The following is a 230,686-nucleotide window of genomic DNA, read 5'->3' as shown; positions in this document are numbered from 1 at the left end:
TAATGTCCGTCAGGATTTCCCAAAGCAGCACCCATCAGCTCATCCGCTTCTCCCAGATAAGCACCCATACTCTGGCTGATATGCGCTGTTAAAGATGAACCGCTCCGCATTCCCAAGATAATAACCAGTCTTTTCATATCTTTTACTCCTCTGTTTAAAAATTTAAATAATAAAATATATTGGTCATCTTATTTATAGCCGATATATTGGTCACCCTTGCGCCTATACACAGCTTTGGATGATGCCGCCGGACTTTGCCGGCCGCTTCGCTCCCTGCTACGTCATGCCTTCGTATGTTCACAGGGTCCTGGCATACCCAATGCGCATTGTCTGCCTTCTAATGCCGTGGTTTGTTTTTTATATCATGAACCTGCTCCTTAGTCCTTCCGGTAAAACCCGGCTCATCGCCGCAGCTTATCTAAAGGGCCGTCCTTATGATCTTTGTAATTCGCCTTCACCCTGGCCGCGTTTCTTTGCGTTCCGCGCGGTGTTGGTCTTTTCCTCCTCCTGGAAGCCGCAGGAGGGACAGTGAAAGCTTCCGGACTGTTTTGCCGGGCTTCCCGTGACAATGCAGCCGCAGCGGCTGCATTCTCTGCTGATATCCTTTCCCCAAACCTCTACAAGCTCCACAGACTGTTCTTCGCACTTCTGGGCCAGGCGTTTTCGGATGTAGCCTCTCTGCCACAGGCTGACAGAATAGTTGATTCTCTTATTTTTTCCCTTTCCCTGTGCTCCCGGCAGCTTCGCCATGTAAATGGTCCGGGGCTTTTCCGTCTGGAGAAAGCGATTGAGTTCCTGATTGATATAGCTGTGAAGCTGTTCTTCCATCCTCTTTTTCTTTGCCTGGTACTTTTTCCGTCCCGGATTGCTCTCCTTATTTCGCTGATAGATCCCGGCTTGTCTGCGGATCCAGTCTGCATACCCGGTCTGATATGTTCCAAGCTCCTCTCCGTAGCGGCGGCCCTCATGGGTTGTAAGCATGGTATACATTCCAAAGGCTATGCCGATTCTTCCGGTGTACTCGGGATGCCGGCGGACTGCTGTCCGGACAGGCACATGAAGCTGTATGGTGCCCTCTTTTGGATTCAGCTTCATATAAAGCTGCGATTTGTACTGATTGTGATCTGTCAGAGGAATAAAAATGCGTTTCCTCTTCTCTTTCGTAGAAATATAAATCCCTCCGTCTCCATAACGGTAAGCTCTCTCCGAAAGGGAAAAACCGAAGGTATTCTCTGTATGAAGCTTCACATGGCATTTTCTCACCTGCCTGCAGAGATACTTTTGAAGCCGCTCTGTATCTGCCTGTCTTGAAAGCAGCGTATACTGCTCTGCCAGTTCCTGCGGCAGTTCCACCGGTTTTTGGTTCAGTACCTGCTCAAAAGCGCTGTTGATTTTTAAAAGGAAACTGAGGTAATGCTTCTCCTCCTCTGTAAACTGCTCATTGCGTCCTATATTTTTCTGGACATGTGTCTTTGTTCTTGTCCACTGGGCCTTGATCTCTCCCAAGGCGTCAAAGACGGCAAGGTAAAAATAGACAGAGGGAATCCCCAAGGTATCTCTTAGTCCGCTGGCTGTCATTTCGTTCTGCACCGTATAGCCTGGATACAGCTTGGACAGACTGGCTATGCCGCCGAAACGTGCATACACGTAGTTTTTTACCTTTCCATAGTCCCCGGCGATTTCTATGAGCTTTCTCATATCCTCTTCCGGGATGGGGCCCTTGCCGTATTGGCGTATGATTTTATAGACAGACATGTTGGTTTCCCTTTTCGACAGTCTTACTCTGAATAACTTTGTTCCATGTAACCCAGACAGGCGGCACACGAAGTCAGGTATTCTCAAAAAGTGTACTTTTAGAGAATGAAAATTAAGGGGAAAAAAATAGAAATATAGCACAAAAAAACCAGAAAATATTTTATAGAATTAGCTAAAGTTATGATAGAATCTTGACGATAACATATAAAATAAGTAAAATAAAAAAGTACACTTTATGAAAATTTTGTTTCTTTCTCATAAAGTGTACTTTTTATTCCTATAAGCAGCAGGTTAAGCAGGGGCTGCAGTCCTATATACGGAAAAGCCGGACTCAGTGATTATCCAGCGCTTTTTCGAATTCCTCCAGATTATCCGCCGTAACGACAAAGCCAAATCCCTGGCTCTCCAGCCTCTCGTCCGTAATACCGTTAAAAATACGGTCAATAATCATATCGCCGATCTCCTCGGTATAGTGGCTGGCCTCATAATAATTATTCCGGTTATCCGTGATATCATTGATGCCGCTGAAATTATAATAGCCTGTCTTCTGCTGTTCTCCCAGCAGTCTCAAAAAAGAGGCGTATCCAAAATATTTTGACTGGGCATAGGTGGAGGAATAGATGGGATTGGTGAACAAAATAAAGTTGATATCATATTCCTCACAGAGCTCTGAAATCTTGCGTATATGTCCCAGGGCATCGTCAATATAATACTGGTAGTAATTTCCCCAATACGGCGTATCGCCCTCCCACGTTCCGCCCAGGGACGGATCGCGCCTGCTGGATCCGCTCCGGTAGTAGCGGTCTACATAGTCCGGATCCTCTGTCTCATGCTCCAGGCTGACCTCCAAAGAAGCGATCACCCCCCGGATGCTTAAGTACTTTGCATAGAAGCCCAGCTTATCTTCCCTTGGATAGGGAATGCGGTAAAACTGGTTTTCATGGAGGGACGGATCTACAAAGCAGGAAATATTGTCTACGCCCACCATGACATTTTTGGGGATAATTCCGTGTTCGATCATCTCCCTCAGATTTTCCAGATGCTCCTTGGGAAGGCCCTCTGAGTAGGACATATTGTACCATTTGCCTTCCGGTATCTTCTCCACGTCTATAAAGCCTGTCCGGGAGGAACCGAAAAGGAAGGAGTCAAATTTATCCGGATTGTGGAGGATATACTGCATCTTGATATAATTACTGTTTGGCTCTACGCCGTTGTCCCGGATTCTCTTCCAGTGGAATATATTGTAGGGATCCACCAGTATGGGAACGGCTATTTCTAAGAGCAGTATGAACAGCACAAAAGGCGCTATTTTTTTAAGGAATGTTTTCATTTGGATCTCCGTTTGCTATTTAAAACTGAAAATATACAAATTCATATTCGCCCAGCTGGCGGCTGTACAGAATTACGAACAGCAGAAAAAAGTAGAGGGCGTAACGAAGGGGCTTTTTGAAGGCTCCTATCCGCTCCCAGATACTTTTTGTCAGTTCCAGGTAATCATGCGCCAAGAGAACCAGGATACAGACGATACTGATGATAAGGGTCTGTACGCCGGAGGCTTTTACCATGCCGGTGCCCTGGAAGGCGTGATAACCGTCTGTCAGATAGGCTGCTGGGTTGGTGATTCCCTCCAGCAGATGGGTCAGCACATAAAAAGCGTCGGATATGGTGTCAGCCCTAAAAAAGATCCAGGTTACCATCACGAACAGGAAGGTAACTCCAATCCGAAGCCAGCTTTTTTTCTTTGGATCCATGTGAAAGATGCGCATCCATTCCCGTTCCAGGATCTGTCCCAGGCCGTGAATGCCTCCCCAGAGAACGTAAGTCCAACTGGCTCCGTGCCAGAGTCCGCTTACCAGAAAGGTGACAAGGAGATTCCATCTTGTCCGCCAGGGCCCTCTCCGGTTACCGCCTAAGGGTATGTATACATAGTCCCGGAACCAGGTAGACAGCGAGATGTGCCAGCGGCTCCAGAACTCCCGGATGGATGCGGAAAAATAGGGACTTTTGAAGTTCGTCATCAGATCAATGTCCAGAAGCTCCGCCGTTCCTACCGCAATATCAGAGTAGCCGGAAAAGTCACAGTAGATCTGAAAGGTGAACAAAACCGTAGCCAGCAGCAGAGGAAAGCCTGTGAAGCTTCCCGCCGCATTGTACACGGTGTCCACGTAGATGGCTACCGTGTCTGCTATGGCTATTTTTTTAAAGAAGCCCCAGGCAATCATTTTTGCCCCATGGATGCCTTTCTCTGTATGGAAGGTATGCTCCCCCTCAATCTGGGGAAGCAGGTTTCTGGTACGCTCAATAGGCCCGGCCACCAGCTGGGGGAAAAAGGAGATAAACGTAGCATATTTCCCCAAATGGCGGCAGGCCTTTACCTCGCCTCTGTATACGTCAATCACGTAGCTTAAGGTCTGGAAGGTATAGAAGGAAATGCCGACCGGAAGCATCAGATTCAGCGTGGTCTCCTGAACCGGTATGGCAAATCTCTGTAACGTATCGGTCACACTTTTGCTTAAAAAGTTAAAATATTTGAAAAAGAACAGGATGCCGAAGCTGATAAGAAGGGCTGTTACCATACACAGCTTCTTCTTTCTCCGGCTCTTTGTCCGCTCCATCAGTAAGGCCGCACCGTAGGATACCAGGGTGGTGGTCAGTATCAGTGTTACGTATTTTACATTCCAGCTCATGTAAAAATAGTAGCTGGATATCAGAAGTATGCCCCATCGGTATCTTGCCGGAATCAGCCAGTAGACCGCAAATACAATGGGAAAAAACACATAAAATGCATTGGAATTAAACAGCATGTAACAGTTCCTCTAAAGTGCTTCGGATTTCCTTAATAAAGGCTTCGCTGGAAAGCACAACCGGGTTTTCTAAGGTCGTGATAAGCGCCAGATCCTTTGTCATTTTCCCGGATTCTATGGTCTTTTTGGAGGCTTCCTCCAGCTTATCCGCAAAGCTCATCAGGGCTTCGTTCTTATCAAGCTCTCCGCGCTTTCTCAGTGCACCTGACCAGGCGAAAATGGTTGCTATGGAATTGGTAGAGGTCTCCTCTCCCTTTAAGTGCTTGTAGTAATGACGCTGTACGGTGCCGTGGGCGGCCTCATACTCGAAGTATCCGCGGGGGGATACGAGAACGGAAGTCATCATAGCCAGGGAGCCGAAGGCGGTAGCTATGAGATCGCTCATTACGTCGCCGTCGTAGTTCTTACAGGCCCATATATAGCCGCCCTCAGATTTGACTACACGGGCTACGGCGTCGTCGATGAGTGTGTAGAAGTATTCAATGCCCAGACGGTCGAATTCTTCCTTGTATTCTTTCTCAAAGATCTCCTGGAAGGTGTCTTTGAAGTAGTGGTCATATTTTTTGGAAATGGTATCTTTCGCAGCAAACCACAGATCCTGCTTCTGGGAAACGGCATAGGAAAAGCAGCTTCTTGCAAAGCTTTCTACGGATCCAGCAAGATTGTGCATGCCCTGGGCGATGCCAGGCTCCTTGAAGTCGTGGACGGTCTCGCGGATCTCGGCGCCGTCCTCTCCTGTGAATACAAGCTCGCATTTTCCCGGGCCCGGTACTTTGATCTCTGCGGCTTTATATACGTCGCCATAAGCGTGACGGGCTACGGTGATGGGTTTTTTCCAGGTCTTTACATAGGGTTCGATGCCCTTTACGATGATGGGAACGCGGAATACGGTTCCGTCCAGGATTGCCCGGATGGTGCCGTTAGGGCTCTTCCACATCTCTTTTAAGTCGTATTCCTCCATGCGGGCGGCGTTGGGGTGATGGTGGCGCATTTTACGGCTACGCCGTACTTTTTTACAGCCTCGGCGGCATCTATGGTGATCTGATCGTTGGTAGCATTGCGCTTTTCCAGGCCCAGATCGTAGTATTCTGTATTCAGATCGATGAAGGGAAGCAGGAGCTCCTCTTTGATCATATTCCAGAGAATTCTTGTCATTTCATCCCCGTCCATCTCTACTAACGGGGTGGTCATCTTGATTTTATCCATTTGTCGTCCTCCTCAGATTCTCAGCGAAAAGCCGATTCTGTTTCCTATTATAGTCGATCTTGGACGGGTCTGCAAGATAAAATACTGCGGCGAAATACATCCATATATTTTTTCCCGGATTTAAACGCCTATACTTGTTAGGCTTCCCTTGTCTGGTAATCTAAGTAATACTTCTCCTCCGTGCGGTTTCCGGCCTTGTCATATCGGAAAGGTACTACCTGGTAAAAGGCTTCACCTTCTTCCAGCTTCACCGGGATGCGGCTCTCTATGAGCCAGCCGGCATAATTGTAAGCATAAAGGGACTCAATTAATAATTTTTCATTTGCTCCACCAAACTCTTTAAACATCATATTCATCCTTCTATATCTGCTTCTTCTTTTGTAAACTCGGAACTGCTTGAAAAAATCTTCACATTATACTTTGAAGCAACGGTACTCCGTTACCGTTACCTTTCCTGTTACGTCCGTCTGCCGGATCATATTCCCGTTTAAATCATAGTCCAGACGGGTTTCACAGCCCTGTCATAAGAGAAGGCCGTGGTGTTATCGATTCACTTCTGCTTTTTCATTCTATTGCAATATAACCCTTTTAAAATAAGATTTCACGTACTGGTAATTTTTCTAGTTTATGATATATAATTTCCGATTCCACAATCCTCTCCAATTCATCTGGTTCCCATACTTGTCGCTCCAAATCCTTGAACATATTTTCAAAGCTGCCCTCTCTTCTAAAATGTCCCTCTTCCCATGTTTTAAGTTCATTATAAACAAGATTTAAAGCATCCTCAATTCTCTTTTTGTCTCGTGTCAAGCCACAAATCAATGCAAAATCTTCATATTCTGTAAATCCTGATTTAAAAGGAGTTTTAAAAAAGCGTTTATAGCCATCCGTGATTTCGTCTATACTTACATCTCCTGCCAAAGGTATATATGCTTTTTTTCCAGTTCCTGTGCCTCTTGTATATATACACTGTTATGCTTTTGAGGTGATATAAGCTCTCCCTCAAGATACAAAGAAGCTATCAAAGTATTATACGGAAACTCCCTGCATAAATTATGCACAGAATATATTGGTATATAAGAACTACTCAATCTACCCATTTTTATATAAATACTTATAACCAGTGGCCCCAATCTGTTACTTATCTCTGCATCACGATATCTTTTTAATGATTTATATTAAATTATATATGTCTTTTTGACTATCTTTTTATATCTTCTCAAATGTCCGAATAGCCCCATTTTATCAGCTATTCGGGCATTTTGTATTAGTGGTAAACCTCACATATCAAGGTCTAACTTCTTATATTTTTCCTATCAAACGTGGTTAAAATCGTGGTAAATACTTTTATGCGATTAGACGCTGAACCTCTGATTTTGCCGTATCTATGGACGCATGAGCATACCAGTTCATCGTGATACTGATGTTTGAATGCCCCATGATATACTGTAAATCCTTTGGGTTCATATTCTTGCTTGCCAGCCTTGTGCAGAACGTATGGCGTAGCGTATGCGGTGTGATATGTGGCAAGGGCTTGTCCTTGTGGTGCTTGTTATATTTCTTTACCATACGGACAAATAATGTTGTGTAATCAATCGCCACCTTTGGTTTGCCTTTGGAATTGACAAACAAGAAATCCTTATGTCCGTCTATTTCCATTGACCTTATCTTTGGGCGTTTCTTCATCACTCTGTGAAATGCCTGAATGGTTTCCTTGCTCAATGGCACGTTCCTTACTCCGCTTTTGGTCTTAGGCGTTTCAATGTAGTAGCCCTGTTCCTTGCTTTTCAATAGCTGGTGGCTGACTACGACAACCTCATTCTTGAAATCAATGTCTACCATTGTCAGCCCACATAATTCAGAAATACGAAGTCCCGTTTTCAACAGTATCAGCACTTCATCATAATACTTATGATACACATTGTCTGTCTTGATGAATGACAGTAAGGCTTGTTCTTCTTCCTCTGTCAATGCAACTTTCTCTTTCGTATCATTTTCTATGACTTCACTTAGTTTGAAATCAAAGGGGTTCTTCCTCACATAATCATCTTGTATGGCGATGTAGAATGACGCTTTTAACGAGCGTTTATGGTTGTTGATAGTATTGTAGGAAAAACCTTTCTCTTTCATGCGTAACGCCCATTCCTTAGCGTCAGAGGGCTTAATGGTGTCAATGCTCCTTGCACCTAACTTATCCTCTTTTAATAACCGCATAAGTTGTTCCCTTTGTTTCTGTGTGCTTTTCTTCACATTTGCCCTCTGTGCGTTCTGTTTGGCGTACAGTTGGCAAAGCGTCATTTTCTTCCCCTTGCTGTCAATACCATCTTCCATATCACGTCGTATCTGCTGTTCCATTTCACGAAGTGAGGGCTTTTCCCGTTTTCCCTTTGGTGTCGGGTCTGCTGGTGTCAATCTCCAAGCATACACATATCTTGTGTTTCCAAATGCGTCTACATATTTATATAAGTATTTTCCGTCTGTTCGTTGGCTCTCTCCAGTGTGCAAGATACGTCCTTTGTTATCCCGCCTTTTTTCTTTCATGGTGTCTGCTCCTTTCCTTGTTGGAAAGAGCCTTGATATGACTTGTGTTCATCATAACACATACAAGGCTCATTTGCATTAGATTGCGTCTAATTTGTCAATGACACGTTCAAACTGTCGGCGTTTAATCTGTATGCGGTTGCCATTCATAATGAGCCAGCCAGCGTCCTTATTTTCCTCTGCCAATCTTCTCAGCTTGTTTTCTCCAATACGGAAATATTTTGACGCTTCTTCAATGGTAAGGGTGTATTTCTCCCATACGGGAATATCCTTGTTATTCATCAGATACCCCCTTTCCCGTGTTTCGTGTCAAACTGAATATAGGGGATAAGGTCAGTGCGGTCTATCCTCTGTAAATGGGCGGTCAGTTTGCTGGAAAGAGAATTGCTGTATCTTGCTTTATCCAGCATGGTTTCCACCCGTTCCAATCCGCCTAATGCGTCTTGTTCTTCCAAGAAGTAAAAACTTTTCACTGCCGAAATCACGCCACCCTCTGTAAGCCACTGCTGTGTTTCTTCAAGGGAATTATGTGGTTTTGGCATACACAGTTTCAAGACTTCCACAGCCCCTAAAAACCTTTCCCAAAACCGACACGTTTTCCATCTGCTTTTATTGCTTTCATTTTTATTTGGCACAACAAAGCGTAGATTATCCGCCAGCAAACCGAAAGCCAATGCTCCAAGTTCCAGCGGTCTGTCCTTAAATGTCATGGCAAAGGCATGAGCCTTATCATCACGCAGTTGCATTTCTGTGCGTTTCCAACTGCCGACTTCCTCAAGTGTCTTGTTGTATTTTGAACAAACTTCCTTGTCTTTGTCATAAAAACGGTAGGACAATCCCGACTTTCCAGCACCGATATAAACCGTCTTTGCGGTATCAAAATCATCAAACTTGCTTTCATCAAAGTGATAGCCCTCACTGTTTGCGATAAATTCCTCTTTTTCGCATTTCTTCTTTATCTGCTCTACGGTAAAGAATGGTATTTCGTTCTTATCATCTATGGCAACATCAAGCCTTGTGAAATGGAAATTATCCAGCCCGTATCTTAGTTCACAGCGTCGGAACATATCTCCAAAGGTTGCATTTCTGCTGTCGAGGATTTGAAAAATATCATCACACCCTCTGCCCGTCATCACAAGATAACAGCCAAGTCCTTTCGGGTTGTCCTCTGTCTTTTTTGCGTCGCCCGATACATAAATATCTCCAATCTCCCAACGTGTCTGATAGGTCTTGAATTTTACGGTTGCCGGATAAACATTGAAAATGTCAGGCGGTAAATCTAAAATGTGTGTGATTACATCTTCAGCGGTTGCAGTTTCAAATACAATGCTGATGTAATCAATCTTAACGGATAAATTTTCGTGTGTTGCGATACTGCATTACTCCTTTCGTACTTCCCGATTTTTTGCGGGGTATAAATTGCAAATTTTCCTTTATTTATCACAGTTTCTAGGTACTATGACATGTATACGCAGGGCGGTGTTACATATACGCCCTTGCCCAACGCCTACGGCGTTGCCTTTCCAAAAGGAACTGTCTGTCCGAAACACGTCTGGGGGACGTGCCCCGTCCAGCCAGCCCTTTTTGGAAACCACGATTTTCAGTCTGACAGTCCATGCTCATTCATGCTGTCAAAGTGAAAATATCTTCTTTAAATGCTTACTCAAGCGTGTGATTGACCCTAGTGTGCTTAATCACTCTATCTGCTATGATAATAACGCCAATAGAATTACTTGTCAAGAACTTTTTCTTGACTTTTCCAAAAATAATAAGTATGATAGGCTTATAAAGTGATTGAAAGGAGAAGATATTCCATGAATTATAAGCATTTGGGACAAAATATACAGACGGTCAGAAAACTAAAGGGAATGAAACAGCAAGAACTTGCTGACGCTATCGGTATCAACCTACAAAGCCTTTCCAAGATTGAAAGAGGTGTGAATTATCCTACTTTTGAAACGCTGGAAAAGATAATGGCGGTGTTAGAAGTTGCACCGAATGAAATGCTGTCAGGCACATGGAAATTTGCTTCTCACATAGAGAAAGAAGTCTGTCAGTTTGTCAGAGGGGAAGAACGATTAAACGCTGAATTGAAACACGGTCATTATGATAACTTCTTTGACAGCGAGGAAGAATGGCTGGACTATGAATTAGAGCAGTTACGGGAGTATATCACGGATTACATCAATGGCAAAGACATCACAGCGTCTGACCTTTACCCAATCAAAGAGTTTGTCCAGCATTTGAAATTTCAGAAGATTTTAGACCGCTATGATGAGTTTTACAGCCTTGATATGTTCGGGGAAAGCACTGAGGGACACAAGCACATGAACCCTTATGTTCCATTCGGCAAAGGCAAGGTTATCGTAAATATGAATTTTGATGATGAAGATGAATAGCCTTTATCCTCTCACAGAAGATACAGCAAACAAAAAGTCCGATCAAGAGTGCAAGCACCACCTACGGTGGCAAGGCTCTTGACAGGACTTTTTCTTTACTGTTTTGAGGTAATCAAGAGGAATAAAGAATAAGAATGTTGCATTGAACAAAAAAATATTGACATACGTGCATACTGCATGATAATGTATACGTGTAAAGTGTATGTATGAGGAGGTGCAAGATTGCCACGTAATAAATATCCTGAAGAAACTATTCAAAAAATTTTAGATGCTTCTTTAAAATTGTTTTTAGAAAAAGGTTATGAAGAAACAACAGTATTAGACATTATAGCAGAAATGGGAGGCTTAACAAGAGGTGCTTTTTATCATCACTTTAAGTCCAAAGAGGAAGTATTTGAAGCGTTATGCGAAAAACTTTTTGATGAAATAAATCCTTTTGAAAAGGCAAAACAACATAAAGAGCTAAATGGTTTAGAAAAACTAAAATTTGTTATGAAGACATCTTTTGATGATACAGAACACCATAAATTAAGCATTGCTTCTATGCAGCTTATGGAAAGTCCTGCTTTTTTAAAGAAATTGATAGAAAGTAACAAAGAGCTAGTTCCTATGTATCAAGAACTAATAGAAGAAGGAATAAAAGACGGTTCTATACAAACAAAACATTCAAGACTATTAGCAGAGTTATTTGTCCTTTTAACTAACTTTTGGTCAATACCCACCATATATATGGTGACAGAAGATGAAGCATGGGAAAAATTTTTAATGATTAAAAAAATCATGGATAATTTGGGGCTTCCGATAATTGATGATGAAGTAGTTAGATTATGTAAGGAAAACGCTTAGCAAAAATAAGATTGTCGAAAGGCAATTTTATTTTTAGAATTATACATACATACACCATGTATAATTATGATTAAGGAGGATAGTGTGAAAGAAAGTAGAGGAAGACCATAAATAGGTGCACTTTAATAAGCTGTCTAGGGCAGGCAACTTTTTGAAGTGTTATAGAGTTAGGAAATTAAATCAAGAAGCTAATGGTTCGTCAGGAGGAAGTAATCCTTCTTGTTGCAACAGTTTCTTGGCTTGCTTGATAGCTTTTGCCTTTTGTTTTTCAACAAGAGCTACAGGCATATCGATTTTGTAAAGATCGCTCGGATTCCACAGCTCACCAGCAGACAGCATCTGGTAGATGGCGGTAAGAATCATGCGGGCAATGGCAATAATGGCTCTTTTTTTGCCACGGCGTTTAACAAGCGAATCATATTTCTTTTTGTAATAAGGAGATTTGTCGGATTTTACGGCTGCATGAGCACATTGTACTAATGCAGGTTTGAGGTAGACACCGGCACGTGTGATCCGAACAGACTTCTTCTTACCAGCAGATTCATTGCTGCCGGGTGTAAGGCCAGCCCAACAGCATAAACGTTTGGAACTTGAAAACTGAGACATATCAATACCGATTTCGGAGATGATAGTGACTGCACTATCACGTTTGACACCCGGAATGGTACAGAGGAACTTGACAGCATTTTCATAGTCAGTGTTAGAAGAAATCAATTTTTCAATCATAGAGTCTACATCATTGATTTCAGCTGTGATATAATCCATATGTGCGCGGACGAGGCGCATACGGTATTTTTGGGCATCAGTCATCTGATATCCTTCGACGGATTCTATAACAGCATCTTCTTTGGATTTGAGGCTCCTAAGAAGCTTAGATGCGATTTCTTCGTGGTTAATGGATGTACCCGATTGTTCAAGCAGATAGTCAATAATGGATGTGGATGACTTCCCAAAGATATTGGAAACAACAGAATCTAAAGCGACATTACAAACAGTAAGTGCGTTCTGATATCTATTTTTTTCACTGGAACGGCAGGAAACAAGCTTGTAGCGATACCTTGTGTATTCTCTAAGAATACGGACAGCTTTACAAGGGACATAACTGCCTTTCACCAATCCAAGACGGAACAAATCCCCAATCCATTTAGAATCCTTGGTGTCATCCTTGTTGCCTTTAACAGCTTTTACCCATTTGGGATTAGCAATCGTGACATTTATTTCATCTTCCAAGAGGTTAAAGACAGGAACCCAATATTTACCGGTAGATTCCATACAGACATCACGGCAGTTATTCTCTAACAGCCACCGCTTGAATTCAAGAATGGAATTGTTGAAGGTGGAAAACCGTTTCTTTTGATAAGAAGGCTCAATACCACCAGTAGTTTTAATGATTGTGGCAACGAGGAAAGATTTGTGAACATCGACACCACAACAGGTTTGGTAAGTAACTTTCATAGTTAGACTCCTTTCGAAAAAGATAAGAAGCCATTGACTGAACTGCCGCACAATTAAACTAAGGCGCTTAAACAATTCTTAGTGTACGGATTCATAATACCACTCATTTGTGCTTGAAAAGGCAGAACTTACACTGATTTTTATGCTGTCTAAAACGAAGAAAGTTTTTACAACTCCTCCTACCGTGCTTTGTAGTATACCTTCTTGGGAATTATTATATCGCACAAAGTAGAGGTTCGGAAAACTTTCATTACTATTTGTGCCGCCAACTGAAAGGCGGCGGAATGGAGATTTTTATGAAAATATACATGAAACAAAACAAGGTATTACTTCTTTTCACTATTTTAACAAGCATAATTGCTTCCCTAGGGTATGTATTTATGGCTGTACTCTTACAGAAATTATTAGACATAGCTGTGGAAAAGAATATGCAACAATTTATTCCAATGGTTTTGTTCTCCATTTTTTATTTTGTTATGCTGGGAATTTTTCTATATCTTCAATCCTTGCTTAGCAAAAGGATTACTTGCAAAATCATTAAGCAAATTCGAACTGATGTATTTAAAGGGATAGTTAGTCAAAGTATGGGAGATTTCGGAAAAAGGAATACTGCCGATTATCTATCCATTATTACAAATGACGTAAAAATGATAGAAGATAACTTTTTACTCCCATTCTTTGAAGTAGTTCAATATACTGTTATTTTTATTTCTTCCTTTGTATTGATGATTTATTTTGATGTTATTGTAACTATCGTTGTATTTGTTGCAATTACTTTGATGTTTCTTGTTCCAAGTCTATTAGGTAAAGAGTTGGAAAAAAGGCAAAATACACTTTCTTCACAATTAGCAGATTTTACAACCAAATTAAAAGATATTTTATCTGGATTTGAAATTATTAAATCTTATTCGATGAAACAATATGTAATACAAAAATTCGATAAAGAAAATAGTGATACAATCCATACTAAATATAGTGTTGACAAATTATTTGCATTGAATGAGGGCTTATCTTCCTTTCTTGCACTCATGGTTCAAATAGTTGTTCTGTTTCTATCTGCCTATTTTATCATTACAGAGCGTATAACTGTGGGAACTCTGTTGGGTATGGTACAAGTAAGCAGTAATCTAGCTAATCCGTTGATTATGATATTTACGAATATACCAAAAATCAAAAGCATACAACCGATTATAGAAAAGCTTACAGTATTATCCAAATATGAATTGAATGAAGTACCAAAAAAGCAGTCAGCTACATTTAACAGCGTTGTTTCCATCAGCAATTTATCTTTTGCTTATGAGAAACAAAACAGAGTTTTAGACAAGATAAATCTTCATATTGAAAAAGGAAAAAAATATGTAATCGTAGGAAAAAGTGGTTGTGGGAAAACAACCTTAGTGAAACTCTTGGCTGGATATTACACCGAATATAGCGGAAAAATCCTTTATGACAATACCGACTTAAATATGATGAATGAAAATGATATTGTTCAACTATCTTCTATCATTCACCAAAATATCTATATGTTTAATGAGAGTGTCTACGATAATATTTGCCTACATGAAGACTATTCCAAAGAGTCCATAGATAAGGCTGTAAAAGCCAGTGGTTTAAATGACGTTATCGAAAAACTTCCAGAGGGGTTACTCTATGAAGCAGGAGAAAACGGCTCTAATCTTTCAGGAGGACAAAAGCAAAGGATTGCAGTAGCACGTGCTTTAATAAGAAACAAACCCATTCTGATATTAGATGAGGGTACTTCTGCTATTGATATGCAGACAGCCTATGACATTGAAAATCATTTGTTAAAGATAGAGGGCTTGACAATCATTACCATTACTCATAATTTGAAAAAAGAACTGTTAGAATTATACGATAATATTATTTATATGGAAAATGGAGAGATTATTGAACGAGGTACTTTTGAAGAACTTACAAGCGTACCGTCACGCTTTTTAAAATACCTTACAATAAAAAAAGAATAATGTAATAATGTGTTGCCCGTACAAACTATATGTTTTGTTCGGGCTTTTTTCATAGCACCACTCTTTTCTATATATCCTCTAAAACGGTATAAACGGTATTTAATATTTTCCGTTTATATATTTAGGCTTTTGCGGAAAGGGGGTGAGATTATGGGAACATCTTCTTTTGAGAAAGCTGTTTGTTTACAGTTTAATGCTTTGATGATGATTTTGATAAAAGGTACATTATCAAGCCACAGAAGACAAATTGCAAGACGTTCTAGGCATGAAATTTTGTTTTGTGAATTGTCTGAAATGAAACGTGTTGAACATGGCATAAACGATGAATATTTTTTTGATTTTACATCATTTCAAGTTTTGAATTTTACAATTCGTGTATCTAATGAAGAGCTGGGTATAGCTTTACAAGAATTGACAGAAAAACAGCGTACTGCTATCTTGTTACATTTCTTTCAAGGCATGAATGACAGAGAAATTTCAGAATTGTATCATGTATCACGTTCTGCTATTAACAGCAGACGGGATAGAGGACTAAAGAAATTACAGAAGTTATTAAACGAAAGGAAATAGAACAAATGAAAAAAAATTATGGTTATCCCTCTTATAACCTCATTTGCAAAGCGACCAGCGGAGATGAAAAGGCAATCAGAGAAATATTAGATTTTTATAACGCTTATATCTCCAAAGTATGCTTACGACCATGCTATCACGCAAATGGTGCTCTACTTATGCAAGTTGATGAAGAATTAAAAGGAGAAATCCATGCGGAAATGATGAAAGCTATCTTGAAGTTTGAAATCAGAGTAAAGTAGTCATTTAGCATGAACAAAGGGAGATACACAGCTTTCATGTGCTATCTCCCTTATCAGTTTTATTGTCATATCAAGGCTCATTCAATCGTGGTAAATTCGTGGTAAAATGAATGTTTTTGCAATTATGAAATTGCTTATAAGTATAGTGTTTATGCGGATAATTCAAAAACTTATATAAAAATTAATATAAATAATTTATTAATTCATCCATTAGAATTCTTCCTCAAAATCATAATTATCAAAATAAAGTTTTACGTACCGGCAATTTCTCAAGCTTATGCTTTATAATTTCTGCCGCTGCAATTCTCTCTAATTCATCTGGCTCCCATGCTCGCTGTTCCAAATCTTTGAACATATCCCAAAAACCATTCGGTTCTCCAAAGCGCCAGTCTTCCCACGTTTTAAGTTCATTGTAAATGAAATTTAAAGCGTCTTCAATTCGTTTTTTGTCCCGTGTCAGCCCACAAATCAATACGAAATCTTCATATTCCTTATATCCTGATTTAAAAGGTGTCTTAAAAAAACGTTTATAGCCATCAATGGCTTCATCTATACTTATATCTCCGGCCAAAGGTATATATGCCTTTTTTTCAAAATTTTGCGCCTCTTGTATATATACATTGTTATGTTCCTGAGGTGAAATTGTTCTTCCTCCGAAATCTAATGTCATCGTTAAAGCTCCCTGTCTATAAGTATATTCTCTACACAAATTATGCACTATGTATGTTGATACCTTTAGTGCCGCAAGCGGGGATTTTACCAAAGCTGCGGCGATATTTCTCCCCTTACTACCTGCAACACCACGCAAAGCAAAAATGACGGTGATTTGCGGAAATTTCCCTCTATTCCTTACAAAACCGCACAAGCCGGAATAGGCGGGAATTTTGAGAAATTTCTTTTTATCCCCCTTTGCACGGCATAATACTGGCGATTTCTGAAAATGCCAAAAAAAGGCGCAAAAAAACAGGAAACCTTTTTTGATTTCCTGTCTTGGTGTGCCGTTTTATGTAGCGATAATTATTCAGTTTTTCGGTATGGCTGTTCATCAAAACGGAACTTGAATAGGGCGGCAACAAGCCGAGATTTTATGCTGTCCTCGGTATCCCTATCAATATGCCCGTTTTCAATGGCGGCGATTCGGATACACTTGCTGTAATGTCGTAAAACCTCGTCCACGGCTTCCGGCTCGCCACTGGTCGCCCGGACAATCGTTTCATAGGACAAAAGGTTCGGATTCCCCATGTGAAAACACCTCCATTTTCCTTTGCAGGAGTTTTAACGTCCTGCGGATTAGATACCCGGTCGTACTCCGGCAGCGTCCGTACATTTTCCCGATTTCCTGTTGTGTATAATTCCCGAAAAAGTAAAGGAAAATGATTTCCCGGTTTCTTTCCAGCAGGGATAACAGGGCGGCGGCAAGTTCCCCATTGGTAAGGATAACTGTCTGACCGCATATCGTAATGGGGTATTCTTCATAAGGTGCTTCAAAATATTCGTCTGTTGTGCCTAAAGGGTAAAACTTTTCTTCTGTGAGGTATTCAAGGGATATTTCTTTTTGCCGCCGTCTGCTTCTGTCACGCCATGCGTTGATAGCCGCAAAGCGTATGACGGTCTTGCAATAGCCATTGAAAGTATACATGATGTGTTCTCTGTATGCTTCTGCATAAGGCATATACGATTCCCCCTTTCTCCCACATAGGGCGGTGCATGGTTTATGGATACATTTTTATAATTTAGAGGGGCGGCAACACTTTTTGTTATCGTCCCTCTAAATAGCGATAATAATACTTGATGCTGTTATCAATAGCAGAATAAAACAATATTCATATTTCTGTTGACTTTCCCCTATTAGAATTTTGTTTTTAGCATTCTTTGATATATAAAACATCTGATAATCTGCTGGTATACTTACATTTATTCAAATCACAAGCAATCACTTCATCATTGGAAATGTTTTCAATAGTTACTGAATAAAATCCTCCGGGTTTATTAAATCCTAATCCCAAAAGCAAATTATTTTGTTTCAATCTCACATCACATCTTTTCCCTACAAGGTAATTGCCAATATCCTTAATGGATTCTTTGCTTGGAATAGGTGGTAGCTTCATTTGCTTTTTCTTATCAACAAAATCAGAAATGGTGCTAACAGAATATCCGTCTATAAATCCCAGCTTACCCTTGTCATTCATAATAATTAAATATGACTTCTGAATTGATACAAGAGCAACGCAGTGCAAACCGTTAAACTCTCGGTCTTTCAAAAAAATCCGCACCCATTTTCCAACATAAGATTCATAAGACGATATTTCCCTTTGTACGCTACAATCTTCTGCTGTTGCAGTTTTATCTCGCATAAGATAGTCTAAATCAACATCTAATATTTCGCAAAGTATCAATAACTTTTCCGTTTCGGGGTATCCTAAACCTGTTTCCCATTTTGAAACGGACTGTCTTGTTACATTGCACTTTTCAGCCAACTCTTCCTGCGACAATCCCTTTGATTTTCGCAAACTCTGTAATTTATCAGCAAACACCATTTGTATGCCCTCCTTATTTTTGATGGTTTTATTTTAACCTATACTCTTTATTATACCACCAATTTTGTCGTGCTTTTTCGCAACTTGAAGTTGCGATACCACTTTTACTCTATGTAATGCTTTTCTATACAGAAAATATTTAATCTCTTACGGGGTTAATTCTTCGTATCTTACTATGGAGAGGTCTATTTATGTACATCAATTCAATCTTTCAAAAAAGAAATGCCATATATTTTGAGTGAATGAAAGAATGAGAGGGATTCCGTAGCAGTCGGCATTCGTGGGAATGTGTATAACTGGCTGTCTTATGGAATTGTGGGTAACTCTGTTTGCAGGACGTGGGAAAGCTGCACTTTAGCTTTTCCATGTGCTGTGAATAGAGTTATCCATGATTCCATAGCCTGTTATGCACATTTCCATGATGCTTGTCTTTTGGTCTTTGGTTTCTTTGGTTCGGAATAGTGTGGTGCTGGCGGTCTATCTCTTGTTTTCGGTTGCTTGCTTCTTTACCGTACATGAGCATTAATTTTTGTAATGAAAGACATTACATAAATATCCAGCACATCTTTCATTCTTCTACACACATTTTCACTTGAAATTGCATATATTTTATCTGACAGCATTTTGGACAAACTGGCACCTGTGATTTTCTCTCCCATTTCATTGACGATTTTGAAACCTGCAGATTTTCGTTCGCCATATGTCCTATTAATCTGAACGTCTAAAGATGAATCTATTTTTTGTACTGCATTACGCAATGCCCTTTCCATTTCCTCCATCGTTGGAAGTTCTCCAACCCAGTCACCATCAATATCTCTGGTCATTCTCTCTACTTTTGACGGGTTATTTTCTCTGATTACAAGATTTAGAACCATTGCCCCTTTAAAGACAATCGGTGTACCTGCGTTTGACAGTTCTTCCATTACTCTGTACAAAAATTCCATCAAGTCCACACGCATCACCTACTCTTCATAATACTCTAACGCCCAATCCCGATACTTCTCAAATCTTTCCTGTAAATGCCCCGGCAGGAGGGCAGGAAAAGTTACTACCATGTTTACAGCATGGATTGCAGCCCCGGCATTGAAAACCATGCCATGTTCCTGGTGCAGTCCCCGGAAGATTTGATTATCCAGGAGATTGACGAAGCCGCTGAAGAACTTCTGTTGGAACGTCTGGCGGAGGCCATCTCCCAGCTCTCCCCCACCCAGGCGCGGCGGCTCCATGCCCGGTATGCCTTGAAGAAAAAGTTTCGGGAGATTGCGGCGGACGAGGGTATCAGTGGGAGCTGTGCCTGTGACATCGTGACCGGCGCACTCAAAAAATTGCAGAAGATTTTCGCCAAAAATGGCTGGCTGGAAAAGGAGGATTGATAGCCGTGGACAAGCCCCAGGAGGTTGAGAAGAAAATCGGCCAGTTGCAGAACCAGCAAAAGATTTTGCTGAACCGAAAGCGCAGCGAGGAACACCGGGCCAGGACGCACCGGCTTATCGGACGCGGGGCCATTTTGGAGGCTGTTTTCCCCACCGTTGTCAACATGGAGGGCGAGGAAGTCAAAGCGTTCCTGATTGCTCTCTCCCGCCTGCCAGGAGCGCAGAAGTTGGCGGAAAAAGCGTCCAAAAACGAGGTTGCGGAGTAATCCTCAGTCCGAATGGTGCACTTATACACCGTCCCCGTGTCGTGCACCCTGCCGGGGGCTGTTGCGTCCTTCGGATGCGATGGGGGCGCTGCCGCCTATCGGAGCGGTGAAAAGCTGGTGAACGAGTGGAACAGCATGACCCACGATTACACAAGAAAGCTGTCGTTCAGAGCCGCATCCGCTCCCTCGTAATAAGTCCGAGCAGTTCGTTACCTCCATGCAGACATACCGCCTAACTTCCCCGGTCAAATCCCATACTGACATTCACCTCCTTCCAAATTACCCCCGGCAGGGGCGCATGGGTTTTTGCGCCTCTGCGGAATAAGGTGTAAAGATTATATCCTCATGTCCAGTCCTTTTACCTCGCCCGATACCATTGACGTGATGCTCTCATCCGCAAAAATTTCATCCGATACGTTAATGACCCTTTTCCAATCTGTCCTGCCTGTTATCCTCATGCCTTCTATGCCATAAGAATTTTTCCTGCGCCCGGAGAGCAGGTCTGCTATTGCTTTTTCATTTCCCTTGCTTACATTCCCCTGTTTCCCTGCAAACGGAAAACTTTTATTTGATAAGAACTGCCAGATTCCCTGATTGTTATGAGCATAGCTTCCCCACGGGCAGTTCTTTTTACTTTTTATATCGGCAGAATTTTAGCGCAGTCAGCCGCGAGGGAACGAAACCCTATTTGAAAGGGAAGGAAATCTTTTTCTCTCCTAAAAAAATCCCAAAACAGGTCTAAAGTTTTTCGCCATTCATCGGTTTTCTGAATAGGAAAAAGGGCCTGCCTGCGTGAATGGCAGACCGCCGCATATGGAATAAAACCATAGCGGCGGTCATCTTTAGTACAGTTACGGCATTCTTCATAAATACCTATTTTCACATACGCTGCTGATTATGTGCCGAGTTTCCCGCATAGGGAAACAGCGGGTCAGCCAGCCGGAAACAAAAACTCTCCCTGTCTACCAGCCCCACCACTTTTTCACTGTCATACAGTTCAAGCAGGAATCCGGCCACCTGCCTGCTTGTGTGATATGTCCCGAAAGATTTATCATAGTCGTATTCACTGACATTATTTGCCACCATGCCGAATTCCGTCTTTGTCGCCGCAGGCGCCAGCACTTTTGCTTTCATTTTCGCCCCTGTCTCTTTCAGTTCCCACGCCAGCCCCTCCGTGAAAGTGCTGACATAAAACTTCGCCGCACAGTATGTCACAGCCGTAGGCACAATGGTATAGCCTCCGCAAGAAGATACATTGATAAGCTGTGTCCTCTCTACATCCTTATAGTCACGGACAAATAAGGAGGACAGTATTGTCAGCGCCTCTATATTCAGATGCAGCATTGCCCCGATTTTTCCCAAGTCCTGATCTGCCACGCTGCCATAATTTCCAAAACCTGCATTATTCACCCACGTCTCTATCACATAATCTTTCAGCCCCTCATAAAACTGGTACGCATTTTCCGGAACGGATAAATCCGTACTTCGGATAACAACATCCAAATCCGGGCATTCCTCCAATATCTCCTTTTTCAGCATCTTAAGATTATCCGTGCGCCTCGCTGCTATGACCAGATTTTTCCCCCGCCTTGCAAATGCCTTTGCCGTTTCATACCCAATGCCAGAGCTTGCCCCGGTGATGACTGTATATTTTCCTTTTTCCTGAACCATTTGATAATCCTCCTTCGATTTGGTATAATCCAACCATACAATGTAGAGTGAACTCTATGTCAAGAGGATTGGAGTGATTTTTCATGGAATATTCTATCGGGGAATTTTCAAAGCTGACGGGGCTTGGCATCCATACCCTGCGCTACTATGAACAGGAAGGGCTGATTGCCCCGGAGCGTAATTCCGGCAACCGCCGCTGCTATTCCGATAAAGACCTCACATGGATTGCATTTATCAAACGCCTGAAAGATACGGGGATGCCAATCAAGGAAATCAGGCACTATGCCGAACTCCGCGCCGCAGGTGATCCCACCCTTTCTGACAGGATGGAAATGCTGGTACAGCACCGGCAGGCGCTCAATGAGCAGATTGCACGGCTGCAGGAGCATAAGATAAAACTGGACGAAAAAATTGAGTTTTACAGAAATGAGATTAAGCGAACACAGAATAATGTTTCTTCCTGAGTATTACTCTGCCGGAAAAGACAACCGTTCCTTTTCTGGCTTTATCCTTTATTCCATCTCCCTGAACGTACCGGCCATTCCCCCGACAAGGCTCCACTGGCACTGCATATAGGGTTTCAGATTTTCCGTGCTTTGCCTGTAAGCCTCCCGGACTGTTTCCGGGCCATAAAATTATGCTTTCTGCCATAGAAGCATACTGTCCTGAAATTCAGCCGACAATTTCCCGGTATCTTTCAGCCATGAAAGGTAAGACCGCACCGTGCTGCCAACCAACACATACTGCTCAAAGTTCATGGCAAGACCATATCCTTTGAACACCTCCTGCAGAATTCTCTCAAAGCACATTAGTTCTTCACAAATAGATAAAATTCTTTCTGACACTTCATGCACCTTATCCCTGTTATAACGGACAAGTTCCTTCACATCCACAGAGGCATCCGCATGGGCGGGGACGAACATGACCGCCTCCATCTGTTCCACCATATCCAGCGTTTCCAGATAAGCGCCCACGTCATAAATGAAGGAAACCGTATACTTATCCAGCGTTTCCCTGCTGCTGATGCAGTCCGCAAGGAACACTACATTGTCTGGCATACGGAACCCCGCCATGTCAAAGAAATGCCCCGGCAGCGGTATCACTTCAATCTCCTTCGGAAAACTTTCATCTGAGAAAACCGCCACATCACTCTCCTGCGCCATCAGGAACTTATGCCGCAAATCCTTACACGGATAACCGCCGTAAAGGAAGGACGGCTCCAGTACCGGGTATTTCGTAAAAGCCGCCTCTATGCCGCCAGTATACACCTTACATCCCGTCTGCCCCTGCAGGTACTTATTCCCGCCGATATGGTCTGCGTTGGAATGGGTGTTCAGGATCGCCGCCAGATGCCACCCGTTCTTATCCAGTATCTGCCTAACTTTCCTCCCCGCATCCTTATCATTCCCACTGTCAACCAGATAGACATTCTCCCCGTCCGCCACATAGACGCCTATCTTCGCCGGGCAGTTTATGTAATAGCATTTCTCACTGACCTGAACCAATTCATACATTTTTCGTCTCCTCCTTTAATTGTTCGGATAAAATATCACGTTATAGGCGGCACAGGCTTTCTCGGAAGCATTATGGTATCCGTGGGAAACATCCGCCCGGAAGCGTATTGACTGCTTTTCCTGCAGCAGCACTTTCTTCCCGCCAATCACCATTTTCAACGTCCCCTGCACCAGAAAAACATATTCTTCCACGCCTGTTACATGAGGTAGCGATTCATGGCGCACCCCTGCATCAAACTCAATATAGAACACCTCCACATTCCGCACTGGATCAAAGGGAAACAGTGGGTAAGCCCGCATCCCTCCGTTTTCCTCCGTGATCACATTTTCCCCATCAAGCCCGGCGACCATGTATTCCGCTTCTTCCTGTTTGCAGAAAAAGGACAATGGAATTTTCAGCCCTGTTGAAATTTTCCATAATATGTTGATGGTGGGTGAGGACTGCCCACGCTCGATCTGCCCTAACATGGGCTTGCTGACGCCAGTAAGTTCCGCAACATCATCCAGCGTGAGCTGCCTTGTATTCCGGATTTCTTTCAGCCGCTCGCCTATCTTTAATGAAACCTGCTCCATGATTCCTCCTTGTATATGTTTTATTGAACAAAATATATTATAACATATCAAAGAACAAAATGAAAGAGGCATTGAACAGTCCTTGCTCTCCCACTAATATTTTTCAATTTCTGTATAAGATGTAAGAGTCAGTGAGCTGCTCAACATCCGCTTATGTGATGTTGCAATGGAATCAAAATATCCCAATATTTTCATAACAGGCAAAGGCAACAAAGAGAGAACCATACAATTGACAGCTAAGGCGGCTGGACACCTTAAGGAGTATATGCGTGTATATCACAGCAATTCTTCTAAAGAAGCCTACTTATTTTCCACAACGATAAAAGGTGTGGCAGACAGGATGTCCGTTGGAAATGTCCAGAGGATTATAAAAAAATATGCAGCCCTGGTAAGCGAGGCAGGGATCAGCATTCCAGATTCAGTCCATTGCCACATGTTCCGGCGGACCAGGGCCACAAATCTTTACCAGGATGGGATCGCCATTGGACTTGTCTCTACAGTGTTAGGACATGCCAGGACTGATACAACCAAAAACTACTATGCAAAGCAGTCTGTTGAACAGCTTCGGGGAGCAATGGAATCTGTTCCAACACCCATACCTGATGAAGCGGCAATGTGGGAGGGCAGTGAAGATGAAATGGCAAGGATTTGTGGATTGCGCTAACGAATAATGCTCATCTTTTAGTAGTAAAGTGCCTTATTTCTCAGCATTCTTTAAAATGATTAACATTTTGGAATGCTGAGTATAAGGCTTCCACCTCTTTGGTGTTCCTGTCCTTTGCGGGCGCAAGGATATCCTTATTGATCTCCTTATCATGCAGCATGAAATGGGCGGTTTCATGCACCATCGTCTTTAAAGTCTGGCTCTCGCTCATGCCCTCCTGCACTGCAATCCGTTTTTCTGTGGGGCTGAAGAAACCTTTTGAATCTCCGGGTATATCCTCAAAGCTGATTGGAACCGGGGCAACATAGGTGACTGCCTTAACAAAGTCCTCATACCCCTCCACTGTGGACAGAAGCTCTCTTGCCTCCAGTTCCGGGATTGGCTCTCCTGATGTTTGCTTGACATCAAAGACGGATACCGCACGGAAAGCGGGGATTTTAATCTCCACTTCCTCCGTCTGCGGCATCCCGAAAATAAAAAAAGTACATGGTATTGATTTTTTCTCTACCATGCACCTGAAGTTACTTTTTTAACAAAAATTTTTCGTTACAACAGTTTTAATAACTGTATCAGCTCATGCGGCTCCCCTTTGGAGGAATCTGTCAGTCTTGTATCGAACTGCTGAAAACCGTTCTCACGATAGAAAGACAAAAGCCTTTCCTCATCCGCTGCCTCCAAAAAGATAACCATGCCGCACGCTAAATACTGCAGCTGCTGTATCTGCCGTATTGCAAGCCCTAACAATTCTTTACCTGAAATGCGTTCATTTGCGTCATTATTATAATTTTTCCCAAGCTGTGCGATCAGATACGCCGCAAGATTATAAGTCTGATCCTGTTCATTCAATGTGCTTACTCTTGACAGTTTCCTTTTTACGGTATTACTGAATGGTTTTGCGTTTATGGTAATCGGTTTGATTGTGAGTGCAAAATATCCCACCAGCTCTGCATCTTCTGTTGAAAATACCAGATATGTAACCGATTGTTGTTTTTTTGCAAACTCTACAGACTGTTTCTTTATGAATCTTTCAACATCCGGGTTTATCTTACATGAAAACTCGGAAAGAACCTGAAGCAGCGTGTCCTCTCCGAGTCCATGACTTCCATCGCCCAAATACTCACGAATGTTGAAAACTGTATATTTACTTGTTTCCTGCATTCGCTTTCTTCCTTTTCTCCATAAATTTCGCTATATCTTTCGGGTCAGTTAAAAAAGTAGCGCTGACATTGACAGGAGGCGTAGGGTTATTAGCAGATGCTTCAATCGCATCAGCAAACATCTCCACCTGCTTCTGGCCTGATATAACAAAATTCTTTGTAATGCTTGAAGTTGCCATAAAAAACACCTCCTTTATCAGTATGGCTCTTTTTACATTCCGCATACCATCCCATCTACATTGTACGGTTTTATCATCGCTTTTGCAACAGCATATTTAGCAGGGCATTTAAGGCGGATAAGCGTTCCAGCTTCTCCGCAAGTTCCGCTTCCTGTGCGAATGGCTTTGTAACCTCCACTTTTGCGGTTTCAAGCTGGCGCTCCACTGTTTCCAGTTTCGTCTGCGTTTCAGCAAGCTGTTTCGGCATGGATTCCAGTGCGTGGTTGATACGGGCAATATTGCCAAGAGGGTCAGAGCCGATCTCAAGGTTATGGGAAAGCTGCCCTTTCAAATTCATCACAAATCTGCCGGAAGGTTTGCCTTCGCTGTCTGAATGTCAGCCTCCATGCCGCTGATCCTCTCTTTCAGAGTGGCTGTAGCCGGAAGAAACAGCAAAAATCTTACAGGCTGCAGCACGCAACTCATACCGGCTTGATAAATGCCTCTATGAGCCGCTTACCATCTCAATCGCTTCCTCATTTAACTGTATCAGTTCCTTCAAAAGAGAACTCAAGGCGATTGATAAGGCAATCCTTCAAACAGTTCAGGGACTAAACCCTGACGAGTACACTGTACTGAATTCCATTCCCGGAATCGGTAAGGTTTATTCAGCCGGTATCCTGGCCGAAATGGGTTCCATTAAGGCTTTTCCTAATGCCAATGCCCTCGCAAAATACTGTGGTATCGTTTGGAACGATAATGACTCCGGCGACTTCGTAGCCGAAGACAAACACATGAGCAAAGCTGGCAACAGATATCTGCGCTACTACATCATAGAAGCTGCCGGAAGTGTTATAAAGCACTGTCCTGAATACAAAGCCTTCTATGACAAGAAATATGCTGAGACAAGAAACCATCAGCATAAACGAGCACTCGCGTTGACTTCCCGTAAATTTATACGTCTGCTCTTCGGTCTGCTGGACAAGGGCCAACTCTACTCTCCGGAAAAGAGTAGGTAATCCATACCACATATCAAACTTACGTTCTTGCCAGGTCGTAGGTCTATTAAGGTTACCCTTTTCCAAGAAAATCTTTTTCATTTTCCTCTTGACATATTACCAAATTGCTTTTTTTGAAAGGTTCGTATATATATAATAACGCTCCATTCCGCTCAAATGATCAAAACTTCATTAAATTTTTCAGATCTGCATCATGGAAATGTGCATAACTGGCTATGGAATCCATCTTTTTATCCATTTCTTTTATAACTACATTCTTTTACAGGTCTATCCCTGCTCTCTCTGCGAAATCAGCTTTTCGCCCGATAAGTATCGATTGTTTTTCTTCCGGCAGGCTCTCAAATGCACCCTTGTACCCCTTTTCCAATAAAGGAGTGCCTTTCGCCATAAGATATAGCTTCATATCAAGCCATTCCTGCCACAATCCTTCAAACAATGCCCTGCTGTCCGTATAAGTTTCATCTTCCTCAAAACCATGCGTCGGCATATAGTATTTCAGCATCACAAAACCGTATCTGCCGACATCAACAACTACAATATCCGCCATTTCGTACAGCTCCGAAAACGCTTCAGCCACTTTTTTGCATTTTGCCCGTTCTTCCTCTGTGATATAAATTTTCTTTTCCATATTGCTTTACCTTGTTTCTTCTAAGATTTTACCATGTTTACTTTATGAGGGCTATCTACATACACCAGATTTTTATCTTGCTTATTCTTCCCATTTTTCACTTTACTCACAATTCACACCTGTTACCGCTGTTGTAAAAAATGCCATTTTGCTACCTCTTTCTTTCCTTAAATTTGATTTTTTGATAAAGAAAGAGCTTTGATATGTAAATTCCCTGCCCTTTGTGATAAAATTCCGCTTCTGTCATTGGAACTAGGCAGAAAAGAAACGGAAGATACACCCTCTATATGATTGTTTTCAATCTTATTGATGATAAAAAAACTTCCCCTGTTTCAACCCCGTCAAAATCTTCTCTTATCCATATTTTATGAAGATAATCGTCAAATTCTCTCTCTGGCTTCTTTTAAAAGAAACAGACCAAAACCGAAGCAGGAAAAACCTATCACAATAAAAGCTGTTCTAAGAGTTTTTTTCATTCGGTTCCTTCCACAACATTCACTTAAAGCAATAGCTTTTCCAAGTTCCTTCCTTTTGCTGCCCGTTTTTATGTCATATTATAAGGCTTTTTCCTAATTTTCACAATCTATTTATACAAAACACATTGCAAAAAGGGGAATTCTTATACATAATTTATAAAACGCCCATTCTGAATCTATTCCTTGGCACACATAAACGTACGTCCCCTATCAAATCTGTAATCCCTGTCTTTAGCTTTCCTAGAATCTCCCCAACAGTTGGAAGCTGCTGTAAAGATCCAGGGCGCCGTAGCCCCAGGAACGATTCGGATAAAGATCCTTCGGATTCCGTCTTGCTCCCCGGATCATAAGCTGTTTAACCTCCAGCGTTCCCATAGAAGGACGATTGTTCCGCACAATGCCCCATTCCATAAGAAGGGCCGAAGCGCCTGCCGCAATAGCGACTGCCGCACTGGTTCCTGTCAAACAGGCAATACGGTTTCCAGGTTCAAAGCCGCATACCTCCACACCAGGCGCTGCTATATCCGGTTTGATACGTCCTCTTCGGGTATAGCCCCGGCTGGAAGCAATATAGATACTGTCATTCTGCACTTGATAACCGGCTACTGTAATGGGCGTCTCCGCATTGGCCGGAGAAGTGAGCGTGATATCCGGATTGGAATAGGGAAATACCGTTCCCTCGGATATAAAACCCTTTACCGGAAGCCAGATATTATAGATCCCATGAATGATACTAGTTCCATACACACGCAGCTTCCAGATTCCCGGAGAAGGAGCAAACATACGAATTAAAATCAGCTCCTCGCCGCTGTTTGGGTCAAGGGCCTGGAAATCAATATACACGACTGTCCGCTCAAAGAGAAAGTTATACTGCTGCCCCACAAGGCTTGAGGATACTCTGGGGATCTCCTCGCCAGATGGAGAAATCATAGAAATCGCCAGAAGATCTGGTGTACTGCTCCATAGCTCCATCATCAGCCCGTATTCATTTTCCGCCACGCGCAGCTCTACCTCTTCAAAGGGTTTGCCATCCTTTAAATTTCCATAGAAATGATGTCCCTGGTTGGCCTCATTGCCTCCCGCTACCACCACACAGCGCCCGGAACGCGCCCCTACTGCATTTAAAGCAGCAGACAAGGGCGTAGTTCCCTCGTGGCCGCCCCGGTTGCTGCCAAGAGCGATGCAGATGACCAGGGGCTTTTTTTCCCGGAAGGCCAGATCATTTAGATAGCGGACTCCCATCATAATGTCATTTTCCTGGTAAGCTTGTGCCTCCGGGCGGACCATATAGTACCGCATCAAACGCCTTTTGGCAGGCTTTAGCTTGACTACCGCCAGATCTGCCATGGGTGCGGCTCCTGTCCAGCCTCGAGCGTTGTCCGTGCTTCCTGCCGCAATGCTGGCAAGCTGCGTGCCGTGTCCGGATTCATCTTTACTGGGCACGATGGAAAAAGGATCCTCACTTTTCAACGCCTGGTTGATTTCCTCCTGGCTGTAAACACTTCCGTAGCCGATTCCCTCCGGAAGCCGGCTGCTCTGGTCCGTCTGATCCCAGATCTCCAGGATCCGGGTTGTGCCGTCCATCTTCTTAAAGCAGTCGTTGGTATAATCGATTCCGGTATCAATAATCCCGATAATCACACCCTCTCCCTTAAGCCGAAGCACAGAATGCTCCAGAAGCTCCATAATCCCGCTTTTCTCCAGATTTTCATTTTCCAGAAGCGTATAGAGAATGGGAAACACCTCATAGCTGTAGGGAATACGATTCTGCTCCAGTATCCGCGACTCCACATAAAAGACAGCGTAGAAATCATTGAGAACCTGTACACAATACTGAGGGTACAGACGCTCAAGCTCTCTCACGTTGTAATCAGACTTCCATATAAAGTCAACATATTCATCCGACATAATCTTTTCTCTGCAATTCTCTGCCATAGCCTGCCCTCATTCCGCCGTTGTCCGCAGTACGCAGACAACAGTCTCATTTTATTCCTTTTACTTTATTCAAAAGAACAGTTGTCTTATGAATGTATAGCAGGAAATGTGAGAAAACAGGATTGTTATGCTAAATTTTATAGGCCGGAGGCTTAAAAATGTGACGGGGGTAGTTTTTATATTTCAACCCAAGGCGGCCTAAATCTAAAAAAGGGAAAATGCCGGTTTATGTCGAGAGCAACCGGATTATGTTGTAATAGTTGAAATATAAAGACAGCTTTGATAATATGGACTAAACATTAGGAGTACGGAACAGGGGGGTAATGTAGAGATTGGGTATGATGGAAGCCTTGAGAAGTGGGGAAAAGAGAGATGAAACGAAGAAAAAATCGACATATAAAAGAGGATGAAACATTGCAAATTAAAATGGAAAAAGGTTCTAAAATGGAAAAGGGCTTAATTAAAAAATATAAAACAATATTGCCGGCCGAATTATTAGAAATTTGGGAAAATTATGGACAGGGCGATTTGCTTGATGGATATTTAAGGGTAATTAACCCAGAAGAATATCAAGAATTGCTTAATGAAACATATTTTCGAGGTAAATTTTCTGTTCCAATAATGACTACAGCTTTTGGCGATATTATTACATTAGAAAAAGGTGAATATATAGGGATAGTGAAGTATAAAAATGGAAACTTTATTATAGCCGTAAATGGCTTTGATCTTTTTATTCAAAATCTCATGGATGACTATTATCTGGGAAAGTATTTCCAGATTCCCCAATATGAAGAAGCAGTAAAAAGACTAGGAAAATTAGAACATGACGAATGTTATGGCTATGTACCGTTATTGGGATTGGGAGGAAGTGAAAAGGTTGAAAATTTGAGTAAAGTGAATATTAGAGAGCATATTGAAATAATAACACAATTGACAGGGAAAATAGGTATGTAAAAGAGTTACAAGATTTACTAGGGAGTTAACGCATAGATGTATAGGGTAGTGCAGAAATTTCAAGCAGGAAATAAATATTGTGTCTCTTTACAAGGCGACGCAATGCTGCTAAAGAATGGCCTTCGTTTAAAAGATGAAATGGGAAATGTTTTTACTATTGAGTCTATAGGTGTGGTTCATTATAAAAATATAAAAGATTGTGAGAGGTATGTAGAAGTATTTTTAAAAGGGAATATTATGAATATAGGGAAACATTTGCGTCTAGTTAATTAAGAATTAACAGATGTTCCCCAAATAGCACTTGAAGAATTTAAGTCATATACTGCAAGTTTAGAAGATGAAAAAAATAGATATTAAGGTTTCTGTAACACAATAGAAGTGAGGCTATATTTTTGATGGAAAAATTGCAATTAATCAATAGAATTAAAAGTATATTAAATGATAGTAATTGCAAACTAGAAAAGGATTCTGATGGGAGCATATTGTTGTATCAAGGAGTTTACCCTGAAGATTGTATTTCATTAATCCATGAACCGCAAAATGATAGATATATTATATATGAAATACATAGAGATAGGAAAAAAGTAATAGCAGAGGTAAAAGATGCAGAAGCAGCTATTTATACAGTGATTGCTTATAAAAGCAAGTATGATGATCCAACCAATAATAGAAACGTTATAAGGATTAGAGATTATATGGAGCTTGGAGAGGAGAAGAAAGCGTGGGCTATTATTGAAGAATGTTTCGAAGAATCATTGTATTCAATAGGACATGAAGAACATTTAAAAGTATCTCTTATAAAAGAAGAAGATAAAGTAAGTGTAAAATTTGAAGGTGAATATCTTGTTCAGGATGTAGCAATTAATAGGGGATATATTGTGTTATATAATTATTGTGAAAAATTGCATTTCATTTCTCTTTTCTATAATGAATTGCAGAGGAAAATAAATTGCGATATAAGCTTTGAAAAAATATCAAAGTTTTATATTTTAGGTCATTTATAAATGATTTTTGATGTAACGAGATGGATAATAAAAGTATTGATTTAAATAATGATACGCCAATACCAGAGGCACTCTATGCTGATCTGCATAAAGTCGGATTTTTTGATTATAAGAAAGTATTTAAGCGAAACCTTTAGGCTGACTTGTAATTTTTTAGGGGCAAGTTTTATGAGATATGAAGTAATTATAGAAGGTTATAATCCACTAATCGAAGAAGAAATTGATGTTAATGTTAATGGTACAAAGTTGAAATGCTTTATGCCATATGGAACGGATTTTTTTGTTGAAGAAGGCAGAAAATATTATTCGGAAATTGAGGGAATATTATTTGATGAATTAATTATAAATGAAATATATGCTCCTATACAAAAAATAGAAATACATGAAAGTAATTTTTCTCATAGAATATTTGGATATCTAGAGTTTGATAAAGGAGTAATTCATTCAAGTATTGATGTATATTTAGATATGGAATATTTATATGATTATGCATATTTAGATGGGAAATTTGTTGAAATAATTATTGCTCGATTTAATATAGAGTTTATATAGTAATATCCCCAAAAGCTATTGAATGAGCAGATCATTAAAAAGATGCTTGACAATGGAAATCCAATTTATAAATCAATAAAGGATATGAAGAATAATGTTAAGCCAATAAATATTGTCGGTCAGCTGAGTAAGAAGGAAGATTTTCCTATGAAAAGATATAGGCTAAGTATTCAGTGGTCAGAAAATATTTCTCTAATTACCCAAATTAAAGCGATAAAAAAGGTTTTTCCAATAGTAAAAGATAGAACGAATCAAGAGTTATTTGAAATAGCTAGACAATATAAAAAATGGCATTTGGATACACTTTATTTGGATAAAGATAAAGTAAAAGAATTTATACAGTTGGGAGAAAAATACAGCTTAGATATAATTATTGAGCAAGATGATTTAAAGGAGATATTTTGAAATAATATTTTTCATGAAGGATAACTTTAAGATATTGGGTTTTTGCAAACTGGGATATTTTCCTATTTATGCTTTAAAACAACTTGGATACAATGATGATTTCCAGAGGATGTAATAATGTACAGAGACTTAAATGATATAAACAATAAATATAATGATCATGATTTGGCAGTACTTGCTGCATGCAAAAAATTTGAAGAAATGTATCCAAAAGAAAGACAACCGGAATGGTTAAAATATTGCATGTCAATGCGAACCGTAAGAAATCAAAATAAAAATTGGGTAATTAAAATGATATTATTATCTAAGCCCGAATTGAAGCCGAATCAATTTTGGCAATGGGAAGATGACGGGGTTCCCATATTATTTCAAATTGATCCAGAAACAAAGAAAAAATCAGTAGTTATTTGTGGTGGTCCTTCAACAGATATAGAAGTTTTTTTGAAGTTGAAGTTGATCTTGCAAATGATGAGGTAATCGTATTAGTAGATGCTAATCCCAACAAATTGGATGGAACGAAATATGAAATAAATAGACGCTAGTGTAGGAGGGTGTTATGCTTAACTTAAAAATTAAAACAAAAGAGGAAATATTACATGAGGGGATTGAATTTACAGGTGATGTATGTTTTTCTGGTGAATATGGGGAAGAAGTATATGAAAAAGAGATGGAAGATGGAGGGCAGCCAATAACAGGTTTGCTTTATGAAAAAGATCAAGATGGGAATATTCTTTATTATTCTTACTACGTGGAGGGAGTAAAGGACGGTGATAGTATATGGTTTTACAAATCTGGAAAAGTAAAAGAAATGAGCGTTATGAAAGCGGGAACAAAATATGGGGAATCCATAAGTATGTATGAGAATGGAGATATTAAACGTGTAGAGCAATGTGAATATGGAATAGTGTTAGCTTATAAAGAATATGACACAAATGGAGATTTGATAAATGAAAAGAATGAACCTACAGATATGGAGAAAAAAATATTAGAGAAATTTCGAAATGTATATGAAAATAGGATAATTAATGAAAGAAAAAACATATGTTGAGTTAGATTTGGAAAATATGATAGAAATTCAAAATAAGCTAATAAGATAATGCCGCACGACAGCTTTTTTCTTTTGCCGTCGTGCGGCAGGCAGGTTTATTTTTTGAAATTTAATTCATGTTTTTTCAAAAACAAATGAATTTCCGTCATATAGTAATTTTAAGAAAATAGCATTGTTTAACTTACTCATAGTATATAACTTTTCGGGCGCAAATAGGTAAAATAAAGTTTTGATAACAAAGGCATGGGTTACTACCAGTATATTGCTATTATCATTCAATGGCGTATTATGAGCAATATCCACAAGCGCGTTTTTTAGACGATTTGAAATATCTGTAAAAGGCTCTGCCATACCTGTTGTATCGTGTTCATAAATTGCCATAGCGACATCTGGAAGCCGTTTATTTAATTCTGCAAATGACGTAATGCCCCCCAGCCAATCAGATACCGAGGCGATAAAAGTTGAATTGTATTCAGCTTCCATAGAACCTAAACACCATTCACGCAGACGCACATCTTTTTGTGGAATAATATCATTATTTCCACTTGCTGATAAAATCAATTTTGCTGTTTGCACGGCTCTTAACATGTCGCTTGTGTATGCTGCACTAAAAACAATATCTTTGAGTTTAATTCCTAATTCTTCTGAAGTCCTTTTCCCATTATCGGTAAGCGGTGAATCACTCCAGCCTTGCGCTCTATTTAGGCTATTCAGTAAAGTTTCACCATGCCGGGCTATATAAAAAGAAATCATAACTTTGTTCTCCTATGGCATAACTAAATTTATTTGTGTGTCTGCATGTATTCTGCTTTAATTATATCGATCGTTTTACCACCAATACCAAAATTTTTATCAGATATTTCTTTGATTGTGGTTACAAAAAATTCTTGTGGAACTTTTATACTATGAAATGCACTTCAAGTCAATATAAGATTGTACCAAGTCGCTAGCGCGACGGCTAGCCCTAAGTACATTTAGTTTCAATTTTCTGCCATAAAATATAGCAGTTTTTAAATTTATGATGTATTGTTAAGTTACCACACCAAACAACTTCATAACTTTAAAAACTGCTATACTTAGTTTATCATGGTTTTTTAATCTCAACAACTACATATTCTTCTTTTTTATCCGTCCGCCTCCCCACTTTTGATATGTAACCGCTGTTTTATTACATTTCAAAGGAGATTTTATCATGGACAATTATTTAGATTCTTTCAGGGAAATGATTTCCCTCCGCGGTCTTGCTGAGCATACCCTTACTAACTACTGCACCTATATCCGTGCCTATCTGGATTACCTTTCCCGCTTTCTCCTTAAAGCTCCCGAAGATGTTTCCTGGAATGAATTGCGTGATTATATCCGCTGGCTCCAGAAATCCAGAAACCTTTCTGACAGGACTATCAACTGTGCCATCTCACAGCTCCGCTTTTTTACCATCTATGTCCTCCACAAAACATGGGACGATACCCAGCTACCCTTCCGCAGGTTCGATGAATATCTTCCCTATGTCCCCTCCAGACAGGATACCTGGACTTTCATTTCCACTATGCCTGATTTGAAGCAGAAGACCATGACCGCTTTGATGTATTCCTCCGGCCTCCGCATCGGCGAGGTATGCTCCCTGCGTTATGAAGATGTTGACAGAAAGAATCTCAGGCTACATATCACTCATGGCAAGAACCGGCATGACCGCTATGCCATCCTTTCAACAGCCGCTCTTGACCTGCTTACCCAGTACTGGTTTCAATACGGAAAACCCCGGGGATATCTTTTCCCCAAGCAGAACGGACAGGACAGGCCCATTGACACCTTTTTCCTTTCCAGACATATCCATGCCCATGAGGACCGCCTCGGATGGGAACGCAGACTCACCTGTCATTCTTTCCGGCATGCCTTCGGCACCCATCTGTATGAGGATGGCGTTGACCTGCTTACCATTAAAGCTCTGCTGGGACATAAATCTTTAAGCTCCACCGCCATTTATGTCCATCTGGCCTCCAATGGCACCGGCTCCGCCGTCAGCCCTTTTGACCGCATGGCAGGTGTTTCTCATGGGTGAATTTAAGATCCGGCAGGTATTTGAAGCTTCTTATCAGGCTTATTCCGCAAAAGCGCCTTATCTGTCGGATGTACAGCGTAAAGCGGCACATTCCATCCTGAAATGTAAATCCCCTTCCCTCGGGTGTAACGTAAGCCGCTGTGACTGCTGCGGACATATGGTATTCCACAATAATTCCTGCCGTAACCGCAGCTGCCCTGACTGTCAGGCTGTCTTAAAAGAAATCTGGGTGGACAAGCGCAGGGCCGAGGTTATCGATTCCCCCTATTTCCATGTGGTATTTACTCTTCCACATGAACTGGGGCCGCTCTTTTACCACAACCAAAAGCTTCTTTACGGACTCTTCCACAGATGCTGCGCCCAGACCCTTCTCGAATTAGCTTCAAGCAGGAAATATCTCGGGGCTGTGCCCGGCATCATACAGGTCCTCCATACCTGGAACCAGGAGCTTTCCTACCATGTCCATATGCACTGTATTGTTTCCGGAGGCGGTCTTACAAAGGACCATAAGATACGCCTCTCTTCCAATAACTTTTTTATTCCGGTCAGGGTTCTGAGGGATAAATTCAAGGGAAAGTTTATGGCCTGCCTCAGCCTGCTTTACAAAGACGGCTCCCTTGTTTTTCCTTCCTCCTGCTCCGCTCTTAAAAATCCCTGCTCTTTCAGGGAGTGGAAGGATTCCCTTTATGCAAAGGACTGGTGCCCTTACATAAAAGAAACATTCAACGGATTCGGCAATGCAATTGAATATCTTGGGCGTTACACCCACAGAATTGCTGTTTCAAACAGCAGGCTCCTTTCCGTTTCACGGGATTCGGTCTCTTTTTCTGCCAGAGGTTTAAAACCCGGCGGCCCAAAACGCACCATTACACTGGACAACATTGAATTCATCCGCCGCTATCTGATGCACGTCCTGCCTTCCGGTTTTCAGAAAATCCGGTACTATGGTTTCCTGAACAACCGCATGAAGACACACAACCTGACGGTTATTTTTAAACTTCAGGGCGGACAGCGTTTCCGGCAGCGTTATGCCGGTATGGCCATGGCAGAACTGCTCAAAGCGGTCTGGGGTTTTGATATCCGCATCTGCCCGGAGTGCGGCTGTGCTTCCATGAAGCAGCTTGGAAGAATGTATGCGGCTTCCGGATAAAACAGCGTTTTTTCATACTGTTTTTCAAGACCTCCCGGCGGAAGGTCTGTGAAGCATGCCCTTAAATACGAATACCGCATAACAAAGACCTGTCTTCACAGCTTTTTTCATAGGATTCTCCTGTTTAAGGGAGCTGGAAAAGATACTATCCCCATATACATACCGGCTGCACGTCCGCGAATTGGTACAATTGGAAAGAATCACATTCCGAGCAGTTTTATCTTTTGTATAAAGCTGTTCTCTTTTTCTGCTCTGAATCTGATACTTTCCTTAAGAATTATAGCACATTCCGAAAACATAAACCATAAATTACCACAATATGATTTCAAGACTTTTTTATATACCAAGGCCGGCATGTCATAGGACAATCCGGCGGAAGAATAAATTATACTGGTAAATGATAAAAAGGGGAATCGGGATGCTTAGGACAACGGAAGAAGAACTGGACGCAATGGAGGCAGTCGATGTCAGGACTGTAGATATCAATACACTGACAGATATCCGGGAAATCCAGATTGATACCAGCCTGCCAGTGGAAAGAAAGCTTGCTCTTTTTGCAGAGCAGACAAACAACCTTTTTCTGCACCGCATCGGCGATTATATCGTAAAGGTAAGGTTTCAGAAAGAGGGGCCGGATATCAATGATAAGATGGAGGAATACCTGCGCCATCTGGCAGAAATCTATATCTGAAAAAAGGGAAAAGCCTTGAAAGAATCAGAGGTTATGTTAACTTTAAATCAGTGGCTGCTTTTGATTCATGGTTAATGCTGACAAATAATCATAAGTTGGGAGTGACAATATGAAACATTATCCAGCAGCTATGTACCTGCGTCTTTCAAGGGACGACAATGATGCTGCTGCATCCTCTGAGGGTGTCTCTATGCCATACGGCAGAAAAGCGGAAACACCCTCCGGGTATACCTCTATGCCATACGGCAGAAAAGCGGAAAGCAACAGCATTGGAAATCAGAGGGAGCTGATCAGAGCCTTTATCCATGAACAGCAGGGGAGTATGGCATTCTTGTGTCAAGTTGGTAAGAAGCCAGTAAAATCAAGAGGTTCCACTGATTTCGTCCTAAGAAAAAACGGCTGTGAAAACAGTGAAAATGGTTGGAACGGGCCTGTTTTGAATCGTAAAGCCCAAAATCAAGCCGACTTGACACTATATTGCCATGAAGCAATGGGGCACGTTGTTACTCGTTGGAAATTCGAAAGAGATCGGACAGCAGGTCAAAAGGTATCTCCTGCTCTTCCAGCTTTAATACCCTGCATGTATTATCTATCTTTGTTACCCGGCCTGTCTCTTTTGTGTATACTCCGTTTTGAAAATATTCCGCCGTAACCATATCGCCTTTGCGCAGTATGTGCAGTCTGCGATCCAGCTCTGCCTTTCGCTCCTCTGACAGCTCTTTTTTTGCATCAGTCTCTCTTTCCTTTTCCGCCAGTGCTTCCCGGAATCCCTTTAAAGCGTCAAAGGGCATAAACTGCTTTGCACGATTTTCCCTGTCCATTTTTGGATGTATCTTATTCCCCACTTTTGTGTCCTCCTATCTGCCGATTCCGTTCCAGAGCCGTTCCTGCTTCCTGCAGATCCATTCCCCGGACAAGGGCATTTTTCCCATACTTTTTCTTAATCTCCAAAGCGGCTTTCTGCAGTTTCCGCTCACGCTCCACTGCTTCGTGGTCTGTAAAAAGATCGTATTGCTCGTAGTCCTCTTCTGCCAGGCTGCTGCAGCTTACGCTTAACCGGCGGATGGGCTTATCCTTCTTTGCAATCCGCTCATACAGAGCCAGGACATAGGGAATGATTACGCTGTAAGCATTGGTTGTCACGGTCATAGAGGTTGTTCCTGTCGAGGGCTTTAACTGCAGGGCGTTGGAATATCCAATCATTAAGGAAACAGACTGTGTGACTGCCTTTTTCTCCGCCATGTTAAGGCAGAGCTCGTCTGTCATCTCCTTTACAATCAGCCGGCATTCTTCAAAGGAATAGTCTCTGGCCAATACCTGGCCGCTGGACAGGGAGCTGTTTTGAGGCTTGTAGGCTTTTATATCCTCCATTGTGGCGCTTTCCCTTCCCCATGCATGGTCAATCAAAAGCTCGGCATCAATGCCAAACATCCGATATAAGAAATCTTCATCTGCATGGGCGATGTCCCCCATCGTTTTAATCCCCACATTGTTAAGTCGTCTTACGGTTCCGGATCCTATCCGCCAGAAATCCGTAAGCGGTCTGTGGTTCCATAAGTGCTTTTGGTATAATTCTTCGTTAAGATATCCGATGTGATCTTCTGTATGCTTTGCCGTGATATCCAGAGCAACCTTAGCCAGATACAGATTGGTTCCGATTCCTGTAGCCGCCGTGATCCCGGTAGAACGAAATACATCATCCGTTATCTTCTTTGCAAGCTCTCTTGCGGAAAGGTGATAGAGAGAAAGGTAGTGGGTAACATCAAAAAATGCTTCGTCAATGGAATAAACATGGATATCTTCTTTTGCGATATATTTTAAATAGATTCCGTAAATTTCTACGGAATATTCCATATACAGCTTCATCCGGGGCGGAGCCATGATATATGCTACGTTCTTTGGAATCTCGAATACTCTGCATCTGTTCTTGATTCCCAAGGCTTTCATGGATGGAGAAATGGCAAGACAGATGGTCTTTTCGGTTCTTTCCGGATCTGCTACGGCCAGATTGGTTGTCAAGGGATCCAGGCCGCGCTCTACACATTCTACAGAAGCATAGAACGATTTGAGATCAATGCATAGATATATTTTTTCCTCCATCTCTAAGACGCCTCCTGTTCTGCTTTTTTGTTAGTATCCCTCTTTTGGTTATAATTATATCATCAGAACATACGTTTGTATAGAGTTTTTTTATTTCTATCGCAGCATGCCGCACTTGGAAGCTCATATTGTGCTGCAATGATTGAGTTTTGCGTAAAGAAAAAGCCGGGGATTCGGAATCCTCGGCTTATGTAACATTTATGGCAAATACAGTTCCTCCCACTCCTCCTCTGTCAAACGTTCAGAATGCCACCACAAATCAAGCTCCTGTCCGGAAGGCAGTACCTCATTGGATACATACTGAAATCCTCCATCCGAAAGAGGTCTTATTACCGTCTTATGGGAAAATGCACAGGAGGCGTACTCTTCCGGATACACAGCATTCACAAACAGCGTTATGGTTCCATCGGCATTTTCCGTATAATTGGTTACCTCTGGAAAGGGAATGTCAGAATAATCGCTTTCGTAAAAGCCTCTCGGCCTATATCGGTATGTTCCGTCCTCCGGAACATACGCTGTCCGTTCTCGCAGCTCCTCCTTGTCTATGGCAAAATAAGACGCTGCCACTGTCTCAAACTCTTCTGCCGGTATCTGGTATTCTGCCCCGATATTCAAATTCTCATCGGCTTTATAGGGAACAGGCCGGCCCTTCAAAATGGGGTAAAGCCGATCAAACACATCATAAAAATCCAAAGCACCGAACTCCTCCTCGCTCCAATCTGTGAGGAAGAGATTGTTTTGCCCGTAGCCTATAGGAAGCAGATAGCTTCGGCTGTATTCCCTGCATGTTTCATCCAGGGGCTGGACTCTCAGCGCCGCCCTGTCCCATCCTTCGCTTAAGGTCAGCACATAGTCTTCCTTGGAATCGTAGCTGCCTCCAAACAACAGATAACCTTCCTTTGTGTATTGCCAGGTATCTGCTGCATAGCGGATCTTCCCTGCCTGCTCACACCTCCCATTTTTCCACTGGTAATCTTCTCTTATAACTGTGGTTTTCCCATCCTCTGTCCTGCACTGATATTTCGTCAGTCCGCCAGAAGAGGATATCGCCAGGAGCGTCGCTTCTGCCTGCCTCTCCTCATCCACGGATTCGCAGAATTCCATGACTGTTTCCGGATTTGTCATATTGATCTGGTTTTCCCAGTCAACTGCCGTATAGCCATGGCCGCCCAGCCGGTTGACGACAGCCTCTGTCACTTCCAGGCTTCCCAATGTGCCTGCTTCTGCTGCTTCCTCATAAATATCGCGGCAAAGCTCCATGACTGCCTCCCCTTCCAAGGACTCCTCTTGTTCCGCTTTATCACCTGTATCCGCTTTTCCGCCTTCTTCCGGCTTATCATGTTCCCCTGGTTCATAGCCGGACTCTGTTTCACTTACATTTTCCTTTTTTTCACCTCCATGAGATGTCTCTGACGGAACGCTGCAGGCTGCCGCCAGCACCATCGTGATAGTGAAAGCCGTTAAAAGCAGCCGTTTTTTTCTTATACCTGTGTCTTTAAAAAATTCCTGCATTTTTCTTTCCTTACATATGTAAATTTTTTTATTTAATACCTTAACGGACGAAGTCCGTCAGCCCCGAAGGGGCATGTATTAATGGGGTACCCACAGGGTATACCTTAACGGACGAAGTCCGCCACATGAATGGAACCCTATGGTATAAAATACTACATCTATAAGGTATTTGCGTCAAGAAAATAATTCTTAAGATCATTATGGCCATTGCCCTGTCAGGCAACGGCCATATCCTATATAGTCATTCTTTCAAACAGCTGCAGACTGTTCCGCCAAAGAGCTTTGGCAGGCACAGCATTCCCCATCCCTGCTGATTCCGGGGAAGTCCTAGATCTTTACAGGAGACGGACAAAAGCATCTTCACTTCCTTGTTGGTAAGCTCTCTTCTCCCGGAAAGCAAAAGCGCAAGCCCTCCGGCCACCACAGGCGTTGCCATGGAGGTTCCTGATTTGGCAGTGTAAGCGGCTGCTCCCGGCTTTCTCCATCCTGCATTACAGGAAATAATATAGGCCCCCGGCGCCACAACGTCCGGCTTGCAGACACAGGCAGCCGTCGGCCCTCTCCCTGAATAATTGGCTCTGCGCTTTCCCATTACCCTGACCACCTGGTTGTCATCAGAGCTTCCCACTGTGATTACCTTAGGGCTGGTGCCTGGAACCGTGATGGTAGACCGTTCCGGCCCCTGATTCCCGGCGGCGGCGCAGACAATAAAACCTGCGTCCCAGGCTTCCTCCACAGCTTCCAAAAGCCCCGATTTTTCCGAATACCTAGGCGCCGTGCTTCCCATAGAAATGTTGATAATCCGCACATCGTACTCCCTCCCATGTTCAATCAGCCAGTGCAGAGCTTCCACCACGGCCTTGCTGTTGCCGTTTCCCATTCTGTCCAATACCTTTAGAGCTACGAAATGGCATCCTGGTGCAATCCCTTGATACCTTCCGTCTGACGCCGTTCCCGTCCCTCCTATAATTCCACAGATGTGGGTCCCATGACCGCAGTCATCGGACCCATTCTGATTTCGCCCAATATAGTTATAGTTATAAACCATTTTCCCCTTCAAATCCGGATGCTGTGGATCCATTCCGGAATCCAAGACCGCAACTCCGATGCCCTCCCCGTTGTACCCCATACGGTAAACCTCCGGAACTCCCACCAGCTCCCGCACACGATTCATAGCAATGCAGCTCCTTGCTTTTTCTATTAGCTTATGCGCCGGACTGCCGAACCGCTATTCCCGGGAAAGTCCTCTTGAAGCTGCCGCCTGTTTCCCTCTGTTACAGCTTTGCGTCAATAACTGCCTCTGCATTTGTTATAATTTCAGTTCAAAAGCCTCCCCAACCTGTACATAATCATCGCTGATCCGGCCGTCGCTCTCTGGGAGCTTCACTGCGTACAAGGTCATAGTCACACTCTTCGCCTCCGCGCTCAGCCTGCCGTCATCAATGACTTCCTCGTTCTGCATATAACCTGACTTCTGATTCTGGGAGCGCACGCCGAATTCCACCTGGTTTCCGCACTCATCCACTGCCTTTATCATCAGAATATAATTGGTAGCTCCGGAAATATCATAGGAAATTCTCTGCTCCAGGTCATTGGAGGCCAGCTCCTTTAAAGTTACCTTGACGCCGTCCGGAAGCTCGAATTCTTTTTCGATGGCCGTCCGCTTTGTGTCCGCAATCAGATCCGCCCCGTCCGCCCGGAAAGCGAACTCCCATTTCCCCTTTATGCCGTCCTGGAAACCAAGCTGCTTAAATACGATCCGGTATTCATTTTCCTGGGAAAAGTCAACATCCGTGCCAGTCAGATGATAGTCTGCAACTGCCCCCAGAACCTTCTGCTCCTCATCCAGAAAGCCTGCGCTTCCTCCGGATCCGCCTGTGAAATGCTTTCCGTTGATATATAACGTTCCGTCCGGAGTCAGGTACTCTTCCATAGGCTGACCGTCCTCACGCTGAAGGGTGTAGTTGATCACCAGCTTCTCATCGGAAACGACTGCTTCCTGAAGGGTAATCACATATCCCTTGTCTGCCACAGGAATATTGACCACCTCCTTGTATTCTGACAGATCGCCCGAGATTCCAAGGGCGCTTCCGATGCTCCATCCAATCTGTTTGATTGCCGCATGCACCTCGTCCCCGAAGACTGCGCTTCCTGCCGTCAGCATCAGCGCAGCACAGGCTGCCGCGGCTGCCCTGCGAAAGGCTTTCTTTTTTGTCTGCTTTTCTTTTCGGATTTCCTTCAATACATTATTTTCATATCTTTTCATTTCTACGTCACTGGGGCAGTCAGCCAGGCAGTCCCCATGCGCTCCAAGCTCTGTCCTTATTTCATTTGCCAATTGATAGGACTCTCTGTTCATACCCTTGCCCTCTTCCTTTCTCCAAATTTGCTGCGAATCTTCTGTTTTCCCCGGAATATCCGCACATATACGTTGTCTCTGCTGATTCCCAGCGCTTCCCCTGCCTCCTCCGGCTCCTCCTCGTTCAAGAAAATCCGCCGGAACAGTTCCTGGTCTTTGGGTTTCAGACATCCTAAAATCTCCTCTGTTTCCTTTGAAAGCTCCTGCTCAGCCAGCTTAAGGAAGGAAGGATCTTCCTGTGGGATCTCCATGTCTTCAATGGGAACTGTCTGAAGCTCCCTTTGAAGCTTCCGCAGAGTGTCAATGGCTTCCAGGCGCGCCACTCCGGCCGCCCAGCCCTCGAAGCTTCCCTTTGTCTCGTCAAAGCTGTGGATATTCCGCCAGATCCCCAGGAAAATGTCGTTCATGCATTCCTCTATCCGATCGGGAGCGGCATAGAGCCGCTTCTGCACGATGGAATGCAGCAGCCTCCCATAAGTCTCTATGACATAAAGAATTCCTTCCTCTTTTTGCTTTTTGATCAAATCTATGAAATTATTTTCATTTGCTTTCATAATGCAGTTACCTCAGAACAAAATTTCGTAAGCTTACACAGTGCCCGGCCGCGGCGCTTCCCGGTTGGAAAAGTGTCTGTTTTTTGACCCTTTCACTTTATACTTCGTTTGGGAAATGGGAAATCTTACAGTTTGGATGATTTTTCTTTTTTATTTTTGAATTATGGAAATTTTGAGGGAAATTGCCTCTTTTTGAATACAAAAAAGACTGTCTGGAAATAAGGCATGATTCTCTCCAAAAGCAATCAGACGGTCATAGCTGTCTAAATGGTTCGTGAGAATCACATCCTTGTCATCATAGTGATCTGTATTGAAAATGCAGAAAATCGCATCCGTTTTATGATGTGCAAGCACAGAAAAAATCAAATTATCCGACTTCAGAAATCTACTAAAGTAAATTCTGCCCTTCCCGGGTGTCAATGTGCCCCCTATAGAAAAATATCGATACTATACACAAATCACGTAGAAATAATTTATGTACATTATCCCCGCCAAAAAACACGCATTAATATGTGTTTTTACGGAAAACAACGCTCAGATGTATTGTCATAGTGCATCTGAGCGTTTTATTTAAATGAATTCTTTTATATGCCTGCCTATACCAGCTGCTTTATTCAGATATTTACAAGATAAGCCGTCTGTGAGCAAAGAGGACGCGCCTCTTTTACAGAAGCATATAGTCAAAAGTCCGCTTCAGATACTCGCTATACCCAGCTTTCTCCACTGCCTCGGAAGCCACAATGGATATGCTCCCAAGCTCCTTATCCCCCAGCATATAAGTAAGCTTCCCAATCTCCTGCCCTTCCTCCACAGGGGCCGTCAGTTCTTTGACGCAGAGCCATTTTTTTTCAATGGCAGTCAAATCCTCCCCTGTCGTGCTTAAATAGGCAAATGTCCCGTCGTAAGTCCCCTTTACCTCCTCCTTCACGCCGAAACGGATGGGAACTATCACATCCGGCTGCTCCTCCAAATCCTGGTAGAGACTGCATTTGGCATAACCGTAATTCAAAAGAGCCGTGGCGTCTGCAAACCGTCCTTTGGGATCAGGCGCTGCCATAACGACTGCAATCATCTCGATCCCATCTTTCTCCGCCGTAGCGGATACACAGTATTTTGCCAGACTGGTAGACCCTGTTTTCAAGCCTGTAGCGTAGGGGTACTGACGGATAAGCTTGTTGGTATTGGTCAGTCCAAACTCTTCCGTTCCCCGTTTGGTGGTATGGGTGATATTTTCCATCCAGACTGTAGAGTAATTATGTATCTGGGGATATTTGGTAATCAGCTCCCGTGACATTAAGGCAATGTCGTAAGCTGTGGTTACATGGCCGTCTACGTCCAGTCCGCAGCAGTTGACAAAATGGGTGTCTTTCATGCCAAGCTCTGCCGCGCGGTTGTTCATCATTTCTACAAAGAGCTCCTCGGTTCCGGCGACGTACTCTGCCATGGCTACAGAAGCATCATTTGCCGAAGCCACAGAAATACATTTAATCATCGTATCCACACTCTGGGTTTCCCCTTCCTCCAAAAACACCTGGGAACCTCCCATGGATGCTGCATAAGCCGAAGTAGTCACCGTATCCTCCAATCTAATCTTTCCCTGGGAAATGGCATCAAATATCAAAAGGAGAGTCATAATCTTGGTTACACTGGCCGGAGGAAGCTTTTCATGGGCATTTTTCTCCAACACTACAGTGCCCGTGGAAGCCTCCATAAGAACGGCGGAGGGTGCGCTGATTCCAATGCTGTCCCCGGCAGTCGGCGCTGCCTCGTCCCCCGGATTTTCTTGAGCCGTCTCTCCAAGTGTTTCCCCAGACGTCTGCCCGGACTGGGCTATTTTGCCTAATATGGATTCCTCCACTTCTTTTCCCGGCAGTTTTTCTCCCGGAGCCGCTTTTTCTGGAAGCTCCTGGTCTGCATTCCGGCCCCCTGCAGCCATTTCCTCTGTCTTTTCCTCCTGGCCTTTTGTTTTGGCTGCCGGCGCACCTGCGCTGCTTTGTTCCTGTGTTTCAGAGGATGGCGTGCTGTTATGCTGCTCCTGTGCTGCGTCTGGCGGAGTATTGCTCTGAGCCTGGCTTCCCTCCTCCGTCTCCCCTCCCGATGCCTGCACAAACAGCGCCGGCGGCTGGAAGCTAAGACAGAAAACAAGCAGGAAGATACAAATCTTCTTCATAAAATTCCCCTTCTATTAATTGCGATTACTATTAGTAATGTAATAGAAGGGGAAAATATGTCATTTTTATGGAAACACTTTGATTCCTGTATGGTATACCCCATTAATGCGTATCCCTTCGGAATGGGCTGACTTCGTCCAATAAGGTATCCAATTCTCTACTTCCGCTCCTCCAGCTCCTCATAATCCACATGATGCCCCACATACTTGTAAGCCGGACGGACAATCTTGCCTGCATTTGCCAGCTCCTCAATGCGGTGGGCGCTCCAGCCCGAGATACGGGAAATGGCAAAAATAGGCGTAAACAGCTCTGCCGGAAGCCCCAGCATACTGTAGACAAAGCCGCTGTAGAAGTCCACATTGGCGCAGACAGGCTTTAAAAGCTTCCGCCCCGACATCAGACACTCCCCTCCGATGCGCTCCACACGCTCATAAAGCTCAAACTCCTGTGTCAGTCCCTTTTCAACCGAAAGCTTTCTTGCATATTCCTTTAAAATAACTGCCCTGGGATCCGACTCCGTATATACTGCATGACCGATTCCATAGATAAGCCCGGCCTTATCAAATGCCTCTCTTAGCAAAATGCGCACCAGATAAGAGCGAAGAGCCTCCTCGTCCTTCCAGTTGGTTACATGCTCTTTGATATCCCGGAACATTTCCTGAACCTTCAAGTTGGCGCCGCCGTGCTTTGGCCCCTTCAAGGATCCTAAGGATGCCGCCACAGCAGAATATGTATCCGTTCCGGTGGAAGATACTACATGGGTGGTAAAAGTAGAGTTGTTTCCGCCGCCATGCTCTGCATGAAGCACCAGAGCCACATCAAGTACCTTTGCTTCCAGCTCCGTATAGGCGCCGTCCTTTCTAAGAAGACGCAGAATATTTTCCGCCGTGGAGAGCTCCGGTTTGGGATTGCGGATAATCAGGCTCTTGTCCAGGTGGTAATGGCGGTAAGCGTGATAACCATAGACACAGAACAAGGGGAATTGGGCTATCAGCTTCAAAGACTGCTGCAGCACATTTGCAATGGAAATATCCTCTGGATTCTCGTCGTAGGAATAGAGGGTCAGCACACATTTCTGCAGGGTATTCATCATATTGGAGCTGGGAGCCTTCATCACCACATCCCGGACAAAGGTATCCGGCAGGCTCCGGAATTCTCCCAGAATCGTAATAAATTCATCCAGCTGCTCCTTTGTGGGGAGCTTGCCAAAAAGCAAAAGATAGGTAGCCTCCTCAAAGGCAAAGCGGCGGTCAGAAAAGCCTTTTACCAGATCCTGTACATTGACTCCCTGAAAATAAAGCTCGCCGTCAATGGGTATCTTTTCGCCGTCCACATAGCCAAAGGAAACCACATCCGAAATCTCCGTCAGTCCCGTGAGAACACCTTTTCCCGAGGAATCTCTAAGGCCTCTCTTTACATCGTACTCCTCATAAAGCTTGCCGTCGATCTGACCGGAACGCATACTGTATTCCACCAGCTTTTCCAGTCTCTTATCCATATGTACCTCTTCTTTTTTCATAACATCCTCCTATTCTCCCTATCCAAACGCAAAGCCGATTAAAATTCCAAGGACAGCGCCCATAAGTACCTGCAGAGGCGTGTGGCCTACAAATTCTTTCAGCTTCTCTTCTGTCAGCTTTTTTCCCTCCAAGGTCTTAAAGCTGTCCAAAATCTGGTTCAGCAGCTTTGCCTGCTTTCCTGTCTCAAGACGCACGCCCATGGCGTCGTGCATGACAATAATCGCCAGAATAGCCGTCACCGCAAAGATGGGGGAGCCGGTTCCGTATTCCCTTCCTGCGGAAACAGCCAGGGCACAGACGGTAGATGCATGTGAGCTCGGCATTCCGCCGGAGCCTATCAGACGCTCCGGGTCAAAGCCCTTGTTCACCCAGGCGTGGATCAAGGTCTTTAACACCTGGGCCACAAACCAGCCGGTAACTGCGCTTATCAAAAGAGTATTTCCAATTAGTACTTCAAAGCTGCTCATCTGTTATGTATTCCTTCCTAATCCAAAAACATCTTTGTCCATTATAGCGGATCTTTTTCTGTCTGGCAAGCACAGGTAAATAATACCTTTTGAAAAAATACACAAAACAGCCGGGAAATTTCCCGACTGTCTCTCATTCTTTTTCAAAAAGCCTGCAGCGCTCACCCTGTATGCATTCTCTTAATCACTTTAAGCCTGGTAAATTCCTCACGCTCCTTCTCCTCCAGAGCATTCGCAATATCCTTCACCAGCGTTTCATATCTTGGGATGGTGATATTCTGTAAGGCGTTGGCCCTCTTTTGAGCCTTCTTAATATTGGCTGCCAAAAGATAGGCGGAATTCTCCACCATGGAGAGCTTCACCGTCAGATCCTTTACCTTTTCAAAGGATACACGGGCAATATCCAGGGATTCCCTGGTACTGTAGAAAGCGTAGGCCGGAGTCCTGGTAGCAGCGTCGTAGCGCACCAGAGGAATCTCCGTTCCCATGATGCTTCGAAGCTTCACCTCAATGGTATCCTCAACAGGCACATTCCGTGCAACGTCAGACACGAAGTTCACGCCCAGTTCCATGTTTGCCTTCTGGAGCGCCTCGTAAGCCATCTGAAAGGTGGTGCGGATCTCCTTCTGGATATCCCTTGCCTGCTCCACCAAACCCATCAATTCCCGTATGAGAATATTCCGCTTTTTATCCATCAGCTCATAACCCTGACGAGCCAGCACCAGTGAATTTTTTGCCAATATTAAATTGCCCTTTGTAGGAAATGATTGGTTATCCATTTATCCTCCTATTTAAAGTCGCTGCGCGACAGCCTGCTTACTCTTCTTCTGCCTGGGGCTTATAATACTGATCCAGTATCTTCGTATCAATTCTGTCAAGCTCCTCCCTGGGAAGCATTCCAAGAAGCTCCCAGCCGATGTCCAGGGTCTCCTGGATGGTTCTGTTGTCATCAGAACCCTGGCCCACAAAGCGCTCCTCAAAAGCCTTTCCAAAGATGAGATATTTCTTATCGATCGGCGAAAGCTCATCTTCACCGATAACAGAAGCCAGCGCTCTTGCGTCTCCCACCTTCGCATAGGAGGAAAAAAGCTGATTGGACAATGCCTGGTGATCGCCCCTTGTGTAGCCCTCGCCGATACCGTCCTTCATCAGACGGGACAGAGAGGGAAGCACGCTGATGGGCGGATAGATGCCCTGTCCGTTGAGCACGCGGTCCAGTACAATCTGCCCCTCCGTAATATAGCCGGTCAAGTCCGGAATGGGATGGGTAATATCGTCATTGGGCATGGTCAGAATCGGAATCTGGGTCACAGAGCCGTTGATGCCCTGTACGATTCCGGCACGCTCATAAATCGTAGCCAGTTCACTGTACAGATACCCGGGATAGCCCTTTCGGGAGGGGATTTCGCCCTTGGAGGAAGAAACCTCACGCATAGCCTCCGCAAAGGAAGTCATATCCGTCAGAATAACCAGGATGTGCATATTGCACTCAAAGGCCAGGTACTCTGCCGCCGTCAGCGCCACTCTGGGCGTAATCAAACGCTCCACCACCGGATCATTTGCCAGATTCAGGAACATGGTCACATGTTCGGACACGCCGCTTTCCTCAAAGGCGCGGCGGAAAAATTCAGCTACGTCGTGCTTCACGCCCATAGCCGCAAAGACAATGGCGAATTCCTCCTCGGAATCCTCTCCCAAGGAAGCCTGGCGCACAAGCTGCGCCGCAAGCTGATCGTGGGGCAGGCCGTTTCCCGAGAAAATGGGAAGCTTTTGTCCGCGGATCAGCGTAGTCAGTCCGTCAATGGCAGAAAAACCTGTCCGGATGTAGTTCCGGGGATATTCGCGCATAACAGGATTCAAGGGCTGGCCGTTTACATTCCGGTGGATGTCGGATTCCACCTCGCCCAGACCGTCAATGGGCTGGCCGATTCCGTTGAAGGTACGCCCAAGAATCTCCGGGGACAGGGCTATCTCCATGGGATGGCCTGTCAGCTTGGTATGGGTATTCCGAAGGGACATATTGTCCGTTCCGCCGAACACCTGGATTACAGCCTTGTCCTCATAGCACTCGATAATACGGCCCAATTCCTTTTTCTTACCGTCAATGGTAACTTCCACGATCTCTTCATAGGAGGCGTCCTGTACGCCCTCCAGTGCAATCAGAGGGCCGTTAATCTCGCTCAATCCTAAATATTCTATCGACATTTCCAGCACCCCCTACGCATTCTTTTCCAAAACTCTGTCATAAAAAGCATCAATCTCTTCCCGGTAGCCCTCGAAGTCCTCCAGCTGGCTGTTGGGTACATCGTACTTGATGGCAATGACGCGTTCGAAGATATTTTCCGATTTCAGTACGGACATCGGCATATTAAGGGCAATAAGCGCCCGGGCCCTGTCGTAGAGATACAGAATGGTCTGCATCATTTTCATCTGCTTTTCCATAGGAACGCAGGTGTCGTCGGGATGGAAGGCGTTCTGCTGAAGAAAGCCCAGACGTATCACCCTGGCAATCTCCAGAACAAGCTTCTGATCATCCGGCAGTACGTCGCTTCCGATCAGTTTTACAATCTCCATCAGGCTGCACTCCTGATTTAAGAGCACCATAATCCGGTTCCGGCAGTCCATAAAGTCTTTGGACACATGATCCTTATACCAGGGAGCCAGATCCGAAGTATACTCACTGTAGCTGCTCAGCCAGTGAATGGCCGGAAAATGACGGGCATAGGCCAGGGATTTGTCAAGCCCCCAGAAGCAGCGGACAAACCGCTTGGTATTCTGGGTCACCGGCTCGGAGAAATCGCCGCCCTGGGGCGACACGGCGCCGATGATGGACACGCTTCCTTCCGTTCCGTTCAAATTCAGCATCAGTCCCGCCCGCTCATAGAAAGCAGACAGACGGGAAGCCAGATAAGCCGGGAATCCTTCTTCTGCAGGCATTTCCTCCAGACGTCCGGACAGCTCCCGCAAAGCCTCCGCCCACCGGGATGTGGAATCTGCCATAATCGCCACGTCATAGCCCATATCCCGATAATACTCTGCCAAAGTGATTCCCGTATAAATGCTTGCTTCACGGGCAGCTACCGGCATATTTGAAGTATTTGCAATCAAGGCTGTACGATCCATCAGCGGATTTCCCGATCTGGGGTCGATAAGCTCGCCGAACTCCTCCAGTACCTGGGTCATCTCATTGCCCCGTTCTCCGCAGCCGATATAAATAATAATATCCGCATCAGACCACTTGGCAATCTGGTGTTGTGTCATAGTCTTTCCAGTACCGAACCCTCCGGGAACGGCTGCTGTTCCTCCCTTTGCGATGGGAAACAGCGTGTCCAGAATACGCTGTCCTGTGATAAGAGGCTTTGAAGCCGGATAACGCTTTCTGGTGGGACGGGGAACACGGATGGGCCATTTCTGCAGCATGGTCAGCTCCTGCTCTGTCCCGTCATCGTACTGTAGCACGGCAATGGTATCCCGAATGGTATATTCTCCGTCCGGCATCACCTTTACAATGATTCCCTCCATATCCGGAGGAACCATAACCTTGTGAAGTATGGCCGTAGTCTCCTGAACCTCGCAGATAATCGTTCCGCCGCTGACACGGGTTCCCGGCTCCACAGTCATATGAGCCTTCCACAGCTTTTCCATATCCAGAGAATCCACTACAGTACCCCGGTTGATATAAGCGCCGCCGTCCTTGGCAATCTCGCTCAGAGGGCGCTCGATTCCGTCGTAAATATTATTTAAGATTCCGGGAGCCAGCATCACGGAAATAGGCGCTCCCGTGCCCTCCACAAGCTCTCCCGGCTTGATCCCGGTGGTTTCCTCATATACCTGGATGGTAGTCCGGTCCTTGTTAAGTCCGATAATCTCGCCTACGAGCCGGTCGCGGCCCACATAGACCATCTCTGCCATCTTGAATTCTGTATTGCCTTTCAGATACACGACAGGACCATTGATTCCATAGATAACACCTGTCTTATTCATACGCCGTTCCTCCTCTAAGCTGGAACTTTTCTCTGGCTTCTGCAAGCTTTGTCTCAAAGGAATTGTCTATCAGAATATTTCTTCCAGGAATAACCGCCCGTGTTCCGCCCATAAAAGAGTAACTGCTCACCGTAATAGGAGCGCCTGCTTCAACCTCCAGACTTGTTCTCCGTTCCGCATCGGAAGGATCGATATAAAGAATCAATTCTTCTCCTCTGGCAAAAGCAATGGCTTCCTTCAATTGCCGCACCAGAAGGCGCTGATACTCGGCGCTCTCTGCAAAACGTGCCAGCCGGTCTTTCATTTCCACAAACAGCTTTTCCTTCAGCTCCTCCTGCATACGGCTGATAGTCCTGCGGATCTTTACCTGCTCCTCGGAAAAACGTTTGTTGTTTTCCCGGATCAGATGCTCGGTCTCTGTCTTGATCTCCAGATTTTCCTGGCGTTTTCTATTTTCCTGGTACTCCTGGAAGATTTCCTCCATGGTCTTTGTATATTCGTTTATCACGCTCTCGTACTTGCCCCGCGCCTCTTCCATGGAATACTGCATTAAATGCTGTAGCTTCTCTTCGATTGTCAAAGGGGTCACCTTCTTTCTTAAACCTTCAGTCCTACGGCCTCATTTACATATGAGGTAATGAAATTCTCTCCGCGCTGTGTGCCGTGGCGGTCGGGAATCTCAATAAGCAAAGGCAGGCTGCGGCTTAAGCGTATCTCATCGATGAGCTCCGGATACTCTCGTCCGAACTTCTCCGTCAGAACGACAATGGCAATCTCCTTATCTGACAGTACCCGGTCCAGAGCTTCCTTCAATTCCTCTCTTCCTCGGGCCACAGTACCCTCGATACCGGCCAGGCGCATGCCTGTATAGGTATCCATATTGTCGCTTATCAAATACATTTTCATAGGATTTTCTGCCTTTCCTGTTGATGTAAACAATTTAGACAATGGAACCGTTATGTTCTGCAAAACCGCCTTTGACGGGATTTACAGCTTACCTAAGATCATAAAGGAAATAATCAGGCCATAGAGAGCGATACCCTCTGCCATGGCTACGAAAATCATGGACTTACCAAATACACTCTGATCTTCGCTGATAGCGCCAAGCGCCGCGCTTGCGGAGGATGCCACGGCAATACCGGATCCGATACCGGAGATGCCCGTTGCCATTGCTGCCGCTAGATAGCCAAGACCCGTTGCCAGTCCGCCGTTTGCAGCTGCTTCCGCTGCATCTGCCGCATGTACGTTTCCGCCATAAGCCAGAATGGAGGCCAGGCACAAAGTACTGAAAAAGAAAAAGCAGTTGCATGCCAGGGATGCCTTATAACGCTTCCGGCTCTTCTCTCCTAAGAAATATGCTCCAACAGGGACTACAATGCTCAACAACAGTGCTGCTACCAAAGTTACCTTTACCAACATAGACATAATAATCTTCCTCCTAATTTTAGTTCCGCAATATCCAAATCCATACACTTTCCTGAGAAGAATTTCCAGCCGCAGAAGCATGCATCTGTAAATCCTTCTGTGCATGGATTTGGATATTGCTGTTTTTTAGCTCTGCAATATCATTCAGTTTGCTTTCTTCATTTCATAAGGCACAAATTCGCGCCCCGTTCCTTTATAGTAACGGCTGAACAGCTCGTAATACTGAAGTCTCAGCACCTGGATTCCTACAATCAGTCCCTCCATGGCGCAGACAAAGATGTTGCCAAGGATAATGACTATCCAGTTGCCGCTTCCGCCCTCGAAGCCTGCAAGCATCAGCACCACTTCCATCATGGCCGCATGGCTCACCGCAAAGGCGCCTACACGGACAAAGGACAGGGTGTTGGAGAAAAAGCTCAGCAGCACCTCAAACAATTCGAAGAAGGACTGTACCAGGTACATACCCACGCCTCCCTCTATGCCGCTCCCCTTCTTTTCAAGCCGGGCGGTTAAAGGCTCTTTGAAGAACATAGCCAGAAGGGGAATTCCAAATACAACTCCCAGTACAATGCCTGCCGGAAGAACCTGACCTGTCATCACCAGAATCAATACAACCGCCAGAGCTCCGTAGAAAATGAATCCGGCTACTCCGTTGGGATCAAACCATCCTTCCGCATCCTTGTTTTTCAAGCTGACACGGATGTGAAGCAGCATTGCCGTTAAAATCATAAACATACCGAATACCACTGCTACCACAAAGACCGTATTCATCTGGCCGATGATAGGAAGGGTCATCATAGCCTCCTTGGGGCTCAGCCAGATATGGTGAATCACCGTATCCTCAAAGCCAAAGAAGCTTCCGTACAAAAATCCGAACAGGACCGAAAAGATACCGGCGCAGGAGACAATGGCCGCCAGGCTCATGCCCTTTTTCTTATAGAGCAGGGCGCCTCCCAAAAGAAGCACCAGGCCCTGTCCCACATCGCCGAACATCGCTCCAAAGATAAAGGAGTAGGTCAGCGCCACAAAAATTGTGGGATCCATCTCATTGTAGGCTGGAAGCCCGTACATCTTAATATACATCTCAAAAGGCCGGAACAGCTTTGGGTTCCTTAATTTGGTGGGCGGCGTGCTGAATACATTATCATGATCGTCCTCCACCACTACAAAGATCCGCTCGTCATTCTCAATCTCCGCCTGGAAGGCATCTGCCTGATTCTCCGGCATCCAGCCGCAGAGAATGTAGAACACTTGATTCCGCTCCCGGGTGAGGGCCGCATACTTACGTATCTCAAAGACTTCTCTTCGCCTCTCTAAAAGGGAGCAGGCCGCCGCAAGCTGATCCCCGTGGTCTGCCACAACCCGGCTCATCTCGTGTTCCAGGGATACAAGCTCTTTTTCTATGGCTTCCAGCCCCTGCTGCAGCTTTTTCATGGCATCCTTCGGCGTTCCCATATACTCGTCCGGCATAAAGTAATGCTCAAAGTGCATGGAAGCGTATACCGCATCGATTTTGTCCGCAAAGGACGCCGGCACAAAATAAACGCCCCACACATAATTCTCGTCACACTGACATTTATAAAAAATGGTGTCCAGGGTATCGTAGACATACCGCTCAAATTTTTCAAAATGTTCTTTGGAAATGCGCCCGAAGCGGTATTTCACATAACGGAAGCCTAAAAGCTCGTGAATGTCGTAGGGAATCGTCTCAAAGGGCGTAATCATATCCACGGAATCCTGGCACTTTTTCTGCTTGGCCAGAAGCTCCGCTTTCTTTTCCTGAAGCTCCTCCAGATCCTCCTCTGCCTTCTTCAACAGCTCTATTGCCTCTTGAACGGTCATCTCCGGAAATGTCCGGCTGGTTTTCAAATCCTCCGGCAGGTATTCCTTTGCCCTCTTTAAGATCTCGTCGTAAGGATTCTTGTCTGTGTATGGTCTTAAATTGTGTACGGTCTTAAGCTCTGTCAGTGCATTTTCCAATTGTATCTCATACTTGGAAAGGTACTGCCCGGCTATCCGTTCGATATCATCCTTGGGGCCGGTGATGCTTAAGAAATTCATTTTAACAACCACTTCTATACCTCCTATTCCAGTCCCATAACATCCTTGTCAGCGCGCTTTGGCACTGCCTGGGATATTTCTGATTCCAGTCTGTATCTTGCTGTTTACCCTTTGATATACGCCAGGGTTTCCCGGGGCTCCAGGCCGTACCGGACGCCCTCCAATACGGTAGTCAGCTTGTCAATCTCCTCCTCCTTGTCATGGAGGTAGGCCGTCACAACGGCCAGCGAATAGGGATTCTTCCGCCGCTCTTCCCCGTAAATGCGGTTCAAAAGCTGCCGGGTCAGCTTTTCCAGTTCTCCGGCCTCAACTTCCTGAAAGTGCCTGCCGTAGTAGGTCCGGGCCAGAATCTCCTCCAGCTCCTTCTCGTTCGAAGCCGTAGCCATGGCTCGGATTTCCTCATCCCGAAGATGATAGGTCACAGGAATCACCAGGGCAAATACAGACGTGGTGGGAAGCTGGTAGTACTTTTTGGCCCGGCTGAGCCAAGTCAGGTTCAGCAGATCAATCTGGCTTCCGAAGGTCCGTGTCAGCATCTCCAGCTCTGTTCCGTGCAGGATTTTGTCTTTCTGTCTCCAAAGCTCCGAAAAATAACAAAGATCCAGGGCCATCTCATAATCAAACAGAGTGATTTCCCTTCCGTAATCCAGCTGCAGAAGTACCTTCTTATACCTCGTATCCCGTAAAGCCTCAAGAAGCTCCGGAATCGTCCCGGCCTGGGAAAGTTCCTCCATGTGGATATTCGACAGCTTCTGAAAAAAGCTTCTCAGTTCTCTGGATTCTCCGGTCCGATCCCCATGATTGAAAATACGCCGCAAGGCTCGTTTAATCACTGTAATTTCAAATTTTGCAAAATAAAACTCCAACAGCTTTTTCTGCTTCTTATCACAGAACCGGTACAGCTTGGAAAAATCGTAATAGAGTGTTCCCACCACCAGACGTTCCAACTCCCTCTGATGAAGCTTGGCCGCATCCTGTTCCTTTAGAACGGTACGGTATGAGGGAATCTGCTCCAGATAAATAATCGCTTGAGAGATATTTTCCATCTGCGCCAGATTCTGGAAATCCTTCTCCTTCAGGAGACGGCTCTTCATGGCACGGATCTTGGTGGCAAGAGCACCGTAGCTCATCACTCCGCTCATATTACTCTCCTATAATATAATGAAACAGCTCGTCTACCAGTTTTTCGTGATTCTGGTCATATTCCTTTTTCATGGATTCCAATGCCAGCTCAGTCTCCCGGCGCATCTTAAGAAGCTCTTCCTCAGCTTCTGCCTTCAGCTTCTCATTGATATCCTTCAGCTTTTCCTCTGTCCTGGCCTCCATTTCCTGATCAAAGTCCAGGGTTTTCTGCTCATATTCCTTGGCAATCCGTCTCTTTTCGTCAGCCGACTGCTTCTCCACATTCACGGCCGCCGCCTCGATCTCGGAAAGCCGGTTGAGCACAGTCACCATCTGTTCCATGCTGCTGCCTCCGTTCCGGTTTTCATTCCAGTTCTGCGTTCATATAGATCATTACTTACCTTTTTCATTCATTGATATACTATACTTTTTTTATAGGAAAATCTATAGTAAAAATGACAAAAAACGCAAAAAAATTTGGATATTTTTTTTAAAATTATTCCTATCCCCTAGTGACCAAGAGGGTACTCTCCGTATTCACTGAAGGTTTTCCCAGGCAAAAAATTCCCCGACCAAAAGCCGGGGAATCATTGCTTTGCACAATTAGTTAAATTTACGTTTTCTGGCTGCTTCAGATTTTTTCTTACGTCTTACGCTCGGCTTCTCGTAATGCTCTCTCTTACGAATTTCCTGCTGAATGCCTGCTTTGGCACAGTTTCTTTTAAAACGGCGTAAAGCGCTATCTAAAGTCTCATTCTCTTTTACGATTACATTCGACATAGTATCACACCTAACCTCCCTCCAGTTGTATATTGTGCATGAGACACAACTGTCTGGGTTCTTCTTACTGCACAAATAAGATTATAGGGGTTTGTGAAGGTTCTGTCAACACTTTTTCTTGTTTTCTTAGAAAAATATAACCATATTTTGTCATAATCTCATTTATCTCTTATTTTACCTGCTCAGCCACAACCTCAGCAGCCTTCTTGATAGCTGCATCCATACCATCCGGATTCTTGCCGCCGGCCTGGGCCATGCCCGGCCGTCCGCCGCCGCCGCCGCCCACAAGGCCTGCAACAGCTTTGATGAGATTGCCTGCATGAGCGCCTTTCTTCTGGGCGCCGTCCGTAGCCGTCGCCATCAGACTCACCTTGCCGTCCACGGCGGAAGCCAGAACCACAATTCCTTCTCCAAGCTTTTCTTTCAGCTGATCCCCAAGCTCCCGAAGGCCGTTCATATCCACATTCTCCAGCTTGGCTGCCAGAAGCTTCACGCCTCCGATCTCCTTCACCTGGTCCATAACATCCCCCAGGGCATCCTTGGCAAGCTTGCTCTTAAGGGCATCATTTTCGCTGCGAAGCTCCTTAATCTCTGCCTGGAGATGCTCAATCTTCTCCGTCAGATTGGCCGGTGTTGCCTTCGCCGCCCGGGCAGCCTCGGAAAGCTTCTGCTCAAGCTCCCGGTAATAGGCAAATACGCCGTCCCCGGTCAGCGCCTCAATCCGGCGCACGCCTGCCGCAATACCAGCTTCAGACACGATCTTGAAGGCCGTAATCACTCCTGTATTGGCTACATGGGTGCCTCCGCAGAGCTCCTTGGAAAAATCGCCCATGGATACTACACGCACATCCTCCTCATACTTTTCGCCAAAGAGCGCCATAGCGCCTGTTTTCTTTGCCTCCTCCAGATTCATAACTTCCGTCACAACCGGAAGAGACGCCTTTATCTCTTCATTTACCAGGGCTTCCACTTTTTCAAGCTCATCCGCCGTCATAGCCTCAAAATGGGAGAAATCGAAGCGCAGGCGATCCGGTGTAACCAGGGAGCCTTTCTGCTCCACATGGCTGCCAAGAACCGTCTTTAATGCCTTCTGAAGCAGATGGGTTGCGCTGTGGTTCTTACAGGTAGCTGTGCGTCCCTTGTCACATACCTCCAGAACAGCCGCATCAGAAACCTTCAGCATTCCCTTTGTCATACGGCCTACATGTCCCACCTTGCCTCCCAGCAGCTTAATGGTATCACGAACCTCAAACTCCCCGTCTGCCGTGCGGATAACTCCCGTGTCTCCCTGCTGTCCGCCCATGGTGGCATAAAAGGGCGTTTTCTCCACAAAGATTGTTCCGTTCTCTCCCTCGGTCAGAGCCTCCGCAAGCTCGCTTTCTGTAGCGAGAACCGTAATCTTTGATTCATAAGAAAGCTTGTCATAGCCCACAAATTCCGTGGTTACATTGGCGTCTATCTCGTCATAGACCGTGGCGTCTGCGCCCATATAGTTGGTAACGGCCCGGGCCTCCCTTGCCTTGACCCTCTGCTCCTCCATAGCGGCCTTAAAGCCCTCCTCGTCAATGGAAAAGCCCTTTTCCTCCAGAATCTCCCGGGTCAGATCCACCGGGAAGCCATAGGTATCGTAAAGCTTAAAGGTATTCTCGCCGGAAAGAACCTTCGTCCCCTCTTTCTGCATCTGAGCCTCCAGATCTGCCAGAATGCTTAAGCCCTGGTCGATGGTCTTATTGAACTTCTCCTCCTCCTGGGTCAGCACCTTAAAGATAAAGCTCTTTTTCTCCTCCAGCTCCGGATAACCGTCCTTAGAGCCCTCAATCACCGTCTCGCTTAAACGTGCCAGGAACTTTCCTTCAATCCCCAGAAGACGTCCGTGGCGGGCTGCCCGGCGTATGAGACGGCGGAGCACATAGCCCCTTCCTTCATTGGTAGGCATAATGCCGTCGGAGATCATAAAGGTGGCGGAACGGATATGGTCTGTGATGAGACGGATGGATACGTCCTTATTCTCATCCTTCTTGTACTCTGCATGGGCGAACCCGCATACCTTGTCCCGAAGGGCGCGAACCGTATCCACATCAAAGATGGAATCCACATCCTGGACTACGGAAGCCAGGCGCTCCAGGCCCATCCCGGTGTCAATGTTCTTCTGCTCCAGCTCTGTGTAGTGGTTGTTGCCGTCGTTGTCAAACTGGGTAAATACGTCGTTCCAGATCTCCATATACCGGTCGCAGTCGCAGCCTACGGTACAGTCCGGCCTGCCGCAGCCGTATCTTTCTCCCCGGTCATAATAAACCTCGGAACAGGGACCGCAGGGGCCTGCCCCATGCTCCCAGAAGTTGTCCTCCTTGCCAAAGCGGAAAATGCGCTCTGCCGGAATTCCGATTTCCTTATTCCAGATGTCAAAAGCCTCATCATCCTCCAGATAAACGGACGGATACAGGCGGTCGGGATCGAGCCCTACCGCCTCAGTCAGAAATTCCCAGGTCCAGTGAATGGCCTCCCTCTTAAAGTAATCTCCAAAAGAGAAATTCCCCAGCATCTCAAAGAAAGTGCCGTGGCGGGCAGTCTTGCCTACATTCTCAATGTCGCCGGTACGGATACACTTCTGGCAGGTAGTCACTCTTCTTCTTGGCGGAATCTCCGCCCCGGTAAAATACGGTTTCAGGGGAGCCATGCCGGAATTGATCAGCAGCAGGCTCTTGTCATTGTGCGGAATCAGCGAAAAGCTCTTCATGGCCAGATGGCCCTTACTCTCAAAAAACTCCAAAAACATCTTTCGAAGCTCGTTTACTCCATATGGTTTCATTTGTTCCCTCCTAAAGCCCTGTTATGAAAAATCCTTGGGCTGTGTAATCTTCTATAGATTATAAATAGAATTTGATCCCTTGTCAATCATTTAACAACATCCTATGCATTGTCTAAAGGAATTTTATTTATAATCATACACCTTCCCTTTTCCATTGACTTTCAGCTGGTTTCATATTACCATATTTTGAGTGAACGATTTACAAAAGGAGCATTTTCGCTATGACAAAGGATTTGACCCACGGCCCTATTACAAAAACCATGCTGCTGTTTGCGGTTCCCATGATTCTGGGAAATCTTCTGCAGCAGCTTTACAATGTGGCGGATACGCTGATTGTCGGACAGTTTCTGGGGCCCGACGCCCTTGCCGCCGTAGGCTCCTCCTATACCCTTATGACCTTTCTGACCTCAATTCTTTTGGGCCTTTGCATGGGCAGCGGCGCCGTCTTTTCCATCCGCTGCGGCGAGCAGAATCAGGAGGGCCTTAAAATCAGCATCGTCCATTCCTTTGTGATGATTGCAGCCCTGTCCGTAATATTAAATATACTTGTTTTTGTTTTTATTGATCCTGTTCTCCATTTTCTCAAAGTGCCTGACAGCATCTATGGGATGATGCGCTCCTATCTGTGGATTATTTTTTACGGGATTACAGCCACCTTCTTCTATAACTTTTTTGCCTCCCTCCTGCGCGCGGCAGGCAATTCCGTAACCCCTCTCCTGTTTCTGGGAATCTGCGCCCTCCTAAATATTGTTCTGGATCTGCTGTTCGTGATCCGCTTTCATTGGGGCGCGGCCGGAGCCGCCGCCGCTACGGTAATTGCCCAGTATGTATCCGGACTTGGGCTTTTTGCCTATACTTTTTTGTATTTCCCGGAATTTCGTTTTTCCCTGAAAGGCATTTCTTTGAAAAAAACGGTTTTTTCCGAGATCGCACGCTTTTCCTCCTTAACCTGCCTGCAGCAGTCCGTAATGAATCTTGGTATTCTTATGGTTCAGGGCCTGGTCAACAGCTTCGGGCCTGCGGTTATGGCAGCCTTCGCCGCTGCCGTGAAGATTGATTCCTTCGCCTATATGCCGGTACAGGATTTCGGAAACGCATTCTCCACCTTTACCGCCCAGAATTTCGGCGCCAAAAAACAAGACCGCATCCGGGCCGGAATGAAAAGCGCTGTCTTCTGCTCCGTGATTTTCTGCCTGCTGATCAGTCTGTGCGTCTTTCTCTTTGCGCAGCCTTTGATGCTCCTCTTCGTAAAGCCCTCAGAGACAACAATTCTCTCCATCGGCATCCAGTATCTGCGCATTGAAGGATCCTTTTACTTCGGTATCGGCTGCCTGTTTCTGCTCTATGGCTTCTACCGGGCTGTGGAACGCCCCGGCATGTCTGTAGTGTTGACCGTCATTTCCCTTGGAACCCGGGTGCTGCTGGCTTATATCCTCTCCGCCATTCCGGCTGTGGGCGTGGCAGGCATCTGGTGGTCCGTACCCATCGGATGGATACTGGCAGACCTGGCCGGCTTCGGCTACCTGTTTTTTATGAGGAAACGCCAAAGATAGCTTCCGCTTCCGGATAACGCTCCAAAAACCTCTGATTCGCCTCCTCCATACGCCTGCAGTACTCCTCATAAGAAGGACTGAGCCGCCTCATAGCCGGAAGAAACACCTCCGTATATCCGCTTGCCTCCTGAAACTGCCTCATACACGCCATCCATTTTCCGGCAGCAGACTCCCGGTACTCCTCCGACTGCCTGTAAGCCAGATACCACGCAATCGTCTCCCCATTCTCCGCAAGAAAATCTTCCGGTTCCTCAACAGATCTCTTAACCGCATCAAACATCTTTTCAACCTGCTCCGCCCCCATCTCCCCAATCACATCCTCCATCACATCCTCCACATCTTCCGGCACCTCAAAAGCCGGCATATTGTCCAGAAACTCCAGCACCGTCTCATAAGCCTCCCTCTGCTCCTCTGTCCTCACCGGCTCATCCAGAAAACTCAAAAAATGCACACACACAACCCTCCCATAATATCCCGGGAAAGCGTCAATCAGCCTCTCTCCCACCGCCTCCTCCACTTCAAGAGCCCGAAGCTCCTCCTCGATCTCCGAAAAATCCCTTCCCTCACACAGCTCCCGAAACAGCACATCCTTCCTCCCATTCCTCCGGCTCTCTATCTCCCTATATAGAGCTGCCTTCCGAAAAGCCTCCCCCGAACCATCCCTCAAAATCTCCCCAATCTCCTCCATTCCAATCCCAAACTTACGCAAAACCCCAATCCTTCTCAAAATCTCCACATCCTCCTCCTTATAATCCCGATACCCATTCCCCAGCAAAGCCGGAACCACCAGCCCCTTCTGCGTATAATACTCCACAGCCTTCTTCGTCAACCCCGTGCGCCTGCACACCTCACTCCTAAACATATCCTCCACCTCCATATATTTTCTACATTCCTCATACATTCCACCCCTTCATACCCCATCATACCCCATCCCCCAAGGGCACAGTCAAGACCATATTATATCCCCACTCCTCCTTACAAAAACCAGGGAACAGCCGCCAAATAAGTCCTCTCGCTTTTCCAATATCCTGTGTCCGGCTGTTTGCGCACACGCTGTCTGCTCTGAACGGACATTGACCCCCATCCCAATCAACTTTCACCCATAAAAAGGGGGCAATGTCCGTTCAGAGCAGACAGCGTGTACGCGAACCGTCCGAACACAGATATGGAAAAGCGAGAGGACTTATTTGGCGGCTGTTCCCGTCCCTCCCCCCACACAAAAAAAGAAGAGCCATACCCTTCCGAATACAACTCTTCCCTCATCCATGCTAAAAACCCTAAAACCCTTAATCATTAATAATCCGCGCCGCACTCACCGGACTTCGATAATACATATTCGAAATAATAATCCCCGTCCGCGAATTGCTGGCATGAACCACCTGCCCATTGCCAATACACATAGCCACATGATTAATACTCCGCCCGTTGCCATAGAAAATCAAATCACCGGGCTTCGCCTCACTCACGCTAATCTTCGTACCGCACCCAGCCTGCGCCCTGGAAGAATGGGGCAGAGAAACGCCGAAATTCCGATACACAGACATCGTAAACCCAGAGCAGTCCGCACCCTTTGTGAGGCTCGTGCCGCCCCACACATAACGGTTGCCCACATACTGCTTCGCAAACTCACAAATAGCAATCCGCACATCCGTAACGCCTTCTCCATAAAGCGCTTCGGTAATCGTCAAAGCCGTCTTAAGCTCACTGGTCACATTCACATACTCTGCGGCCACATATCCCTCCTCGCCGTCAATGTCAACCTTAATCCAGTCGCCCTGCTCCTCAATCACGGCAAGCTCCTCGCCTCTTGGAACCATAGTCCAGAAATCCGCCTCTGTAGTAGGCTCCATCCGGACATAAAGAGCGTCCGTATCCACCTTAGCTACCGTCTGTCCAAGCTGAAAAGCCAGATTCACGGCCTCGTCGCCTGTATAGAGATATTCCGCCTTCACATAGCCTTCTACCTCGCCGGAAAGGATATGCGCCCATTCCCCTTCCGTTCCAAGAATCTCACAAGCCGAATCCTTCCGGAGCTTGCCCACAAGCTTACTCTCCGTATCGGCCTCAGAGCGGATGTTCAAATTGTCTTCTACATTTGCAATTCCGATATTCACATACCCTTCCAAAGGAGTGCCTGTCCATACGACTTCAGCCGTTGCCTTCGTCTCTTCCTCTGTATTCGTAGTCTGATCAAAATTTGTCGCAATTCCTTCGCTTAAGCTTTCTCCCAGACCTGCAGCTTCTCCGCGGATACTGGTTGCTGCCATCAGCACTGCTCCCAATATCACTCCTGCCGCTTTTCCTCGTCTATACATAGTGTCCTCCATTCCAGTTCCGTAACATTCTTCTGCTGCACGCTCTTGAGATCGATTTCCGGTTACAAAAGACATGCGCCCGTAAATCTACAGAAAATAATTTTATATCTCATCACATTTATTACAAATTTGTTAAATTTCTATTACATAATATCGGAAATATTGAAATTTGTCAAGACCGTTTTTAACAGAATTATTTCCTCTTTCCAGCCCTTCGAACAAGGCGCTTCAATTCATCCCTGTCCCAAAGCTCCACTCCAATCTCATTCCCAAGCTCCATAGCCGAGGGAAAGAAATAGCTGTTGGTGAGAACCACCGGTATCTCGCAGCCGTAAAATTCTGCTCCCGCATAGGCCTCCTGGACAGCCTTGTTAGAAATCTTAGAAGTATAATGCTTACACTGTACCGCATAAGATACTCCGTCCTTCTGGGCCAGAATATCAACTCCCTGGTCGCCGCTTCCCCGGGTCACTTCCACATGGACAAAACCGTTTCTGGCCAGAAGCTCGGCCGCATATTCTTCAAATTCCCACCCGTCCATCCAGTCAAAATCCGCCCTGCAAAACCGGCGGTACTCTCCTGTTTTCCGAATCATCCATCCCAAAATGCGGAACAGAAGCTTAAAAGGCCAGAAGAAAACGCGAAGCAGAAACAATAAGGGCGCTGCTATCAAATAGTAAAAAAGCTTCAAAAACATAGATGTTCCTCTCCTTTGCAGCCTAAAAGAAGCTGCTGTAAACCAGCAGCCCCTTCCTATGCGTTCCAAAATCCCGTCAAAACGATTTCAGACTTTACTCATCCAATATGGCAAATGCAATATTCGTAGCATGGTCGGCCACACGCTCCAATCCGGAACAGATATCCGAGAAAATCATACCGGCCGCCGGCGTACATTCGTTTTTCGTCAGACGATCCACATGGGACTGCTGAAGCTGCTTCTCCAGAACATCCACCTGGTTCTCGATCTGGCTGATCTCCTCCACATGCTCCCGGTTGTTATGGGAGAAGGTATCCAGAGAATACTGTAAAATCTTATTTACCAGCTCCATCATCTCGCCCAGCTCATGCTGCGCCTCCTTGCTGAAGCTTACGTTTTTCTCGATACGCTGCTTAGCGGAATCGGCCACATTTTCCGCATGGTCGCCGATACGCTCGATGTCATTTACCACATGAAAGAGGCCGCCGATGCTCTTGGCGTCGTCCACCGGCAGCGTGGACTGGTTGATTTTCACCAGGTAATCGGTAATGGCATGGTTGAGAAAGTTGATATTTTCCTCCACATGGTAAACCTCCTCAATGTCCTCCTCGTCCAGAGTAATCAAGGCGTTCATCGCACGGTTCAGATTGTTATAGGCAAGCTGTCCCATACGCTCCAGCTCCTTGGTCACCTCTACCACTGCCGTAGCCGGGGAAAATACATTCTTGGCCCCGATATACACAAGCTCGAAATCCTTTTCGTCGTCGCTCTCGTTTCCCGGCACCAGAAGATACGTCAGCTTTACAATCACGCCGGCCGCAGGGAACAGCACAATCACCTGGAAAATCTTGAAAATCGTGTGGGCATTTGCCACCGCACGTCCGATATTGCCGCCAGAAATCTGCATAAAGAAGCCTTCCATCCATTTGGAAGCAAAAGCAAGAACAACTACCATCAATATCGTTCCAAATACATTGAACAGGAAATGAATCAGCGATGCCCTCTTTGCATCTTTCTTTCCGCTTAAGCCTGCCAGAAGGGCCGAGGTACAGGCGCCGATATTACAGCCCAGGATAATGTAAAAGCAGATCCCAAGCTCCAAAAGCCCCTGCTGTGCCATCAAAAGCACGATGCTGACCGTCACAGACGAGCTTTGTACCACAGCCGTCACAATAAATCCCATTAAAACGGCCAGAATGGGATTGGACAGGGAACCAAGGGCATCTACAATCAAAGGAGAATCATGAAGGGAAGACATACTGCCGGACATTCCGCTGAGACCCATAAAGAGCACGCCGAAGCCTAACACCACCTCGCCGATCTTTTTCACCATGGGCTTTTTACAAAACATCACCATGATCACGCCGGCCATCAGGAATACCGGGGCAACCTCGGAAAGGTTAAAGGCTACCAGCTGTGAGGTAATGGTAGTACCGATGTTTGCTCCCATGATTACGCCGGCCGCCTGGTATAAAGTCATCAGACCTGAGTTTACAAAGCTGACTACCATAACCGTAGTGGCGCTTGAGGATTGAATCACTGCGCAGAATACGATGCCAACCAGCATTCCGACAAAACGGTTTTTGGTAAAAAACTCCAATATTCCGCGAAGCTTTGCTCCCGCTGCTTTTTCCAGGCCGTCGCTCATCAGCTTCATTCCATAAAGAAACAGGCCTAAGCCCCCAATCAGTCCCAGAATGATTGAATAATCCATGGCTTTCTCCTTTGTATCCCTCGTTTTTTTTATGTAAATGATAATTTCATAATTTCTTCATATATACTTTAATATAAATTCATAAATACTGCAAGTAGATTCTGTAGAAAGGGAAAAATCACAAAAAAATCTCCCTGTATTTTTTACAAGGAGACTTTTCACAGTTTTCTTCAACCTTTATCTATCAGTTCCATAATTCCTTATAAAAGGTAAACAAAGTATGACACGAACCATGATCCGTGTCTATATCTGCTGCTTACAAAAAGGAAAAAAATTCCCGGCCCCAGGCCACGTCGGATTCAATCTGCGCCTTTAAGGCTTCCAGGCCGGAGAACCTGCGCTCCGGGCGCTCATAGCCGTAGAATTGTACCTGAATGATTTCACCGTAAAGGTTCCGATCCAGATCAAAAAGGTAGGTTTCCACCCCTTTTCGTGTTTCTCCCCCTACGGTAGGCTTGTAGCCAATATTGGTGATACCCTCAAAAACCTCCCCTGCAATCAAAGTCCGCGTGGCGTACACGCCGTTTGGAGGCAGAAGCTTCTGCTCCTTAGGCAGTACATTGGTGGTGGGCATCCCTAAGGTTCTGCCAATCTGCCTGCCGTGAAGAACCTCCCCTGTTACGGAATAGGCGTAGCCAAGAAGCTGATTCACCTGCTCCATATGCCCCTGCTTTAGCTCATCACGGATATAGGTGCTGCTGATTTCCCTCCCCTTCCAGCAGGCTTTCTCCACCACCTCCACCTGGAAGCCGCAGGATGAGCTCATCTGTTGCAAAAGGCGGTAGTCCCCCCGTCTCTGATAGCCAAAACGGAAATCCGTCCCCACAGCCAGATACTTTGCATGAAGGCGCTCCTTCAAAATCTTCGTCACAAAATCCTCCGGCTCCATATGGGCAAGGGCCGGAACAAAGGGGCATTCCACCAGATAATCCAGCTGCCGGCGGCGAAGCAGTTCCCTGCGCTCTTCGGGCAGCGTAAGCGCAGGCCGCTCTCCGAAATCAAAGGTGAAAATCAGGGAGGCAAGCCCTTCCTGCTTCTTATCTAAAATGCGATCTATCAAAAGACGGTGCCCCTGGTGGAGACCGTCGAATTTGCCAAGGGAGACGGCTGTTCCTTCTTCCGTCTGAAATTCTGTCGTGTGTTTGATTATCTCCATAGCTTGTACCCTGGCGCTGCCGGAAAGTAAGGCAGCGTCCTGTCCTTTTTAGAGTTATCATCCAGCCCGTTTTATTTTTGCGGACAAATTCATAAAAACATCTTCACAGGCCGGAAAACCTCCTGTTCATAGCGGTAGATCCCCACAAAGCTGCCTTTCGAATCATAAACCCGGACTTGTGCTTCACCTTCTGCTCCTGCTGCACCAATGGCGTCCGACGCCACGTCTCGAAGAAAAAAGGCATTGCCGTTGTAAACCAGACGATCCCCTGTTTCCTTCATCTGCACCTTGGGATACTGCCCGAACATGCGATCCACCGGAATCAGGCAGTCTCCTATGCGGCCCTCCGCCATCTTTTCCTCGATCTGTGAAAGCCGCAGGCTGTCCCTGATAACAAAGCGCTCTACCCTTGTACGCAGCAGGCTCTTCATACAGCCGCCGCAGCCCAGCTTCTGCCCAATATCATGGCACAGCGTCCGGATATAAGTTCCGCTTGAGCATGTCACCGCAAAGGAAACCTCCGGAAGCTCCATCCGGGAAATGGATATCTCACGCAGGAATACGGTTCTCGCCTTCCGCTCTACCACCTTCCCCTCTCTTGCCAGCTCATAAAGCTTCTTTCCCTTTATCTTCAAAGCGGAATACATGGGGGGCACCTGATCATAGCTCCCCTGGAAGCTTTCGACGGCCTCCCTTACCGCCTCCGGGCTTACCTTTACTTCTTTCGTCCTTAGGATTTTTCCGGAAATGTCCTGGGTATCCGTCTCTTGTCCCAGAAGAAGGACAGCTTCATATGTTTTCTCCTTTTCCGTAAGAAGTCCGCAAAGCTTTGTGGCATTTCCTACACATACAGGAAGAACTCCCTCCGCATCGGGATCGAGAGTTCCTGTATGACCGATTTTTTTCTGTTTTAAAATTCCCCTAAGCTTTGCCACCACGTCGTGGGAGGTAAAGCCGGCCTCTTTATATATATTCAGAATTCCGTTCACTACGGCTCCTTCCTGTCGGACTGTTCCTCCTGCAAAAGCTGTTTTTCGATATGTAGCGTCAAATTATTGACCACATCATGGAGGGTTCCGTGCATGGTACAGCCGGCCGCCTTCACATGACCGCCGCCGCCGAAGTAAGAGCAGACCTCGCTGACATCCACCGGTCCGTTGGAACGCAGACTGACCTTGTACTCCTGGTTTCCTGTCTCATGGAGAAAAATTGCCACCTCCACATCCTTGGTTACCCGAAGCTGGTTCACAATACCCTCCAGATCCTTCGGCCCTACGCCGTAAAACTCCATATCCTTCTGGCGGATTCTTCCCATAATGATCTTTCCGTTCAGAAGCAGGATGCTCTCCATCAGCGTGCGGCCCAGTACCTGATTCTGTATATAGGTTTTCTGATAAAAGGTCTCGTCTATAATCCGGGAAAACGCAATCCCTTTTGCCATGAGCTTTCCGGCAATCTCCATGGTTTCCTGGGTGGTATTAGAGTACTGGAAGATTCCCGTATCGTGGATAATGCCCATATAGAGGGCCTCCGCCGTTTCTTTGGAAATCTTATCCTCCTCCATACTCTTGAACACCAGTTCCGAGGTGGAGCTGGCATCCGGCTCAATCCAGTCCTCATCTGCAAATCCCTGGTTAGTAATATGATGATCGATGCAGACTCTTCTGCCTGCTGTCTCAAAATACTTTGCAGCCGCTCCCATGCGTTCCTTATCACTTACGTCCAGGGCCAGGAAGAGATCGTACCTCTCATCCTTGGCGCATTCTGTCTGTATTTCCTCAGACCTATACAGCATTGCAAAGGAGGGATTCACCGTTTCCAGATAGACTGCCGCCTTCACCGCCGGAAAATGCTCCCGGATATAATTGTACACGGCCAGACAGGAACCGGTACAGTCCCCGTCTGGTCTTACATGGCCCGCAATTGCAACACTTTTTACCTGTCTAAGCTCATTCTCCAGTTTGATCATATTCATCATCCTCATCTTCTTTCCGGTTTACATCGTCAATAAATTTGGACATATTTACACCATATTCAATGGACTGATCCAGGATAAAGCGGATCTCTGGTGTGTTGCGCAGATTGATGGATTTGGCCAGAGCCCTGCGGATATAGCCCTCTGCGCTTTTTAAGCCTGCCAGGGTATCCTGCTGTGCCTTTTCATCCCCCAGAACGCTGATATAAGCCTTGGCGCTCTTCAAGTCAGGAGCCACCTCTACCTCTACCACCGTGGTCATGGGATGGATCCGGGGATCCTTGATCTCTCCCCGGATGATATTGCTCAGCTCTCTTCTGACCTCTCCGTTAATCCTTGTATTTTTGATACTGTTCTTTCTCATTCTTATCTCCATAGGCCAAAGCTTATCCTCGGCCTCAAAGCCAGGCGGCTTTCTACCGCGGAACCTCTACCATGGTATAGGCTTCCACAATATCCAGCTCCTGGATATCATTAAATTTCTCAAATACCAGACCGCACTCATAGCCGGCCTTTACTTCCTTCACGTCATCCTTAAACCGCTTCAAGGAAGCCAGGGCGCCGTCGAAGATCTGATCGCCCTCTCTGGTAATCCGGCACTTGCAGCCTCTCTGGAATACTCCGTCCAGCACATAGGATCCGGCAATGTTGCCCACGCCGGAGGCCTTGAAGATCTGGCGTACCTCCGCATGGCCCAGCACCTTTTCCTCGAAGACAGGATCCAGCATTCCCTTCATGGCTGTCTCCACATCGTTGATGGCATCGTAAATCACACGGTACAGACGCAGATCTACCTTCTCGCGCTCCGCCGTCTCCTTTGCCGTGGCATCCGGCCTTACATTGAAACCGATGATAATGGCATTGGAAGCGGAAGCCAGGCTCACGTCGGACTCATTGATCGCACCCACGCCGCCATGGATGATCTTCACCACAACCTCCTCGTTGGAGAGCTTTAAGAGACTCTGCTTTACGGCCTCCACGGAGCCCTGCACGTCTGCCTTTACGATAATATTCAATTCCTTCAGATTGCCGGACTGAATCTGGGAATACAGATCATCCAGGGACATCTTAAGCTTGGTATCCTCCAGAAGCTTTTCACGGCTCTCCTTTACGTAGGTTTCCGCAAAGGTTCTTGCCTCCTTGTCAGTCTCCGGCGATACAAAGATCTCGCCGGCTCCCGGCACATCGTTAAGGCCGAGAATCTCAACGGGCTTAGAGGGGCCTGCCTCCTTCACCCGGCGTCCGTTGTCGTCCATCATAGCCCGGACCTTACCGTGGCAGGCGCCCACTGCAATGTGATCGCCCACATGAAGGGTTCCCTTCTGAACCAGAACCGTTGCAACCGGTCCCTTTCCTTTGTCAAGCTCTGCCTCAATAACGAGGCCTCTTGCCCTGCGGTTGGGGTTGGACTTAAGCTCCAGTACCTCGGCCGTTAAAAGGATCATTTCCAAAAGCTGATCCAGTCCCTCATGGGTGTGAGCCGATACGGGTACGAAAATGGTGCTTCCGCCCCAGTCCTCGGGAATCAGCTCATGCTCTACTAACTCCTGCTTTACACGCTCAATATTGGCGCTGGGCTTATCTACTTTATTAATCGCTACAATAATCTCAATGCCTGCGGCCTTTGCATGGTTGATGGCCTCCACGGTCTGGGGCATCACGCCGTCGTCGGCGGCTACCACCAGGATCGCAATATCCGTAGAATTGGCTCCGCGCATACGCATAGCCGTAAATGCCTCATGTCCCGGGGTATCCAGGAAGGTAATCTTCTGGCCGTTGATGGTTACCACATAAGCGCCGATGTGCTGGGTGATTCCCCCGGCCTCCCGGTCAATCACATGGGTGTCACGGATGGCATCCAGAAGGGAAGTCTTACCATGGTCTACATGGCCCATAACGCAGACTACCGGCGGACGGGCCACAAGGCTGTCTTCCGCATCCTCTATATCCTCAAGCATCTTGCCGATAACATCCTCTTTTTCCTCCGGAACGGGATCAAAGTTCATCTCCATGGCAAGCTCTCCGGCTGCATCAAAATCCAGCTCGGAATTAACCGTAACCATCTTGCCTGCAAGAAACAGCTTTTTGATAATGACGGAGGGCTGGATCTTCATGCGCTCTGCCAGATCGTGAATGCTGATAAGCTCCGGAATCTCTATTACCTTTGGCGTAAGATCTTCCTTCTTTGGCGCCGGAGGCGTCGGACGCACCGGCGCAGAGCCTTTAGCGCCCCTGCCGTTTTTCTGGTTCGGACGATTGCCGCCTTGATTCGGCCTGCGGCCTCCCTGACCGGGCTTGCCGCTCCAGTTGTCATTAAATTTGCTGTTTTTCTCTTTTTTGCTGTCATCATTTCGATTCTTATTCTCCGCTCTGCGGTTTTCCGTCTTTCGAAGCTCTGTCACGGAAGGAGCTGCCGGAATATCCATGGAACGGCGGTTATCCCTGGACTGGCCTCCCCGACTGTCGCGGCCGTCTCTTCCCTGGCCGCCGAAGCTTCTCTGGCCGTCGCGGCCCTGGCCTGTGCGGTTATCCCGGCTGTCTCTTCCCTGGCCGCCGAAGCTTCTCTGGCCGTCGCGGCCCTGGCCTGTGCGGTTATCCCGGCCGTCTCTTCCCTGGCCGCCGAAGCTTCTCTGGCCGTCGCGGCCCTGGCCTGCGCGGTTATCCCGGCCGTCTCTTCCCTGGCCGCCGAAGCTTCTCTGGCCGTCGCGGCCCTGGCCTGCGCGGTTATCCCGGCCGTCTCTTCCCTGGCCGCCCCGGTTATCCCGGCCGTCTCTTCCAGGTGTCCCGGAAGCTCTCTGGCCGTCACGTCCTGCACCCTGGGCCGGACGCACTGCGCTCTGCTGGGGACGGCGCTCCTCCTGGGAAGCCGGCTTTTGTACCGGACGCTCCGCTGCCGCTGTGGGAGCTGCCTTGGGCTCCTCTGTATTCAAAGGCTTTACAGGCTGCTCCGGACCGGCCGTCTTTCCCTGTGCGCCTGCCGCCGGACGGGCCTGACCCTGGCCCGGCGCTGCCGGCTTTGTCTGTCCGGGCGCTGCCGGACGGGCCTGACTCTGGGATTGGGCAGGTCTTCCAAGACCTGAACCCCCGGGACGTGCCTGACTCTGTGCCTGGGCAGGTCTCCCCTGTCCCGGCGCCGCAGGCTTTCCCTGTCCAGGCGCTGCCGGACGGGCCTGCTGGGAACGGGCCTGGCTGGCCCGGCGCTCCGCTCTCGGGTCTTTGATTCCCGTCTGGCTGTTATGGGTGTTGTACACCGCAATGATTTTTTTCTTTCTGGGCGGAGCCGCAGGCGCTGCTGATGCCGCCTCTTTCGGCTGCGCTCCTTCCTTTACAGGAGCTGCCGGCTTTGGCCCAAAGGCCTTTTTCACCATGCCCTCCTGCTCATCTGTGAGCATGCTCATATGGCTCTTTACCTCTATACTCTTCCCACTTAAAAATGCGAGAATCTCTTTATTTGTCTTATCTAATTCTTTTGCAAGTTCATGTACTCTTTTCGACATACTTACCTCCGTTATTCAGTTTGTATTCCACAGGCATTTTCATTCATGGATTATATTTTTTTCTATGGCTTTTGCCAGTCCGTCGTCCAACACTGCCAGCGAAGCCCGGAATTCTTTTCCTATGGCATGCCCAAGCTCTTCCTTCTCTCCGAAAAAATAAATGGGCACCTGATAGTAATCACACATATTCCGAAATTTTTTCTTCGTGTTTTCCGATGCAGCTTCCGACACAATCACCAAAGCTGCCTTTCCCGTTTTCACTGCTTTCTCTGTGGCAAATTCTCCGCTTGCAACTTTACCGGCCTTCATAGCCATACCAATCATCCCGTATGCTTTATTCCATGCCAATTTTATCCAGCTCCTTTTCCAGACTGTCGTACACTTCCGGAGGAATATTCATTTTCAGCGAGCGCTCCAGGCCCCGGTTTTTCCTTGCCTTCTTAAGGCACTCTCCGGAAAAGCACAGGTAGGCTCCCCGTCCATTCTTCCGGCCTGTGGTATCCAGTACGACTTCACCTTCCGCTGTCTTTAAAATGCGCAGCATCTCTTTTTTGCTCTTCATCTCCTGACAGCCGGTGCACTGGCGCATAGGCACTTTCCGATTTGTACTCAAATCTATCACATCCTAATCTCTGCCCTTTCGAAGGCTTTTCTATTCCTCAAAAGGCTCCTGGGAATCATAATCTGAATCTTCCGGCTCACCCTCGTAAGCCTCCTCATAGGCATCCAGATACGCTCCGTCCTCCGGATATTCCTCACCATCCGGATACTCTTCCTGATAAGCAGCCAGGGCCGCCTGTTCCTCCTGGTAAACCTCAAAGTCCTCATACTCTTCGTATTCTTCATCCACGTCAAGCCAGCCTTCAATCTCCTTGGCCTGTGTCTCGCTCTTGATATCAATCTTAAAGCCTGTAAGCTTTGCAGCAAGACGGGCATTCTGTCCCTCCTTGCCGATAGCCAGGGAAAGCTGATAATCCGGGACCACAACCTTGGCTGTCTTATCCTCCGGGTCTGCCAGAACGGCCACCACCTTAGCGGGGCTTAAGGCATTCTCTATGAGAATGGCCGGATTCTCACTCCAGTTGATGATGTCTATCTTCTCGCCCCGAAGCTCGCTTACAATGGCATTGACCCTTGCTCCGTTCATACCGACGCAGGCGCCCACAGGATCTACATCCGGGTCATTTGACCACACGGCGATCTTTGTTCTCGGGCCGGCCTCTCTGGCCTTTGTCCGGTAATCGGCCTCTCTGGCAATGCATTTAATCTCCACCGTTCCGTCACGCACCTCGGTCACCTCAGACTCAAAGAGCCGCTTCACCAGCTCCGGGTGGGTTCTGGACACAAGAATCCTCGGCCCCTTGGTGGTATCCTTTACCTCCAGGATGTATACCTTAATCCGCTCGGTGGGCTTGAACACCTCACCCTTGACCATCTCATTTTCATTGAGGATGGCATCCACCTTGCCCAGGTTAATGCTGACATTTCTGCCGATATAACGCTGCACCACGCCGGTGACCACGTCCTTTTCCTTAGCATAATACTGGTTAAACAGAACCTTGCGCTCTTCCTCCCGGATCTTCTGAAGGATAACATTCTTTGCATTCTGGGTGGCAATGCGGCCGAATTCCTTGGACTTAATCTCCACATTCACGATATCGCCCAATTCATATTTGGAATCTATCATCTTTGCATTGGACAGGCTGATCTCCAGCACCGGATTCTCCACCTGTTCCACCACGGTCTTTTCCGCATGCACGGAAAACTGGCAGGTCTTTGGGTCGATATATACCTTTACATTGTCGGATGTTCCAAAATGATTCTTGCAGGCCGTAAGCAGGGAATTCTCAATGGCCTCCAGCAAGGTTTCCTTGCTGATGTCCTTTTCCTTTTCCAAAATTTCCAAAGCTTCCAGCAATTCTGTGTTCATTGTTCTCTTTCCTCCTCGTTTTAACGAAATACTTTCCGGAATGCTCCAAACCAAAAACCGAAAAGTATTTATGTGGCTGTACTAGAAATCAAAGGCCAGACGAATCAGAGCAATGTTATCCCTAGGGAATACCCGCTCCTCTTCCTCTTCTACTGTAATCGTTACCGTATCCTTATCGTATGCTTTTAAAATTCCACGGAATTCCTTCTGCTTCTCTACCATGCGGTAGGTACGGATCTCCACTTCCTCCCCCAGGCTTCGTTCAAAATCCCGTTCCTTTTTCAGCGGACGGCCAAGCCCCGGAGAGCTCACCTCCAGAATGTAGGACTCCTCAATAAAGTCCTTCTCGTCAAGAATGCCGCCCAAGGCCCGGTTCACGATCTCACAGTCGTCCACGGTGATTCCTCCGGGCTTATCAATGTAGGCCCGTAAGTACCAGGTGCCGCCCTCCTTTACATACTCTACGTCCACCAGCTCAAAATGATTGGCTTCAATGATGGGCAGTACCAGCTCCTCTGTCTTCTGTTCGTAGCTCTCTCTCTTTGTCATAGACTTCCTTTCCCGTCCGGGGCCTTTGTTTCCTGTTTTTGCTCTTCTGTCCGGCTTTGCTGTTTCTCAAAAACAAAGAGTGAACTTTCGTTCACTCTTTTCGGCCGCCTTATTTAATCTATTACATTGTAACACATTTATTGGAAAATGCAAGAGTTTTTTTATTTTTCTACCGCTTTTTCTACCGCATAACAATATAAACCATATACCCAAGATAGCACATCAGCATAACCGCACCTGTCATGCGGCTTACCTTCTCCCGGCACCACAAAGGGATAAAAAACACTGCCGTCAGCGCAATCAGTATCAGCATATCATACACATTTTCCATCTTCACTGCAATGGGATGAATCACCCCGGAAGCGCCTAAGATGAAACCGATATTCAAGATATTGGAACCGAGAACATTTCCCAGGGCAATCTCACTCTCTCCCTTTTTGGCCGCCACCACAGACGTTACCAGCTCCGGCAGAGAAGTTCCGATGGCTACAATGGTAAGCCCCACCAGAGTTTCGCTCATTCCGAACCGGTAGGCCAGATCCGTGGCAGAATTCACCACCATCTGTCCGCCTCCGATAATAGCTGCCGCTCCTCCGGCACACAGCAGAAGGCTTACCGGCAATGGACGGGTGATGCCGAACTGCTCCGCTACCCGATCCCTGACCGCCGTGCGGATCAGATGGTACATATAACCGGCAGTAACCCCCAGAAGCACCGCTCCGTCCAATAGGGAAATAGCTGTCTCCCTGGGATTCCAAAAAATATCCACGGCACCTGCCAGCATCAGAAGCGCCATCAGGCAGGACATCACATAATCCCGTTTCAAGACAGAACGCTTTACGGTCATGGGGCGGATGACTGCCGCCAGTCCAACCACAACCAGAAGATTCATAATATTAGAGCCCGTCACATTTCCCAGGGCAATATCGTTGCTTTCCTTTAACGCCGCCGTCACGCTCACCGCCAGTTCCGGCAGGGAAGTGCCCAAGGCAACAATCGTAAGCCCGATTACAATGGAGGGGATTCCAAGCTTTTTGGCAATATCCGAAGCGCCCTCCACAAAAAAATCCGCTCCCTTGACCAGCAATCCAAAACCAATGATCAAAATGATTATTGACACAATCATCCGTTTCTCCTCTTCCGGCACAGATGCCTTATTCCCACAGGCAGCGAGCCAAGCGGACATGGCCCGGGCCGTCCCTTTGCTGCGAGATCTTTGACTTTGCGGCATATGTCCGTCATATAGTGTCTTACACACAGAAAAGACTTTTAACAAAGAATCTATGTAAAAGTCTTTCCTGTTTTCTCCTTATTCATACCCAGCCCTCGTCCTCCGGGGATACCGCCGTCCAAAAAGTCCGTATCCTTTGGAACGGGAGGACTTGGAAGATATTATTTAAACATTGATCTCCGCTTTCACCCCAAGCAGCTCTTTGTATTCCTCCAGAATCGGCTTCACCACCTGGCCGAGGAATGCTTCCACCTGCTCCCGTGCCCGTCCCACATAACGGGAAGGCTCCATGGTCTTGCGCAGATCCTCCAGAGACAGGTTAAAGGACGGATCTGCCGCAATCAGTTCAAGGAGATTGTTCTCGCCGCCATTGACCTTCACATTTTTCCCGGCCTCCATGGAAAGCTCGCGAATCCGCTCATGCAGCTCCTGCCGGTCTCCCCCTGCCTTCACCGCATCCATCATAATATTTTCCGTAGCCATAAAGGGAAGTTCTGACATCAGGCGCTTCTCAATCACCTTGGGATAAACCACCAGGCCGTCCACCACATTGAGGCATAGATCCAATATACCGTCCACAGCCAGAAAGCCCTCCGGAACGCTTAAGCGCTTATTGGCCGAATCATCCAGCGTCCTCTCAAACCACTGGGCCGCTGAGGTAATAGCCGGATTCAAGGCGTCAACCATCACATATCTGGACAGAGACGCAATCCGCTCACTGCGCATGGGATTGCGTTTATAAGCCATGGCAGAGGAGCCTATCTGGGACTTCTCAAAAGGCTCTTCCACCTCTTTTAGATGCTGCAGAAGCCGGATATCATTGGACATCTTGTGGGCGCTGGCCGCAATCCCTGCCAGGACATTCAGCACTCGGGTATCCACCTTCCGGGAATAGGTCTGTCCAGACACAGGATAGCACTCCTCAAAGCCCATCTTCTTTGCAATCATGGGATCAATTTTATCAATAGTCTCCTGATCCCCGTCAAAAAGCTCCAGAAAGCTGGCCTGCGTCCCCGTAGTCCCCTTGGAGCCCAGAAGCTTCATCGTAGAAATCACATGATTCAGATCCTCCAGATCCAGACAGAACTCCTGCATCCACAAGGCTGCCCTCTTTCCTACGGTAGTGGGCTGGGCTGGCTGAAAATGCGTAAATGCCAGGGTAGGCAGAGCCTTATACTCATCCGCAAAACGAGCCAGCTCCCCAATCACATTCACCAGCTTTTTGCGCACCAGCTTCAAAGCCTCCGTCATCACAATAATATCCGTATTATCTCCCACATAGCAGGAGGTCGCCCCCAGGTGGATAATCCCCTTGGCCTTGGGACACTGCTGTCCATAGGCATAAACATGGGACATAACATCGTGGCGCACTTCCTTCTCCCGTGCCTTCGCCACATCGTAATTGATATCATCCTGATGAACCTTCAGCTCATCAATCTGCTCCTGGGTAATATTCAGTCCCAGCTCCTTCTCCGTCTCCGCAAGGGCAATCCAAAGCCGCCTCCAGGTTCGAAACTTCTTATCCGGAGAAAAAATATACTGCATCTCCTTACTTGCATAGCGCTCGGATAAAGGGCTGACATATCTATCTGTGCTCATTCTCGCATTCTCCTATTCCAGCAGGCATTCCCATACGTAATACCCCTTTTAATCCACCTTGGCCTACAGTCCCAGACGCTTAAACACCTCGTTGTAAGCCTCTTCTACATTCCCCAGATCCCGGCGGAAGCGATCCTTGTCCAGCTTCTCATGGGTATTGATATCCCACAGCCTGCAGGTATCCGGCGAAGTCTCATCCGCCAGAATAATCTGGCCCTTGTAACGCCCGAACTCAATCTTAAAATCAATCAGCTCAATCCCGGCATTGGCAAAATAAGCCTTATACACCTCATTGATCTTAAACGCATATTCCGTAATCGTATCAATCTCTTCCCTGGTAGCCAGTCCCAGCGCAATGGCAAAATAATCATTGATCAGCGGATCGCCCAGATCGTCATTCTTATAGCTGAACTCCAGAGTCGGAGCTGCAAACTTCGTCCCTTCCTCCACGCCGAGACGCTTCGAAAAGCTTCCAGCCGCCACATTCCGGATAATCACCTCTAAGGGAACAATCTCCACCTTCTTTACCGCCGTCTCCCGATCACTCAGCTCCTCAACATAATGAGTCGGAATCCCCTCCTTCTCCAGAAGCTGGAACACCCGGTTGCTCATACGGTTATTAATGACACCCTTCCCCTGAATCGTCCCCTTCTTCAAACCATTGAACGCCGTAGCATCATCCTTATAATCCACAATTAAAACATCCGGATCCTCCGTAGTATAAACCTTCTTAGCCTTTCCTTCATATAACAGTTCTTTCTTTTCCATGAAAATTCTTTATCCTTTCTTAAAATTATCAGAATCTCAGCCCGTCCGTCCTATAAGTATAACCTCAACCCACCGAAATTTCAACCTCCCAAGCCTAAAATTCCCATATTTCCACCTTACTGAACAAAATGCCCCAAAAACTGCTGTGTCCGAGCCTCCCTTGGATTTCCAAACACCTCTTCCGGCGTCCCCTCCTCCAGAATCCTCCCGTCATCCATAAAGATCACATGATTCGACACATCCCTGGCAAAAGCCATCTCATGGGTTACAATAATCATCGTAGTCCTCTGTTCCGCCAGTTCCTTAATAACCCTCAGCACTTCCCCGGTCAGCTCCGGGTCGAGAGCCGAAGTAGGCTCATCAAAGCAGAGAATATCCGGCTGCAGAGCAAGGGCCCTGGCAATCGCCACACGCTGGCACTGTCCTCCGGAAAGCTGATGCGGATAATTCTTCATCCGATCCCCCAACCCCATCTGCACCAGCAGCGCCTCCGCCTTATGCTCAATCTCCTCATGGATGGTCCTCTTATTCTCCTTATAATCCGGCCGCTCCTTCGCCAATAGCTCACTGGCCAGCATCACATTTCCAAGAGCCGTATACTGGGGAAACAGATTAAAAGACTGAAACACAAGTCCAAAATGCAGCCGCTTCTTCCGTATAGCCTCCTCCTGTGTAGTCACCGGATCATTGGCGTCAAAAAGCGTCTCCCCATTGACCCGGATAATCCCAGTATCCGGCCGCTCCAGAAAGTTAAGACACCTCAGACAGGTTGTCTTGCCGCTTCCCGAAGATCCAATCAGCGAAACCACCTGTCCCTTCTCCAAAGAAAAATTAATATCCTTAAGCACCTCCGTGCGCTCAAAGGTCTTACTTAAGTGCTCTACCTCCAAAATCGCCATTTCATACGCCCCCTTACCTAAAATAATCCAGCTTCTTTTCCAGCCATCCCAGCAGCACCGTCAACAGGCCGCTGAAAATCAGATAGTAAACCGCCGTAAAAAACAGCGGCCAAATCTGGCCGGAAATTCCCTGGGACCCCTTCATAAACGCCTGGCCTGCCCAGATAATCTCCTGGAGGGCGATAATCCGCGCCAGAGAAGTATCCTTCACCAACGTAATAATCTCATTCGACATAGGCGGAACAATGCGCTTAATCATCTGAAGCAGCGTAACCTTAAAGAAAATCTGCTTTCTCGTCATGCCAAGCACCAGCCCGGCCTCCTCCTGCCCCACCGGAACACTCTGAATCCCACCCCGGTAAATCTCAGAAAAATAACAGGCATAATTAAAAACAAAAGCCACGGCAGAAGCAAAAAACCGTCCGGCCTCTCCGCCTCCCCAGATATTATTTCCCAGCACCAGGCCGGGAAAATAAAAAATAATCATCAGCTGAATCATCAAAGGCGTCCCCCGGATAATCCAGACCACAATCTTCGTAAGATAACTCAAGGGACGAAAACGGGACATGGAGCCAAAGGCAATGATAAGCCCCAAGGGAACCGCTCCCAAAAGAGTAACCACAAATAATTTCAAAGTCTGCAAAAAACCAATATTCAGCGATTGAACCACAATCGGAAACTGCTCCAAAAACTGCTCCATGTATGTATCCTGCTTTCCTGTATAATAAAAATCAAACCTCTGCCGCCATATCCGGTTATAAAATCTCCACCCAAAGCCGGATTACAGCAAAAGATGCGGCCAGAGATCCGGCTCCAAAAGCCGGATCAAGGTCGCAAACATCCCTTTTACCTAACAGAAAGACTCTCAAAAGCCCCCTTAAGAACCTTCCTGCAAATTCAATTCCCCATGCAAAATCCAGGTTTCTTACTCCTCAGTCAAATCCACATCAATCAAGGCTGCCTGTATATTGTAAGTACCCGCGCACTCCGCAACGCTCCCGTCCGCATAGCCTGCCAGGAAGAAATCATTCAAAGCCGCAGCCAGATCAGAGCCCTTACGGAAGCCCACGCCATACTCCTCACTGTTCAGCTGAACCGTATAGGTCAAATCCGCATACCCGGTTCCTTCTCCCACCATAGCTGCCGCCATCAGAGAATCAATCACAGCCGCATCCGAAGTTCCCGAAGCCACCTCAAGAAGAGCATCTGACTGAGACTTCACCGGCGTGTTATTCAGCCCAAGCGCATTTACCTCCGCTTCCCCGGCGCTGCCAGCCTCAACCGCAAAATTAAGATCCTTCAGGCTGTCCGTATCCTGGTACTGATCCGCCTTATCCGCCGGAACAATCACAATCTGCGCATTGTTGCAGTAAGCATTGGAGCACTCCATAGCGCTCTTCACCTCATCCGTAAGCGTCATACCATTCCAGACACAGTCAATCGTCTTACTGTCAAGCTCCAGAACCTTATTATCCCAGTCAATCTCCACAAACTCCACAGAGACGCCCAGACTCTCCCCAAACGCCTTCGCCATATCCGCGTCAAAGCCAATCCACTCGCCGCTCTCATCCTTATAATCCATCGGCGCAAAATCCGTAATACCAACCACAAGAGTCCCCTTAGACTTCACATACTCCATATCACTCTCAGCCTCAGCATCCACCCCGGCCTCAGCATCCGCCGCCGGCTCCTCCTTAGCTCCACAGCCCGCTAACAGCGAAACCATCATCAAACCACACAACATCAAACTCAAAACTCTTTTTTTCATAATGTCCTCCCATCCCCGCTTCCGATCACATCCAAACTCCATCTCAGTCATCCTCCGCAAGTCTCCACTTCTTTTCTCTACCAATTGGTCACTGTACCACAATAAAGTTACCCCTGCATTTTACCACACCCCCGCCCCTCTGTCAATCCCCCAAAAAAATTTTTACAAACCCAAAACCTCCCCTCCTCACCCGGCTCCAAAACCCAGGCGCTGCAGGAAAATATGCCAGCAGGCATTTCCAATATCCAGTGTCCGGCTGTTCACGCACACACTGTCTGATATGAGCGCACATTGACCCAACACCACCTTCAAAATCCAACACCCAAAAAGGGGGCAATGTACACTCAGAGCAGACAGTGTGTGCGTGAACCGTCCGAACACAGGATATGGAAACGCCTGCTGGCATATTTTCCTGCGGCGCCGTCCCCCCCTACACTACTCCCGTCCCACATTCCAAGCCCAAAAAATCTCCCTAGCAACAGGCACCGCAAACTCACTCCCCGATCCGGCCTCCTCCACCAGCACACAAACCACAATATCCGACTCTCCTGTATCCGAAAACCCGGCAAACCACGCATGGCTCTTACTTTTATCACTGGAATACTCCGCAGTCCCCGTTTTCCCTGCAATAAAGAACCCCATATTATCCAGCTTACTGCCCGTCCCTTCCGTCACGACAGCCCTCATATATTCCGTAAGAATCTCCGCCTCCTGTTTTGTCATAAGGCTGCCGTAAACAGCCGGGCGAAAGGTCTTAACCAGATCCCCCGTATAAGTCTCCACCCGTTCCAGAAAATAAGGCTTCATCAGAACACCCTCATTGGCAATCGCCCCCATGATCATAGCCATATGCATAGGAGAAACAAGGGTCTCCCCCTGCCCGATCCCCGTCATCATCTGCTCCGCCGGCGCAGCGCCGCTCTCCAGCGAAAAGGAGCTTTTACTATAGGGAAGCTGCAGGGGAAGCTCACTGTTAAACAAAAGCCCTTCGCAATTACTCTTAAACGTCCCCTCGTCCAGAGACAGTCCGATAGAAGAAAAAGCCGTATTGCAGGACTTGGCAAAAGCCTTCCTAAGATCCTCATTTCCATGAGCATTCTTTCCGTAACAGCTGATCGTATAATTCCCCTCCGTCAGGCTGCCGGAACAATGAAACTGAAAATCCTCGTAGTCCGGATTTTCCCTCATATAGTTCAGAAGCGTCACCACCTTAAAGGTTGATCCCGGCGGATACTGCCCCTGCATGGCTCTGTTGTAAAAAACACCGTCACTGTTCTCGCTCTGATTTAAAGCATCCCAATCCTCATTGACCCGGTTGGGATCAAAGTCCGGCTTGGATACCATGGCAAGAACTTTTCCCGTCTCAGCCTCCAGAACCACCACAGCGCCCTTGTGGTTTCCAAGAGCATTGTAAGCCGTCTCCTGCAGCTTGGTGTCCAGGGTCGTAACCACATTGTCCCCGATATTCTTTTCCTCCTTAAGCTCCTTTGCAATCTGCTCTCCAAAAAAGGCATTGGAGGTCAGAAGCTCAAAGTTCGCCAGGGACTCAATTCCTGTCCGTCCCCTGGTAGCATAGCCCGTCACATGGGCAAATACATTTCCATAGGGATAGCTGCGGGTCTCCGTCCCGTCCTCCCCGGTCTTTGTCTCTGCCAGAACCGTGCCGTCCGAAGCAAGTATCTTCCCCCTCACGACCCGTTTTGCGAAATTTTCCTGTCTGGAATTATAAGGGTTATTGATCACTTCCGGACGCAGGACAGCGTTAAAATAAACAAAATAACCGATAAGCAGGGTAAAGAGCCCCGTAAAAAGGTAGGTGATCACCGTAAGCTCATGATCTTTCTTTTGCTTTTTCCGCTTTAAGGGCTCTTGCTTTCTTTGCTTTGGCTTTTGCGTTTCGTTTTCGTTCTTTTTCAATCCTTAACTCCTCGTCTTCCTTTAAAAGATACATTCCCTGGATAATGGCAAACATGGCAATGGTTACAACAATAGAACTTCCGCCGCTGCTGATAAGGGGAAGCGTCACGCCTGTAGAAGGAATAAACTTTATTGCTCCTCCGATGGTCAAAAACACTTGAAAGCCATAGAGGGTTCCAAGCCCAAGGGCTGTATATTTATAGAAATCATTTTTAATCTGCATCGCAATGTTTACAAACATCATAAAGCAGCTGACGCAGATCAGAATCAGGCAGATGGAAAAAGCTCCCCCGAATTCCTCTGCAATAGCAGAAAAGATAAAATCCTCCACCACCACCGGAATCTTACTTGGCTCTCCCTGGTAAAGGCCTGTCCCAAACCATCCTCCCGTTCCGATTGCAAAAAGGGACTGGGTAATCTGGTAGCCTTCCTTGTCAATATACTGGAAGGGATCGCTCCAGGCCATCACACGCACGCGCACATGGGAAAAGAGATGGTAGCCCACATAGGCAGCCACACAGCCGGCTCCCAGGCCGCTGATAAAATATAAAGGCTTTTTGGCAGCCACATAAAGCATAACCAGATAGGTGACAAAAAACAGAAGCGCCCCTCCCAAATCCCTTGAAAAAACCAGCACCAGCACATGAGAAGCCGCCATTATGGTTGTCAGAACCACATCCTTAAAGGCCGTGCTTTTGCTTAACCGGGCCGCCACAAAAAATACAAAGGTAATTTTTACAAATTCCGAAGGCTGGAGGGCAAAGGAACCTATTTTCAGAGATAATTTCGCACCATAGCTGCTTTCGCCAAATACCGCTACCGCAGCCAGGAGCAGAAGCCCGGCTATGCCGTAGACCCAGGGAAGCTTTTTAAGAAAACCGCATTTGCGAATCAGAACCGGAATTACCATGGCCAGGATCAAGGCCGCTGCCGCTATCTGAAACTGCCGCACTGCCCTGTCGTAGGACAGACGGGTCAGCATAATAAACCCGACAGCCAGAAGCAGACACATATTGTTGAGCACCAGGCGGTTAATCTGGGGATAAATCACCTGGGTCATAACCACAACCGCCTGCAGAAGAAAGAGCTGAAACAAATAGAAGATCAAAAGCTTAATCTCCCCTTTCTGCAGGTACATCACCACATAAGCCAGCAAATGTATAAAAAACATCAGAAGATTCTGAAGTCTCCAGACATAGTTGATCTCTCCTGCCCCTCTTTTCTTAAAGGCAGAAAAACTCAAAAGCGAATACAGTGCAATTAAAATAATAAAGGCAAATTTTGATAATTCTACAATGAGGTTTGTCATAATATGGACTACTCCACTCCCCGTTTTAAATGTCCCCTGGTAAATGGCCCTTCGAAAGCCGGCGGCTCTCCCTTATGGCAGAACACCTCCACATACTGCTCCAAAATCCGTCTGATTTTCCGCTTATCCTCCATTACAAAGCACAAACGCAGGCTTTTTGGTGAAATACGCTCCACTTCCTTTACATTTCCCAGAAGTGAAAGGGGTTCGCAGTTGTATATTACATTATAGCACCACCGGCATTCATTGGCGATGGGAAATTCTTTCTTGTAGCGGTCTGTAAGCTTCCAGAACTCTTCCTGCTTCCGGCAGGCCTTCATGGTTTTGTGGAGGCAGTTGGCCGTCACCATCAAAGGCAGATAACCGTACACCAGCATCTCACTGCCCTCACAGCCCCGGCGGACAAGCTCCTGTGCATTCAGCTCCAGAGGAAGGGTATCCATAAAGATCCCCTCTTCCTTCCAAAACAAGCGTGCCCGTTGATTAAATGTATAGAGATTATGATCCAGGATTACTGGAAGGTTCCAGTCCGCTTCCCTTAAAAATGCAAGCTCTTCCAGATTCTTTACCACAAGTGTGTCCAAGCCGGCATTCTTTAACAGAGAAAGCCTTTCCTTAAAATATCTTTCCTCCGAAACCCGAAAGATTGCCGGAAGGACAAGGCCGAAAGACTTTCCGGCTTTGCGGCAGGCATCTGCATAAGCCTTTAACTGCCCAAAGTCCGTATGGCCGCTGGAAACAGTAATCATGGAAACCTCCGGAATATCCAATACGGTCCAAAGATCCTCCGGCTGTTCCAGCTGTACATGAATGGCGCAGCCCTCAGCTTTTCCCTGCCTGTCCTCTTCCCTTTGCCCTTTTTCCGGCGGAAATACTTCCCTCACGCATTTGCGGCTTCCCCGGGCCCGAAGCTCCTTCTCAAGCTTTTCCAAAGCCTCCCGGCGCATGCCATTCAGCTGGCGGACCGGAAGAAATACTTCTTTTTCTCCTTCAAGCTCCAGCTTTTCAAAACAAAAAGGGCTGTCACCTGTTTTTTGAAGCTGTTTTAAGACAGCCTCCGGATGCATGGGCTGATTTTTGGGTTTCTGGGCCGGTTCTCCTGATACGCTTACGGCAGCCTCCTTATATGTTACCAGAAATTCTGTTGGAAATTCCGTAGAAATACGGAAGCTTCCCTTAATTTTTTCCTTTTTCTCTCTATCCACGTACTGCTGCTTCAGCTCTGCCAAAAGTCCTTCGTATGCCTGTTTTTCCAGAAGCTCCTGCCTGTTTCCGTTTCTCTTGCCCTTGTCCTTGTCCTTCCCCTTTTCCCAGCTTCCCTTAAAATGTCCCGGCCTGGAAAGAGACATCAGCTCCCGGCCGTTTCGCACCTGATAATATCCCTTGGAAAATCCTCCGCGGTTGTAAAGCCGCTTTAGCTCTTCTAAGTCTTTTTGTTCAACCTGATAACTGTCCTTTCCATGTTCCAGGTAAAAATCCAGATATTTTCGATAGATCCGTACAACTCCCGCAGTATATTCCGGACGCTTCATCCGCCCTTCTATTTTTAAAGAACAGACCCCTGCCTCCAGAATCTTTGGAAGCAGCTCAAGGGTACACATATCCTTGGGACTGAGCAGGTAAGCTTCCTCCCGGCGGTTCCGTATCTTCCCCTCTGCCTTCACCTGATAAGGCAGACGGCAGGGCTGGGCACAGCGTCCCCGGTTTCCGCTTCTTCCTCCCAGCATACTGCTGAACAGACACTGACCGGAATAGCAATAGCAGAGGGCTCCATGAATAAAGCTCTCTATCTCAATGTCTGCAGCTGCATGGATCTGACGGATCTCCTCCAGGGAAAGCTCTCTGGCCGTCACGATTCTGGCGGCTCCCTGTTCCTTTAAAAACCGGGCGCCTCCGGCTCCCAGAATAGTCATCTGGGTACTTGCATGTATAGGCAGATCCGGAAAATACTCACGAATATAAGAAAATACTCCAAGGTCCTGGACAATCACTGCATCCAGGCCGCTCTCATAATAAGGCTTTAGATAAGCTCCCAGTTCTTCCAGTTCCTTATCTTTCAGAAGGGTATTGACGGTTAAATACAGATCACAGCCATGAAGATGGGCGTAGCCGATGGCATCGCACAGTTCTTTTTCTCCGAAATTATCTGCATAAGCCCTGGCGCCGAACCTGGCGCCCCCAAGATAAACTGCGTCTGCTCCAGCCCCTACCGCAGCCTTTAAGCTGTCATAGGAACCGGCCGGAGCCAGAAGTTCCGTTTTATGTCTCATTCCATTCTCCATTTCACTGCTGCAAGTATTGCCAAAGGATATCTTATGGCTGTTTCAAATGCTGCAGTATCCTTCTCCCTTAAAAGTAAAAAGGTTGTCTGCAAATAAGACCTTCGGATCTCATAAATCCTCACTGCCGTATTTTGCAGCAACCCCCGATATACACTGCTGTAATTCTTGCTTTTCCTCTTATGTATAGGACCGCTGGCCCAGCTTTCTTAAAAGCTCCCTGTTCTCCCGTTCCAGCCGGTCGATCTCTCCCTCAAAGCTCCGCTTCTGCTCTGCCATGCGCTTCTGGGCCGCCTGGTTCTGCTCTTCCAGTTTCTTGTGTGAATTCTGCCGTTGAGCCTCTGAGGCTTTTTTCTGGTTCTCCAGGCTGCGCTCCAATCCCTCTATGGTGCGTTTCAGTTCCTGACGTTCCCGTTCGGAAGCCTGCTTTTTGGAATCCAGCTTTTCTACGGCCTCCTGTTTCTGGCCTTCCAGCTTTGCCTCCAGCTCCTTTTTCTGGGCAGCCAGGGCTTCTTCCAAGGCTTTCTTTTCCTCATTCAGCTTTGTCTCTGCTTCTTTTTTCTGGGCGGTCAGCCTTTCTTTTAATTCTTTCTTTTCTGTCTCCAGTTTTTCGTTGGCCATCTGGGCTTCGATGAGATCGTGGCGGATGCCGTACATCTCCCGCTCTTTTTTCTCCAATTCTGCTGAAAGCTTATCTGCCTGGCGTTTGGCCTTGAAGAAATCGTCTGCCAGGTTCATGTTCAGCATCATCTGCTTCTGATCCGTATTCTGCTTGCGGTAGCCTTCCATCTGCTGAAACTGTGCCAGCTTTTCGTTGATATAGACGGATACCTGGTGCAGATATTCCGGGGTTTCGTAACCGCTGATCCGAAAGACCTTGCCGGCAATTACAACCTCTACTGTATTCTTCGTAGCCATAACACTCACTTCCTTTTTCCCCAGCTAACTGGCTTATTGTTCTACCCCGCAGTGCGAATTCGGAAAACCATAGGTTTTCCTCATTCACGGGCTTCGCCCTATCAAAATGCAATCTGGAAAATCTGCCTGCTAGCAGGCAATTTTCCACCTTGGCTGCCCTATTGTTCTACCCCGCAGTGCGAATTCGGAAAACCATAGGTTTTCCTCATTCACGGGCTTCGCCCTATCAAAATGCAATCTGGAAAATCTGCCTGCTAGCAGGCAATTTTCCACCTTGCATTTTGGCACTGCTCATTGCTTATGTGTATATTATATCGGATCCGGGTAAAAAAGCAAGTATATCATGGCTGAAAGTTGAGTCCTAGATGGTGGTATCCTAATTCTGTTACTGTTCTTCCTCTGGGGGTCCGGTTTAGGAAGCCGCGTTTGATAAGGTATGGCTCATAGACATCCTCAATGGTTCCTGAATCCTCGCCGATGGCTGCCGCCAGGGTGTCGAGTCCTACAGGGCCTCCCATAAACTTTTCAATCATGGTATTTAAAATAAGACGGTCTGTCTGATCCAGGCCGTAGCGATCCACCTCCAGAAGATCCAAAGCAAAATCCGCAATCTCCTCTGTGATCTTTCCTTCATATTTCACCTGCGCAAAGTCGCGCACCCGCTTCAAAAGCCGGTTGGCAAGCCGGGGGGTTCCTCTGGATCGCCTTGCCAGCTCAAGCGCTCCTCCCGGCTCTATCTCTACCTTAAGCACCTGGGCCGAACGCATCACAATCGTCTGAAGCTCCTCCTCCGTATAGAATTCCAGATGGTGTACCACCCCGAAACGGTCTCTGAGAGGCGCCGTCAGAAGTCCTGCCCGTGTGGTTGCGCCTATAAGCGTGAAATGAGGCAGATCCAGGCGGATAGAACGGGCTGTGGCCCCCTTTCCAATGACAATGTCAATGGCAAAGTCCTCCATAGCCGGGTAAAGCACCTCTTCCACCTGCCGGTTCAGACGGTGGATCTCATCCACAAAAAGCACGTCTCCCTCTGCCAGATTGTTTAAAATCGCCGCCATCTCTCCCGGCTTCTCTATGGCCGGGCCGGAGGTTACTTTCATATTCACCCCCATCTCATTGGCTATGATTCCCGCCAGTGTCGTCTTTCCAAGTCCCGGCGGTCCGTAAAACAGCACATGGTCTAAAGCCTCTTCCCGTTCCTTTGCCGCCTGGATGTAAACCTTAAGATTCCCCTTTGCCTTCTCCTGTCCGATATACTCGTCCAGCGTCTGGGGCCTTAAGCTGTATTCTGTCCGCACATCCTCCTCTATGGCCTCTGTTGTGATAATCCTTCTTCCCATCTGTCTATACCTCGAAATCGCCTGTACTCCTCACTCATTTTGAACTCTGGCTTAAAAAGTCATATGCTTTAATGCAGCTTTCAGAATCTCCTCCACACCCATCTCCTCGGTAAGCTCTGTCTGGCGGACTGCCTTCAGTGCATCCGATGCCGAATATCCCAGAGCGGTCAAAGCCTCCACGGCTTCATTCTTCGCTTCGGACAATCCAAAAGAACCGGCTCCTGTCCGCAGATCTGCTTTGGCAAGCTTTGCCTCAAAGGCGTCTTCCAGCTTCAGCTTGTCCTTCAGCTCCAGAATCAGTTTCTGCGCTGTCTTATGGCCGATACCCGGGGCCTTGGAAATGGCTTTGGCATCGTCTGCCAGCACCGCAAAGCGCAGATCATCCGCAGAAAGGGCCGTCAAAATCCCAAGAGCGCCTTTGGGCCCGATTCCGCTGACACCAATCAGCATACGAAAGAGCTTCTGATCCTCTCTGGTCAAAAAGCCATAAAGCTGCAGCCCGTCCTCTTTTACCTGCAGATAGGTATATAACTGGAGCTCTTCTTTGCAGCCCGGCAGAAGATCCAGATCCTTCCCGGAAATCAGAATCCCGTATCCAATTCCCCCTGTCTCCACTACTGCAAGCCCTTCCTCGGGATCCAGATAAGCAAGGGTTCCCCTGATATATGAAATCATACGCTTTCCCTCCGTTGTCTCCTGCTATCATACCATAGTATTTTCGCAAATTCAACCATACGTTCGATTTTTTGTTTTTTTCAGCCCCCTAAAAAAGGCTTCCCGGTCTACCCGGAAAGCCTTTCTCTGCATTTTGAATCGGGATACCGAACACATATCCGGCCCGGCTTCCGCAGCAATTAATCTACGGAAACGATCTCTTTCTTGTTGTAAGAGCCGCAAGCCTTGCAGACTCTGTGAGGCATCATCAAAGCTCCGCATTTGCTGCACTTTACCAGATTAACTGCACTCATCTTCCAGTTTGCTCTTCTCTTATCTCTTCTTCCTTTGGAAGATTTATTCTTGGGACAAATAGACATCGGTTACACCTCCTCTAATTACTGTTCTTAAATATCTCGGCTATTACGGCCATTCTTGGATCCAGTTCCACTGTATCACAGCTGCATGAGCTGTGGTTGAGATTGGTCCCACACTTTCTGCAGATTCCTTTGCAGTCTTCCCTGCATAAAGTCTTCATGGGCCAGTTCACCAAAATCTCACTGTAGACAAGCTTGTCTACATCCAGGTTGTATCCAATGACAAAATCTGTTTCATCCAAGTCCTCAATCCTGCCTTCAGCCGTCTGCTTCATGTCCACTTCTTTGCTGATTGCAAGCTCCAAAGATATCTCCACTTCCTCCAGGCACCTGTCACAGGGAACTGCCGCGGTAAACGCTGTCTCCGCCTCAATTCTCAGCTTTTCCTCACCCAGATTCGTAATGGTAAGCTCCACAGGCTCCTTCCTGATAAAAGGAAAGCTTCCCAAGTCAGAATCAAAGGAATCCATCTCCAGATCTATTGTCCTGGAAATTGTTTTTTCTTCACAGGATAAAACATCATTTAAATGAATGAGCATAGTACTCTCCTAACACATACTAGAATAGTATAGCCACTACCGAAAGGTTTGTCAAGCTGTTTTCCAGAAAATTCTACTGGAGGCTGTCAAAAAGTTACTGTTCACTCAGAGAGCAGTAACCAAAAAAATTCCTCTTTTCTCTAAATACAGCATTGCACAAATAGTGAATGCAGAATTCACTGCTATTTGTGCAATGCTGTACTTGTCTGTGGATACATATAAAAACTCCTTGCAATTTCCCTTAACAGGTATGCAGGCATTCATTTCATATTATCACTATTTTGTAAGCCGAAGCGTCTCCCTTGCAATTGCAAGCTCCTCGTTGGTGGGCAGGATCATCACCTTTACCTTGGAGTCTGCGGTGGAGATCATCTGGTTCTTTCCGCGGCAGTTGTTGGCCTCGTCGTCAATCTCTACGCCCAGGTATCCTAAATAGCTGCAGATGGCCTTACGGGTCTTCATATCGTTCTCGCCTACGCCTGCCGTGAATGCAATGGCGTCCACGCCGTTCATGGCTGCCGTATAAGCTCCGATATATTTTACTACCCGGTAAACGAATGCCTCCAGAGCTACCTCTGCCAGATGGTTGCCCTCGGATTTTGCCTTCTCGATATCACGGAAGTCGCTGGATACGCCGCCGCTCATGCCAAGGACGCCGGACTTCTTATTGAGGATGTTCAGCATCTCGTTTACATCCTTGCCCTCTTTGTTGCAGATGAACTGGAGAACAGCCGGATCCACATCGCCGCTTCTGGTTCCCATGATAAGGCCTTCCAACGGGGTTAAGCCCATAGAGGTATCCACGCACTTGCCGCCGATGGATGCAGAGATGCTGGCGCCGTTGCCCAAGTGGCATACGATTACCTTGCCCTTCTCGGGATCCAGGCCCGCAAACTTGATGGCCTCGCCGGATACGAACATGTGGCTGGTTCCGTGGAAACCATAGCGGCGGATGCTGTATTTCTCGAAGTACTCATGGGGAATGGCGTAGAGATATGCCTTCTCTTCCATTGCCATACCGAAGGTGGTATCGAATACGGCCACGTTGGGCACACCGGGCATTGCCTCCTCGCAGGCTTCGATTCCCATAAGGTTTGCCGGATTGTGGAGAGGCCCTAAATCAAAGCACTCGCGGATTACGTTCTTTACATCCTCATTTACGACAATGGACTCGGTGAACTTCATACCGCCGTGAAGTACCCTGTGTCCCACTGCGGAGATCTCGCTGGTATCCTTTAATACGCCGTACTCGGGATCTACCAGGGCCTTCATTACCAGAGAAATGGCCTCTGTGTGCTTGGGCATGGGCTGCTCCACTACCATCTCCTTATCGTTTGCCTTATGCGTGAGCTTGGAACCATCAATTCCGATTCTCTCGCAGAGGCCCTTCGCCATTACGCTTTCATTTTCCATATCAATAAGCTGATATTTTAAGGATGAGCTTCCGCAGTTCAATACTAAAATTTTCATGATTATGTATTCTCCCTTATTTTTGTTCTGCTGCTGTTTGCAGTGCGCTCTTACTGCCTGCGGCACTGTCCATTGCTTTCCCAATTATTTTACGATCTCGCCGTATACGGTTCCTGCGCAGCCTGCTGCGTTGGACTCATCGGTGTCAATGTGCATTGCCAGTGCGTACTTGGGGCTTACCCGGACGATTACATCGCCGAATACCAGGCTTCTGCCGTCGGTGTCAACCTTTACGGATACAACGTCTTTGTCTTTTACGCCAAGCTTCTCGGCATCTTCAGGAGTTGCATGGATGTGGCGCTTTGCTGCGATTACGCCTTCCTTAAGCTCTACTTCTCCTGCCGGCCCTACCAGCTTGCAGGCGCCGCTTCCGGCTACGTCTCCGGACTCACGGATGGGAGCTGTTACGCCGATGGAGCGGGCGTCTGTGAGGGAAAGCTCAATCTGTGTCTCGGGTCTTACAGGGCCTAAGATAGAGGCAGACATTTCTTTTTTCGGTCCTACGATGGTTACTTTTTCGTTGCAGGCGAACTGGCCTGGCTGGGAGAGATCTTTTTTCTTGGTCAGCTCATAGCCTTTGCCGAATAGGGTTTCCAGATCCTCCTGTGTTACGTGCACGTGGCGTGCGGATGTTTCAACTACGAAATTCATAATCCATTCTCCTTTTCTATGGTGGTATGTCGCAGTAATGAAAGGGCGGCCGGATCTTTTCCAGCGGATAAGGCGCCGAGTTCATTACCCATATCGCAATGTGCGATTCTAGATTCTATTTTATGCGTTTTGTGGGTTTTTTTCAAGTCTTGTTCTTTAAATATTTGTACTTTTCGTGGTACAAAGTGGTGAGGAGAGGAGGGACAGGAATGCGCCAGAGGAGGGCGGCAGGATTTTCCATATCGGTGTTCGGACGGTTCGCGTACACCCTGTCTGCTCTGGACGGACATTACCTTGAAATGTTTTGGGAATTTTTTGGTTTTTTGGTAATGTTCGTCCAGAGCAGACAGGATATGCGCGAACAGCCGGACACTTGATATTGGAAAATCCTGCCGCCCTCCTCTGGCACATTCCCTGACTTTGGAAAGGGCGGGGATTTATTTATTATTGGATCTCGGATACGAGGATGCAGTTGGGTGTTTCGATTGGGATGGGCCTGCCTTTCATGGTGAAGTATTTTTTCTCGTAGTTAATGTCGAATATGGTGATGCTGTTGCTTTCGTGGTTTAAGGATATGATGCGGCGGTTGTCGGGGAAGAAGTCGCCGGCTTTGGGGTAGTCTCCGCTGATGGGGAGGATGCAGATCTTCTCCAGAAGGCCTGTTTCTTTGTCTACGTGGAAGATTCCGGCGGTGTTGTCGCCGGCGTTGGTGCACAGTACCTTGGTGCCGTCCTTGGAGAAGCGCAGGGCGCTGGCGGCGCTGGTGGCGGAATGGTATTCATTCAGGGTGGGGACAGTCTGGATCAGCTCGAAGGAGGGATTTTTTCCGCTTCCGTCGTATTTGTATACAGTGATGTAGTTTTTCAGTTCGCTGATTACATAGGCGAATTTTCCGTCGCGGCTGAATTTGATGATCCGGGGGGCGGAATTTAATTCGCACATTAAGAGATCTACCAGGGTGATTTTTCCGGTCCGGTAATCAAACTTGTAGATTTTGATCTGGTCGGTTCCCAGGTCTACGGCGCAGAGATATTTGCCGTCGGGGGTGAGGTTGACGCAGTTTACGTGGGGGCGGAAGTTCCGCTCGGCTACGCTGCCTAAGCCTTTGTGGAAGATTCCGGCGGTGATTTCTCCCACGCTTCCGTCTTCATTCAGGCGTAATACGGTGACCTTTCCGTCGTGCCAGCCGCCTACAAACAGATAGTTGTCGTCCTGATCAGTGGAAAGATAGCAGCCCCGCATGCCTTCCACACTGGCGCAGTTCAAAGGCTCCAGATCCCCGTCCGGCTGTATGTTAAAGGAGCGCACTCCCTCATCGGAAATGGAATACAGGTGCTTTCCGTCGTGGGACAGCTTGATATAGGAAGGGTTGTTGATGGGGATTACCTTCCTTTCTGTCATGGTTCCTTCCTCTACATCCATATCGAACAGATGGATTCCCTCGCTGCTTCCGTGGGTGTAGGTTCCTACATAGGCTACGTATTTTTTCTTGTCCATCTTTTTCTCCTCCATACTATGCTTTATTTCATAAAATATCTGCGGACTGCCGTCAGCGTCTCGTCAATCTCTTCCTCTGTAACTGCCGAAGATACAAACATCGCTTCAAACTGTGAGGGAGCCAGGTAAATGCCTTCTTTTAACATATGGGAAAAATACCGTGCAAAGGCTTCTGTGTCTGAGGTCTTTGCAGAAGCATAATCACGTACCGGCTGTTCTGTAAAGAACAGGCAGCCAAGGGAGCCTATGTGGTTCAGCTGCCAGGGCTTCTCTGCTTCCTTTAAAATTTCCTCCATTCCTGTAAATAAGCGGCCGGATTTTTTGTGAAGCTCCTCATAAAAGCCCGGAGTGTCTCTAAGAAGCCGGATCTGGGCCAGCCCGGCAGCCATGGCCACAGGATTGCCGCTTAAGGTTCCGGCCTGGTAGACCGGTCCGGCAGGGGCTACCATCTCCATAATTTCCTTTCGGCCGCCGTAGGCGCCTACCGGCATTCCGCCGCCGATGATTTTGCCGAAGGTAGTAAGATCCGGTTCTATGCCGTAATAACCCTGGGCGCCGGAGAGCCCCAGGCGGAAGCCGGTTATCACCTCGTCAAAAATCAAAAGGCTTCCGTGCTCCGTACAGATACGGCGCAGTCCCTCAAGGAATCCTTTTTCCGGAAGAACGACGCCCATATTTGCCCCTGCCGGTTCCACGATGACTGCCGCTATCTCTTTTCCATAAGCTTCAAAGAGCTTCTCCACGCTCTCCAAATCATTGTACACGGCGGTCAGCGTATCCTCGGTACAGCCGGAGGGTACGCCGGCGCTGTCGGGTACGCCGGCCGTCATCACGCCGGAGCCTGCTTTGACCAGCATGGCATCTGAATGTCCGTGATAGCAGCCGGCGAATTTTACCAGCTTGTTTCTGCCTGTATAGCCTCTGGAGGCGCGGACTGCGCTCATAACTGCCTCGGTTCCGGAATTGACCATGCGCACCATCTCAATCGAAGGCACGATGCTGCAGATAAGCTCGGCCATCTCTACCTCTGCCTCGGTGGCTGCGCCGAAGCTTAAGCCTTTTTTACATGCCTGTTCCACGGCCTCCAGAACGGCCGGATGGCCGTGGCCCAGAATCATCGGCCCCCAGGAGCCTACATAGTCCAGGTAGGTTCTTCCGTCCGCATCGGTGAGATGGGATCCCTTTGCGGAAGCGATGAACCGGGGCGTCTCGCCTACAGAGCCGAAAGCCCGGACCGGGGAATTGACGCCGCCGGGTATGTGTTTTATTCCACGTTCAAACAGCATTTCTGATTTTGTCATTATCCGATTCTCCCCTCATCTATAAATCCTGCAATCTCCGGTGCATAATAGGTCAGATACAGATCCACTCCTGCCCGGTATGCGCTTACGGCTGTCTCGCAGATGATCGCAGCCTCGTCTACATAGCCTAAAGAGGCGGCGGCCTTTATCATGGCATATTCTCCGCTGACGCTGTAGGCTGCTGTGGGAAGCCGAATCTCCTCTTTTACCCTGGCAACAATATCCAGATAGCTCATGGCTGGTTTTACCATAATGATATCTGCGCCTTCCTCCACATCCAGAAGCGCTTCCTTCATAGCTTCACGGCTGTTGTGGTAATCCATCTGATAGGACTTGCGGTCACCGAAGGCCGGGGCGCTTCCTGCCGCATCCCGGAAGGGGCCGTAAAAAGCGGAGGCATATTTTACGGCATAGGACATAATCGGGGTTTCCAGGTATCCTTCTGCATCCAACAAGGAACGGATGGCTCCCACGCGTCCATCCATCATATCGGAGGGGGCCACCATATCTGCGCCGGCCTGTACCTGGGAAAGAGCGATTCTTGCCAGATAGTCCAGAGTCTTGTCATTGTCTACGTACCCGCCCCTTAGAATTCCGCAGTGGCCGTGGGAGGTATACTCACACATACACACGTCGCCGATGCAGTAGAGATCCGGGAACTGCTTTTTTGCTTCCCGGAAGGCTTTTTGTACAATGCCGTCCTCTGCGTATGCGCCGCTGCCGTCCGCATCCTTATGATCTGGGATTCCGAAAAACATAACGCTGCCTATGCCTGCTTCCTGAAGCTTCTCCAAGGCATAGGGCATCTGGTCGATGCTATAGCGGTACTGGCCCGGCATAGTGGGAATCTCTTCCCTAAGCCCGGTTCCCTCTTTGATAAACATAGGGTAAATCAAAGAGCTTTTGTCCATGCGCGTCTCACGAACCATTTTCCGCAGAACGGCGCTTGTGCGCAGGCGGCGCGGCCTTTTATTCATTTCCATATTTTAAAAACCTCTTTTCTTCTTGTAATTCTTTGAGCCTTCCATACTCTTTTCACAAAACGGGATGTGCCAAAAGGCCCTTCCTTAATCTGTTAAGAGTATATCACAATCTCCGGTGCAGGCGCAATCCTACTTTCAAAGTTACCGGCTGCAAATTTTATGTTCATTGCTGTTCACTCCCAATGTCATTTAGTTAACGCTTTGCAATATTATGGTTAGATTCTTAATGGAAGGTGTGTAACCATATTTTTTCTAATCCAAGGAGATACACACAATGTTCCGTCAAAAATTTTTACCCTCAGCGGACAAGGGCACACACGATCCCTTTATCCACTGAGGGTATCTTTGATGTTGGAATTGCATATAAAAACAATTGTTCAGCACTTACACATAAGTTTATGGATTTCTCTAAATCCTATGCATCCATTCGTTCCTGAGATATCCGCCTAAAAGGGGCTGCCGGACGCCTTTCTGATAGACAGCCCCTTTTCCTCTCTTTTAATACTTTATCATTTTGATGCTACTCTTCCACAGTCTCCGCAGGATAAATCTTCCCTTCCTTCATCACAAAAGCGCAATCCAGCAATGCCTTTTTATCTGTCATCAGATCCCGTCTCCAGGCAGAGACATCCGCAAGTTTTCCGACCTCCAATGTGCCTATCTGATCTTCCAGCTGAAGAATCTCAGAGTTCGTCTTAGAAGCCGCCTTAAGAGCCGCAAATGGAGACATCCCGCTGCTCATCCAGGCTTCATACTCATATCCGCTTTCATAATTCTGATGATTTGCCACAAGGTCCGTTCCATAGCCTAAGCGAATCTTGCTGTGGCAGATAACCTCCCGGCCGGCCTTAAGCATATCCTTATAATATTCCAGCTTCCGCCTGAATTCCGGCTGCTTTTCTTTCATTTTCTCCCCGTCATAGTGAACGGCCTCCTCATAGGGACAGAAAGTGGGGACCAGATAAATTCCGGCCTCCTCTATCATAGCCGCCGTTTCCTCATTCATAAGGCTTCCGTGTTCCATGCCGTCGATTCCCATGCGAATCAGCTTCTGCATCAGCTCATTGGTATAAACATGCGCTGTTACCGTCTTGCCAAGCTCCTTGGCCGTTGTCATAATGGCCTTGAGCTCTTCATCATTGAGCTGCTGCTGAATAGGATTATCATAAGGCGTAAAAAATCCTCCGGTAGCCATGATCTTTATAAAATCCGATCCGTACTTTACCTGCTCCCGGACCGCATTTACAAAGAAATCCTTTCCGCTGCCAATAGTTGGGGTCAGCTTCTGAAGCAGGCCGGACACTGCCGGATTCCTGGCAAAACCCTGGCTTAAGTCTCCGTGGCTTCCGGCGGTTCCTCCCCCAACAGATATTTCACAAAGAAATCCATCTTTCTTCGAATAAAATACATATCACTGGGTACATTATGGTTCATTCGGGGCAGAACCATCAGCTCATAATCCTTATTACACCCGTTGAGCTTATCGCACAGGCGCAGTGTCTGAGACATGGTTACATTATCGTCCATCGCCCCATAAGCCAGAAGAAGCCTGCCCTCAAGGTTCCCTGCCAACGCCGTAATATCGCCTTGTTTGTACAGCTCCTCCTCATAAAGCCCGTAATACCGTTCTGTCCAGGAATGCTCATAAATTCTCTGATCATAATTTCCCGAAGATGCCACTCCCGCCTTGTAAAGCTTAGGATATTTGAGCATGGCGGAAACCGCGGCATAACCGCCGCCGGAATTTCCCCAGATCCCCACACGCTCCAAATCTATAAAGGGGAACTTCTTTTTTAATTCCGGCATACATGCCGCATGATCCGAAAGGCCGGCACAGCCATGGATATTGCGGTAGGAATGCTTATGAAATTCCATACCCCGGCCGGGTGTTCCTCTTCCGTCCAGAATAATTCCCACAAAGCCAAGCTGGGCAAATTCCTCAAGTCCCCCAAAAATCTCCCGATCCATACTATTGTCCCAGGTGAAATCTCTTGGCACATTGTAAAGCTGGGCGCCGCCATAGATATAATCAATCACCGGATAAGTCTTATCCGGATCAAAATCCGCCGGACGAAAAAGGATTCCACACAGATCCGTCACCCCATCCCCGGCTTTCACCGTAAATCGCTCCGGCATCTGATAGCCTGCGTTCATCAAAGCTGTCACATCCGCACGTTCCAGCTCCCGAACCAGAGAGCCGTCCGTCCGGCGCAGCAGGGTTACCGGCGGTAAATCTACTCTGGAATAAGTGTCCACAAAAGCATCCTCACCCATACTGACCGCATGTACCCCATCCTCCGGAGTCAAGCGCTTCAGGCCATTTCCGTCAAAGCCAATTACATATAGCTGGTAATAAAGGGGGTCAGAGCACTCCTTTGCATTATTTGCCATAAAATAAATCAGTTTCTTCTGCTCATCCACTTTTATAAGCTTCTGAACAATCAGCTTTTTTCCGCCTTGCCGGCTTCTCTGAAAAGATCTGTCCCGCTCTCCAAAGAAACCTCTTCTTTTTCTAAATCAAACCGATACAAATGTGCATATCCGCTTTTCTCACTCTGCCAAAATGCATATTTCCTGTCCCTGGTAACAAAGTTGGAGAAAAGGTAGGTTTCGTATCCGTCCACCTGCCCAAAAGCTCCCAGGTTCAGAAAATCATTCGTTACCTCCCGAACCAGAAGCTTCGTTTTTCCATCCTTTGGACTTCCCAGGTAGAGCCTCCCCTCCTGAAATCCTCTCTTAATCCATGTAAAATAAAAAGCCGAACTGTCATCCAGCCATCTTACCCAGCTTCTGTCCTCATCTGTAAACAGCGGATAGAGAAAATCCGGTGCGTCCACGGCCCTTATTGTCTTTTCTTCCACATTTCCCACATACAGGGTATAATGAGGGATCTCCTCATCGGAATCCGTGGCAAAGGGACAGGGATATTCCCACAGCCCCGGCCGCAATTCTGAAGCGGAATCCCCATAGGAGGACAGAAGATACAGCTTCTTACAGACTCTGCGATCCCCGCGGTAAGTAATAAAATACTTTCCGTTTGGGCTCCAAAGCACATGGGGCGCCTCCGGCTGTCCGGCTCTTTTCACTGTAATCTGACTGTAAATATCAACATAACAGCCATACTCATTCAGCTCTTCCCCATCCCGGGTAAGCCGGATGATCTCTTTGCTTTTACGGTCAAGAAGCATCAAATTATGATCCTCCGTAAACAGCGCATAGGCTCTGTCAGGGGAATAGGCCCTTTCTTCTTTCTTGTTATGGAGCTTTCTCCCTGTCTCCTGCTCATACCTTACTTCTTCCAAAGGGCCGTAAGTCTCCTTTGCCCATTCCCTGCCCGTTGCAGCATCTACCTGTACCCTCACCCTTTTCACACCCTCTTTGCCGGGTATCTGGCGCATATAGAAAAAACGGCTGCCGTCCACCCAGGTGATGGACGGACGGCCGTTCAGAACTGCGGTACGGGTATGCTGTGTCAAAAGCCGTCCTGCGGCTTCATATTTTGCATACATATCCATAGCTCACACCTCCGGATTTACAGAAAAACAGCTGCTCCCGGACCCAGCGGCAGTTTGAGTACGACCCAGACAATCAACTGAATAATCCATACCAGCAAAAATGCAATGGAGTAGGGGAGCATCATAGAAATCAGGCTTCCCATTCCAAAATCCTTGTCATACTTTTTCGCCATACCGATTGCAATGGGAATGTAAGGATAAATCGGCGTAATGGCATTTGTGGTAGAATCACCGATTCGGTAAATTACCTGGGCAAATTCCGGGCTGTATCCGAGCATCATCATCATCGGAACAAGAATCGGCGCAAATATGTACCATTTTGCAGTTCCGCTTGTCATAAACAGGTTGACAATGCAGCAGAGAACAATAAAGAAAAGCATCAGCGGAATTCCCGTAAAGCCTGCCGCCTCAAGGGCTCCGGCACTCTTCACCGCAATAATCATACCCAGATTGGTGTAATTGAACATGTTAATAAACTGTGCAATCACAAAGATCAGCACAATATAGCTTGTCATGCCCTCTAAGGATTTTGCCATCATCTCAGGCACATCGGAGCTTTTCTTCACAGTACCTGCTTTTACGCCATACACAATGCCAAGCAGAATAAAGAAGATAATCAAAATAGGCACAAGACCTGTGATAAAGGGCCCATTTAATACGGAGCCGTCCTCGCCCCGAAGAATCCCGTTGGGAGGTATTACCATAATGGCAAGCAGCAGAATAAACACAAGGGTAAAGATCCCTGCCGCCCGAAGCCCTTTGCTCTGCTCCGGCGTAAGCTGCTTCTTATCCTCAGCATTGTCTACTATCCCGCTCGGATGATAGGTTCCAAGGCGGGGGCAATAAATTTTTTATTTACAAATACGCCCGTGACAGTCAGAATAAATACGGATGCAATCATAAAATACCAGTTAGCCGTTGCTCCCACCGTAACGGCCGGATCAATTAACCGTGCGGCCTCCTGCGTTACACCGGCCAGAAGCACGTCCGTGCCTGCAACAATAATGCATGCGGTAAATCCGGCGTTCGTTGCCGCATAGCCTGCCAGAAGTCCGGCGATTGGATGCATCCCCGCCGTCTCAAATGCCACGGCCGCCAATGCCGGCACTACTATAATCGATGCCTCGGAAGCAATACTTCCGTTAATTCCAAGGAACAATACCGTACCGGTCAAAGCCCACAGGGGCACGCCTAAGATGGCTTTCCGAAGTGCGGTTGTAAGAACTCCTGCTCCCTCCGCAAATCCAATGGCCATCTGCATAGCCAGCACCAGTCCCAATGGGGCAAAGCTCTGGAAATTACTCAGCATATTCTGCAGCAGCCAAACCAGCCCGTCCCGGCTCAGCAGATTGTTCGCTGCAACCGTATCCCCGGTTGTAGGATTCACAACGCTTACACCCGTAAGACCGCAGATACAGCTTATCACAGCAAGTATCAGGCACAGCCACAGAAACAAAATATAAGGATGCGGAAGCTTGTTGCCCACTTTTTCAATGGCATCAAGCACATGAAAACCTTTTTTCTTTGCAGTCGTTTCCTGCATAACACTTTCCCTCTCTTTCTCACTTTATTTTATTACTATTTAGAGAAAAAAGTGTCAAGCGCAACTGCATTCTTTTCTACTTTTCCAGTTGGAAAATTAAACGTTATTGGTCACGGAGTGAACGGTAACAATTGAAAGGTTTTTATGGGGATTGAAACATAGAAAACACTGTGTTTTGCCCCCGGCATCATGACATTGAGCCCCGGCCTGCATATATTGCAAGCCGGGGCTGCTTTTATTCGTACATATTCTTTTTAAACAACATAATTTCCTGCCTGGGTACTTCCGGAATTTCCTGTCCAGTTAGTATGAAAAAATGTGCCCCTCGGCCTATCCGTCCGCTCGTAGGTATGGGCGCCGAAATAATCCCTCTGGGCCTGCAGAAGATTAGCAGGCAGGCTGTCACAGGTGAAGCTGTCAAAGTAAGCAAGCGCCGCACTCATAGCCGGAAGAGGAACGCCGCTTAAGGCCCCGGCTGCCACAACCCTTCTCCAGGATTCCTGGGAATCAGAAAGAGCCTCTTTAAAATACGGATCCAGTATAAGACTGGACAAATCCGGATCTCTGTCATAGGCCTCCTTGATCTTTCCAAGGAAAACACTGCGTATAATGCATCCGCCCCTCCAGCTAAGGGCAATGCCGCCGTAATCAAGCTCCCAGCCGTAGGTCTTGGCCGCTTTGCGAAGCAGCCCGTATCCCTGGGCGTAGGAAATGATTTTTGAGGCGTACAAGGCCTTTCGCAAATCCTCAACAAAATCATCTTTATTTTCCTTCACAGGCACAGTCGTCCGCTTGTAAAGGGCATGTGCCTTTACCCGTTCTTCCCTGGCAGCCGCCGTGCAGCGCGCAAACACTGCCTCGCTGATCAAGGTCAGAGGAACGCCTTCCTGAAGGGCCGCCTGGCTTGTCCACTTGCCGGTACCTTTTTGTCCTGCCGTGTCAAGGATCTTTTCTACCGTCCTCTCTCCCTTCTCATCCTGATATCCAAGAATATCTCTGGTAATCTCCACCAGATAGCTGTCAAGCTCCGTTTCGTTCCAGCAGGCAAAGATTCGGTGCATCTCTTCACAGGACATGCCGAGCCCGTCGCGCATCAGCTGATACACTTCGCAGATAAGCTGCATATCCCCGTACTCAATTCCGTTATGTACCATTTTTACAAAATGGCCGGCTCCGTCGCTGCCTATCCAGCTGCAGCAGGGGACTTCCTCTGCCTTCGCGCTGACGGCCTGGAACAGCTCCTTCACCGCATCCCAGGCCTCTCTGTTGCCGCCCGGCATCAGGCATGGCCCGTGAAGGGCTCCCTCCTCTCCGCCGGACACACCCATGCCCAGATACAGCAGCCCCTTTTCATTCACATACTTCATCCGCCTTCTGGTATCCTCAAAATAAGAATTTCCTCCGTCAATGAGAATATCCCCAGGCTCAAGCATCGGCAGAAGCTGCTCAAGCATCTCGTCTACCGCCTGTCCGGCTTTGATCATAAGCATGATTTTTCTGGGTCTTTTCAGGCTTTCCACAAGCTCGGGAAGACTGTAGCAGCCAAGAATCCGCCTGCCCTTCCCACGCCCTTCCACAAAGCGTCTGACCTTGTCTGTACTGCGGTTAAAGACAGCCGCTGCAAAGCCCTTTGACTCCATATTCATAACCAGGTTTTCACCCATGACGGCAAGTCCAATCAAACCGATATCTGCCTGCATTCTTCTCTTCTCCTTTCCTTCTGCTTAAAAAATTCCCACAAAGGAACCCAGGAGGCAGATCCCGATGATAATGAGACAGATAATTCCAAAATTATTCGTCTTTTTCATCAGCCCCCGGATTCCAAAGATAGCCCCAAGAGGAAGAAGCCCCGGAACGATGGAATCAATGGCTTCCTGGAGGATAATCGGATCCTGCCCGGAAATGGAAATCTCAAGGGGCGTTGCCAGGGATACATAAGATGCGCCTAGGGCTCCCATCATAAAGAGACCCATAGCCCCGGCAAGCAGAATCACCTTCTGGAACATGCTGCTGCCCAAGAGCTTTGCAAAGGTACTTTTTCCGAGATTGTATCCCAGATGGAACATAGCGCTGCCTTCAAAATACAGGGCAACGGCAAAGATCACTGCAATCAGCGCGCCGACCCAGCTTCCCTTCAAAGCCAAATCGCAGGCAATTCCCAGGAAAATGGGTTTTAAAACCGTCCAGTCCAGAGCGTCTCCGATTCCTGCAATGGGCCCCATCAAGCCCACCTTTACGCTGGTGATAGCCTCATCCTTCTCGTCCTCCGGCTCTCCCATCATGGATTCTTCCATGGAAAGGGCCGCGCCTACTACGCTGGCTCCGATAAGGGCCTCTGTGTTAAAGAGCTGGTTTTCTCTCTTAAGGGCCCGTTTCAGGCCTTCTGTGTCGTCTCCGTAAAGCTTTTTCAAAGGATCGCAGAAGGCTCGGCAGAGAGCCATTCCCTGCATCCGCTCAAAGGAGTGGCAGGATTCCGCCCACATATGCCAGTTAAAATATGCTTTTTTCAGATCCTTTTTTGTTAAAACCGAATTTTCATCCCTTTGTTCTCTCTTATTTGTCATCCTTCTTCCCTCCTGAACATCACTCATCATCATCGTCAGCCATAACAGCTGTCTGTGCCTTTATGGAATCTGCCGCCAGCAGGATTGCTACCACGCAGAAGCCCACAATCGCTGCTCCCATAACGGATATTCCAAACAGCTGAACCAGAAAGTAACCAAGAATAAATACCGGCGTCAGCTTTGGCTGGTTGATTATCTTCATGGTTACTGCAATTCCGATGGCCGGAAGAACGCCGCCCGCTACATTGAGTCCTGTGAGAATCCAGGCCGGCGTTGCATTTAAAATGGTATCAACCAGGCCGGATCCAAGATAAACCGTCAGAAAAGCCACCGGCGCCGATACCACGAACATGGTGAGGGCTCCCAGCCAGGATGTCCGCTTCATGCCTTTGATGTCTGCTTTCTCTGCATATTTGTCCATCATATGGGGAAATACGTTTGCAATCGTGTAGCATACAGGCGTAAAGAACTCTCCAATCAGTCCCATGGCAATGGCCAGAGTCAGCGCGGTTCCCGTGTCCATATCGTTGATGAGTGCAATGGAAATCGTGGCGCTTCCGGCAAACGCAATATCGGAGGGCTCAACTCCCCCGGAGGCAACCATGCTGATGGTAAGAAGGGTAATTCCGCCTCCCAGAATCATTCCCGTGGCCAGATCTCCGGCCAGAAGTCCAAGCACAAAGCCCTGTATAAGAGCAGAATACCATAAAACACAGTCGAAAGCGTAAAAAAGCTGGGTCCAACAAAAACCATATAACAATGCGGATGCAATTGCAAGTTTTAAAGCCATATCAGTACCTCCTATTCCAGTTCCGTAATATCTCTCAAAGTACACGGGTCTGAAATCAATTTTCAGCCACAAAAACATGTGTCTGCAAATTGATTTGTGCACTTTGAGAGATATTACTGTTTCAAAATCGCTGCGCGATAGCACTAAAGGGTAATGCCGCTTCGACACACCGGTAATGAGAGAAACTTTTATTCGAAAGGGCACTCATAAAAGTTCCTCTCGTGCGCCTTTGCGGCTTTACCTTCTTAATTCCAGTTCCGTAATACTATTTTTTTGTGTTATTATGTTTCCCGATAACGGTTTCAAAGGGGATTCTGCGGTCGCCCGGTGTGCTCTGCATGTAGATCTTCTGCCCTTTCCCGCTCAGAGCCTCCAAAAGCGTATAATCCTTCTCGGTAAGGAATATATAATCGCAGGCCGCAAAGGTTTCCTCTGTCCGCGGACAGTTCCCAAGCTGCAGGCTTTCTATTTCAAGCCCCATTTCTATGGCCTGGCATGCCCGCTCTACTGACTGGAACAATACCAGAATCCGCTCGTTTCCATACTTTCCGCTGTTCAGATTGTCAATGAATTTCCGGGGAGGGAGAATGCTCATCTTATAATTCTTCGGCGCTGCCAGTTTATAAATCATTTTCATGGCATCGTCCTTGGCAATCACCTCGTCCACGATGGCTATCCGGTGAGGCTCTACCTCCTTGCTCCAATACACCACAATCTGTCCGTGAACCAGACGGTTATCCACCCGTGCCAGCACAATATTGTTCATATTAAATCCTCCAATTCCAGTTCTGTAATTTTCCAGTTCCGTAAGTTCCCTTTCATTGCACCGTTTGAGGTCAATTTCCAGTCCCTTCGTACTGTGCTAATCCTCCTCGCAGCACTGCACATTTTCCATACAAAGCCCCTGGATCCCTTCATGTCCGTCTTTTATCGCATGTCCTGCGATTTCTTCCGGGCTTAATCCGTCACGCCGGCTGTCAATGGCTGACAATACCATGGGAATGCTGAATCCAAGGGCGCCGAAAACCTGTACCTTGTTCCTTATCTGGAAGATCCGCAGCTGGTTACAGGGCGTGCCGCCGTTAAAATCTACGAAAAAAATGCAGTTGCCGTGAAACGCCTGATAAAGCTTCTCCAGTTCCCTGTAGAACTCCTCTGTGTCATCTCCCATGTCCAGAGAGAGGGCCGCAAGGTTTGGCTGCTCCGGATAAATCAGCCGGACGCTTTCCAGAATTCCGAGAGCTGCAGATCCATGGCTTAACAATACAATTCCCGGAAGCTCCGGCACAACCTGTTCCCATTCCATCTCCATTCTCATGCCTTTCTTCATCTCCTTTCTGATATTTTTGCGGAAATTATCTCTTCCACCTACCCTTATCCATGCAACATCCGTGCCAAAATGCAAAAAAGTTTATTTTTTCGTAAATTGCAGGACTTATTTTTCGACGGCCTCATCATTCTGTCTCCGGAAGTACAATCATCAGATAGTAAACCTCTGTTTCATTGAGCATCAGCCCCAGAGCCTCGCAGGCCTCACAGAGGATTCCGGAAAGCCATTGGAAAAATTCCGCCCGCCGGCCTGCCTCCTGCTTCACCTTAAGTCTGGAATCCGAAATTTCCATCACAGACAGCCGTTCAAACATGGCAATCACATGAATATAGACACGCACTGCAAAATCCGCCTCCGGCTTTTCCGGACAACGTTCCAGAATCTGAACCAGCACCTTCTTCGCCTGTTTTGACACCTTTTCCGGCTCCAGGGAAGGGGCAATATTTTTGATATTCTTATCCACAATCTCCAGACGCTCTTCCACGGTGGGCAGTTCGGCCATTTCCTCTTCCTTGGGATCCTCCTCCCAGTTCCTCAGATACAGAAGAATCCGGTTCAGCCCCTCTGCGGTAAATACAGATTCCAGCCCCACAAAAGGCACATTAGGAAGATGAGGATCCAGAAAGCCCACAGCCAGACGAAGCCTTCCCCCGAATTTCCTGGCAACGGCATTCAGATCGCTCATAATGCCCAAGGGAATGATGTCCGCCGCCTGGCTAATCTTGGGATGCTCCAGAAGCAGGGTGCGCGCCAGCTTTGCACTTCCGGTTCCTGTGACGCAGTAGGTAATAATCACACTGCGCTTTTTTGCCGGCGCTTCCTTTCCCTCCTCCGGCCCCGGAAGCGCCGGCTCAAAAAGAGCATCGATATATTCCCTATATTCCGAGCAGATCTGCGCTTTCAGCTCTCCTGCATCCAGATCCAGCATTCCAACACATTTCCCAAGCTCCAGGAGAAGGGCCGTATTCACTGCCGGAACGATTCTTAAGTCCGTTCCGCTCTGTGCCGCCAGCTCTCCTTCCTTGGAAAATAAAAGGTTAATGTCTGTACAAAGGATCACGCCGCGCCCGGTGTCTGCTCTTCGAAGAGCGGCCAGAAGGGAATTCCAGAATTCCTTAAAATTGCTGTCCAAAGGAAAATCCAGGGCAAGAATCGGCGTGCCCGACAGAACCTGCAGTGTCAGCATTGCAAGATTGGAGGCAATCTGCTCCCCGTAAGCGGCAACGACGATTCCCACCTGGGTTCCCTCCTTCCTGCCTCTTTGTCCCAGAAGAAAAGCAACCGCGGAAATCTCTCCTTGGGTCAGTTCCGTATCCAGCCGCTTTTGCAGTTGCTCCAAATGTTCCTTTAGGAATTCCCGCTCCCGGTTATATTTCCGCCCCATAAAATGATCTGCCTGCTCCATAAGCCCCCGTCCCACACGGGCATAGGATTTGATCTGCTGCAGGAAAAAGGCCAGGGAATAACCAACATTGCGCGGATAAAATTCCTGAAATTTTTCGGAAGCTGCTTCCAGCAGATCATTTGCGGCAGAATACACATCCGGGGATACATAGTGAAACAGCTCCTCCCTTGCACCGTCCATGGCCGGAATATTCTGTGTCATGCCGGAAAAGGATTCGTAAAAATCCGGTTTCCAGACATGCTCCGGCTTCTCCAGAAAAGCCGGGGATTCTGTTCCCGGAAGAAAGAGAAGCCCTTCCTTTGGCAGGGCATTGGAAAACATACGGCGAAGCTCCGGCTTTATCTGGCTTGTATGGCCTCTTCGGGAGCTTATGCTGCTGTCAATCCACAGTTCCTTCCCATCCTCCGGCTTCTGGCTTTTTGCCGCCATATATCCGTATGCACAGGTCAGAAGAACCTCATTTTTTAAATCTCCGATGTTGCTGTCACTCTCAAAGAGTACCAGATACTCCAGAACATTTCTGGATACCCGGATAGGCGCACCTGTACGGGAGGCTTCCTGGGTAAAGAACAGCGAAACCAAAGAAAAGCGTTCCCGTATGGGACGCTCCCGAAGAAGAGGAAGCTGGATCACTACGGGAATTCTCCGCTTAAAGGTAGACAAAAGGGCGCTGTCAGGATCCTCCGTGGTTGCGCACAGAAGGAGCAGCCGGACCTTATGCATCTGAATGCCGCCCAGCCTGCGGAACTCTCCATGATCCATAACGGAAAACAGGATCTCCTGCCCGGTAGCCCCCAGGCGGTGGATCTCGTCCAGGAAAAGGATTCCCCCGTCTGCCTGGTCAATCAGTCCTGTCTTTCTCTCCATTGCCCCGGTAAAGGCTCCCTTTTCATGGCCAAAAAGCTGTGAAAGGAGAAGCTGGGGATTATCCGCATACTCGGCGCAGTTGAGGGTGACAAAGGGCATTTCCTTCTTCCGCTCTTCTGCGGCATAGCGCCAGATCTCCCTGGCAAGCATGGTTTTTCCCACGCCGGTAGCACCCAGAATCAGCATATGAAGGCCGTCGGGCGGATAGCATACGGCCGCCCTGGCCATCTGAATCTGCATGGAAAGGCTGCCCTGGCTTCCAATGATACCAGAAAAGGGCGGCTGGCTTTTCACTGTCTTTTGTTCTCCCTCCACAAGGGAAACCCGGACGGGAGATCTTCCCCTCTGCTTTAAAACGCCCTCCTTTACCAGGCTGCTTACTGCGGCGGAGGCCTCCTGCTGCCAGATTCCCAGCTCTTGCGCTATCTCTTTTATGGAAAGCTCCTCCGGCTGCCGGCTTCTAACCAGATCCACAATGATTTTTTCCCGTTCCTCTCCCATTCATCTCACCCCTATTCAAGTCTGTTTCCAATCAATTTCCATGCTGCCTTCTTCCGGAGCGGCTTAAAAGCTTCTCCGCATTCCGATATTTTGTAACGGTTCTTCTTGAAATATGGATTCCCTGCTGCGAAAGCAGCTCCGCAATCTGGCGGTCGCTGTAATCCTCTCCCTGCTGCTCCAAAATGGAACGGATAGCCGCCCTGGCTGCCGCCCCGGAGCCGTAAGCGCCCTCTGCCTTAACCTGCGAAGAAAAAAGTTCTTTCAGGGCAATGACTCCGAAGTCTGTCTCCATGTATTTATCCTGGACGCAGCGGCACACCGTGGAAGTGCTGAGCCCAAGCCGTTCCGCCAGCTGCTTTAAGGTCATAGGCTTTAAGCAGGAAAAACCATATTGGAAAAAATCCTTCTGGCAGGCTGCAATCTCCATAAGCACCTTCTCCATCGTCCGGTCCCTGAGACGCAGACTTCCCATAAGCTCCAAAGCCCTTGTCCTGCATTCCCGTAAATACTCCTTTCCTTCTTTGTCCAGCATTTCTTCCAAGACCTCCGGAAGATAATTTTCATTAACGGAAACAAGGCTTTCTGCCCGGCGGCTTAATTCTGCCCTGGCTTCTCCTTTCTTTACATGCACCCGAAGCTCCGGGTATACATAAACGCCTCCCTGGCGTCTGTCCGTCAGATCCACCGGATAGGGATTTAAAGAGCGGACGCATGCGACCAGTTCCTTTGCCTTTGCCGCCGGAATCCCGTATTTTTTCTGGATCTGCCGAATGTGGTTTCCGGCTGTCCAGGGAAGATCCTCCATCACCAGACGGCGGAGCAGGGAGGCATCTTCCATCTGTTCGTCTATCTGAAGGGCCAGGCATTCCGAAAGACTGCGTGCGCCGATTCCGGCAGGCTTCAGACTCTGGACTGCTCGAAGGGCTTCTTCCGCCGCTGACTCCGGAACTGCCAGGCGCAAAGCAAGCTCCTTTGTCTCCCCCTTCCAGTAGCCATTGGGCTCAAGTTCTCCCAGTATGACCAGGGCCGTCTCCTCTATCTCCCCGGGATACCCCGATAGAAGCAGCTCCAGGCGCAGAATCTCTTCCTCTGTCTCAAAGCTCTCCTGTCCCGGCAGGCTTTCTCCCCTGTTTCCGCTCTTTAGGGGCTCTCCCTCCTGTTCCGTCTCTACCAGATCCAGCGGAATATCTTCCGCAGAGCTCTCCATCTCCAGAAGCGGATTCTCCAGTGTCATCCGGGAAAGGAAGGGAATCAGCGCCGTATACGGCATGGAGAGAAGCTGCATGCTGTGTACCACTCCCGGGGACATCCAGGGCCTCTGCCGGAAGCTCTGGTGTATCTGCATATCCTGGTTCATGGCCTTCCTCCCTTCTGCATTTTCTTTTTGTCTGCTGCTATCTATATTTGTGATAGTCCTCCCCATATAAGTCCAGAAGACGGCTCTCCAATTCCTTTTCCGCCTCATCCAGAAGCTCCGGGCTCTGCATCAGCCGAAGGGCCGTGGCTGCCATAGCCTTTGCCCCCAGCATGCACATAGCTTCCCCCTCCGGCGTGAGCACATGCTCCTTAAACTCCAGAGTGTGAAGAGAAAGCTTCCGCTTTGGATAAACGGTAAGATGCGGATTGATTGCCGGGATCACATGGCTTACATTTCCAAGATCCTCTCCGCCGCTGTCATCCGGCATACCCTCCATCATCTCTTCCCCATAGGTCTTACAGCAGTCTCGGAAAATTTCTCCCAGCACTCCGTTGGGAATCCGGTTTTTGAAACCTTCTTCCTTTTTTAGCACCAGCTCACAGCCCGTCCCAACAGCGCCGCACCGAAAGCACTGCTCCACGCGCACTGCAGCCTCCTCTGCCAGAAATATGGTAGGCGCAGAGATATCACAGCCCAGTTCTGCATAGGCGGAAATGGTTCCCTCATGCTGCATTCCGTCTCTCACATAGGCCTGGATGCGGACGCCGTCCTTTATCATCTGCCTGGCATAGCCCAGTGCGTTGAAAAAAAGCAGAACGGCGTTCTGTGCGCTGATTCCCTCCCAGGGGCGGCTTTCACTGTGTGCAGACTTCCCCTTATATTCACAGGAGTAGGTCAGATAGGCATGATTTCCTCCTGCAACTCTGGATTTTGCCGTTGTGGGATGAACTGCCATGGCTGCCTTTACATTCCGGAAGCAGCCTTTCTTTAAAAGGGTAATCTTCCCGCCTGTAAATTCCTCATCCGGCGCCCCGGCCAGCATCAGAGTTCCCTCTATTCCCAGCTCCTCCATGGCCTTCTTTGCCGCTGCGGCCGCTCCCATGGCTGCAGCGGCAATCAGATTGTGGCCGCAGGCATGTCCCAGCTCTCCGGGCAGGCTGTCGTACTCGCTGAATATGGCGACACAGGGCCCCTCTCCCCTGGAAAAGGTTCCGATAAAGGCCGTATCAAGGCCGCCGGCCTTTTCTTCCACAGTAAATCCATTTCTGCGGAGAAATTCACATTGAAGCGCCGCTGCCTGGTATTCCTGGTTTCCGGTCTCCGGATTGTGAAACAGAAAGCTGCTGATGTCCCAGATCTCCTTTCGATAATCCTCCACAATCTTCTCCACACATTTTTTTACGCGTTCTCCCATCATCCTTTATCCTCCTAGTTGTAGTCGCTGCGCGGCAGCACTAAAATGTATTCTCATTTTTTTCTATTTCCGGTATTATTTCTACATAAATCTGGTCAAACAGTTCCCCCAGCTGTCTGCTGACATTCCTCTGGATTTGCTTGAATTCTTTTACTGAAATGAGATCATTCCTGCTTCTTACATAGATTTCCACCCATGTTTTGCGGCCTGTCTGTATGACGTCCAGAAAGGCCAGGACATAATCTGACTGCCGGATATTTTCTTCTACTGCCTGGCGGATCTGCTCCATAACCTCTTCCTTAGGAGCAAAGAGAATCAGTTCCTTCAGATTGTTGATAATCTGGACAACGGGCTCTTTTAAAAGAAACAGGGCAATCAGAATCGCCGCAGTCGAGTCAATGTAAGGAATCACAAACGCCCCAGCCGTTTTCTGCAGGAAAAGCTGCGCCGCAAAGGCGCACATAATGCTGCAGGTGCTCATAATATCTACCTTCCACATATAGAGCTCTGATTTGATAATCGAAGAAGCGTATTTCTCACTGAAATGACGAAGCACAAAATAAATAAGAATGCTGAACAGATTCAAGATCAGCTCAAAGCCTACAAGCACTCCGGCATCTACGGTATGGCCGCCTCCGGCCAGAACCTTTGCATTTTCAATAATCAGATTCAGTACCACAAATAAAAATATAATGTATTTGATACAGACAAACAAGGATTCTACCTGAGAAAAGCCGTAGGGCCGTTTTTCGGATACCGGTTTATACAGGTAGGGCACCAATGCAATGAACGGATACATCATCACCAGGTCGAAGCAGGCGAATACAAAATCCATTAAAATTGTCTTTGAATGCAGGAAATATGCCATAAACGCTTCCAAAGCCGCAACCAGAATACTGCCTGCCAGCGATACGGACAGTACACGCTTTTCAATTTTTAGTTTATCCGCTTTTTTCTTATATACCATAAAATGTTTTTCCCTTCATTTCTTTTGTACAATAAAAGAATATGCAAATTTCATGCCAAAAGATCCGAAAGTAAAAAAGAGTTTTCCGATTCCCTTTGGGGGAACGCAGAAAACTCTTTTCATATCAAACCTGTCTTTTATGCTCACATCAACCTAAAAACATCGTTCTGCGGATCTCAACTCCTATTTCCCAATCAGCACCGTTTTACCGCAAAAAGCAAATCCATATTTTCGTATTCTATCCTTTACGATACCTCTTTCCAGCAATATTGCTTCATAATGCTTCTCCTCTATCTGCCGCACCGCTGCCTTAACCGTATCCAAAAGCTCCTGCTCCTCGTCCTTATCCTGCACCTTGAACTCTATGATAATCCCATCATCTTTTTCTAAATCCTTTGGCTCCAGCATCACATCGTACCGGCCGAAGCCGCTTTCGCGATTAGAAGTCAAGGTATATCTGTCAGCCAGATCTACTAGAAGCCCCGGAACAAAACCATGGTAGAAGCGTTCTGGCTCTTGTTCTGATGGGTTTTTTCCTGTATCAAAATAACTGAACGTTGCGAAAGCTACTTTATTCATATATACATTCATTGCCTTGATATCATCCGCCAGTAATGCCTTGATAAAATCGTTGTACACAGAAGAAGCTCTTCCAAACCACTTATGAATCATATTGCCGAACATAATCTGTACTTCCAGATTTGTAAGACAAAGCTCATAGGCCAGGCCCCAGCCCCCATAAGCCCGTGTCCTGGTTTCTATGTTGTTCACTCTTAAATATCCGCCGGCCAGCAGGAGGCTCCAGACTGCCTGCTCGTCCTGCTCCAGCTGATTGTAGACAATCTGCTCATCAATCTCTGCACAAATGAATTCTCCGCATAAAAGCCGCTCAAACTCCTGTTTAATATCTTTGTTTCCTTCCCGAATCAACTTTCCTGCCAATGCATTGGAACTAGAGTTTGCCCAATAGGCTTCCAATTTTTTTGTCTTCAGATAATTAATGATTGACCATGGATTATATATATCCATCCGTTTTCCAAAAGTAAAACCGTCATACCAGCTTTTTACATCTGCTCTTTGCTCTGACAAGCCAAATTCGTCTAACGCTTCGAAAACTTCCTGTTCCGTAAAACCAAAGCTATCTTCGTATGCCTCCGATGTAGTTACTATCACACGCAAATGATTTAAATCTGAAAAAATAGATTCCTTGCTTACCCGTGTTATACCGGTCAAAAGCGCCCGTTCCAGATAAAGATTTGTTTTAAAGGCTGCATTAAACAGACTGCGGATAAAAAATGTCATTTCGTCCCAATATCCGTTTACATATGCTTCCTGCATCGGCGTATCATATTCATCTAAAAGTATAATTACTTTTTTGCCATAATAACGCGATAAATAAAGAGACAGCTGCTGAATGGCAAGCGTTGCCTCTACATCCTCCATATCTGCTGAAACAGATTCAAAAAATTTTTTCTCCTTATTATCCAGAATGTCTCCATTCAGTAAAAAGCGGTATTGGGAGTAAAGCCCGGACAATATCTGACAAATCTTTCTACGGGCCAGATGATAATTTTGTTCTTTTATGCTTGCAAAAGAGAGACTAATCACAGGATATGATCCCTGAAGCTTTCTATATTCTTCTATTTCCCATATTTTAAGCCCTTGGAACAGGTTTTCTCCTGCTGTTGAATCCATAGAAAAAAACTTCTCCACCATACTCATAAGCAGGGTTTTTCCAAATCTTCTTGGACGTGTAATCAACGTTACACTGTCCATCTGTTCCCACCATTCCTGTATAAACAATGTTTTATCTACGTAAAAACAGTTTTCTCTTCGAATTGTTTCAAAATCCTGACACCCAATGCTCACGGTCCTTGGCATATTTCTACCTCCTCTCTTTGCTATCGTCCATTCTCTACTCTACAGCTTTTCGATCAATTCCCGAACCGCCTCAGAAGCCCTTCGGGCTCTCCTGTGATCCCCGCCGCCTGCGGTCACTCCTGCCACCAGCTCATCCTTAACCGCCAGCCCCGGAAAATAGAAGTCACAAAGGCTTTTGTCGCTGCTTACATTCACCGGAATCTGCTTTTCCCGGCATTCTGCGGCGATCTGCGCATTCACCTCTTTATCACTCGCTGCCGCCAGAACCAGGCAGACATCTTCGCCAATCTCTCCCGGATGATAGACGTCGTCCTTCCAGAAAAGCCTTCCTTCCTCCGCCAGCTTCGCCACCTTTGGCGAAACTCTCGGCGCAGTCACCGTAAGCTGGCAGCCAAATTCCAAAAGAGATAAAATTCTACGGGACCCAATGGTTCCGGCCCCGTAGACTAAGATCTTTTTTCCTTCCAAATTCACAAACAAGGGAAAATACCGGCTCATACCTCCTGCTCCTGCCAGCCCTTGCACACGTCAATCCATTCCTTTGCATGGGAGTACTGCATAAGCTCCTCCAACGTAAGCTCAATGGCGCTGTTGGAGCTTCCCGCCGCTGGAAATACAGTCTCAAACCGCTTCATGGACTCATCCAGATAAACGCTCACTGTATCCGGAATCCCAAAGGGGCAGACGCCGCCAACGGCATGGCCGATTTTCTCCTCCACTTCCTCCTGGGACAGCATAACGGCCTTCTTCCCGAACTTATCCTTGTATTTCCGGTTATCAATCTTGGCGTCTCCCGCCGCAACAATAAGAATCGCTTCCTCATCCACCTTAAAGGACAGGGTTTTTGCAATCCGGGCCGGAATGCAGCCCACAGCCTGCGCCGCAAGCTCAACCGTTGCGCTGGACACCGGAAATTCCAGAATGCGTTCCTCCATTCCGAAATCAGAAAAATATTTGCGCACAATCTCTATCGACATCTCCAGAATTCCTCCATTCCAGTCCCGCTATAACTCATACAATACCCTTTAAGAGAACGATTTCCAGCCACCAACTGCTGTGTCTGTAAATCGTTCTGGCATTGTATGAGTTATAGCTGTTTTCCAGTTCCGCTATAGCTGTTTTCCAGTTCCGCTATAGCTGTTTTAAAAATCTTCCTCGATCTCTTTAAGCGCCTGTTTAAGCTCCTCCCGTGCCTCCTCAATCCTGCCCCGGTCACGGGTGTTCAGCGCCTCCTCAAACTTCCGGATCTCCATATCAACGATCCGCCTGGTATCCCCCATACTTTCCTCATAGAGCCGCTCGCAGCGCAGAAGCAGAAGCTTATTCTCCTCCTGGTCACGGGGATGAATCTTCAGATAGGACAATTCCTCCATGCGCTCCTGAATCTCCTCGTCCGTCATCTCATTTTCCTGGCTCTTGATGATCTGCTTGCGTACCTCTCCAGTAGAAAGTACCTTCACTTCCACCTCCAGAATGGAGTTGATATCATACGTGTACGTCACATCCACGGATTCCTCTCCGGCCCGGTTCTTAGGAACATTCACCGTCAGCTCCCCAAGAAGCAGGTTATTGGCCGCAAACCGGCTCTCTCCCTGGAGAATGTTAATGGTAATCTTGCTCTGATCATCGTGAAGGGTATAGAACCGCTCCGTCCGGCTGGCCGGAATCACGGTATTCCGCTCAATAATGGGACAGTAATGGCCAGACTCATAGCGGCCGTTTCCGCGGTTTACCGTCACCTCTGTGCCCAGGGTAAAGGAACACACGTCCGTGAGAATCACTTCCTTCACCGCCTGATTCCGCTCTTTCATAGCCGCCTGAATGGCCGCGCCCAGAGCAACCGCCTCGTCGGGATGGACAGAGGTATCCGGGAACTTCCGAAACAGCTTAATAATAAAATTCTTTACTACCTGGAGTCTGGTTGCGCCGCCCACCAGTACCACCACATTGATATCCGACAGCTTGATATGGGCATCCGCCAGACTTCTCTGAACGGGCTTGCGGATCTTGTCCAAAAGGGGCTCGCACTGCTCCTCATACTCTTTCTGGGTGATTTCCAGCTCCTCTGTTTTTCCGTCTATCGTACAGGTAAACTTTGACTTTGCGCTGTCTGCAAAGCCCAGCTTGCATTCCTCCGCCGCTTTGTGCAGATTTCCCCTTGTCTTGGCGTCCAGGGCATCCAGCTCGATCTTCTTTTTCTGGAGAAACATTTTCTCCAGCACATCCGTAAAATCTTCGCCGCCCAGGTAATTGTCCCCGGCCACGGCCCGGACCTCCAGGATATTCTGGAACAGTTCCAGAATGGACACGTCAAAGGTGCCGCCGCCCAGGTCAAACACCAGAAACTTGGTGTTCTTGGTCTTTTCATAAAGACCATAAGCAATGGCAGCCGCCGTAGGCTCGCTGATAATACGCTCCACCTTTAAGCCTGCCAGCTCCCCGGCACGCTTCGTAGCCTTCCGCCGCTTATCGTCAAAATAAGCCGGAACGCTGATAACCGCCTCCGTCACCTCCTCCTTCAGATAAGCTTCCGCATCCTCCTTCAGAGAACGCAGCACAAAGGAGGACAGCTCCTCCGCCGTAAACTGCTTGTGTCCCAGATCAAACTTCTTGGTGCTTCCCATGCTCCTCTTAAACACCTGGGCCGTGGTGCCCGGATACAAAAGCCCGCGCTCACGGGCCGTCTCGCCCACGTAGATCTGGTCATTCTCGTCCACGCTTACAATGGAAGGAGTCAGATTCTTTCCCAGACGGTTGGGGATAATCTTCGGCCCGTCTTCCGTAAAATAAGCGGCCAGACTGTTTGTTGTTCCTAAATCAATTCCAATAATCATCCTATATTCCTCTAGTCTTATATATATGTCTTTATTCCTGCGGACAAATACCCTCCCAAAGTTTAACGCTGCTTTTTAAGCTTTTTCGTCAGCAGCTCCACCTTCGCAATGCTCAAGTCATTGCGCACAGACTCTCTGCAGGCCTTCTCATAGCAGTTCAGGGCTTCTGCAAGCTTTCCGTCCTCCTCGTAGAGAAATCCCATGGCCTCCCAGTAGTCCTCGCATTCCTGGAAATTGCAGTGGCGGCATTTGGCAGCCTTCTCTATCTGTCCGAAATACTTCCTTGCCATCTCCAGATCACCCAAGTAATAGTACATGGCGCCTATATTGTAAAGACGGCTTCTTCTATAATAGAAATCATTTAAGTATTTGTCAATATGTCCGAAGCGTCTGCCGATAGATTCCAGCGCAAGCTTCTGATAAGGAGCGCCCTTATCCGGGGTTCCCAGCTCATAGTAACACTCCATAATACTGCGGCAGCAGCGGTCATAGCCGTAAGCGTTCTTATTCTTCAGATCCAGAGCCTTCAGATAGCATTCCAGCGCCTTTTTGGGGTTTTTCTTATAATACAGGTACACATCCCCAATATGATACCATGCATCAGAAGCATCCGCATCATTTTCCGCCTTCTTCCTGGCCGTCTGGTACAAAGAAATCGCCTTGGCAAAGCGCTTCATCTGCACGTAAATCTCACCCGTCTCCAGGTAATAGGCGATCGTATCCTCCCCATAGAAGCTTTTGATCTCCTCCATGGCCTTATCCAGAAGCTGCATCTTCTTCAACACCCGGATAATATCCTTCCGGATGGCGCGGTTCTGGGGAAACTCCCGGCTTCCCTTCTGATACCATTCCAGCGCCCTTGTAAAATCACACATGCGCTCATAGGTGCCGCCCAGGTTGCTGTAAGCAATGATTGTCTCACTCTCCTCCATCACCTCAATGGACTTTTTGAAGAGTTCAACGGCTTTCTCGTACTGCTCCGTGTACTTATAGATACATCCCTGGTTGTTGTAGGCATAGGTATTGTCCGGCTCCAGCTCTGCTGCCTTTATGAAATCAGCCTCCGCCAGATCCCACTCTCCCGCCTCCAGGTACAAAAGGCCCCTCTCAATATAATAGTAGGCACATGGATCCAGCTCCAGCTGCCGCGTGGCAAAGGGAACCGCCTCCTTAAAATACTTTAAATCTCCCGTATCCTTTAAAATATCTGTATAAATGTCCACAATCCGGCTGTTGGCCCTGGGATTTTCCTCATTGACCTTTAAAACCTTTTTGTAATATTCAAGAGCCTGGCTCCGCTTGCCCATGCTTGCGTAGCAGCGGGCCATATTTTCATAGACCAGCTCATTTTCCCCATACTCCTTCTCGCAGAGCTGATAGTCCGCCATGGCGCGATCGTGCTCCTTGAGATCTGCTAAGGTATTGGCGCGAATCCAGAGATACAGTTTATCCTGATGCAGGCTGCAGGCCTTTTCTATGTACTTTAAGGCATCTCTCTGGCGGTCAAGCCCCCGGCAGCACCGGGCAATCTCATAGTACAGCTCCGCCATCTGCTCATCCGTTACGCTTTCCCGGTACTCCTTAAACTTCTCCTCCAGCTTTTTCGCTTCCTCATAGGCCGCCTTGAATTCCTCATCCTTCTCCGCCGTCTCCCTGCCAATGGTCAGATGAATCAGATCCAGCTTAGGGCTTCCGACCTCCGCTTCCTCCGCCTGCTTTAAGATTCCCCTGGCATCGTCATACTGGCCGTAGCGGATAAATACGTCCGCAGCCAGCTCATAAATCTGAGGATAACCGTTATAAATATCCTTGGCGCTGTAAAAGTTGTCCACAACCCCCTGGCCGTTGTGCATCTCGTAGCAGCATTTCTGACGCAGGACATAAGCGTAAAAGTCATTGCGATCCGTCTCTATCATCTGATCGCACACATCCACGGCCTTCTGATATTCCTCCTGATCCATAAAAATCTGCGCCTGCTCAATCCGGTAATTCCTGGAATCCGGCTCCTGCTTCAAGGCCTCATCAATCGCCTCCAATGCCTGCTCATAACAGGAAGCCTGTTCTTCCTTGGAAAGTTCCCCTTCCTTCGCAAGGGTGTGAAGGGCTTTGGCAATAATCTCACAGGCTCCGGCAATCCGGCCGGGAATCCGGTCCAGCTGCTTGCCCTTTTCCTCTTCCTCAGCCTCTGCCTCCCTGGCCTCTGCTTCTGTCTGGATACAGGGAATACAGGCCCTTGCCGCATCCACCGCCTTCTGGTACTGCTGTTCCATCAGATAGCATTTGGAGAGAAGGCTGTAGTATTCCGCCTTTTTGCTGTCTCCCATGGTACGGCCCTCCAGCAGAGCCACACCCTTTCCAAAAAGATCATTCTGAAGATAACACCAGCCAAGCTCCATCACATCATCGTCAGAAATCTCCTCCTTCTCAAGCCGCTCCTCATAAAGCTTCATAAGGCTCTGGTTAATGTCGCGCATAGTCTCCAAAAGCGCTTCCTCCTGGGAGCTGACGCGAAGAGCCTCCACACAGTATTCCTTGGCCTTGACGGGATCCCCCTGCTCCTGGTAATGCTTTGCCAGGTATTTATTCGCCATATAATGGGTAGGACAGTCCTTCAAAATCTTCTCAAAACAGTCCTTTGCCTCTTCCTTTTCCCCATTTTCCCAGAAAATCTCGCCTCCGTAGGCAAGACTGCGCATATCGTCCTCCATCAAAGCCAGAAGGCCGTGAATCCATCCGGAAGCTTTGGAAAGCTCCTGTCTGTTCCGTTCCAGCCTTGCCTCCTCCAGCATCAGATAGGGATGGGAAACCGGCAGATGCTTCAAGGTATCCAGAATTCCGCCGGCTCCTTCCACATCCCCGCTGTCATTCTTCCTGCAAAGCTCATAATAATGGTACAGGAAGGTATCGTAATCCCCGTCATCCGCCCCCTGAAACGCCTCATAGGGAAAATCGTCGTCACTCTGACACTGATGCATAACAAAATCTATAAAATTCGGATGAAACTTTTCCAGAAGCTCCGCCCTCTCCTCCTGGAGATTAAAGGTCTTATCAATCATCTTCCAGATATCCGTCTTAATCCGGTAATTATCCGCCAGAAAATCAAGAAGGGCATCCCGGATCTCCACACTCGTATCCAGCTCCAGACAGATATCATCCTTAAGAAGCCCCTCCCAGAGGGACACATCCAGACGCTTCGAGAGCGAAAAATAAATCTCCCTCACCCGTTCAATCCAAAGCTCCACCGGCGTCTCCGGCGCCTTTTTCAGCTCCTCCGGGCGATCCGCATAAGCATTCGCCGCCTCATAAGCCTCCCGAAGCCGCTTAAACCCTTCCGGATCATCCTCCGGATTCACCTTCACCAGCAGCCTGCGGTAGGCATCCTGTATAGCCTGTTTCTCCTTTGTCTTTTCAATTTCCAAAATGGAAAAGCTAATGGTTTCGTCCATTGATATCATCCCTTTCGCACATTTGTCCACACTATTTTCAAGTATATCACAAAAGTCCAAAAATGTGAAGAACATGGAGCAAAAATACGCATTGCGTTTTTATCTTCGTTACTGTTCACTCCCAACATTTGACGATTGTGAAAAGTGACGAAATTTAAATTTTTTATTGATTTTATAGACGGAAATCGTCGTATAACTTCTCACAAGTGTTTATGGGAAGCGGCAGAAACCCTTGATTTTCGAGGGCACTGAAAAACTCCCATTTTTTAGCGGGAGTTTTTCTTTCTTCTATAATACAATGTCAGAGATTATGATTCACTAAAAAACATAGGCCGTTTTATCATCCGGCCAGTGCAATCAACTTCGTTATTCTCTTAATATTTGCCGCAAATGCCGTAAAATACATTTGCACTTCCATAGCAAACAATCCCACTGAATCTGCTCTGCCTAATCCGTGGGCTTCTTTTAATTCCCCATTCTTTTCTTCAATCCGGTGCCGGATCTTTAGGCGTTCCTGAAATTTTTCGCTTGCTTCAAATTCCAGCCTGCTCCGGTTCTTTTCGCTTGCTTGAGTAATACTATAGCTGTGGGTTTTTCCCTTCCCTACTTTACACTGTCCTTTTAGCGGGCACTTATCCGCAGCAGCCGCGACCGCAGGATTTGTTTTCGCTATTAACGTTACGCTTATCCCTGCAATCAGCCTTTCCTCCGTCATTGCCAGATGGTTTTTGTACCCATAAAATGTACTCGTGGGGGTCTTGTGCCCAAACCGGGCGTCTTCGTCATCTTTTGACCTGATTTCCCGGATCTTATCCGTATCTAATAATCCCCGTATCCTTTCCGCCAGGTCCTGTATCTTTTTATTCCCGCAGGCAGCAATCCCTTCCTTCAGGACCGAAAGCAGAGCCTCCGTATAAGCGATTTCCTCATCCAGGCCCGCTTCCAGGGACGGCTTCTCCGGAAAGCTTTCCGATAAGTCATACGCGTTTTTATAGATTTCCTTCCGTAATTGTTTACTCAAATCCCACAGGATCTGTGTTGGCGGTTTTGCGCGGACAGACGCATTGGTATGGGTAGAATAAAGTTTTTTAAAAACATAAGTTTGAACATCATTTCAGGTTCTTTTGCAGGACGTCCGAAATGTTCACAATACTGTTTGCGCAGCATGGGATTTACAAAACTGAAATCTATATTTTCTTTGATCCTCCTTAGGAGATGCTTTTGAGGAATAATAGCATCATAAAGCCCCTGATATGGTGCTAGTGATAGGCACATCTGCGAATTATCTTTCAGCATGTTCAATCCCCCTCCGTTCGTTTCCATTGTACCATTTCTCATAGAAAAAGCCTAATTCTTTTAACAAAGAATCAGACTTTTTCAGTGCCCTCGATTTTAATCCATTCTTCAACACCTTTGCCTGTTAGTACCCAAAATCCTATGGCATCAATTCAAGATTGCCGCCTATGCCGCTGTTAAATATTGTTCAGGGATATCAGCACACACCCTCGCATTATGATTCAATCCCAAGCCATCCTTTTACCGTCTCCACAGCATAGCCAACCACCTGAGCTATCTTATCCGTATCAAGTCCCATTTCATGCAAGTTTTCTGCCGCTTCTCTGGCCTTTTTCAATTCGCCGTCCTGCTCACCAATTTTCCGCTCTTCCATCCGAATTTCTCGTATTGCCTGACACACATCGACCACCTCTTCACTTTCATCATATTTTATTCCCGAATTTGTAATTGTTTCAATCACATCAGCCGCTCTGCGCTCCAACTCCCGGAAACGCTTTTCATTGGTCACCAGCACCCTGCTTAGATTTTCCTTGTCCTTCGAATATTTGATGAATAGCATAACTTCCCGCAGGCTGGACTGGAATTTCATAATCTCCTCGTCCGTCATCTGCGCCGGTGCGATCAACCGCACATGGTAATTGTCCATGCAGGCAAGCACATCCGGATCTGACACATCCATCATCTCAAACAGGCTTAACGGCCCATCCCACTCTTCCGAGCCGAAAAATATAGTCACCGTGATGGAAGGTATCAGTCTGTCCTCCACCCAGAAGCCACTTAAGAATTCACCTGCACTTGGTGTTTTCCCGCCTTCTTCAGCAGACTCCTCCCCCTCCTCTTTTTTCCGCTTCATTTCTTTCCGGTGCGACTTTGCCGCCTCTTCTACCTGCCCTGCGTATTCCAGCGCATCATAGAGATTGTTCTTCACAGGCATAGCATAATGGATTTCAGCCTGGTTCTCCGCGCCGTAAAGGACATATTCCATCTTCCCATCCGTCATTGCCGCATACAGCTTCTGCACATCACGGAATTTCTGGACGGGAACCACTGCGCCGTCCGCACCGTATGGCAGCGCTATCTTCGTGGAATCACGCTCCGTGAGCTGCTCCGGCAGGATCACCTGCCGCCCACCGTAAATATAGTAATTAAAAATATCGGCAAACACGCCTGCATCTTTTACATAATCCTTTGTGATTGTATCTGCTCTCAATGGCATCTACCGCCTTTCTCATGAATGGCAGACATCCCATCAGATTCCCGTTTCTGCCATGATTCCATTATACTAAAGCATCTACTTTTTTTCAAGCGTATCTGAGCTTCTTCGATAACGTTCTGAGGGGTCACACTGGACAAGGGATTCAAGCGACAACCAATGTGCCGGAACCCTTTGTTTTCGAGGGCACTGAAAAACTCCCCTTTTTTAGTGGGAGTTTTTCTTTCTTCTATAATACAATGTCAGAGATTATGATTCACTAAAAAACATAGGCCGTTTTATCATCCGGCCAGTGCAATCAACTTCGTTATTCTCTTAATATTTGCCGCAAATGCCGTAAAATACATTTGCACTTCCATAGCAAACAATCCCACTGAATCTGCTCTGCCTAATCCGTGGGCTTCTTTTAATTCCCCATTCTTTTCTTCAATCCGGTGCCGGATCTTCAGGCGTTCCTGAAATTTTTCGCTTGCTTCAAATTCCAGCCTGCTCCGGTTCTTTTCGCTTGCTTGAGTAATACTATAGCTGTGGGTTTTTCCCTTCCCTACTTTACACTGTCCTTTTAGCGGGCACTTATCCGCAGCAGCCGCGACCGCAGGATTTGTTTTCGCTATTAACGTTACGCTTATCCCTGCAATCAGCCTTTCCTCCGTCATTGCCAGATGGTTTTTGTACCCATAAAATGTACTCGTGGGGGTCTTGTGCCCAAACTGGGCGTCTTCGTCATCTTTTGACCTGATTTCCCGAATCTTATCCGTATCTAATAATCCCCGTATCCTTTCCGCCAGGTCCTGTATCTTTTTATTCCCGCAGGCAGCAATCCCTTCCTTCAGGACCGAAAGCAGAGCCTCCGTATAAGCGATTTCCTCATCCAGGCCCGCTTCCAGGGACGGCTTCTCCTGAAAGCTTTCCGATAAGTCATACGCGTTTTTATAGATTTCCTTCCGTAATTGTTTACTCAAATCCCACAGGATCTGTGTTGCGGTTTTGCGCGGACAGACGCATTGGTATGGGTAGAATCAACAATGATCGTCCCCGATTTGATTAACCCTTTATCCAAAGCCTGCTGAATGGTTTCTTTCAGCATGTTCAATCCCCCTCCGTTCGTTTCCATTGTACCATTTCTCATAGAAAAAGCCTAATTCTTTTAACAAAGAATCAGACTCTTTCAGTGCCCTCGATTCTACAGGCTTTTTCGGAACATTTCAAGATACTTGCCGCGGCAAATAAAGAAACTTATCCGTCCTCCCCCCCTACTCCTTCAGCCTCAGCCTCAAAAACCTCTTCTTAAGCTGCGTCAAATTCAAAGGCAGCAGCGGATAAATATAACTCTTCCCCGCAATCGTCTTATTCCCCACAACAGCCACAACCGTAATCAGCAGCCCAATCAAAAATCCCCAAAGGTCAAACAGCGAAGTAAGCACCAGCATAATTAACCGCATAAACTTAAGGGCATAACTCAGCTCATAACTAGACTGCGTATAATTCGCAATCGCCACAAAAGCCATATACATCATAATCTCCGCGTTGAACCAGCCAGAGTCCACCGTAAACTGCCCAAGCACAATACCAGCCACCACACTCAGCGGAGTACTGAGCATGCTCGGCGTATTGATCGCCGCAAGCCTCAGACCGTCAATAGCAAGCTCAAGCATCAAAAACTGCCACACAATAGGCACATTAATGGCATCCTTAATCTGAATAAACGAAAGCCAGGGCGGAATCCACTGTGGATTCTGAAACAGCAGCAGAAACACCGGCGTAAGCAGCAGCGTAATAAGCGCAATCAAGAACCGCGTAAGCCGCAGATAAGACCCCGTCACCGGCGGAAAATAATAATCGTCTGCCTCTTCCACAATATCAAAGATCGACGTGGGCACAATCATCGCCTGAGGAGAATTATCCACCAGCACAACAATATTCCCCTCCAGAATCGCCGCCGAAGCCGCATCCGGCCGTTCCGTAAACTTAAACTTTGGAAACGGGTTAAACCATTTCCGATCATAAATGCACTCTGCCAGGCTCTCCTGGTTCATCGTCAGGGCATCCACCTTTATGGCATTGATCCGCCCCCGGATCTCCCTCAGAAGCTTCCGATCCACCCGGTCCTGCATATAACAGAGCACAATATCCGTCCGGGAGCTTTTACCTGCCGTAAGAATCTCCATAGACAGCTTGGGACTTCGGATTCTCCTTCGGATCAAAGCCGTATTGAACACCACCGTCTCCACAAAGCCGTCCTTAGAGCCCCGAAGCGCCTTATCCTTGGAAGGCTCGTCCACCCCGCGCATGGGATAGGAACGGCAGTCCAGTCCGATGCAGGTATCATAACCGTCAATCAGCAGACAGGTAATCCCTGATAGCAGGCTCTGCGTCAGCAGCTCCTCCTCCTCAATGGCTGTAACCTCCACATAGGGCACCACATGATCAATCATCTGTTTTGCCGTCATGGGCATTTCCTCGGGCTTCAGCTTATAGAAAAACTCCAGGAGCTTTTCCATAATCGCCTCCTCCAGAAAGCCGTCAATAAAATAAATACAGGCATCCCTTCCTGCTATGGTAATTCCCTTGCGGATAATATCAAAATTGCTGTCCAGATTCAGTATTTCATTCAAATTCGTCACATTTTCATCCAAATGCTCGGAAAGCCGGATTCCCATCCCTCTCTACCTCCTTATTCCAGTCTTATTCCAGTTCCGTAATATCTCGCAATATTACGCCCCACTTTTTCCTAGTATGAGAAAAATCGGGAAAAACTATACTTCCTGTAAAATTTCTGTTATAATCATTCAGAGAAAATATGCGTAAAAAGGGAGTCTGCATTATGGAAAAAAAGATTTTGTTTTTAGATCTGGATGGAACGCTGCTGACAGACAGCAAAGACATTACGCCGGAAAATCTGGCTGCAATTCAAAAAGCCACAAAGCTTGGACATGCCATTGTAGTCTGCACCGGCCGGCCCTTGGTCAGCACTGCCAAACAGTTGGAAAAGCTGGGGCTTACCGGCCCGGGCTGCTACGCCATCACCTCCAACGGCGCACTGATCTACGATGCATACAAAAAAGAAACCATTTTTTATAAGGGGGTACAAAAAGACTGTATCCGGGAGGCCTTTGACGAAGCCTATAAGTTCCGGCTCCATGCCCAGACCTATACTGACACAGCGGCTCTGTGCGAGCGTGAAACGGAGGAAATGAAATATTACTCTGTCTCCACCATCCTGCCCTATGAAGTGGTTGAGGATGTAACAAAAGCCCTGGGCAGCGGCCCGGATCCCATCAAGCTGCTCTTCATCGACCTCCATGACCGGAGCCATCTGGAGGCCTTCCGCCAGCATATGGAGCCCTGGGCCAAAAAGAACCGGCTGGATATGTTCTTCTCCTGCGACCAGTACCTGGAATTCCTTCCGGAAGGCATCAACAAGGGAAGCGGCGTTCGTTTTATCAGCGAATATCTGAACGTTCCCTATGAGCACACCCTGGCAGCCGGAGATGCGGAAAACGATATCTCCATGCTGAAAGCCGTAAAACTGCCCTGCGTTATGAAAAATGCCCGTCCGGAGATGTATGCCTACGGAGCCTATCTCACAGAGCAGGACAACAATCATTCCGGAATTGCAGAGATCATTGAGAAATTCATGTTATAAAAACAGTTCCAATAAGCAATTTCTTATTCATCATACTCACAGATATATCCTACCCGCCCGGCAAAGGACGGAAACGCCGACAGTATATCCCCCGGCACATCGTTGAGATAGCATCTGCCGTCAGAGGAGCGGTAAAAAATCGTCACACAGTTTTCATTAGTCTCCTGCCCCTCCTCTGTCAGCCCGCTATAGCTGGGCTCCCCCTCCAGCCAATAATCCGCAAACAAAGCGTTATACAAGTCCAGCATCGAGTATCCGCTCTCTTTTCCCGGTTCCAGCCAGGCATAGCCCCATGAATCCCCGGTATTGGCCGCGCCCACAAAGAAGGTAACAGCGCTTTTTTCCTCCGAAAGAATCTGTGACTGGATGCGCTCAAATTCCTCCCGGGAAGTGAGTGTCGCCAGATAGCCTCCCCGTTCCCTGCATGCCCCGCCGGCCTCCTCCCAGGTAACGTCCTGAACAATCAGCTCATAGCGATGGCCTGCCGAGGTTGTCTTCCCTGTTTCCAGAAGAGACACCATCTCATCCTTGATATAATAAATCTTTGGTGTTACCGCCTGCTCTTCCTGATAAACGGCATGAAGCTTCCCCTCATATTCGGACTGTTCCACCGGCTCCTCCAGCCAATGGTATTCATAGACAAAGTCGCCATTTTCATCAAACTGCGGCCCATCCTCGCTGTCTCCATAGGTTCCGCCTCCGACGAAGGACCATAAGCCATCCTCAATGGTGTAGACATTATCGTAATAGAAGCCCATATTTCCAGCGGAATTGCAGAGCAGGTTTCCCTTCTCAAGATAAGTAAAATACAAACGTGAGGTCTGCAGAACATCCGTCTTTCCCTCATGCCAGGTTAGGATCTGGCAGCCTCCAGCCTCAAAGCCGCTGTCAGCCACAAGCTCCGGAATCTCATCCTCATCCACGTAGATCAGGCTATAGGTATAAGAATCATTGTATTCCAGCGCCTCCACGTATTCCAGATAGGCGTGCTCCCACTCCTTAAGCTCCCGCTCTTTTTCCGGCATGGCTTCCTGGAATGCTTCTTTTGAATCCGGCTTTGGCTTTTCCTGTCTGTTTTGGAGGTTCTGCTTTCCGGTTTCAATGCCGGCTCCATCTGTCTTTGAATCGGTTCCGGAACATGCGGTAAGTGCAAGCAGTATCATAACCCACAAAATGGGCAGCATTCGTCTTTTCATCATTTAGCACCGGTCAATCCTTTGCCAGTGTAAACTGCTCTACCAGCTGCTTTAGGCCGACGGCTTCCGCCGAAAGCTCCTGGCTGGATGCCGCACTTTCCTCCGCAGTGGCGCTGTTGCTCTGAACTACGCCGGAGATCTGAGTAATTCCCTCGGTTACCTGAGTAACGGCCTCGGACTGCTCGCTGGATACGGATGCGATCTTGTCAATGGAACTGATCACAGATTCCATGCTGCTCACAACCTCAAGCAGGGTTTCCGCCGTATGCTTTGCAATCTCTGTTCCGGTACGAACGGCCTCTGTGGAATTCTCAATAAGCGCTGCCGTGCTCTGGGAGGCCTCTGCCGACTTGCTGGCCAGATTGCGCACTTCATCTGCCACAACGGCAAAGCCCTTGCCTGCAGTTCCGGCTCTGGCTGCCTCCACGGCCGCATTCAAAGCCAGAATATTCGTCTGGAATGCTATGTCCTCAATGGCCTTAATAATCTTGCCGATCTCATTGGAACTGTTCTGGATCTTATCCATAGCCTCCATCAGCTCCTGCATCTGCTGGTTGCACACGGAAATCTCCTTACCGGCCTGGTGCGTCTGCCCTCTTGCATCAATGGCGCCGCTGGCCGTATCCTTAGCCTGATTGGAGATCTCGTTGATCCGGGCCGCAAGCTGCTCAACGGAGCTTGCCTGCTCAACAGAACCCTGACTGAGATTCTGGGCGCTCATGGATACCTGCTCGCTGACCTCGGAAACCTGGTCTGCAGAGCGGTTAATCTGGAGCATGGTATCGCTCAGTTCCAGCTTCAGATTGCGCATGGACAGTAAAATATTCTGAAAGCTCCCAACATACGCTTCGCTGTGCCGGGAACGGATATCCAGATTCTGATTGGCCATCTCATTCAGGAGATAACCAATGTCTTTGATAATGGTACTAAGACCCTCCACCAGCTCTGCCGTGGACTTGGCAAGCATGCCGGTCTCGTCCCGGTTGGTGACGATCGGAACAGGTGACTCCAGATCTCCTTCCACCAATTGCTTCATTCGTTCTGCACAGGCCTTCATAGGCTTGCTGATGTTGTCTGCAAGCTTCAAGGCTACCACGACGGATACCAGAATAGCCGCTATAATCGCAGCAACGTTAATGGCGATTCCTGTATAGGTAGTAGCCAGGTAATCAGACTGGGGCGCTGTAACTGCAATGCTCCAGCCATCTGTGCCTGCTACCGGAGCATATGCTACAAACATGCTGCCCTCTGCGCTCTTATAGCTTCCAAAGCCGTTCTCTCCCCGGCACATGGCCTCGTGAATGGCCGCAAGCTCCTTCAGGGAAGAATCACTCTGCGCTTCCTTCCCCACATTCTGAACCATAATGGTCTCTAAAGTGACATCCGCAATGGTGTCGCCGGATTTGTTGATCATGTAAGCCCTGCTGTGTTCACTCACCTGGATGGAAGAAGTGATATCATTCAAAAAGGTCTCATGAGGCACAAAATAAACAACGCCGCTGACTGTTCCCCCATGAATCCCCTCACTGTAGAGAGGCGCCGCAACCATAATGGACAGCTCGCCGGTAACCTTGCTGATAAGAGGCTCCGACACGTATACATTCCCTTCCATGGCCTGCTGTACGTACTCCCGGTCGGAATAATCCTTTCCGTCAAAGATGCTGATTCCGTCTGCGCCTATGATGTTGCCCCGCTGGAAATTGTGCATATCTACGCGTTCGTCAATGATGGAACGCTTATCTTCCACACTTACACTCGGACTGGAAAGCTGTGAAATGCAGCCTGTGTCTGCGGCCACATTTTCATAGGCCAAGAGTTCCTGCTCTACGCGCCCCGCCGCTAAGGCTGCACTCTCGCACATCATCTGATCCACTGTGGCGATGGTGCTGGTGTAATTGAGTGAGATACTGACTGCGCCTACAAAAATCTGTGCCGCAAGAACCGTCAGCATCAGACAGATGGTGATTTTTCTTCGTATGCTTTTCATCTTTTATGTACCCCCCGGTTTTAGCTGAAGGCTTGCCGTTCAGCCGTAGTTTCTATTGTCTATTATAGGAGGGGGAGGTATTGTTGTCAACCTTTGGCAGGAGAATTTTCAGCCAATCAGCACGTTTTTCGTTACTGTTCAGAGGCAATGTCATTAAGTTAAACAAGGCTTGTCAGAGGAACCCTGCCATAAATCAGCCATATATTGTGATGATATGAGGATTCTGTTAGCTGTCAGAAGTTCTATAAGCTGATCTGCAGTATAATGGGAAGTTTTTTGGTATAGCAAACAGACAGATTGCATATCTGCCTCAAATAATGGTATACTGTTAGCGGCAGTTGCGCTTTATATGAAACGATAAGCGAAACTGGCTGGTGCTTGGAACCTTAGCTGGCGGGCATAGGTTCTCTCTGGCCTGATCGGCAGTATATAACGGCTGATCAGGTCATTTACGCTTCCGGGACCCACATGGTCTGAAAGGAATGCAAAGCATATTTTTATTGCCATAGACAAATTGACTTGATATTCCCATTTCTCCGTTCTCTTTTCTATGGGAACCTCCATGGTTATAATCGTGCAAAAATTATACAGGGTCATCCGGCTAAGAATCTCGAACTCGATGTATTCCGGAGACTTGGAATGAAAGTTTGCGGTTCCGATTGTATGCTTCAAATCACGGAAAGAAGTTTCCTGGCCCCACCGGAGATAGTAAAGTCGCTTTATCTCTTCCAATGAAAATTCATCCGAGGGGAGATTGGTAAGGATATTCTCAAAAACCCCTTCCGCTATCTGAAAACGAACCACACGCAGCCGCATATGGTATTCCGGAGAGTTGTCCGAGATAAAGTCAAAGGGGACAGTTTTGCATATATAGCGGTACAGGGGGGCTGATTCCGGGTGCTGCATTTTCTTTCTGGCCCTGGACCGGGAAAGGATAACTTCTGTCCAGCCATCCATCCGGTCCGTCAGGCTGTCGGCTGCAAGGAGACGTTTTATGTTGATGTCTTTGGTGCGGATGGCAAAGAAACAGCCTTTTTCAATGGCATGTGCAAAGACGTTATAGCTGGAAAACCCCCTGTCAGCCACGAAGATTGGGAAACCGCCATAAATATAGCGGTCAATGAGCTGGCAGATAGCGTGAAATTCATTTTTGAGTTTTCCCGGCTGGAGAACCATATCCAAAAACCTCTTGGAAAGCAGGTCATACAGAGAAATGGTATGGAGAGAGTTGAAGCCTCTTTTAGACCTTCCGCTTGTAGGATGGAAGGTGGAAGGGTCCCCAGGGTTCCGGGCAATGTTAAATTCACAGCCGTCTACGGCAATGAGGGAATACTTGCCCCAAAGCCCTTTTGCCGGGAAACGAAGGTTAAACTGCGTGAGGACATGTCGGAAAGCTTCGGGAAGGAGCTTGGCCCGCTGTTGGATGAAGGAGGAAGCAGAGGGGATTTCATCGGGAAGGAAATAAAAATATTTCAATAGTTCGTGGTTGATGCAGCCGCTTTCCATAGAGAGAAAGAAACGGATGAGTTGAGCAAAGCCCAGCTTACGGTTACGGGTAAAGTCCTTTTTTGGTTTTTTAACGAAGCAGGCAGTGTTGCAGGCCATGTTGTCCACGATCGCCCAAAGAGTGGACTTGACCTTTTGAGGAAATGACATATAAGTACCTCCTTGAAATTGAAATAATAGTTTTGTCTTCAATTTCAAGGGCCGCTCTCGCCGCCTCTTAAAATATAATCAGCAGCGAGAGCGGCCGCACATTTTAGGCTCTGTGTCAACCACTTTTTGAGAAATTTATTGATAAATTTGAGTTAGACCATAGGATAAGATTTTTTCAATCAGCTTAACTTAATGACATTGGTTCAGAGGTCAGCTTGTGATAAACAAACCGATGGTGTAGACTAATCTTAGTCGAAACCATCGGTTTTCTTTATCCAAATATCCCGGATACTCTGTTATATAAATTTGATTCTTCGTTTTGGCGTATCTGAATAAGCATGCTCATGCATTCACAGAGATACTCGATGGACTCGAATCCCCTGAATGACACAGCCTGCTGTTGCTTGCGCTTATATCCTCTAAGCAGACGCTCCGCTTCATTGTTTGTAGCCGGAACTCTGTGATCATGCAGGAACAGAAGATGGTTGGACATGTATTCTTCCATCCGCAGATACAGGTTGTATCCGTCCTTATAATACTCACTTGCTGGAATGTATTCGTATTCCTCTTTCGCTTTTTGCAGTATTGCCCGGCAGCGTTCTTCATACTCCCTGACCTTTTCGGTGTCAGGAGGCGCCTCTTCCGGCAGGCCGTTCCGGTAGTGGATCATTTCCTGTACCAGAGCACGCATTTCCTTGTTCCAGGTCCGGTCAGCTTCATTATCTATGCTGTCCTTCAGATAGCGGAGGACATGCGCAAGACACTCCTGGTGTTGTGCACCATAGTTATAAAAGGTTTTCTCATGATCGTGAACCAGGATTCCCTGGTAATCTTCGACCGGGGTGCCTTTTACTCCTTCGTGCCCTTTTTTCCTGCGTGCAAAATACATCGCTTTTCCATCCGGGGCAGCGCACACAAATACATAAGCATTTTTTCCGTTTTCCCTTGCGTTGGTACAATCCGTATGAAGGACGGGGCTAAGCAGCAGATCGGCAAACGTCGCTTTTCGTTCCTGTTCCGTTTTTTTGGCAAATTCCCTGCCAAGCTTATTAACCATGCCCTTGGATATGCTGAGCCTGCCATCAGTCAAATCGGAAAGGAATTTCCTGCTTTTGTCGATGGAAGTGCAGCAGTCGTTATTCAACAGAAACAGGAAGGCCTTGACGCTTCCACCATAATTCACCTCGTCCACAACGCCGGGAGGAAACTCCGCATGGATCCGCTCGCCGGTTTTGGAATTATAATACACATCTGCGCGGTATTCCGTGACCTCCAGTATCGTACGTATGTTGACCAGCTGTTTCACGATCGTTTTTGAAGTCTTTTTGAAATCCGGATCTTCCAGCACTTCCCGGGGCGGCGGCAGCGGAACCGGATCCGTGGCAGGGATCTGCTTTTTCCTGCCGTGTCCCGGATGTCCCGGCTGGGCGCCCGGCTTACGGCCGCTTTTTTCCCGGCCGTTGGAGATCTTCTTGCGGCGGAGCGTTTTGGAAGAAGGGATGGAGGAATTTTCATAATCCCGGTTGATTTGGGCCCTCAGCTTCAAGTTCCTGCCCTTTTCCTCTTCCAGCGCCGTTTCCAGCCCATAGATCTTATGGCGCTGCCGGGTTGCCTTGTCCAGTGCGGCGTCTCTCTGTCTTTCTGCCTTTATGGCACGCCTTTCCATTCGTTCCAATTCTTTTCGCAAGGCCGACAGCTTTCGCTCGCATTCCTTTTGAAGTTCTTCAAATATCTCAAACCATTGATTGCGGACGGAAACGGTTTCACTGCGGGCACGTGAAAGCTCGTCCTTCAATTTCCGGATTTCCCGTTCCAAAGAACGTAATTCTTTCAGGTATTCCTCCTGCATGCGGACATATATTTCACCGGATTTGAAAGCGCATATCTGTGCGTTGGCCGCTTTCAGCCTGTATTCAAGAGTGGTGGTGTATTCAAAGGAAGCGTTCATGTGGTCAGCCCTTCTTTAAGGAGTCAAGAATTCTGTTCATCAGCGCCGATAATTCACCGTTGTGTTCCTGTTGGGCCTTAATGATGCGTTCCTGCTGCCTGATGATTTCATTTTTTGCCTGGACTTCCTCTTCGAGACAGGCAACGGCCTTGTTAAGCAGGACGATTTCATCTTCCATGTTTTTCATTCTCTCAATCCTCCGTTTTCATAAGGTAATTATACTATAGATGCCCTCAAAATGCGAATTTCCGTATTTGAGGGCATGGTCAATTTGACGGTGGATAATTTAAAAAAAGCGAGTAAATATTATCCATAAAAAGAGGGCAAGGAAGCATGCCTGGGACGAAACGGAAGACAGAAATGTGGATAACTTTCTGATAAATAAAGCGGACAGAAAAACTATAAACATCATTTTTCTGTCCGCTTTATTTATCCACATATAAAAAATTTAAATTTCGTCACTTTTCACAATCGTCAAATGTAGGGAGTGAACAGTAACCGTTTTTTCCCTTCAAATGCAAAGCCATAAAGATATGTAAGCCTGTTCTTTCCGCCGTTTGCCTCTTTTACATGCTATTGACGGAATATAGCTGAAGGAGGACTGTTACTGGGCACGGAGTGAACAGTAACGGAGGACTGGAAGTGTCTGAAAAAGTCTTTATTATTTCATTCTCAAACTCATTGTTTTATGCTATACTTATCTATAAAATTAAAGGTGGTGAAATATACTTGAACATCTATCTGGATAACTGCTGCTACAACAGGCCTTTTGATGACCAAAGCCAAATCAAAATTCATCTTGAAGCACAAGCAAAATTACATATTCAGGGAAAAATAAGAGAAGGCATCTACGATTTGACATGGTCTTACATTTTAGATTATGAAAACGGGAAAAATCCATATGAGGAAAAACGGATGGCAATTGCTCCCTGGAGAACAATCGCTTCCACATATATTTCAGAAGAAACAGAAGCAATTCTTACATTTGCAGAATCCCTTGCTTTAAAAGGGATAAAAACATATGATGCCCTCCACATATCTTGTGCTGTGGCTGCCCACTGCGAATATTACTTAACCACGGATAAAAAACTCTTAAATACTCCAATCCCGGAAATCAAAATTGTCAGCCCCATTGTTTTTGTAAATGAAATGGAGGAATGAATATGAAAACAGATACCATTATTAAGCAGGAAGGAATCAATGCATTAATTTCTAAATTGGGTTATGTTGATGCGGAGCGTTTTATTGTATTAATAACAAAAGAACCTTTCGATTATACAAAATGGCGTGAGCAATCCTTAGATGAAGGGCTCACTGTCCGTGAGCTTAGCCAAAAGGCTATGAACTATTCCCAAAATATGCAATAGGGGCTGTCTTATTTTGCGACAGCCCCATTTTTCAAGCCTTACACTACACTACATCCCTCATACTCTCCGCCTTCACCCTATCCGCAGCTCTGCGAAGCTCTCCAATGCTTCTTCCTTTTAAAATCAGCTGATACATCCCCAGAATCAGCTCTATAAGCTCTCCGCCTCTTTCCAGGCCGGAAACCTCGGCCAGAACATTCTCCGCCTGCTTCTGGGTCTGCTCCATCCCTTCCGTTTCTTTTATGTACTGCCACACGCCTGCCGCCGCTCCTACGGCTATGTAAGCCGGGACAATCTCCTGGGAGAGGGCCAGACGGGCAGAGCCTATAAGCCTGTCCTCCGGCGACAGCTTCCGCCCCGGATCACCGCCTACTCTCTTGCAGGTATCCTTTAAGGCTCCATTGGTAAACCGGTACAAAAGATCGGAAATATGCTTCATAATATCCCCAAGAGGAACTTCATACTTTGCGGACAGAGCCGCTGCGCTTTCCTCCATGGCATTGCGGACAATAATGTAAATCTCATCCTTATCAATCGCCTGGTAAATGTAATCAAGCTCCAGAAGATCCCCCAGATAAGCACAGACGGCATGTCCCATATTGTGGACATACAGCTTCCGCTTGATGAAAAAATCAAAAGGCTCAAAAGGAATCATATTTTTGATTTGCGGAATCTCACCTTTGAAGGCGGATTTGTCTACCGGCAGGAAGCCGTACCGCTCCACACAGACACGCAGCGGATCCCCGTCCTGCATTTCCTTTGTCTGAACCGGCACCATGCGCCCGATAGAAGCCTCCACCAGGCCCACCTGCTCATCAAATATCCGGCACTCTTCCTCCGTAAGCTGTTCCTTCAGCATCCCCTCCAGAATCCGGTCTGCATCCATAAGATTCTCACAGATAATAATGTTCAAAGCCCCTCTGCCCTCTGCCCACCGCCTGCGCAGTCCTGCTATCAGATTGGGAACAATCAGCTTTAAGATACGGGCCCCCACAGCCGTCGCCATAATATCGCACTCTGCAATGGCCTTTGCCGTCTGCTCCATATATTTTCCGTTTACCGCCGTAACCGGCCTCACTCTCAAATCCTCATGTCCCCGGCCGGACACATAACGCAGAGGATATTCCCCTTTTTTCTGCAGCTGCTCCACCACGGTCTCTGCCACGTCCACAAACGTAACTTCATAGCCGGATTCCGAAAATAGCATGCCGATAAAACCCCGGCCGATATTTCCTCCGCCGTACATGACTGCCTTCATATTCTTCCGTTCCTTTCATTCTCTATATTGCCGGCCTGTCTTATACAGGCCCCAAGCCTCATTCACGAAATCTTACCGCAGGACATACCACATATCCAGATACTCACGCACAATCTGCTTCATAGCCTCAAAAACCACATCCTGTCTGGCTGCTGTGGTAAAGGCGCTCAGCGCTTCCTTTTCTCCGGTCACGCAACGATCGGTCAGATAGCCTTCCTTTTGAAGATGCTCCACTGTCCCCGGCCCGGCCGCCTTTGAGGCATTGTGCACCAGGAATTCCATCAGCTTAGGAGAAGCATCTCTTTCCAGAGCCGTCCAGATGTTTACCTTGCAGACGCCGTCCGCAAAGAGCTTTTTTACCTGCTCATTGGATACGGAAGAGGTTCCGTGAAGTACGATTTTCGACCCAATCAGTTCTTTGATGGCCCGGGCCGCCTCCCCGTGATACTGAAGATCCTTTCCCGAAGCCCGGTGCTCTGTCCCAAGATTGGCTACCACCATATCGACTCCGGTGCGTTTCATATAATCGGCACACTTGTCCGCAGTTGTAATATCGTTGTGAGCTTCGCCGCCTGCGTCTACAATCTCGTCACAGGCGCCTTCAATCACAATGTCCTTCCCCTTTTTCTCTACAAATGCCCTTGTCTTAGCAATATTTTCCTCCAGCGGCAGATTGGAAGCATCGTACATAATGGTAGAAAAACTGCTCAGATCGCTGTCACAGAGATCTGCGTCCAGATCATGCTGCACATGATCCAGGTGCAGCAGAAGATCCACATTTTCATAATCTCCTCCCTCACGCATCAGAACCTCTGCGTCTGCCTGGAAGAGCTTAAGCCCTGTGTCCCAGTTCCGGCTGTGTGTATAATTCCTGGACTGGGAACGGTGCTCATACTGAACCGTGATCGCCAGTGTTACGGGAACCCGTTCCAGATGGTTGTCCCTTGCGAATTCACTGGCAGCCGAAATAATTGCCTCGGTGGTTGTCAGATTTTCCGTGCAGAGACAGGGAATGACCCAGCCCTTTTCTGCTGCACTTTCATATATTTTCACCACTTCTTCTCTTCTTGTTATAATCGCCATCGTTTTCTCCTTCTATCGAAAGTCTCTGGTCAAAAAGCCGCTACCCATGCAGATAAACGGCAGAAATATCTTTATACCTTCTGTATTTGTCCTCGTATTTTTTCCTGTTTGCTTCCTGGGGATAAAAATACTCCACACCCTTTACCATTTTTGCAGCCGCATCTTCTGCATCCTGAAAAATACCGTTTCCAATCCCGGCCAGCATACAGGCCCCTATGGAAGGCAGCTCAAGATTCTCCATCCGTCCTACCGGCGCTCCAATCAGATCGGCCCGGAGCTTAAGAAGCTTCTCCGAACGGGAACCGCCTCCGCCGAAATGAATCCTGGTGAAGGGCTCCTCCCGGGTGGAGCGGATATAATCAATACACGCAACAAATTGAAATGCCAGGCTCTCCAGAAGGCTTTCGAAAATCTCTTCTGTGGTTGTGCCAAGCCCCATGCCCAGAACGGCCCCGTGGAAATTCTCTACATAGGGTAAAAACAGCAGAGGATTCTCCCCATCAAGCTTTGCTGCTTCAATCAGCTTCCCGATATCCGCCTTCTCATCCTTTAGGATCTTTTTGCAGTACCATTCCAGCAGGGCTCCCGCCGTGGGAAATGCATCCATGACTGTATACTTTCCTTTAAAAGGAGCGTTATAACAGCAGGAAAAAATCAAAGAATCTTCAAAGTCATTGCAGCCTTCTACAAAGGTATCGGAAAAATACCCGATCTGCTCATAGGTTCCCATCAAAACGCCCATAGTATCTGAGTGCTCCAGCTGAACCCCTGTGGAGAGAAGGGTGGCCGATACGTCGTGGCAGCCGATGGTAACGGGGATTTCGTACGGCAGCTTTACCCTTCCATAGGAACGAATGCTTCCAACCGTTGCAGCAGACTCCAGGATATTGGTCCCCAGCTTTTCTGCCGGAATTCCCATCAGCTCCAGCAGGGGATCCGACCAGCGGCAGCCCTTTACGTCAAAAGCCAGTTTTCTGGCAGCCATTGTCACATCCTGTACGCCTGGAAATCCAAGCCGGTGCAAAATATACTGCTGGTTGGAGTAAAATCCTGCCGCCCTTTCAAAAACTTCCGGCCTGTTCTTCTTTAACCAGAGAATCTTTGACACAGAGCTTAGGGTGGATAAGGTGTTTCCTGTGATCTTAGCGTACTCCCCGGCTCCAATCTCCCTCTCCATCTGCCGGACCTCTTCCCCGGATCGGCCGCAGAAGCCGGGAAGCATCGGATAGAGGGCATTTCCCTCTTGGTCAACAGCCGTAATGTTATCGCCGAAAAAAGAAAAGGTAAGCCCGATGATATGTACTCCTTGCGGCAGGCATTTCAACAGCCTGGCAACCGCATGTTCGGAGGCATCCCATATCTCTTCGGCATGCAATTCGATCTCATTTGGTTTTGGCGTATACCAGCCGTACTTTTTGCTGGTTCCTGCGATTGCTTCTGCCGTTGCGGAATCAATCAAGGTCACATGTACGTTTGAAGTGCCAAAATCCAGAGCCAAAAATGCTTCTCTTTGCTTCAAGCTTCCAACCTCCCGTCATCCATGCATCACATGGGCCATCGCCTGTCCCTTGGCATAATTTTTTAAGTCCTCAAGGATAATCTCAATAGATGCGCTGAAGGTTCCCTGGCTGGTGCCCGCCAGATGGGCGGCAAGTGTTACATTTTCCATCTTACGTAAAGGATGTCCCTCCGACAGCGGCTCCTCTTTAAACACATCCAGCACGGCTCCGCCGATTTTCTTTTCCTGCAGCGCCTTTATCAAAGCATCCTCATCTACCAGGCCGGCTCTTGCCGTATTTACAAAAATTGCCGTGGACTTCATTTTGGCAAACATTTCTGCGTTGAACATATTTTTGGTCTGCTCGGTCAGTCTGGCATGAATGGAAACGATATCTGAGGTTTCCAACAGCGTGTCAAGATCGGCAGGAACACAGCCTGATTCCTCAATCTTTTCTGCCGGGCAGAAGGGATCATAGGCGAGCACAGTTGTGCCGAAGCTTTTTAAACGAACCGCTATCTTTTTTCCAATGTCGCCGAAGCCGATAAGTCCCACACGATAGTCGCACATATTATAGGAATCCTTGGAGTTGGGGAATTTCTTGGCCCACCCTCCATGCTTAATGTCCTCGTCGGTTCTTGCTATGTTCCGGATCTGGCAGAGCATGGCGCCTACGGTAAAATCAGCCACTGCCGTTGCCGCTCTTCCGGGCGCATTGATTACCTGGATTCCTCTTCTTTCGGCCTCCTCCATATTGATATTTTCCATTCCTGTTCTGCAGGTGGCGATCACCTTTAAGCCGGGCGCTGCTTCCATCAATTTTTTCCCTACTGGCGCAAAGTGGGTCACTACGATCTCTGCTTCTTTCACTGCCTCAAATACGGCTGGATTGATGGGTGTTTTCTCTGGCCCGTTTACTTCTACGGAAAGCATGGATGCCTGGTAGGACAGCTCATCCTCTCCGGTTGTTTTTTCGATTAATTCTACAGAATATCCGAATTCCTCCATCTCACAAAGCTTTTCCATCATCTCCTTTGTGATTCCAAGGTCATAGATTCCTACTATTTTTTTTGACATGATTGTCCTCCAAAAAATTGTAATTTTATTTGCTAAAGTCTACCCACCCCTTAATATAACTGGGTGCGCCCGAATTCAGCATAGTATCTGATAAAGTATCTAATGTACATCGATGTGTCAGAAGCTTTTCAAGCCCCAATTCCTCATAGTTCAAAAGCATATGAAACGCCTTATCAAAAGCTGACGGTGTATTCACGCTCATTCCAATATAGGTTGCGTGTTTAGAGCATAAATCCCTTGCAGGATCAAAACTCACCGGAGCAGTTGAAGCAATGTTTCCAACCTCAACCAAAGTCCCAACAGAACGCATCAAGTCGATTCCGTCCCGGAAGGCCTGCGCATTTCCTACACATTGAAATACTACATCTGCACCAAATCCGTCTGTATAAGCATCTACGATTGCTCTTCTCTCTTCCAAGCTCTGCTTGTGATAATTCATAACGGCATCTGCCTTGGAAACGGCCTGTGCTACGCTCAGTCTTTCCTCCCGTCCGCCTGCAATGAGAATCTTATTTATCCCAAGCTTTCTTAAAACAGCTGAAACCAAAGCGCCAATCTGCCCGTCCCCTATCACCAAAGCTGTCCCGTTGCAGTTTAGGACATCCTCAAGCACTCCCGGGGAGCGCTGTGCCAGCTCAACAGCCCGCACGGCAACTGCCATAGGATCTAACAGAGAAGCCACACTGGCCGGCATAGTATCCGGCACCTTCCACACATAAGTTCCAGGAAGGATATACATATATTCGGAAAAGCCTCCTTTAATGTAAGGCGCTTCTTCCACCGAGGAAGACATCACTGGTTTTCCGGACATTCCAAGACACTCATATGGCAGGCCATAGACAAAAGAATTTTCACACACTCCGCAGGCTCCAGCCCCAAAGCGCAGGCAGCTTCTACAGGTTCCACAAGTGATCCAGGGATACAGATTGATTCTGTCGCCCACTTTTAAAGTTCCTGTATAGCACTTGATGCTTTTATTTGCATGTTTTCCCATTTCCACAATCGTTCCGCAAACCTCATGGCCCAGAATTGTAGGAACAGAAGGCTTATCTCGAAACACGTGCAGATCCGTACCGCAGATACTTGCTGCATCCACTTTGATAATCATTCCGTCTTCCTTACATTCCGGAAGCTTTACATCCGTCACACAGATCTCTTTTTTCCCGGTCCATACAGCCGCTTTACACGTACCCTCCATTGTCTCCTCCTTATTTACAGTTTTACCTTCGCATTTCTTTTTCTCTGCATATTGTCAAAGGTCACGGCCAGTAAAAGGACAATTCCCTTCACAACCCATTGCCAGTATTCGTCCAGATTCATCAAGGTCATACCATTGCTCAGCATTCCCATAATCAAAACGCCTGCAATTACATTAACCAGTTTTCCTTCTCCGCCGGCTACGCTGATTCCACCGAGAACCGCACCTGTAATCACGTCCATCTCAAAGCCCGAACTGGTGGCCGGTTGTCCGGAATTAATACGCGACAGCATAATTACGCCCGATAATCCTGCAAAAAGTCCGCTTAGAGTATAGATAAAAATCTTCATTTTCAATACGTTGATACCAGAAAGCCTGGCCACCTCCTGATTTCCTCCAATGGCATAGGTATACCTTCCAAACCGTGTCTGCTCCAGAAGCCACCATCCAAATAGAAAAATCAGTGCCATGATAATAACAGGAATCGGGATCTTAAAGAAATATCCTTGCCCAAGGGTCTTGATTTCCTCCGGCAAACCATAAATAGGTATACCAGATGTAAGAATGTACGCCGCTCCTCTGGCCATAGTCTGCATAGCAAGTGTAGTAATTAAAGCAGGGACATCAAACTTCGCCACCATAATTCCATTAATCAAGCCGCAAAGCGCTCCTACCACAACACCAATCACCATGGCAGGAAATATCGCCATTCCTGCTTCCCCAATAAGCTTTGCAGCTACAACTCCTACCAAAGCGATAATGGAACCAACAGAAATATCAATCCCACCTGTAAGAAGAACCATGGTCATTCCCACGGAACATATACCTATCATTGATATTTGTCTGCAAATATTTAAAATGTTTTTGGATGTCAAAAAGGTATCTGTGGTCACCGTAAAAAAGAGTATTATGACCACCAGTACCAAATACACAAAAATTTTACTTAAAGAAAATCTTTTTTTCATTTTGCTCTGCACCTCTTCTATCCTTTAATTAGAAGCCATTTCCAAGACTGTCTGCTGAATCTCCTTATTTCCTGCAATCTCCTCTGCTTCCAATTTTCCTGTCAGCCTGCCTTGATGCATTACCATAATCCGATCCGACATTCCGATGAGTTCCGGCATCTCAGATGAAATCATAATCAACGACTTTCCTTTTTCTACAAGCTCATTCATCAATAAATAGATCTCGTACTTTGCTCCCACATCGATTCCCCGTGTAGGTTCATCCAGAATAATAATATCCGAATCCATAGCCAGCCATTTTGCAATTGCAACCTTCTGCTGATTTCCACCGCTTAAATTTTTAACAAGCTGCTCCATTCCGGGCGTTTTAATAGACAGAGCTTCTATATATTCTTCTGCCAGCCTTTTCTCCTTCTTCCTGTCGATGGAAAGCAAACGTTCCAATGCCTTTAACTTTACAAGAGAAATATTTTCACGTATAGGAAGCGTAAGGGAGACTCCCTGCCCCTTTCGGTCTTCCGGAACCAAACTGATTCCATTGCGAATCGCATCCATAGGTTCCTTGATTTCAATCCGTTTTCCGTTTCGGTAAATATCTCCGGCACTCTTCTTATCAATTCCAAAAAGCGCTCTCATAACTTCTGTCCGACCTGCGCCTACTAAACCGGCAAAGCCCAATATCTCACCCTTTTTCAAGGAAAAAGAAATATCTGAAATGCCTGTATTCTCTGTAGAAAGATGCTCCACTTTCAGAACCTCTTCCCCGATTTCAATATTTCGTCTCGGATATTCATCACTTAATTCCCTGCCGACCATTAGTTTTACCAGTTCATCTTTATTTGTCTCATTAGTGGGAATCGTCTTGATGTACTGCCCGTCACGCATCACAGTGATGCGATCGGAAACCTTAAAAAGTTCTTCCAATCTGTGAGAAATATAAATAATGGAGACACCTTCCTTTTTCAAAGACTCAATAAGTTCAAACAGAATGGTTACCTCCCGGGTTGTAAGCGGCGCCGTCGGCTCGTCCATACATAAAATTTTGGCATCCTCCAAAATAGCTTTTACAATTTCAACCAACTGCTTATACGCATTAGATAAGTCGCAGACACGTACTTCTGGATCAATCTCAATTCCAAATCGTCCAAAAACTTCCTTTGTTTTCTTTATCATGGCTTTCTTATCTGTATTTAAGCCATGCATCATTTCCTTTCCTAAAAACAGATTCTCATAAATCTTCAGATAAGGAACCAGGTTAAATTCTTGATAAACCATAGCGATTCCTTTCTCTTTTGCCTCCAGGGGCGACAGTTGCTCGATCCGTTCACCAAAAAGGTAGTATTCTCCGGAATCCATCGGCTGCGCCCCTGCAATAATTTTGCACAAAGTTGATTTGCCTGCGCCGTTTTCTCCCAGAAGTGCGTGCACCTCCCCCTTGCGGAGTTCAAAGTCTACATGGTTAAGCGCTTGAACTCCCGGATAGGATTTACAGATCTGATTCATTTTGAGACTAATATCTCCGGTCATTTTTTCCAAAGCTTTTTCACTCCCAATTCTATGGAATTTCCATAAATACAGCGGCTGCCAGTACACAATTCTATGGCCCGACAACCGCCATTTCTTCAAGCAGCTTTATCTATGCAAGCAATTAATTTTTATACTCATCAATATTTTCTGCACTGATAGCATTGACAGGAACCATAAAGGACTCTGGGATCTCTCCGCCGTCTCTTAAGGTCTGTGCATACTCAATAAACTGCTGTCCTGTTCCGACAGGATTCAAATATACAGTTCCTCTGTAAATCGTACCTTGGGAAATCAGCTCCAGTGCCTGCTCTGTTCCGTCAACGCCGCCAAGGAAAAAGTCTTCGCCTACCTCCTGGGCAATACAGCTCTCATATGCTCCGAGAGCTCCGGAGTCATTAATGCCGACAATCGCTACAATATCAGGATGAGCTGCAAGAATATTCTCTCCTGCCGTGATGCCGAGATCCGTTGTATGGGCATCAATCGTGGTTGCACAAACTGCATTGGGACAGAATTCTGCAATACCAGCCTTAATTCCGTTTTCCCGGCCAATCGTCTGCTCCAAAGCGCTCTGGGTCAAAATAGCAAATTTACAATCTGCATCCTCTCCGAAAGTATCCGCCATCCATTTTCCACAAATCTGTCCGATAGCGGTTCCCATTTCCAGCTCGTCCACATTCATATTACAGGTTGCATCCTCGTATGCCGTTGTATGAGTAATTACGGGGATCCCAGCCTCTTTTGCCTCTGCAATAACGCCTGTCAGCGAAGAAGAATCAACAGGACCCACTACAATCACATCCACACCCTGAGAAATGAAATTCTCCAAAGCGGAAACCTGTGTTGCCGAATCGGATTTTCCGTCTGCTACTACAGTCTTGATTCCTGCTTCCTTTCCTGCTGCCTCAAAGGAATTGGCAATGGCTGCCCAGAAATTGTTAGATAAATCCATAGGACAGAAGCCTACTGTAAACTCTCCGCTGTTTTCCGTCTCCGGCTTTTCGTTTTCCACCTCTTCTGCAGCTTCCACATCATTGTTCTCTGCAGCAGGGGGCTCTTCTTTTGGTGCACTTGAAGATCCGCAGCCGATCATTCCTAAGGATAAACACATTGCTAAAAGAATTGCTAAACTCTTCTTCATTTCTCATACCTCCACACTTTATTTTTTGTTTTGAATACTTGCGCGCCATATTCGTAACTTTTTCGAAAGATATTTTGCTTATTTCTTTCGAATTCGTAAGTTTATTTTAGCAACTTTCTTATATGCTGTCAATATAGTTTTTTATTTTTGTTTCATTTTCACAATTCACAGGACATTTTCTTTCTATTTTGCTTGTTTTTTTGTTTTATTTTCATAAATCGATATATTTTTCAAAAGATTTTAATTGTATATCCGATTAAAATTTTCTATTTTCCTAATTTTTCCTAATTTCGCTTGATTTATATTTTTATTTTGGTATAATAGATTTACCTTTTATAGAACGTTTTTGGGATGTTGAAGTTATTTTAAAACACCTTCAGCGCCCTGTCACTGTACAAAATATGGAATATTCTGTTTCTTCTTCACCCACTAGTAAAATGATTATGAATGAAAATAATGGTAATTTAAAACAGCATCGTTTAAAGCACGATGAAAAAAAAGCTTTTATTTTGGCGGAGCTCAACCAGAAAGGCAGCGTCCGCGTATCGGAGCTGAGCGAACAGCTTGGCTTATCCAGCGTCTCTATCCGCAATATGCTGATGTCCCTGGAAAAAGAATATCTCCTCCAGCGAACCTGGGGAGGCGCTATCAAGCCAATCGGCACGGCAAAAGAAATGTCTTATCAGACTCGTGAAACAAAATATCTGAGGGAAAAGGCTGCGATTGCACAGACTGCTTACGATTATATAGAGGAAGGCAACACCATCTATATCGACAGCGGAACGACGACCTTCGAGCTGGTGAAGCTGCTTCGGAACAAACCCAAGCAGAATATTCTGATTGCGACCAATGCTTTTGATCATGCCACGGAGCTTATCGGGACTCCGGATCTGAGAATTATTTTTGCCGGCGGTGAAATCCGCCATGATTCCCGGGCCACCAGCGGCTATATTACCACCGATACCATTCGGAAAATGATTTTTGACAAGGTATTTATCGGAATCGAGCATATTTCCTATGAGCACGGAATCACTACGCCGAATATCCAGGAGGCCGATCTGAAGCAGACCATCTTAAATTCTGCCAAGCAGTGCTTTGTGCTGGCGGATTACTCCAAGTTCTGGGATGATTCCCTGATCCAGGTGAATGTACCTCAGAAGCTTTACCAGGTGATTACGGACTGGCATATTACGAAAGAAGAAATCCGGAGATTTAATGCAAAAGGAATTCATTGCATTGTGGCTCCGGATCTAAGTGAGGAATAGCTCGCAGGAAAAAATAATCTATGGAAAAAGAGCTGCTTCCTATAGCTCTTTTCCATATTTTAACAGTTCAAGTCAACCCATCCTGAAGAGGCATGTATTGATGGAGTATCCGTAAGGGTATTAGAACGAATCCTTGGCATATTATAGTTTTGCTCTTCCATAGAATGATTATCATATTACCCTTCCGCTTTAAATATTTTTAAATATTATAGTACTAACACCAGTTTACAACTTTTTGATTTTTTAAAAATAAAAATACAAACTCAGTCTCTTTGCGGTATAATTTAAGCGACTAAACAAAAATCCACACGAAAAGAGATGAGTTTGTATCTACCACTTATTGTATCATTCCATTTCTACATTAAGCCAACACTAATTATCACTCGAAAGCCCAAGCCACTGCTTTATTGTTTCTACAGCGTACCCTACACCTTGAGCAATTTTTTCAACATCAACTCCAAGATTATAAAAATTTCTAGCTGCTTCCTGAGCCTTTTTTAACTCACCTCTTCGTTCTCCATCCCGTTCAGATTCTTTCCTCATTTCCTGAATCGCCTGGCACACATTAACCACCTCGTCTTCTTCATCATATTTTATGCCTGAATTTGTAATTGCTTCGATCACATCTGCCGCCCTACGCTCTACTTCCCGGAAACGCCTTTCATTGGCCGCCAATACCCTGCTTAAGTTCTCCTTGTCTTTCGAATACTTGATAAACAACATAACCTCCCGCAGGCTGGACTGGAATTTCATGATCTCCTCATCCGCCATCTGCGCCGGGGCAATCAGCCGCACATGGTAATTGTCCATGCAGGCAAGCACGTCCGGGTCTGACACATCCATCATATCAAACAGGCTTAACGGCCCATCCCACTCTTCCGAACCGAAAAATATAGTCACCGTAATGGAAGGTATCAGTCTGTCCTCCACCCAGAAACCGCTTAAGAATTCACCTGCACTTGGTGTTTTCCTACTTTCTTCAACAGACGCTTCCCCCTCCTCTTTTTTCCGTCTCCTTTCCTTCCTGTGCGATTTTGCCGCCTCTTCCACCTGTCCTGCGTATTCCAATGCATCATAGAGATTGTTCTTCACAGGCATGGCATAATGAATTTCGGCCTGGTTCTCTGCTCCATAAAGGACATATTCAATCTTTCCGTCCGTCATTGCTGCATACAACTTCTGCACATCACGGAATTTCTGGACAGGAATCACTGCGCCGTCCGCACCGTATGGCAGTGCGATCTTAGTGGAGTCACGCTCTGTAAGCTGCTCCGGCAGGATCACCTGCCGCCCTCCGTAAATATAGTAATTAAAAATATCGGCAAACACGCCTGCATCTTTAACATAATCCTTTATGATTGTATCTGCTTTCAATGGCATCTACCGCCTTTCTCATGAATGGCACACATCCTATCAGATTCCTGTCTCTGCCATGGTTCCATTATACTAAAGCATCTGCTTTTTTTCAAGCGTATCTGAGTGGCTTTGGAAACCTATCTCAATACATAACCACTTTGAAAATTGTTTACTCTTTCCCTGACTGCTTATAAGGGCAAAATTAAGGGCAAGAAAATCACATAACAAGATATAACAAAGTGTGGCAGTCGGAGAACTGTGACATATGTGCGAATATATTATAACGGAGGATTTTTTATGGACAAGTATATTTATGATGAAAGCAACGGTCTTTGGTATGAACTGCAAGGAGATTATTATATTCCTTGCCTTACTTTACCAACCGAAAAAGAACACAAGCCTATTGGCTTATGGGGACAGCGACACAAACACTACTTGCAGGAACATAAACGGGCGGTTTATATTTCGCTGCTCACAAGTGGCAAATTGAACAGTTATCTTGCTGACATCAACGAACAAGCCGAAAATATACTTTGTCGGTTGGTTAAGAAAATGGCTGCAAAAGAGAATGTGACAGAACAGCTTAAAGCAGAAAATCAAATGCTGTGGGTGCAGTTGATGAATAACATTCACAACCGTGCAATGGAAGTTGTAAATAGCGAAATTATTTATCAATAAAATCATAGCGGTGTTTCTGTTTGAGGAACAGGAACACCGCTTGTTTGATAAGAACTTAATTACCGGTTAATATTTCTTCTTGAAAGTTAATAAGTGATAAATAGAAAATGTAAGTAATTAATGCTACAATAAAGGTACGAAAAAGTTAAATCGTAAAGGAGATAGCATTATGAAAATCAATGAAATAATTCGTGAGCGACGTTTAGCGAAAGGTTTTACGCAAGAACAGATTGCGAATTACCTTGGGGTTTCTGCACCTGCTGTAAATAAGTGGGAAAAAGGAACTTCATATCCCGATATAATTTTATTGCCAGCACTTGCCCGACTTCTCGATACAGACCTGAATACGCTATTATCTTTTCAAGATGATTTGTCAGAAAAAGAAGTTGCACTGTTTATGAATGAAGTTTCTGAAACGATGGATAAAAACGGTTTTGAAGCAGGATATTTGCTTGCCACTGAAAAGTTAAAAGAATATCCTACTTGCGATTTACTGGTGAGCAATTTAGCAATGCTGTTAGACGGTGCCTTGATGCTTCATGGCAGCAAAAACAAGTCAAACGAAATGTATCGAGAAAAAATTGAATCTTTATACTATCGTGCAGCACAAAGTGAAGATGCGACTATTAGAGAGCAAGCACAAGCGTGTCTAATTTCTAAATTGATGGGAAAACAAGATTATGAGCAAGCGCAGGAAATACTCAATACACTCCCCAAGAAAAGTCCTGTGGACAGAGAACAGGCTCAGGCAAATATATATATTGCACAAGGAGATTTAGAAAAGGCAGCGAAACTGATAGAGGAAAAACTATTATCTGCAACAAATGAAATTCACGCAGCGTTAATGACTTTAATGGAGATTGCACTTAAAGAAGAACGAATGGAGGCCGCAAAATATATCGCTGATGTTGATAAGCAAGCTGCTCAGTTATTTGATTTGTGGGAATACAATTCCTATGTTGCACATTTTCAACTTTATAACGCTACAAAAAATAGGGTTAAATCTTTGAAGATACTATTGCCTATGCTAAAATCACTCACAAAAAAATGGGATATTAACAAATCGCCATTATATCGCCACATCCAAACAAAAGAAGTTGATAAATCATTTGGACCAAAACTTCAAAAAGCTATTATTCAGTCAATTAACACAGATGAAGAAACCGAGTTCTTAAAAGACAGTCCAGAATTGCATGAACTAATAAAGGAAATAGATATTGAACAAAAGTAACTTAATAGCATTGATTTTTTCTATATGTAGACACCGTCAGCAGGCTGCTAACGGTGTTTTTTTACCGGCTATCTCTGTCAATGGATTTCTCACGCTGTTTTTGCGGTGGTTTCTGCTTGTTGCGTTCCTGTATCCACGCAGATGTTCGATATGGTTCCTCAAAACCATATGCTGCGATTGATAGATAAGGCGATTGACTGGAACTTCATCTATGAACTTGTGGAAGAAAAATACTGCCCGGATAACGGGCGTCCAAGTATGGATCCCGTCATGTTAATTAAAATTCCTTTTATTCAGTATCTTTATGGGATCAAAAGCATGCGTCAGACAATCAGGGAAATCGAAGTGAATGTTGCTTACCGATGGTTCCTTGGACTGGATATGCTGGACCCAGTCCCTCATTTTTCAACTTTTGGTAAAAATTATACCCGCCGCTTTAAAGACACCGACCTTTTTGAACAGATTTTTTCAAAAATTCTGGAAGACTGTATGAAATATAAACTGGTGGATACGGAGCAGATTTTTATGGATTCCACACATGTCAAAGCTTGTGCCAACAGTAAAAAGATGCGGAAAAGAGTTGCCCGCAAACAGGCATTATGGTATGAAGAAGAACTACAGAAGGAAATCGCAAAAGACCGGGAACTGCATGGCAAAAAGCCATTGAAAGATAAAAGTAACCATCAGCCGCCGATGGCCGGAGGAGGCGGAAGCAGCCAGGAAGATTTGGAAAAAGAAATACCGGAAGGTGCAAAAACACAAAAATGCAGCACCAGCGACCCAGAAAGCGGATGGTTTCGGAAAGGAGAGCATAAACACGTTTTTGCTTATGCAGTAGAAGCCGCATGTGATAAGCATGGATGGATCCTTGGATATACGGTTCATCCGGGGAATGAACATGACAGCCGCACATTTCCGTTATTGTATGAGAAGATGAAAAGATTTAAACCGGATATGATTGTTGCGGATGCCGGTTATAAAACGCCTGCCATTGCACACCGCCTGTTAGAAGATGGAATCCAGCCGCTTTTTCCATATAAACGTCCTATGACCAAGGACGGGTTCTTTAAGAAGTATGAGTATGCATATGATGAGTATTATGATTGTTATATTTGCCCGGGAAATGAAATCCTGACGTACAGTACGACAAACAGAGATGGTTATAGGGAATATAAAAGCTGTGGATTACTCTGCAGCAGCTGCCCCCACTTACATCAATGTACAGAAAGCAAAGATCATGTAAAGATGGTTACCCGGCATGTATGGGAAGAATATATGGAAAAGGCAGAAGATATCCGTTATACGATAGGAAACAAAGAGATCTATCAGCTGCGAAAAGAAACGATAGAACGGATCTTTGGGACAGCCAAAGAGCAGCATGGTTTCCGATATACACTATATAGAGGAAAGGCACGGATGGAAATAGAACCTTTGCGAATCAACCGGTATTTATAGAAAAGTGGTGCTGGGAATAATTACCAGCACCACTTTGTCTACAGTCTGGAGGGAGTCGCTCTGCGGCTCCCTTTTATGTCGTTCTCATCTAAATAAAACAGCTTAATTTCCGATTCTCGCCGCTTTTTATGCGTACCGCGTATTTCTATAATACTCCCTCTCCAGCTCATAAAGCCGCTCCGCCAGATCCTCCGGAACCTTAAGATGCTCCCCGGATTCTTCCACCAAGCGGTCATACTCTTCCGTGAAAAACTCTAGCTGCTCCCCTCGAATGTTCTGAAGCTCCATGGCCTCCTCAAAATCTTCCTCCGGAAGCCCCAGACGCATGGCGCACACATATTCCTTTAATACATCCGGATCCTTCCGGTACTGATAGGAAGTACGGAATGCCTTGGCCGCCCGGCCAAAGAGAAAGAGCCGGGTTAAACAGACGCCCAGATTATTCCACACATGGGCATAAAAATCCACCCCAAGGCGCTCGCTCTGGCGAATATTTAAAATCTTCTCGTATTCATAGACTGCCGCCTGATAATTGCCGTTGATGAAATACTCGTCCGCCCGGAGCTTTAACCGCTCCTGCTCCTGGTAGGTGTTGAGAATCTTCATTTTGGCGGACAGCTGTTCCAGCTCCTCCGGTGTGTAGTAATGGATGCTCCTGAGAATCGTCAGTACCATGTTCTGGAGACTGCTTCCGGCTTCGAAGCCCTTTTTCAGACGCTCCGCCAGCTCACCATTTCCAATTTCCGTGCGTATCCAGTCCCACAGACGCACGCCCAGCATCCGCTTGTCCACCAGATAGATATTCTGATACAGGAAATAAGCCAGCTCCTCCATGGAGTAAAGCCGGATTCCCATGCTCTCAATATAATACGGCGTTTTCGCCTGCTCCTGTTCACATATCAATACTGCTCCCATATTACACCCCTATTTCTGTACCGCTGCGCTCCTCAAGCCAGCTCCACTTCCTCCACCCAGCACAAATCCGTGGAGGGAAACAATTCTCCAAACCCCATATCCCGAACAGTCAGGCGCAGACGGTCTACACGGACAAACTCCGCCTCGATCCGAAGCCTGGATGCTCTGGAAGGCCGGTCCGGCAGCCCCTCCAACAGCAGGCTCTCCTTCAGCCCCTCCGCTCCCTGCATAGGCTGAAAATAGAATTCCACCACCGGCTCGTCATAGAGAAGCACCTCACAGCCCGCCTTCGCCTCATACCAGCTCTCCCCGGCATTCAGCAAGGTATACATGCTGTTCTTCCCCGTTCCCGGCGTCCAAAGACATACATTGTAGGAAATCTTGTCCGCCCCGAAGAACACATAAGCCGCAGACTCCTTCCGGCCGGCTCCGCGCATAGCCCGGTAACAGGCTCCCTTTGCATAAAGGTTATTGCCTGCAAACACCCTTCTCCCGCTGCAGAGAAGCTTTAAGGAAGCCTCATACCAGTCTTCCTCAAAGCCTTCCCCCACCAGATAAACCGTGGAAATGGGACGCCCCGAAAAAATCTCTCGTATCAGTTCCTGGAATGCCCCATTCTTATCCTCCTGCTGCAAGCCTGAAAGAGGACGGCTCCAGCTCTCTTCGCATTCAACTCTTGCCAGAAAGGGCGTAGTCCGGGGATTTACATTCAGTACCATCCCCCGAAGCTCCTCACCCTCATAATCAAAAAGCACTGCCTGGTGTCTCCAGATCTCCTTTGGCTGGTTCAGTACATAGGCGCAGAAGCTTTCCTGCCTGGTCTGTACGTAGATCCGGCTCTCCGGAACGCCCATGGTGCGCATGGCTGCCTGCTTAATCTGCTCCACCAGCCCCTCCTCCAGGGTTTCCACGGAAAACACAACGGAAACAGCCTCGTGGATTCGGCCGTAAGGCTTTAGAAGCCGGAGAGCCTTTTTCAGAAAAAGCTCCAGGCTTTCTGTCGGAATCCGGTATTTTTCCGCTCCCGGAACCACCGATATGGATACCGGCGCTCCGGAATCTGCGTTCCAGCAGCAAATTTGTGAATATTCCCTTCCCAGGTCAAAGCCTGCCGCAAACTGACCCATCTTCGCTCTCCTATTCCAGTTCCGCATCCACTCACTGCAATGCCTCGCTTTTTATTTTAAAGAAAAGAACTGCTCCACCAAAAACTGTCTGCGCCCGTATGCCTTCATCTGCTGCTCCAGCAGACGCAGATCCCGTTCCTCCAGGGCGCGCGCCATCTCGTAGAGCAGCGCATACTTGGTTCCTGTCACCAGCTCTTCCTCCTGCCCCTCCGTCACGCTGTGATCCGGCGTGGAGCTTTCCGTCCCATCCTCCAGGGTCTCCGTCACAAACCAGGTCAGACGCTCCCCGAAAAACAAGGTAAACTCCTTCACAAACACCCCGGTCTCCGTAGGATAAAGCCGCTCGGCCACATAACTGCACTGCTTCTCCCTGGGCGTCTCAACCACATAGTGAATCACTACCTTATGGGTTGGGTTCGTCCGGTATTCCACAAAGGTTTTGTCCTCCAAAAGCTGCGGTTTCCCAAGCTGCGCAAGCAGCTCCTTCATAAATCCGAAGCGCAGCCGCCGCTGTATGTACCCCATAGTCATCTGCTCCGCCCGGATTCTCTGGTGCTCCGAAAGCTGAGGCTGGGCAGAGAGATATTTCAGATAAGCCAGGCCGCAGACGTCCGCCAGATTCTCCTCCCACGCAATGCCCTGTTCGATGTAAATATACGTTTTCTCCGGCACCTTCTCGCCCAGCACAAAATCCTGGTAAGCCAGCCAGGTCATATAAGCCCTGCTGACAATGCCCTTCCCTCCCAGAGAATGGTAGTCCTGAAAAATCTGAAAAGCCTTATCGGAAAACTCTCCCGTAAAAAGCATCTGGCTTAAAAGACGCTCCTCTAAGTCGAACACATTCAGCTCAAATTCCTGTCCGGCCTTCCAGATGGCCTCCATCACCTGGCGGGAGCCATAGTAATATCCGGCCAGATATTCCAGAATGCTCTCATTGTACTTGTAGTTCTGAAATACAAAGAGACAAAGCTTTAAAAGGAATTCATTTTCCTCATACTCCATTTCCCGAATCTCCCAGGCCGCAAGCTTGATGAGAAGCTTCACCCTCACCATGGAATACCCGTGCTTTTTCACCATATTCCAGGCCTCCTCATAAAGCCCTCGCAGAATCAGGATCTCCGTAAACCTTGCCCGGTCCTTAGGCATCATATAGGTCGTTTCCGTGATAAAAAACTCCCGGTCCAGCTCCTCCAGCTCATGGTTCGCATAGTAATACTGGAGAATCTCCTGGCGCACCTCCTGCTTATACCGGGCCGTCAGACCGCTGATTTTCAAAATGCGCTTATAATTCTCCACATTTTCCCGGGTAATCACATGGTAACGGGAAGCCCCGTCACAAAGATGGAGATAAAGCCCCTGATGATACCGAAGAAGCTCCCGGCACCGCTCCACATACTTCTGCTCCTTAAGAAGCCTCTGCATACTGTAGGGCACGCTGGAGGTATAGCAGTTCCCCTGCTCGTCCACCAGAAGAATCACCGCCCCCGGCGTATAAACAGGCACAAGGGCCTTGCCGCCGCTTAAGGGCACCGTAATCCTCCGCTGCAGCGGCTCATAAAGCACCTGCACCTGGCGGATCCTGGGATCCTCGCAGGTAAGCTGCCTAAGAAACATAATGTCTGCCAGAGCCTCCGCAAAATCAATGGTTAAAAGCTCCTCCACCAGAAACCGCTCATAAATGAAAGCCAGATCCTCGCTTAATTTCCGCTCTAAGAGCTGCTCCAGCATAAAGGACTGGATCTCCCGTTCATACTGCCGGTAAATATCGCTGTCCCTCTCCTGGTAACGGATAATATTCGCATAGAGAAAGGCCTTCTGCTTACTGTTCAGGGTATTCTCCATATGAAAATACAAAAGCAGGTTCCGAGGCAGCTGTTCCTGATAATTCTCCGGCACAGACATCATAAAATATTCAAAGAGGTTGGTAATCTTAAGCTCCATGCGCACGCCCCTCTGATACCAGAAAAAGCTTTCCTCGTCCGTGCGCCCGTTTTTAATGAGAATGGAACAGATGCCGCTTAACATCTCCTGTCCGCCGTATTTGTGATAAGCCTTTTTCAGCCTGGAAAGCTGTCCGGCCGTAGGCTGGCGGCTCTTTAGAATCAGCTCCGTCAGGCGCACAGCCTCCTCCGGGGTCATATCCTCTTCCTTATAGTCGTCAATAATCTCCACCACCATATCCGGCTTCTGATTCATCTTCTCCGGAAGGGGCTCAATCGGATCCGCCGAGATAAAATACGCATAGCTCTCCTCCTCAAGCTCCCGGTGCTCCTCTACCTGAATCCGGTAAGGCAGCGTATATTCCCCGGCCTCCGTGACAATACAGAACTCTCCCTCAACCTCCTCGCCGCCCCACATGCCGCGGCTGTCAAACACATACGCAATCCTGGCATTGCGGCTGTGGAAGCTGGGATGCTCTACATACATACGGCTGGAAGAAGCATAGACAATTCCCTTGATAATCCGGCGGCAGGAAAGGGTAAAGTTCCCCTCATAACGGCTTCCGGGGCTTACATGAAACTGGACATAGGGCTCCGACAGCGTCACAGGACATTTCTCATATTCAAATTTTCCTGCGGCTATGCGCTCAATCTTTGCCCTCATTCGTCATTCATCCCTTCTCAATCTATAGTCCTGAAACATTTCCCTGCATACACATCTCAGAGATCACATAAAACAAAATCAAAACATTGCATTTTTTCCAAATAAGGTTATAATGATAAAATGAAAAAATACAATCTTACTTTCTGCTGCCACTGGCAACAGTATAACATTTTTTGAAATAAAGTACAAGAAAAGAGGAGCTCCAATGTTAAAACATGTCGATCATTTTCACGGAAGTGACTTAGAAAAAATAGAACAAGTCTACGGTATCAAAAAAGAAGAGATCATAAGCTTCAGCGCCAATGTAAACCCTCTTGGCATCTCCCCCGTCATGCGCCGGGCCCTGATCGAGCGCATAGACTGCATCACCTCCTACCCAGACCGGGAATACACCGCACTGCGCCGCCAGATGAGCGCCTACACAGGCGCACCCTTAGAGCACATCGTCGTAGGCAACGGATCCACCGAGCTCATTTCCCTCTTCATCCAGCTTGAGCATCCAAAAAAGGCTCTCATCCTTGGCCCCGCCTACTCTGAATACGAGCGAGAGATCTCCCTTGGGGGCGGAACCTCCCTCTACTATCCCCTCAAAGAAGAAAACGGCTTCGTACTCGACGCTGCCGACTTCCAGGCCTGCCTGAACGAAAGCCTGGATCTTTTAGTAATCTGCAACCCCAACAACCCCACCTCCTCCGCCATCACCCAGCAGACCATGCGGCAGATCCTAGACACCTGCAAACGCTTCGACATCTGCGTAATGATAGACGAAACCTACGTAGAATTCGCCCCAGATATCAACGCCATAACCGCCATCCCCCTCACACGCTATTACAACAACCTCATCATCCTCCGGGGCGTATCCAAATTTTTCGCCTCCCCCGGCCTGCGCCTCGGCTACGCTGTCACCGGAAGCGAAGACCTGCTAAAACGAATCAACTCCCGCCAAAACCCCTGGACCATCAACAGCCTTGCCGCAGCCGCCGGCGAGCTGATGTTCTCCGACCAGGACTACATCACCCGAACCCGAGACCTGACCGCCAAAGAACGCACCCGAATCCTAAAAGAGCTCAGTTCCTGGGACACCATAAAAACCTACGACTCCTACGCCAACTTCGTCCTCCTCCGCATAGAAAAAAAAGGCGTCACCGCCGAAGACCTCTTCGACCACGCCATCCGCCAAAAAATGATGATCCGAAACTGCTCCACCTTCCCCTTCCTAGACAACCGCTACCTCCGCTTCTGCTTCATGACCCCAGCCCAAAACACCGCCCTCCTAAACTGCCTCAAAGAAAAATTATAACCACCCACCCCACCCCCAAACCTCCGTCCCCAAAAACCAGGAACCGCCAGGAAACAGCCCCCACGCATTTCCGATATCCAGTGTCCGGCTGTTTCCTGGCGGTTCCGTCCCTTATTCCCCTTCAAAATACCTACTATAAACCTCCAAAAAACTCTCCGGGATCCCCCCCGTCCAATCCTCAAAATGCACCTGTTCCCAAATCTTCGTATTAAACTCCGAAGGCGTATTCGCCACCAGTTCCTCATAAACCCCGCTAAAGATCTCATCCCTGCGGCGCTCCACCATCGTAACCTTATTTGCCTCCGTAGCCTCCCGGTCAAAATTATTGACACATTTCAGGATATAATATCCGTCCTCCTCTTCAATAATACCGCTGACCCCTTCATTTTCCAAAGCAAAGGCCGCCTCCTCATAAGCGGCAGGCTTCTCCCCTCGTCCAAAGGTATAACTAATCTGACTATCCTTGCTGTAAGCAGAAGCAAGCGTCATAAACTCCTTCTCCTGCGCAAGCTTCTCCAGAATCTCCTCTGCGCTCTCCCGGGTATCCAGATGAATCTGCCAGACCGTGATAATCCGGGCCTCGTCATCACTGACCTCCGTATTCACATCTTTCGTAATCTCCTGGTAAACCTTTCTGGACAGTACATGATCATGGTAAAGGCTTTCCACATGTTCCTCCTTAAGCCCCATATACTTCACCATATCGCTGCCCATAGAAGTATAGTACTCCTCCGCCGCCTTTTTCACATGATCTGTCTCGGCTTCCGTGAGGGTAACCTCATATTCCTCCGCTAAAAGCGTCACTGCCTTCATAGCCGCAAGCTGAGAGACAATGATATTCTTCACGTACTCCTCCAGGGTGATTCCCCCGAAATCATGCTCCCACATCTCCACCCCGTAGACGCTTTCATACTGTCTCTGGTAGTCCATCACATAGATCATGGCTTCCGGCAGCGTGCAGACGCTGCTTCCTACCTTAAAAAGCTGATTCTCTGTAAGTCCGGTTGTCAGCACAAACTCTGTATTTTCAAAATGGCTGCACCCCTCAAGGCCTCCCGTAAGCATACAGGCGGCCAGACAAATGACAAGTCCTCTTTTTACTTTCTGTCTCATGCTACGCCTCAACAATCAGATAGGTGCCGTCACCTATGGAAAATACTTCCGACATCTCTTCCAGTTCCTCATAAGACAGGCCGGACACGTCCATGCCGCTCTCCTCGAAATACTCCTTCACCTCTTTAAGAGAGTTCACCACCACAGCCATGCAGTCGTCAAGAAACTCTTCCGCCTCCTCAAGGGTCTCTGCCACCGGCTCGTCAAAAAGCTGGCCCTGCTTTCTTAAAAAAATCTCCAAACATTCTTCCGAATATTCACTCATTGCAGCATCCTCCTATTCCAGTACCGTAATATCCTTCCCAGTACACTGGTATGAAATCCCTGGTTTTTATAATAAGGTTCTCAAAACCTTCAGCACTCCGTCGTTTACATTTGTATCCGCTACATATCTGGCTTCCTGCTTCACGGCCTCTGCCGCATTGCCGACTGCATAGCTCTCTCCCGCGCTTCGAAGCATCTCGATATCGTTGAAATTATCCCCGAACACCATGGTTTCCTCCGGCAGGATTCCTAAGATATTCTGGATGCTCCGGATGGCATTTCCCTTGTTGGATTCCTTGTTCAGAAAATCCACCCAGATTTCCCCGGATATGGCACAGTGCAGACGCTTGCTCCACCGGGGAATCATATCCTTTGCCAGGTGTTCGATATTGGTCTTGTGATAGAGCGCTACCTTATTCACCGGACGCTCAACTGCCAGCACATCCTCCTCCACATGCATCACACTCTTATAGCCCTTCAGCACCAGATCCAGGAATTCCGGATCCCGGCTTTCCGAATAAAAGCCCTCCTGGGTGTCCATGGTAAAGCTGGCTCCCGGAATCCTGCGCACTTCCTCTACCCAGTCTTTCACATCCTCCCAATCCAGCGTCTGATTCAGCATGGTGTAACCCCGGCAGGTTACAAAGGCCCCGTTTTCCGAAATGAAGATAATGTCGTTCTTCACCGGCTCAAAAAGCCGCGCCATGCCGGAAAAATGACGTCCGCTGGCTGCCGCAAAGAGAATGTCCTTCTCCTTGAGCTTACGGATCACCTCATAAATCTCCGGATTAATCCGATCTGTCCCTTCCGGAAGCAGCGTCCCGTCAATATCGCTCGCAATTAATTTAATCATAATGCTCCTCTTTCTCTCCTTTTATCCTCACAGTCAAACTCCCCGGCCGGATGTGAAGCTTACGCCTTCCCATCTCTGTAAATCCTGCCGATTTCAGAGGGTTCTCCGACAATCTCCATAGCTCCTGTCTCTTCCAGCTCCTTTCTGTCCCGGAAGCCCCACAGAACGCCCACCGTATACATACCTGCCGCCGTCCCGGTTTTCATATCTGTTCCAGTATCCCCGATATAGAGACACTCCCCGGGACTTACACACAGCATTTCTGCCGTATACAAAGCCCCGGCCGGATCCGGCTTTCTGGGGATCTCCTCCGTCTGCCCCTGAACCCAGTCAAACACGCCTTCCCCGAATACCTGGTGAATCACGTCTACCGTATTGGCATGGGGCTTGTTGGAAATAACCCCAAGCCTTGCCCCAGCTTCCTTAAGCTCCTCTAAAAGCTCCAAAATCCCTGGATAAGGGGTCACATGATACCGGCACCCCTCCCGGAAATATTCCATATACTTTTCTTTAAGGCTGTGAAACAATTCCTCCGACTCCGCGCTGCAGCGGCCAAGAAGCCGCCGAACCAGCATATCTACCCCATCGCCTACCATAAGCTTATAGTCGGCAAGAGACGCCTCCTTAAGCCCCAGATCCCGAAGGGCGTGATTTGCACAGACGGCAATGGACTCCACACTGTCGCACAGCGTACCATCAAAATCAAAAATACAGGCTTGATACATTTCGATACCCTTTCTAAATTCTCATCGTTTTTCCATTCTATCTTTCACTTTCCCCGGACTGCTCAAGCAAATCCACCCCGGCCTTTAACATCTCCTGGTAAAACCGGGCCGTCGGAAACCCTACTACCGTAGCGTATGCCCCTTCTATGCCTTTTATCCATACAGAACACGCCCCCTGGATGGCATAAGCTCCCGCCTTGTCCATAGGCTCGCCTGTCTCAATGTAGCCGCGAATCCATTCCTCTGTCATGGGATACATGGAAACCTTTGTTCCGTCTGCAAAATTCACGACGGTCTCTTTTGTTCCTGCATCCACCACCGCAACGCCCGTATAAACCATATGGGCGGCTCCCTGAAGCATACTCAGCATACGGAAGGCATCCTCTTTATCAGCCGGCTTTCCCAGAATCTTACCATCCAGGGCAACCACCGTATCTGATCCGATCACATATGCATCTTCCGCCGTCTGATCCGCAATCTCCCTGGCCTTCTGAAGGGCCAGCTCCTTCACCACATCCTCCGGCCTTTGAAAGCTGCTCTTTTCCTCGCCCTGGGCCGGACATACGGAAAAAGCAAGGCCCATCTGGGAGAGAAGCTCCTTTCGCCTGGGAGAAGCGGAGGCTAAAATCAGCTTTTTTCTCATTTGATATCAACGCCTCCAAATACACAGGTTGCATTCACGTAGAGGGTATAGCAGGGAACCTCCGCAGGGGCCGGCGCCTTATTGGACACGCCGCCCAGAACAGGGGTTGACATAACCCGTACTACTACGTTGGCCGGAACGTAAATGTCAATGCCGCCGAAGATCGCCGTTGCGTCAATCCGCACATCACGCTCGATCCGCGCCGACCTCAGATCCATCTCTACGCCGCCGAACACAGCGCTTACTGTGGCGCCCTCGAAAAGCTGGCCGTCATACTGGGCCTTTCTTCCGTCAAACACCCCTGACACGTCGGAGCCGCCCATGCCTGATTTTTCAAAGGGGATTTGGTTCCCCTGCTGATCGGTGATTCTCCGCTTTGTATTGCTGAGCATAATGCTCAGACCGATGAGAATGAGAATCGCCGGCACCAAAAGCTTACGTATTATGGAAAACTCAAGAACCCCCTGGGCCGCCAGAAGAAGGGCGATTCCCACGCAAAGGCCCGCGATATTGCCGCCGTTCGGCCCGTGCTGCATAAGGTTGATGGCGCAGGGGATTAGGATAAACAGGGTCCACCAGCCCTTGAAGAAGATCTGAAAATCCCAGAAACCAAGATTTCCTCCTGCGTAGCCGATTCCGATGAGAATCAGAACCAGGCCCCATATTACATTTGAAACTCTGTTTTTCATCTTTTGCACCTCTATTCCAGTTCCGCAATATCCCTTCAATGCCTCTGCTTCGAGAAGAATTTCCGGTCACAAAAACATGTGCCCGTAAATCCTTCTGGCATTGCCGGGATATTGCTGTTTCCAGTTCCGCAATATTTACAATCTATATTTATATAGAGTAATATATATTTTTTCCGTTGACAATAAATTTTTTCATTTTTTTTACTTTTCTTTTTTCCTGTTTCGTATTACAATAGAGAAAATGTTTTCCAAATAGTGGACAGACTATCATTGAGCTTTGGAAGCAAAAAAGCACTTTTTAAAGTGCAGGAAAGGAGTTTTATCTGATATGAAGAAGTTTTTTAAGTTTGCAGGTTCCCTTACACTGCTCTGCGCAGCCCTTGCCGGAGGTATCTTTGCTTACAAGAAGTTTTTTGCCCCCGATCCCTTTGAGGATGATTTTGACGATGATTTTGATGATCCCCAGGAGGAAGATCTTGAGATTTCCGGACGCGGTTATGTATCCCTGACCTCTGAGGAGGATACAGACGGCGAAGAAGCAGAGGAGCCGAAAGCCGAAGATGCCGAAAAAGAAACGGAAGCCGGAACCGAAGCTTAAGTTTTTTCCCAGAGGGGAGAGACGGCTTTTTTTGTAAATCTTGCGTTAAGCAGAAAAGGGGGCTGCCGAAACTCCCGGCAGCCCTTCTTTTTGCGTGCTCTTATGCTTCTTCAATCATTTTGACAATGGCCGGTTTTTGCTGCAAACCTGTCATGCGTTTTACTTCTTTTCCATCCTTCAGTAAGACTAACGTGGGATAACCGGTGATCTCATATTCCTCTGCAAGATCTCTGTTTTTATCAAAATCAAGCTTCATAATCTTTACCTTATCCCCGCATGCCTTGTCTACGTCAGCCAGTACGAAGGCAAGCATTTTGCATGGGCCGCAGGTGGTTGAATAAAAATCTGCCAGCACCAGCCCTTCCTTGGAGGACTGGCGGAATTCCTCTTCCATTACTTCTTTTAACATCTAGGTCTCCTATTCTGCAGGCGTGTTCCCTGCTCTTTTCAATTTAGATTCTGTACATATCTTGCCGCATTCTGGGCCGCAATAGCGCCGTCCGCGCAGGCTGTTATCACCTGGCGCAGATTCTTGGTTATGCAGTCTCCTGCTCCGAAAACGCCGGGCACACTTGTCTCCATCCGCTCGTTTACCTTCACATAGCCTCTCTCGTTCAACACATCCAGCCCCGAAAAGCACTGGGTAGCCGGTATCTGGCCGATGTATTCAAAGACCTGCCTGCAGCTTACCCGGAATTCCTCTCCCGTCTCCTTAGAGCGCAGCAGGACTCCCTCCAGGTGATTCTCGCCGCAGAACTCCAATACATCGTGTCCGGCATAAAGCTTCACATTCTCAAAGGCAAGAAGCTTATCGCAGGCTATGGGATCCGCGGACAGCCTGGAGCGCACAACCAGAGTGACAGACCTTGCGAATCCTGCCAGGTAAACAGCCTCTTCCACGGCAGAATTGCCTCCGCCGATGACTACAACGTCCTTGTCCCTGCATCCGGCTCCATCGCAGACAGCGCACCAGCTTATGCCGTTTCCTGTAAACCGCTCTTCCCCTGCCGCTCCCAAAAGCCTGGGAGTCGTCCCGGTGCACAAAATTACGGTTTTGGCCCTGTAGGTGCGGTTTTCTTCCTCGCAGATAACCAGCTTTTCCCCGCCGTTCTCCTGGACCTCAAGAACCGTCCGATAATCAAATTCTACATTCAGCTCCTGGGTGTGCTGAAACATGCGGATAGCAAGATCCGCCCCGTCCACGGTCCCCATACCCGTATAATTCTGGATTTCACTTGTGTTTATCACCTTTCCGCCTGGGGCGAGCCGATCCAGCATCAGAACGGAAAGATTGGCTCTGGCTCCGTAGATGGCCGCCGTCATTCCGGCCGGGCCGCTGCCGATAATAATTAAATCATAATCTGTCATTTCTGCCTCCTGTCAACAGACAATCTGTATCCCTGTCTCATACTTCTTGTCATCTACAATCACCCGAAGGTCAAAGGTTCCCTTTAGTCCCTCCTTGTTTACATTCAAAGTAACATTTCTGGGATCCTTCTCGATAAATGTACCGCAGCACAGGGCGTTGAACTTACTTTTGGAGGTAGAAATAAAGTACCCGTGCTCCTCTTTCTCATTTTCCAGCATCAGCATAACCATCTGGCCGCCTTCGAAAACGGCTTTAAATACAAAGCGGTCTTCCTCTTCCGTAACCTTCGCCTCATAGCGGTAGGGAAGCAGCTCCCCGCATGGCTCCATGGGAATAAGGGTGTCAAATTCCGGCGTCACGCCCATACGGCCTGCCCGGATTCCTTCTCCTAAGGGCAGATTCTCTCCGTCACTGTAGAGCGCCATTTTCTTTGCCCGGTAGAAGTTTCCCTCAATCTTCATCTCAAAAATCACTTTTCCGCGCAGGCTCTCCACCGTAATGCTCTCGGCCCGTACATTTGGATCTCCCTGCAAAAGCGCCGCCGGCTTCTCCGATGCGTGCTCTCCATAATACTGAATGCCGCCGGAGTGCACCAGATAGTGATCCTCTCCGTACCATTCCACATTGCCGATGTAGGAGGAGAAGAATTCCTCGCCACGCTCCTTGCCATACTGCCAGAGCTGCTCAATGGTCATTGTTTCCCGATCGATCCGATATAATACGCCCCTGGAAAAGCTGTCTCTGTTCAAAAGGAATTTTTCCCGTATTTTGGAGCGGTAATGGCCATTGTCAAAGCACATAATTCCGCCGTTTGGCGTTACCAGACAGCCGTGCTGCTCGTAGGGCCAGTCAAAATCTCCGTCACCCTTGATCTGGAAGAAATACTTCTGCTTGTCCTCAGGCCAGGTTTCCGGATCGCCGATGATCCAATTCAGCGCTCCCGTTTCATAGTCAATGTTGATAATGGCATCCACATGGCGGCCTGAAAGAGTGATGGAATTGGTGTGCTTGTCATACCAGAGGGCGTTATTGTGGAACCAGTCCTTTGGCGTGTAACCGCCGGAAGGCCCCTCTCCCGGTACCAGACAGTCCTTTAAATCCCAGGTCTTCAGAATTTCGCCGGTTTCCCGATCAAGAAGGACAATTACATCCTCTACGGTCTCGTAGCTCTCTCCTTCCGTGAGCACCAGAATGTTTCCGTCCTCCATCTCCCACTGATCATGGTGATAGCCGCCGGGAATGGAATATTCCTTTACAATCTTTCCCATCATCGTCATTTCATAGAGGCCGGACATATAGTAGGGCATCTGCATAACGCGCTCGGTTCCGATCAGGAAGTTTCCGTTCTTAAGACGGGATATTTCAAAGATTACGGGAACGCTCAGATGCCAGCGGACTTCCCCAAAGCGATCAAAGGCTGTGGCCAGGGCGCTTAAGGAAGGAGTCACAAAGATCAGCTCCTCCGAAGTATACTCCGGCTCTGTCCGAAGGGACAAAAGTTCTGGCACCCGTTCGCTTAAGGCTTCCGTCCGGATGGTTATGGTATGGGCCCGTCCTCCGTAAAGGCGCAGCTCTACCTGGTTGTCGTACCCTCCGTAGAGGCCCAGAATGGGAAGGATATGCTCCTTTTTCCTGGGAAATGTGTGTACAATGGTTCCTTTGTTTTCTTTTCCGAATATGGTAACTGTCACTGCCGTTTCTTCCTCGGTTCGAAATGCAACCACGGCTGACAGTGGGTTAATCAAATAAGGATTCAGCTTGATATACGGCTTTTCCAGTGTATAAGCTCCCTGCGCAAACTCCTTTCGCATGGAGCCCTCTGCCGCCGCCTGCTGCGCCCGCAGGCTTTCACAAAAGCTGTAGGAAATCCTTTCTGTCATAGATTCTCCTCTCCGGAACAGCTTAGCAGCCGTCCCTCATAGCCAGCAGCTTTTCTGCTATCCGGCTGTCTGTGATTAAGCAATCAATCAAATTTCCCTTTAAAGCCGCACGGATAGCGTTGGTCTTGTCCAATCCTCCGGCTGCCGCGATCACATGAGGTACATTTTTTAAATCCTCAAAGGAAATGCCGACGATTTTATCATTGATGGGATCGGAAAGCTTATTCCCGTCTTTGTCCAGGAAATAACCGCAGAGATACCCTACGGCGCCTTTGTGCTTCAGCTCCCGTTTCTTCCGCTCCGTCAGATAGCCTGCCCAGGTGTTTTTGGGGTATTCTAAGGATACGTCTGCAATTCCGGTCAGCGCATAGTCCACAGTCCGTATTTTTTCCATGGTTCTCCGTATAAGAGGCTCTTTTAAAAGCTCCTTTCTCACGATATCGCTGTTCACATACATGGGTGCATACAGTCTGGTGGCGGTCCCCTGGAAGGTCTGGGCCATCCGCTCAGTGAGCGTGGTCACGTCAATATCCATCTGGTAATCGTCCATAGAATTTCCCATAAGCTGCAGCACCTGGATTCTCCCGGGGGAGGATGGCTTTAGCTGACGCACAGTCTGATACATGGTCCTTCCCCAGGCAATTCCGACAGAATCCCCGTCCTTTAAGGTTTCATCCAGGTAGTTGGCAGCCATTTCCCCAATCCGTTTGATGGAAATATCGGTATTCTGATTCTCATACAGGTCTGTAACTACCAGAGCTTCTTTTAGCCTGAATCTGCGCTTTAGCTCTGTCTCCAATTTGATGGAGCGCTTTAAAGGATAATTGATTTGAAACTCTACAATATGTTCCTCCCGTGCAATCCGTAGGGCACGGGATACTTTGGCTTTGGAAAAAAAGAGGATGTTGGCTATCTCCAGCTGTGACATTCCTTCTATATAATACATTCTTGCCACTTCGGCAATAACTGCAAGCTCTCCCTCATCCAGCTGCCTCATAACGCATAACTCCTATCTGTAAAATAACTGACTTTTATACAATTCCGCTTTCTTTGAGCTTTGTTTCCAATTCCTTTTTATTCATCAGGTTTTTAAGGCCAACTACGATGGTTCCCTCTTTTACCTTCAGATGGCTTACAAAGTTCTCTCCTACTACGATTAAATCATAATCGTGGGCTGTGGACTTTGCTTCGTCAATACTGGTGTGATGAACGGTGTGCTCTACACCGAGGTTCTTTAATACTGTTGAGCAGTTTTTCTTTAATAACTGTGAACTTCCCATTCCGCATCCGCATGCAACTAATACTTTTAACATCTTTGTCCTCCTATTCCAGTTCTGCAGCACTTAAAATGTGCACCTTATCCAGAAGTATTTCCGTCCGCAAATCCTTGCGTCCGTAAATTCTTCTGTGCAAATTTTAAGTGCTGCTGTTTCCAGTTCCGCAGCACTTAAAATGTGCACCTTATCCAGAAGTATTTCCGTCCGTAAATTCTTCTGTGCAAATTTTAAGTGCTGCTGTTTCTTATTGTGATTTAATCCTCCATACCGAGGGTAAAGTAATCCTTCTTGTTTCTCCGATACTGGAGCTGCGGAATGATGAGCATTCCGATGATGCATACCACTGCCCCCGGCACAGTGAGATACTTCATAACAGCTCCCATAGCCGGCCACAGCGTCGCCCAGTCCAGATTGCCTACATAGCCGCCGAAGGGGCCCATCTGGAACAGCATAATCGCCGCGGCGCTTCCCAGTACCTGCAAAAGCCCCGATCCAAGGCAGCATACAAGCAGCGCCCGGAAGCCGCCTTTCATATTGGCGTAGAGACCGATGGTGGCATTGTCATAGAACAGCGGCACAAAGCCCGGAATAATCATCAAGGGCGACTTGAAAACAAGCAGTCCCACAATGGCGATTACCTGTCCCAGGGCGCCGAAAAGGAAGCCAAGGGTTACGGCGTTGGGATCGCCGAAGGAGTAGGTTGCCGCACAGTCTACGGCCGGAAGAGAACCCTTTAAGATGGAACCTGAGATTCCCTCGAAGGACTCTACCATCTCTCCTACGAACATACGGATACCCGTCTTCAATACCACCAGTGATACGGCAAAGGATGTACATCTCTGGAAAATATACACAGGGAAGGTGAGATTTCCAAAGTTGGCTTCGTCTACCTGGCGCATCAGATCCGGCCCCAGGATCACCATAATCACTCCGAAGAACAAAAGCATAATCAAGGTGGTAGATACGACATAATCATCCAGAACCTTTAAAGCGCCGCCCAGTTTAAGCTCCTTCTCCTCCTGCTTTTTCTCCTTTCCCTTGAACAAACCGCCGAACCGGTAGGCAAACCATACGCCGAGCATCTGCTGATGGCCGATGGCGAATCCGGATCCTTCCGTCAGCTCCTGGGTAGCCTCTACGGTCAGATTGGAAAATACGGACCAGTAAGTGCCGCACAAAAGACCGATGAGTATGATTCCGCCCATATTCCGAAGATCCGGAATCAGGAGGAAGATAATCCAGGTTGCCACAGTCGACTGCTTTACCATAATGTGCCCGGTGGTAAAGAGCGTCCGGACTTTCGTGTACTTCCGGAAAAATACCAGTACAATGTTCCAGACAAATGCAATCAGCAGCGTTATCATGGCAAAGGAGGTCGTAACCCCGATGCTTTCCAGTGCACTGTTGGCCGCTGTCAGGCCGAAATTGGGGTCAATCACTACGGCGTCTACAGACCATTTCTGCTGGATTCCCTTCAAAAGCGGGTCAACCGTATTTTTAAGGGCTGAAGCGCCAAGCTGCAGAATCTGATATCCGACTACGGCTTTGATAAATCCGGCGGCAACCTCGTACCATTTTCTTTTTAAGAGGATATATCCTATGACAACGATAAGGCCGATAAAAATGGCCGGCTGGGATAGGATGTTGTTGAACATTACGTTCCAGATACTTGTAATAAGATTCATTTCTTCCCTACTTTCTTTTGTGCAGTACTCTCGGAAGCTTTTTGTGTCCGGATTTATGATGTGATGAAAGGCTTTGGAGAGTTCTTTTGTAAAATCCCTGTCTTTTTACTCAGTATTTCCTTGGTTACTTTTTCCTTCACGCGCGTTAGGTTCATCATAAAATATAAATGAAACATCGTCAATCATTCGCAGGTTTTTTGAAATTAATTTCGCGCTTCTCTTTCTATTTTGTGCAACTCGATTCAGATATAAAAAAGAAGGCCGTGCTTTTGTATATTTTCCACAAAAGCAGACCCAGTTTTTCTTTTTTACTTATTTTCCCTTTTCCGACCGCTCCATGCTTGATACAGTCTTTCGGCCGCTTCTGCTATCCCCTTCTCCGGTAATGTGGCGTAGCCCAGGATGACGGTTGGCTTCCGGCCTGTCTGCCCCCGGCCCTCTCCCGGATTCCCTATCTCATATTCTGAGAGGGGATACACCTTTACGCCCTGGTCTCTGGCCCTCTCGATACCTTCTCTCTCTGTCATGCCGTTCGTAAATTCCACCAACAAATGAACGCCGGCATGTTCGCCGGTAACATGGCAGAAATGGGACATTTTTTTCAGCTCGCCTAAAAGAAGTTCGTGCTTTCTTCCATAGATAGTCCGCATCCGGTTGAGATGCCGTTCATAGTGCCCTTCCTTCAGAAACTGATTCAGAATCATCTGGTCAATCCGGGACACGGTGGAGGAAAACGTATGAAGAATGGCTTCACTGTCCCTAAGCAGCCCCTCCGGAAGAACCAGGTAGCTGACTCGGATGGCAGGGGCTATGGACTTGGAGAAGGTTCCCAGATAGATAACCTTTCCTCTCGAATCCGTTGCGCAAAGGGCCGGGATCGGCTTTCCCTTGTAGCGGAACTCGCTGTCGTAATCGTCCTCGATAATGTACCGCCCCTCTTCTCCTGCTGCCCAGGAAAGGAGCTCCAGGCGGCGTTTGATGGGCATTACGATTCCCAGTGGATACTGGTGGGAGGGCATCACATAGGCGATTCCGGCTCCCGACTGTTCAAGCCCAGAGGCCTGCATGCCGGAGGCGTCCATAGGGATGGTACAGAGCGCAAAGCCAAGCCGGGCAAAGATTTTGTATGCGTGCTTGTAGGTGGGCGTTTCCATGGCTATTCTACGATTGCATCCGAGAATTGCAGACAAAAGAAGGAGCAGGTAGTCGTTTCCAGCTCCTATCACCACTTGCTCCGGACGGCAGTTGACGCCCCGGGCCTGGTGGAGATAACTGGTGATTGTCTTGCGAAGCTCCCACTCTCCCTTGGGATCTCCTAACTGAAACAAGTCTTTGTTGTCGTCAAGCAGGATGTTCCGGGTGATTTTGCGCCAGGTTCCGTAGGGGAAGCTGTCCAGATCTATGCCGCTGGGGGTAAAGTCATAATCACAGGCAGGTTCCGCCTTGACAGAAGTCTGGAAGCCTGCGGCTGTCTCTTTTTGAAACCGGAAGAGCTCTTCTATCTGGCAGGCGTAGTAGCCTTTGCAGGGAATGGATTCTAAGTAGCCTTCTGACACCAGTTGTTCGTAGGCCAGATCTACGGTGCTGCGGCTTACCTCCAGACAGGCGGACAGAGCGCGGCTGCTTGGAAGCTTTTCTTTTGCTTTGATGCGGCCGGTCTGGATGTCTTGCTTGATGTAGGTGTAGATTTGTTCGTATAAGGGGATTTTGCTTTTTGGGGTTAGGGCGATGGTTAGTTCCTGCATTTGATTGTACCTTTTGTGTGGAGACAGATAATTTTAAAAAGCTTTGCTGCAGCGCAGAGGTTTTTAAGCTGGTTTTCCTCTGCACGGGGCTGCGTATAAAAAGCGGCTGCCGGGAAAGACAGCATCCTTCATTTCTGATCTCATCTTTCCCGACAGCTATTTTGTTTTGTTCTCTTAAGTTTCCGCCTATGCCTTTGGCAGCTTGAAGGAGCTTTTCAGGGATACAATCCGGTTAAATACCAGCTTTTCTTCTGTGGTGTCTCTTGCGTCCACGCAGAAGAAGCCGTTGCGCACAAACTGGTAGCTGTCGTAAGGCTTTGCTCCCTCAAAGCCCGGCTCCAGATAAGCCTTCTCTACCACGGTCAGGGAATTGGGATTCAGGTTGAGGCTTCCGTCCTCATTGTAAACGCCCTTCTCCTCGTCTATGATGTTTTCATACAGGCGGACTTCGGCGGTCATGGCGCAGGGAGCCGGCACCCAGTGGATGGTTCCCTTTACTTTTCGTCCGGTGAAGCCGCTTCCGGCTTTTGTCTCTGGATCATAGGTGCAGTGCACCTCGGTGATGCGTCCGTTCTCGTCCTTGACAAAGCTTTCGCATTTTACAAAGTAGGCATGCATTAAGCGGACTTCGTTGCCGGGGAAGAGACGGAAATACTTTTTCGGCGGCTCTTCCATAAAGTCTTCGCGCTCGATATAGAGCTCCCTGCAGAAGGGGATCTTACGGCTTCCAAGGTCTTCATTTTCCAGATTGTTGGCTGCGTCCAGATATTCCACCTGGCCCTCGGGATAGTTGTCGATGATAAGCTTGATGGGATCCAGGACTGCCATCAGTCTTGGGCGCTTAAGCTTTAGATCCTCGCGGATACAATACTCCAGCATGGCATAGTCTACGGAGGACTGGCTCTTGGAAATACCGCAGAGGTCTACGAACATGCGGATGGATTCCGGAGTGAAGCCTCTTCTGCGAAGAGCCGCAATGGAGACAAGGCGCGGATCGTCCCAGCCGTCCACGATGCCTTCTTCTACCAGCTTTTTAATATAGCGTTTTCCCGTTACCACGTTGGTGAGATAGAGCTTTGCAAACTCGATCTGACGGGGCGGAACGGGATATTCCAGCTCTTTTACGACCCAATCGTATAACGGACGGTGATCTTCAAACTCCAAGGTGCAGATAGAGTGGGTGATGCCCTCGATGGCGTCCTCGATGGGGTGCGCAAAGTCGTACATAGGGTAGATGCACCATTTGTCTCCCGTGTTGTGATGGGATATATGGGCTACCCGGTAGATCACGGGATCCCTCATGTTGATGTTGGGGGACGCCATATCAATCTTGGCTCTGAGCACCTTCTGTCCGTCAGCATATTTTCCGGCGCGCATGGCTTCGAAAAGCTCCAGGTTTTCTTCTATGCTTCTGTTACGATAGGGGCTTTCTTTGCCCGGCTCGGTTAAAGTTCCCCGGTAAGCCCGGATCTCCTCTGCCGTGAGATCACAGACAAAGGCTTTTCCCTTTTTGATGAGCTTGACTGCTGCCTCGTACATGGCTTCAAAGTAGTCGGAGGCAAAGAAAAGGCGATCCTCCCAGTCGGCTCCCAGCCATTCTATGTCGGCTTTGATGGACTCTACAAACTCGACCTTTTCCTTGGTGGGGTTGGTGTCGTCAAAGCGCATGTTGAATTTGCCGTTATATTTCTGGGCCAGACCGTAGTTTAAAAGTATGGACTTGGCGTGGCCGATGTGGAGATAGCCGTTGGGCTCCGGCGGAAACCGGGTGTGCACAGTGTCGTATACGCCTTCAGCTAAATCCTTATCTATCATCTGCTCTATAAAATGTTTGCTGGTTACTTCGTTTTCCATAACGCCCTCCTCGAATGTGACTGCCGGTTCCTGTTCACTCTGCGGCCAGGAACAATTGCTGCACGTCTCTTTATTTTTGCGCAATACCATTTTGACTGTGAAAATCATACCACAAATGGGTTTGGGTGGCAATAGAAATTGTGCAGAAAAGAGTTGATGTCTATTCTCTCAGATTCCCTTTCCGGATATGCTTTTGGATAATCTGATCTGTCACCTCAAACAGCTTTTCCGACCCCAGTCTTGTCTTTCTCTGCCGTCCATAGACCTGCTCTGCGGTCACTCCATGATCCTTCCAGTCGCCGCCGTTGTTGCTGTCGTTGAGAATCAGGGGCTGCAGATTGTCCATGACATGGGCATACTTTGCCTCCGGCGTCTTATACTCCTCGAATTCATCAAAAAGGGCGGTAAACTCCCGCTTCTGATCCTCCGGGAGCAGGGAATAGAGCTTTTCCTTTGCCGCATCCTCTCTCGCCTTCTGGGTTTTGAGATTTTCCGCATCGTAGGCATAGGTGTCTCCAGCTTCAATCTCTACAATGTCATGGATTAAGCACATCAGCATCACCTTTGTTATGTCAATCTCTTCGTTGGCGTATTCTCGCAAAAGATAGGCCATGACTGCCATATGCCAGGCGTGCTCTGCATCGTTTTCATTCCTGCCATGGCCGGATAAATGGGTCTGGCGGTATATATTTTTTTCCTTGTCAATCTCCAGCGCAAAGTTCAATTGCTTTTTTAAGCGTTCTTCCATGCGGCTGCTCCTTTCTGCCCTGTTAAAAATCGGTGTGTGAGCCTTTTTCCCAGTTACTGCCGTCATTTCTGCCTTATTTCATTTCATCTGCATAGAAGTCGGAAATCAGCCGGACTGCAATCTCTCTTGCCGTGGCGCTGGATACCATTTCATCCTCTGTTCTTCCAAGATATACGCAAAAATATACGGCTCGGCTGTCATTTTCCGCAAATCCGGTGTACCAGGCGTCCACAAGCACGCCCTCTGCCTTTCCCATCCCTGTTTTTCCATAGATAGAGAGCTCTGTCCCGCTTTCTTCTTGTCTGTACATAACCTGCTTTAGCTGTTCCCGGCTCTTTTCTGTGTAAAGGGAATTTTCCCCGAAGATACGCTCCATCACCTCTGTCTGCTCCTTGGGCGAAATCGCCAGAGAGGACTCAATCCAGAAGCCCGTCAAGGCCCGATTGTTATTGTTGGTGTTGAGGCGTCCTTCCCAGTCGGAAATGTCGCAGTTGCCGTAAGAAAGCCCTCTAAGCCCTTCCGCCATACGCTCCTGCCCTATCTCATCTATGACTTCCCTGAAATACCAGACGCAGGATTCACGGAATGCGTGTTCGAAATCCATGTTCTGGTTCCACTGTTCATTCCAGAATGTCTCGCCGCTCCATTCCCGGACAGAAGCCGCCGGGTCAAGGATTCCGTTTTCCAGGGCAATCAAAGAAGAAATGATCTTGAAAGTGGAACATGGGGAGCGCCGGGTCTGTGCCAGCTCCTGATTGTAGATCCGGTATACTCCGTCAGCCGGATCGTAGAGAACCGCTGCGCCATTGATACCGTTAAAATAGGCTGACCAGTCCTCTTCTATGATAGCCGGCTCTAAAGCCGGCTGTTTTCCGGAATCTGCTGACGGATTCTCTGATGGATTTTCTGACAGATTCTCTGGTGGATTCTCTGACAGATTTTCTGTGAGGCTTTCTGCTGTTTCTTCAAACGAGGCTTCGTCTTTTATGGGCTTCTCTTCCGGATTACCTCCGGAACAGCCTGTCAGTACACAGAAGCATAATACTGCCAGAATTTTTGAATTATAGAAAAGCTTTCTTGTTTTCATGGCTCTGCGCTCCTGTCCCAGCACATCTCGTACTCTTTTTCTCCTGTATTTTCATCCATGCCTTCTCTTTGTATGTGAAAGCCTTCTCTCTGGTAGAATTTCACTGCCCTTGTGTTCTTCTGGTATACGCTTAATGTCAGCTGCTCCCGGCTGCTCTTGGAATAATCTAAGAGTATCTTGCCGATGCCGCCGGACTGTGCGCTGCTTCGGACAAAAATTCCGGCGATGTAGTGATCTTGCAGTCCCACAAAGCCTTTGATCTTGTTTTTATCCCCTTCTTCATAGACAAATATTTCTGCCTGGGCAAGCTGCTCTTTTACGGCAGCCAAATTGTCCTTCCAGTATTGGGATGCAATAAACGAATGGGCTTTCAAATTGGTGTCCAGCCAGATGTGTGCCACTTCGCCCAAATCTTCCTCCTGCATCTTTCTTATCATCGAAACGTCTCCTCTCCCGTATCATGCACGCAGAATCTTTTCCATAGGCTTTCCCTTTGCCAGCTCATCTACCAGCTTGTCCAGATAGCGGATTTTCTGCATAAGGGGATCCTCGATGGCTTCTACGGCTATGCCGCAGATCTTTCCTTTGATGAGGGAACAGTTGGGATTCATAGCCGGCGCCTCCCGGAAGAAGGTTTCATAGTCTGTCTCCCTCTCTATCTGCCGGGCCAGCCCCTTCCGGTCATATCCCGTAAGCCAGCAGATCACTTCGTCCACCTCTTCTTTGGAACGATTTTTCCGCTCTGCCTTTTGTACAAGCAGAGGGTAGATTTTTGAAAATTTCATGGCAAATACTTTTTCTTTTTCCATAAAACTGCCTCAGCTTCCTTTCCCACTCCGGATTTTAATAAGGCGGAGCACATCCTCATAGCTTTCGCCGGGATCCTCCAGGTCAATCATAAGCCATCTCTGGCCATTCCCCTCCTGGGTCTTTTGGTAAATCTCCTGTATTTCAGCGCTGCATTCCGGAAGCATGGCTTCCACGGCCTCCTTTTCCTTCCGGCCCACTACGATCATAACGGTAAAATAGGCTTCTCTCAGATAAATGGTGCACAGGGCCTTTCCCGATTTTTTAAACTTCACATTCCATCCAGGTTCCATGCTGCAGGAGCTGAATTCGATTTTTTCGCTTACGCCGTAGGTTTCTTTTATTTCGGAACAAAATGTTCGAAACAGGGGATTTCCAACTGTCTCTGCAATTTCCTCCAGGGTTGGGCAAAAAGTACGGTCTTTGAAATCTATCATGTCTGACACCTCGTTGATTCTATTTTGATTCTTATGGGTGGTTCCCGGTTGCATCGCACCAGGCTGCGATCTCTGCAATCAGCTCAAGAGGCAGAGGCTTATTCAGGGGAAGCTGGATCGTCCCTTTGCTTGTCTTATACTCCTTCAGCCGCTCGGCAAATTCTGCCACAGCCTCGGGCCCCGGATACAGGCCGATGTGCTTTTTAAAGCCTGCAAAATGGATGATATTGTGCCCCTTCCAGTAGGTAGGCATACTCCAGGAAATCCGCTCCTGTGCCTCGGGAAGCGCCGATCGTATGGCCTCCCTCACCTGGTTCAGATATCTCTGCGCCTCTTCCGGCTGCGCCGCAATGTATTCATCAATGGTTTCCGGCACTTTCCCACAGTAATGATCCTGGTTCTGCTTCTTGAAGCTGCGGCCGCATTTTGGACATGTCCACATGGTTTTTCTCCCTTTGCATCTATTAGATTATAAAGCTTGTTATCTTATCACTTCTATGTATCATACCACACTCCGCACAGTCGAAACAAGGAAAAACCCAAAAACAAATGCACCGCCGCCAAGCAATCCCACAAATTGCTCAAAGAACGATGCATCCAAACACGATCTTATTCTCAAAAATATTTGCAGTCTTTCTCACCGCTTTTCATACACCATCTCCGTGATTCCATTATAGAAATGCACCTTTACAAGCTTAACTTAAGCTCAAAATCCAAAGAGCCAAACAGACGCGTGCCAGAGCCCAGCAGGGTAGGAATAACGGAAAGGTAAAAGGTGTCAATCGGCTCCTCCTTTAAACGGCGAAGCAAAGCCCCCGGCCTCTCACTGACAAAACAGATATCCTCACCCCCTAAATCCTCCCCCTCCCGATGCGTAATTACATAGCTGGTCAGCTCCCTATAAGGCCATTGGCCGGGAGATAACTCCGTCACTACCTGGTGATAAGTATTCCATCCCATAATTACCGTATCAATATCCTTTATAAATTCCGAATAAGTATCCTCATTTTCCACTTCCTCATTTTGACCGTTCAGCCAGCCGACATTTCCGTTTTTGTCTGCAATATAACCATCTACACTTACTGCAATAAATAATACAACCTTTCTCATACCCCTTCTCCTTTCCCGACAGATACTTCCCCATACATCAATCTCAGTCTCATATTGAATACTACTCCCACCCCCCGCCCCATCCCCCCGTTCAGCCGTGCTGTGGCTTTCGCCGCAGCACGGCTGAACGTTTTCCCCCAATCACCTATCTCACCGGCATCTCAAACCCCTCAAGCCCCTTATTAAGATAATCATTAAAAGGCTTCATAATCCGAAAACATTCCACCGCCTTTGCCAGAAACGCATCCGCATCCATCAATTCCTCATCTTTCAGCGGATACTCCAGATACCAGCTCTTAAACTTCAAATACTCCGCCTGAGGATGCTCCTTCTCATACCCGGAAGGAACATTTTTCAGTGCCGTCCCCTGGACCGTAAAACGCTGCTCAAACTCCGGCTCATGGATCACCCTTTCCCATTCCTCGCCATTTTGAACAATATAATCCCGTACCAGCCTTGTTGCATCCTTAAACATATCCGCAAACAGTCCGCCTCCCAAAAAGGACTGATTGCCAGGCTTTATCATAAGATAATACCCAACCGGAACCGGCAGCTTCCCCTTAGATGAAATATGAGCGCGAAACGCCGGGTTATAAGGCGATTTGTCATGGCTGAAACGGGTATCCCTTACAAGTTTAAAAGTAAGCTCCTTGGGCGCATAGTTCAAAATGCTGCTGTCAAAGCTCCCAATCTCAAGCATCAAAGCCTGCAGTAAGGCTTCAAACTCAGCATTTGCCTTTTTGTAATCCTCTTTGTGAGCATGATACCATTCACGGTTGTTATTCATGCTCAGCTCCGACAGATAATTTACAATCAATGACATATCCATAATCTTCTATCTCCTTTACGCATTTTTGATAACTGAAAACTGTGCGGAATTTAAAAGCTCTTGTACAAGGCACTTCATATGCTCAGGCGACTGATAAGCCTTGCAGAAGGAGAAATCCTGCGACAAATCATCCATTTCCTCCATCGCATGCTTCACATCAAGCATTGTCTCAACAGATATTTCATTCGTCTTCGTATAATCCAACTGCCGGGGATTCAGCCGATGGCTCTGGATTGCATAATTTACCCTGTCCCTGCACCGGCAGGTTCCGCCGCCATAGGCTCCGCAATACTGCTCCAAAAAGCCCGCCATCTTTTTCCGTATCCTGGAAAGCCGCTGGCGGTATGCCTCCGGCGTCATTTCCAAAATCTCTCCTGCAATACGGCTGTCAATCCGGAACATGGTTCCCAATATGAAAATGCATCTGCTCTCCGTATCCAGACATTGCAGCATCACATTCGTACAGGACATTTTCAATTCCTCCGCTAAGATATCCTGTTCCACATTCTGGGCTAAATCGGGAATATCCTGTATCTTCCCGTTTTTGATATCATCGCCGTAAAATTCGAAGCTCAGGGGCGCATGGGCAAACATGTGCTTTTTATAATCCTTCAAATGATTCACAGCAATGCGGAAAACCCATGTTGTAAATAAACTCTCGCCCCGAAAAGAAGATAAATGTGTAATCATCTTCAGCAAGATATCCTGTGCCGCGTCCTCTGCGTCCGCAAATGTTCCAAGCATCCGCAGGGATAAATTGAATACCATGTCCTGTACGCCTGTGACAAGGGCCTCAAGAGCTTCCTTGTCCCCGGCTGTGGCCTTCTCTGCCAAAGCCTGTAGTTCTTCGTTTGTTTTTTTCTCCATCTACGCTTCCTCCTATTCTAAGTCGCTGCGCGACAGCACTAAAGGGTAAAGCTGCTTCGACACACCGGTAATGAGAGAAACTTTTATTCGAAAGGGCACTCATAAAAGTTCCTCTCGTGCGCCTTTGCAGCTTTACCGTCCAGCAGAAATTATTTTTAAGATACACTTGACATTTCTTAGCTGGACTATTTTAAGTTCCATAATATCCCTCAAATACAAGATACTACTATTTAATTAGACAGCTTACGTCCGCCTCTGTGACATATAAAAATTATTTTTTACCCCCAATTCCTCTTATCCCACAAAATTTCTTCCTCTATTATTCGAAACAACTCTTTCAGATACTACTCCAGCATAGCATAATAGAATAATAAAAACAACGAAAGCCGCTCAAGGCCTAACAAACTTAAGACCACAAAATCTGTACGATTAACGCACTTAAATGACCGCTGCCTGTCCGAAAAACGCCTGGTACTGCTCTCCACCCACATTGTGTCAGACATCGCCTATATTGCAATGAAATCCTTCTTATGAAAAACGGCTTCATCCAGACACAGGAATTGCATTATTTGATACAAAAATAGTTATGGGGTAGATGAAATAACGGAACAGATGATTGGGCAGACTGCACAATACATGAACGAAGATACTGTTACTCCGGTAGGTTGGTGGGTTTCATGGTGTTGTCCAAACGGGAAAATTCAAGATGTATATTATGATGATGTACCGGATTTTAAGCATATGAATCCCTGTGCAGTAAACCTTGTTGATAAACAAAACAGAATGAAATTTGTAAAAAGCGCTGTGAAAAATTTTGAAGAACATATTTTAAAACATTTAAAAACCTTTAATATTCTAAAAGCAGTATGTTTTTCGGATAAAAGCAGAGGGGAAGTATAAAATATAATTTTCCCCCTATAATTCTTAGAAACAGTTATCTCGTTCTTCTGTCTTTTCTTTGGAAACTGTCCATAAGGGCAAAAACAAGGGAAAATACATATCAATTCACTGTATGAGGCTTGAAAAGCCTTGAAAAACAAGGAAAGTTCAGGAAATTTATCTGCAGATCCCGATTGTGATTTGATACTTTTTAAGGAAGGCAAATCACAAGAAGCATTATAGCACAAAATGAACCGGTATGGTGAACGGATTGAAGCATGCGATTTAAAAAGATTAGTTTTTTAATGCAGTAATAGGCACCACAAACACTCCATCCGGACGCTGATAAACCGCATTTGCCATACCACAAGGCACACAGAACCGCAGGCGGCTTTCCGTTTGGATCCTGTTTAATTTCCTTTTGAATATGAAGAAGATTTTCTGCTGCGGTGTCCTGCCAAAAGATTCCGCATAAATCTTCAAATCTCTCTCACAGAGCGCTTTAAATAAAAATCCTAATGTCTCCAAGTCCCCCATTAAGCTGGCTTGCGTGGCATTCAAAAGGGCGCATGCAAGGCATGGATCTGAAAATTGGTGCTTTTCCGACTGTTTTACCCGAACCGACGAGCAGACATTTGCGGAAAAAAGAAGCTGATTGTCCGTAATAAACAGTCTTGCAGAAATATCCAGATATTCCTTTACGGTTTCCACATCAATGTCTTCATCATCTTTCTCTTTTATATCATTTTTAGTTTTTTATTGGCGGCTGTTGTGCTCTCGTTCCTGGCCAAAGAGCGGAGCAGCAGACGCATCTTTGTTGTATTGCGTTTGATGCCGTCAACATGATATATTCAATCATGGACTGTTATAAATTATCATTTTCATAATAGTATAAAATATACCCTTTTTCCTTAAAAACATAACTGCGGATGCCGGATATGAAAGTGAAGAAAACTATGTGTTTCTTGAAGAAAACGGGCAGCTTTCCTATATAAAGCCTGCCAACTATGAGATTTCAAAAACACGCAGGTACAGGAATGACATAGGAAGAATGGAAAATATGGAGTATGATGCGGAATCGGATGCCTATATCTGCCGGAATGCGAAAAGGCTGGTGCCAGACCATGTGAGACATTCCAAAAGCAAAACAGGTTATATAAGTGAGAAGACGATTTACAAATGTGAGGACTGCAGCGGATGTCCGTATAAAGCTGAATGCATCAAGGGCAGCAATTGTAAAACGCCGCTGGAAGAAAGGACGAAAACACTTCAAGCTGCCAAGACGTTTCTAAAATGCAGACAGGAAGATTTGGAGCGGCTCCTTACTGATGAAGGCATTGTTCTCAGGATGAACCGGAGCATCCAGGCAGAAGGCTCTTTCGGGGATTTAAAGCAGGACATGCAGTTTCGGAGATACGTAAGCAAAGGAACGTCAAATGTGCTTGCGGAAAGCATACTGCTGGCCATGGCGAGGAACATAAACAAGCTCCATCATAAGATTCAAAAAGGCAGGACAGGAACTCATTTGTTTCCAGTGAAAAGCGCTTGATTTTAAACATCTTAAAACAAACATTCAAGCCATGTGAGATGGCTTATTAAAGTATACTCTTTTTATAGAATAACAGGGCGCTCAAGGAATTTTTCTTGAAATCACATATAAAAACAGCAAAAATGAAGCTGCCGTTTCACGAGTTTTCATTCGTTAAAGCGACAGCCCCATTTATATGTTCTATTTTGGCTAACTAATAGAACTGTGTAGACATATCCAAGACGAAAGGTGAACAGTAAAATGTAATAGGATGAATAATCATGGCAAAAAGACCAGTACCACGATACGATTTTAAGGCTTTTGGAGAAGCAATCAAGGCAGCCCGGAAAGGGCGCAAGGAGAGCCGGAAAAAGGTATGCGACGAAATGTATATCTCGCCGCGTTACCTTGCGAATATTGAGAATAAAGGGCAGCACCCCAGCTTACAGATATTCTTTGAGCTTATGCTACGTTACAATATCTCGGTAGATCAATTCCTTTTGGAGCAGCCAGTCGGGAAAAATACCCAGCGGCGGCAGCTTGACGCACTGCTGGACGATATGAGCGATACGGGAATACGGATAGTCACCGCCACGGCGCGGGAGATCGCAGAGGTTGAGGGTGAGGAAAAATAAATGCTGTCCGGCTAAAATTGAACAGGAACTAAGAAGCGTTGTAATCTTTTTTGAGATTGCAGCGTTTTCTTTTGTATAATGTAATAACTATTTCTTTATCAGCTTAAATCTTAAATGAAAGGATAGCCCTCATAAGCCGTGACTGTAAACGGTCGCGTATGTCCTCGTCTATGCCCCAATAGGTATTGCCGCGCTCGTCGCGGAACTTCCGCATAGACAGGGACGCTATGTAGCTTTCGTAGTGCTTAACGACAATCGCCATAGCTTCCGGGTCGCCCTTTGTTGCGGCTATGATTACCGGGTAAGGCAGTAAGCCGCTTTCAGCGTTTTCATTGTTGCTAACCTTTGTAATCATAGGCGTGTTCCTCCAAATAGCGTTTTAACAGCTTCATAGAGCTTGTCCGGCGGGTCTGTACTGTTGTCCTCGGAATGTTGCAGTATGTCGCAATTTCCCGTTCGCTCATATCAAAGAAATAATACAGCAGTACGGTTTCCCGTTTTTCGTCCGACAGACTGTGCAAGGCTTCAGAAAGCAGCTTTGCGGTAATTTCCTTACCTCCGATAATGAAAGACTTTTCCGCTTCAACATCTGCAAAATATTCGTCGTAGACGTAAAGCCTGTTTTCTTCCTCCGGCGGCAGATCGGAAAAAGTAACTTCACGTAATTACCGCTGCTTTGTGTCCCTGTGGGCGTTCATAGCTTCATTCTTCAACGCCCGCTTGCAAAAACCATTAAAAGCACAACGGATTTGCCATTAGGTACGATTAGGTTCGTTCATGTTCTCACCTCCTTGTATCTGCATAATGTACTTATTATTTCTCGTACATCGAGCTTCAACTGACCGAATAATTTCTTTTTTCGGTATTTAGGTATAAATACAATATGGTACTGGCATTTCCATCTTGTATGTGATAAACTTTTACTGTCCATTTGGACCGCCTCCTATTCTTGAGATTGGCTTGCGACACCTTTCTCATATTAGCATAGGAGGCTTTTTTAAGGTATCCTCTTTGCTACGGCTTACTCTATTCTCCCCAGCATAGCTGGGGGATTGGTGTTTTCATTCACAGGACTTTCGGAAGCAGATCTGCTTTGTCATATCGCTTCCCCTGATTAGAATGGGCATCCAGCAGTCATTATTCGATATTCAATTCCATACTTCCTGTAAAATCTTCACATTCAATACCAATATAGTTATTGCCACTTGACAATGTAATTGTTTCCTTATAAGTTCCGTCCGTTTCAATCAAGCTAACTGGGTTTTCGCTTCCTGAAATCCAAAATACTTTAGCAGTACCACTGTCAACTTTTAGGACGCACTCTACATTTAATTCATTTCCCTGCTCTCTTTCAACATCAACACCGCCAAACAGATATTCCGTTTTTGAAAAGTCCTCATATTCGGCTGAATAAGTTCCAACGTAATTATCAATCCCTGTAGTACGTTCCCCCTGCAAAGAAGATTCAGAAGTTAAAACAGTGTTTCCGCCAATTTCATTTAGCGCATCCATGATGTCTAAAGCAGTATTTTTTGGAGTGTCGCCTACGGTATCAGAAGCCACATCAAGTATCTTTTCCGTCCCGTCTGATAGTGCCTGATAAATGCTGTTGCAGCCGGAAAGCGATAAAGCACCCATACATATTAGAATGATACAAAGTATTCTTTTTCCTGTCATTGAATATCTCCTTTGCCTTTTATTTTTTGCGTTTTGCTCCTGTCATATGCCAGAAGCAGCATAACCGCAGTTATAACAAGCATAATCAGAAGTACAACAACGCACCGGAAAATATTATATGTGCCGGTTTCCATGCCATTTTGATAATTGATGAAACCAAGTCCTATCGTAACCGGGTAAAGACAGGACAAACCATGACCGGAAGCAAAAGTCCCTATAAAACCATAAAAAAATGCAAAAGCTACGCCCGTCATAAATGCTCCTGCCCTTTGCCCTGTAAATACAATAATAGGAAGCACCGATATAAATACAAAGCAATTCATTCCAACCATTTGGACAAGCGATCTCATTATGCTGCCAAGAGCAATTCCCTCATATCTGCAAAAAAGCGAAATGAGAGCAGTAAATAAAAGTTCCACTACCGCCAGAAAGACAGAAATCATTCCGCAGACAAATACTTTACCAAAAAGCAGGCTTCGGAAAGATACCGGGATTGCCATTATATTTTTAAGCGTGTCGTCTGTTCTTTCACGTTCAATCATATAACCCGCAATCATTACGATTGTCGCCGGAAAGATAAGCGAAAAGCTGTTCCATATTACATCATCTGAAAAACTGGAAAATGTCGGCGTTCCCGGCGTACCAATCTCCATAAAACAGGTTAGTAAAACAACAGACAGCATAGTTGCAATTCCAATCCAGATAACAGAGTAACGTTTTAATTTCCAGAGTTCTGTTTTTATGAGCCTTGCCATTTCTTACACCTGCCCTTCCTGCTTTTTGTAGATTTTGATAATCGCAAAATAAGAGATACCTCCAAGGATAAAAACGGTAAATACTACAATTTCTAATTTCAGAAAGTAAGGATGCCAGTTTTCAAAAGCAGTTGTTCCCTGCCCAATCATTCTTGAAGCCTGCCAACGATAAATAACAGGCGTAGGTAAAAGACTGGTAAGCACTTTCAACACTTGATTTTCTGATGTGAATTGCCCTGTAAAAGCAAGGGAAAATCCAAACATTGTATAGAAGAATGTCAAAATAACTGCAAATATATAAGAGCGGTTAAATTTTACAATCGCAATTATAATCGGAAGTGTACCCGTGGCATATAGAATAGCTGTAATAACGGCAATTACAAGTTTATTCCAAATATTGCCCAAATCAGTTCCGGCTATTATCCCGCCAATGATTGCAGAGAACAATGTCACACAAGTGAATAAAAGGCTGATAAAGTATAATACTATGATTTTTGCAGTCGCAATTTTCCATGCCGAAACAGGAATAGCCATCAAATTTTTCAAAGTTGCATTATCTCTTTCCATGTAAAAAAGCATAGCCGATATAATGCCAAGTATGCAGGGAAGCATGACAGGGACAGCTATACAAAAGAGCATATCATATAAGCCGTCAAAAGCGTTCAAATCGCCCACATTCCCTTTTAGCACAAGTGCAGTAAACGGGATAGGAAAAAGCAACGCAGAAAATATTACGAAAAGGACAAACTTTTTCCGTTTCAATTTCCAAAACTCACATTTTACAAGATCAAGCAATCCCTTCACCCCCTGTTACACGCTTGAAATAATCTTCAAGGCTTTCTTCGCAGACATAGGCTTCTGACACGGTAAGCCCGTTTTCGACAAAGGCTGTTACAATTTCACCGACAGGAATGTCTAAATTATGCAGACGCATCTTATAATCGTCCTGTATGGTAAACTGCGTTTCATGGAAACCCTGTTCTAAAATCCTTGCCGCCTGTGTTGTACTGGAAACGGTAAAACGGATATGTCTGCTGCTTTTTGCTTCCAGTTCTGCAAGGCTTTCTTCCTCCAATAATGCGCCGTGGTCGATAATTCCAATATCATCAGCCAAAAGTGCAATCTCGGAAAGAATATGGCTGGAAATCAATATCGTTTTTCCTCTTTCGTTACAGAGGTCACGAATAAAAGAGCGCACTTCCGCAATTCCAATCGGATCAAGGCCGTTAATCGGTTCATCCAAAATCAAAAGCTCCGGGTCGTGCATAATGGCAAGGGCAATCGCCAATCGCTGCTTCATGCCAAGGGAATATTGGGAAAACAGCTTTTTGTCTTTATAGGGAAGCCCCACTAAATCAAGCGCATTTTTAATTGCATTATGGCTCGGCACTCCCCGCAGGGTAGCAAAAATGCGCAGGTTTTCTGTGGCGGTCAGATTCTGGTAAAATCCGGGGGATTCGATCAGATAGCCAATCCGGGGCAGGAGCTTTTTCTCATTTGTCCGTAAAGGCTGTCCCCAGATTGTAACTTCCCCGGAAGTGGGCTGTGTCAGCCCAAGCAGCATTTTCATGGTCGTTGTCTTTCCGGCTCCGTTCCTGCCAAGCAGACCGTAGATGCGTCCCTGCTTTACATGGATATTCAAATCCGCAACGCTTTTCTGTGTTCCGTATTGTTTGGTAAGATTTTTTGTTTCAATTACATATTTGCTCATTGCGAAACCTCCTTTTTCATATTTGCTATTCTATCACGCTAACCTTGCCAAAACCTTGCCGAAACCTTGCTTTTTTCATGTTTTTACAGCTAACAGAAATTTGACAAACTGAAAAATCCCCGTATTACTACAGGGATTTTGGAAGCAATATTGTAAATATAGTTCCCTTATCAGGAGTGCTGTCAGCGGCAATCGTTCCTTTATGGGCTGCCACAAGTTCTTTTACAATAGATAAGCCCAGCCCGTTTCCTTTTGCAGACCGTGACTGGTCGCATTGGTACATCCTCTCAAAAATATGTGGGAGATGATCGGGGGATATTCCTTTTCCATTATCTGTTAATGTAATTCGGGCTTGCCGGTTATTTTCTGAAATACGGAATATCACTTTATTTCCTTTGCTATGGATAAGCACGTTCTGCAGCAGGTTGTTGAGGATACGGCTATACGCATTTACATCTATACGCATAAGGTATTCCGTTTCCGGAATATCAAACTCATACTCAAAATTACTGTTTTCTAAAACGGAAATCCAATCAGCTACGATGTCCCGGGATGCTTCATTCAAATCCAAAGCCTCAAAGTGAAAAATCTGTTCCCCGGAATCCAGTTTCACCCACTCAAAGAGATTTTCCACAAAATGCTTCAGGTAATGGGCTTTCTCAAATGCGACATGGACGTATTCGTCTTTTTCTTCTCCTGCCACTATCTTACATTCGATTGCTTCCAAATAACCGACCAGAGAAGCAAGGGGAGTTTTGACATCATGGGAAATACTGGTCATTAACCGTTTGTACGCCTGTTCAGACTGTTTTTGTCTGATAAGCTGTGTCTGGCTGTTCATTGCAATCTCATTAATGCCATAGCAGATTTTTCTTGTCATATCATTTTTCTTAGTCAGCATACGGCGGTTTAAGTTCCCGGATTTTATATCTTCAAGCACTTCCTCGATAATAGACAACTGCCCCCGTACACGCCTGAGTTTTGTGAAAAGAAACAGGATTACCAACAAAGCAATGCAAAACATAATCAATAAAAATGGGTTAACACTCATGTCAAGCCTCCCTGTTAAAACGGTAGCCAACGCCACGGACAGTCAAAATGTAAAACGGATGCTCCGGGTCTGGTTCAATTTTTTTCCTCAATTTGCTGATAAATGACATGATATTACTGTCGTCAAAAGCATATTCTTCCGCCCAAACCTGCATATAAATCTGCTTTTTTGTAAATACCTTGCCCTTATTTGATGCCAGAAAAGAAAGCAGGTCAAATTCTTTTCCTGTAAGTTCAATCTGTTCATTTCCTTGAAAGACTAGGCGGTTAAGGCTGTCAATCGTCATCCCCTGAAACGTCATGCAGTCTGTTTCAGGACTGGAAACAGGATTAAGCAGGGTATAACGCCGGATTAAGGAATTTACCCGTGCCATAAGCTCGTTGATGCTAAACGGCTTTGTCAGGTAATCGTCCGCCCCCATCCGCAAGCCGGACACTTTATCCTCTTCTTCGCTTTTTGCAGTCAGCATAAGGACAGGAACATTACTTGTCTGCCGTATTTGCTGCAATACTTGAAAACCATCCAGATCAGGCATCATAATATCAAGAATAATAAGTAAACAGGTATCCTTGTTTTCCTCCAATATCCGCAGCCCTTCTATGCCGCCGTTAGCGACAACCGCAACAAGGCTCTCCTGCTCTACGCATTTTTTCATAAGCGCACAAAGTTCTTTGTCATCATCAATAACCAAAACCTTATTCATGCTTCCCCGTCCTTCCTGCTTTTGTGCGGGCATCAGCCGGCTTCTCAGCATCTTTTGGTATCAGCCACAAGCGGCTGAATTTTGCCACGCCCGGTATACGGTTTTCCTCACACAGTTTTTGTACCCGTCTTTCTGAAATCCCCCACTTCTTTGCCGCTTCTGGGGCAGAAATATACTCTAACATCTTCATTCACCCTTCCTTTAATCTCTGTCATATAATTATATGCGGTTGGGCGAATCATTTCAAGTATTTAAGACCTGCATCATGGAAATGTGCATAACTGGCTATGAAACTATGGAAAACCCCATTCACAGCCTGTGGAAAAGAAAAAGCAGCTTTCCCACATCCTGCAAACAGGGTTTCCCACAGTTCCATAAACACAGCCAGTTATACGACATTCCCACAATGCCTGCGCCTACGGAATCCATCTCTCTATCTATTTCTTTGTTAGAAACATCTTTTTACAGACCTATTCCCGCCATTCTTGCGAAAACGGCTTTTCGCCCGATAAGTTCCGACTGTTTTTCTTTTGTCAGGCCCTCAAACACACCCTTATACCCTTTTTCCAGCAATGGAGTACCTTTTGCTATAAGATACAGCTTCATATCAAGCCATTCCTGCCATAATGCTTCAAACAATGCCTTGCCGTCCGTAAAAGTTGCATCTTCCTCAAAGCCATGCGGCGGCGTATAATATTTGAGCATCACAAAACCATATCTGCCTACATCAAGCACTACAATATCCGCCATTTCGTACAGCTCTGCAAACGCATCAGCCGCCTTTTGACATTTTGCACGTTCTTTATCTGTGATATAAATCTTCTTTTCCATATTGCTTTACCTCGTTTCTTATAAAATTTTACCATATTCATTTTATAAGAACCACCTGCATACCAGCTTTTATTCCTCTTGTTTTGGCAAAACCCACTTTACTAACAATTCACTTCCTTGAACATCAAAGTCATCCTGCATCAAAAGCTTCAAAAGCTTTGTAAGCCTAAGAAGCTCCGAAACCTGCGTATACTCCTCACAGGAATGCACCTGCTCCATAGCGCTTGCAAGTACCAGGCCTGGAATCCCGTGAAGGGACAGATTGCTCTGATCGCTTCCGCCAAAGGTCTCCACCAGCCGCCCGGACAGGCCGAGCTTCTCACAGGCCCGGCTAAACCGTCTTACAGAGCTGTGCTCCTTTGGCGTATGGTAGGCATGAACAGGAACCTGGAACGTCATCCGGCTGCTTCCCCCCGCCTTCTCTGCCTCCTTCCGAAACAATTCCTCTATCCGCTTTGCCTGTTGAAGAGCCCCCTCGTGGGAATAGCTCCGGATCTCCCCAATCAGAGAGCAGCGCTCCGGCACAATATTGGTCGTCCCTCCTCCGCCCTCAATCCCTCCGATATTCACTGTCATATCCTCTCCCACACGCCCAAGCTCCATGGCCGCCACCGCCCTTGCTGCAATGGCAATGGCATGAACCCCCTTCTCCGGCGCAAAGCCGGCGTGGGAAGCCTTTCCGCTCACCTCAATCTGAAAATCCACCAAAGTAGGAGCCCGGTACGCAGCCGTGCCTACCGGCCCGGTCAGATCCAGAATAAAAGATTCCTCTGCCCTTACCCTGGAAAAATCAAAAACAGCGCTTCCCTTTAGATGCTTCTCTTCCCCAATAAAAAAGACAACCTCCAAATCCCGGCACAAAGCTTTCTCCTCCTCGAGCTCCCACAGAGCCTCCAAAAGAGCCGCCGTCCCGGACATGCAGTCCGCTCCCAGAACTGTTGTCCCATCGCTGGTAATCCTGCCGTCCTCATGTATCACCGCCCTCTTTCCTTTGGCCGGCTCCACCGTATCCATATGAGCGGCAAACAAAAGAGGGCTTCCCGGAAGCTTTCCCTTGCGGAAACCATACACATTTCCAGCCGTCCCTTTGTAGGCTCTGCCCCCTTCATCTTCCTCCGCCAAAAAGCCAAGCCTTCGAAGCTCCGCTTTCAGTACATCCGCCATCTCACGCTCCCCAAAACTGGGCGAATCAATAGATACCAGCCGCTGAAAAGTCCTTGTCAGCCGCTCCTCATTAACCTGCATTCTCTTCTCATCCATTTTTAAGCCAACCCCTTTTCCAAGATAAGTCAAATACCTCCCAGCCAAAAGACACACCGGCATACTTCTGTGCTGTCCGCTTTTATTGTGCAGGTTTTCAAAAAAAATGTCAATAGCCTCTGCCTATCCCCCTCCAAAGGTTACTGTTCACTTTGTGACCAGTAACCTATAGCCGGCAATCCAAATATTTCTACCGGAAATATACTTGACATCCTCATTATACCATGCTATCTTTAAATCAGATATTTAGACAATTATCTAAATATCTAATATCAAAAAGGAGGACTGCCCATGAACGACGCATTCAAAGCTCTGTCCGATCCCACAAGACGCAGAATCCTTGAACTGCTCTCCGACCGGGATCTGTCAGCTGGTGAAATCGCCGAATACTTCGACATTTCCAAGCCGTCCATCAGCCACCACCTAAGCTCATTAAAAGCGGCCGGCCTAGTCTTAGACGAACGGAAAGGGCAGAATATCATTTACAGCCTGAACATGACCATCTTTCAAGAACTCGTCAAATGGTTTTACGATTTTTCCAAAGGAGGTACCCATACATGAAAAAGCAAACCATCATACTCACCATTATCTGTATCCTATCCTTTGCCGGGCACCTGCTGATATTCCCAACGCTGCCCGACCAGGTACCCATCCACTGGAACATCTACGGAGAAGCCGACAACTGGGCCGGCAGGCCGTCCACCCTGTTTCTTGCCCTCCTGCCCCTATTCATGCTTTTCCTGCTCCATGTCATACCCAGAATCGATCCCAGAGGCAAAAGCTACGAAAAGCACCAAAAGGCCTACCAGGTATTTATCACCCTGCTCATCCTCTTCCTCAACGCCATCCTCTGGATCGCCAACGCCGCCTGCCTCGGTTTCCCCGTTCCCATAGAACGCATGGTACCCATCGGCGTCGGCATCCTTCTTTTGACCTTCGGCAACTATATGCCGCAGCTGCGCACCAACTACACCATAGGAATCAAAAACCCCTGGACCCTGGAGAGTGAGTGGGTATGGAAAAAGACACATGCTATGGGCGGAATTGTTTTCTGCATGATGGGATTTATTATGGTCTTAAGCGGCTTCTTTTCCACCGGCTGGATGTCGAAGCTTTCCCTTGGCGCTATTCTTTTTGGCGTATTCGGGCTTGAGACATATTCCTATCTGCTGTATCGGAAATGGAAAAAGAACGGCTAAACCGCATACCTTTTACTAAAACTCAATTTCATTGACGCACCCATCCGCACCGTAAGAAAAGTGTATCACCTGGCTTTTTCCGTACTCCTCCGTTATTTTTTGATACTCCTCTTCGTTTGACTTTGCTTCCTCCCCATCTGTTACAGAGGTATAGCGCTCATTTCCGTTTTCATCATACTCTATATAGACGGCTTTTTTCAGATAAAGCTCATTTCCGCTTTTGGACACAGCATACTTTTCTATGCTGTGTCCGGATGCTGCAAAAATGCCGTCCCGGGAAAAGGAAATCGGATAGGCTGTTCCGTCGCTCATAATGGTTCCAAGTTCAAAAAACTCATCCTTTCCATAATAATACACCGTACAATAGACAGCTGCCTGCTTCTCTGCTCCTGTGTCATACACCCCATCCGAGGTTACCATCACATAATTTTTATAATCCATATCCAAAAATGCGTAAGCCTCCTCATCTCCCAATTTCTCGACCAAAGGGCCGTAAGGATTCTCCTTCTGCTTATGCCCGCAGGCTCCCAGACACATTACAATTACCATCAAACCTGTTATTACCGTTTTCTTTTTATTACACATCTTTCTTTTTCTCCTTCCATCTTTCCATCATATACGCCATGCCCAAAATAACTCCGATTGCAATCAGCAAAATCGCAGGGGCCATAAGCCGCCCATAGTTGACCGGCGCGCTCGCATACTGGCCGACTGCTATGTACCGGTACAATATATATGCGATACTTTCGGTAGTACTTTGAAGCGCCTCAATAAATAATGCGGCCAACGCTCCAATCATAAGAAAAAACAAACCGCTGAGCAATAAAATTGTCATCTTCTGGTTCCTCCGGTTTATTTTTATCATATCCTGCAGTGAAATTTTTTCTTCTTTCACGGACTGCCCTCCTTTCAGAAAATCATCCAAAGAAATCTCAAACAGTTCACATAAAACGATCGCACTTTCCAAATCCGGAGATGAGATTTCTTTTTCCCACTTTGAAATTGTCTGTCTTGACACATTCATTTTTTCGGCAAGCTCCTCCTGTGTCATTCCTGCCATCTTTCTGATTTTTTTAATTTTCTCCCCTACATTCATCAAAAAACCTCCTTGAGTCCACCTTATAAAAGAACGCTGCTTCTTTCAAGCAACTGTTTTTAACATTCCTGATAAAAAGCTTAACATTTGGTATCCGGCATAATCAGACAGGCGCTTTTAAGCTTTTTAAGCAAAGAAATGCGCCCATACTATTTCATGGACGCAAAACAATTCCTATATCATAACAACCGTTCATTTGCCGAAAGCAGCTGCTCTAACGTCTTTGGAAATTCAATTCCGAACTTTTCTGCTTTTCCCATATGAATCCTTATATTTCGTGGATTCCCTGCAAAGGCAGTCTCATTTTTTTTCAATTTCTCTGTGGAATATCCCAGGCCTTCCAGAAGCCTGCGGACAGTCTCGTAGGTATTGTACTCATTTTCCGAGCCAAAATTATAAACCCCTCCCGGAAGAGAGAAGGTCTGGCAAAGCTTTTCCACCACCAGATTCACATCCGTAATCCCACGATAATCATAAACCGGATACACCATCTCCCGTTTCTTTGAAAGAGCCTCCAAAAAAGCAGTCAGAAAATTCCCATGCTCCCTTTCCGAAAGCCGTTCCCTGTCATACATCCAGCAGAGCCGCAGGCAGACACTGTCCGGGCAGAGCTCCATGCACCGCTTCTCCGCCTCCAGCTTCTGCCGCCCATACTCTCCTGCCGGGCTTACCGCCTCATCCTCCCGATGGGCCTCCATTCCCCTGCTTCCAAAATAAATCTGATCCGAGCTGCAGAAAATAAGCTTTGCCCCAATCTTGGCACAAGCCCTTGCCAGATACCCGGTTCCATCCACATTGATACGCCGGGACTCCTCCGGATGCTCCTGGCACCACCCTGTATCCGAGACAGCCCCACAGTGGATCACAACCTCCGGCCTCACCCTATCCACATAAGCTTTCACCGAAGCCTCGTCACAAAGATCCATTTCTGAATGCCCCGGCCCGGACACTTGAAAGCATTTCCCATATTCCCTTACAATCCGGCTCCCGAGAAAGCCCGTGGAGCCAGTTACCAGCATCCTTCTTAAATCCATGTTTTTGCCTTTATCTTCCATCTCATTTTCCTCCGTCGGTTAAATCCCAATCCCAATTCCCGGAAGCTTTCCATCTTCTTCCTTCAAAAACTCCTTCTTCATCAGCCAGATGCCAAGAGAAAACATCACAGCTCCCACAACCAGACATCCTATGTAAAAAACCGTCGGATTCATCGCCTCCAGCCTCTCAGCCGCCGGTGTCAAAAAAGCAGAATAGGCGTTAAAGACTCCATGAAAGAACATAGAGGCCAGAAGATTCTTGTACTTCAGCACAAGATACCCGCATATAAGCCCTACCAGAAAGGCATAAGCTCCCTGAACCAGATTCAAATGCATAATCCCGAACAGCAGGGCCTGCACTACGTTAATAACCCAAAAGCCTGCGCCAGTGCGCTTTAAATACTCCACCGTAAGCCCCCGGCACACAATCTCCTCCCCAATAGGAGCCATAATCACCGTTGCAATGGCAGAAAGGATTGTCAGCTCTCCAATGCCGCTTTCCTCTATCATTTGATTGTAAACCTCAATCTGCTCCGGATTCACGACGCTCCATCCCAAAAGGAGCAGCCCAATCAGACACTGCGCCCCAATGGCAATGCAGAAAATACCTCCCAGGGACTTCACGGAAAATGGACTCTTTTCCTTCTCTCCCCTCACTGCCTTCTGCCGGAACACGCCGAAATAGTACCACAGCCCTGTAACAAAAAGCGTCATCACCTGGGTGAGCACCATAATCGCCATCACATTATCAAGAGCTGACTGGGCCCCGGCCTCCACTCCATAGCGTATCATATACCACACCATCAAAACCACGGTTCCGGCAAACTGAATCGTAATAAACACAATCACCGGAAGAATACTCAGTAAAAACCATCCAAATTTTTTCATAAAGCACCTCCAAAAAGCATCCGCGCCGTCAGCTTAAAAGCTCCTGCTTTATGACGGCGCTGTTTCTGATATGTTTTTTTCTATTTTATCAGATTTTCTCTCAAATCACCACCTAGTTTTTTCGGTTTCCAACAAATATCCAAGAAATGCCGCTGACATATTTTGCAGGCTAAGAAAGAAATGTGACTTTGTCACGGAACAAAAAACGCTCCTTCCTGTATACTGATATAAAAATCAACAGAAGGAGATTTTTTTATGGCAAAAAGAAAAGCAATCGTCAGCACCCGTGACTGTGCAGCCTGCGGATGCTGCATCAAGGTTTGTCCCAAAGGCGCGATAACCGTTCCAAAAGGCATCTATGCAAAGGTGGATGAGACTCTGTGCATCGGATGCGGAAAATGCGCAAAAGAGTGCCCTGCAAGCATTATTTCTATGGAGGTGATCGGACAATGAAGCAGCAGAAGAAATGGTATGACTACCTGTGGATCTTTTCCCTTACATATCTGATTCTGGGATTTTTTAATATCCTCTTCGCCTGGCTGGGCCTGCTCTGCTTTTTTATTCCCCTCCTCATCTCGATTGTGAAGGGAAATAAGGCCTACTGTAACAAATACTGCGGCAGAGGACAATTATTTGCCCTTGTGGGAGGACGCTTCGGACTTTCGAGGAAAAAAGACATCCCAAAATGGATGCGCTCCCACTATTTCCGATATGGCTTCCTCCTCTTTTTCTTTGCAATGTTCTTCCTTATGCTGTGGAACACCTATCTGGTATTTGCCGGGACGAGGGAGCTTGGGACGGCGGTCACGCTCCTGTGGACTTTCCGGGTTCCCTGGCATTGGGCCTATCACGGCACATGGTTTTCCGAGGGCACGGCCCAGTTTGCCTTTGGCTTTTACAGTGTTATGCTGACCTCCACCATTCTCGGGCTGATCACTATGGTTCTGTTCAAGCCCCGTTCCTGGTGCGTCTACTGCCCCATGGGGACTATGACGCAGCTTATCTGTAAGGCAAGAAACAGCTCCTCCCTGCGTTCCGGACAGTGAGCCATAGAGCTGCAGGAACTGTGACCTTATCACAGAAAACAAAAAATAAAGCGTGTATCCTAAAGGATATCAAAGGAAAGGAAGGTAACTATTATGTCAGTACTTACTGTTAATAAAAACAATTTTGATTCCGTAAAAACAAGCTCTAAGCCCGTTCTTTTAGACTTCTACGCAGACTGGTGCGGCCCCTGCCGCATGGTGTCGCCCCTGGTGGATGAGATTGCCGAGGAAAATCCTCAGTACCTTATCGGGAAAATCAACGTAGACAACGAGCCGGAGCTGGCCTCCGCCTTCAAAGTGACAAGCATTCCCACACTGGTTGTTATCAAGGACGGAAAAGTAACCCACCAGTCAGCCGGCGTTAAGCCGAAGGAGCAGATTCTTGCTCTGCTGGATGGGAACGCTTAGATAAAGCAGGAAAAATAAAGAAGTGCAGGAAAAGGCGAATATCCCCTTTCCTGCACCTCTTGTTTTGTCTGCCTAACACCTTTTTTCTTCCATCCCAGTCAAAGGGCCAATTTCCGCAGCCGCTTCTTATCGAGAATATGAATCCCCTTCCGCGAAACCTCCACAATACCCTCATTGGCAAAATACTTCAGCATACGGGAAACTACCTCACGGGCCGATCCCATATATCTGGCAATCTGTTCGTGGGTCAGCACAATGGTATCGGATCCGGTACGGGCCGATTCATCTGTGAGAAAAATAGCAAGCCGTTTGTCCATGCTCATAAATAAGATCTGCTGCATCACCCACATCACATCGGAAAAGCGGCTTACTGCTGCCTCCAGGGAAAATATTTTGATGGGCGGATTGCGCTCTGACACTGCAGCGTAGGCCGGGCCGCTGATCACATAGCACTGGCTGTCCTCCTCTGCATTTATAAACACATCAAAGGTAATGGACTTAAGCACACAGGAAGCGGACAGCATACACATATCGCCCTTGTGAAGCCGATAAAGAGTGATATCTTTCCCCTCGTCAGACAGCATAGACAGTCTAAGACTTCCGGAGCAGACAAAAATCACCCCGGAACACTCATTGCCGTCGTGAACACCGGCTCCCTTTTCATAAGTCACAGACACGGAATTCTGACAGATATAATCACGGTCTGCCTCCGCAATCTCATTCCAGAAAGGAAAGATTTCCTTGTAAACAGGTTCAACTATCGCTCGTTCCATATCAGCACCTCTCCTATCCCAAAGCTTACAGCAGCCATCCAAGCAGCAGCCCCGAAACCACCGCACTCCCGTAAAGCAGCGCCAGAATCCTTACATTTTCCCTCATAGGATGATTGGAGCGGAACAAAACCGCCGTGCCGACACCGGCTCCGGCGCTCAAGCCTGCAATGGCCGAAGCAAAGCTCAAGCCTCCGGACAAATAAAGCTCCGTAATCAGCACAGAGGAAGCACAGTTTGGAATCAGCCCCAAAAGGGCGGCCAGAAAGGGCTGAAACAGCGTATCCTTCCCTAAGATCCTGGAAAGCTGCTCCATCCCTATAAGCTCCAAAATCAAATTCAGACAAAAGGTAAACACAAAAAGATAAGCCCCCAGGCGCACCGTATGAAGAAGGGCCGGACGAAGCACTCCGCTGGTATCGCTGCATCCGCAGTTTCGGCACATTTCCTCTATGTGCTTCTCTTCCTTCTTTTTTCGAAACAGAAGATCCATAAGGCAGCCTGCTCCCATGCCGATAACTACCTTCCAAATCAAAAGAGTGCCAATCACCCTGCCGCTTCCCGGATGGGCCAGCAGGATCAGCACCGCCTCGTCGGAGGTAGAAAGAAACACTGCAAGAAGTGTCCCCAATGTCACCAGCCCTCCCGAATAGAGATTGGCCGCCGCCACCGAGAATCCGCACTGCGGAATACATCCAAGAACCGCTCCCCAAAAAGGGCCAGCCTTCCCTACCCTCGCCAGCACCCTGCTGCTATATTGATTGGAATAATGTTCCATGGCCTCAATAACCATAAAAGCCGCAAATAAAAAGGGAAGGGTTCTCAAAGTATCAAGAACCGCATCCAGTAAAGCATCCAGAATCATAATTCTACCTCATATTCTCAACCCCGTCCCAAGGCACCCTCAATCCAAAAAGGCGCACACCCTTGGAACGGGCATCTGCATACAGCATCTTACCCAAATGCCCTGCAGTCATTCTTAAGGTATACCATTTTTCCGGAAAAATGGCAAGTTTTATTTCTTCTTAATGCCCATACTTTTAATACCCATACCGTTTCCGATATTTTACAAACATAAAAGCTGACAAGGCCAGGGCCATCAGCTCCGCCACAGGGGTAGCAAGCCAGATGCCCTTTACCCCCAGAAGCATCGGCAGTACAAGCATGGTAATCAGCATAAATACAAAGGATCTGGAAAATGCCAGTACCGCAGAAACCGCACCGTTTGACAGTGCCGTAAACATTCCGCTTGCAAAGATATTAAAGCCGATAAAAAACAGCGCTATGGTACAGATACGGTTTCCCTCCACCGCCAGGTTAAACACCGGATTATCCGGCCGGGCAAATACAGACACCAAGGGGCGTGTAAGGATAAACGAGGCCGCCACAGTCACCAGGGAAATCACTCCGATTATCCCAAGGCTGATTCCGGTTAATTTTTTAAGCTTCCCATGATTCTGCTCTCCATAATAAAAGCTCAGCATGGGCGCTGCCCCATAAGAATATCCCGTATAGAGAGAGCTTGCAAACATCAGCACATACGTAATAATAGTTACTGCCGCAACGCCGTTCTCTCCCACATAGCGGAGCATAGTCCAGTTGAACATCATCGTGATAATTCCCGTCACAAGGGCCGCAGCCATCTCCGAGCATCCGTTTGCAGCTGCATTTATAAGGATCCTAAAGCGGAATACCGGCTTCTTAAAGTGGAGCAGGCTCTTTTTGCGGCTGAAAACAAAGAAGCCGGCTACGGCAGTGACGGAATACCCAAGCCCCGTTGCAATGGCGGCTCCGCTGATTCCCATGGATAGGCCTGCGATAAATACGTAATCCAGAACCATGTTCAGAACGCCGCCTGTGACGGAGCAGATTAAGGAAAGGGCTGCTTTTTCGCTTGCAATCATGTAGAGGGTAAAATTGTTCATAAGCAGAATGGGGATTGTGAAAATAAGGTAACGGCTTAAATATTCCACACAGTATCCCTCCACCTCTGCAGAAAGGTTCATTCCGGCAAAGATCCGATCCATCAGCAGATAGCCAAGGCCGCTCATTACCAGGCCTGCGAATATATTTACCAGGATCAGGAAGGTAAAATCTTCTCTGGCTTCCCCGCTCTTCTGCTCGCCCATTTTTTTCATAATCACGGCGCTGCCTCCGGTAGCAAGCATGGTGGAAACTGCGGTGACAAGCTGAATCACAGGCGCGGTCAGATTGATGGCGGACAGAGCGTTTGTGCCGATAAGGTTGGACACAAAAAGGCCGTCAACCATCGTGTAAAAGGACATGAATACCGTCATGGCAATGGTTGGGATTGCGAATTTTAAAATGTTCTTTAAGGTTACAGGTTTTAGATATGCATTTTGGTTTTCCATACGTTCTCCTTTTATTCCAGTTTTATTCCAATTTTATTCCAGTTCCGTAATATCCTTTTTCCCGATGCTTTGCATCACTTGTTTTTTCCTTCTGTATCTGGTATCATATACCGTACAGTTACAGTACGGTCAAGAGGGAATTTCAAAAAATATTTAAATAATCTCCGAAAATCTTACGGTATAGGTAACAGCGATTTCTGCCCTCAGCGGACGGCAGACGCTCATGGTATTTGGTATTGGAAAGGGAAAATTTATGAACGAAAAAGACAAGCTGCTGACCATCGGGCAATTTGCAGCCCTTCACGGCATTAACAAAAAGACGCTTATGTGGTATGACGAAATCGGCCTATTCAAGCCTGCCGCCATCCACCCTTCTAACGGATACCGCTGCTACAATTACCGCCAGAGCCCGATTCTGGAGACCATTCTCCTTCTTCGGGAGCTGGATGTCTCCATACCGGAGATCCAGGCTTTCATGCAGAACCGCTCCGCAGAGAATCTAAGATGCCTTCTGGATGATAAAATAAAAGACCTGGATCTGCAAATCAACCACCTTAAGGCAGTCCGAAATACTCTGCAAAGCCACAGGCAGAATATGAACACCTTGCTGACTATGGATTTGTCCGAAATCAGCATCGTGGAAAAGGAGGAACGCTGTCTGGTAACCGTGGATATTGATGAACATACTTCCTTTGAAAAGGAAGTGGAACTCATCACAGCCGAGACTGCCCGGTTTGGGCTCGGCCGTCTCCACGACGCGTCCTACGGTTCTATGCTCCCGGCGGAGAGCCTGCTTAAGGGAGATTTTGAGCATTATACGAAGCTATTTATTGAAATCCCCTTTCTTCCACGAAAAAAGGGGCTGCACGTGCAGCCCAAAGGAAACTATCTGAGAGCCTTTCACAAAGGAAGCTGGGACGGCCTTGCGCTCCGCTATGAGGAGATTCTGGCCTATGCCGGGAAGCATAAGCTGGAGCTCTCTGGTTTTTCCTATGAAAAAGGCATCAACGAAACCGTCGTTGACCGGATTGAGGATTATATCGTGGAGATCGAGATTCCTATCACTCCCCAATCCAGCTTCACAGCAACGTTGTAAAATCTTTGTTAAAAAAATATCGTTTCCTATTGCGTTTCCGAAAATACCTGCTATAATGAATCCCATAAATAATAGCGAAGTAGGATTTTATGCGTCAAGTGTTCGATGGATGGGGAGTTGCCTCGAAACGAAAAGGAAGCGCCGAAGGCGCTGGTCTTACGATATATTATCCGCACCCGTTGCTACAGATGAGTACATCTCATATGTGGAGGGACTATTATTTATATGTCACCATTCATTCCCCCGCTACACAATAGGAGGTGTATTTTTTATGCAATTATGTACCAAAAACGCATTCCGCTTCAAGGAACAGCTGGAATGCATCCACAGCGTACAGGGCATCTGCCTTGGCGGACTTTTCGTATCCCTTTATGTCGTACTGTCCCTCTTTAATATCCGGTTTTCCGAGATTCTGGAATTCCGCCTTGCCTTCCTGGCCCTGGCGGCAGCGGCCTTCTACGGCGGCCCCCTTATGGGAATGACCGTAGGAATCGCCGGCGACGTGATCAGCTTCTTTGTCACGCCCCAGTCTGCGCCCTTTTTCCCCGGCTTCACACTGACCTACGCGGTTATGGGCTTTCTCTTCGGCATCTTTCTCTACCGCGCGAAGATCACACCTGGACGAGCCCTCATCGGCGGCCTCACAGAATTTACCATTTCCTGCACCCTGTCCACCCTCTGGCTTCATCTGATGTACGGGATGCCATGGCAGTATCTTCTGACCATCCGGTTGGTGAAGAATACCATTGCCCTGGGCGTTTACACAGTTCTGCTCTTTGTATTCCTAAATGCATTTTCCAGGATCCTGGGAGCTGCCGGAACTGCCTCGAAGCCGGTGCGTTCTTAAAAGGGATGAAACAATGACGCCAATAAAGTCAGCCAACTCACCAATTACATATTTTGTAAGCAGAACCGGACAGGCCGAATGGATACTTTTTATCCACGCCGCTTTCGTCAATCACAATATGTTCCAGGCACAATTTGCGTATTTTGAGAAGAAATATAATCTCCTGGCTATTGACATCATCGGCCACGGACAATCAACGGATACTCAGAAAGGGGATACCATAGAGAAGATGTCAACGTGGATATTTGACATCTTGAGAGCCGAACAGATTGATCAAGTTCATATTGTTGGTGTTTCGTTGGGGGCAGTTTTAGCACAGGATTTTGCCAACCGTTATCCATATGCAGTAAGCTCACTGGCCTGCTTTGGCGGATATGACATTAACAATTTTGATGCAAAAATGAAAAATGAAAATAGCGCAAAGCAAAAGCTGATGATGTTAAAAGCACTCTTTTCAATGAAATGGTTTGCAAAAGCAAACAAGAAGATTTCCGCATATACGGCACAGGCCCAAAATGATTTTTTTGCTATGAATATATGCTTTCCAAAAAAGTCGTTTATGTTTCTGGCAACGCTCAATCGTATGGTAAATAAGCATAAAACCGGGAAACGGAATTATCCTTTGTTGATTGGCTGCGGAAAATTCGATATTCCAATGGAATTAGAGGCAATAAAAGCATGGAAAAGCTGCGAGCCCGATTGCACCGTAGTCCTCTTTGAAAACGCGGGGCACTGTGTTAATATGGACGTGCCCCAGGAATTTAATAAAACAATGGATGAATTCTGGAAAGGCGCAAGTCGATAGAATCTGAACAATGTTCTTAACATTTTAGCCTATTTGGGTTATAATATTTAAAACAATGCAGATTTAACCATGAGGTATTCCAATGTGTGATGTAAAAAAATATGAAAACATTTACAATGAAATAGAGCATCTTCAGCCTGAAGACACTTTGCAGCTCGTTTTAGAAGCCGAGACAGAAGATCAGCGAAGCTTCTATGAAATGGTCGGAGATTTCCTTTTACAAAAAAGCCAGCGGCAGGTAATCGAAAGGAATCTCTTTTAATGAAAAAATATATTTTAATAGCAGGAGTAAATGGAGCCGGTAAATCAACCTTGTATCAAACCTTGCAAAGCTTACAAGATATGCCAAGAGTAAATACTGATGAAATATTAAAAGAATTTGGCAATTGGAAAAATCCTGCGGATGTTATGACCGCCGGGAAAATAGCTGTAAAACAAATACAACAATATTTTAGTGAGGGAATCTCTTTTAATCAAGAAACTACCTTATGCGGAAAATCAATTTTAAACAATATTAAAAAAGCAAAAAAAGAGGGCTATGTGATTGAACTGCATTATGTGGGTGTTGAAAGCGCAGCCATTGCAATGGAGCGGGTTTTGAAGCGTGTAAAGCAAGGAGGACATGGGATTCCCAAAAAAGATATCGACAGAAGGTTTATTAATTCGTTTTATAATCTAAAAATTGTTCTGCCTGACTGTGATTTGGCAGCATTTTATGATAATACCATAAAATTCCATAGATTTGCGATTTATAAAAACGGAAGACCTCTACGGATATCTCAGCATGTGCCAGAATGGTTCAAAAATATTTCAGCTTCGTCTTCTCCTTAAACTTCTGTAAACATCTGACCAGGAATTAAGCCATTTAGGCCCAAACAAAAACATCCCCAAAGGAATCACCGGTTTAACAGTACCGTATTTCCTGACGGGGATGTTTTTTATTCGTCCTAAAGATTCTCTATTGGGCTGCCAGGCTCTTCAGCGTAGTGATGGAAATATCCCCCACCACCGCCAAATCCTCCGCCTGGTAAGCATAGGGAAAATTGTCTTCAAACAGTATCTGCGAGGAAGGGGGAAATTCCTCATCTCCGGCCCACAGGATAAACCGCACATGAAGCCCGTTGATAAATTCAAACTCATACGCCGCATCCCCCATGGAAATCTTCTTGGCCCCCAGCTTCTCCATGGCCTTCGCAAACTGATCCAGTTTGAATCCAAAAGCGAATTTGAGCCTTGTCAGGCACCGCCCCTCAAACTGGCGGAAATACACCTCTCCCCAGGGCACTTCCCGATAGGTAAGGTACTTTCCTGTGCTCTTCACCGACTGACCGGAAATAAGAAAGCGCAGCACAATAATCTTAGCCGGAACCATCTCTGAATAGCGTACCGCCCCTTCCTCTCCATTTTCCGGATGAAGGGCGAACTCCGGATAATCCGCCAGATAGGGGCATCCCATCAGACGGATATGAAACTGCCGCTTCTCCTCGTCATACTCTATGCCGCAGCGGGAAGCCGCCTCCTCAGGTTCTATCTGCCGGTACTCCTCCAGATAATGCTCCAGAGGAATCCGCTCCTTGTTGTCTTTTTCATAGGGAAATTCCATTGTAACCGTTACTCCTTCTTACCATTCTATCAAATCTACTGCTCCACCGACGGGAAAAGCGAGCTGTCCGTATGGGGCAGGAAGCAGCAGGCTACAAACTCATCCATATAGCCAGGCTCCGTGGAAAGCTCCAGATAAGTCATATTCTGGGCCAGCTCATAAACCTTCCGCTCCGCTTTCGTAGACAAAAGCATCGCATAAGCGCCGGACAGGGAGGAGTTGCCGATATAGTGGTAGCACTCCACCGGAATATCCGGGAACATGCCGATATTGATGGCATTCTGCATATTGATGCCGCTTCCGATGCCGCCGGCCACATAGACCTGCTCAATCATGCTGATATCAAAATCCAGGGTTTTCAGCATCGTACGGATGGCAGAGAAAATGGCTCCCTTGGCACGGATAAAATTGTCAATATCCACCTCGGTAATCTCCACATCCTTCACAGAGCCGGACTCTTCCTCAAATGCCAGCACATAGCTGCCCATTCCGTAAGCATCCCTCTTGATCCGCTTTCCGTCCCGGATGAATTTCCCCTTGGGGCTGATAATCTTGCAGCGGAACAGCTCTGCAATCACATCAATGATGCCCGATCCGCAAAGTCCGATAGGCTTCTCTCCCTCATCCCCGATAATGGCAAAATCAGGTTCCATGGTCTCTGCATCAATGGTGCAGGCCTCAATCGCCCCGTCTGTGGCACGCATGCCGCAGCTGATATCGCCGCCCTCAAAGGCCGGGCCCGCTGAGCATGCACAGCTCATCATAAAGTCCGAATTTCCAAACACCAGCTCCCCGTTTGTTCCCAAGTCAATAAACAGAGAAAACTCCGGCTGGTTCCAGAGCATGCTCACCAAAGTGCCTGCCGTAATATCGCCGCCTACATAGCTTCCGATATTAGGCGCCATAATAATATGAGCATCCGGGTGAACCTTCAGATTGATATCCGACGCATAGAAAGAGTTTGTCTTAAAAAATGCCGGAATATACGGCTCCATCCGCAGAGGATCCGCATTGATTCCCATAAGCAGATGATTCATGGTCGTATTGCCTGCAATCGCCAGGCGGTAAATGTGCCGGGTGCTGATGTGAGCGGCCTTGCACATCTGCTGAATCATGGGATTCAAGGTCTCTGCCACAATGGCATCCTGTAAGCGCGTGCGTCCGCCCTGCTTAGTCGATTCAATGATTCGGTTGATGACATCGGCTCCGTAGCGGATCTGTCCATTTCCGGTGGATGCCTTGGCCAGAATTCTTCCGTCTATCATATCAACGACTACGGCAGACACGGTCGTTGTTCCGATATCAACGGCAAGTCCGCCTACAATGAGGTCCTCATTGGCTCCATACACATCATAAACAAAAACATGGCGCTGGGCCTGTCCGATGATGCACTGGAGTTCGAAATTGCTGCTCCGCAGGGTATTGGGAAGCTTCCGCAGGCAGGAATAAGGAATCCGGATGTACTGAATCCCGGTAGCCTCCTGCAATGCCCGGATTACACGCTCGATATCAGGCATGGTGTCCTCAAGGCTTGGAGGATCCATTTTAATCCGCACAATATGAATGTTGTTGTGAAGGGGCAGATCTGCCTCCTCGATCTTGCGCTTGGATTCGTCAAAGATGGCTACCTCCTCTGGGGAACTGAGATCCGCCACCTTCATGCGGCTGCGGTAGGCGGATGCAATATCCGGCACCATCACTTCCACATCTCCAGCCACCTGGCTTACACAGGCCAGGCGCCAGCCTTCTTCATACTCCGTGTCGCTGATATGACGTGTTTTCTTGGAATCCAGTTTTCCTTTGATGAATTTTACCTTACATTTTCCGCAGGAAGCATTGCCGGAGCAGGGGGCGTCGATCACTACGTTGGATTTCCGCGCCGTCTCCAGAAGATTCTCCCCCAGGGCTGTGGACACTGTTACCTGTTCGCCGTCCTCGAATCGAAATGTTACGTTTGCCATTCTTCAAAAATCCTCCTATTTAGAGTTCCGGTCCCGCTGTCCTTTTTTCTGAAGCGCAACCTATTGTTAAAATTATACCATACCAAAAGTGCAGACTGCAATTAGATAAAACGGATTCTCTGTCAAAATATTCTTGTCCGATTTTGTCCGCTTTTTGATTAATCTGTAGTTTTTTCTGAATATTATATTATTTTAAGCAAAATTATAATACAAAATAAATTTTATCTTCATAATTTTGTAATACTTTTTGTGTATACTAGGAGAAACAAAAAGAAAAGATAGACAAAGTACAAAGCAAACATAAGAAATGGGGGGTGTCTATGAAAAAGCGATTCTTATCATGTCTAATCGTACTAGCAGCAATTGCATGTTCTCTTATCCCAATCAAGAGCGATGTAATGGCTGCCAATCCGGCAGATGACAACACAGAAGCAGCCGGATATGGAGCCCTCGCCGCATTCGTACTCCCTGTCAAAGCCCCCTCTCCCATCCAGCTGACCTATGTGAATCTGGCAGAGCGTGAGAAGTGGATTCTGGACGAAGTGCTCTCCGACTATGTGTCCGAGCATGTCGTACAGCTAAGCGAAGCCGGGATGGATTACACCGTCGGCGAATGGATTGACCGTGCGTCTTACACCTGTCTCTTTCTGGAAAAGAAGCTTCCGGAGGGAAGCCGCTACCTGGCCTGCGGATATGCAAAGGCAGCCGGCGGCTATGTGTATTTTGAACTTTCCTCCTCCGCTCCTCTGACAGAACAGCAGGTGCGTGAGAAGATCACAGAGAGCTTCTCAAAGCCCCAGAGTTTTCAGTCCGGGCTTTGCTGACGCACCTGCAGATTCTAAAAAACCAAGCCCTGCATATAAATTTTTCTCAAAAAAGGATGATGCAAAAGCCGGATCACCTGCGCTGCATCATCCTTTTTTGGGAGCATTTCAGCTGATTCTCCTGACTGAGCTCCTTTTTTATCTGCATCTTTTCCTCAACTCCTCCATATCCGCAATCCGAAAGCCGGCTTCCGTTTTCTCAAGTACGGTTTCCCTGCACAGCTTATTGATTATCCGGAATACATGACGGTAGCTGATCCCAACAGACTGCGCCGCATCTGTCAGATATTCCCGGAACACTCCCTTATATTCCGTTGCCAGAATATATGAACAAAGCCGCGCCTCACTGGAAAGCAGGGCGGAGGCCATATGAGCGTCGCTGCTCCTTAAAAGCTTCCGGGAAAGCTCTCGCCCAATGTAGTTCATCAGTTGAATATTGTTCTTCAAGACGCCTGCATTGGCCGGAATGGGAATGGCAATACAGGACAATTGCGATGCGGCAATCACCGTCGTCGACGCCGTTTCCTCATCCAGCATCAGCTCAATATCTCCCAGAATCCCTTCTGAAACATAGCTGCACAGAACCAGGCTTTTGCCGTTTTCGGCATTGACGCACACTTTGGCCGTTCCCTTTATCACTACAAAAAAAGACTCAATGGGAGATCCTTGCCGCAAAACATATTCGCCGGACTCATAAATATGAACCCGGCAGTTTACAAGCCCTCTCTCCTCCAGACCATATGTAAGAAGAACTTCCCTTTCCTCTGAACCCGGCAAAACAGATTTCACGACTTCCTCCATTCCAGTTCCGTAATATTCCTCAAAATACACGAGTATAAAATCAATTTCCAGTCACAAATGCATGTGCCTGTAAATTGATTTGTGCATTGTGAAGAATATTACTGTTTCCAGTTCCATAATATTCCGTAACACCCTGACAAATGTCCTATATGTTCCAGGAGTCTTATCCTATAATCAAAGTAACTTCCTTGGAGCAGGCGGAAAAAATCACCTGCCTCCCGAGAGTACGAAAGGAGCATGCTGCTTTGAGTATGATACTGGCCCTTCTGACCGGCATTACGATTTCCATTATGATATCTGTAAACGGCCATTTAACCGCCTATGCCGGCCCTTATCTTTCTGCTGTTATCATCCACATTGTGGGTACGTCTTTTGCTTCTCTGCTGTGTATATGGAAAAAGCAGCCCATACTGCGAAATCACGGCGTTCCCGGGTGGACTTATCTGGGCGGCGTAATCGGCGTCCTCACCACATTATTTAACAACTTTGCTTTCAGCCGTATCAGTATGACAAGCATCGTTGCCTTAGGCCTTCTGGGGCAGAGCCTCACCTCCGCTTTGATTGACAGCCTGGGACTGCTGGGCATGAAAAAACACAGGCTTCAAAAATCAGCCTTTATCGGCATCGCCATATCCTGCACCGGTGTTGCCGTTATGCTGGATGCCTCCATTGCAGACCAGGCAGCCGCTGTGCTCGTCTCTGTAGGAGCCGGTATCTGCGTCGTTTTATCGAGAACGGTAAATGCCCGGCTCTCGGACAAGGCAGGCGCTTTTGCCGGTTCCTTTTATAACCATCTGGCAGGCCTTCCCTGCTGCCTTGCACTATGGCTTCTTTTCCCGGATACTCCTGGCCGGCTCCTTGCAAAACCGGCTCCATGGATCTTCTGCGGCGGCATGTTCGGCGTAATGGTGGTTTTTCTGTACAATATAACGGTTCCGCAAATCTCCGCTTTCCGGCTTACGCTCCTGGCCTTTCTGGGCCAGATGTTTACAGGAATCACCCTTGATCTCCTAAGCCGGCAGGAGCTGTCAAAGGGAATGCTCTGGGGAAGCGTTCTCTGTGCCCTTGGTTTTCTGGCATCCGTACTTATGGAACTGCCGTCAAAACAAAATCAAGCAAAAAAAGCCGTCCCTGTAAACCACACAGATACCAGCGGTTCGTAAGCCTGAAAAAGCTTCGGCATCCCCTCATCTGCTATTCCAATCACTATTTTCGAAAATGCAGGCATTCTACCGGACAAGCGTGTATGCATCTGCCGCAGCGGATGCACTCCGGCGAATGCGATATCTCTTTGAGAGAAAGCCCCGCCGGACAAGCGCCCTCGCAGGCATGGCAGGAAATGCACCTCTCCTCCTCCCAGTGAATCTGCACCAGGCTGAACCGGTTAAACCATCCGTATACTGCCCCCAGGGGACACAGATACTGGCAGAAAGGCCGGTAAATCTTCACGGAAAGAACCACCAGCACAAGCAGAATCCCAAACTTCCAAAGGAACAGCCCCCCTGCCTGGCTGCGCAGAAGCTGATTTCCCGTAAGCAAGGGCAGGGCTCCAAAGAGCGTCCCCGAAGGGCAGAGATATTTGCAGAAGGCAGGAACCTTTGCAAAGCCCCCAAAGAGAAACACAGAGCCGATGACCACCAGAAAAATCAGAACAAAATATTTTCCATATTTCAGCACGGAATGAAAGGGCAGGCGCTTCCGCTTTTGAAACAAGGGAATCCGGTGAAGCAAATCCTGTACCAGTCCAAAGGGACAGAGCCAGCCGCACACGAAGCGTCCCAGAATGCTTCCAAATACAAAGAGAAATCCCAAAACCCCAAAGGGAATCTGTACATTCCGCTGATTCAGCACTGCCTGGAGCGCCCCGATGGGACAGGAGCCGAGGGCCCCCGGGCAGGAATAGCAGTTTAATCCGGGAACGCAGGCATATTTCAGCGTTCCTTGATAGATCTTTCCGTTCAAGAAGCCGTAGGCATACCCATTGGTCAGAATGGTAAATAAAATCTGTACCTTAAGCTGCAAGTTTTTTCTCATCTCTTCACCCGATTCCAATGCATTCCAGGCAGATCATAACCGCCTTTTTCCAAACGATTTCCAGCTGTCCCCAGGCTGCCCCCAGACCCAGAAATGCGATTCCGAGAGCCGTTCCAAGGAGCCAGGCTTTCTGTTTACAGATTTTCAAGAAGCCCATCTATCTTCTCCTTCCAATGGGTTTTGTCCATGGCGCCCACAACCACATCCAGAACCTCGCCTTTTTCATTTAAGAAAAAGGTAGTGGGGACGGCAGATACCTCTGCAAGCAGTCCCTTGTACAGGGATTCATTCAAAAGCAGATGGGGATAAGCTGCCCCCGTCTCCTCCACCAGGCCCACCGCATATGCCAGGGCATCTTCATCCTGCCCCTCCACTACGTCGCTTACTATGCCAATCAGCTGAAAGTCCGCCGCATCGTACTCCTGCACAAGCTCGCCAAGCTCAGGCATCTCCTTTAAGCAAGGATTACAGTAGGTGGCCCACACGTTGATCATGGTGAGCTTCGACCCGGCGCACACTTCCTGGGAAATGGTGTTTCCTTCCAAATCCTGCCCTTCAAAGACTACAGCTTCCGCTGCCGAATCCTCTGCCTTTTCAGAAGCCGCTCCCTCCTCTGTCTGAACTTCTTTTTCCTGGGGCTGCGCCGCATCCTTTCCGGCACAGCCGCACAAAAGCATTGCTGCCAGAATGCCCGGCAGAAGATATTGTTTTCTCATTTTATACATGCATAAGTTCCTCCTGTTCCATAAAATCATCTCTATTATACCCCATGTTTCCGATTTTTGATATTCTTTTTTTCTCTTTTTGATTGCTCCTGTTTTGATGTGATAGTATAATTGACTTAGCTATCGCATCTGCATTTTAGAATTTTCAGAAAGGCAGCGTCATGTCCGACTATCAAGAGCTTATCAAAAATTTTGAACGCATCCGGGATTATATGCGGCAGTTCTTTCTCTACGGCTTTAAGGTACGCAGGGAATTTGGGGAAAAGAGCGGACGCACCTACGACAATGAGCGGCGGCGGATCGAGAGTTATCTGGCCGGTTATATCCATGCGGATTATACCTCCCGGGGAAAACAGGTCTCCGTCCATATGGACAGTAAGCAGCTCTCTACCAATCCCCTCTATGCAGCCTGGAAGTCCAAAAGCTTTACGGACAACGATCTTCTGCTCCATTTCTTTCTCCTTGGCCTTCTGGGAAAGGGACAGGCTCTCACTGCCTCCGCTCTCTGCGACCTTCTGGCAGAGCATATGGAGACGGTTCCGGATCTCCAGACGGTGCGGAACAAATGCCGGGAATACGAGCGCCTGGGAATTTTCGAATCCGAAAAAAGCGGCAAAGCCTTTGCCTACCGGCTTTCCTCCCCTATGGAGCTGGAGAACGCTCCCCTCTATCAGGAGTTGATGCAGGCAGTAAAATTCTGCTCTGAAGCTATGCCCTTCGGCATTGTTGGAAGCACTCTTCTGGATCGGGAATTTCTTCACAATGATGTGTTCTGCTGGAAGCATTATTTTCTGGTACATACCCTGGAGGATCAGGTACTGCTAAAGATCCTGGAAGCTATGAGGGAGCGCCGAAGCATTACCTTCGAAAACCACAGTGTCCGTTCCGGAAAAAGAGCCCAGATTGCCGGGCTTCCCCTGCAGATTTTTGTGAGCACCCAGACCGGACGGCGTTATGTCTGCCTCTACTTCTTTCCCAAGCGGCGTTTTAACTGCCTGCGCCTTGACTGCATTTCTCAGGTAACGCCTTTGGAGGTATGCCCGGAATATGAATGTTACAAGGAAAAATTAAAGAAGAATCTCTCCTCCTGCTGGGGCGTTTCCTTCGGAGGACGCAGCCGCATGGAAACCCTGTGCATGAAGCTGTATATTGACGAAGGCCGGGAGGGACATATTTTGAACCGCCTTCACCGGGAAGGACGGGGCGGTGAAGTCCTAAAAGTCCGGGAGAATGTATTTCTGTATACAGGGACATTTTTTGATGTAAATGAAATGCTTTCCTGGGTGAAATCATTTACCGGGCGGATTTTAGATCTGCAGTGCTCCAATGAGGCGGCCCTTCAGAAAGTGACACAGGATTTGGAACAGATGTATGAGATGTACACAGAAGGCCCTATGTGACCGTCTATTTTCGGAAAAATCCTTCAAGTTAAGACTTATAAAGGGAACGGGATAACAATGGAATTATTTGAAGAAATCTATGGCTCTTATTTTCAAGCCATACGGAAAATTTTATCAGATGCAGGAACAAGGCCTCTCACCAGAAAGGAAATGGAGGCAGATATTTTAAGCGCCGCTTCTATGGAAAGCGCTCTCGCCATTCTTCCAAAGCTCCTTGACGGAGCCTGGAGCGCCCTCCTTAAGAAGGAGGAGGACGGACGCTTCTCCTGCGCCCTTTGGCCAAAGCAGGGGGAAAAAGCGGAGGATTTTTTGAAGCCTCCTTTGACAAAGCTGCAGAAATCCTGGCTGAAGGCTCTGCTCCAGGATTCCAGATTCCGGCTCTTTTTTCCGGCGGAGGCTTTGGAAGAGCTTGAAAAAGCTTTTGAAGCTGTCCCGGCCTTGTACGATCCGGCGGATTTTCACTATTTTGATCGTTATGAGGACGGGGATCCTTATGAAAATCCTGTTTATCAGAATATTTTTCGTACCATATTAGAAGCCATAACAAAGCGCCGCCCTCTGTTTGTGGCTTATGAGAGCCGCAAGGGAAATGCGCTGACCCGGGAGGTGCTGCCCTGCCGTTTTCAGTATTCTCCCAAGGACGACAAGTTCCGTCTGCTCTGTGTGTCCCTGTCCCACTGCCGTCCGAAACAATTTCATGTTATGAATGCGGCCCGTATACTTGCCTGCCATATTTCCAAAAATCCCGTTCCCAGGGACTTTGACTGGGATATCCGTCCTTTTCAGAGGCAGGCAGAGAAACCGGTGCAAATCCGCATCCGCAATGAGCGCAACGCCCTGGAGCGGTGTATGCTGCGGTTTGCCAATTATGAAAAGCAGACGGTTTATGAGACAGAAAGCGATACCTGGCTGTGCTCCATCTATTACGATCCGGCTGACGAGACAGAGCTTCTCATCGATCTTTTGTCCTTCGGTCCAGTGATCCGGATTCTGGGGCCGGAAAGCTTTCTTTTGGAGGTACGGCGCAGGGTGAAGCGGCAGCATGAATTGTTTTATTCTCATGTGGAGTGAAGGATTTCTCCCCATACCTTGAAAACCTAAGGTGAAAATTTTCTTAATTTTAGATTCATTGGCTGAAAAATATGTACCTTGATTTCATTGAAATTAAAAAAAATGCGTCTTATACTAAGTTTATATTATAAGGGAAATACAAGTGAAGGGAGATTTTAAAAATATGACAGAAATTGCTGCCTCTAATCTATTAACCTACAGCCAGATAACAATCCCGGCCGGTTCCGTCCCAAAGGCATCCGCTTTACATGAGTTAAAGACAGTGTTTCGGGGAAGTGCCATAATCGGCACATTCCCCATGCCTGTACTCTCGGCATAAGCGGTCGGACACCTCCCTTAGCCGTTTCTGTTCGGATTTTGAGTAATTATATTTGCTCCCATCCAGATAAGAAACGGAGTTAAAACAGAAATGATTATGGAGATGTCCTTTGTCAAGGTGGGTGGCAACGATTATCTGGTATTTATCGCCCCACATTTCCCTTGCCAGTTTTAATCCGATTTCGTGGCACTGTTCGGGCGTTACCTCGTCTGGCTTGAAGCTCTGGTAGCCGTGCCATGCGATATATCCGCCTGTCTTTTGGTACTGCTTCTTTGTCAAAATCATCTGCTGTAATGCGGTTTCTTTCAAACAGTTGATAGCGGAAACATACTCGCCCTCATTTGTTTTTGACGGATTTTTCACATAGGAGAACACGTCAAAGAAGTCCTGCATATCTTCATTCGGCACGGTCTTTTCTGGATTTTCTATATAGTCAATCACGTCTTTTATGCTCCCTTTGACATGCCATAGGCTCGTTACCGCCATATCAGACCGCCCCCTGTTCTGTCAATTCTTCTATGCTGAACCGTTGTGGGAGAGTTGTTTTCTGTTGCAGTTCTAAGATAAAATCCTCAATCTCCTTACAGATTTCAGTGGCGGTTGGATAGTATGGGACACACTTTTTGAAAGCGTCATGCACTTCATAGAGCTTGTTTAACAGTTCCCAAAACTCGGTTTTTGGCTTCGGCTGCGGGGCGTTTCCCTTGCATAACTGGCGCATAAATTCGGCAGCGGACAGACCGCAAGCGGCGGCGCACTGCTTTAATTTTTCATGTTCTCCCTCGTTCAATCGGACGGTAATCGGGACATTCCGCACGCCCTTTTCTAATTTTTCTTTGCTCATTTTCCTTAATCCTCCAGTCTTAAATTCCTTTCTTCGGGGTATTCAGGGGCTGTCCCCTGAGTTAGTCCATGCCTGCAAGCGGCATGGATTGGGATTGTGGCTGACACAATCCGATGCTCGCTATCTCTGTGGACAATGCCACAGAGCATTTTTCCTGTGCAGCGGTATTCTTAACGCCTGTCTTACCCTCCGAAAAGAAAATCCTATGTCCCTGCACCTCCGTTCTGGATTTGATTTCTCTTGACTTTTGGATAAATGAAAAAGCCGCCACACCGCACCACGAATGACAGGAGTGTTTTCTCCTGCTCGGATTCGCAATGCTATGTAACGGCTTTGAAATTCAAAACCATGCTGCCATACACCAGCCGAAAAGGGCAGCATAAATTCGGCAGCGGTCAGCCTTGTCCATTGGCTGACATTCCGTTCTTCCATCTATGTGCTATTTCATTTTCAATCTTCCAATTCCCTCACGGGTATTTCAGAATATCATAGCGGCTGTACCCATGTCAAGATTTTGGGCAAACTTTTTAGTATTCCCTGTGGACAGGAATTTTATACATCAATTTTATAATTTGGCGAGGGAATTTTATCCCCCACCCAATAGCCCGTCAAAAAGCTGTCTTTATTAGTTGGTTATAAAATCTTCCGCAACTTTTTCCGCAGATGGTCTAATCGTGCATAAATAGCCCCTGTTGTCAATCCAACAAGCGGTGCAATTTCCTTTGTGGAATAGCCCTGCATTTTCAGCAGGATGATTTGCAGGGTACGCCTGTCCACCGTAAGCAATGCCCGATACAGAGTTTCGTCCTCAATCTCATCCAGTAAATCAGCAACGGTCTTTACCTCGGCATTCCGCTCCCTGTCTGCCATTCCCTCAAGGTATTCGCCAAAGTCGCTTGTCCAATGGTAAAACCGCCTGTTGGAATTGAAGTCTGCCCTGTCGTCTGTGCGGATTTGTTCAATGGTGGTTTCATCAACTCCATGCTCCCGTAATATTTTTTCCTCGGCTTCTTTCCAGATAAGCCATTTCCTGTTCTCCCGTCCGTTGTTGTATGCCATTCTTTTTTCCTCCAATCTGAAATTTTTGAAAATGCTAAAAACCAGATTGGATAGGAGGCGAACGGCAGCCAACAGCAGAAACAGCCCTGCGGCACATTCCGATAAAAAACGACAAAAGAAAAACCGCAAAGGCTCGGTGACCTCTACGGTTATAGGAGATACATATTCTGTTAAGTGGAGATTATACTTCTGGTTGCATGGCAAAAAGTAGCGTTGCATGGGCAGGGATTTTTTTAACTGGCTTCCTGCTATTCCCCGATATGCTATGTACGGATAAATTCTGTGTTGCATGAGCAGATAGATTACCGCCCGAAAAAAGAACATAAAAAACCCTCCAAACTTCAAAAACAGGTCTGGAGAGTGTCTGTTAAGTTTTTTAGGGCATAGCAATACCGCCCACCACACGCCGTTTTTTTATATGGTGAACATCCATGCTATGAATGAAATGCAGGCAATAAGCAATAGCTATCCATCTTCTTTTTATCCTCAACACAAATTTGTTTTTTTGCAGATAGCTGTTGCTTAAATTGCCACATTAATTTTTTATCCATTGATTCAAGTTTGGTAAAATTCTTTATGTATATTTTTATTGTTTTTCTTTTTTGCTGACATGATAAAAATAAATTGCGCGGATTAATAGCCCTCCAAACCAGCCGATTGGAGCGGCTATCCAAATTCCATTATAACCAAGCTTTGTGCCAGACAAAATAATAGCGACAGGCACTTGAAGACAGCACAGGGAACATATGGAAGCAATCATCGGCACAAATGATTTTCCATACCCCAAAAGCAATCCGTTTAATACCTGCATGGCTGCAAAGATAATATAAAAAGCAGGCACAATCTTCAGATAGCTGTTGCCAATATCTAAAACAGACGTATCCCTATTGAATATTGATATAAATACAGACGGAAACAATACAATGACAACAGAAATACACGCTGATACTGCAATCCCCATAACCAATGCGTATTTCCCGCCTTTCAATACCCTGTCTTTCCTTTTTGCCCCTAAATTCTGGGCAGTAAAATTAGTCATAGCCTGCCCTAAGTTCAAGGCGGGCATTTCTGCAAAAGCATCTACCTTAGATGCGGCAGTATATGCCGCCATGCAATCCGTGCCAAACCCATTAATCAGAAACTGCAATGACATAAATCCCACACTCACAAATACTTGCTGTATCATGGCGGGCGTACCTATCTTCAAGCTCTTTTTTAATTCTGCCTTGTCAAACTGTAAATGCAATACATTAATAAACAAGCTGCGATAATGTATTTTCATATATACCATACAAACGATAAATGACAAAAGCTGCGATAACACAGTCGCAAATGCCGCCCCTGCCACACCCATTCCGAATGCCTTAATGAACAATATATCAAGCACAATATTCAGAAGCGCTGCCACTATCAGAATATATGTAGGTGTTTTTGAATCCCCCATCCCGCGAAGAATATTTGTAAGCGCGTTATATGCAAACGTGGGGATAACGCCGATAAACATAATTTTAAGATATATGTCAGCCGCTTCAAGCAAAGCGGACGGCACTCGGAAGACAAGCAGAATCTGATAGGAAAAACATATGCCCAAAGCAGCAATTATCAAACTGAGGCAAAAGCAGAAAGCAAATCCCGTATCCATAACTTTTTTCGCAGATTCCATGTCCTTACTGCCAAAATAACGTGAAACCAATATGCTTGCCCCCATTGAAATGCCCATAGAAAGGGCAATCAGCAGATAGTGTATCTGAAAACTGAACCCTACCGCCGCCAGACATTCTTTCCCCAAAAAATTACCTACAATAACCGTATCCGCAAGATTATATAGTTGCTGGAATAGATTGCCGACCAAAATTGGCAGTGAAAATAAAAATATTGTCTTTAACTCATGTTCTCTCGTTAAATCCTTCATTTCGTAACCTCTTTCCTACTAAAATAAAATTTATTCCTTTTTGTTGCATGGTATTGTTTGCACACAATACATACAATATAGATTATATTCTTGACTTTGTATGTTTTCAATGCTAATATTATATGTAAGACAATTTTGAGCAGGGAGGGAAAAAGCTTGCCAGTTAATTCTTTTGAAAATTACCCAATGCCATGGATACCCGATAAAGAAAAATTAAAATCACCAATTTATATATCTATTGCGGAACTTTTGGAACAGGATATCCAAAGCGGCAAACTGGCTGGAAATACAAAACTGCCGCCCCAAAGGGAATTAGCAGACTTTCTTGATTTGAACCTAAGCACAATAACCCGTGCATTCAAGATTTGTGAAAATAAGGGGCTAATCTATGCCAATATAGGGCAAGGCACATTTGTATCCCCAAATGCCGCCATCCCTTTTTTACATAAGGCAAATAACGGGTGCGTAGAACTGGGCATAATCAGACCTTTTTACCAGTATAATAAGATTGTCGCTGATATTGCGCAAAAAACCATACAACGCAATACTTCCCAGTATCTTTTTGAATTTGACAGCATATCGGAATCTTACAAGCACAAACAGACCGCCATAAAATGGCTGAAATCTTTCCATATAGAAACAGAGCCTGAAAACATCATGCTGACGGCAGGAACTCAAAATGCCCTGACGATTGTATTTTTGGCTCTTTTCCACTCTGGAGATAAAATCCTAACTGATTCTTACACTTATTCCAATTTTATCGGCTTAGCCAGACAGTTAAATGTCCAGTTGATATCAGTAGCCGCAGATGAGGATGGAATGATACCCGACCTAGTGGAAAAGCAGTGCAGGATAATGGATATAAAAGGAATCTTCCTAATGCCGTCCTGCAATAATCCGACAGGAACTGTCATGTCAATGGAACGAAAAAGGAAAATTGCCAGCCTCATACAGCAATACCATCTGATTTTAATGGAAGATGACGCTTATGGATTTATTGCAAATGATACAGGAGAACCGATTCAGACATTGATACCAGATAATACCATTTACCTGCACAGCCTGTCAAAATCACTTTCAGCAGGCTTAAGATGCGCATATATGGTTATCCCTGATTGCTTAAGACAAACCTTTCTTGAAACGGCTAATAATGTAAATTTGAAAATACCGCTGCTTAACGCAGAAATTATAAGCGAATTAATTGCAAGCGGCAATGCAGGCAGAATCATAGGGCAGAAAAAAAGACAGGCAAAAGAACGGAACAGGATATATAAAAAATACTTTCCAGACAGCATCTGCCCGAATGAATACAGCTTCTTCCAATGGCTGCCCCTGCCTGCCCATTATAACGGTTATCAGTTGGAAATGCAGGCAACAGACAATGGCATTCATATCTTCTGTTCTGACCGTTTTACCGTTGGCAAAGCTGAATCCACAGCTATAAGAATTGCAACCTGTTCCCCTGATTCCTTACAACAATTGGAAACAGGACTGAAAACCCTAAAACATTTGCTGGATAAGAATCAGCAATATATTTCACAAGCTAATTTCATAATATAGTTACTCCATTTGAAAGGCGGCAAAGAATTATATTCCCTGCCGCCAATTCTGATTATATAAAAATAATTTCTCCGTTCACAATTTCCCTCGCACAAGCCCTTATATTATTTATTTTGCCTGTCCACTCTATGGCATTTTCTTCCTTTAGCCGTTCCGTTATGTCCTGTGCCTGTTTCATGCTCTCTATAAGCCTTTCAAAGCGTTCCTGCGCCTGCCTGTCAATGACGGCTAGATAGGAGTTCAGTCTGCCACTTGTGAGAAGATTGGTGTATGTAACCTTGTGGTACTGTTTCAGATAATCCTGATGCCGCTGTCCCCATGTGCCTATCGGCTGTTCTTCTTCGTTGGGTAATATTAAATCTGGAATAAGATACCCATTTTCTTCGTGATATGTGCCGCCTAACTGTTCAAATATTGACTTCATATGCAAAAACTCCTTTTCTGTATGGTTTGGTTTCTGCGGGGCATCTGCAAGCAATGTGTCAGCAGGCTGTATGTATATACTATCTTTAAGTTAAGTAATCCCCGGTTCTTTTACATCTATCCTTCGTGATTCCGTCAGAAAAAGTGACTTGTCTGCAAACGCTTCTTCCCAGGCGAACGCTCAGCCTCGGATCGGATCCTTAGATGAAGCCGGTTCCTTATCCGAGACGGAGCTTGAGGATAAATACTGCTCTATGTGCGGTTCCCAAATCAAAGAAGACGGTTCCTGTCCTATCTGCATTGTGCCGATCTTTATTTCCGGAAATCCCGGAGCAAATCCTTTGGGAGCCGCACCGTCTGGAACCGTACGGGCCGTATCCGGAAACCGCTTGACAGCCGCCTATCGCCATCGCAAGGGTTGAAAGCAATTGGAGAGCCGGCTTTCCCTCTACCCTTTCACCACGCCAACTGTGCGCAGACGCTTCACAGGTATCACCAAATCACCCTGATTTGCCATCACCTCATCAATATCCTTGTAAGCAAACCGGCTCTCCTCTGCCACATCCCGTTTGTTCTTCTTTCCAAGAATCACTCCCTGATCCTTCAGATCCACCATCACCTCCTCACAGGTGAAGGCCGCCATAGCGCCTTTACGGGAGTAAGCCCTTCCAGCCCCATGGGAGGAGGAACAAAAGCTCAAAGGATTGCCAAGGCCCATCACGACATAGCTGTAGGAGCCCATGGCCCCCGGAATCACCGTAAGCTCTCCGTTTCCTGCCCGGACAGCGCCCTTGCGGTGTACCCAGACATTTTCCCCATAGTGGTTCTCCAATGCTGCGTAATTGTGGTGGCAGTTGATTTCATCCTGATATTCCAAGGTCAGATCTGTATGCCTGCCAATCCATTTCTCCAGAACCGCCTTCACGGCGAGGATCATTTTTTCCCTGTTTTCTCTGGCAAATGCCATAGATAAGTTCATCCAGTCAAGATATGCGCGCCCTTCCTCTGTATCTACAGGCAGAAAGGCCAGACGGTACTCGTCTGGCACCTGGCTGTACCAGCGGTTATTCAGCTCCCTGGCTTTTTGATGAAAATAATCGCAGACGGACTTTCCGAAGTGGCGGCTTCCGGAGTGAATCATCACAGACAGATAGCCGTTGTCGTCCTCCTGGAGCTCAATGAAATGATTTCCGCCTCCCAAAGTTCCAATCTGGAAATAGCCTGCCTCCAGCTGCCCGAGAAGCTCTCCCTCTTTCTCATATCGGGACATCTCCTCAAGGGCCTGATCCATCGTATAGCAGGGCATGGGCGTTTTGTGATGGCTGAAGCCTACCGGAATATTCCGCAGAATGTCCCCTACCATTCCCTGGATGAGATTGCCGTTTCCTGTCATGGTTTCCTTAAGTACCTTTACCGGGATGTTGGTTCCCACATAGGCCATTCCGCAGCCGATATCCACGCCTACTGCATTCGGTATAATTACATCCTTTGCGGCGATCACGCCGCCGATGGGCATTCCCATGCCTGCATGGGTGTCCGGCATCAGACAGACCCACTTATGAAGGAACGGAAGCTGCATCAGATGCCGGGCCTGCTCCAGGCAGGATGCTTCCAAATCCTTTTCGCTCTTAAGCCATACCTTTAAAGGATATTTCCCAAGCTCATTTTCTAACTCAAACATATACAACACCTCTTATTTAAATCGCTGCGCGATGGCACTAAAGGGTAAAGTCACTTCGGCGCACCTGTAATGAGAGGAACTTTCATTCGAAAAGGCACTCATGAAAGTTCCTCTCGTGCGCCTTTGCGACTTTACCATCCAGCAAAAAAATATTTTTCAAAATCACTTAACATTTCTTAGCTGGACTATTTCAGTACCATACCCGCTTTCCTGTTACACCCATATGATACAAAAAAAGGATTCTCCCATCATGTAAAAAAAGATGCGAACTTCCCTAAATGCCATTTTTACGAACGGAATCTCAAAAAAGAGTGCATGTATCCAAACTTCCAAGATCAAGAAACGGCCCAGCCTAAAGGCTGTGCCGTTTCTGTAAACGCTTTTCATGCTGTTTTATAAATACCGGTCATCCCGGCATTCTTTCTGCCTCGCTCTTATGTAAGAATTGGATTACTCAACCTTGGTATATCCGCTGCCTTCCAGAGCTTCGCCGGTTGCCTTCAGAGAAAGACGGCTTCCGTTGCCTTCGATAGCAAGCAGTCCCTGCTCAGCCAGCTTCTCTACTGCGTCGCCGGTTGCATCGATGGTAATGGTAATGGAGTAAGTTCCTGTTCCTGCAGTGCCGGTGCACTCTACGCCCTCAACAGCCGCATACTGCTCAACCATTGCGTCATAGGTTGTGGTCATCTGTCCCTGTGTAGCCTCGTCAAAGCCGGACATGTCTACATCGATAACCTCGGTGATCTTCACAACCTTGTCGCCCTTTGCATCCAGAGTCATGGTATCAGACATCATCAGGCCGCTCTGCTCCTGCTCCATCTTATAGCTCACTGTCTGCTCCTTGCCTCCGCATGCTGCCAGTGCAAGAGTCATGCAGAGAACCATTACTACACTTACAATCTTTTTCATTTTTCCTTTTCTCCCCTCTACAGGTAATAATTTGGCACCGCTTTTTATGTCGTGTACCAATAAGAAATTATACTCCTATTTTTCGTCTGTGTCTAGTCGGTTTTTTCGTCTCTTTATTAAATTTTTCTTAACTTTTACGACTTTTTACGGGCTTTTTTTAAATATCTACTCTACCGGCTCCTCGGGGATGAACACCCGTCCGGTATAGGCCGAGGACTCTGCTTTTACTTTCTCCTTTGCCTCCCTCACAAAATAATCCTGTGAACTTACGGAAGCCTTTCCTCTCCGGTCCGCCTTCACATAGGTGTCGTCCGGCTGCAGCAAATGAGCCTTCACATTGTCCTGGAACTCCACATCCAAAATATGAATTACTTCTTTTTTAAGATTCTCCTGTTCAATGGGGAAGAGAATCTCCACACGCTTCTCCAGGTTACGGGGCATCCAGTCCGCACTTGCACAGTAGACCTCCTCCTGACCGCCGTTGTGGAAGTAGAAGATCCGGCTGTGCTCCAGGAAATTCCCCACAATGGATCGGACGGAGATATGCTCACTCACCTCAGGAATCCCCACCTTCAGACAGCAGATTCCCCGAATCAGCAGATCAATCTTCACCCCGGCAGAGGAGGCCTCATAGAGAGCTGCAATCACATCGGGATCGCAGAGCGAATTCATCTTCGCCATAATATGCCCTTCGCCGCCGTTTTCCGCATGCTCCTGCTCCCGGCGGATAAGGGAGAGGAAACGTTCCTTCAGCCAGATAGGCGCAAGAGAAAGCTTGTTCCACCCTACCGGCTCCGAATATCCGGACAGCATATTGAACACGGCTGTGGCATCCTCGCCTATGGGCGCAGAGCAGGTCATAAGCCCCAGATCCGTGTATAGCTTCGCTGTGGAATCATTGTAATTGCCGGTGCCAAGATGCACATACCGGCGGATGCCGTCGTCCTCCCGGCGTACCACCAGGGTAATCTTGCTGTGGGTCTTAAGGCCCACCAGCCCGTAAATCACGTGGCAGCCGGCCTTCTCAAGCATCTTGGCCCAGAGAATGTTATTCTCCTCGTCAAACCGGGCTTTCAGCTCTACAAGCACCGACACCTGCTTCCCGTTCTCCGCAGCCTGAGCCAGGGCTGCGATGATGGGCGAATTGCCGCTGACACGGTAAAGGGTCTGCTTGATAGCCAGAACCTTCGGATCCATGGAAGCGTCCCGAACAAGCTTTACCACCGGGTCAAAGGTCTGGTAAGGATGGTGAAGCAGCACGTCGCCTTTGCGGATTTCCTCAAAAATATCACAGTCCGCCGGAAGCTCCTTCACGGCCGCAGGCACATGCCTTGCATATTTCAGTGCGTCAAAACCATCCATGCCGTACATTTTCATCAGGAATGTCAGGTCCAGAGGGCCGACAATCTTGAAAATGGAATCCTCCTTAATATTCAGCTCCTTGCGCAGGAGCTTTAGGAGGCGCTTATCCATCTTGTCCTCTACCTCCAGACGGATAGCCTCGCCCCACTGGCGCTTCTTTAACTGCTTCTGAATCTCCTTTAAAAGATCGGAAGCATCGTCCTCGTCAATGGTCAAATCGGCATTGCGCATCAGCCGGTAGGGATGAGCGCAGACAATGTTGTAGCTTAAGAATAGCTGCTGCATATTCCGCTCGATGATTTCCTCCAGCAGAATCACCACCTTGGAACCGTCCTTATCGTCAGGAAGACGCACAATCCGGGGAAGGACGGAGGGCACCTGCACAGTGGCAAACTCAAGCTCCTCAGTCTTTTCATTTTTCTTTGATAAGAGCGCCCCGATATTCAGAGATTTATTGCGGATCAGCGGAAAGGGACGGGAAGAATCCACAGCCATGGGGGTCAGCACCGGGTAGACATTCTCCCGGAAATACCGATCCGCATACCGCGCCTGCTCCTCGTTCAAGTCCTCATGCTCCTGCACTACTGTCAGCCCGTGCTGCCGCAGCAGGGGGAGAAGGGATCGGGAGTAGGTGGAATACTGGATCCCCACCATTTCCCGGGTGGCCTTGATAATCTCGTCAAGCTGCTCCTGGGGAGTGAGGCCGGCTATGTCCTTCTTGGTATACTTTGCGTGAACCATATCCTTTAAGGAAGCCACACGGATCATAAAAAATTCGTCCAGGTTGGAGGCCGTAATGCTCAAAAACTTTAACCGCTCAAAGAGGGGGATACTCTTATCCCTGGCCTCGCTTAACACACGCTCATTAAATGCCAGCCAGGAAAGCTCCCGGTTCCGATAGTATTCGCTTTTGGTAAAATCCTTCTTTTCCATTTCCTACACCTGCCTTTTCTGCCGGATTACGGGCCGGATACTGAAAATTGTCTCGAAAAATTCCGCTTTGTGGGAAAAAAGCCCCTGCTCTAAAGTAATATCCTCCACCGTGTCCACCACGACGATAAGCTCCCGCTCTTTTAAAGTAACTTTTACATTCTTAAACTTCTGGTTGTGGCTTCTGTCCATAGAATTCGCCACCCGTAAGATTGCGCTCAGCTTGGCGGTCAGAAGATAATCCTGCCGATCCAGACTGGATCCGATGGAAAATTCCTCAAAGGAGGCAAATTCCTCCGTATTAAAACGGATGGCGCTGGCGATAATCTCCCGCTCCCGGTGGGACAGTCCGATAATCTCCGTGGACATAACAATCTCATAGGAGCACTCCGCCGTGCGGTTCATGCTGATGTACTTTCCGCAGTCGTGAAGAAGCACCGCAATCTGAAGAAGCAGACGCTCCCGTTTTCCCATGCCGTGAATCCGCTTCATCTTATCGAAAATGGTAAGGGCCAGGTATTCCGTGCCCGCCAGGTGGGTTTTGTTGCTCTGGTAACGCTTGGCAATGTTCTTGGCTGCCTCCACGATGTCATTTTCAAAATTGTGGGAGGACTTGAAGATCTTTTTGCGCTCCGCATAATCGTAGGCCAGGCCGTCGCTTAGATTCAGGCCCGGAATCCAGATGGTTTCCGCTCCCGTCTCTTCAATCAGACGTTTGTAAATAATCAGCGCCGGCATGATAAGGGACACATTTTCCGAAACAAGGCCCAGACGCTGTACCATGGCCTGGGGTGTCCGGGTCATAATCTCCTGGTAGAGCTGAACGTATTCCTCCCGGCTTAGCATCAGGCTGTGTTCCATGGCATTGCGCTGCATAAACTGGGTAATATAGTCTCCCACCAAAATCATATTTTTAATCTCTCGATCTTTTAAGTACAGCCGCTTGTAGCTTTTCAGCTCGTTGTTAATCATTTCCTCTATGATATCGCCGAAATGATTGGTGCGGCTCTCCACCTCCGCCAGGCGCTCCCGGATGCGCATGGTGCCCAGGCGCATATTCTGGGTGGAAACCAGGGCATCCTTGTCAAAGAGGGAGATCTGGATACTTCCCCCTCCCACATCCACGATGGCCGTTCCCTTCTGAATGATTTTCTGAAAGGATTCCTCATTGGAAGCGATGGACTTGTAGCCTAAGAAGCGCTGCTCGGAGTTGCTTAAGACCTCGACGTCAAGGCCGGTGCGCACACGTATTTTGTCCAGAATCAAGAGACAGTTGCTGGTCTCCCGGATGGCGCTGGTGGCGCAGGCCCGGTAGTCGTCTACCTGGTACTCCTTCATAATCCGGGTAAAGTCCTCAAGCACCCGGCATAGCTCCTCTAACATTTCATTGCTGATCTTCCCCTTGTTGTAGGCATCCCGGCCCAGTTCAATGCCGTGGCGGATGTAGTCTATCTCCCGGATGCCGCTCTTGGGAACCAGCTCCAAAATCTTCATTCCCACCTCATAGGAACCAATATCAATTGCTGCAAAGGTTATTATCTGCATATTCTCACGCCTTTCCGGTACTGCCGAATCCGCCCCGGTCTTTGTTTAACAGGACGTCGGTTTCTTCAAAGGATAGTTCCGGCTGATGCTCCACTATGCGGAACTGGCAGATCCGATCGTTTACATGGATCTGGGTGTCCCGAAGGGCATAGGCCGGCATAAACCATTGATCGTTGTCGCCGCAGTAGGTTTCGTCTATGACTCCCATACTGTTAGTCTGAATAATTCCAAAGCTCTTAAAGGTGCTGCTTCTCGGCACCACATGGGCCTCCCAGCCTTTGGGCAGCTCCATGGCAATGCCAAGAGGAATCAGCCGGAACTCTCCGGCCTTCATGGACACTTCCTCGGCGGCTCTCAGATCGATCCAGTCGGATTTTCCTCCGATGTATTGAAGCCGTTCAATTTTATCTGTAAAATATTTTATCCGTATGGTTTTCTTCTGTTCCGGCATGAATTTTTGCTCCTTAAAATTTGATGGTCTCTAATATGCTGGTGCGCAGAAGGGTCAGAGCCGCAACAACAGCGCTCTCCCGAATCTTCATGCGGTTTCCTGTAAAATGATATTCCTCTACCCGCATATTTCCCTTGACGGACACGGCGATGTAGACAAGACCCACGGGCTTTTCCTTTGTACCTCCGTCGGGCCCTGCGATTCCGGTGATGGATACGGCCACGTCGGAACCTGTGGTCAGAATGGCGCCCTTTGCCATTTCCTTCGCTGTCTTATCACTGACTGCGCCGAATTCCTTCAGGGTCAGCTTTTTAACTCCGATAAGCTTGCGCTTTGCCTTGTTGGAGTAGGTGATAAAGCCCTGCTTTAATACCTCGGAAGCTCCCTGGACATTCACCAGACGTCCGGTAAAGAGGCCTCCGGTACAGGATTCTACGGTCGTCAGCGTCAGATCCTGCTCCTTTAAAAGCTGGACTACGGATTCCTCCAGGGTCATCTTCTCGTTTGTAGTGTAGATGCTGCCGCCGAAGCGCACCTTCAGCTCCCGGATGACGGGCTTCATCAGCTTCCTGGCTGCCGCCTCGTCTGCCGCCTTGGCGGTGAGCCGCAGATGGACTTCTCCAATCTTGGCATAGGTGGCTATGGTGGGATTGGTCTGCTTTTCTATGAGATCCGCTATCATCGTCTCCACCCGGCTCTCTCCCATGCCGCAGATCTTGATCATCTCGGACACGATAATCTCCGGCTGTTTCTGATTGAGATAGGGGAAAATGTCCTTTTCGAACATGGGCTTCATCTCTCCTGGAGGTCCCGGCAGAAGGATAAGCGTTTTTTCTCCCTCCTCCAGAATGAGCCCAGGGGCGGTTCCGTTGTCGTTGTCTACTACGATGGCTCCCTCGGGGACAAGGGCCTGCTTCCAGTTGTTGTCTGTGATCTCTTTGATGCCTCTGGTATCAAAGAACTTTTGAATCATCTCCCGGCTGCGGGGATCCTCCACCAGCTTTTTTCCAAGAACCCTGGCTGCCGCTTCTTTTGTCAAGTCATCCTTGGTGGGGCCTAAGCCGCCTCCTAAGATGACAATGTCGGAACGTTCCAGGGCCAGCTTCAGTGTTTCCTCCAGGCGGTCGGGATTGTCCCCCACTACAGTCTGGTAATAGAGGGAAAGGCCAAGCTGCGCACATTTCTCTGAGAGATAAGCGGCGTTGGTGTTCACGATATTTCCCAACAGTATCTCGGTTCCTACGGAAATCAGTTCTACTATCATGTCAGATGTCTCCTTCCAATAATACGCCCTTATTTTTTACCAGGTAATCCACAAGGGAAATCACCGTCAATATGAGGGCCGTCCAGACTACAATGGTTTCTACGATTGCAAATGTCTCTCCCAGATCCAGAATCAGCAGTATAATCATCAGCATCTGAAAGGTTGTTTTAAACTTTCCCCAATAGCTTGCCGCAATTACCACTCCATTATCCGAAGCTACCAGGCGAAATCCGCTGATAATGAATTCACGGGCAATAATTACAATGACAATCCAGGCGGCCAGCCGCTTCAGCTCTACCAGACAGATCATGGCGGAGCAGACCAGCAGCTTGTCTGCCAAGGGATCCATGAATTTTCCGAAGTTGGTGACCAGGTTGTACTTTCGGGCGATTTTTCCGTCCAGGAGGTCTGTAAGGCTTGCAATGATAAAAATAGCCAGGGCGTAATACTTTCCATAACTGCCGCCCAGATCCGTCAGCAGAAAGAGGACGAAAAAGGGGATTAACAGTATGCGCAGGACGGTTAGTTTGTTTGGCAGATTCATATAAGCTCTCCTATCAAATCGTATTCGCAGGCTCCTGTGACGCGGACTTTTGCGAAGTCTCCGCTCATCAGTGTTTCCTCCGTGTTGATGAAAATATAGCCGTCTACATCGGGAGCGTCCCGGTAGGTGCGGCCTACATAGGCATTTTCCCCGGATACCCGGCCTTCGATCAGAACCTCAAGCTCCCGGCCTTTCATGGCTTCCGCTTTCTCAAAGGCTATCTCCTGCTGAAGCTCCATCAGCTCGGCCTGGCGGTTCTCTTTTACTTCCTCGTCAATCTGCCCCGGCATCTGTGCGGCCGGAGTGTCCTCTTCCTGGGAGTAAGTGAATACGCCGAGGCGGTCAAATTCGCAGGTGTCTATGAAGGACATGAGTTCTCTGTGATCTTCCTCTGTCTCTCCGGGAAATCCGGTGATGAGCGTGGTTCTAAGGCAGATGTCGGGGAGGGCTTCTCTGAGATCGGCGATGATCTGCTCCAAATCGGCTCTTGTTGTTCTTCTTCCCATGCGCTTCAGGATGGGATCGGAGGCGTGTTGGATGGGCAGATCCAGATAGCGGCAGAGCTTTGGCTCTTCTTGTAATACCTGGATAAGCTCTTTTGTGATTTCCTCCGGATAGCAGTATTGGAGACGTATCCAGCGCAGGCCCTTGATCCTGCACAGCTCTCTTAATAAAGCCGGGAGACGTTTTTCTCCGTAGAGGTCTAAACCGTAGAGCGTGGTTTCCTGGGCTACCAGGATGAGTTCTTTTACGCCTTGCCCCGCCAGATCCGCCGCTTCCTTAAGAAGCTCTTCCATGGGAACGCTTCGATAAGGGCCGCGTATCCTTGGGATGATGCAGTAGGTGCAGTGCTTGTCGCAGCCTTCGGCTATCTTCAGATGTGCGTAGTGGCCGCCGGTGGTAAGCTGGCGGCCTGCCTTTGGCCTTACCAGGCGGTTTAAACTTTCGAGCTTTTGTTCTTTCTGGCCTTTTAAGGCTTTTTCCAGGATCTCTGGGAGCGCATCGTAGGCGGTGGTGCCTATGACGGCATCTACTTCGGGGATCTCTTCTGTGATTTCCCGGCTGTAGCGCTGCGCCAGGCATCCTGTGACAATGAGGGCTCTGCATGGGCCGGTTTTCCGGTATTCGGCCATCTCGAGTATGGTGTTGATGCTTTCTTCCTTGGCATCGTTTATGAAGCAGCAGGTGTTAATGATTATGACTTCGGCTTCGGTCTCGTCGTCGGTGAAGGTGTGGCCTTCTTTTTCTAAGAGGCCCAGCATTTGCTCGGAATCTACGAGGTTTTTGTCGCAGCCGAGGGATATAAATAGTAGTTTCATTGTTGTGGTTGTCCTTTTTGGTTGGTCTTGTTTTATTATAGTGGATTGAGGGGGGAAATTCAATATGTGGGGGGATTTTTTGGGATGTTATTTGCGGAGGACTATGTAGCGGTCGTGGGGCATGGCTATGCCTTTGTAGTGTTTGATCCAGCTGTCGGCTGGGCGCATTCCGATCCGGAGGGCGGCTTTTTGGGATGGGATGTTTGTGTTTCGGATGATGGAGCAGACTTCGGGGGCTTTTAGAACTTCGAAGGCGTATTTTTTGCAGGCTTTTGCTGCTTCGACGGCGTAGCCTTTGTGCCAGTGGGCGCGCTGGAATAGGTAGCCTATCTCGAGGACTTTTTGTTCTTTCCAGGGCTGCCAGGTGAGGCCGCATTGGCCGATGAGCCCGCCGGTTTCTTTTTGAATGACTGCCCATAGACCGAAACCCCATTTTTTATAACGCTCGATTTGTCTGTCCAGCCATTCTTGTACTTCTTGACTTTTGTTTTTTGTTTACCTGTCAGGGTAATTTTATTATAATGATTTTTGTATCGCAGTTTCATGAAAAGGGGATACTTTGTGAACAAAAGAACACGCGGTTTTTCTTGTTCAGGGAAGGTTGTTTTTCTTGAATGTTAAAACGCGTTGCTTGCGGCAACGGGCGGTTCTGCCTACAATAGCGGTAACAGCTGTAACGGCTGTAAGAAAGGAGGCTATTACGAATGCTTAATGAAAATCTGAAAGCAGTCAGGAAGTCGAAAGGTCTTTCGCAGCAGGAGCTTGCTGTCAAGCTGAATGTGGTGCGGCAGACGATCTCAAAGTGGGAACAAGGTTTGTCAGTCCCTGATTCCGATATGCTGCTCTCCATATCGGAGGCCCTGGAAACACCTGTGAGCACGCTGCTGGGCGAAAATGTCATTGTGCCGGAAGCAGATGACTTAAAGGCGATTTCCGCAAAACTGGAGGTGATAAACCTGCAGCTTGCACAAAGAAAAATCACAAGGAAGAGAATTCTGCATTGGCTTCTTATCTCATTGTTTGTGGTTACAACGGCAGTTTTTGCAATCTTTCTGGCGTTGGAAAGTCCTTACCTGGGTTGGGATTATGGTGATCCTGAAACTGCTGTTCTCGGAGTGGCTGTCCACTCATTTGAATGGCTGTTTGTCAGGATTTCACCGTTTATCCTGATTGGTGCAGCCATTGGAATTTTCTTGACACGGAAGAAAGGATAAGGCCATTTTTATTCCTTTTTTTCTTTCTGCGGAAGCTGGGCCAGAATAATTGCGGCAAACATAAGGACGCAGCCAAAAAGCTCCCGGCTCGACAGATGCTGATTTAAAAACAGCATGCCGGCCAGTACCGATACCACGGATTCCAGACTTAGGATAAGGGAGGCTACGGTGGGATTCATGTCCTTCTGGCCTACAATCTGCAGGGTATAACCAGCTCCGCTTGAGAGCACGCCCGCATAAAGAACAGGCTTCCAGGCAGCAAGAAGCTGCGCCGGCTCCGGCCTTTCGAAAATAAGCATGGCAGCGCCTGATACTGCTGCGCAGACAAAAAACTGGATGCAGGACATCTTTACGCCGTCTACGTACTGGGTAAAGTAATCAATCACCAGGATATGTACGGAAAAAAGACAAGCGCAGATAAACACCAGAATGTCTCCATTTCCAAGGCGCAGGCTTTCTGTCATGCAGAGAAAATACAGGCCTGCCAGTGCAAGGAGCACACCTATCCACACAAAGGAGCCGCATTTTTTACCGAAAAAGAGCCCTAAAATGGGGACAATGATGATATAAAAGGCCGTAAGGAATCCGGCCTTTCCCACGCTTGTATACAGAATGCCGAACTGCTGAAAGCAGCTTGCGGTACAGAGGGCAAGACCGCAGCAAATGCCCCCCAGGAGCAGCTTTTTCCTGTCTGTGCTTTTTTTCTGCTGTCCATTTAAGCGATCCAGCAAAGTAATGCACGGAAGCAGTACCAGGCCGCCGATCAGGGAGCGGGCGCAGATAAATGTAAAAGGCCCTACGTAGTCCATACCTACGCTCTGGGCTACAAAAGCCACCCCCCAGATAACAGCGGTTAATAATAATATCAAGGATTGTCTTATCTGTCGTGAGTTCATGTCAATTGATTCCTTCTAAATGCATTTGTTCTTTTATTAAAAGTCGCTGCGCGACAGCGCTAAAGGGTAAAGCTGCTTCGTCACACTGGTAGTGAGAGAAACTTTTATTCGAAAAAACACTCATAAAAGTTCCTCTCGTGCGCCTTTGCAGCTTTACCTCCTATTAAAAGTCGCTGTGCGACAGCACTAAAGGGTAAAGCTGCGGCGCTCCTACCCTTCGTCAAACCGCAGGGTAGACAAAATGCTCTCCTGCGCTGCCCCCATTCCTTCATAGGCTTCCACAAAGCAGTCCATCTGCACCGTATACAATTTTTCATTGTATCGGAAAATATAGAGGTCGCAGGTCCGGCTGTTACTGTCTGTGCCCTCGGCATAGCTGACCCAGATAGCCGGATATTCGCCTTCGCCTATGGTGACCTCTTCTACCAGGCATTCTTCATTGCTGTCGACTGTGTATTGCTCTGCAAGGCTTTCTGCTGACGCGCCCTCTGACTCCGAAATTTTAACAAATACCGGCGTCTCTGAATCAGGCCCGTAGGAATCTGCATAAAAGCACAGCTCCTGTTCCGAAGCTTCCATGGTAAAGCTTTCCGGATCGTAGGCTATGGTAAACCCTTCCATCCCTTGAATTCTGCTGTAGGCAACAGGGACAGTCTCTCCCTCCTGCATAAGAATAACCTCTTCCTCTCCCAATACTGCGCCGGGTTCGGTTCCTGTTATCACAGAGGCCTGCTGTTCTTCTGCAGGACTGTTTTCATTGCCGCTTTCTTCCGCCTGCTGTACTTCCGGGACGGACACTTCTCCTGTATCGTCTCCTGCCCCTCCTTGGCAGCCGTACAATACAGCCGCTAAGACAAAGCACGGCAGGAGCGCCCGCCTACGCAAGGATCTCTCCTACTAATTTATTTACCAGGGAGCCGTCAGCCTTTCCCTTTACCCGGGGCATGAGCTCCTTCATAATTTTTCCCTTGTCTTTTGCAGAAGGCTCCATGATTCCCAAGGCTTCCATGACCTCCTTTATAACCGCACGGATGGCCTCCTCGCTCATTTCCTCTGGAGCGAATTCAAAGAGAACGGCCAGGCGCGCCTTGCACTGGTCAATAATGTCGGTTCTGTCTGCCGGCGCTAAGTCCATGGTTTCTTTGGTCTGCTTGATTTCTTTTTTGATAACCTCATACTCTTCTTCCGGGGTGAGGTCTGCCCGCTTGTCGATGGCTTTGTTTTTCAGGGCTGCC

At 47.2% G+C, this 230,686-nt stretch carries 233 protein-coding genes, 5 pseudogenes and 1 riboswitch (2 of these 239 cut by a window edge); of the genes and pseudogenes, 52 read left to right on the top strand and 186 right to left on the bottom strand.

All coding sequences use genetic code 11. The features are described 5' to 3' along the window. The 10 genes and pseudogenes from VV089_RS06400 to VV089_RS06355 form a co-directional block, all read right to left on the bottom strand. Positions 1-137, bottom strand: the 5' portion of a protein-coding gene (locus VV089_RS06400) for a putative capsular polysaccharide synthesis family protein (RefSeq protein WP_334335321.1). The gene continues 1,882 nt to the left of window position 1, outside the view; 137 of the gene's 2,019 nt are visible here — the first part of the coding sequence; it begins with the start codon at positions 135-137; the stop codon falls past the left edge of the window. 295 nt (positions 138-432) lie between these two features. Beyond that, the gene (locus VV089_RS06395) at positions 433-1,755 is read right to left on the bottom strand and encodes a zinc ribbon domain-containing protein (RefSeq protein WP_334335320.1); all 1,323 of its coding nucleotides are present in this window, start codon (positions 1,753-1,755) and stop codon (positions 433-435) included. Between the two features lie 331 nt (positions 1,756-2,086). Continuing rightward, positions 2,087-3,085, bottom strand: coding sequence for a hypothetical protein (locus tag VV089_RS06390; protein WP_334335319.1), 999 nt, complete (start codon positions 3,083-3,085; stop codon positions 2,087-2,089). A 19-nt stretch (positions 3,086-3,104) separates the two neighbouring features. Then, positions 3,105-4,559, bottom strand: coding sequence for an MBOAT family O-acyltransferase (locus VV089_RS06385; RefSeq protein ID WP_334335318.1), 1,455 nt, complete (start codon positions 4,557-4,559; stop codon positions 3,105-3,107). Beyond that, positions 4,549-5,765, bottom strand: a pseudogene (locus tag VV089_RS06380) (NADP-dependent isocitrate dehydrogenase). Before VV089_RS06380 ends, VV089_RS06385 begins: the two are co-directional and overlap by 11 nt. Positions 5,766-5,902: 137 nt before the next feature. Further along, complete coding sequence (locus VV089_RS06375; protein WP_334335317.1) at positions 5,903-6,115, bottom strand: hypothetical protein; 213 nt, start codon at positions 6,113-6,115, stop codon at positions 5,903-5,905. 238 nt (positions 6,116-6,353) lie between these two features. After that, positions 6,354-6,686, bottom strand: a complete 333-nt coding sequence (locus VV089_RS06370) for a hypothetical protein (protein WP_334335316.1) — start codon at positions 6,684-6,686, stop codon at positions 6,354-6,356. A gap of 426 nt (positions 6,687-7,112) precedes the next feature. Then, positions 7,113-8,306, bottom strand: a complete 1,194-nt coding sequence (locus VV089_RS06365; protein ID WP_334335315.1) for a site-specific integrase — start codon at positions 8,304-8,306, stop codon at positions 7,113-7,115. Between the two features lie 78 nt (positions 8,307-8,384). Then, complete coding sequence (locus VV089_RS06360) at positions 8,385-8,588, bottom strand: excisionase (RefSeq protein WP_016300190.1); 204 nt, start codon at positions 8,586-8,588, stop codon at positions 8,385-8,387. Next, the gene (locus VV089_RS06355) at positions 8,588-9,649 is read right to left on the bottom strand and encodes a replication initiation factor domain-containing protein (RefSeq protein ID WP_442891539.1); all 1,062 of its coding nucleotides are present in this window, start codon (positions 9,647-9,649) and stop codon (positions 8,588-8,590) included. Before VV089_RS06355 ends, VV089_RS06360 begins: the two co-directional genes overlap by 1 nt. A gap of 471 nt (positions 9,650-10,120) precedes the next feature. Here VV089_RS06355 and VV089_RS06350 point away from each other — a divergent pair, with 471 nt between their 5' ends. Together VV089_RS06350 and VV089_RS06345 are read left to right on the top strand one after the other, a co-directional pair. Next, positions 10,121-10,705 (top strand): helix-turn-helix domain-containing protein, encoded by a 585-nt coding sequence (locus VV089_RS06350; RefSeq protein WP_016220392.1) that lies wholly within the window; start codon positions 10,121-10,123, stop codon positions 10,703-10,705. Positions 10,706-10,927: 222 nt separating this feature from the next. Further along, positions 10,928-11,551, top strand: a complete 624-nt coding sequence (locus VV089_RS06345) for a TetR/AcrR family transcriptional regulator (RefSeq protein ID WP_016220391.1) — start codon at positions 10,928-10,930, stop codon at positions 11,549-11,551. 180 nt (positions 11,552-11,731) lie between these two features. On the opposite strand, the gene VV089_RS06340 is transcribed toward VV089_RS06345, so the two are convergent. Continuing rightward, complete coding sequence (locus tag VV089_RS06340; RefSeq protein WP_334335314.1) at positions 11,732-13,006, bottom strand: IS110 family transposase; 1,275 nt, start codon at positions 13,004-13,006, stop codon at positions 11,732-11,734. A gap of 296 nt (positions 13,007-13,302) precedes the next feature. Between VV089_RS06340 and VV089_RS06335 the strand changes: the two genes are divergently transcribed. The 3 genes from VV089_RS06335 to VV089_RS06325 all read left to right on the top strand — a co-directional run bounded on the left by VV089_RS06335 (position 13,303) and on the right by VV089_RS06325 (position 15,803). Then, the gene (locus VV089_RS06335; RefSeq protein WP_016229956.1) at positions 13,303-14,991 is read left to right on the top strand and encodes an ABC transporter ATP-binding protein; all 1,689 of its coding nucleotides are present in this window, start codon (positions 13,303-13,305) and stop codon (positions 14,989-14,991) included. A gap of 150 nt (positions 14,992-15,141) precedes the next feature. Further along, entirely contained in the window at positions 15,142-15,561 is a 420-nt protein-coding gene (locus VV089_RS06330; protein WP_016300188.1) for an RNA polymerase sigma factor, read from the top strand. Between the two features lie 5 nt (positions 15,562-15,566). Next, the gene (locus VV089_RS06325) at positions 15,567-15,803 is read left to right on the top strand and encodes a helix-turn-helix domain-containing protein (protein WP_016220388.1); all 237 of its coding nucleotides are present in this window, start codon (positions 15,567-15,569) and stop codon (positions 15,801-15,803) included. A 238-nt stretch (positions 15,804-16,041) separates the two neighbouring features. Here the strand turns inward: VV089_RS06325 and VV089_RS06320 are convergent, their stop codons facing one another. The 5 genes from VV089_RS06320 to VV089_RS06300 all read right to left on the bottom strand — a co-directional run bounded on the left by VV089_RS06320 (position 16,042) and on the right by VV089_RS06300 (position 19,293). After that, positions 16,042-16,473, bottom strand: a complete 432-nt coding sequence (locus VV089_RS06320; RefSeq protein ID WP_334335313.1) for a hypothetical protein — start codon at positions 16,471-16,473, stop codon at positions 16,042-16,044. A 347-nt stretch (positions 16,474-16,820) separates the two neighbouring features. Further along, on the bottom strand, positions 16,821-17,045 hold the full coding sequence (locus VV089_RS06315) for a helix-turn-helix domain-containing protein (RefSeq protein WP_334335312.1): 225 nt from the start codon (positions 17,043-17,045) through the stop codon (positions 16,821-16,823). After that, entirely contained in the window at positions 17,017-17,475 is a 459-nt protein-coding gene (locus VV089_RS06310) for an RNA polymerase sigma factor (RefSeq protein WP_334335311.1), read from the bottom strand. Before VV089_RS06310 ends, VV089_RS06315 begins: the two co-directional genes overlap by 29 nt. A 190-nt stretch (positions 17,476-17,665) precedes the next feature. Next, positions 17,666-18,340: a helix-turn-helix domain-containing protein gene (locus VV089_RS06305; RefSeq protein ID WP_016288531.1), complete on the bottom strand. Its 675-nt coding sequence runs from the start codon at positions 18,338-18,340 to the stop codon at positions 17,666-17,668. Between the two features lie 506 nt (positions 18,341-18,846). Continuing rightward, the gene (locus tag VV089_RS06300; protein WP_334335310.1) at positions 18,847-19,293 is read right to left on the bottom strand and encodes a nucleotidyl transferase AbiEii/AbiGii toxin family protein; all 447 of its coding nucleotides are present in this window, start codon (positions 19,291-19,293) and stop codon (positions 18,847-18,849) included. Positions 19,294-19,404: 111 nt separating this feature from the next. On the opposite strand from VV089_RS06300, the gene VV089_RS06295 reads away from it, so the two are divergent. From VV089_RS06295 to VV089_RS06285, 3 genes are read left to right on the top strand one after another with little or no spacing between them, the layout of a single operon-like run. Further along, complete coding sequence (locus tag VV089_RS06295; RefSeq protein ID WP_334335309.1) at positions 19,405-19,713, top strand: sigma-70 family RNA polymerase sigma factor; 309 nt, start codon at positions 19,405-19,407, stop codon at positions 19,711-19,713. 5 nt (positions 19,714-19,718) lie between these two features. Beyond that, complete coding sequence (locus VV089_RS06290) at positions 19,719-19,979, top strand: DUF3847 domain-containing protein (protein ID WP_442891487.1); 261 nt, start codon at positions 19,719-19,721, stop codon at positions 19,977-19,979. Positions 19,980-19,991: 12 nt separating this feature from the next. After that, on the top strand, positions 19,992-20,171 hold the full coding sequence (locus VV089_RS06285; protein ID WP_172541529.1) for a hypothetical protein: 180 nt from the start codon (positions 19,992-19,994) through the stop codon (positions 20,169-20,171). A 445-nt stretch (positions 20,172-20,616) separates the two neighbouring features. Here VV089_RS06285 and VV089_RS06280 read toward each other — a convergent pair whose 3' ends face one another. Beyond that, positions 20,617-20,862, bottom strand: coding sequence for a hypothetical protein (locus VV089_RS06280; protein WP_172541527.1), 246 nt, complete (start codon positions 20,860-20,862; stop codon positions 20,617-20,619). Beyond that, on the bottom strand, positions 20,859-21,650 hold the full coding sequence (locus tag VV089_RS06275; RefSeq protein ID WP_334335308.1) for an SDR family NAD(P)-dependent oxidoreductase: 792 nt from the start codon (positions 21,648-21,650) through the stop codon (positions 20,859-20,861). The genes VV089_RS06280 and VV089_RS06275 overlap by 4 nt, the downstream gene beginning before the upstream one ends. Positions 21,651-21,733: 83 nt before the next feature. Between VV089_RS06275 and VV089_RS06270 the strand changes: the two genes are divergently transcribed. After that, positions 21,734-22,114 carry a MerR family transcriptional regulator gene (locus tag VV089_RS06270; protein WP_334335307.1) on the top strand — a complete coding sequence of 127 codons (381 nt, stop codon included), beginning with the start codon at positions 21,734-21,736 and terminating at the stop codon, positions 22,112-22,114. Between the two features lie 171 nt (positions 22,115-22,285). On the opposite strand, the gene VV089_RS06265 is transcribed toward VV089_RS06270, so the two are convergent. After that, on the bottom strand, positions 22,286-23,164 hold the full coding sequence (locus VV089_RS06265) for an MBL fold metallo-hydrolase (RefSeq protein WP_334335306.1): 879 nt from the start codon (positions 23,162-23,164) through the stop codon (positions 22,286-22,288). A gap of 15 nt (positions 23,165-23,179) precedes the next feature. Then, entirely contained in the window at positions 23,180-23,737 is a 558-nt protein-coding gene (locus VV089_RS06260; protein WP_172541523.1) for a helix-turn-helix domain-containing protein, read from the bottom strand. 136 nt (positions 23,738-23,873) lie between these two features. Between VV089_RS06260 and VV089_RS06255 the strand changes: the two genes are divergently transcribed. Further along, on the top strand, positions 23,874-24,401 hold the full coding sequence (locus VV089_RS06255) for a tyrosine-type recombinase/integrase (protein ID WP_334336219.1): 528 nt from the start codon (positions 23,874-23,876) through the stop codon (positions 24,399-24,401). A gap of 40 nt (positions 24,402-24,441) precedes the next feature. Here the strand turns inward: VV089_RS06255 and VV089_RS06250 are convergent, their stop codons facing one another. From VV089_RS06250 to VV089_RS06235, 4 genes are all read right to left on the bottom strand, one after another. Further along, a complete protein-coding gene (locus VV089_RS06250; protein ID WP_334335305.1) occupies positions 24,442-24,849 on the bottom strand; it encodes a DUF6782 family putative metallopeptidase in 408 nt (135 codons plus the stop codon). Positions 24,850-24,947: 98 nt separating this feature from the next. Further along, complete coding sequence (locus VV089_RS06245) at positions 24,948-25,559, bottom strand: GNAT family acetyltransferase (RefSeq protein ID WP_334335304.1); 612 nt, start codon at positions 25,557-25,559, stop codon at positions 24,948-24,950. Continuing rightward, positions 25,543-25,737, bottom strand: a complete 195-nt coding sequence (locus VV089_RS06240) for a hypothetical protein (protein WP_016225096.1) — start codon at positions 25,735-25,737, stop codon at positions 25,543-25,545. The genes VV089_RS06245 and VV089_RS06240 overlap by 17 nt, the downstream gene beginning before the upstream one ends. A 73-nt stretch (positions 25,738-25,810) precedes the next feature. Then, positions 25,811-26,074, bottom strand: a complete 264-nt coding sequence (locus VV089_RS06235) for a hypothetical protein (RefSeq protein ID WP_334335303.1) — start codon at positions 26,072-26,074, stop codon at positions 25,811-25,813. Positions 26,075-26,405: 331 nt separating this feature from the next. On the opposite strand from VV089_RS06235, the gene VV089_RS06230 reads away from it, so the two are divergent. Next, on the top strand, positions 26,406-26,735 hold the full coding sequence (locus VV089_RS06230) for a transposase (RefSeq protein WP_334335302.1): 330 nt from the start codon (positions 26,406-26,408) through the stop codon (positions 26,733-26,735). Positions 26,736-26,994: 259 nt separating this feature from the next. Here the strand turns inward: VV089_RS06230 and VV089_RS06225 are convergent, their stop codons facing one another. Both VV089_RS06225 and VV089_RS06220 read right to left on the bottom strand, forming a co-directional pair. Next, positions 26,995-27,363, bottom strand: a complete 369-nt coding sequence (locus tag VV089_RS06225; protein ID WP_334335301.1) for a hypothetical protein — start codon at positions 27,361-27,363, stop codon at positions 26,995-26,997. Between the two features lie 716 nt (positions 27,364-28,079). Continuing rightward, complete coding sequence (locus tag VV089_RS06220) at positions 28,080-29,774, bottom strand: S8 family peptidase (RefSeq protein ID WP_334335300.1); 1,695 nt, start codon at positions 29,772-29,774, stop codon at positions 28,080-28,082. A 372-nt stretch (positions 29,775-30,146) separates the two neighbouring features. Here VV089_RS06220 and VV089_RS06215 point away from each other — a divergent pair, with 372 nt between their 5' ends. From VV089_RS06215 to VV089_RS06185, 7 genes are all read left to right on the top strand, one after another. After that, positions 30,147-30,728 (top strand): T6SS immunity protein Tdi1 domain-containing protein, encoded by a 582-nt coding sequence (locus tag VV089_RS06215; RefSeq protein WP_334335299.1) that lies wholly within the window; start codon positions 30,147-30,149, stop codon positions 30,726-30,728. A 36-nt stretch (positions 30,729-30,764) separates the two neighbouring features. Beyond that, positions 30,765-31,001, top strand: coding sequence for a hypothetical protein (locus tag VV089_RS06210; protein WP_334335298.1), 237 nt, complete (start codon positions 30,765-30,767; stop codon positions 30,999-31,001). Positions 31,002-31,120: 119 nt separating this feature from the next. Continuing rightward, positions 31,121-31,732 carry a hypothetical protein gene (locus VV089_RS06205; RefSeq protein ID WP_334335297.1) on the top strand — a complete coding sequence of 204 codons (612 nt, stop codon included), beginning with the start codon at positions 31,121-31,123 and terminating at the stop codon, positions 31,730-31,732. A gap of 168 nt (positions 31,733-31,900) precedes the next feature. Beyond that, complete coding sequence (locus tag VV089_RS06200) at positions 31,901-32,284, top strand: hypothetical protein (RefSeq protein WP_334335296.1); 384 nt, start codon at positions 31,901-31,903, stop codon at positions 32,282-32,284. A gap of 42 nt (positions 32,285-32,326) precedes the next feature. Continuing rightward, entirely contained in the window at positions 32,327-32,689 is a 363-nt protein-coding gene (locus VV089_RS06195) for a hypothetical protein (protein ID WP_334335295.1), read from the top strand. A 117-nt stretch (positions 32,690-32,806) separates the two neighbouring features. Next, entirely contained in the window at positions 32,807-33,166 is a 360-nt protein-coding gene (locus VV089_RS06190) for a hypothetical protein (RefSeq protein ID WP_334335294.1), read from the top strand. Positions 33,167-33,245: 79 nt separating this feature from the next. After that, positions 33,246-33,737, top strand: coding sequence for a toxin-antitoxin system YwqK family antitoxin (locus tag VV089_RS06185; protein WP_334335293.1), 492 nt, complete (start codon positions 33,246-33,248; stop codon positions 33,735-33,737). A 114-nt stretch (positions 33,738-33,851) separates the two neighbouring features. Here the strand turns inward: VV089_RS06185 and VV089_RS06180 are convergent, their stop codons facing one another. Further along, a complete protein-coding gene (locus VV089_RS06180) occupies positions 33,852-34,490 on the bottom strand; it encodes a histidine phosphatase family protein (RefSeq protein WP_334335292.1) in 639 nt (212 codons plus the stop codon). A gap of 439 nt (positions 34,491-34,929) precedes the next feature. On the opposite strand from VV089_RS06180, the gene VV089_RS06175 reads away from it, so the two are divergent. The 3 genes from VV089_RS06175 (at position 34,930) to VV089_RS06165 (ending at position 37,637) form a co-directional block, all read left to right on the top strand. Beyond that, positions 34,930-35,796: a tyrosine-type recombinase/integrase gene (locus tag VV089_RS06175; protein WP_334335291.1), complete on the top strand. Its 867-nt coding sequence runs from the start codon at positions 34,930-34,932 to the stop codon at positions 35,794-35,796. Continuing rightward, a complete protein-coding gene (locus VV089_RS06170; protein ID WP_334335290.1) occupies positions 35,789-36,946 on the top strand; it encodes an IS91 family transposase in 1,158 nt (385 codons plus the stop codon). The genes VV089_RS06175 and VV089_RS06170 overlap by 8 nt, the downstream gene beginning before the upstream one ends. Positions 36,947-37,364: 418 nt before the next feature. Continuing rightward, positions 37,365-37,637 carry a DUF6870 family protein gene (locus VV089_RS06165; RefSeq protein WP_334335289.1) on the top strand — a complete coding sequence of 91 codons (273 nt, stop codon included), beginning with the start codon at positions 37,365-37,367 and terminating at the stop codon, positions 37,635-37,637. A 503-nt stretch (positions 37,638-38,140) separates the two neighbouring features. Here VV089_RS06165 and VV089_RS06160 read toward each other — a convergent pair. The 20 genes from VV089_RS06160 to alaS form a co-directional block, all read right to left on the bottom strand. Further along, a complete protein-coding gene (locus tag VV089_RS06160) occupies positions 38,141-38,482 on the bottom strand; it encodes a YolD-like family protein (RefSeq protein WP_334335288.1) in 342 nt (113 codons plus the stop codon). Next, positions 38,472-39,737, bottom strand: coding sequence for a Y-family DNA polymerase (locus tag VV089_RS06155; protein ID WP_334335287.1), 1,266 nt, complete (start codon positions 39,735-39,737; stop codon positions 38,472-38,474). Before VV089_RS06155 ends, VV089_RS06160 begins: the two co-directional genes overlap by 11 nt. A gap of 198 nt (positions 39,738-39,935) precedes the next feature. Continuing rightward, complete coding sequence (locus tag VV089_RS06150) at positions 39,936-41,249, bottom strand: DUF6070 family protein (RefSeq protein WP_334335286.1); 1,314 nt, start codon at positions 41,247-41,249, stop codon at positions 39,936-39,938. A 241-nt stretch (positions 41,250-41,490) separates the two neighbouring features. Then, positions 41,491-42,423 carry a S8 family peptidase gene (locus VV089_RS06145; RefSeq protein WP_172542713.1) on the bottom strand — a complete coding sequence of 311 codons (933 nt, stop codon included), beginning with the start codon at positions 42,421-42,423 and terminating at the stop codon, positions 41,491-41,493. Positions 42,424-42,558: 135 nt separating this feature from the next. Continuing rightward, on the bottom strand, positions 42,559-43,608 hold the full coding sequence (locus VV089_RS06140) for a DUF4179 domain-containing protein (RefSeq protein WP_172542714.1): 1,050 nt from the start codon (positions 43,606-43,608) through the stop codon (positions 42,559-42,561). Continuing rightward, positions 43,605-44,162, bottom strand: coding sequence for a sigma-70 family RNA polymerase sigma factor (locus VV089_RS06135; RefSeq protein ID WP_172542715.1), 558 nt, complete (start codon positions 44,160-44,162; stop codon positions 43,605-43,607). Before VV089_RS06135 ends, VV089_RS06140 begins: the two co-directional genes overlap by 4 nt. Positions 44,163-44,826: 664 nt before the next feature. Beyond that, complete coding sequence (locus tag VV089_RS06125; RefSeq protein ID WP_442891538.1) at positions 44,827-46,098, bottom strand: D-alanyl-D-alanine carboxypeptidase family protein; 1,272 nt, start codon at positions 46,096-46,098, stop codon at positions 44,827-44,829. A 392-nt stretch (positions 46,099-46,490) separates the two neighbouring features. Continuing rightward, the gene (locus VV089_RS06120; RefSeq protein WP_172544015.1) at positions 46,491-47,852 is read right to left on the bottom strand and encodes a citrate/2-methylcitrate synthase; all 1,362 of its coding nucleotides are present in this window, start codon (positions 47,850-47,852) and stop codon (positions 46,491-46,493) included. 18 nt (positions 47,853-47,870) lie between these two features. Further along, positions 47,871-48,320, bottom strand: a complete 450-nt coding sequence (locus tag VV089_RS06115; RefSeq protein ID WP_172544016.1) for a divergent PAP2 family protein — start codon at positions 48,318-48,320, stop codon at positions 47,871-47,873. 161 nt (positions 48,321-48,481) lie between these two features. Continuing rightward, the gene (locus VV089_RS06110; RefSeq protein WP_172544017.1) at positions 48,482-49,099 is read right to left on the bottom strand and encodes a V-type ATP synthase subunit D; all 618 of its coding nucleotides are present in this window, start codon (positions 49,097-49,099) and stop codon (positions 48,482-48,484) included. Between the two features lie 37 nt (positions 49,100-49,136). Next, complete coding sequence (locus VV089_RS06105; protein ID WP_334335284.1) at positions 49,137-50,525, bottom strand: V-type ATP synthase subunit B; 1,389 nt, start codon at positions 50,523-50,525, stop codon at positions 49,137-49,139. Between the two features lie 12 nt (positions 50,526-50,537). Next, complete coding sequence (locus tag VV089_RS06100) at positions 50,538-52,304, bottom strand: V-type ATP synthase subunit A (RefSeq protein ID WP_172544204.1); 1,767 nt, start codon at positions 52,302-52,304, stop codon at positions 50,538-50,540. Further along, positions 52,297-52,884 (bottom strand): V-type ATP synthase subunit E, encoded by a 588-nt coding sequence (locus VV089_RS06095; RefSeq protein ID WP_172544205.1) that lies wholly within the window; start codon positions 52,882-52,884, stop codon positions 52,297-52,299. The genes VV089_RS06100 and VV089_RS06095 overlap by 8 nt, the downstream gene beginning before the upstream one ends. Positions 52,885-52,901: 17 nt before the next feature. Next, a complete protein-coding gene (locus VV089_RS06090; protein WP_172544206.1) occupies positions 52,902-53,210 on the bottom strand; it encodes a V-type ATP synthase subunit F in 309 nt (102 codons plus the stop codon). An 81-nt stretch (positions 53,211-53,291) separates the two neighbouring features. Next, entirely contained in the window at positions 53,292-53,729 is a 438-nt protein-coding gene (locus tag VV089_RS06085; RefSeq protein ID WP_172544207.1) for an ATP synthase subunit C, read from the bottom strand. A 144-nt stretch (positions 53,730-53,873) separates the two neighbouring features. Continuing rightward, complete coding sequence (locus VV089_RS06080) at positions 53,874-55,802, bottom strand: V-type ATP synthase subunit I (RefSeq protein WP_172544208.1); 1,929 nt, start codon at positions 55,800-55,802, stop codon at positions 53,874-53,876. 92 nt (positions 55,803-55,894) lie between these two features. Continuing rightward, positions 55,895-56,932 carry a V0D/AC39 family V-type ATPase subunit gene (locus VV089_RS06075; RefSeq protein WP_172544209.1) on the bottom strand — a complete coding sequence of 346 codons (1,038 nt, stop codon included), beginning with the start codon at positions 56,930-56,932 and terminating at the stop codon, positions 55,895-55,897. A gap of 1 nt (position 56,933) precedes the next feature. Further along, positions 56,934-57,254 (bottom strand): hypothetical protein, encoded by a 321-nt coding sequence (locus VV089_RS06070; protein WP_172544210.1) that lies wholly within the window; start codon positions 57,252-57,254, stop codon positions 56,934-56,936. A 261-nt stretch (positions 57,255-57,515) separates the two neighbouring features. After that, a complete protein-coding gene (rpsU, locus tag VV089_RS06065; protein WP_006864570.1) occupies positions 57,516-57,692 on the bottom strand; it encodes a 30S ribosomal protein S21 in 177 nt (58 codons plus the stop codon). 169 nt (positions 57,693-57,861) lie between these two features. After that, positions 57,862-60,501, bottom strand: a complete 2,640-nt coding sequence (gene alaS, locus VV089_RS06060) for an alanine--tRNA ligase (protein ID WP_334335282.1) — start codon at positions 60,499-60,501, stop codon at positions 57,862-57,864. A gap of 221 nt (positions 60,502-60,722) precedes the next feature. On the opposite strand from alaS, the gene VV089_RS06055 reads away from it, so the two are divergent. After that, a complete protein-coding gene (locus VV089_RS06055; RefSeq protein WP_334335281.1) occupies positions 60,723-62,054 on the top strand; it encodes an MATE family efflux transporter in 1,332 nt (443 codons plus the stop codon). Here the strand turns inward: VV089_RS06055 and VV089_RS06050 are convergent. From VV089_RS06050 to VV089_RS05910, 29 genes are all read right to left on the bottom strand, one after another. Further along, a complete protein-coding gene (locus VV089_RS06050) occupies positions 62,032-62,916 on the bottom strand; it encodes a MerR family transcriptional regulator (RefSeq protein ID WP_334335280.1) in 885 nt (294 codons plus the stop codon). The genes VV089_RS06055 and VV089_RS06050 overlap by 23 nt on opposite strands. 424 nt (positions 62,917-63,340) lie before the next feature. Then, positions 63,341-64,369: a C40 family peptidase gene (locus VV089_RS06045; protein WP_334335279.1), complete on the bottom strand. Its 1,029-nt coding sequence runs from the start codon at positions 64,367-64,369 to the stop codon at positions 63,341-63,343. Between the two features lie 193 nt (positions 64,370-64,562). Beyond that, positions 64,563-65,066 carry a restriction endonuclease gene (locus tag VV089_RS06040; protein WP_172542390.1) on the bottom strand — a complete coding sequence of 168 codons (504 nt, stop codon included), beginning with the start codon at positions 65,064-65,066 and terminating at the stop codon, positions 64,563-64,565. A 94-nt stretch (positions 65,067-65,160) separates the two neighbouring features. After that, positions 65,161-66,780 carry a Na/Pi cotransporter family protein gene (locus VV089_RS06035; RefSeq protein ID WP_172542388.1) on the bottom strand — a complete coding sequence of 540 codons (1,620 nt, stop codon included), beginning with the start codon at positions 66,778-66,780 and terminating at the stop codon, positions 65,161-65,163. 256 nt (positions 66,781-67,036) lie between these two features. After that, complete coding sequence (locus VV089_RS06030; protein ID WP_334335278.1) at positions 67,037-67,936, bottom strand: bifunctional riboflavin kinase/FAD synthetase; 900 nt, start codon at positions 67,934-67,936, stop codon at positions 67,037-67,039. 89 nt (positions 67,937-68,025) lie between these two features. Next, positions 68,026-68,925 (bottom strand): tRNA pseudouridine(55) synthase TruB, encoded by a 900-nt coding sequence (gene truB, locus VV089_RS06025; protein WP_334335277.1) that lies wholly within the window; start codon positions 68,923-68,925, stop codon positions 68,026-68,028. Continuing rightward, positions 68,925-69,905, bottom strand: coding sequence for a DHH family phosphoesterase (locus tag VV089_RS06020; protein WP_172542382.1), 981 nt, complete (start codon positions 69,903-69,905; stop codon positions 68,925-68,927). The genes truB and VV089_RS06020 overlap by 1 nt, the downstream gene beginning before the upstream one ends. Next, positions 69,886-70,275 (bottom strand): 30S ribosome-binding factor RbfA, encoded by a 390-nt coding sequence (gene rbfA / locus VV089_RS06015; protein ID WP_172542380.1) that lies wholly within the window; start codon positions 70,273-70,275, stop codon positions 69,886-69,888. The genes VV089_RS06020 and rbfA overlap by 20 nt, the downstream gene beginning before the upstream one ends. A 52-nt stretch (positions 70,276-70,327) precedes the next feature. Then, positions 70,328-73,408, bottom strand: a complete 3,081-nt coding sequence (infB, locus tag VV089_RS06010; protein ID WP_172542379.1) for a translation initiation factor IF-2 — start codon at positions 73,406-73,408, stop codon at positions 70,328-70,330. Positions 73,409-73,447: 39 nt separating this feature from the next. Beyond that, positions 73,448-73,732, bottom strand: coding sequence for a L7Ae/L30e/S12e/Gadd45 family ribosomal protein (locus tag VV089_RS06005; protein WP_172542398.1), 285 nt, complete (start codon positions 73,730-73,732; stop codon positions 73,448-73,450). Between the two features lie 10 nt (positions 73,733-73,742). Beyond that, a complete protein-coding gene (gene rnpM, locus VV089_RS06000) occupies positions 73,743-73,997 on the bottom strand; it encodes an RNase P modulator RnpM (protein ID WP_172542396.1) in 255 nt (84 codons plus the stop codon). A gap of 63 nt (positions 73,998-74,060) precedes the next feature. Continuing rightward, positions 74,061-75,338, bottom strand: coding sequence for a transcription termination factor NusA (gene nusA / locus VV089_RS05995; RefSeq protein WP_172542377.1), 1,278 nt, complete (start codon positions 75,336-75,338; stop codon positions 74,061-74,063). An 81-nt stretch (positions 75,339-75,419) separates the two neighbouring features. After that, a complete protein-coding gene (gene rimP / locus VV089_RS05990; protein ID WP_172542375.1) occupies positions 75,420-75,887 on the bottom strand; it encodes a ribosome maturation factor RimP in 468 nt (155 codons plus the stop codon). Between the two features lie 181 nt (positions 75,888-76,068). Further along, complete coding sequence (locus tag VV089_RS05985) at positions 76,069-77,013, bottom strand: calcium/sodium antiporter (RefSeq protein ID WP_334335276.1); 945 nt, start codon at positions 77,011-77,013, stop codon at positions 76,069-76,071. Between the two features lie 270 nt (positions 77,014-77,283). Then, entirely contained in the window at positions 77,284-78,717 is a 1,434-nt protein-coding gene (purB, locus tag VV089_RS05980; protein ID WP_172542371.1) for an adenylosuccinate lyase, read from the bottom strand. Between the two features lie 63 nt (positions 78,718-78,780). Then, complete coding sequence (gene purC / locus VV089_RS05975; protein WP_172542369.1) at positions 78,781-79,485, bottom strand: phosphoribosylaminoimidazolesuccinocarboxamide synthase; 705 nt, start codon at positions 79,483-79,485, stop codon at positions 78,781-78,783. A gap of 116 nt (positions 79,486-79,601) precedes the next feature. Continuing rightward, positions 79,602-80,384 (bottom strand): amino acid ABC transporter ATP-binding protein, encoded by a 783-nt coding sequence (locus VV089_RS05970; protein ID WP_172542367.1) that lies wholly within the window; start codon positions 80,382-80,384, stop codon positions 79,602-79,604. Between the two features lie 13 nt (positions 80,385-80,397). Continuing rightward, complete coding sequence (locus VV089_RS05965; RefSeq protein ID WP_172542365.1) at positions 80,398-81,084, bottom strand: amino acid ABC transporter permease; 687 nt, start codon at positions 81,082-81,084, stop codon at positions 80,398-80,400. A 225-nt stretch (positions 81,085-81,309) separates the two neighbouring features. Continuing rightward, positions 81,310-82,152 (bottom strand): transporter substrate-binding domain-containing protein, encoded by an 843-nt coding sequence (locus tag VV089_RS05960; protein ID WP_334335275.1) that lies wholly within the window; start codon positions 82,150-82,152, stop codon positions 81,310-81,312. Positions 82,153-82,587: 435 nt separating this feature from the next. Further along, positions 82,588-84,069, bottom strand: a complete 1,482-nt coding sequence (locus tag VV089_RS05955) for a peptidoglycan D,D-transpeptidase FtsI family protein (RefSeq protein WP_334335274.1) — start codon at positions 84,067-84,069, stop codon at positions 82,588-82,590. After that, a complete protein-coding gene (locus VV089_RS05950; protein ID WP_334335273.1) occupies positions 83,984-85,378 on the bottom strand; it encodes an FtsW/RodA/SpoVE family cell cycle protein in 1,395 nt (464 codons plus the stop codon). Before VV089_RS05950 ends, VV089_RS05955 begins: the two co-directional genes overlap by 86 nt. Positions 85,379-85,386: 8 nt before the next feature. Next, on the bottom strand, positions 85,387-87,648 hold the full coding sequence (locus VV089_RS05945) for a U32 family peptidase (RefSeq protein WP_334335272.1): 2,262 nt from the start codon (positions 87,646-87,648) through the stop codon (positions 85,387-85,389). Between the two features lie 189 nt (positions 87,649-87,837). Beyond that, positions 87,838-88,575: a cell division protein ZapA gene (zapA, locus tag VV089_RS05940; protein WP_172542356.1), complete on the bottom strand. Its 738-nt coding sequence runs from the start codon at positions 88,573-88,575 to the stop codon at positions 87,838-87,840. 341 nt (positions 88,576-88,916) lie between these two features. Further along, complete coding sequence (gene ruvB / locus VV089_RS05935; RefSeq protein ID WP_172542354.1) at positions 88,917-89,915, bottom strand: Holliday junction branch migration DNA helicase RuvB; 999 nt, start codon at positions 89,913-89,915, stop codon at positions 88,917-88,919. Between the two features lie 51 nt (positions 89,916-89,966). Further along, positions 89,967-90,590, bottom strand: coding sequence for a Holliday junction branch migration protein RuvA (ruvA, locus tag VV089_RS05930; RefSeq protein ID WP_172542352.1), 624 nt, complete (start codon positions 90,588-90,590; stop codon positions 89,967-89,969). Positions 90,591-90,769: 179 nt separating this feature from the next. Beyond that, a complete protein-coding gene (gene rpmF / locus VV089_RS05925; protein ID WP_172542350.1) occupies positions 90,770-90,949 on the bottom strand; it encodes a 50S ribosomal protein L32 in 180 nt (59 codons plus the stop codon). 14 nt (positions 90,950-90,963) lie between these two features. After that, positions 90,964-91,485 (bottom strand): YceD family protein, encoded by a 522-nt coding sequence (locus tag VV089_RS05920; protein WP_334335271.1) that lies wholly within the window; start codon positions 91,483-91,485, stop codon positions 90,964-90,966. A gap of 276 nt (positions 91,486-91,761) precedes the next feature. Beyond that, positions 91,762-92,955: an acetate/propionate family kinase gene (locus VV089_RS05915; protein WP_172542346.1), complete on the bottom strand. Its 1,194-nt coding sequence runs from the start codon at positions 92,953-92,955 to the stop codon at positions 91,762-91,764. Positions 92,956-93,039: 84 nt separating this feature from the next. Beyond that, a complete protein-coding gene (locus VV089_RS05910) occupies positions 93,040-93,606 on the bottom strand; it encodes a PduL/EutD family phosphate acyltransferase (RefSeq protein ID WP_172542344.1) in 567 nt (188 codons plus the stop codon). 209 nt (positions 93,607-93,815) lie between these two features. Between VV089_RS05910 and VV089_RS05905 the strand changes: the two genes are divergently transcribed. Then, positions 93,816-93,983: a hypothetical protein gene (locus VV089_RS05905; protein WP_334335270.1), complete on the top strand. Its 168-nt coding sequence runs from the start codon at positions 93,816-93,818 to the stop codon at positions 93,981-93,983. Between the two features lie 67 nt (positions 93,984-94,050). On the opposite strand, the gene VV089_RS05900 is transcribed toward VV089_RS05905, so the two are convergent. The 27 genes and pseudogenes from VV089_RS05900 to VV089_RS05770 all read right to left on the bottom strand — a co-directional run bounded on the left by VV089_RS05900 (position 94,051) and on the right by VV089_RS05770 (position 126,805). Then, on the bottom strand, positions 94,051-95,103 hold the full coding sequence (locus tag VV089_RS05900) for a lactonase family protein (protein WP_172542342.1): 1,053 nt from the start codon (positions 95,101-95,103) through the stop codon (positions 94,051-94,053). 23 nt (positions 95,104-95,126) lie between these two features. After that, entirely contained in the window at positions 95,127-96,404 is a 1,278-nt protein-coding gene (gene hemL, locus VV089_RS05895; protein ID WP_334335269.1) for a glutamate-1-semialdehyde 2,1-aminomutase, read from the bottom strand. Then, positions 96,404-97,387, bottom strand: a complete 984-nt coding sequence (gene hemB / locus VV089_RS05890) for a porphobilinogen synthase (protein ID WP_172542338.1) — start codon at positions 97,385-97,387, stop codon at positions 96,404-96,406. The genes hemL and hemB overlap by 1 nt, the downstream gene beginning before the upstream one ends. 520 nt (positions 97,388-97,907) lie before the next feature. Beyond that, positions 97,908-98,690, bottom strand: coding sequence for an amidohydrolase family protein (locus tag VV089_RS05885; protein WP_334335268.1), 783 nt, complete (start codon positions 98,688-98,690; stop codon positions 97,908-97,910). A gap of 26 nt (positions 98,691-98,716) precedes the next feature. Then, positions 98,717-99,829: an alpha/beta hydrolase family protein gene (locus VV089_RS05880; protein WP_334336218.1), complete on the bottom strand. Its 1,113-nt coding sequence runs from the start codon at positions 99,827-99,829 to the stop codon at positions 98,717-98,719. Next, positions 99,829-100,902, bottom strand: a complete 1,074-nt coding sequence (locus VV089_RS05875) for a DPP IV N-terminal domain-containing protein (protein ID WP_334335267.1) — start codon at positions 100,900-100,902, stop codon at positions 99,829-99,831. Before VV089_RS05875 ends, VV089_RS05880 begins: the two co-directional genes overlap by 1 nt. Positions 100,903-100,919: 17 nt before the next feature. Next, a pseudogene (locus VV089_RS05870) lies at positions 100,920-102,445 on the bottom strand (AbgT family transporter). 254 nt (positions 102,446-102,699) lie between these two features. After that, entirely contained in the window at positions 102,700-104,145 is a 1,446-nt protein-coding gene (gnd, locus tag VV089_RS05865; RefSeq protein ID WP_172542334.1) for a decarboxylating NADP(+)-dependent phosphogluconate dehydrogenase, read from the bottom strand. A gap of 24 nt (positions 104,146-104,169) precedes the next feature. Further along, positions 104,170-105,009 carry a PTS system mannose/fructose/sorbose family transporter subunit IID gene (locus tag VV089_RS05860; RefSeq protein WP_172542331.1) on the bottom strand — a complete coding sequence of 280 codons (840 nt, stop codon included), beginning with the start codon at positions 105,007-105,009 and terminating at the stop codon, positions 104,170-104,172. A gap of 19 nt (positions 105,010-105,028) precedes the next feature. After that, the gene (locus VV089_RS05855) at positions 105,029-105,799 is read right to left on the bottom strand and encodes a PTS mannose/fructose/sorbose/N-acetylgalactosamine transporter subunit IIC (RefSeq protein ID WP_172542329.1); all 771 of its coding nucleotides are present in this window, start codon (positions 105,797-105,799) and stop codon (positions 105,029-105,031) included. 265 nt (positions 105,800-106,064) lie between these two features. Continuing rightward, positions 106,065-106,565 carry a PTS system mannose/fructose/N-acetylgalactosamine-transporter subunit IIB gene (locus tag VV089_RS05850; RefSeq protein WP_334335266.1) on the bottom strand — a complete coding sequence of 167 codons (501 nt, stop codon included), beginning with the start codon at positions 106,563-106,565 and terminating at the stop codon, positions 106,065-106,067. Between the two features lie 96 nt (positions 106,566-106,661). Next, a complete protein-coding gene (locus VV089_RS05845) occupies positions 106,662-107,117 on the bottom strand; it encodes a PTS sugar transporter subunit IIA (RefSeq protein ID WP_172544324.1) in 456 nt (151 codons plus the stop codon). Between the two features lie 136 nt (positions 107,118-107,253). Continuing rightward, positions 107,254-109,902 carry a sigma 54-interacting transcriptional regulator gene (locus VV089_RS05840; protein ID WP_334335265.1) on the bottom strand — a complete coding sequence of 883 codons (2,649 nt, stop codon included), beginning with the start codon at positions 109,900-109,902 and terminating at the stop codon, positions 107,254-107,256. A 31-nt stretch (positions 109,903-109,933) separates the two neighbouring features. After that, positions 109,934-111,259 carry an RNA polymerase factor sigma-54 gene (gene rpoN, locus VV089_RS05835; protein ID WP_334335264.1) on the bottom strand — a complete coding sequence of 442 codons (1,326 nt, stop codon included), beginning with the start codon at positions 111,257-111,259 and terminating at the stop codon, positions 109,934-109,936. 37 nt (positions 111,260-111,296) lie between these two features. Continuing rightward, complete coding sequence (locus tag VV089_RS05830) at positions 111,297-112,517, bottom strand: M20/M25/M40 family metallo-hydrolase (protein ID WP_334335263.1); 1,221 nt, start codon at positions 112,515-112,517, stop codon at positions 111,297-111,299. A 37-nt stretch (positions 112,518-112,554) separates the two neighbouring features. Further along, a complete protein-coding gene (locus VV089_RS05825; protein ID WP_172544320.1) occupies positions 112,555-113,481 on the bottom strand; it encodes a cation transporter in 927 nt (308 codons plus the stop codon). Between the two features lie 183 nt (positions 113,482-113,664). Continuing rightward, positions 113,665-115,362: an AAA family ATPase gene (locus VV089_RS05820; RefSeq protein WP_334335262.1), complete on the bottom strand. Its 1,698-nt coding sequence runs from the start codon at positions 115,360-115,362 to the stop codon at positions 113,665-113,667. A gap of 39 nt (positions 115,363-115,401) precedes the next feature. Beyond that, positions 115,402-115,860 carry a precorrin-2 dehydrogenase/sirohydrochlorin ferrochelatase family protein gene (locus tag VV089_RS05815; RefSeq protein ID WP_334335261.1) on the bottom strand — a complete coding sequence of 153 codons (459 nt, stop codon included), beginning with the start codon at positions 115,858-115,860 and terminating at the stop codon, positions 115,402-115,404. Next, positions 115,857-116,339, bottom strand: coding sequence for a YbaK/EbsC family protein (locus VV089_RS05810; protein WP_334335260.1), 483 nt, complete (start codon positions 116,337-116,339; stop codon positions 115,857-115,859). Before VV089_RS05810 ends, VV089_RS05815 begins: the two co-directional genes overlap by 4 nt. Positions 116,340-116,504: 165 nt before the next feature. Continuing rightward, the gene (locus VV089_RS05805; RefSeq protein WP_172544316.1) at positions 116,505-118,196 is read right to left on the bottom strand and encodes an Hsp70 family protein; all 1,692 of its coding nucleotides are present in this window, start codon (positions 118,194-118,196) and stop codon (positions 116,505-116,507) included. 62 nt (positions 118,197-118,258) lie between these two features. Further along, a complete protein-coding gene (locus tag VV089_RS05800; protein WP_334335259.1) occupies positions 118,259-121,642 on the bottom strand; it encodes a tetratricopeptide repeat protein in 3,384 nt (1,127 codons plus the stop codon). 340 nt (positions 121,643-121,982) lie between these two features. Next, positions 121,983-122,663, bottom strand: coding sequence for a transposase (locus VV089_RS05795; protein WP_334335258.1), 681 nt, complete (start codon positions 122,661-122,663; stop codon positions 121,983-121,985). Then, positions 122,660-122,938, bottom strand: a complete 279-nt coding sequence (locus VV089_RS05790) for a hypothetical protein (protein ID WP_334335257.1) — start codon at positions 122,936-122,938, stop codon at positions 122,660-122,662. Before VV089_RS05790 ends, VV089_RS05795 begins: the two co-directional genes overlap by 4 nt. Positions 122,939-123,152: 214 nt before the next feature. Further along, a complete protein-coding gene (locus VV089_RS05785) occupies positions 123,153-124,148 on the bottom strand; it encodes a transposase (protein WP_334335256.1) in 996 nt (331 codons plus the stop codon). Between the two features lie 284 nt (positions 124,149-124,432). Beyond that, positions 124,433-125,113: a transposase gene (locus VV089_RS05780; protein ID WP_334335255.1), complete on the bottom strand. Its 681-nt coding sequence runs from the start codon at positions 125,111-125,113 to the stop codon at positions 124,433-124,435. Continuing rightward, positions 125,110-125,265: a hypothetical protein gene (locus VV089_RS05775; RefSeq protein ID WP_334335254.1), complete on the bottom strand. Its 156-nt coding sequence runs from the start codon at positions 125,263-125,265 to the stop codon at positions 125,110-125,112. Before VV089_RS05775 ends, VV089_RS05780 begins: the two co-directional genes overlap by 4 nt. A 139-nt stretch (positions 125,266-125,404) precedes the next feature. Next, positions 125,405-126,805: a spore germination protein gene (locus VV089_RS05770; RefSeq protein ID WP_172540840.1), complete on the bottom strand. Its 1,401-nt coding sequence runs from the start codon at positions 126,803-126,805 to the stop codon at positions 125,405-125,407. A gap of 170 nt (positions 126,806-126,975) precedes the next feature. Between VV089_RS05770 and VV089_RS05765 the strand changes: the two genes are divergently transcribed. Further along, the gene (locus tag VV089_RS05765; RefSeq protein ID WP_334335253.1) at positions 126,976-127,797 is read left to right on the top strand and encodes a Cof-type HAD-IIB family hydrolase; all 822 of its coding nucleotides are present in this window, start codon (positions 126,976-126,978) and stop codon (positions 127,795-127,797) included. Between the two features lie 23 nt (positions 127,798-127,820). On the opposite strand, the gene VV089_RS05760 is transcribed toward VV089_RS05765, so the two are convergent. From VV089_RS05760 to VV089_RS05740, 5 genes are all read right to left on the bottom strand, one after another. After that, positions 127,821-128,996, bottom strand: a complete 1,176-nt coding sequence (locus VV089_RS05760) for a C-type lectin domain-containing protein (RefSeq protein WP_334335252.1) — start codon at positions 128,994-128,996, stop codon at positions 127,821-127,823. 10 nt (positions 128,997-129,006) lie between these two features. Next, a complete protein-coding gene (locus tag VV089_RS05755) occupies positions 129,007-130,980 on the bottom strand; it encodes a methyl-accepting chemotaxis protein (RefSeq protein ID WP_334335251.1) in 1,974 nt (657 codons plus the stop codon). Between the two features lie 345 nt (positions 130,981-131,325). Next, positions 131,326-132,636: an IS4 family transposase gene (locus VV089_RS05750; protein WP_334334949.1), complete on the bottom strand. Its 1,311-nt coding sequence runs from the start codon at positions 132,634-132,636 to the stop codon at positions 131,326-131,328. Positions 132,637-132,907: 271 nt separating this feature from the next. Then, the gene (locus VV089_RS05745; RefSeq protein ID WP_334335250.1) at positions 132,908-134,584 is read right to left on the bottom strand and encodes an IS66 family transposase; all 1,677 of its coding nucleotides are present in this window, start codon (positions 134,582-134,584) and stop codon (positions 132,908-132,910) included. A gap of 4 nt (positions 134,585-134,588) precedes the next feature. Continuing rightward, a complete protein-coding gene (locus VV089_RS05740; protein WP_172541642.1) occupies positions 134,589-134,771 on the bottom strand; it encodes a hypothetical protein in 183 nt (60 codons plus the stop codon). A 455-nt stretch (positions 134,772-135,226) separates the two neighbouring features. Here VV089_RS05740 and VV089_RS05735 point away from each other — a divergent pair, with 455 nt between their 5' ends. Beyond that, a complete protein-coding gene (locus VV089_RS05735) occupies positions 135,227-135,745 on the top strand; it encodes a hypothetical protein (protein WP_334335249.1) in 519 nt (172 codons plus the stop codon). Positions 135,746-135,747: 2 nt separating this feature from the next. After that, on the top strand, positions 135,748-135,951 hold the full coding sequence (locus VV089_RS05730) for a hypothetical protein (RefSeq protein ID WP_334335248.1): 204 nt from the start codon (positions 135,748-135,750) through the stop codon (positions 135,949-135,951). 43 nt (positions 135,952-135,994) lie between these two features. On the opposite strand, the gene VV089_RS05725 is transcribed toward VV089_RS05730, so the two are convergent. The 8 genes from VV089_RS05725 to VV089_RS05690 form a co-directional block, all read right to left on the bottom strand. Next, on the bottom strand, positions 135,995-137,209 hold the full coding sequence (locus tag VV089_RS05725) for a mannitol dehydrogenase (RefSeq protein ID WP_172540801.1): 1,215 nt from the start codon (positions 137,207-137,209) through the stop codon (positions 135,995-135,997). A 72-nt stretch (positions 137,210-137,281) separates the two neighbouring features. After that, complete coding sequence (locus tag VV089_RS05720; RefSeq protein ID WP_334335247.1) at positions 137,282-138,292, bottom strand: class II fructose-bisphosphate aldolase; 1,011 nt, start codon at positions 138,290-138,292, stop codon at positions 137,282-137,284. 40 nt (positions 138,293-138,332) lie between these two features. After that, positions 138,333-139,811, bottom strand: coding sequence for an FGGY-family carbohydrate kinase (locus tag VV089_RS05715; protein WP_334335246.1), 1,479 nt, complete (start codon positions 139,809-139,811; stop codon positions 138,333-138,335). Positions 139,812-139,826: 15 nt separating this feature from the next. Then, the gene (locus VV089_RS05710) at positions 139,827-140,867 is read right to left on the bottom strand and encodes a 2-hydroxyacid dehydrogenase (RefSeq protein ID WP_172540804.1); all 1,041 of its coding nucleotides are present in this window, start codon (positions 140,865-140,867) and stop codon (positions 139,827-139,829) included. Between the two features lie 25 nt (positions 140,868-140,892). Beyond that, positions 140,893-142,065 carry a zinc-dependent alcohol dehydrogenase gene (locus tag VV089_RS05705; protein ID WP_334335245.1) on the bottom strand — a complete coding sequence of 391 codons (1,173 nt, stop codon included), beginning with the start codon at positions 142,063-142,065 and terminating at the stop codon, positions 140,893-140,895. Positions 142,066-142,079: 14 nt separating this feature from the next. Then, positions 142,080-143,030 (bottom strand): ABC transporter permease, encoded by a 951-nt coding sequence (locus VV089_RS05700; protein WP_334335244.1) that lies wholly within the window; start codon positions 143,028-143,030, stop codon positions 142,080-142,082. A gap of 24 nt (positions 143,031-143,054) precedes the next feature. Beyond that, positions 143,055-144,533: a sugar ABC transporter ATP-binding protein gene (locus tag VV089_RS05695; RefSeq protein ID WP_334335243.1), complete on the bottom strand. Its 1,479-nt coding sequence runs from the start codon at positions 144,531-144,533 to the stop codon at positions 143,055-143,057. Positions 144,534-144,678: 145 nt separating this feature from the next. After that, on the bottom strand, positions 144,679-145,698 hold the full coding sequence (locus tag VV089_RS05690) for a sugar ABC transporter substrate-binding protein (RefSeq protein ID WP_334335242.1): 1,020 nt from the start codon (positions 145,696-145,698) through the stop codon (positions 144,679-144,681). Between the two features lie 443 nt (positions 145,699-146,141). On the opposite strand from VV089_RS05690, the gene VV089_RS05685 reads away from it, so the two are divergent. Beyond that, on the top strand, positions 146,142-146,963 hold the full coding sequence (locus VV089_RS05685) for a DeoR/GlpR family DNA-binding transcription regulator (protein WP_172540808.1): 822 nt from the start codon (positions 146,142-146,144) through the stop codon (positions 146,961-146,963). 372 nt (positions 146,964-147,335) lie between these two features. Here the strand turns inward: VV089_RS05685 and VV089_RS05680 are convergent, their stop codons facing one another. After that, positions 147,336-148,337, bottom strand: a complete 1,002-nt coding sequence (locus VV089_RS05680; protein WP_334335241.1) for a transposase — start codon at positions 148,335-148,337, stop codon at positions 147,336-147,338. Between the two features lie 279 nt (positions 148,338-148,616). Here VV089_RS05680 and VV089_RS05675 point away from each other — a divergent pair, with 279 nt between their 5' ends. The 3 genes from VV089_RS05675 to VV089_RS05665 all read left to right on the top strand — a co-directional run bounded on the left by VV089_RS05675 (position 148,617) and on the right by VV089_RS05665 (position 151,683). Further along, entirely contained in the window at positions 148,617-148,997 is a 381-nt protein-coding gene (locus VV089_RS05675) for a TnpV protein (protein WP_172540810.1), read from the top strand. 169 nt (positions 148,998-149,166) lie between these two features. Further along, a complete protein-coding gene (locus VV089_RS05670) occupies positions 149,167-150,228 on the top strand; it encodes a helix-turn-helix domain-containing protein (RefSeq protein ID WP_172540811.1) in 1,062 nt (353 codons plus the stop codon). A gap of 141 nt (positions 150,229-150,369) precedes the next feature. Then, complete coding sequence (locus VV089_RS05665) at positions 150,370-151,683, top strand: IS1182 family transposase (RefSeq protein WP_334335240.1); 1,314 nt, start codon at positions 150,370-150,372, stop codon at positions 151,681-151,683. Between the two features lie 126 nt (positions 151,684-151,809). Here VV089_RS05665 and VV089_RS05660 read toward each other — a convergent pair whose 3' ends face one another. Genes VV089_RS05660 through VV089_RS05650 form a run of 3 tightly spaced genes read right to left on the bottom strand, consistent with a single transcriptional unit; the run spans position 151,810 to position 156,329 of the window. Continuing rightward, positions 151,810-152,598: a hypothetical protein gene (locus tag VV089_RS05660; protein ID WP_172540812.1), complete on the bottom strand. Its 789-nt coding sequence runs from the start codon at positions 152,596-152,598 to the stop codon at positions 151,810-151,812. A 32-nt stretch (positions 152,599-152,630) separates the two neighbouring features. Then, a complete protein-coding gene (locus VV089_RS05655) occupies positions 152,631-153,725 on the bottom strand; it encodes a DUF5716 family protein (protein ID WP_334335238.1) in 1,095 nt (364 codons plus the stop codon). Positions 153,726-153,776: 51 nt separating this feature from the next. Then, positions 153,777-156,329 (bottom strand): DUF5717 family protein, encoded by a 2,553-nt coding sequence (locus tag VV089_RS05650; protein ID WP_172540814.1) that lies wholly within the window; start codon positions 156,327-156,329, stop codon positions 153,777-153,779. A 205-nt stretch (positions 156,330-156,534) separates the two neighbouring features. On the opposite strand from VV089_RS05650, the gene VV089_RS05645 reads away from it, so the two are divergent. Continuing rightward, positions 156,535-157,629 carry a pyridoxal phosphate-dependent aminotransferase gene (locus VV089_RS05645; RefSeq protein ID WP_334335237.1) on the top strand — a complete coding sequence of 365 codons (1,095 nt, stop codon included), beginning with the start codon at positions 156,535-156,537 and terminating at the stop codon, positions 157,627-157,629. 111 nt (positions 157,630-157,740) lie between these two features. Here VV089_RS05645 and VV089_RS05640 read toward each other — a convergent pair whose 3' ends face one another. The 6 genes from VV089_RS05640 to VV089_RS05615 form a co-directional block, all read right to left on the bottom strand. Then, positions 157,741-158,742, bottom strand: coding sequence for a peptidylprolyl isomerase (locus tag VV089_RS05640; RefSeq protein ID WP_172540816.1), 1,002 nt, complete (start codon positions 158,740-158,742; stop codon positions 157,741-157,743). Position 158,743: 1 nt separating this feature from the next. Next, positions 158,744-159,007: a glyoxalase gene (locus tag VV089_RS05635; protein WP_172540817.1), complete on the bottom strand. Its 264-nt coding sequence runs from the start codon at positions 159,005-159,007 to the stop codon at positions 158,744-158,746. A 66-nt stretch (positions 159,008-159,073) separates the two neighbouring features. After that, on the bottom strand, positions 159,074-159,859 hold the full coding sequence (locus VV089_RS05630) for an HAD family hydrolase (RefSeq protein WP_172540818.1): 786 nt from the start codon (positions 159,857-159,859) through the stop codon (positions 159,074-159,076). A 59-nt stretch (positions 159,860-159,918) separates the two neighbouring features. After that, positions 159,919-160,584, bottom strand: a complete 666-nt coding sequence (locus tag VV089_RS05625; RefSeq protein WP_334335236.1) for an HAD family hydrolase — start codon at positions 160,582-160,584, stop codon at positions 159,919-159,921. A gap of 37 nt (positions 160,585-160,621) precedes the next feature. Then, positions 160,622-161,227 carry a Maf family protein gene (locus VV089_RS05620; protein ID WP_334335235.1) on the bottom strand — a complete coding sequence of 202 codons (606 nt, stop codon included), beginning with the start codon at positions 161,225-161,227 and terminating at the stop codon, positions 160,622-160,624. Next, a complete protein-coding gene (locus VV089_RS05615; protein ID WP_172540821.1) occupies positions 161,224-161,916 on the bottom strand; it encodes a LiaF transmembrane domain-containing protein in 693 nt (230 codons plus the stop codon). The genes VV089_RS05620 and VV089_RS05615 overlap by 4 nt, the downstream gene beginning before the upstream one ends. 328 nt (positions 161,917-162,244) lie before the next feature. Here VV089_RS05615 and VV089_RS05610 point away from each other — a divergent pair, with 328 nt between their 5' ends. Then, positions 162,245-162,514: a hypothetical protein gene (locus tag VV089_RS05610; protein WP_172540822.1), complete on the top strand. Its 270-nt coding sequence runs from the start codon at positions 162,245-162,247 to the stop codon at positions 162,512-162,514. 100 nt (positions 162,515-162,614) lie between these two features. Here VV089_RS05610 and VV089_RS05605 read toward each other — a convergent pair whose 3' ends face one another. From VV089_RS05605 to VV089_RS05525, 17 genes are all read right to left on the bottom strand, one after another. Further along, entirely contained in the window at positions 162,615-162,923 is a 309-nt protein-coding gene (locus tag VV089_RS05605) for a thioredoxin family protein (RefSeq protein ID WP_172540823.1), read from the bottom strand. 38 nt (positions 162,924-162,961) lie between these two features. Next, entirely contained in the window at positions 162,962-163,882 is a 921-nt protein-coding gene (locus tag VV089_RS05600) for an NAD(P)/FAD-dependent oxidoreductase (protein ID WP_334335234.1), read from the bottom strand. 12 nt (positions 163,883-163,894) lie between these two features. Continuing rightward, positions 163,895-165,763: an aryl-sulfate sulfotransferase gene (locus VV089_RS05595; protein WP_334335233.1), complete on the bottom strand. Its 1,869-nt coding sequence runs from the start codon at positions 165,761-165,763 to the stop codon at positions 163,895-163,897. Positions 165,764-165,785: 22 nt separating this feature from the next. Continuing rightward, the gene (locus VV089_RS05590) at positions 165,786-166,760 is read right to left on the bottom strand and encodes a sugar-binding transcriptional regulator (protein WP_334335232.1); all 975 of its coding nucleotides are present in this window, start codon (positions 166,758-166,760) and stop codon (positions 165,786-165,788) included. Between the two features lie 34 nt (positions 166,761-166,794). Beyond that, positions 166,795-167,076, bottom strand: a complete 282-nt coding sequence (locus tag VV089_RS05585) for a PTS sugar transporter subunit IIB (RefSeq protein ID WP_172540827.1) — start codon at positions 167,074-167,076, stop codon at positions 166,795-166,797. A gap of 218 nt (positions 167,077-167,294) precedes the next feature. After that, positions 167,295-168,725, bottom strand: a complete 1,431-nt coding sequence (locus tag VV089_RS05580) for a PTS ascorbate transporter subunit IIC (protein ID WP_334335231.1) — start codon at positions 168,723-168,725, stop codon at positions 167,295-167,297. A 308-nt stretch (positions 168,726-169,033) separates the two neighbouring features. Further along, entirely contained in the window at positions 169,034-170,470 is a 1,437-nt protein-coding gene (gene pdxR, locus VV089_RS05575; RefSeq protein WP_334335230.1) for a MocR-like pyridoxine biosynthesis transcription factor PdxR, read from the bottom strand. Between the two features lie 186 nt (positions 170,471-170,656). Next, a complete protein-coding gene (locus tag VV089_RS05570; RefSeq protein WP_334335229.1) occupies positions 170,657-172,324 on the bottom strand; it encodes a glutamine--tRNA ligase/YqeY domain fusion protein in 1,668 nt (555 codons plus the stop codon). Positions 172,325-172,484: 160 nt separating this feature from the next. After that, on the bottom strand, positions 172,485-173,072 hold the full coding sequence (locus VV089_RS05565) for an HD domain-containing protein (RefSeq protein WP_334335228.1): 588 nt from the start codon (positions 173,070-173,072) through the stop codon (positions 172,485-172,487). 73 nt (positions 173,073-173,145) lie between these two features. Further along, entirely contained in the window at positions 173,146-174,159 is a 1,014-nt protein-coding gene (locus VV089_RS05560) for a penicillin-binding transpeptidase domain-containing protein (RefSeq protein WP_334335227.1), read from the bottom strand. Beyond that, positions 174,156-174,596 (bottom strand): N-acetyltransferase, encoded by a 441-nt coding sequence (locus VV089_RS05555; protein WP_172540833.1) that lies wholly within the window; start codon positions 174,594-174,596, stop codon positions 174,156-174,158. Before VV089_RS05555 ends, VV089_RS05560 begins: the two co-directional genes overlap by 4 nt. A 21-nt stretch (positions 174,597-174,617) precedes the next feature. Further along, positions 174,618-174,968, bottom strand: a complete 351-nt coding sequence (locus VV089_RS05550; protein WP_172540834.1) for a DUF2200 domain-containing protein — start codon at positions 174,966-174,968, stop codon at positions 174,618-174,620. A gap of 9 nt (positions 174,969-174,977) precedes the next feature. Beyond that, positions 174,978-175,403: a DUF3788 domain-containing protein gene (locus VV089_RS05545; RefSeq protein ID WP_172540835.1), complete on the bottom strand. Its 426-nt coding sequence runs from the start codon at positions 175,401-175,403 to the stop codon at positions 174,978-174,980. A 31-nt stretch (positions 175,404-175,434) separates the two neighbouring features. After that, a complete protein-coding gene (locus tag VV089_RS05540) occupies positions 175,435-175,845 on the bottom strand; it encodes an iron chaperone (protein ID WP_334335226.1) in 411 nt (136 codons plus the stop codon). Between the two features lie 245 nt (positions 175,846-176,090). Continuing rightward, positions 176,091-176,513, bottom strand: coding sequence for a dihydrofolate reductase family protein (locus VV089_RS05535; RefSeq protein WP_442891481.1), 423 nt, complete (start codon positions 176,511-176,513; stop codon positions 176,091-176,093). Between the two features lie 145 nt (positions 176,514-176,658). Then, the gene (locus VV089_RS05530; RefSeq protein WP_334335225.1) at positions 176,659-177,342 is read right to left on the bottom strand and encodes a DUF2461 domain-containing protein; all 684 of its coding nucleotides are present in this window, start codon (positions 177,340-177,342) and stop codon (positions 176,659-176,661) included. A gap of 15 nt (positions 177,343-177,357) precedes the next feature. Next, on the bottom strand, positions 177,358-178,209 hold the full coding sequence (locus VV089_RS05525) for an RNA polymerase sigma factor (protein WP_334335224.1): 852 nt from the start codon (positions 178,207-178,209) through the stop codon (positions 177,358-177,360). Positions 178,210-178,662: 453 nt separating this feature from the next. Here VV089_RS05525 and VV089_RS25200 point away from each other — a divergent pair. Together VV089_RS25200 and VV089_RS05520 are read left to right on the top strand one after the other, a co-directional pair. Beyond that, positions 178,663-178,751 (top strand): annotated as a pseudogene (locus VV089_RS25200) (ABC transporter ATP-binding protein); the annotation flags it as partial. 94 nt (positions 178,752-178,845) lie between these two features. Continuing rightward, a complete protein-coding gene (locus VV089_RS05520) occupies positions 178,846-179,109 on the top strand; it encodes a hypothetical protein (protein ID WP_334335223.1) in 264 nt (87 codons plus the stop codon). A 273-nt stretch (positions 179,110-179,382) separates the two neighbouring features. Here VV089_RS05520 and VV089_RS25195 read toward each other — a convergent pair whose 3' ends face one another. Further along, entirely contained in the window at positions 179,383-179,799 is a 417-nt protein-coding gene (locus VV089_RS25195; protein ID WP_442891479.1) for a DUF4143 domain-containing protein, read from the bottom strand. Positions 179,800-180,007: 208 nt separating this feature from the next. Between VV089_RS25195 and VV089_RS05515 the strand changes: the two are divergent. Both VV089_RS05515 and VV089_RS05510 read left to right on the top strand, forming a co-directional pair. Further along, positions 180,008-180,637: pseudogene (locus VV089_RS05515) on the top strand (transposase); the annotation flags it as partial. 260 nt (positions 180,638-180,897) lie between these two features. Then, positions 180,898-181,251 (top strand): helix-turn-helix transcriptional regulator, encoded by a 354-nt coding sequence (locus VV089_RS05510; RefSeq protein WP_334335222.1) that lies wholly within the window; start codon positions 180,898-180,900, stop codon positions 181,249-181,251. A gap of 103 nt (positions 181,252-181,354) precedes the next feature. Here VV089_RS05510 and VV089_RS05505 read toward each other — a convergent pair whose 3' ends face one another. The 12 genes and pseudogenes from VV089_RS05505 to VV089_RS05450 form a co-directional block, all read right to left on the bottom strand. Next, a complete protein-coding gene (locus tag VV089_RS05505) occupies positions 181,355-181,606 on the bottom strand; it encodes a helix-turn-helix domain-containing protein (RefSeq protein WP_334335221.1) in 252 nt (83 codons plus the stop codon). After that, on the bottom strand, positions 181,590-181,787 hold the full coding sequence (locus VV089_RS25190; protein WP_442891537.1) for an RNA polymerase sigma factor: 198 nt from the start codon (positions 181,785-181,787) through the stop codon (positions 181,590-181,592). Before VV089_RS25190 ends, VV089_RS05505 begins: the two co-directional genes overlap by 17 nt. A gap of 245 nt (positions 181,788-182,032) precedes the next feature. After that, a pseudogene (locus VV089_RS05495) lies at positions 182,033-182,182 on the bottom strand (transposase); the annotation flags it as partial. 206 nt (positions 182,183-182,388) lie between these two features. Next, positions 182,389-182,928, bottom strand: coding sequence for a hypothetical protein (locus tag VV089_RS05490; RefSeq protein WP_442891477.1), 540 nt, complete (start codon positions 182,926-182,928; stop codon positions 182,389-182,391). Further along, positions 182,925-183,683 carry an ABC transporter permease gene (locus tag VV089_RS05485; RefSeq protein ID WP_334335220.1) on the bottom strand — a complete coding sequence of 253 codons (759 nt, stop codon included), beginning with the start codon at positions 183,681-183,683 and terminating at the stop codon, positions 182,925-182,927. Before VV089_RS05485 ends, VV089_RS05490 begins: the two co-directional genes overlap by 4 nt. Positions 183,684-183,686: 3 nt before the next feature. Further along, complete coding sequence (locus VV089_RS05480) at positions 183,687-184,487, bottom strand: ABC transporter permease (protein ID WP_334335219.1); 801 nt, start codon at positions 184,485-184,487, stop codon at positions 183,687-183,689. Further along, positions 184,471-185,394 (bottom strand): ABC transporter ATP-binding protein, encoded by a 924-nt coding sequence (locus VV089_RS05475; protein ID WP_334335218.1) that lies wholly within the window; start codon positions 185,392-185,394, stop codon positions 184,471-184,473. Before VV089_RS05475 ends, VV089_RS05480 begins: the two co-directional genes overlap by 17 nt. Before the next feature lie 127 nt (positions 185,395-185,521). Next, positions 185,522-186,445 carry a sensor histidine kinase gene (locus VV089_RS05470; RefSeq protein ID WP_334335217.1) on the bottom strand — a complete coding sequence of 308 codons (924 nt, stop codon included), beginning with the start codon at positions 186,443-186,445 and terminating at the stop codon, positions 185,522-185,524. 1 nt (position 186,446) lies between these two features. Continuing rightward, on the bottom strand, positions 186,447-187,148 hold the full coding sequence (locus tag VV089_RS05465; protein WP_334335216.1) for a response regulator transcription factor: 702 nt from the start codon (positions 187,146-187,148) through the stop codon (positions 186,447-186,449). After that, the gene (locus VV089_RS05460) at positions 187,141-187,338 is read right to left on the bottom strand and encodes a helix-turn-helix domain-containing protein (RefSeq protein ID WP_334335215.1); all 198 of its coding nucleotides are present in this window, start codon (positions 187,336-187,338) and stop codon (positions 187,141-187,143) included. Before VV089_RS05460 ends, VV089_RS05465 begins: the two co-directional genes overlap by 8 nt. 272 nt (positions 187,339-187,610) lie before the next feature. Then, positions 187,611-187,979, bottom strand: a complete 369-nt coding sequence (locus tag VV089_RS05455) for a hypothetical protein (RefSeq protein WP_334335214.1) — start codon at positions 187,977-187,979, stop codon at positions 187,611-187,613. A 69-nt stretch (positions 187,980-188,048) separates the two neighbouring features. Continuing rightward, a complete protein-coding gene (locus VV089_RS05450) occupies positions 188,049-189,239 on the bottom strand; it encodes a M20/M25/M40 family metallo-hydrolase (protein WP_334335213.1) in 1,191 nt (396 codons plus the stop codon). A gap of 291 nt (positions 189,240-189,530) precedes the next feature. Between VV089_RS05450 and VV089_RS05445 the strand changes: the two genes are divergently transcribed. Further along, complete coding sequence (locus VV089_RS05445; protein WP_442891476.1) at positions 189,531-189,800, top strand: autorepressor SdpR family transcription factor; 270 nt, start codon at positions 189,531-189,533, stop codon at positions 189,798-189,800. Then, entirely contained in the window at positions 189,797-190,438 is a 642-nt protein-coding gene (locus VV089_RS05440) for an SdpI family protein (RefSeq protein ID WP_172543305.1), read from the top strand. Before VV089_RS05445 ends, VV089_RS05440 begins: the two co-directional genes overlap by 4 nt. Positions 190,439-190,453: 15 nt before the next feature. Here the strand turns inward: VV089_RS05440 and VV089_RS05435 are convergent, their stop codons facing one another. The 4 genes from VV089_RS05435 to VV089_RS05420 form a co-directional block, all read right to left on the bottom strand. Beyond that, on the bottom strand, positions 190,454-191,023 hold the full coding sequence (locus VV089_RS05435; RefSeq protein ID WP_172543304.1) for a hypothetical protein: 570 nt from the start codon (positions 191,021-191,023) through the stop codon (positions 190,454-190,456). Beyond that, complete coding sequence (locus VV089_RS05430) at positions 191,016-191,534, bottom strand: helix-turn-helix domain-containing protein (protein ID WP_334335212.1); 519 nt, start codon at positions 191,532-191,534, stop codon at positions 191,016-191,018. The genes VV089_RS05435 and VV089_RS05430 overlap by 8 nt, the downstream gene beginning before the upstream one ends. A gap of 179 nt (positions 191,535-191,713) precedes the next feature. After that, positions 191,714-192,589 carry an SDR family oxidoreductase gene (locus tag VV089_RS05425; protein WP_334335211.1) on the bottom strand — a complete coding sequence of 292 codons (876 nt, stop codon included), beginning with the start codon at positions 192,587-192,589 and terminating at the stop codon, positions 191,714-191,716. Positions 192,590-192,607: 18 nt separating this feature from the next. Beyond that, entirely contained in the window at positions 192,608-193,456 is an 849-nt protein-coding gene (locus VV089_RS05420; RefSeq protein ID WP_334335209.1) for a CPBP family intramembrane glutamic endopeptidase, read from the bottom strand. 255 nt (positions 193,457-193,711) lie between these two features. Here VV089_RS05420 and VV089_RS05415 point away from each other — a divergent pair, with 255 nt between their 5' ends. The 3 genes from VV089_RS05415 (at position 193,712) to trxA (ending at position 194,910) form a co-directional block, all read left to right on the top strand. Continuing rightward, entirely contained in the window at positions 193,712-193,909 is a 198-nt protein-coding gene (locus VV089_RS05415; protein WP_334335208.1) for a 4Fe-4S binding protein, read from the top strand. Beyond that, a complete protein-coding gene (locus VV089_RS05410) occupies positions 193,906-194,502 on the top strand; it encodes a 4Fe-4S binding protein (RefSeq protein WP_334335207.1) in 597 nt (198 codons plus the stop codon). The genes VV089_RS05415 and VV089_RS05410 overlap by 4 nt, the downstream gene beginning before the upstream one ends. Positions 194,503-194,595: 93 nt before the next feature. Then, positions 194,596-194,910: a thioredoxin gene (gene trxA / locus VV089_RS05405; RefSeq protein ID WP_334335206.1), complete on the top strand. Its 315-nt coding sequence runs from the start codon at positions 194,596-194,598 to the stop codon at positions 194,908-194,910. A gap of 98 nt (positions 194,911-195,008) precedes the next feature. On the opposite strand, the gene VV089_RS05400 is transcribed toward trxA, so the two are convergent. The 3 genes from VV089_RS05400 to VV089_RS05390 form a co-directional block, all read right to left on the bottom strand. Then, complete coding sequence (locus VV089_RS05400; RefSeq protein WP_334335205.1) at positions 195,009-195,683, bottom strand: Crp/Fnr family transcriptional regulator; 675 nt, start codon at positions 195,681-195,683, stop codon at positions 195,009-195,011. A 25-nt stretch (positions 195,684-195,708) separates the two neighbouring features. Beyond that, on the bottom strand, positions 195,709-196,545 hold the full coding sequence (locus VV089_RS05395) for a putative manganese transporter (RefSeq protein ID WP_334335204.1): 837 nt from the start codon (positions 196,543-196,545) through the stop codon (positions 195,709-195,711). A 175-nt stretch (positions 196,546-196,720) separates the two neighbouring features. Continuing rightward, positions 196,721-198,052, bottom strand: coding sequence for an MATE family efflux transporter (locus VV089_RS05390; protein WP_334335203.1), 1,332 nt, complete (start codon positions 198,050-198,052; stop codon positions 196,721-196,723). A gap of 253 nt (positions 198,053-198,305) precedes the next feature. Here VV089_RS05390 and VV089_RS05385 point away from each other — a divergent pair, with 253 nt between their 5' ends. The 4 genes from VV089_RS05385 (at position 198,306) to VV089_RS05370 (ending at position 201,631) form a co-directional block, all read left to right on the top strand. Further along, entirely contained in the window at positions 198,306-199,148 is an 843-nt protein-coding gene (locus tag VV089_RS05385) for a MerR family transcriptional regulator (protein ID WP_334335202.1), read from the top strand. Between the two features lie 73 nt (positions 199,149-199,221). After that, positions 199,222-199,332: riboswitch (THF riboswitch) on the top strand. An 87-nt stretch (positions 199,333-199,419) separates the two neighbouring features. Then, positions 199,420-199,995 carry a folate family ECF transporter S component gene (locus VV089_RS05380; RefSeq protein WP_172543294.1) on the top strand — a complete coding sequence of 192 codons (576 nt, stop codon included), beginning with the start codon at positions 199,420-199,422 and terminating at the stop codon, positions 199,993-199,995. A gap of 13 nt (positions 199,996-200,008) precedes the next feature. Then, positions 200,009-200,800, top strand: a complete 792-nt coding sequence (locus VV089_RS05375; RefSeq protein WP_334335201.1) for an alpha/beta fold hydrolase — start codon at positions 200,009-200,011, stop codon at positions 200,798-200,800. A gap of 261 nt (positions 200,801-201,061) precedes the next feature. Continuing rightward, positions 201,062-201,631: a zeta toxin family protein gene (locus VV089_RS05370; protein ID WP_334335200.1), complete on the top strand. Its 570-nt coding sequence runs from the start codon at positions 201,062-201,064 to the stop codon at positions 201,629-201,631. A gap of 127 nt (positions 201,632-201,758) precedes the next feature. Here VV089_RS05370 and VV089_RS05365 read toward each other — a convergent pair whose 3' ends face one another. Then, entirely contained in the window at positions 201,759-202,403 is a 645-nt protein-coding gene (locus VV089_RS05365; RefSeq protein ID WP_334335199.1) for a DUF3786 domain-containing protein, read from the bottom strand. A gap of 35 nt (positions 202,404-202,438) precedes the next feature. Next, complete coding sequence (gene acsV, locus VV089_RS05360) at positions 202,439-204,364, bottom strand: corrinoid activation/regeneration protein AcsV (protein ID WP_334335198.1); 1,926 nt, start codon at positions 204,362-204,364, stop codon at positions 202,439-202,441. 320 nt (positions 204,365-204,684) lie between these two features. On the opposite strand from acsV, the gene VV089_RS05355 reads away from it, so the two are divergent. After that, complete coding sequence (locus VV089_RS05355; RefSeq protein ID WP_334335197.1) at positions 204,685-205,188, top strand: hypothetical protein; 504 nt, start codon at positions 204,685-204,687, stop codon at positions 205,186-205,188. Positions 205,189-205,326: 138 nt separating this feature from the next. Here the strand turns inward: VV089_RS05355 and VV089_RS05350 are convergent, their stop codons facing one another. After that, a complete protein-coding gene (locus VV089_RS05350; protein WP_334335196.1) occupies positions 205,327-205,977 on the bottom strand; it encodes a Crp/Fnr family transcriptional regulator in 651 nt (216 codons plus the stop codon). A gap of 263 nt (positions 205,978-206,240) precedes the next feature. Between VV089_RS05350 and VV089_RS05345 the strand changes: the two genes are divergently transcribed. Further along, entirely contained in the window at positions 206,241-207,152 is a 912-nt protein-coding gene (locus VV089_RS05345) for a DMT family transporter (protein WP_334336214.1), read from the top strand. A gap of 43 nt (positions 207,153-207,195) precedes the next feature. Here VV089_RS05345 and VV089_RS05340 read toward each other — a convergent pair whose 3' ends face one another. From VV089_RS05340 to VV089_RS05330, 3 genes are read right to left on the bottom strand one after another with little or no spacing between them, the layout of a single operon-like run. Next, entirely contained in the window at positions 207,196-208,023 is an 828-nt protein-coding gene (locus VV089_RS05340; protein WP_334335195.1) for a 4Fe-4S binding protein, read from the bottom strand. A 4-nt stretch (positions 208,024-208,027) separates the two neighbouring features. Then, a complete protein-coding gene (locus tag VV089_RS05335) occupies positions 208,028-208,180 on the bottom strand; it encodes a CD1871A family CXXC motif-containing protein (RefSeq protein WP_172543284.1) in 153 nt (50 codons plus the stop codon). After that, positions 208,158-208,748 carry a TlpA family protein disulfide reductase gene (locus VV089_RS05330; RefSeq protein ID WP_334335194.1) on the bottom strand — a complete coding sequence of 197 codons (591 nt, stop codon included), beginning with the start codon at positions 208,746-208,748 and terminating at the stop codon, positions 208,158-208,160. Before VV089_RS05330 ends, VV089_RS05335 begins: the two co-directional genes overlap by 23 nt. Positions 208,749-208,909: 161 nt before the next feature. Here VV089_RS05330 and VV089_RS05325 point away from each other — a divergent pair, with 161 nt between their 5' ends. Both VV089_RS05325 and VV089_RS05320 read left to right on the top strand, forming a co-directional pair. Then, the gene (locus VV089_RS05325; protein WP_334335193.1) at positions 208,910-210,148 is read left to right on the top strand and encodes a WYL domain-containing protein; all 1,239 of its coding nucleotides are present in this window, start codon (positions 208,910-208,912) and stop codon (positions 210,146-210,148) included. 57 nt (positions 210,149-210,205) lie between these two features. Further along, complete coding sequence (locus VV089_RS05320; protein WP_334335192.1) at positions 210,206-211,219, top strand: WYL domain-containing protein; 1,014 nt, start codon at positions 210,206-210,208, stop codon at positions 211,217-211,219. A gap of 253 nt (positions 211,220-211,472) precedes the next feature. On the opposite strand, the gene VV089_RS05315 is transcribed toward VV089_RS05320, so the two are convergent. The 4 genes from VV089_RS05315 to VV089_RS05300 form a co-directional block, all read right to left on the bottom strand. After that, positions 211,473-212,024 carry a relaxase/mobilization nuclease domain-containing protein gene (locus tag VV089_RS05315; protein WP_334335191.1) on the bottom strand — a complete coding sequence of 184 codons (552 nt, stop codon included), beginning with the start codon at positions 212,022-212,024 and terminating at the stop codon, positions 211,473-211,475. Between the two features lies 1 nt (position 212,025). Further along, complete coding sequence (locus VV089_RS05310) at positions 212,026-212,382, bottom strand: plasmid mobilization protein (RefSeq protein ID WP_334335190.1); 357 nt, start codon at positions 212,380-212,382, stop codon at positions 212,026-212,028. Between the two features lie 633 nt (positions 212,383-213,015). After that, on the bottom strand, positions 213,016-213,441 hold the full coding sequence (locus VV089_RS05305) for an RNA polymerase sigma factor (RefSeq protein ID WP_016213427.1): 426 nt from the start codon (positions 213,439-213,441) through the stop codon (positions 213,016-213,018). A 586-nt stretch (positions 213,442-214,027) separates the two neighbouring features. Then, on the bottom strand, positions 214,028-215,353 hold the full coding sequence (locus VV089_RS05300; protein ID WP_120391730.1) for an MATE family efflux transporter: 1,326 nt from the start codon (positions 215,351-215,353) through the stop codon (positions 214,028-214,030). Between the two features lie 156 nt (positions 215,354-215,509). Here VV089_RS05300 and VV089_RS05295 point away from each other — a divergent pair, with 156 nt between their 5' ends. Further along, positions 215,510-216,913 carry an aminotransferase-like domain-containing protein gene (locus VV089_RS05295; protein ID WP_016213430.1) on the top strand — a complete coding sequence of 468 codons (1,404 nt, stop codon included), beginning with the start codon at positions 215,510-215,512 and terminating at the stop codon, positions 216,911-216,913. Between the two features lie 52 nt (positions 216,914-216,965). Here VV089_RS05295 and VV089_RS05290 read toward each other — a convergent pair whose 3' ends face one another. Next, positions 216,966-217,337 (bottom strand): TnpV protein, encoded by a 372-nt coding sequence (locus tag VV089_RS05290; protein WP_016213431.1) that lies wholly within the window; start codon positions 217,335-217,337, stop codon positions 216,966-216,968. A 148-nt stretch (positions 217,338-217,485) separates the two neighbouring features. Here VV089_RS05290 and VV089_RS05285 point away from each other — a divergent pair, with 148 nt between their 5' ends. Next, on the top strand, positions 217,486-217,758 hold the full coding sequence (locus VV089_RS05285) for a hypothetical protein (protein ID WP_334335189.1): 273 nt from the start codon (positions 217,486-217,488) through the stop codon (positions 217,756-217,758). Positions 217,759-217,784: 26 nt separating this feature from the next. Here VV089_RS05285 and VV089_RS05280 read toward each other — a convergent pair whose 3' ends face one another. The 9 genes from VV089_RS05280 to VV089_RS05240 all read right to left on the bottom strand — a co-directional run bounded on the left by VV089_RS05280 (position 217,785) and on the right by VV089_RS05240 (position 227,791). Continuing rightward, entirely contained in the window at positions 217,785-219,017 is a 1,233-nt protein-coding gene (locus VV089_RS05280) for an RtcB family protein (RefSeq protein WP_334335188.1), read from the bottom strand. A gap of 450 nt (positions 219,018-219,467) precedes the next feature. After that, positions 219,468-219,926, bottom strand: a complete 459-nt coding sequence (locus VV089_RS05275; protein WP_172543278.1) for a DUF1307 domain-containing protein — start codon at positions 219,924-219,926, stop codon at positions 219,468-219,470. Positions 219,927-220,091: 165 nt separating this feature from the next. Beyond that, on the bottom strand, positions 220,092-222,221 hold the full coding sequence (locus tag VV089_RS05270) for an RNA degradosome polyphosphate kinase (protein ID WP_334335187.1): 2,130 nt from the start codon (positions 222,219-222,221) through the stop codon (positions 220,092-220,094). Positions 222,222-222,224: 3 nt separating this feature from the next. Next, positions 222,225-223,763: a Ppx/GppA phosphatase family protein gene (locus VV089_RS05265; protein ID WP_172543276.1), complete on the bottom strand. Its 1,539-nt coding sequence runs from the start codon at positions 223,761-223,763 to the stop codon at positions 222,225-222,227. Positions 223,764-223,767: 4 nt separating this feature from the next. Then, positions 223,768-224,214, bottom strand: coding sequence for a dUTP diphosphatase (locus VV089_RS05260; protein WP_334335186.1), 447 nt, complete (start codon positions 224,212-224,214; stop codon positions 223,768-223,770). Between the two features lie 13 nt (positions 224,215-224,227). After that, positions 224,228-225,478 carry a competence/damage-inducible protein A gene (locus VV089_RS05255; protein WP_172543274.1) on the bottom strand — a complete coding sequence of 417 codons (1,251 nt, stop codon included), beginning with the start codon at positions 225,476-225,478 and terminating at the stop codon, positions 224,228-224,230. A gap of 1 nt (position 225,479) precedes the next feature. After that, positions 225,480-226,022 (bottom strand): CDP-diacylglycerol--glycerol-3-phosphate 3-phosphatidyltransferase, encoded by a 543-nt coding sequence (pgsA, locus tag VV089_RS05250; protein WP_334335185.1) that lies wholly within the window; start codon positions 226,020-226,022, stop codon positions 225,480-225,482. Next, entirely contained in the window at positions 226,019-227,341 is a 1,323-nt protein-coding gene (gene rimO, locus VV089_RS05245; RefSeq protein ID WP_172543637.1) for a 30S ribosomal protein S12 methylthiotransferase RimO, read from the bottom strand. Before rimO ends, pgsA begins: the two co-directional genes overlap by 4 nt. 87 nt (positions 227,342-227,428) lie before the next feature. Then, the gene (locus VV089_RS05240) at positions 227,429-227,791 is read right to left on the bottom strand and encodes a GNAT family N-acetyltransferase (protein ID WP_334336213.1); all 363 of its coding nucleotides are present in this window, start codon (positions 227,789-227,791) and stop codon (positions 227,429-227,431) included. Between the two features lie 254 nt (positions 227,792-228,045). Between VV089_RS05240 and VV089_RS05235 the strand changes: the two genes are divergently transcribed. Beyond that, entirely contained in the window at positions 228,046-228,555 is a 510-nt protein-coding gene (locus VV089_RS05235; protein WP_334335184.1) for a helix-turn-helix domain-containing protein, read from the top strand. A gap of 8 nt (positions 228,556-228,563) precedes the next feature. Here VV089_RS05235 and VV089_RS05230 read toward each other — a convergent pair whose 3' ends face one another. The 3 genes from VV089_RS05230 to VV089_RS05220 all read right to left on the bottom strand — a co-directional run. Continuing rightward, positions 228,564-229,451, bottom strand: coding sequence for a DMT family transporter (locus VV089_RS05230; protein WP_334335183.1), 888 nt, complete (start codon positions 229,449-229,451; stop codon positions 228,564-228,566). Positions 229,452-229,661: 210 nt separating this feature from the next. After that, positions 229,662-230,336, bottom strand: a complete 675-nt coding sequence (locus VV089_RS05225) for a hypothetical protein (RefSeq protein WP_334335182.1) — start codon at positions 230,334-230,336, stop codon at positions 229,662-229,664. After that, positions 230,329-230,686 carry the 3' portion of a GatB/YqeY domain-containing protein gene (locus VV089_RS05220; RefSeq protein WP_334335181.1) on the bottom strand. The gene runs 89 nt beyond the window's last position, so the window shows 358 of its 447 coding nt (coding positions 90-447); its start codon lies beyond the right edge, outside the window — the gene reads right to left on this strand; it ends in the stop codon at positions 230,329-230,331. Before VV089_RS05220 ends, VV089_RS05225 begins: the two co-directional genes overlap by 8 nt.

Source organism: Candidatus Merdisoma sp. JLR.KK011 (assembly GCF_036941125.1).
Taxonomy (GTDB): Bacteria; Bacillota; Clostridia; order Lachnospirales; family Lachnospiraceae; genus Laedolimicola.
The sequence above is the reverse complement of the archived record's forward strand: the minus strand, read 5'-3'. Positions and strand labels throughout refer to the sequence as shown.

Excerpts from the sequence above, each read along its gene's own strand:
- VV089_RS05730 (WP_334335248.1), top strand. The coding sequence starts at position 135,748 with ATGAAAACAGATACCATTATTAAGCAGGAAGGAATCAATGCATTAATT.
- VV089_RS06390 (WP_334335319.1), bottom strand. The coding sequence starts at position 3,085 with ATGAAAACATTCCTTAAAAAAATAGCGCCTTTTGTGCTGTTCATACTG.
- VV089_RS05950 (WP_334335273.1), bottom strand. The coding sequence starts at position 85,378 with ATGACAAACCTCATTGTAGAATTATCAAAATTTGCCTTTATTATTTTA.
- VV089_RS06325 (WP_016220388.1), top strand. The coding sequence starts at position 15,567 with ATGAAAAAAAATTATGGTTATCCCTCTTATAACCTCATTTGCAAAGCG.
- VV089_RS06230 (WP_334335302.1), top strand. The coding sequence starts at position 26,406 with ATGGGTTCCATTAAGGCTTTTCCTAATGCCAATGCCCTCGCAAAATAC.
- VV089_RS06360 (WP_016300190.1), bottom strand. The coding sequence starts at position 8,588 with ATGAATAACAAGGATATTCCCGTATGGGAGAAATACACCCTTACCATT.
- VV089_RS06145 (WP_172542713.1), bottom strand. The coding sequence starts at position 42,423 with ATGAATCGTGTGCGGGAGCTGGTGGGAGTTCCGGAGGTTTACCGTATG.
- VV089_RS05765 (WP_334335253.1), top strand. The coding sequence starts at position 126,976 with ATGGAAAAAAAGATTTTGTTTTTAGATCTGGATGGAACGCTGCTGACA.
- trxA (WP_334335206.1), top strand. The coding sequence starts at position 194,596 with ATGTCAGTACTTACTGTTAATAAAAACAATTTTGATTCCGTAAAAACA.
- VV089_RS05645 (WP_334335237.1), top strand. The coding sequence starts at position 156,535 with ATGTTAAAACATGTCGATCATTTTCACGGAAGTGACTTAGAAAAAATA.
- VV089_RS05330 (WP_334335194.1), bottom strand. The coding sequence starts at position 208,748 with ATGTATAAAATGAGAAAACAATATCTTCTGCCGGGCATTCTGGCAGCA.
- VV089_RS05320 (WP_334335192.1), top strand. The coding sequence starts at position 210,206 with ATGGAATTATTTGAAGAAATCTATGGCTCTTATTTTCAAGCCATACGG.
- VV089_RS05655 (WP_334335238.1), bottom strand. The coding sequence starts at position 153,725 with ATGGGTCAGTTTGCGGCAGGCTTTGACCTGGGAAGGGAATATTCACAA.
- VV089_RS06150 (WP_334335286.1), bottom strand. The coding sequence starts at position 41,249 with ATGCAGGAATTTTTTAAAGACACAGGTATAAGAAAAAAACGGCTGCTT.
- VV089_RS05600 (WP_334335234.1), bottom strand. The coding sequence starts at position 163,882 with ATGACAGATTATGATTTAATTATTATCGGCAGCGGCCCGGCCGGAATG.
- VV089_RS06265 (WP_334335306.1), bottom strand. The coding sequence starts at position 23,164 with ATGTATGAATTGGTTCAGGTCAGTGAGAAATGCTATTACATAAACTGC.
- VV089_RS05790 (WP_334335257.1), bottom strand. The coding sequence starts at position 122,938 with ATGCTGAAAGATAATTCGCAGATGTGCCTATCACTAGCACCATATCAG.
- VV089_RS06220 (WP_334335300.1), bottom strand. The coding sequence starts at position 29,774 with ATGGCAGAGAATTGCAGAGAAAAGATTATGTCGGATGAATATGTTGAC.
- VV089_RS05415 (WP_334335208.1), top strand. The coding sequence starts at position 193,712 with ATGGCAAAAAGAAAAGCAATCGTCAGCACCCGTGACTGTGCAGCCTGC.
- VV089_RS05860 (WP_172542331.1), bottom strand. The coding sequence starts at position 105,009 with ATGACAAATAAGAGAGAACAAAGGGATGAAAATTCGGTTTTAACAAAA.
- VV089_RS05595 (WP_334335233.1), bottom strand. The coding sequence starts at position 165,763 with ATGACAGAAAGGATTTCCTACAGCTTTTGTGAAAGCCTGCGGGCGCAG.
- VV089_RS06190 (WP_334335294.1), top strand. The coding sequence starts at position 32,807 with ATGTACAGAGACTTAAATGATATAAACAATAAATATAATGATCATGAT.
- VV089_RS05270 (WP_334335187.1), bottom strand. The coding sequence starts at position 222,221 with ATGGAAAAGAAGGATTTTACCAAAAGCGAATACTATCGGAACCGGGAG.
- VV089_RS05875 (WP_334335267.1), bottom strand. The coding sequence starts at position 100,902 with ATGGATATGTATGCAAAATATGAAGCCGCAGGACGGCTTTTGACACAG.
- VV089_RS06375 (WP_334335317.1), bottom strand. The coding sequence starts at position 6,115 with ATGATGTTTAAAGAGTTTGGTGGAGCAAATGAAAAATTATTAATTGAG.
- VV089_RS05385 (WP_334335202.1), top strand. The coding sequence starts at position 198,306 with ATGAACGAAAAAGACAAGCTGCTGACCATCGGGCAATTTGCAGCCCTT.
- VV089_RS05555 (WP_172540833.1), bottom strand. The coding sequence starts at position 174,596 with ATGATAAGAAAGATGCAGGAGGAAGATTTGGGCGAAGTGGCACACATC.
- VV089_RS06350 (WP_016220392.1), top strand. The coding sequence starts at position 10,121 with ATGAATTATAAGCATTTGGGACAAAATATACAGACGGTCAGAAAACTA.
- VV089_RS05470 (WP_334335217.1), bottom strand. The coding sequence starts at position 186,445 with ATGAGTGTTAACCCATTTTTATTGATTATGTTTTGCATTGCTTTGTTG.
- VV089_RS06285 (WP_172541529.1), top strand. The coding sequence starts at position 19,992 with ATGGTGCACTTATACACCGTCCCCGTGTCGTGCACCCTGCCGGGGGCT.
- VV089_RS06385 (WP_334335318.1), bottom strand. The coding sequence starts at position 4,559 with ATGCTGTTTAATTCCAATGCATTTTATGTGTTTTTTCCCATTGTATTT.
- VV089_RS05740 (WP_172541642.1), bottom strand. The coding sequence starts at position 134,771 with ATGAAAAACATGGAAGATGAAATCGTCCTGCTTAACAAGGCCGTTGCC.
- VV089_RS06040 (WP_172542390.1), bottom strand. The coding sequence starts at position 65,066 with ATGTTTTTGAAGCTTTTTTACTATTTGATAGCAGCGCCCTTATTGTTT.
- VV089_RS06085 (WP_172544207.1), bottom strand. The coding sequence starts at position 53,729 with ATGTCTATGTTGGTAAAGGTAACTTTGGTAGCAGCACTGTTGTTGAGC.
- VV089_RS05485 (WP_334335220.1), bottom strand. The coding sequence starts at position 183,683 with ATGGCAAGGCTCATAAAAACAGAACTCTGGAAATTAAAACGTTACTCT.
- VV089_RS05710 (WP_172540804.1), bottom strand. The coding sequence starts at position 140,867 with ATGTCAAAAAAAATAGTAGGAATCTATGACCTTGGAATCACAAAGGAG.
- VV089_RS05850 (WP_334335266.1), bottom strand. The coding sequence starts at position 106,565 with ATGAACAATATTGTGCTGGCACGGGTGGATAACCGTCTGGTTCACGGA.
- VV089_RS05435 (WP_172543304.1), bottom strand. The coding sequence starts at position 191,023 with ATGTGTAATAAAAAGAAAACGGTAATAACAGGTTTGATGGTAATTGTA.
- VV089_RS06090 (WP_172544206.1), bottom strand. The coding sequence starts at position 53,210 with ATGAAAATGTATTTGATAAGCGACAATATGGATACCTATACAGGCATG.
- VV089_RS05520 (WP_334335223.1), top strand. The coding sequence starts at position 178,846 with ATGAACGAAGATACTGTTACTCCGGTAGGTTGGTGGGTTTCATGGTGT.
- VV089_RS05300 (WP_120391730.1), bottom strand. The coding sequence starts at position 215,353 with ATGAAGGATTTAACGAGAGAACATGAGTTAAAGACAATATTTTTATTT.
- VV089_RS05905 (WP_334335270.1), top strand. The coding sequence starts at position 93,816 with ATGCGCCAGAGGAGGGCGGCAGGATTTTCCATATCGGTGTTCGGACGG.
- VV089_RS05380 (WP_172543294.1), top strand. The coding sequence starts at position 199,420 with ATGCAATTATGTACCAAAAACGCATTCCGCTTCAAGGAACAGCTGGAA.
- VV089_RS05840 (WP_334335265.1), bottom strand. The coding sequence starts at position 109,902 with ATGGGAGAGGAACGGGAAAAAATCATTGTGGATCTGGTTAGAAGCCGG.
- VV089_RS05390 (WP_334335203.1), bottom strand. The coding sequence starts at position 198,052 with ATGGAAAACCAAAATGCATATCTAAAACCTGTAACCTTAAAGAACATT.
- VV089_RS06315 (WP_334335312.1), bottom strand. The coding sequence starts at position 17,045 with ATGGGGAATCCGAACCTTTTGTCCTATGAAACGATTGTCCGGGCGACC.
- alaS (WP_334335282.1), bottom strand. The coding sequence starts at position 60,501 with ATGAAACCATATGGAGTAAACGAGCTTCGAAAGATGTTTTTGGAGTTT.
- VV089_RS05255 (WP_172543274.1), bottom strand. The coding sequence starts at position 225,478 with ATGATAGTAGAACTGATTTCCGTAGGAACCGAGATACTGTTGGGAAAT.
- VV089_RS06100 (WP_172544204.1), bottom strand. The coding sequence starts at position 52,304 with ATGAATAAGACAGGTGTTATCTATGGAATCAATGGTCCTGTCGTGTAT.
- VV089_RS06210 (WP_334335298.1), top strand. The coding sequence starts at position 30,765 with ATGTATAGGGTAGTGCAGAAATTTCAAGCAGGAAATAAATATTGTGTC.
- VV089_RS05945 (WP_334335272.1), bottom strand. The coding sequence starts at position 87,648 with ATGAGACATAAAACGGAACTTCTGGCTCCGGCCGGTTCCTATGACAGC.
- VV089_RS06270 (WP_334335307.1), top strand. The coding sequence starts at position 21,734 with ATGGAATATTCTATCGGGGAATTTTCAAAGCTGACGGGGCTTGGCATC.
- VV089_RS06165 (WP_334335289.1), top strand. The coding sequence starts at position 37,365 with ATGCTTAGGACAACGGAAGAAGAACTGGACGCAATGGAGGCAGTCGAT.
- VV089_RS05755 (WP_334335251.1), bottom strand. The coding sequence starts at position 130,980 with ATGAAAAGCATACGAAGAAAAATCACCATCTGTCTGATGCTGACGGTT.
- VV089_RS05310 (WP_334335190.1), bottom strand. The coding sequence starts at position 212,382 with ATGAGCAAAGAAAAATTAGAAAAGGGCGTGCGGAATGTCCCGATTACC.
- hemL (WP_334335269.1), bottom strand. The coding sequence starts at position 96,404 with ATGACAAAATCAGAAATGCTGTTTGAACGTGGAATAAAACACATACCC.
- VV089_RS05475 (WP_334335218.1), bottom strand. The coding sequence starts at position 185,394 with ATGAGCAAATATGTAATTGAAACAAAAAATCTTACCAAACAATACGGA.
- VV089_RS06260 (WP_172541523.1), bottom strand. The coding sequence starts at position 23,737 with ATGGAGCAGGTTTCATTAAAGATAGGCGAGCGGCTGAAAGAAATCCGG.
- hemB (WP_172542338.1), bottom strand. The coding sequence starts at position 97,387 with ATGGAAATGAATAAAAGGCCGCGCCGCCTGCGCACAAGCGCCGTTCTG.
- VV089_RS05545 (WP_172540835.1), bottom strand. The coding sequence starts at position 175,403 with ATGATAGATTTCAAAGACCGTACTTTTTGCCCAACCCTGGAGGAAATT.
- VV089_RS05425 (WP_334335211.1), bottom strand. The coding sequence starts at position 192,589 with ATGGAAGATAAAGGCAAAAACATGGATTTAAGAAGGATGCTGGTAACT.
- VV089_RS05700 (WP_334335244.1), bottom strand. The coding sequence starts at position 143,030 with ATGAAAAAAAGATTTTCTTTAAGTAAAATTTTTGTGTATTTGGTACTG.
- VV089_RS05290 (WP_016213431.1), bottom strand. The coding sequence starts at position 217,337 with ATGAAGTCAATATTTGAACAGTTAGGCGGCACATATCACGAAGAAAAT.
- VV089_RS06155 (WP_334335287.1), bottom strand. The coding sequence starts at position 39,737 with ATGGAGGAAAAAATATATCTATGCATTGATCTCAAATCGTTCTATGCT.
- VV089_RS05590 (WP_334335232.1), bottom strand. The coding sequence starts at position 166,760 with ATGAGGCAGCTGGATGAGGGAGAGCTTGCAGTTATTGCCGAAGTGGCA.
- nusA (WP_172542377.1), bottom strand. The coding sequence starts at position 75,338 with ATGAACACAGAATTGCTGGAAGCTTTGGAAATTTTGGAAAAGGAAAAG.
- VV089_RS05395 (WP_334335204.1), bottom strand. The coding sequence starts at position 196,545 with ATGATTCTGGATGCTTTACTGGATGCGGTTCTTGATACTTTGAGAACC.
- VV089_RS05455 (WP_334335214.1), bottom strand. The coding sequence starts at position 187,979 with ATGGAAAAGAAGATTTATATCACAGATAAAGAACGTGCAAAATGTCAA.
- VV089_RS06200 (WP_334335296.1), top strand. The coding sequence starts at position 31,901 with ATGAGATATGAAGTAATTATAGAAGGTTATAATCCACTAATCGAAGAA.
- VV089_RS05985 (WP_334335276.1), bottom strand. The coding sequence starts at position 77,013 with ATGATTGTGTCAATAATCATTTTGATCATTGGTTTTGGATTGCTGGTC.
- VV089_RS05815 (WP_334335261.1), bottom strand. The coding sequence starts at position 115,860 with ATGAGCCGGTATTTTCCCTTGTTTGTGAATTTGGAAGGAAAAAAGATC.
- VV089_RS05275 (WP_172543278.1), bottom strand. The coding sequence starts at position 219,926 with ATGAAAAAGATTGTAAGTGTAGTAATGGTTCTCTGCATGACTCTTGCA.
- rimP (WP_172542375.1), bottom strand. The coding sequence starts at position 75,887 with ATGACAAAGAGAGAGAGCTACGAACAGAAGACAGAGGAGCTGGTACTG.
- VV089_RS06005 (WP_172542398.1), bottom strand. The coding sequence starts at position 73,732 with ATGATTGGTATGGCTATGAAGGCCGGTAAAGTTGCAAGCGGAGAATTT.
- VV089_RS05230 (WP_334335183.1), bottom strand. The coding sequence starts at position 229,451 with ATGAACTCACGACAGATAAGACAATCCTTGATATTATTATTAACCGCT.
- VV089_RS06135 (WP_172542715.1), bottom strand. The coding sequence starts at position 44,162 with ATGAAAGCAAATGAAAATAATTTCATAGATTTGATCAAAAAGCAAAAA.
- VV089_RS05400 (WP_334335205.1), bottom strand. The coding sequence starts at position 195,683 with ATGGAACGAGCGATAGTTGAACCTGTTTACAAGGAAATCTTTCCTTTC.
- zapA (WP_172542356.1), bottom strand. The coding sequence starts at position 88,575 with ATGGCTACGAAGAATACAGTAGAGGTTGTAATTGCCGGCAAGGTCTTT.
- VV089_RS05960 (WP_334335275.1), bottom strand. The coding sequence starts at position 82,152 with ATGAAAAAAAGAGTTTTGAGTTTGATGTTGTGTGGTTTGATGATGGTT.
- VV089_RS06030 (WP_334335278.1), bottom strand. The coding sequence starts at position 67,936 with ATGGAGATAATCAAACACACGACAGAATTTCAGACGGAAGAAGGAACA.
- VV089_RS05660 (WP_172540812.1), bottom strand. The coding sequence starts at position 152,598 with ATGGGAGCAGTATTGATATGTGAACAGGAGCAGGCGAAAACGCCGTAT.
- VV089_RS05705 (WP_334335245.1), bottom strand. The coding sequence starts at position 142,065 with ATGGAGGGTACGTGTAAAGCGGCTGTATGGACCGGGAAAAAAGAGATC.
- VV089_RS05445 (WP_442891476.1), top strand. The coding sequence starts at position 189,531 with ATGAACGACGCATTCAAAGCTCTGTCCGATCCCACAAGACGCAGAATC.
- pgsA (WP_334335185.1), bottom strand. The coding sequence starts at position 226,022 with ATGAATCTGCCAAACAAACTAACCGTCCTGCGCATACTGTTAATCCCC.
- VV089_RS06275 (WP_334335308.1), bottom strand. The coding sequence starts at position 21,650 with ATGGTTCAGGAAAAAGGAAAATATACAGTCATCACCGGGGCAAGCTCT.
- VV089_RS06330 (WP_016300188.1), top strand. The coding sequence starts at position 15,142 with ATGGGAACATCTTCTTTTGAGAAAGCTGTTTGTTTACAGTTTAATGCT.
- VV089_RS05810 (WP_334335260.1), bottom strand. The coding sequence starts at position 116,339 with ATGTCGATAGAGATTGTGCGCAAATATTTTTCTGATTTCGGAATGGAG.
- VV089_RS05340 (WP_334335195.1), bottom strand. The coding sequence starts at position 208,023 with ATGAGAAAAAACTTGCAGCTTAAGGTACAGATTTTATTTACCATTCTG.
- VV089_RS06305 (WP_016288531.1), bottom strand. The coding sequence starts at position 18,340 with ATGGTGTTTGCTGATAAATTACAGAGTTTGCGAAAATCAAAGGGATTG.
- VV089_RS06125 (WP_442891538.1), bottom strand. The coding sequence starts at position 46,098 with ATGGCTGCAGGGGGCCGGAATGCAGACCAGGAGCTTCCAGAAAAAGCG.
- VV089_RS06395 (WP_334335320.1), bottom strand. The coding sequence starts at position 1,755 with ATGTCTGTCTATAAAATCATACGCCAATACGGCAAGGGCCCCATCCCG.
- VV089_RS05675 (WP_172540810.1), top strand. The coding sequence starts at position 148,617 with ATGGACAAGTATATTTATGATGAAAGCAACGGTCTTTGGTATGAACTG.
- VV089_RS05565 (WP_334335228.1), bottom strand. The coding sequence starts at position 173,072 with ATGGAAGAACGCTTAAAAAAGCAATTGAACTTTGCGCTGGAGATTGAC.
- VV089_RS06020 (WP_172542382.1), bottom strand. The coding sequence starts at position 69,905 with ATGATCAAACTGGAGAATGAGCTTAGACAGGTAAAAAGTGTTGCAATT.
- VV089_RS05345 (WP_334336214.1), top strand. The coding sequence starts at position 206,241 with ATGATACTGGCCCTTCTGACCGGCATTACGATTTCCATTATGATATCT.
- VV089_RS06075 (WP_172544209.1), bottom strand. The coding sequence starts at position 56,932 with ATGAGCGGAGTGATGAGCTACGGTGCTCTTGCCACCAAGATCCGTGCC.
- VV089_RS05845 (WP_172544324.1), bottom strand. The coding sequence starts at position 107,117 with ATGAGAATGGAGATGGAATGGGAACAGGTTGTGCCGGAGCTTCCGGGA.
- VV089_RS05430 (WP_334335212.1), bottom strand. The coding sequence starts at position 191,534 with ATGAATGTAGGGGAGAAAATTAAAAAAATCAGAAAGATGGCAGGAATG.
- VV089_RS05820 (WP_334335262.1), bottom strand. The coding sequence starts at position 115,362 with ATGCCAAGGACCGTGAGCATTGGGTGTCAGGATTTTGAAACAATTCGA.
- VV089_RS05690 (WP_334335242.1), bottom strand. The coding sequence starts at position 145,698 with ATGAAGAAGAGTTTAGCAATTCTTTTAGCAATGTGTTTATCCTTAGGA.
- VV089_RS06045 (WP_334335279.1), bottom strand. The coding sequence starts at position 64,369 with ATGTATAGACGAGGAAAAGCGGCAGGAGTGATATTGGGAGCAGTGCTG.
- VV089_RS05260 (WP_334335186.1), bottom strand. The coding sequence starts at position 224,214 with ATGCCGGAACAGAAGAAAACCATACGGATAAAATATTTTACAGATAAA.
- VV089_RS05745 (WP_334335250.1), bottom strand. The coding sequence starts at position 134,584 with ATGAACGCTTCCTTTGAATACACCACCACTCTTGAATACAGGCTGAAA.
- VV089_RS05685 (WP_172540808.1), top strand. The coding sequence starts at position 146,142 with ATGAATGAAAATAATGGTAATTTAAAACAGCATCGTTTAAAGCACGAT.
- VV089_RS06215 (WP_334335299.1), top strand. The coding sequence starts at position 30,147 with ATGAAACGAAGAAAAAATCGACATATAAAAGAGGATGAAACATTGCAA.
- VV089_RS05335 (WP_172543284.1), bottom strand. The coding sequence starts at position 208,180 with ATGGGCTTCTTGAAAATCTGTAAACAGAAAGCCTGGCTCCTTGGAACG.
- VV089_RS06140 (WP_172542714.1), bottom strand. The coding sequence starts at position 43,608 with ATGAACAGAGAGTCCTATCAATTGGCAAATGAAATAAGGACAGAGCTT.
- VV089_RS05855 (WP_172542329.1), bottom strand. The coding sequence starts at position 105,799 with ATGGCTTTAAAACTTGCAATTGCATCCGCATTGTTATATGGTTTTTGT.
- VV089_RS05510 (WP_334335222.1), top strand. The coding sequence starts at position 180,898 with ATGGCAAAAAGACCAGTACCACGATACGATTTTAAGGCTTTTGGAGAA.
- VV089_RS05665 (WP_334335240.1), top strand. The coding sequence starts at position 150,370 with ATGTTCGATATGGTTCCTCAAAACCATATGCTGCGATTGATAGATAAG.
- VV089_RS05760 (WP_334335252.1), bottom strand. The coding sequence starts at position 128,996 with ATGATGAAAAGACGAATGCTGCCCATTTTGTGGGTTATGATACTGCTT.
- VV089_RS05610 (WP_172540822.1), top strand. The coding sequence starts at position 162,245 with ATGAAGAAGTTTTTTAAGTTTGCAGGTTCCCTTACACTGCTCTGCGCA.
- rimO (WP_172543637.1), bottom strand. The coding sequence starts at position 227,341 with ATGAAACTACTATTTATATCCCTCGGCTGCGACAAAAACCTCGTAGAT.
- VV089_RS06240 (WP_016225096.1), bottom strand. The coding sequence starts at position 25,737 with ATGGCAACTTCAAGCATTACAAAGAATTTTGTTATATCAGGCCAGAAG.
- VV089_RS05570 (WP_334335229.1), bottom strand. The coding sequence starts at position 172,324 with ATGGAAAACGAAGTAACCAGCAAACATTTTATAGAGCAGATGATAGAT.
- purB (WP_172542371.1), bottom strand. The coding sequence starts at position 78,717 with ATGAGCACAGATAGATATGTCAGCCCTTTATCCGAGCGCTATGCAAGT.
- VV089_RS05490 (WP_442891477.1), bottom strand. The coding sequence starts at position 182,928 with ATGACAGGAAAAAGAATACTTTGTATCATTCTAATATGTATGGGTGCT.
- VV089_RS06310 (WP_334335311.1), bottom strand. The coding sequence starts at position 17,475 with ATGCCTTATGCAGAAGCATACAGAGAACACATCATGTATACTTTCAAT.
- VV089_RS05825 (WP_172544320.1), bottom strand. The coding sequence starts at position 113,481 with ATGGTATATAAGAAAAAAGCGGATAAACTAAAAATTGAAAAGCGTGTA.
- VV089_RS05750 (WP_334334949.1), bottom strand. The coding sequence starts at position 132,636 with ATGTCATTTCCTCAAAAGGTCAAGTCCACTCTTTGGGCGATCGTGGAC.
- VV089_RS05620 (WP_334335235.1), bottom strand. The coding sequence starts at position 161,227 with ATGAGAAAAAAGCTGATTTTAGCCTCCGCTTCTCCCAGGCGAAAGGAG.
- VV089_RS05965 (WP_172542365.1), bottom strand. The coding sequence starts at position 81,084 with ATGGAGCAGTTTTTGGAGCAGTTTCCGATTGTGGTTCAATCGCTGAAT.
- VV089_RS05560 (WP_334335227.1), bottom strand. The coding sequence starts at position 174,159 with ATGAAAACAAGAAAGCTTTTCTATAATTCAAAAATTCTGGCAGTATTA.
- VV089_RS06195 (WP_334335295.1), top strand. The coding sequence starts at position 32,327 with ATGCTTGACAATGGAAATCCAATTTATAAATCAATAAAGGATATGAAG.
- VV089_RS06320 (WP_334335313.1), bottom strand. The coding sequence starts at position 16,473 with ATGACATTAGATTTCGGAGGAAGAACAATTTCACCTCAGGAACATAAC.
- VV089_RS05640 (WP_172540816.1), bottom strand. The coding sequence starts at position 158,742 with ATGAGACAGAAAGTAAAAAGAGGACTTGTCATTTGTCTGGCCGCCTGT.
- VV089_RS05305 (WP_016213427.1), bottom strand. The coding sequence starts at position 213,441 with ATGGCATACAACAACGGACGGGAGAACAGGAAATGGCTTATCTGGAAA.
- rpoN (WP_334335264.1), bottom strand. The coding sequence starts at position 111,259 with ATGAACCAGGATATGCAGATACACCAGAGCTTCCGGCAGAGGCCCTGG.
- VV089_RS06180 (WP_334335292.1), bottom strand. The coding sequence starts at position 34,490 with ATGATTTCTTTTTATATAGCCCGGCATGGTGAAACTTTACTGAATAGC.
- VV089_RS05315 (WP_334335191.1), bottom strand. The coding sequence starts at position 212,024 with ATGGCGGTAACGAGCCTATGGCATGTCAAAGGGAGCATAAAAGACGTG.
- VV089_RS05325 (WP_334335193.1), top strand. The coding sequence starts at position 208,910 with ATGTCCGACTATCAAGAGCTTATCAAAAATTTTGAACGCATCCGGGAT.
- VV089_RS05370 (WP_334335200.1), top strand. The coding sequence starts at position 201,062 with ATGAAAAAATATATTTTAATAGCAGGAGTAAATGGAGCCGGTAAATCA.
- VV089_RS06170 (WP_334335290.1), top strand. The coding sequence starts at position 35,789 with ATGGGTGAATTTAAGATCCGGCAGGTATTTGAAGCTTCTTATCAGGCT.
- VV089_RS05525 (WP_334335224.1), bottom strand. The coding sequence starts at position 178,209 with ATGGAGAAAAAAACAAACGAAGAACTACAGGCTTTGGCAGAGAAGGCC.
- VV089_RS05535 (WP_442891481.1), bottom strand. The coding sequence starts at position 176,513 with ATGAGAAAGGTTGTATTATTTATTGCAGTAAGTGTAGATGGTTATATT.
- VV089_RS05720 (WP_334335247.1), bottom strand. The coding sequence starts at position 138,292 with ATGGCGATTATAACAAGAAGAGAAGAAGTGGTGAAAATATATGAAAGT.
- VV089_RS05235 (WP_334335184.1), top strand. The coding sequence starts at position 228,046 with ATGCTTAATGAAAATCTGAAAGCAGTCAGGAAGTCGAAAGGTCTTTCG.
- VV089_RS05920 (WP_334335271.1), bottom strand. The coding sequence starts at position 91,485 with ATGCTCATTCATTTAAATGATGTTTTATCCTGTGAAGAAAAAACAATT.
- VV089_RS05410 (WP_334335207.1), top strand. The coding sequence starts at position 193,906 with ATGAAGCAGCAGAAGAAATGGTATGACTACCTGTGGATCTTTTCCCTT.
- VV089_RS06235 (WP_334335303.1), bottom strand. The coding sequence starts at position 26,074 with ATGAATTTGAAAGGGCAGCTTTCCCATAACCTTGAGATCGGCTCTGAC.
- purC (WP_172542369.1), bottom strand. The coding sequence starts at position 79,485 with ATGGAAAAGAAAGAACTGTTATATGAAGGAAAGGCTAAGAAGGTTTAT.
- VV089_RS05775 (WP_334335254.1), bottom strand. The coding sequence starts at position 125,265 with ATGGAAACGAACGGAGGGGGATTGAACATGCTGAAAGAAACCATTCAG.
- VV089_RS06245 (WP_334335304.1), bottom strand. The coding sequence starts at position 25,559 with ATGCAGGAAACAAGTAAATATACAGTTTTCAACATTCGTGAGTATTTG.
- VV089_RS06295 (WP_334335309.1), top strand. The coding sequence starts at position 19,405 with ATGGATTGCAGCCCCGGCATTGAAAACCATGCCATGTTCCTGGTGCAG.
- VV089_RS05630 (WP_172540818.1), bottom strand. The coding sequence starts at position 159,859 with ATGATTAAATTAATTGCGAGCGATATTGACGGGACGCTGCTTCCGGAA.
- VV089_RS06365 (WP_334335315.1), bottom strand. The coding sequence starts at position 8,306 with ATGAAAGAAAAAAGGCGGGATAACAAAGGACGTATCTTGCACACTGGA.
- VV089_RS06335 (WP_016229956.1), top strand. The coding sequence starts at position 13,303 with ATGAAAATATACATGAAACAAAACAAGGTATTACTTCTTTTCACTATT.
- VV089_RS05365 (WP_334335199.1), bottom strand. The coding sequence starts at position 202,403 with ATGGAATTTCCCTATGAAAAAGACAACAAGGAGCGGATTCCTCTGGAG.
- VV089_RS06115 (WP_172544016.1), bottom strand. The coding sequence starts at position 48,320 with ATGAGCAGCTTTGAAGTACTAATTGGAAATACTCTTTTGATAAGCGCA.
- gnd (WP_172542334.1), bottom strand. The coding sequence starts at position 104,145 with ATGCAGGCAGATATCGGTTTGATTGGACTTGCCGTCATGGGTGAAAAC.
- rbfA (WP_172542380.1), bottom strand. The coding sequence starts at position 70,275 with ATGAGAAAGAACAGTATCAAAAATACAAGGATTAACGGAGAGGTCAGA.
- VV089_RS06120 (WP_172544015.1), bottom strand. The coding sequence starts at position 47,852 with ATGAAAAAAGAAGAGGTACATATGGATAAGAGACTGGAAAAGCTGGTG.
- VV089_RS06050 (WP_334335280.1), bottom strand. The coding sequence starts at position 62,916 with ATGTTTAGGAGTGAGGTGTGCAGGCGCACGGGGTTGACGAAGAAGGCT.
- VV089_RS05420 (WP_334335209.1), bottom strand. The coding sequence starts at position 193,456 with ATGAAAAAATTTGGATGGTTTTTACTGAGTATTCTTCCGGTGATTGTG.
- VV089_RS05625 (WP_334335236.1), bottom strand. The coding sequence starts at position 160,584 with ATGTATCAAGCCTGTATTTTTGATTTTGATGGTACGCTGTGCGACAGT.
- VV089_RS05635 (WP_172540817.1), bottom strand. The coding sequence starts at position 159,007 with ATGAGTGAATATTCGGAAGAATGTTTGGAGATTTTTTTAAGAAAGCAG.
- pdxR (WP_334335230.1), bottom strand. The coding sequence starts at position 170,470 with ATGCAGGAACTAACCATCGCCCTAACCCCAAAAAGCAAAATCCCCTTA.
- VV089_RS05540 (WP_334335226.1), bottom strand. The coding sequence starts at position 175,845 with ATGTGGACATGTCCAAAATGCGGCCGCAGCTTCAAGAAGCAGAACCAG.
- VV089_RS05450 (WP_334335213.1), bottom strand. The coding sequence starts at position 189,239 with ATGGATGAGAAGAGAATGCAGGTTAATGAGGAGCGGCTGACAAGGACT.
- VV089_RS05550 (WP_172540834.1), bottom strand. The coding sequence starts at position 174,968 with ATGGAAAAAGAAAAAGTATTTGCCATGAAATTTTCAAAAATCTACCCT.
- VV089_RS05465 (WP_334335216.1), bottom strand. The coding sequence starts at position 187,148 with ATGAATAAGGTTTTGGTTATTGATGATGACAAAGAACTTTGTGCGCTT.
- VV089_RS05265 (WP_172543276.1), bottom strand. The coding sequence starts at position 223,763 with ATGCAGATAATAACCTTTGCAGCAATTGATATTGGTTCCTATGAGGTG.
- VV089_RS05615 (WP_172540821.1), bottom strand. The coding sequence starts at position 161,916 with ATGAAAAACAGAGTTTCAAATGTAATATGGGGCCTGGTTCTGATTCTC.
- VV089_RS05530 (WP_334335225.1), bottom strand. The coding sequence starts at position 177,342 with ATGGATATGTCATTGATTGTAAATTATCTGTCGGAGCTGAGCATGAAT.
- VV089_RS06340 (WP_334335314.1), bottom strand. The coding sequence starts at position 13,006 with ATGAAAGTTACTTACCAAACCTGTTGTGGTGTCGATGTTCACAAATCT.
- VV089_RS06055 (WP_334335281.1), top strand. The coding sequence starts at position 60,723 with ATGACAAAGGATTTGACCCACGGCCCTATTACAAAAACCATGCTGCTG.
- rpmF (WP_172542350.1), bottom strand. The coding sequence starts at position 90,949 with ATGTCTATTTGTCCCAAGAATAAATCTTCCAAAGGAAGAAGAGATAAG.
- infB (WP_172542379.1), bottom strand. The coding sequence starts at position 73,408 with ATGTCGAAAAGAGTACATGAACTTGCAAAAGAATTAGATAAGACAAAT.
- VV089_RS05970 (WP_172542367.1), bottom strand. The coding sequence starts at position 80,384 with ATGGCGATTTTGGAGGTAGAGCACTTAAGTAAGACCTTTGAGCGCACG.
- VV089_RS05695 (WP_334335243.1), bottom strand. The coding sequence starts at position 144,533 with ATGAATCAGATCTGTAAATCCTATCCGGGAGTTCAAGCGCTTAACCAT.
- VV089_RS06185 (WP_334335293.1), top strand. The coding sequence starts at position 33,246 with ATGCTTAACTTAAAAATTAAAACAAAAGAGGAAATATTACATGAGGGG.
- VV089_RS05725 (WP_172540801.1), bottom strand. The coding sequence starts at position 137,209 with ATGAAGGCAGTCATGTACGGCGGAGGAAATATCGGCCGGGGTTTTATC.
- VV089_RS06035 (WP_172542388.1), bottom strand. The coding sequence starts at position 66,780 with ATGGATTATTCAATCATTCTGGGACTGATTGGGGGCTTAGGCCTGTTT.
- VV089_RS05830 (WP_334335263.1), bottom strand. The coding sequence starts at position 112,517 with ATGATGGGAGAACGCGTAAAAAAATGTGTGGAGAAGATTGTGGAGGAT.
- ruvA (WP_172542352.1), bottom strand. The coding sequence starts at position 90,590 with ATGATTTCATATATCAGGGGAACCCTTGCTTATCTGGATCCCGAGGAA.
- VV089_RS06225 (WP_334335301.1), bottom strand. The coding sequence starts at position 27,363 with ATGGAAAAGAAAATTTATATCACAGAGGAAGAACGGGCAAAATGCAAA.
- VV089_RS05580 (WP_334335231.1), bottom strand. The coding sequence starts at position 168,725 with ATGAATCTTATTACAAGTATCTGGAACGTAATGTTCAACAACATCCTA.
- VV089_RS06110 (WP_172544017.1), bottom strand. The coding sequence starts at position 49,099 with ATGGATAACCAATCATTTCCTACAAAGGGCAATTTAATATTGGCAAAA.
- VV089_RS06105 (WP_334335284.1), bottom strand. The coding sequence starts at position 50,525 with ATGTCGATAGAATATTTAGGATTGAGCGAGATTAACGGCCCTCTGATT.
- rnpM (WP_172542396.1), bottom strand. The coding sequence starts at position 73,997 with ATGCGCCAGTGCACCGGCTGTCAGGAGATGAAGAGCAAAAAAGAGATG.
- acsV (WP_334335198.1), bottom strand. The coding sequence starts at position 204,364 with ATGGCAAACGTAACATTTCGATTCGAGGACGGCGAACAGGTAACAGTG.
- VV089_RS05605 (WP_172540823.1), bottom strand. The coding sequence starts at position 162,923 with ATGTTAAAAGAAGTAATGGAAGAGGAATTCCGCCAGTCCTCCAAGGAA.
- VV089_RS05280 (WP_334335188.1), bottom strand. The coding sequence starts at position 219,017 with ATGTTTGAGTTAGAAAATGAGCTTGGGAAATATCCTTTAAAGGTATGG.
- VV089_RS05800 (WP_334335259.1), bottom strand. The coding sequence starts at position 121,642 with ATGGACGAAACCATTAGCTTTTCCATTTTGGAAATTGAAAAGACAAAG.
- VV089_RS06175 (WP_334335291.1), top strand. The coding sequence starts at position 34,930 with ATGGACAATTATTTAGATTCTTTCAGGGAAATGATTTCCCTCCGCGGT.
- VV089_RS05460 (WP_334335215.1), bottom strand. The coding sequence starts at position 187,338 with ATGAAGATGTTAGAGTATATTTCTGCCCCAGAAGCGGCAAAGAAGTGG.
- VV089_RS05440 (WP_172543305.1), top strand. The coding sequence starts at position 189,797 with ATGAAAAAGCAAACCATCATACTCACCATTATCTGTATCCTATCCTTT.
- VV089_RS05355 (WP_334335197.1), top strand. The coding sequence starts at position 204,685 with ATGAAAAAGCGATTCTTATCATGTCTAATCGTACTAGCAGCAATTGCA.
- VV089_RS05585 (WP_172540827.1), bottom strand. The coding sequence starts at position 167,076 with ATGTTAAAAGTATTAGTTGCATGCGGATGCGGAATGGGAAGTTCACAG.
- VV089_RS05805 (WP_172544316.1), bottom strand. The coding sequence starts at position 118,196 with ATGATTATTGGAATTGATTTAGGAACAACAAACAGTCTGGCCGCTTAT.
- VV089_RS05375 (WP_334335201.1), top strand. The coding sequence starts at position 200,009 with ATGACGCCAATAAAGTCAGCCAACTCACCAATTACATATTTTGTAAGC.
- VV089_RS05915 (WP_172542346.1), bottom strand. The coding sequence starts at position 92,955 with ATGAAAATTTTAGTATTGAACTGCGGAAGCTCATCCTTAAAATATCAG.
- VV089_RS05670 (WP_172540811.1), top strand. The coding sequence starts at position 149,167 with ATGAAAATCAATGAAATAATTCGTGAGCGACGTTTAGCGAAAGGTTTT.
- rpsU (WP_006864570.1), bottom strand. The coding sequence starts at position 57,692 with ATGTCGAATGTAATCGTAAAAGAGAATGAGACTTTAGATAGCGCTTTA.
- VV089_RS05505 (WP_334335221.1), bottom strand. The coding sequence starts at position 181,606 with ATGATTACAAAGGTTAGCAACAATGAAAACGCTGAAAGCGGCTTACTG.
- VV089_RS05910 (WP_172542344.1), bottom strand. The coding sequence starts at position 93,606 with ATGAATTTCGTAGTTGAAACATCCGCACGCCACGTGCACGTAACACAG.
- VV089_RS05900 (WP_172542342.1), bottom strand. The coding sequence starts at position 95,103 with ATGGACAAGAAAAAATACGTAGCCTATGTAGGAACCTACACCCACGGA.
- VV089_RS06070 (WP_172544210.1), bottom strand. The coding sequence starts at position 57,254 with ATGGAACAGATGGTGACTGTGCTCAACCGGCTTTCCGAGATCGAGGCG.
- ruvB (WP_172542354.1), bottom strand. The coding sequence starts at position 89,915 with ATGGGAAGAAGGATTATCACAACAGAGGCCATAGAGGAGGATGTGCGG.
- VV089_RS05650 (WP_172540814.1), bottom strand. The coding sequence starts at position 156,329 with ATGAGGGCAAAGATTGAGCGCATAGCCGCAGGAAAATTTGAATATGAG.